The 230,686-nt window shown below is 34.1% G+C and carries 192 protein-coding genes, 17 pseudogenes and 3 riboswitches (2 of these 212 cut by a window edge); of the genes and pseudogenes, 87 read left to right on the top strand and 122 right to left on the bottom strand.

The genetic code is table 11. The features are described 5' to 3' along the window. The 4 genes in view from P5P89_RS12615 to P5P89_RS12600 are tightly spaced (at most 22 nt apart) and all read right to left on the bottom strand, a layout consistent with a single transcriptional unit that may run on beyond the window. On the bottom strand, positions 1–94 hold the 5' end (the start) of the coding sequence (locus P5P89_RS12615) for an SRPBCC family protein (protein ID WP_278008641.1). The gene continues 311 nt to the left of window position 1, outside the view; 94 of the gene's 405 nt are visible here — the first part of the coding sequence; the start codon lies at positions 92–94; its stop codon lies off the left edge, out of view. 16 nt (positions 95–110) lie between these two features. Further along, entirely contained in the window at positions 111–512 is a 402-nt protein-coding gene (locus P5P89_RS12610) for a DUF1801 domain-containing protein (RefSeq protein WP_278008640.1), read from the bottom strand. Then, a complete protein-coding gene (locus tag P5P89_RS12605; RefSeq protein ID WP_278008639.1) occupies positions 512–916 on the bottom strand; it encodes an SRPBCC domain-containing protein in 405 nt (134 codons plus the stop codon). Before P5P89_RS12605 ends, P5P89_RS12610 begins: the two co-directional genes overlap by 1 nt. A gap of 22 nt (positions 917–938) precedes the next feature. Continuing rightward, positions 939–1,205 (bottom strand): VOC family protein, encoded by a 267-nt coding sequence (locus P5P89_RS12600; protein WP_278008638.1) that lies wholly within the window; start codon positions 1,203–1,205, stop codon positions 939–941. A gap of 274 nt (positions 1,206–1,479) precedes the next feature. Between P5P89_RS12600 and P5P89_RS12595 the strand changes: the two genes are divergently transcribed. Then, positions 1,480–2,445, top strand: coding sequence for a GlxA family transcriptional regulator (locus P5P89_RS12595; RefSeq protein WP_278008637.1), 966 nt, complete (start codon positions 1,480–1,482; stop codon positions 2,443–2,445). A gap of 241 nt (positions 2,446–2,686) precedes the next feature. On the opposite strand, the gene clpX is transcribed toward P5P89_RS12595, so the two are convergent. From clpX to P5P89_RS12570, 5 genes and pseudogenes are all read right to left on the bottom strand, one after another. Then, positions 2,687–3,919 carry an ATP-dependent Clp protease ATP-binding subunit ClpX gene (gene clpX, locus P5P89_RS12590; protein WP_031454477.1) on the bottom strand — a complete coding sequence of 411 codons (1,233 nt, stop codon included), beginning with the start codon at positions 3,917–3,919 and terminating at the stop codon, positions 2,687–2,689. Positions 3,920–4,096: 177 nt separating this feature from the next. Next, positions 4,097–4,770 (bottom strand): annotated as a pseudogene (gene clpP / locus P5P89_RS12585) (ATP-dependent Clp endopeptidase proteolytic subunit ClpP). Positions 4,771–5,132: 362 nt separating this feature from the next. Next, a complete protein-coding gene (locus P5P89_RS12580; protein WP_278008636.1) occupies positions 5,133–6,458 on the bottom strand; it encodes a trigger factor in 1,326 nt (441 codons plus the stop codon). A 111-nt stretch (positions 6,459–6,569) separates the two neighbouring features. Beyond that, entirely contained in the window at positions 6,570–6,917 is a 348-nt protein-coding gene (locus P5P89_RS12575; RefSeq protein ID WP_278008635.1) for a phage holin family protein, read from the bottom strand. A 46-nt stretch (positions 6,918–6,963) separates the two neighbouring features. Beyond that, positions 6,964–7,728, bottom strand: a complete 765-nt coding sequence (locus tag P5P89_RS12570) for an alpha/beta fold hydrolase (RefSeq protein ID WP_278008634.1) — start codon at positions 7,726–7,728, stop codon at positions 6,964–6,966. 187 nt (positions 7,729–7,915) lie between these two features. On the opposite strand from P5P89_RS12570, the gene P5P89_RS12565 reads away from it, so the two are divergent. After that, complete coding sequence (locus P5P89_RS12565) at positions 7,916–9,253, top strand: hypothetical protein (protein ID WP_278008633.1); 1,338 nt, start codon at positions 7,916–7,918, stop codon at positions 9,251–9,253. A 48-nt stretch (positions 9,254–9,301) separates the two neighbouring features. Here P5P89_RS12565 and P5P89_RS12560 read toward each other — a convergent pair whose 3' ends face one another. The 4 genes and pseudogenes from P5P89_RS12560 to P5P89_RS12550 form a co-directional block, all read right to left on the bottom strand. Further along, on the bottom strand, positions 9,302–10,153 hold the full coding sequence (locus tag P5P89_RS12560; RefSeq protein ID WP_278008632.1) for a DUF4249 domain-containing protein: 852 nt from the start codon (positions 10,151–10,153) through the stop codon (positions 9,302–9,304). A 141-nt stretch (positions 10,154–10,294) separates the two neighbouring features. Next, positions 10,295–12,076, bottom strand: coding sequence for a TonB-dependent receptor plug domain-containing protein (locus P5P89_RS12555; protein ID WP_278008631.1), 1,782 nt, complete (start codon positions 12,074–12,076; stop codon positions 10,295–10,297). Between the two features lie 90 nt (positions 12,077–12,166). Continuing rightward, a pseudogene (locus P5P89_RS21800) lies at positions 12,167–12,313 on the bottom strand (hypothetical protein); the annotation flags it as partial. 197 nt (positions 12,314–12,510) lie between these two features. Beyond that, positions 12,511–13,224: a pyridoxine 5'-phosphate synthase gene (locus P5P89_RS12550; protein WP_278008630.1), complete on the bottom strand. Its 714-nt coding sequence runs from the start codon at positions 13,222–13,224 to the stop codon at positions 12,511–12,513. Positions 13,225–13,339: 115 nt separating this feature from the next. On the opposite strand from P5P89_RS12550, the gene P5P89_RS12545 reads away from it, so the two are divergent. From P5P89_RS12545 to murI, 8 genes and pseudogenes are all read left to right on the top strand, one after another. Next, positions 13,340–13,999, top strand: coding sequence for a CBS domain-containing protein (locus P5P89_RS12545; protein WP_278008629.1), 660 nt, complete (start codon positions 13,340–13,342; stop codon positions 13,997–13,999). Positions 14,000–14,085: 86 nt separating this feature from the next. Further along, on the top strand, positions 14,086–14,973 hold the full coding sequence (locus P5P89_RS12540; protein WP_278008628.1) for an NAD kinase: 888 nt from the start codon (positions 14,086–14,088) through the stop codon (positions 14,971–14,973). A gap of 172 nt (positions 14,974–15,145) precedes the next feature. Further along, positions 15,146–15,830 (top strand): annotated as a pseudogene (gene porG / locus P5P89_RS12530) (type IX secretion system protein PorG). 1 nt (position 15,831) lies between these two features. Beyond that, positions 15,832–16,572, top strand: a complete 741-nt coding sequence (locus P5P89_RS12525; RefSeq protein ID WP_278008626.1) for an isoprenyl transferase — start codon at positions 15,832–15,834, stop codon at positions 16,570–16,572. Continuing rightward, positions 16,505–19,222 (top strand): BamA/OMP85 family outer membrane protein, encoded by a 2,718-nt coding sequence (locus P5P89_RS12520; RefSeq protein WP_278008625.1) that lies wholly within the window; start codon positions 16,505–16,507, stop codon positions 19,220–19,222. The genes P5P89_RS12525 and P5P89_RS12520 overlap by 68 nt, the downstream gene beginning before the upstream one ends. Before the next feature lie 39 nt (positions 19,223–19,261). Beyond that, positions 19,262–20,254, top strand: coding sequence for an OmpH/Skp family outer membrane protein (locus P5P89_RS12515; RefSeq protein WP_278008624.1), 993 nt, complete (start codon positions 19,262–19,264; stop codon positions 20,252–20,254). A gap of 13 nt (positions 20,255–20,267) precedes the next feature. Then, positions 20,268–20,770 (top strand): annotated as a pseudogene (locus P5P89_RS12510) (OmpH/Skp family outer membrane protein). A 255-nt stretch (positions 20,771–21,025) separates the two neighbouring features. Further along, the gene (gene murI, locus P5P89_RS12505; RefSeq protein ID WP_278008623.1) at positions 21,026–21,802 is read left to right on the top strand and encodes a glutamate racemase; all 777 of its coding nucleotides are present in this window, start codon (positions 21,026–21,028) and stop codon (positions 21,800–21,802) included. Between the two features lie 4 nt (positions 21,803–21,806). On the opposite strand, the gene bamG is transcribed toward murI, so the two are convergent. Both bamG and P5P89_RS12495 read right to left on the bottom strand, forming a co-directional pair. Beyond that, positions 21,807–23,042: a BamG family beta-barrel-assembly machinery protein gene (bamG, locus tag P5P89_RS12500; protein WP_278008622.1), complete on the bottom strand. Its 1,236-nt coding sequence runs from the start codon at positions 23,040–23,042 to the stop codon at positions 21,807–21,809. Beyond that, complete coding sequence (locus tag P5P89_RS12495; protein WP_278008621.1) at positions 23,043–24,362, bottom strand: DUF4270 family protein; 1,320 nt, start codon at positions 24,360–24,362, stop codon at positions 23,043–23,045. Between the two features lie 283 nt (positions 24,363–24,645). Between P5P89_RS12495 and P5P89_RS12490 the strand changes: the two genes are divergently transcribed. The 5 genes from P5P89_RS12490 to P5P89_RS12470 all read left to right on the top strand — a co-directional run bounded on the left by P5P89_RS12490 (position 24,646) and on the right by P5P89_RS12470 (position 28,723). Further along, positions 24,646–25,437 (top strand): DUF6268 family outer membrane beta-barrel protein, encoded by a 792-nt coding sequence (locus P5P89_RS12490; protein WP_278008620.1) that lies wholly within the window; start codon positions 24,646–24,648, stop codon positions 25,435–25,437. A gap of 391 nt (positions 25,438–25,828) precedes the next feature. Beyond that, positions 25,829–26,458, top strand: a complete 630-nt coding sequence (locus P5P89_RS12485) for a Kelch repeat-containing protein (protein ID WP_278008619.1) — start codon at positions 25,829–25,831, stop codon at positions 26,456–26,458. A gap of 78 nt (positions 26,459–26,536) precedes the next feature. Next, positions 26,537–26,782, top strand: a complete 246-nt coding sequence (locus P5P89_RS12480) for a DUF4907 domain-containing protein (RefSeq protein ID WP_278008618.1) — start codon at positions 26,537–26,539, stop codon at positions 26,780–26,782. Next, positions 26,783–27,895 (top strand): sensor histidine kinase, encoded by a 1,113-nt coding sequence (locus P5P89_RS12475; protein WP_278008616.1) that lies wholly within the window; start codon positions 26,783–26,785, stop codon positions 27,893–27,895. Between the two features lie 114 nt (positions 27,896–28,009). Then, on the top strand, positions 28,010–28,723 hold the full coding sequence (locus P5P89_RS12470; protein WP_278008615.1) for a LytR/AlgR family response regulator transcription factor: 714 nt from the start codon (positions 28,010–28,012) through the stop codon (positions 28,721–28,723). An 89-nt stretch (positions 28,724–28,812) separates the two neighbouring features. On the opposite strand, the gene P5P89_RS12465 is transcribed toward P5P89_RS12470, so the two are convergent. Next, a complete protein-coding gene (locus P5P89_RS12465; RefSeq protein WP_278008614.1) occupies positions 28,813–29,325 on the bottom strand; it encodes a gamma carbonic anhydrase family protein in 513 nt (170 codons plus the stop codon). Positions 29,326–29,336: 11 nt separating this feature from the next. Further along, positions 29,337–30,326 carry a PorP/SprF family type IX secretion system membrane protein gene (locus P5P89_RS12460; RefSeq protein ID WP_278008613.1) on the bottom strand — a complete coding sequence of 330 codons (990 nt, stop codon included), beginning with the start codon at positions 30,324–30,326 and terminating at the stop codon, positions 29,337–29,339. Positions 30,327–30,460: 134 nt separating this feature from the next. Here P5P89_RS12460 and P5P89_RS12455 point away from each other — a divergent pair, with 134 nt between their 5' ends. From P5P89_RS12455 to P5P89_RS12445, 3 genes are all read left to right on the top strand, one after another. Beyond that, complete coding sequence (locus P5P89_RS12455) at positions 30,461–31,360, top strand: NifU family protein (RefSeq protein ID WP_269234692.1); 900 nt, start codon at positions 30,461–30,463, stop codon at positions 31,358–31,360. Positions 31,361–31,513: 153 nt separating this feature from the next. Next, entirely contained in the window at positions 31,514–31,867 is a 354-nt protein-coding gene (locus P5P89_RS12450; protein ID WP_278008612.1) for a YtxH domain-containing protein, read from the top strand. Positions 31,868–31,971: 104 nt separating this feature from the next. Further along, on the top strand, positions 31,972–32,784 hold the full coding sequence (locus P5P89_RS12445; RefSeq protein WP_278008611.1) for a mechanosensitive ion channel family protein: 813 nt from the start codon (positions 31,972–31,974) through the stop codon (positions 32,782–32,784). A 5-nt stretch (positions 32,785–32,789) separates the two neighbouring features. Here P5P89_RS12445 and tsaB read toward each other — a convergent pair whose 3' ends face one another. The 7 genes and pseudogenes from tsaB to P5P89_RS12410 form a co-directional block, all read right to left on the bottom strand. Continuing rightward, a complete protein-coding gene (gene tsaB / locus P5P89_RS12440) occupies positions 32,790–33,461 on the bottom strand; it encodes a tRNA (adenosine(37)-N6)-threonylcarbamoyltransferase complex dimerization subunit type 1 TsaB (RefSeq protein WP_278008610.1) in 672 nt (223 codons plus the stop codon). Positions 33,462–33,491: 30 nt separating this feature from the next. Further along, entirely contained in the window at positions 33,492–34,781 is a 1,290-nt protein-coding gene (locus P5P89_RS12435; RefSeq protein ID WP_278008609.1) for an efflux RND transporter periplasmic adaptor subunit, read from the bottom strand. A 5-nt stretch (positions 34,782–34,786) separates the two neighbouring features. Then, on the bottom strand, positions 34,787–36,238 hold the full coding sequence (locus P5P89_RS12430; protein WP_278008608.1) for a TolC family protein: 1,452 nt from the start codon (positions 36,236–36,238) through the stop codon (positions 34,787–34,789). Between the two features lie 79 nt (positions 36,239–36,317). Then, on the bottom strand, positions 36,318–37,439 hold the full coding sequence (locus P5P89_RS12425) for an efflux RND transporter periplasmic adaptor subunit (RefSeq protein WP_278008607.1): 1,122 nt from the start codon (positions 37,437–37,439) through the stop codon (positions 36,318–36,320). A gap of 39 nt (positions 37,440–37,478) precedes the next feature. Next, positions 37,479–38,745, bottom strand: a pseudogene (locus tag P5P89_RS12420) (ABC transporter permease). A gap of 7 nt (positions 38,746–38,752) precedes the next feature. Next, a complete protein-coding gene (locus tag P5P89_RS12415) occupies positions 38,753–39,997 on the bottom strand; it encodes an ABC transporter permease (RefSeq protein WP_223679648.1) in 1,245 nt (414 codons plus the stop codon). Continuing rightward, a complete protein-coding gene (locus P5P89_RS12410) occupies positions 39,990–40,691 on the bottom strand; it encodes an ABC transporter ATP-binding protein (RefSeq protein WP_243236237.1) in 702 nt (233 codons plus the stop codon). Before P5P89_RS12410 ends, P5P89_RS12415 begins: the two co-directional genes overlap by 8 nt. A gap of 174 nt (positions 40,692–40,865) precedes the next feature. Here P5P89_RS12410 and P5P89_RS21795 point away from each other — a divergent pair, with 174 nt between their 5' ends. Together P5P89_RS21795 and P5P89_RS12405 are read left to right on the top strand one after the other, a co-directional pair. Further along, positions 40,866–41,228 (top strand): DUF4403 family protein, encoded by a 363-nt coding sequence (locus tag P5P89_RS21795; RefSeq protein WP_422851750.1) that lies wholly within the window; start codon positions 40,866–40,868, stop codon positions 41,226–41,228. Beyond that, positions 41,149–42,272: pseudogene (locus tag P5P89_RS12405) on the top strand (DUF4403 family protein). Before P5P89_RS21795 ends, P5P89_RS12405 begins: the two are co-directional and overlap by 80 nt. Positions 42,273–42,286: 14 nt before the next feature. Here P5P89_RS12405 and P5P89_RS12400 read toward each other — a convergent pair. The 27 genes from P5P89_RS12400 to P5P89_RS12270 all read right to left on the bottom strand — a co-directional run bounded on the left by P5P89_RS12400 (position 42,287) and on the right by P5P89_RS12270 (position 77,338). Then, entirely contained in the window at positions 42,287–42,553 is a 267-nt protein-coding gene (locus P5P89_RS12400) for a hypothetical protein (RefSeq protein WP_278008606.1), read from the bottom strand. Next, on the bottom strand, positions 42,543–43,085 hold the full coding sequence (locus tag P5P89_RS12395) for a DUF420 domain-containing protein (protein ID WP_278008605.1): 543 nt from the start codon (positions 43,083–43,085) through the stop codon (positions 42,543–42,545). The genes P5P89_RS12400 and P5P89_RS12395 overlap by 11 nt, the downstream gene beginning before the upstream one ends. Before the next feature lies 1 nt (position 43,086). Beyond that, positions 43,087–43,776 (bottom strand): SCO family protein, encoded by a 690-nt coding sequence (locus P5P89_RS12390; protein ID WP_278008604.1) that lies wholly within the window; start codon positions 43,774–43,776, stop codon positions 43,087–43,089. A gap of 11 nt (positions 43,777–43,787) precedes the next feature. Further along, positions 43,788–44,429 carry a hypothetical protein gene (locus P5P89_RS12385; protein WP_278008603.1) on the bottom strand — a complete coding sequence of 214 codons (642 nt, stop codon included), beginning with the start codon at positions 44,427–44,429 and terminating at the stop codon, positions 43,788–43,790. Between the two features lie 78 nt (positions 44,430–44,507). Continuing rightward, complete coding sequence (locus tag P5P89_RS12380; protein WP_223679634.1) at positions 44,508–44,858, bottom strand: cytochrome C oxidase subunit IV family protein; 351 nt, start codon at positions 44,856–44,858, stop codon at positions 44,508–44,510. Positions 44,859–44,876: 18 nt separating this feature from the next. Then, positions 44,877–45,863, bottom strand: a complete 987-nt coding sequence (locus tag P5P89_RS12375) for a cytochrome c oxidase subunit 3 (protein ID WP_278008602.1) — start codon at positions 45,861–45,863, stop codon at positions 44,877–44,879. Between the two features lie 42 nt (positions 45,864–45,905). After that, entirely contained in the window at positions 45,906–46,493 is a 588-nt protein-coding gene (locus tag P5P89_RS12370; protein WP_269234676.1) for a cytochrome c oxidase subunit 3, read from the bottom strand. A 2-nt stretch (positions 46,494–46,495) separates the two neighbouring features. Then, a complete protein-coding gene (cyoE, locus tag P5P89_RS12365) occupies positions 46,496–47,398 on the bottom strand; it encodes a heme o synthase (protein ID WP_278008601.1) in 903 nt (300 codons plus the stop codon). Between the two features lie 154 nt (positions 47,399–47,552). Continuing rightward, positions 47,553–49,694: a gliding motility protein RemB gene (locus P5P89_RS12360; RefSeq protein WP_278008600.1), complete on the bottom strand. Its 2,142-nt coding sequence runs from the start codon at positions 49,692–49,694 to the stop codon at positions 47,553–47,555. Next, positions 49,694–50,437, bottom strand: a complete 744-nt coding sequence (deoC, locus tag P5P89_RS12355) for a deoxyribose-phosphate aldolase (protein ID WP_278008599.1) — start codon at positions 50,435–50,437, stop codon at positions 49,694–49,696. Before deoC ends, P5P89_RS12360 begins: the two co-directional genes overlap by 1 nt. A gap of 75 nt (positions 50,438–50,512) precedes the next feature. Then, entirely contained in the window at positions 50,513–50,896 is a 384-nt protein-coding gene (locus tag P5P89_RS12350) for a VanZ family protein (protein ID WP_278008598.1), read from the bottom strand. Continuing rightward, positions 50,889–51,269, bottom strand: coding sequence for a glycine cleavage system protein GcvH (gene gcvH / locus P5P89_RS12345; protein ID WP_223679618.1), 381 nt, complete (start codon positions 51,267–51,269; stop codon positions 50,889–50,891). Before gcvH ends, P5P89_RS12350 begins: the two co-directional genes overlap by 8 nt. An 84-nt stretch (positions 51,270–51,353) precedes the next feature. Next, complete coding sequence (sov, locus tag P5P89_RS12340) at positions 51,354–58,610, bottom strand: T9SS outer membrane translocon Sov/SprA (RefSeq protein WP_278008597.1); 7,257 nt, start codon at positions 58,608–58,610, stop codon at positions 51,354–51,356. Positions 58,611–58,635: 25 nt separating this feature from the next. Next, positions 58,636–59,217 carry a Holliday junction branch migration protein RuvA gene (gene ruvA, locus P5P89_RS12335; RefSeq protein WP_278008596.1) on the bottom strand — a complete coding sequence of 194 codons (582 nt, stop codon included), beginning with the start codon at positions 59,215–59,217 and terminating at the stop codon, positions 58,636–58,638. Between the two features lie 62 nt (positions 59,218–59,279). Then, on the bottom strand, positions 59,280–61,571 hold the full coding sequence (locus P5P89_RS12330) for an NADP-dependent malic enzyme (RefSeq protein WP_278008595.1): 2,292 nt from the start codon (positions 61,569–61,571) through the stop codon (positions 59,280–59,282). Between the two features lie 152 nt (positions 61,572–61,723). Continuing rightward, a complete protein-coding gene (locus P5P89_RS12325; protein WP_223679610.1) occupies positions 61,724–62,149 on the bottom strand; it encodes a CBS domain-containing protein in 426 nt (141 codons plus the stop codon). Between the two features lie 256 nt (positions 62,150–62,405). Further along, positions 62,406–63,332 carry a tRNA epoxyqueuosine(34) reductase QueG gene (queG, locus tag P5P89_RS12320; RefSeq protein ID WP_278008594.1) on the bottom strand — a complete coding sequence of 309 codons (927 nt, stop codon included), beginning with the start codon at positions 63,330–63,332 and terminating at the stop codon, positions 62,406–62,408. Continuing rightward, the gene (locus P5P89_RS12315; RefSeq protein WP_278008593.1) at positions 63,329–64,675 is read right to left on the bottom strand and encodes a cytochrome P450; all 1,347 of its coding nucleotides are present in this window, start codon (positions 64,673–64,675) and stop codon (positions 63,329–63,331) included. Before P5P89_RS12315 ends, queG begins: the two co-directional genes overlap by 4 nt. Positions 64,676–64,686: 11 nt before the next feature. Continuing rightward, on the bottom strand, positions 64,687–65,709 hold the full coding sequence (gene ruvB / locus P5P89_RS12310; RefSeq protein ID WP_223679602.1) for a Holliday junction branch migration DNA helicase RuvB: 1,023 nt from the start codon (positions 65,707–65,709) through the stop codon (positions 64,687–64,689). Between the two features lie 108 nt (positions 65,710–65,817). Beyond that, positions 65,818–67,620, bottom strand: coding sequence for a cytochrome c oxidase subunit I (locus tag P5P89_RS12305; RefSeq protein ID WP_223679593.1), 1,803 nt, complete (start codon positions 67,618–67,620; stop codon positions 65,818–65,820). Between the two features lie 30 nt (positions 67,621–67,650). Beyond that, positions 67,651–68,841 (bottom strand): cytochrome c oxidase subunit II, encoded by a 1,191-nt coding sequence (locus P5P89_RS12300; RefSeq protein ID WP_278008592.1) that lies wholly within the window; start codon positions 68,839–68,841, stop codon positions 67,651–67,653. Between the two features lie 19 nt (positions 68,842–68,860). Next, positions 68,861–70,384 (bottom strand): cation-translocating P-type ATPase, encoded by a 1,524-nt coding sequence (locus tag P5P89_RS12295; RefSeq protein WP_278008591.1) that lies wholly within the window; start codon positions 70,382–70,384, stop codon positions 68,861–68,863. Between the two features lie 27 nt (positions 70,385–70,411). After that, positions 70,412–70,957 carry a c-type cytochrome gene (locus P5P89_RS12290; protein ID WP_278008590.1) on the bottom strand — a complete coding sequence of 182 codons (546 nt, stop codon included), beginning with the start codon at positions 70,955–70,957 and terminating at the stop codon, positions 70,412–70,414. 8 nt (positions 70,958–70,965) lie between these two features. Continuing rightward, on the bottom strand, positions 70,966–71,490 hold the full coding sequence (locus tag P5P89_RS12285) for a DUF3341 domain-containing protein (RefSeq protein ID WP_278008589.1): 525 nt from the start codon (positions 71,488–71,490) through the stop codon (positions 70,966–70,968). After that, positions 71,483–72,886, bottom strand: a complete 1,404-nt coding sequence (nrfD, locus tag P5P89_RS12280) for an NrfD/PsrC family molybdoenzyme membrane anchor subunit (protein WP_025572652.1) — start codon at positions 72,884–72,886, stop codon at positions 71,483–71,485. Before nrfD ends, P5P89_RS12285 begins: the two co-directional genes overlap by 8 nt. Positions 72,887–72,920: 34 nt before the next feature. Next, entirely contained in the window at positions 72,921–75,971 is a 3,051-nt protein-coding gene (locus tag P5P89_RS12275) for a TAT-variant-translocated molybdopterin oxidoreductase (RefSeq protein ID WP_278008588.1), read from the bottom strand. A gap of 32 nt (positions 75,972–76,003) precedes the next feature. After that, positions 76,004–77,338, bottom strand: a complete 1,335-nt coding sequence (locus P5P89_RS12270; protein ID WP_278008587.1) for a c-type cytochrome — start codon at positions 77,336–77,338, stop codon at positions 76,004–76,006. 219 nt (positions 77,339–77,557) lie between these two features. On the opposite strand from P5P89_RS12270, the gene P5P89_RS12265 reads away from it, so the two are divergent. After that, the gene (locus P5P89_RS12265; protein WP_278008586.1) at positions 77,558–77,947 is read left to right on the top strand and encodes an SPOR domain-containing protein; all 390 of its coding nucleotides are present in this window, start codon (positions 77,558–77,560) and stop codon (positions 77,945–77,947) included. 213 nt (positions 77,948–78,160) lie between these two features. On the opposite strand, the gene infB is transcribed toward P5P89_RS12265, so the two are convergent. The 4 genes from infB to P5P89_RS12245 all read right to left on the bottom strand — a co-directional run bounded on the left by infB (position 78,161) and on the right by P5P89_RS12245 (position 84,209). After that, positions 78,161–81,013 (bottom strand): translation initiation factor IF-2, encoded by a 2,853-nt coding sequence (gene infB / locus P5P89_RS12260; protein WP_278008585.1) that lies wholly within the window; start codon positions 81,011–81,013, stop codon positions 78,161–78,163. A 50-nt stretch (positions 81,014–81,063) separates the two neighbouring features. Then, positions 81,064–82,317, bottom strand: coding sequence for a transcription termination factor NusA (gene nusA, locus P5P89_RS12255; protein WP_269234661.1), 1,254 nt, complete (start codon positions 82,315–82,317; stop codon positions 81,064–81,066). A 14-nt stretch (positions 82,318–82,331) separates the two neighbouring features. Further along, complete coding sequence (gene rimP / locus P5P89_RS12250; RefSeq protein ID WP_278008584.1) at positions 82,332–82,796, bottom strand: ribosome assembly cofactor RimP; 465 nt, start codon at positions 82,794–82,796, stop codon at positions 82,332–82,334. A 384-nt stretch (positions 82,797–83,180) separates the two neighbouring features. Then, positions 83,181–84,209, bottom strand: a complete 1,029-nt coding sequence (locus P5P89_RS12245; protein WP_278008583.1) for a LacI family DNA-binding transcriptional regulator — start codon at positions 84,207–84,209, stop codon at positions 83,181–83,183. A 321-nt stretch (positions 84,210–84,530) separates the two neighbouring features. On the opposite strand from P5P89_RS12245, the gene rplM reads away from it, so the two are divergent. The 4 genes from rplM (at position 84,531) to tsf (ending at position 87,421) form a co-directional block, all read left to right on the top strand. Next, positions 84,531–84,986 (top strand): 50S ribosomal protein L13, encoded by a 456-nt coding sequence (rplM, locus tag P5P89_RS12240; RefSeq protein WP_095927953.1) that lies wholly within the window; start codon positions 84,531–84,533, stop codon positions 84,984–84,986. Continuing rightward, a complete protein-coding gene (gene rpsI, locus P5P89_RS12235; protein WP_025572268.1) occupies positions 84,986–85,372 on the top strand; it encodes a 30S ribosomal protein S9 in 387 nt (128 codons plus the stop codon). The genes rplM and rpsI overlap by 1 nt, the downstream gene beginning before the upstream one ends. 176 nt (positions 85,373–85,548) lie before the next feature. Then, a complete protein-coding gene (gene rpsB / locus P5P89_RS12230; protein WP_278008582.1) occupies positions 85,549–86,316 on the top strand; it encodes a 30S ribosomal protein S2 in 768 nt (255 codons plus the stop codon). A 142-nt stretch (positions 86,317–86,458) separates the two neighbouring features. Further along, positions 86,459–87,421 (top strand): translation elongation factor Ts, encoded by a 963-nt coding sequence (gene tsf / locus P5P89_RS12225; protein WP_278008581.1) that lies wholly within the window; start codon positions 86,459–86,461, stop codon positions 87,419–87,421. 98 nt (positions 87,422–87,519) lie between these two features. On the opposite strand, the gene P5P89_RS12220 is transcribed toward tsf, so the two are convergent. Next, on the bottom strand, positions 87,520–89,613 hold the full coding sequence (locus tag P5P89_RS12220; RefSeq protein WP_278008580.1) for a M3 family metallopeptidase: 2,094 nt from the start codon (positions 89,611–89,613) through the stop codon (positions 87,520–87,522). A gap of 205 nt (positions 89,614–89,818) precedes the next feature. On the opposite strand from P5P89_RS12220, the gene P5P89_RS12215 reads away from it, so the two are divergent. The 14 genes from P5P89_RS12215 to P5P89_RS12150 all read left to right on the top strand — a co-directional run bounded on the left by P5P89_RS12215 (position 89,819) and on the right by P5P89_RS12150 (position 99,591). Next, positions 89,819–90,481, top strand: coding sequence for a queuosine precursor transporter (locus tag P5P89_RS12215; protein WP_278008579.1), 663 nt, complete (start codon positions 89,819–89,821; stop codon positions 90,479–90,481). A gap of 104 nt (positions 90,482–90,585) precedes the next feature. Continuing rightward, on the top strand, positions 90,586–91,173 hold the full coding sequence (locus tag P5P89_RS12210; RefSeq protein WP_278008578.1) for a hypothetical protein: 588 nt from the start codon (positions 90,586–90,588) through the stop codon (positions 91,171–91,173). A gap of 152 nt (positions 91,174–91,325) precedes the next feature. After that, entirely contained in the window at positions 91,326–91,742 is a 417-nt protein-coding gene (locus tag P5P89_RS12205) for a lipocalin-like domain-containing protein (RefSeq protein WP_278008577.1), read from the top strand. Between the two features lie 70 nt (positions 91,743–91,812). Then, complete coding sequence (locus P5P89_RS12200) at positions 91,813–92,373, top strand: DNA-3-methyladenine glycosylase I (RefSeq protein WP_278008576.1); 561 nt, start codon at positions 91,813–91,815, stop codon at positions 92,371–92,373. A 100-nt stretch (positions 92,374–92,473) separates the two neighbouring features. Then, positions 92,474–92,570, top strand: a riboswitch (TPP riboswitch). Between the two features lie 65 nt (positions 92,571–92,635). Then, complete coding sequence (gene thiS, locus P5P89_RS12195; RefSeq protein ID WP_278008575.1) at positions 92,636–92,842, top strand: sulfur carrier protein ThiS; 207 nt, start codon at positions 92,636–92,638, stop codon at positions 92,840–92,842. 116 nt (positions 92,843–92,958) lie between these two features. After that, on the top strand, positions 92,959–94,782 hold the full coding sequence (thiC, locus tag P5P89_RS12190; RefSeq protein WP_278008573.1) for a phosphomethylpyrimidine synthase ThiC: 1,824 nt from the start codon (positions 92,959–92,961) through the stop codon (positions 94,780–94,782). A gap of 89 nt (positions 94,783–94,871) precedes the next feature. Further along, a complete protein-coding gene (locus P5P89_RS12185; protein WP_278008572.1) occupies positions 94,872–95,117 on the top strand; it encodes a hypothetical protein in 246 nt (81 codons plus the stop codon). Then, entirely contained in the window at positions 95,114–95,464 is a 351-nt protein-coding gene (locus P5P89_RS12180) for a thiamine phosphate synthase (RefSeq protein WP_278008571.1), read from the top strand. The genes P5P89_RS12185 and P5P89_RS12180 overlap by 4 nt, the downstream gene beginning before the upstream one ends. Continuing rightward, positions 95,431–95,697 carry a bifunctional hydroxymethylpyrimidine kinase/phosphomethylpyrimidine kinase gene (locus P5P89_RS12175; protein ID WP_278008570.1) on the top strand — a complete coding sequence of 89 codons (267 nt, stop codon included), beginning with the start codon at positions 95,431–95,433 and terminating at the stop codon, positions 95,695–95,697. Before P5P89_RS12180 ends, P5P89_RS12175 begins: the two co-directional genes overlap by 34 nt. Positions 95,698–95,702: 5 nt before the next feature. Beyond that, on the top strand, positions 95,703–96,182 hold the full coding sequence (locus P5P89_RS12170; protein ID WP_278008569.1) for a bifunctional hydroxymethylpyrimidine kinase/phosphomethylpyrimidine kinase: 480 nt from the start codon (positions 95,703–95,705) through the stop codon (positions 96,180–96,182). Then, positions 96,175–96,813 carry a thiamine phosphate synthase gene (locus P5P89_RS12165; protein ID WP_278008568.1) on the top strand — a complete coding sequence of 213 codons (639 nt, stop codon included), beginning with the start codon at positions 96,175–96,177 and terminating at the stop codon, positions 96,811–96,813. Before P5P89_RS12170 ends, P5P89_RS12165 begins: the two co-directional genes overlap by 8 nt. Beyond that, a complete protein-coding gene (locus P5P89_RS12160) occupies positions 96,794–97,570 on the top strand; it encodes a thiazole synthase (RefSeq protein ID WP_278012014.1) in 777 nt (258 codons plus the stop codon). Before P5P89_RS12165 ends, P5P89_RS12160 begins: the two co-directional genes overlap by 20 nt. Positions 97,571–97,663: 93 nt before the next feature. Continuing rightward, a complete protein-coding gene (gene thiH / locus P5P89_RS12155; protein ID WP_278008567.1) occupies positions 97,664–98,785 on the top strand; it encodes a 2-iminoacetate synthase ThiH in 1,122 nt (373 codons plus the stop codon). Positions 98,786–98,880: 95 nt separating this feature from the next. Continuing rightward, the gene (locus P5P89_RS12150; protein ID WP_278008566.1) at positions 98,881–99,591 is read left to right on the top strand and encodes a HesA/MoeB/ThiF family protein; all 711 of its coding nucleotides are present in this window, start codon (positions 98,881–98,883) and stop codon (positions 99,589–99,591) included. Here the strand turns inward: P5P89_RS12150 and P5P89_RS12145 are convergent. The 4 genes and pseudogenes from P5P89_RS12145 to P5P89_RS12130 all read right to left on the bottom strand — a co-directional run bounded on the left by P5P89_RS12145 (position 99,588) and on the right by P5P89_RS12130 (position 102,458). After that, complete coding sequence (locus P5P89_RS12145) at positions 99,588–100,382, bottom strand: MOSC domain-containing protein (RefSeq protein WP_278012013.1); 795 nt, start codon at positions 100,380–100,382, stop codon at positions 99,588–99,590. The two genes, P5P89_RS12150 and P5P89_RS12145, sit on opposite strands and share 4 nt — an antisense overlap. A 9-nt stretch (positions 100,383–100,391) precedes the next feature. Next, positions 100,392–101,021 (bottom strand): annotated as a pseudogene (gene aat / locus P5P89_RS12140) (leucyl/phenylalanyl-tRNA--protein transferase); the annotation flags it as partial. Positions 101,022–101,177: 156 nt separating this feature from the next. Continuing rightward, entirely contained in the window at positions 101,178–101,549 is a 372-nt protein-coding gene (locus P5P89_RS12135) for a DUF3127 domain-containing protein (RefSeq protein ID WP_278008565.1), read from the bottom strand. A 33-nt stretch (positions 101,550–101,582) separates the two neighbouring features. Continuing rightward, positions 101,583–102,458: a flavin reductase family protein gene (locus P5P89_RS12130; RefSeq protein ID WP_278008564.1), complete on the bottom strand. Its 876-nt coding sequence runs from the start codon at positions 102,456–102,458 to the stop codon at positions 101,583–101,585. A 157-nt stretch (positions 102,459–102,615) separates the two neighbouring features. On the opposite strand from P5P89_RS12130, the gene P5P89_RS12125 reads away from it, so the two are divergent. Next, positions 102,616–103,767, top strand: coding sequence for a sensor histidine kinase (locus P5P89_RS12125; protein ID WP_278008563.1), 1,152 nt, complete (start codon positions 102,616–102,618; stop codon positions 103,765–103,767). Between the two features lie 44 nt (positions 103,768–103,811). On the opposite strand, the gene P5P89_RS12120 is transcribed toward P5P89_RS12125, so the two are convergent. Further along, positions 103,812–104,201 carry an HIT family protein gene (locus P5P89_RS12120; RefSeq protein WP_278008562.1) on the bottom strand — a complete coding sequence of 130 codons (390 nt, stop codon included), beginning with the start codon at positions 104,199–104,201 and terminating at the stop codon, positions 103,812–103,814. A gap of 48 nt (positions 104,202–104,249) precedes the next feature. Further along, complete coding sequence (gene greA / locus P5P89_RS12115; protein WP_025572576.1) at positions 104,250–104,726, bottom strand: transcription elongation factor GreA; 477 nt, start codon at positions 104,724–104,726, stop codon at positions 104,250–104,252. Positions 104,727–104,883: 157 nt separating this feature from the next. Here greA and P5P89_RS12110 point away from each other — a divergent pair, with 157 nt between their 5' ends. Then, complete coding sequence (locus P5P89_RS12110) at positions 104,884–105,297, top strand: Rieske (2Fe-2S) protein (RefSeq protein WP_278008560.1); 414 nt, start codon at positions 104,884–104,886, stop codon at positions 105,295–105,297. Between the two features lie 71 nt (positions 105,298–105,368). Here P5P89_RS12110 and P5P89_RS12105 read toward each other — a convergent pair whose 3' ends face one another. From P5P89_RS12105 to P5P89_RS12085, 5 genes and pseudogenes are all read right to left on the bottom strand, one after another. Then, positions 105,369–107,573, bottom strand: coding sequence for a TonB-dependent receptor (locus tag P5P89_RS12105; protein ID WP_278008559.1), 2,205 nt, complete (start codon positions 107,571–107,573; stop codon positions 105,369–105,371). A gap of 292 nt (positions 107,574–107,865) precedes the next feature. Continuing rightward, a complete protein-coding gene (gene arfB / locus P5P89_RS12100) occupies positions 107,866–108,270 on the bottom strand; it encodes an alternative ribosome rescue aminoacyl-tRNA hydrolase ArfB (RefSeq protein WP_278008558.1) in 405 nt (134 codons plus the stop codon). Next, positions 108,270–110,387, bottom strand: a complete 2,118-nt coding sequence (locus P5P89_RS12095; protein ID WP_278008557.1) for a DUF4301 family protein — start codon at positions 110,385–110,387, stop codon at positions 108,270–108,272. Before P5P89_RS12095 ends, arfB begins: the two co-directional genes overlap by 1 nt. After that, positions 110,348–110,970: pseudogene (gene pnuC / locus P5P89_RS12090) on the bottom strand (nicotinamide riboside transporter PnuC). Before pnuC ends, P5P89_RS12095 begins: the two are co-directional and overlap by 40 nt. Continuing rightward, positions 110,963–111,718: a phosphoglycerol geranylgeranyltransferase gene (locus P5P89_RS12085; protein WP_278012012.1), complete on the bottom strand. Its 756-nt coding sequence runs from the start codon at positions 111,716–111,718 to the stop codon at positions 110,963–110,965. Before P5P89_RS12085 ends, pnuC begins: the two are co-directional and overlap by 8 nt. Positions 111,719–111,811: 93 nt before the next feature. Here P5P89_RS12085 and P5P89_RS12080 point away from each other — a divergent pair, with 93 nt between their 5' ends. The 3 genes from P5P89_RS12080 (at position 111,812) to P5P89_RS12070 (ending at position 113,157) form a co-directional block, all read left to right on the top strand. Next, entirely contained in the window at positions 111,812–112,408 is a 597-nt protein-coding gene (locus P5P89_RS12080) for a Crp/Fnr family transcriptional regulator (protein ID WP_278008555.1), read from the top strand. A gap of 81 nt (positions 112,409–112,489) precedes the next feature. Then, a complete protein-coding gene (locus P5P89_RS12075; protein WP_278008554.1) occupies positions 112,490–112,777 on the top strand; it encodes a hypothetical protein in 288 nt (95 codons plus the stop codon). After that, on the top strand, positions 112,774–113,157 hold the full coding sequence (locus tag P5P89_RS12070) for a group III truncated hemoglobin (RefSeq protein WP_278008553.1): 384 nt from the start codon (positions 112,774–112,776) through the stop codon (positions 113,155–113,157). Before P5P89_RS12075 ends, P5P89_RS12070 begins: the two co-directional genes overlap by 4 nt. A 23-nt stretch (positions 113,158–113,180) precedes the next feature. Here the strand turns inward: P5P89_RS12070 and P5P89_RS12065 are convergent, their stop codons facing one another. Beyond that, the gene (locus P5P89_RS12065; RefSeq protein ID WP_278008552.1) at positions 113,181–113,831 is read right to left on the bottom strand and encodes a 4'-phosphopantetheinyl transferase family protein; all 651 of its coding nucleotides are present in this window, start codon (positions 113,829–113,831) and stop codon (positions 113,181–113,183) included. 294 nt (positions 113,832–114,125) lie between these two features. Between P5P89_RS12065 and ahcY the strand changes: the two are divergent. The 7 genes and pseudogenes from ahcY to P5P89_RS12030 all read left to right on the top strand — a co-directional run bounded on the left by ahcY (position 114,126) and on the right by P5P89_RS12030 (position 119,889). Beyond that, positions 114,126–115,443 (top strand): annotated as a pseudogene (gene ahcY / locus P5P89_RS12060) (adenosylhomocysteinase). A 266-nt stretch (positions 115,444–115,709) separates the two neighbouring features. Then, on the top strand, positions 115,710–115,994 hold the full coding sequence (locus tag P5P89_RS12055) for a hypothetical protein (RefSeq protein ID WP_278008551.1): 285 nt from the start codon (positions 115,710–115,712) through the stop codon (positions 115,992–115,994). Positions 115,995–116,004: 10 nt separating this feature from the next. Next, the gene (locus P5P89_RS12050) at positions 116,005–117,084 is read left to right on the top strand and encodes a hypothetical protein (protein ID WP_278008550.1); all 1,080 of its coding nucleotides are present in this window, start codon (positions 116,005–116,007) and stop codon (positions 117,082–117,084) included. 202 nt (positions 117,085–117,286) lie between these two features. Next, positions 117,287–118,129: a bifunctional helix-turn-helix domain-containing protein/methylated-DNA--[protein]-cysteine S-methyltransferase gene (locus tag P5P89_RS12045; protein ID WP_278008549.1), complete on the top strand. Its 843-nt coding sequence runs from the start codon at positions 117,287–117,289 to the stop codon at positions 118,127–118,129. Between the two features lie 74 nt (positions 118,130–118,203). Continuing rightward, a complete protein-coding gene (locus P5P89_RS12040; protein ID WP_278008548.1) occupies positions 118,204–118,917 on the top strand; it encodes a 2OG-Fe(II) oxygenase in 714 nt (237 codons plus the stop codon). Positions 118,918–119,049: 132 nt separating this feature from the next. Next, positions 119,050–119,294, top strand: a pseudogene (locus tag P5P89_RS12035) (Ada metal-binding domain-containing protein). Beyond that, entirely contained in the window at positions 119,281–119,889 is a 609-nt protein-coding gene (locus tag P5P89_RS12030) for an alpha-ketoglutarate-dependent dioxygenase AlkB family protein (RefSeq protein ID WP_278008547.1), read from the top strand. Before P5P89_RS12035 ends, P5P89_RS12030 begins: the two are co-directional and overlap by 14 nt. Before the next feature lie 4 nt (positions 119,890–119,893). Here P5P89_RS12030 and P5P89_RS12025 read toward each other — a convergent pair whose 3' ends face one another. The 3 genes from P5P89_RS12025 to gldJ all read right to left on the bottom strand — a co-directional run bounded on the left by P5P89_RS12025 (position 119,894) and on the right by gldJ (position 123,357). Further along, positions 119,894–120,214 (bottom strand): MmcQ/YjbR family DNA-binding protein, encoded by a 321-nt coding sequence (locus P5P89_RS12025; RefSeq protein WP_278008546.1) that lies wholly within the window; start codon positions 120,212–120,214, stop codon positions 119,894–119,896. Positions 120,215–120,270: 56 nt separating this feature from the next. After that, a complete protein-coding gene (locus P5P89_RS12020) occupies positions 120,271–121,557 on the bottom strand; it encodes a UDP-N-acetylmuramoyl-tripeptide--D-alanyl-D-alanine ligase (RefSeq protein WP_278008544.1) in 1,287 nt (428 codons plus the stop codon). A gap of 111 nt (positions 121,558–121,668) precedes the next feature. Then, positions 121,669–123,357, bottom strand: a complete 1,689-nt coding sequence (gene gldJ / locus P5P89_RS12015) for a gliding motility lipoprotein GldJ (protein WP_278008543.1) — start codon at positions 123,355–123,357, stop codon at positions 121,669–121,671. Positions 123,358–123,570: 213 nt separating this feature from the next. Between gldJ and porU the strand changes: the two are divergent. The 9 genes and pseudogenes from porU to P5P89_RS11970 all read left to right on the top strand — a co-directional run bounded on the left by porU (position 123,571) and on the right by P5P89_RS11970 (position 136,099). Then, positions 123,571–127,406 (top strand): annotated as a pseudogene (gene porU, locus P5P89_RS12010) (type IX secretion system sortase PorU). Between the two features lie 49 nt (positions 127,407–127,455). After that, complete coding sequence (porV, locus tag P5P89_RS12005; protein ID WP_278008542.1) at positions 127,456–128,658, top strand: type IX secretion system outer membrane channel protein PorV; 1,203 nt, start codon at positions 127,456–127,458, stop codon at positions 128,656–128,658. A 73-nt stretch (positions 128,659–128,731) separates the two neighbouring features. Then, positions 128,732–129,214 (top strand): cytidine deaminase, encoded by a 483-nt coding sequence (cdd, locus tag P5P89_RS12000; protein WP_278008541.1) that lies wholly within the window; start codon positions 128,732–128,734, stop codon positions 129,212–129,214. 159 nt (positions 129,215–129,373) lie between these two features. Beyond that, positions 129,374–130,372: a pyruvate dehydrogenase (acetyl-transferring) E1 component subunit alpha gene (pdhA, locus tag P5P89_RS11995; RefSeq protein ID WP_025572856.1), complete on the top strand. Its 999-nt coding sequence runs from the start codon at positions 129,374–129,376 to the stop codon at positions 130,370–130,372. 9 nt (positions 130,373–130,381) lie between these two features. After that, positions 130,382–132,022, top strand: a complete 1,641-nt coding sequence (locus P5P89_RS11990) for a pyruvate dehydrogenase complex dihydrolipoamide acetyltransferase (RefSeq protein WP_278008540.1) — start codon at positions 130,382–130,384, stop codon at positions 132,020–132,022. 91 nt (positions 132,023–132,113) lie between these two features. Next, entirely contained in the window at positions 132,114–132,644 is a 531-nt protein-coding gene (locus tag P5P89_RS11985) for a gluzincin family metallopeptidase (protein ID WP_278008539.1), read from the top strand. Next, positions 132,541–133,962: a hydrolase/aminopeptidase gene (locus tag P5P89_RS11980; protein ID WP_278012011.1), complete on the top strand. Its 1,422-nt coding sequence runs from the start codon at positions 132,541–132,543 to the stop codon at positions 133,960–133,962. Before P5P89_RS11985 ends, P5P89_RS11980 begins: the two co-directional genes overlap by 104 nt. Before the next feature lie 635 nt (positions 133,963–134,597). Then, complete coding sequence (locus P5P89_RS11975; protein WP_278008538.1) at positions 134,598–135,128, top strand: carboxymuconolactone decarboxylase family protein; 531 nt, start codon at positions 134,598–134,600, stop codon at positions 135,126–135,128. A gap of 89 nt (positions 135,129–135,217) precedes the next feature. Then, positions 135,218–136,099 carry a helix-turn-helix domain-containing protein gene (locus P5P89_RS11970; RefSeq protein WP_278008537.1) on the top strand — a complete coding sequence of 294 codons (882 nt, stop codon included), beginning with the start codon at positions 135,218–135,220 and terminating at the stop codon, positions 136,097–136,099. 84 nt (positions 136,100–136,183) lie between these two features. Here the strand turns inward: P5P89_RS11970 and P5P89_RS11965 are convergent, their stop codons facing one another. The 4 genes and pseudogenes from P5P89_RS11965 to P5P89_RS11950 all read right to left on the bottom strand — a co-directional run bounded on the left by P5P89_RS11965 (position 136,184) and on the right by P5P89_RS11950 (position 140,015). Beyond that, positions 136,184–136,714: a fibrobacter succinogenes major paralogous domain-containing protein gene (locus P5P89_RS11965; RefSeq protein ID WP_278008536.1), complete on the bottom strand. Its 531-nt coding sequence runs from the start codon at positions 136,712–136,714 to the stop codon at positions 136,184–136,186. A 123-nt stretch (positions 136,715–136,837) separates the two neighbouring features. After that, positions 136,838–137,491, bottom strand: coding sequence for a hypothetical protein (locus tag P5P89_RS11960; protein WP_278008535.1), 654 nt, complete (start codon positions 137,489–137,491; stop codon positions 136,838–136,840). Between the two features lie 2 nt (positions 137,492–137,493). Beyond that, positions 137,494–138,606: a hypothetical protein gene (locus P5P89_RS11955; protein ID WP_278008534.1), complete on the bottom strand. Its 1,113-nt coding sequence runs from the start codon at positions 138,604–138,606 to the stop codon at positions 137,494–137,496. 162 nt (positions 138,607–138,768) lie between these two features. Then, positions 138,769–140,015, bottom strand: a pseudogene (locus P5P89_RS11950) (glycosyltransferase). A 112-nt stretch (positions 140,016–140,127) separates the two neighbouring features. Here P5P89_RS11950 and P5P89_RS11945 point away from each other — a divergent pair. Together P5P89_RS11945 and P5P89_RS11940 are read left to right on the top strand one after the other, a co-directional pair. After that, entirely contained in the window at positions 140,128–140,709 is a 582-nt protein-coding gene (locus P5P89_RS11945; protein WP_278008533.1) for a MiaE family protein, read from the top strand. 46 nt (positions 140,710–140,755) lie between these two features. Further along, entirely contained in the window at positions 140,756–143,515 is a 2,760-nt protein-coding gene (locus P5P89_RS11940) for an AsmA family protein (RefSeq protein WP_278008532.1), read from the top strand. A 301-nt stretch (positions 143,516–143,816) separates the two neighbouring features. Here the strand turns inward: P5P89_RS11940 and rpmA are convergent, their stop codons facing one another. Then, positions 143,817–144,077, bottom strand: coding sequence for a 50S ribosomal protein L27 (rpmA, locus tag P5P89_RS11935; protein ID WP_025539465.1), 261 nt, complete (start codon positions 144,075–144,077; stop codon positions 143,817–143,819). Between the two features lie 24 nt (positions 144,078–144,101). Further along, positions 144,102–144,545 (bottom strand): 50S ribosomal protein L21, encoded by a 444-nt coding sequence (gene rplU / locus P5P89_RS11930; protein WP_025539466.1) that lies wholly within the window; start codon positions 144,543–144,545, stop codon positions 144,102–144,104. Between the two features lie 277 nt (positions 144,546–144,822). On the opposite strand from rplU, the gene P5P89_RS11925 reads away from it, so the two are divergent. Both P5P89_RS11925 and P5P89_RS11920 read left to right on the top strand, forming a co-directional pair. After that, the gene (locus tag P5P89_RS11925; protein WP_278008531.1) at positions 144,823–146,145 is read left to right on the top strand and encodes a M16 family metallopeptidase; all 1,323 of its coding nucleotides are present in this window, start codon (positions 144,823–144,825) and stop codon (positions 146,143–146,145) included. A gap of 10 nt (positions 146,146–146,155) precedes the next feature. Continuing rightward, on the top strand, positions 146,156–148,204 hold the full coding sequence (locus P5P89_RS11920; RefSeq protein WP_278008530.1) for an insulinase family protein: 2,049 nt from the start codon (positions 146,156–146,158) through the stop codon (positions 148,202–148,204). A 243-nt stretch (positions 148,205–148,447) separates the two neighbouring features. On the opposite strand, the gene P5P89_RS11915 is transcribed toward P5P89_RS11920, so the two are convergent. After that, complete coding sequence (locus P5P89_RS11915) at positions 148,448–149,314, bottom strand: DMT family transporter (protein WP_278008529.1); 867 nt, start codon at positions 149,312–149,314, stop codon at positions 148,448–148,450. 100 nt (positions 149,315–149,414) lie between these two features. On the opposite strand from P5P89_RS11915, the gene P5P89_RS11910 reads away from it, so the two are divergent. Continuing rightward, the gene (locus P5P89_RS11910; protein ID WP_278008528.1) at positions 149,415–149,795 is read left to right on the top strand and encodes a heavy-metal-associated domain-containing protein; all 381 of its coding nucleotides are present in this window, start codon (positions 149,415–149,417) and stop codon (positions 149,793–149,795) included. A 179-nt stretch (positions 149,796–149,974) separates the two neighbouring features. Beyond that, positions 149,975–150,436: a VOC family protein gene (locus P5P89_RS11905; protein ID WP_278008527.1), complete on the top strand. Its 462-nt coding sequence runs from the start codon at positions 149,975–149,977 to the stop codon at positions 150,434–150,436. 63 nt (positions 150,437–150,499) lie between these two features. Here P5P89_RS11905 and gldD read toward each other — a convergent pair whose 3' ends face one another. From gldD to mutY, 4 genes are read right to left on the bottom strand one after another with little or no spacing between them, the layout of a single operon-like run. Then, complete coding sequence (gene gldD, locus P5P89_RS11900) at positions 150,500–151,060, bottom strand: gliding motility lipoprotein GldD (RefSeq protein ID WP_278008526.1); 561 nt, start codon at positions 151,058–151,060, stop codon at positions 150,500–150,502. A 1-nt stretch (position 151,061) separates the two neighbouring features. Continuing rightward, positions 151,062–152,354: a gliding motility-associated protein GldE gene (locus tag P5P89_RS11895; protein ID WP_278008525.1), complete on the bottom strand. Its 1,293-nt coding sequence runs from the start codon at positions 152,352–152,354 to the stop codon at positions 151,062–151,064. Between the two features lie 23 nt (positions 152,355–152,377). Further along, the gene (locus tag P5P89_RS11890; protein WP_278008524.1) at positions 152,378–152,815 is read right to left on the bottom strand and encodes a single-stranded DNA-binding protein; all 438 of its coding nucleotides are present in this window, start codon (positions 152,813–152,815) and stop codon (positions 152,378–152,380) included. A gap of 34 nt (positions 152,816–152,849) precedes the next feature. Further along, complete coding sequence (gene mutY, locus P5P89_RS11885) at positions 152,850–153,896, bottom strand: A/G-specific adenine glycosylase (protein ID WP_278008523.1); 1,047 nt, start codon at positions 153,894–153,896, stop codon at positions 152,850–152,852. A 141-nt stretch (positions 153,897–154,037) separates the two neighbouring features. Between mutY and P5P89_RS11880 the strand changes: the two genes are divergently transcribed. Then, a complete protein-coding gene (locus P5P89_RS11880) occupies positions 154,038–154,328 on the top strand; it encodes an HU family DNA-binding protein (RefSeq protein ID WP_007805026.1) in 291 nt (96 codons plus the stop codon). Between the two features lie 412 nt (positions 154,329–154,740). Then, complete coding sequence (locus tag P5P89_RS11875; RefSeq protein ID WP_269234594.1) at positions 154,741–156,285, top strand: ribonuclease E/G; 1,545 nt, start codon at positions 154,741–154,743, stop codon at positions 156,283–156,285. Between the two features lie 164 nt (positions 156,286–156,449). Here P5P89_RS11875 and pbpC read toward each other — a convergent pair whose 3' ends face one another. From pbpC to P5P89_RS11855, 4 genes are all read right to left on the bottom strand, one after another. Further along, positions 156,450–158,825, bottom strand: coding sequence for a penicillin-binding protein 1C (gene pbpC / locus P5P89_RS11870; protein ID WP_278008522.1), 2,376 nt, complete (start codon positions 158,823–158,825; stop codon positions 156,450–156,452). Positions 158,826–158,945: 120 nt separating this feature from the next. After that, positions 158,946–164,627, bottom strand: a complete 5,682-nt coding sequence (locus tag P5P89_RS11865; RefSeq protein ID WP_278008521.1) for an alpha-2-macroglobulin family protein — start codon at positions 164,625–164,627, stop codon at positions 158,946–158,948. A 162-nt stretch (positions 164,628–164,789) separates the two neighbouring features. After that, positions 164,790–165,422, bottom strand: coding sequence for a hypothetical protein (locus P5P89_RS11860; RefSeq protein ID WP_278008520.1), 633 nt, complete (start codon positions 165,420–165,422; stop codon positions 164,790–164,792). An 11-nt stretch (positions 165,423–165,433) separates the two neighbouring features. Next, the gene (locus tag P5P89_RS11855) at positions 165,434–165,877 is read right to left on the bottom strand and encodes a nucleoside deaminase (RefSeq protein ID WP_278008519.1); all 444 of its coding nucleotides are present in this window, start codon (positions 165,875–165,877) and stop codon (positions 165,434–165,436) included. A 61-nt stretch (positions 165,878–165,938) separates the two neighbouring features. Here P5P89_RS11855 and P5P89_RS11850 point away from each other — a divergent pair, with 61 nt between their 5' ends. The 4 genes from P5P89_RS11850 to P5P89_RS11835 all read left to right on the top strand — a co-directional run bounded on the left by P5P89_RS11850 (position 165,939) and on the right by P5P89_RS11835 (position 170,489). Next, a complete protein-coding gene (locus tag P5P89_RS11850; RefSeq protein WP_278008518.1) occupies positions 165,939–166,790 on the top strand; it encodes a hypothetical protein in 852 nt (283 codons plus the stop codon). Between the two features lie 78 nt (positions 166,791–166,868). After that, positions 166,869–167,609 carry a hypothetical protein gene (locus P5P89_RS11845; protein WP_278008517.1) on the top strand — a complete coding sequence of 247 codons (741 nt, stop codon included), beginning with the start codon at positions 166,869–166,871 and terminating at the stop codon, positions 167,607–167,609. Between the two features lie 54 nt (positions 167,610–167,663). After that, the gene (locus P5P89_RS11840) at positions 167,664–169,445 is read left to right on the top strand and encodes a 1-deoxy-D-xylulose-5-phosphate synthase (protein WP_278008516.1); all 1,782 of its coding nucleotides are present in this window, start codon (positions 167,664–167,666) and stop codon (positions 169,443–169,445) included. A gap of 45 nt (positions 169,446–169,490) precedes the next feature. Next, positions 169,491–170,489, top strand: a complete 999-nt coding sequence (locus tag P5P89_RS11835) for a DUF3078 domain-containing protein (RefSeq protein WP_278008515.1) — start codon at positions 169,491–169,493, stop codon at positions 170,487–170,489. Here P5P89_RS11835 and P5P89_RS11830 read toward each other — a convergent pair. Then, a complete protein-coding gene (locus P5P89_RS11830) occupies positions 170,486–171,841 on the bottom strand; it encodes a deoxyguanosinetriphosphate triphosphohydrolase (protein ID WP_278008513.1) in 1,356 nt (451 codons plus the stop codon). The genes P5P89_RS11835 and P5P89_RS11830 overlap by 4 nt on opposite strands. Positions 171,842–171,923: 82 nt before the next feature. Further along, positions 171,924–172,384: pseudogene (locus tag P5P89_RS11825) on the bottom strand (Lrp/AsnC family transcriptional regulator). A gap of 156 nt (positions 172,385–172,540) precedes the next feature. On the opposite strand from P5P89_RS11825, the gene metE reads away from it, so the two are divergent. The 11 genes and pseudogenes from metE (at position 172,541) to P5P89_RS11770 (ending at position 187,653) form a co-directional block, all read left to right on the top strand. Next, the gene (gene metE, locus P5P89_RS11820; protein ID WP_278008512.1) at positions 172,541–174,865 is read left to right on the top strand and encodes a 5-methyltetrahydropteroyltriglutamate--homocysteine S-methyltransferase; all 2,325 of its coding nucleotides are present in this window, start codon (positions 172,541–172,543) and stop codon (positions 174,863–174,865) included. A 338-nt stretch (positions 174,866–175,203) separates the two neighbouring features. Continuing rightward, complete coding sequence (gene gldA / locus P5P89_RS11815) at positions 175,204–176,100, top strand: gliding motility-associated ABC transporter ATP-binding subunit GldA (RefSeq protein ID WP_278008511.1); 897 nt, start codon at positions 175,204–175,206, stop codon at positions 176,098–176,100. Between the two features lie 360 nt (positions 176,101–176,460). Beyond that, the gene (locus P5P89_RS11810; protein WP_340696476.1) at positions 176,461–178,248 is read left to right on the top strand and encodes an O-antigen ligase family protein; all 1,788 of its coding nucleotides are present in this window, start codon (positions 176,461–176,463) and stop codon (positions 178,246–178,248) included. 24 nt (positions 178,249–178,272) lie between these two features. Further along, positions 178,273–179,838 (top strand): hypothetical protein, encoded by a 1,566-nt coding sequence (locus P5P89_RS11805; RefSeq protein ID WP_278008510.1) that lies wholly within the window; start codon positions 178,273–178,275, stop codon positions 179,836–179,838. A 75-nt stretch (positions 179,839–179,913) separates the two neighbouring features. Next, the gene (locus tag P5P89_RS11800) at positions 179,914–180,606 is read left to right on the top strand and encodes a hypothetical protein (RefSeq protein WP_278008509.1); all 693 of its coding nucleotides are present in this window, start codon (positions 179,914–179,916) and stop codon (positions 180,604–180,606) included. A gap of 17 nt (positions 180,607–180,623) precedes the next feature. Then, positions 180,624–181,187, top strand: a complete 564-nt coding sequence (locus P5P89_RS11795; RefSeq protein WP_278008508.1) for a hypothetical protein — start codon at positions 180,624–180,626, stop codon at positions 181,185–181,187. 68 nt (positions 181,188–181,255) lie between these two features. Continuing rightward, complete coding sequence (locus P5P89_RS11790; protein WP_278008507.1) at positions 181,256–182,794, top strand: T9SS type A sorting domain-containing protein; 1,539 nt, start codon at positions 181,256–181,258, stop codon at positions 182,792–182,794. Between the two features lie 5 nt (positions 182,795–182,799). Next, positions 182,800–184,068 carry a hypothetical protein gene (locus P5P89_RS11785; protein ID WP_278008506.1) on the top strand — a complete coding sequence of 423 codons (1,269 nt, stop codon included), beginning with the start codon at positions 182,800–182,802 and terminating at the stop codon, positions 184,066–184,068. Next, positions 184,055–184,474: a hypothetical protein gene (locus P5P89_RS11780; RefSeq protein ID WP_278008505.1), complete on the top strand. Its 420-nt coding sequence runs from the start codon at positions 184,055–184,057 to the stop codon at positions 184,472–184,474. Before P5P89_RS11785 ends, P5P89_RS11780 begins: the two co-directional genes overlap by 14 nt. A gap of 351 nt (positions 184,475–184,825) precedes the next feature. Next, positions 184,826–184,951, top strand: a pseudogene (locus P5P89_RS11775) (gliding motility-associated ABC transporter ATP-binding subunit GldA); the annotation flags it as partial. A gap of 258 nt (positions 184,952–185,209) precedes the next feature. Continuing rightward, positions 185,210–187,653: pseudogene (locus tag P5P89_RS11770) on the top strand (TonB-dependent siderophore receptor). Positions 187,654–187,773: 120 nt separating this feature from the next. On the opposite strand, the gene P5P89_RS11760 reads toward P5P89_RS11770, so the two are convergent. From P5P89_RS11760 to P5P89_RS11680, 17 genes and pseudogenes are all read right to left on the bottom strand, one after another. Continuing rightward, a complete protein-coding gene (locus P5P89_RS11760; RefSeq protein ID WP_278008503.1) occupies positions 187,774–188,628 on the bottom strand; it encodes an alpha/beta hydrolase in 855 nt (284 codons plus the stop codon). A 20-nt stretch (positions 188,629–188,648) separates the two neighbouring features. Further along, a pseudogene (locus tag P5P89_RS11755) lies at positions 188,649–190,058 on the bottom strand (pyridoxal phosphate-dependent decarboxylase family protein). 38 nt (positions 190,059–190,096) lie between these two features. Beyond that, positions 190,097–190,750 (bottom strand): class I SAM-dependent methyltransferase, encoded by a 654-nt coding sequence (locus P5P89_RS11750; protein WP_278008502.1) that lies wholly within the window; start codon positions 190,748–190,750, stop codon positions 190,097–190,099. A gap of 184 nt (positions 190,751–190,934) precedes the next feature. Continuing rightward, positions 190,935–191,891 (bottom strand): methylenetetrahydrofolate reductase [NAD(P)H], encoded by a 957-nt coding sequence (gene metF, locus P5P89_RS11745; RefSeq protein ID WP_278008501.1) that lies wholly within the window; start codon positions 191,889–191,891, stop codon positions 190,935–190,937. A gap of 90 nt (positions 191,892–191,981) precedes the next feature. Further along, entirely contained in the window at positions 191,982–194,657 is a 2,676-nt protein-coding gene (gene metH, locus P5P89_RS11740) for a methionine synthase (protein ID WP_278008500.1), read from the bottom strand. 278 nt (positions 194,658–194,935) lie between these two features. After that, the gene (locus P5P89_RS11735; RefSeq protein ID WP_278008499.1) at positions 194,936–195,340 is read right to left on the bottom strand and encodes a hypothetical protein; all 405 of its coding nucleotides are present in this window, start codon (positions 195,338–195,340) and stop codon (positions 194,936–194,938) included. A gap of 21 nt (positions 195,341–195,361) precedes the next feature. Next, positions 195,362–196,366, bottom strand: coding sequence for a homocysteine S-methyltransferase family protein (locus tag P5P89_RS11730; RefSeq protein ID WP_278008498.1), 1,005 nt, complete (start codon positions 196,364–196,366; stop codon positions 195,362–195,364). Between the two features lie 267 nt (positions 196,367–196,633). After that, positions 196,634–196,747: riboswitch (SAM riboswitch) on the bottom strand. 213 nt (positions 196,748–196,960) lie between these two features. Continuing rightward, positions 196,961–197,089: a hypothetical protein gene (locus P5P89_RS11725; RefSeq protein ID WP_262494090.1), complete on the bottom strand. Its 129-nt coding sequence runs from the start codon at positions 197,087–197,089 to the stop codon at positions 196,961–196,963. A gap of 230 nt (positions 197,090–197,319) precedes the next feature. Beyond that, on the bottom strand, positions 197,320–198,372 hold the full coding sequence (locus P5P89_RS11720; RefSeq protein WP_278008497.1) for an NAD(P)/FAD-dependent oxidoreductase: 1,053 nt from the start codon (positions 198,370–198,372) through the stop codon (positions 197,320–197,322). A 97-nt stretch (positions 198,373–198,469) separates the two neighbouring features. Further along, complete coding sequence (locus tag P5P89_RS11715) at positions 198,470–199,051, bottom strand: precorrin-2 dehydrogenase/sirohydrochlorin ferrochelatase family protein (protein WP_278008496.1); 582 nt, start codon at positions 199,049–199,051, stop codon at positions 198,470–198,472. Between the two features lie 45 nt (positions 199,052–199,096). Continuing rightward, positions 199,097–199,870, bottom strand: a complete 774-nt coding sequence (gene cobA, locus P5P89_RS11710) for a uroporphyrinogen-III C-methyltransferase (RefSeq protein WP_278008495.1) — start codon at positions 199,868–199,870, stop codon at positions 199,097–199,099. Continuing rightward, the gene (locus P5P89_RS11705) at positions 199,863–201,953 is read right to left on the bottom strand and encodes a nitrite/sulfite reductase (RefSeq protein ID WP_278008494.1); all 2,091 of its coding nucleotides are present in this window, start codon (positions 201,951–201,953) and stop codon (positions 199,863–199,865) included. Before P5P89_RS11705 ends, cobA begins: the two co-directional genes overlap by 8 nt. Positions 201,954–202,035: 82 nt before the next feature. Next, on the bottom strand, positions 202,036–203,280 hold the full coding sequence (locus tag P5P89_RS11700; protein ID WP_278008493.1) for a sulfate adenylyltransferase subunit 1: 1,245 nt from the start codon (positions 203,278–203,280) through the stop codon (positions 202,036–202,038). 105 nt (positions 203,281–203,385) lie between these two features. Further along, a complete protein-coding gene (gene cysD, locus P5P89_RS11695) occupies positions 203,386–204,285 on the bottom strand; it encodes a sulfate adenylyltransferase subunit CysD (protein ID WP_078227138.1) in 900 nt (299 codons plus the stop codon). Positions 204,286–204,394: 109 nt separating this feature from the next. Further along, complete coding sequence (locus P5P89_RS11690) at positions 204,395–205,105, bottom strand: phosphoadenylyl-sulfate reductase (RefSeq protein ID WP_278008492.1); 711 nt, start codon at positions 205,103–205,105, stop codon at positions 204,395–204,397. A gap of 26 nt (positions 205,106–205,131) precedes the next feature. Further along, positions 205,132–205,824: a sulfite exporter TauE/SafE family protein gene (locus P5P89_RS11685; RefSeq protein ID WP_278008491.1), complete on the bottom strand. Its 693-nt coding sequence runs from the start codon at positions 205,822–205,824 to the stop codon at positions 205,132–205,134. Beyond that, on the bottom strand, positions 205,818–206,033 hold the full coding sequence (locus P5P89_RS11680; protein WP_278008490.1) for a hypothetical protein: 216 nt from the start codon (positions 206,031–206,033) through the stop codon (positions 205,818–205,820). Before P5P89_RS11680 ends, P5P89_RS11685 begins: the two co-directional genes overlap by 7 nt. Before the next feature lie 309 nt (positions 206,034–206,342). Between P5P89_RS11680 and P5P89_RS11675 the strand changes: the two genes are divergently transcribed. Then, positions 206,343–207,125 carry a sulfite exporter TauE/SafE family protein gene (locus tag P5P89_RS11675; protein WP_278008489.1) on the top strand — a complete coding sequence of 261 codons (783 nt, stop codon included), beginning with the start codon at positions 206,343–206,345 and terminating at the stop codon, positions 207,123–207,125. Positions 207,126–207,199: 74 nt separating this feature from the next. Here P5P89_RS11675 and P5P89_RS11670 read toward each other — a convergent pair whose 3' ends face one another. The 8 genes from P5P89_RS11670 to P5P89_RS11635 form a co-directional block, all read right to left on the bottom strand. Then, positions 207,200–207,610, bottom strand: a complete 411-nt coding sequence (locus P5P89_RS11670; RefSeq protein ID WP_110305759.1) for an RrF2 family transcriptional regulator — start codon at positions 207,608–207,610, stop codon at positions 207,200–207,202. 141 nt (positions 207,611–207,751) lie between these two features. Next, positions 207,752–208,252 (bottom strand): RDD family protein, encoded by a 501-nt coding sequence (locus P5P89_RS11665; protein ID WP_223679339.1) that lies wholly within the window; start codon positions 208,250–208,252, stop codon positions 207,752–207,754. Between the two features lie 160 nt (positions 208,253–208,412). After that, positions 208,413–209,585: a trans-sulfuration enzyme family protein gene (locus P5P89_RS11660; protein WP_278008488.1), complete on the bottom strand. Its 1,173-nt coding sequence runs from the start codon at positions 209,583–209,585 to the stop codon at positions 208,413–208,415. Between the two features lie 157 nt (positions 209,586–209,742). Further along, positions 209,743–210,174 carry an OsmC family protein gene (locus P5P89_RS11655; protein ID WP_278008487.1) on the bottom strand — a complete coding sequence of 144 codons (432 nt, stop codon included), beginning with the start codon at positions 210,172–210,174 and terminating at the stop codon, positions 209,743–209,745. Positions 210,175–210,299: 125 nt separating this feature from the next. Next, positions 210,300–212,711: a bifunctional aspartate kinase/homoserine dehydrogenase I gene (gene thrA, locus P5P89_RS11650; protein WP_278008486.1), complete on the bottom strand. Its 2,412-nt coding sequence runs from the start codon at positions 212,709–212,711 to the stop codon at positions 210,300–210,302. Then, on the bottom strand, positions 212,686–213,696 hold the full coding sequence (locus P5P89_RS11645) for an alpha/beta fold hydrolase (RefSeq protein WP_278008485.1): 1,011 nt from the start codon (positions 213,694–213,696) through the stop codon (positions 212,686–212,688). Before P5P89_RS11645 ends, thrA begins: the two co-directional genes overlap by 26 nt. A gap of 74 nt (positions 213,697–213,770) precedes the next feature. Next, positions 213,771–213,878: riboswitch (SAM riboswitch) on the bottom strand. A gap of 187 nt (positions 213,879–214,065) precedes the next feature. After that, positions 214,066–214,266 carry a hypothetical protein gene (locus P5P89_RS11640; RefSeq protein WP_278008484.1) on the bottom strand — a complete coding sequence of 67 codons (201 nt, stop codon included), beginning with the start codon at positions 214,264–214,266 and terminating at the stop codon, positions 214,066–214,068. Between the two features lie 690 nt (positions 214,267–214,956). Next, positions 214,957–216,261, bottom strand: coding sequence for an O-acetylhomoserine aminocarboxypropyltransferase/cysteine synthase family protein (locus P5P89_RS11635; RefSeq protein ID WP_278008483.1), 1,305 nt, complete (start codon positions 216,259–216,261; stop codon positions 214,957–214,959). Between the two features lie 919 nt (positions 216,262–217,180). On the opposite strand from P5P89_RS11635, the gene metK reads away from it, so the two are divergent. Further along, entirely contained in the window at positions 217,181–218,431 is a 1,251-nt protein-coding gene (gene metK, locus P5P89_RS11630; RefSeq protein WP_278008482.1) for a methionine adenosyltransferase, read from the top strand. A gap of 110 nt (positions 218,432–218,541) precedes the next feature. Here the strand turns inward: metK and P5P89_RS11625 are convergent, their stop codons facing one another. The 3 genes from P5P89_RS11625 to P5P89_RS11615 all read right to left on the bottom strand — a co-directional run bounded on the left by P5P89_RS11625 (position 218,542) and on the right by P5P89_RS11615 (position 223,842). Then, a complete protein-coding gene (locus tag P5P89_RS11625) occupies positions 218,542–220,014 on the bottom strand; it encodes a M28 family metallopeptidase (RefSeq protein ID WP_278008481.1) in 1,473 nt (490 codons plus the stop codon). 203 nt (positions 220,015–220,217) lie between these two features. Further along, the gene (locus P5P89_RS11620) at positions 220,218–222,905 is read right to left on the bottom strand and encodes a carboxypeptidase-like regulatory domain-containing protein (protein ID WP_278008480.1); all 2,688 of its coding nucleotides are present in this window, start codon (positions 222,903–222,905) and stop codon (positions 220,218–220,220) included. Between the two features lie 46 nt (positions 222,906–222,951). After that, complete coding sequence (locus P5P89_RS11615) at positions 222,952–223,842, bottom strand: GLPGLI family protein (RefSeq protein ID WP_278008479.1); 891 nt, start codon at positions 223,840–223,842, stop codon at positions 222,952–222,954. Positions 223,843–224,063: 221 nt separating this feature from the next. On the opposite strand from P5P89_RS11615, the gene P5P89_RS11610 reads away from it, so the two are divergent. After that, positions 224,064–224,879: a hypothetical protein gene (locus P5P89_RS11610; protein WP_278008478.1), complete on the top strand. Its 816-nt coding sequence runs from the start codon at positions 224,064–224,066 to the stop codon at positions 224,877–224,879. Continuing rightward, positions 224,879–225,492, top strand: a pseudogene (locus P5P89_RS11605) (deoxynucleoside kinase). The gene P5P89_RS11610 and the pseudogene P5P89_RS11605 overlap by 1 nt, the downstream one beginning before the upstream one ends. 62 nt (positions 225,493–225,554) lie before the next feature. Here the strand turns inward: P5P89_RS11605 and P5P89_RS11600 are convergent. The 6 genes from P5P89_RS11600 to P5P89_RS11575 form a co-directional block, all read right to left on the bottom strand. Next, a complete protein-coding gene (locus P5P89_RS11600) occupies positions 225,555–226,208 on the bottom strand; it encodes a phage baseplate assembly protein V (protein WP_278008477.1) in 654 nt (217 codons plus the stop codon). Positions 226,209–226,229: 21 nt separating this feature from the next. Continuing rightward, complete coding sequence (locus P5P89_RS11595; RefSeq protein WP_278008476.1) at positions 226,230–227,261, bottom strand: DUF2931 family protein; 1,032 nt, start codon at positions 227,259–227,261, stop codon at positions 226,230–226,232. A gap of 122 nt (positions 227,262–227,383) precedes the next feature. Continuing rightward, entirely contained in the window at positions 227,384–228,415 is a 1,032-nt protein-coding gene (locus P5P89_RS11590; RefSeq protein ID WP_278008475.1) for a DUF2931 family protein, read from the bottom strand. 341 nt (positions 228,416–228,756) lie between these two features. Continuing rightward, the gene (locus P5P89_RS11585) at positions 228,757–229,044 is read right to left on the bottom strand and encodes a hypothetical protein (RefSeq protein WP_278008474.1); all 288 of its coding nucleotides are present in this window, start codon (positions 229,042–229,044) and stop codon (positions 228,757–228,759) included. Between the two features lie 68 nt (positions 229,045–229,112). Further along, on the bottom strand, positions 229,113–229,847 hold the full coding sequence (locus P5P89_RS11580) for a DUF2931 family protein (protein ID WP_278008472.1): 735 nt from the start codon (positions 229,845–229,847) through the stop codon (positions 229,113–229,115). Between the two features lie 4 nt (positions 229,848–229,851). Continuing rightward, positions 229,852–230,686, bottom strand: the 3' portion of a protein-coding gene (locus tag P5P89_RS11575; protein WP_278008471.1) for a T6SS phospholipase effector Tle1-like catalytic domain-containing protein. 563 nt of this gene lie beyond the right edge of the window; only the last 835 of its 1,398 coding nucleotides appear in the window; the start codon falls outside the window, past its right edge; the stop codon is at positions 229,852–229,854.

The following is a 230,686-nucleotide window of genomic DNA, read 5'->3' as shown; positions in this document are numbered from 1 at the left end:
ATGCGAAACTCCATTTGGTAATGTGTTCAGGTGCATTCCATAATTCCCAAACTTTACTTATTGATGCATTTACTGTAGTTTTGATAGTAATCATATTATTTTTTTGTTTATTATTTCTCTGCATTTAACCATTCGTTTATAATGGTTTGTAGTTCTATTTTTCCTGTTTCAATTTCTTGCAAACCATTAAATGTTATGATAGCTCTGTCATTTTCTTTCCAGACCAGCATTTTACTTTTATTGGAAATTATTTTTTCTTTTGGCTGCTCTTTCTTTTTTGCTCCTCTGTGAAAAATCAGCTGGACTTTAGCAGTTACGGGCAAAATTTTCATTGCAATTCTGTCTTTTTTTTCAAAACAATAATTAGGAGCGTTCCACTTAATATTTTCAGTAAGATTTTGATTGGATGACAAAATATAAACCCGCAATGCATCGATTTCCTTTATGAGCGGATGGTTTAGTTTGTCCAGAAAATCGGTTACTTCTCTGTTTTTAATTGTTTCTCCTTTCATTAGTTTGCTTCAGTATATTTTTTAAAATTATCAATCACCCGCTGACAAAATTCCTTTTGCTCATTTTCAGGATTTTCGGGATTGGGTTCAAATATTTCTGTGATCTTAATCTTATCATCCTGAATTTCAAAACGAACACTTCCTGTCCTGTTATCTACTAGCTTATATTCTATAACTGAAAATTCATCCAATTTAGTGTAAATTCCTTCATAATCAAAGCAGATACTTTCATCTTTCCTACCCATTGTATATTTAAATTCACCACCTACTTTCACATCATTTTCTACATATGGCGTATGCCAGTCATCCGTGGGGTTATTCCATTTCCGAATATTTTTTGGTGTCGTCCAGAATTTCCAAACTTTATCGATTGGAGCATTAACAATAGTTTCTACAGTTATCATATTTAATTATTTAATTCACAAATTAATTTCCTGTTGGAATCTGACTTTCATCCATAAAGAAAACCTCCCAATGATGACCGTCAGGATCCAGAAACATTTTCTGATACATCCAGCCGTAATCTTTTGTATCCATGTATTCTCCACCTCCGGCCTTAACCACATCTTCAATTATTTCATCAACCTTTTCACGTGTTTCAACAGATATTGCAATAATCACTTCGCTGGTCGTATTGGCATCACAAATTTGTTTATTGGTAAATGTTTTATAAAACTCTTCAACTAAAAGCATAACATTTATGTTTTCGCCAATTATTAAACAAGTGCCTTTTTCATTAGTAAATTGTGGATTAAATGAAAAACCAAGCTTTGTAAAAATTCAATGGAACGATTTAAATCTTTTACAGTAAGATTCAGAAAAATTTTTGTGTTCATCTTTATAAGATTTCAAATTAGATCTAAACAAATTTAAACTATCAAAATCAGTTTTTTGCTACAATAAAAGTCAACTTTAGGGTCATTTAAGACAAAATGTATATCTTCGTAATATCGATAAAGCTAAAATTATGAGCAGGAAAGTAGGTTTAATTTTGGGGTATGACTACAAATTACTAAGCGTAGCGGCAATTTTAGAAGTTTTTGAAACAGCGAATAAATTACATAACGAAATTGAAAAACCTTTTGAGATTATGGTGTTTCAATCGGCTGAGCAAATCAATGAGAAAAAATTATTTGGTTATGAAGTGAATTCAATTGAGGATTCTGATAAAAATTTAGAACTCATTCTGATCCCTGCTTTTACTACCGATAACATGAGTGAAATGATTGCCAAAAATCGAAAATTTATTCCGTGGCTGCAAAAACACCATCAGACAGGTGCTGAACTGGCAAGCTTTTGCACTGGGGCATTTTTGTTTGCTGCTTCCGGATTGCTCAACGAAAAACTGGCCACTACCCATGTAGATGCCTGCAGTGCATTTACCAAAGCTTTTCCACTTGTGAAACTAAAACCCGAGGAAACCCTGACTGCAGACGGAAGTCTGTACACCAGCGGAGGTTCTACCTCAACCTTTCATTTATTGATTCTTTTAGTGCAGAAATATTGCGGAAACGAAATTGCAGTTCAGATTGCCAAGATTTTCTCGATCGATTTAAATCGTTACAAACAAAGTTATTTCAGTACTTTCAGACCGAATCATTTGCACAATGATGCTTTGGTTGCCATGCTCCAGCAAAAAATAGAAAGTCAGTATCACAGCATAGAAAAACTCGAAGAAATTACCAAAGATATTCCCACCAGCACGCGTAACATGACACGTCGTTTTAAACAGGTTACCGGAATTCCGCCCATCGAATACCTGCAAAATATAAGAGTGGAGAGCTCAAAGAAATATCTGGAACAAACCCAGCTTTCAATTTCAGAAATTATCGAAAAAACAGGTTACAACGACCCAAAAGCATTTCGAAAAGTATTTTATAAAATGGTCGGCATGAAACCTATCGAATATAGGGAGAAATTCAGAGTTCGTTAATTCTTGGGGAGCAGTAATTTTTTGTTTCATAATTACGTCTGGTCCTGCTCTGCACTATATCTGCTGTTGCGAACCCCGCAACAACAGGATACCGTTACGATCAGGGCTAAAACAGACATTTTGTTTTATAATATGAAGATGTTTACGTCTTATCAATTGGAATTATAAAAAGTTATGTAAAATGTATAAAAAAACCTGCTCAACTAAATGAACAGGTTTTAGAAAAAATATTATTTTAAATTTAAGAAGCAATTTCCATGCGCTTCAATAAATTTTTACTCAATGTATGCTCTGCGTAATCTTTATCAATTGAAAGTACTTTATCATCAGAACTTGGCAATTCGTACATAGCATCCGTTAAGATAGCTTCGCACAAGGAACGCAATCCACGGGCTCCTAATTTGTATTCTAAAGCTTTGTCCACAATAAAATCCAAGGCTTCATCAGTAATACTAAATTCTACTTCATCCATTAAAAACAGCTTTTGATATTGTTTTACCAATGCGTTTTTAGGCTGCGTTAAAATGGCACGCAATGTTTCTCTGTCTAAAGGATCCATGTGCGTTAGAACCGGTAAACGACCAATAATTTCCGGAATCAAACCAAAATCTTTAATATCTTTAGGAATAATATATTGCAACAAATTGTCTTTGTCGATATTGTCAGCATTCTTAGAAGTTGAATATCCAACTGCCTGACGGTTTAAACGTTTTGAAATGATACGTTCAACGCCATCAAAAGCTCCTCCTGCAATGAAAAGAATGTTTTGTGTATTTACCTCAACAAATTTCTGATCCGGATGTTTACGTCCTCCTTTTGGTGGCACGTTTACAACTGTTCCTTCTAATAATTTCAATAAAGCCTGTTGAACTCCTTCGCCTGAAACGTCACGTGTTATGGATGGATTATCACTCTTACGGGCGATTTTATCAATTTCATCAATAAAAACGATTCCTCTTTCAGCTTTGGTTACATCGTAATCAGCAGCCTGAAGGAGACGAGTCAAAATACTTTCAACGTCTTCACCAACATAACCGGCTTCTGTAAGTACAGTTGCATCAACAATAGCCAAAGGAACGTCTAACATCTTTGCAATCGTTTTTGCTACCAACGTTTTTCCGGTTCCGGTCTGACCCACCATAATGATGTTGCTTTTTTCAATCTCTACTTCATCGTCTAACTGCTGTTGCATTAAACGCTTGTAGTGATTGTAAACCGCCACCGACATTACTTTTTTAGTCTGATCCTGTCCAATAACATATTGATCAAGGAAAGCTCTGATTTCTTTTGGTTTCTTTAAAATTAAATCCCCAACCAGTTTGGCACTTCCGCTGGATTTTAATTCTTCTAAAACAATTCCGTGCGCCTGCTCAATACATTTATCACAAATGTGCGCATTGATTCCGGCGATTAATAAATTAGTTTCTGGCTTTTTTCTTCCACAAAACGAACATTCTAATACTACTTTTGCCATTCTTTATTTAAGTTACTAAGCTGCAAAGATACTAAGTTTATGAGATTTTAATATTTAAACGTCAAAAACTTAGCAACCTATTAACCTTTATTCTTCGTTTAAAGTTTAAAGTTTCAGGTTTCAAGTTAACAGCTGTAACTTTAAACCTGAAACCTAAAACTAAAATTAACTTTAAAACTATCCTCTTCTCAATACTTCATCGATCATTCCGTACTCTTTTGCTTCGTCAGCTTTCATCCAGTAATCGCGCTCACTGTCTTTATGAACTCTTTCAAAAGATTGTCCTGAATGCTGCGAAATGATGTTGTATAATTCTTCTTTTAATTTCAGCATTTCACGTAAGTTAATTTCCATATCTGTAGCAACTCCCTGAGCTCCTCCGGATGGCTGGTGAATCATAACTCTTGAATGTGGAAGAGCCGAACGTTTTCCTGCTGCTCCTGCGCATAATAAAACGGCTCCCATAGAAGCTGCCATTCCTGTACAAATTGTTGCCACGTCTGGTTTGATATACTGCATGGTGTCATAAATTCCTAAACCTGCGTAAACACTTCCTCCAGGGAATTCAGATAAATCTGAATATCTTTTGAAGCATCGGCACTTTCTAAAAATAATAATTGTGCCTGAACGATATTGGCTATCTGATCATCGATACCTGTTCCTAAAAAGATAATTCTGTCCATCATTAATCTTGAGAAAACATCCAATTGAGAAACATTCAGCTGACGTTCTTCAATAATATATGGAGTCATATTGGTTGGGTTCATTGCCGCTACGATTTTGTCATAGTACATGGCGTTTACTCCCTGGTGCTTTGTAGCAAATTTTTTGAATTCTTTACCGTAGTTCATATTTTAAGTGTTCTAAGTTTATGTTATATCTATATATTATTCCTTCCATCAAAGGTTGTACCTTTATTACTTATGTGTCAATTTGTCTTATTTAGCCCAGATAGCAGTGAAAAGCTTTTTGAAATGGCAACTATTTTTTGTTGGTAAAAAAAAGCGACCGGCGGAAGCTCTTTTTTTGCCTTACAAAAAAGGCAGCAATGAAAAAACTTGTAACGAATAGCTGGATTAGCTTCTGAAAAGTAATAAAAAATAAATTGAAACCCACATCAAAAAAATATTTTCTTTAACTGAAATAAAAAAACAGAAGAGCGTCAGGGAAAAATATCCGTGACGCTCCTTTTTATATGCTTAATTTTCAGAAATTATTCGCCGTAAGACGCAGCAATAAATTCATCATAAGTTACTTCTTTTGTTGTTGGATTTGCTTTTTCTTTGAACAAATCTAACAATTTAGCCGCTACAACCTGCTCAGAAAGTCTTTTTACTTCTTCCTGATTAGACAAAACTCTTGCCACAATTCCTTCTACTTCTTCATCAGTTGGATTTGTTTGACCAAATTGAGCCATTTGCTGTCTGATTGCGTTTGATGTAAAAGCTTTCAAATCTTCAAATGTAATTTGGATATTGCTTTGAGCCATGGCTTTTCCTTCGATCAATTGAAAACGTAAACCTTTTTCAGATCTTGCGTATTCAATTTCTGCTTCTTCTGCAGAAAGTTTTTTCTCTCCAACAGTCTGCAACCATTTTTTAAGGAATTCAGCTGGTAAATCGAATTTTGTATTTTCGATTAAGAAATCCTGAACATCCAATAATAATTTTTGGTCAGCCTGCTGTGCGAATTGTGCTTCAGCATCTTCTTTTATTTTTGCTTTTAAATCTTCCAATGAAGCTACTTTTCCTTCTCCAAAAAGTTTGTCAAACAATTCCTGATTTAATTCAGCAGGCTCAGAAACATTGATTGCTTCGATTGTAAAAGCTACATCAACTGCTAAATCATGTACATTATCGTGAGGCACTTTTAAGTAATCCATTAATTGGTGATCGTCTTCGAATAAACCTTTAGTGTTTACAGTAACTACATCACCCACTTCTTTACCGATAAACAAATCAGCTGTTTTCTTGTCTTTGAAAACTGACAATGAAAAAGTTGTTTTGTTTTCAATTCCGTTTTCAGCATTTGCGAAAGTCCCTGTAATATCAGCATCTGCAGTCACTTTTTCAACTGGATTTGCTTTTCCGAATTGTTTTTGGATACGCTCTACCTGTCCGTCGATTAATTTATCATCAGCAGTAACTACATATTTTACGATATCATTTTTAGCTTCAAGATCAATTTCGAAGTTTGGTACTAAACCAATTTCGTATTCAAAAGTCAGTTCTTCAGCATCCCAGTCAAAGTTTTCGTTTACTTTAGCAATAGGAGTTCCTAAAAGATTTAATCTTTCAGACTGAATATAACGCTCTAAAGCCAAATCAACTACTTTTTTGATTTCTTCCTGCTTAATAGCTTTTCCGTATTGTTTTTCAACAAGATCTTTAGGAACTTGTCCTTTTCTAAAACCTTTTACTTGTGCTAAAGGCATTTTTTCGTTAATTCTTTTTGCTACCTGACCTTTATAATCCATGTGAACAACATTCATTACAATTGTTTCATTCACAGCGTCTTTTGCTACTCTTTTGATATCCATCTTCTTCTTTGATTTACATAATAAAATTGGGTTGCAAAATTATAAAATTTTTGCAACCCAGCCAAGTTTTTAATCTATTGTATTTGAAGTGCTTTAGAACAACTTCGCGTTTTATTTTTTATCGTCTCCTACTATCTTATAGGTGATCGATTGCAGTATAGACAAAATCACACTAAAAATTAATGCCGTCAAAAACGAATCGACCGCAAAACCACCAACGATTTTCGTACACAACAAAATAATAATCGCATTGATAACAAGTAAAAACAAGCCCAGCGTAATAACTGTCACCGGCAAGGTCAGTACTACCAAAATAGGCTTGATAAACAGGTTTAACAATCCTAAAACTACTGCAACAATTACGGCTGTACCAAAGCTGGCAACATGCACACCAGACAAAAGATTCGACAGTAACAAAACCAAAGCTGCAGTTACAAGGAGTCTAAGTAATAATTTCATAGTCTTCTGATTTAAATTTCAGTTAAAAGTACAGTATATTTTTCAATTACGATTTCAAAAAAGCAGTTGTGAGATCAAAAAACATTTTTGGATTTTCAGCATGAAGCCAGTGTCCTGCATTTGGAATAGTTTCTAATTGCAAATCCGGAAAATGCTGTTTTATTGCATCGACATCCGAATCCAAAATATAATTTGAATTTCCGCCACGGATAAACAAAGTTGGTTTATCGAAAACCAAACCTTCTGCCAAAGGTTTCCCAATTGCATCGAGATTGTTATTAAAAACTTCCAGATTAAACCTGAAAGCCAATTGCCCTGGGGTTGCCCAATATAAATTTTTCAAAAGAAACTGACGGGTTCCAAAATCAGGCACATATTTGGCTACAATTTCTTCAACATCCGCACGGCTTGGTTTCACTGAAAAATCGACTGCATTCAAACCAGCCAAAATACCCTGATGATGCTGTTTATAGAATTTCGGGCCTATATCTGCTACAATTAATTTATCTACAATTTCGGGATGTGTTGCTGCGAAGAGCATTGCTACTTTTCCGCCCATGGAATGCCCAAGCAAATCGATTTTGTCTAAATTATTTGCCTGACAGTATTCAAAGACATCCTGAACCATGGCTTCATAACTCCATTCATCCGAATGAAAACTACGGCCGTGATTTCGCAAATCTAAAATATGAACCTGAAATCCGGCTTCTACATATTGTCCGGCAAGGGTTTTCCAGTTATCAGACATTCCAAGAAAACCATGCATAATAACGAATGGTTTACCTTCGCCTTCTATTTTTGAGTATAACATTTTATGATTTATTACTTTTTACAAAGATAAAAAAACTTATTTATCAATATAACTGGCATATTTTTTTCGAAAAAATTGATAAAAAAAAGTTTACAATTTTATGGTTTTTCATGTACGCCCAATAAATCAAAATTGTATATTCGCGCTTTAAAATTCTGAATTTATCCGTTTAATTAAAAACCAACTCATGATTAAAAAATTATTTTTATTATCAGTAATTGTTTCTCAACTTATGATTTCATGTTCCAGTGATGACAACAATGAAACTTCATCAGAGCAAACCCTAGAAGAACAAATTGCTAACATCGTAAAACAACCGTATTCAAGCCTAACACCAGAGCAACAAAAATTAAAACTTGAAGCTGAAGCTAACGAAATGCTTGTTCAGTTAGACAAAACAAAAAAATTAAGTGCAATAGATGCGATTGAAAATTTAAGCAGATTACTAGATATCAGCTCTGTTGATATTTTTAATGGAAAAAACAATAATGAAGTTGAAGACATTTTAAATGTTTCAGGTGTATATGGTATCTACACATGGAATAATACTCAAAAAACATGGGTAAAAACAGCTTCTACTACTGAATTAAAATTTGTTTTCCCAGCCAAAGAATCACAAACAACCAATAATGCGTCATTCTCAACTAAGAGTGTTTCTTCAGATATAAAAGTAAAAATCATAGACAGCTATGATTGGGAATCTGATGTAGAAACTAACGATTATATCTTTTTACCTAATTCTGCAGATGCTGTTCTTACAATTGATGGCACACAGGCAGCTTCTTTCACACAATCTGCAAAATATTCTAACGGAAAAGAAGTACCAAATGAATTTGCATATAAAATGACATTAAGTGAAGGTTACACTTGGGAAATGAGTGGTGTTAAAGGAACTAATAACACTTCAAAAGCTAACCTTACATATAATGGAAAAAATTTACTTTCTTTCAACGCAGGAAGTAATGCAAGTATTGATGATTTATTAAATGATGATCAATTAACTCAATATAGGGGGAAAGCTAATGGATTGGTTCAAATCTTAGATAATTTTGTTATTGTTGCTGATATGGATTTGGCTACTGCCGCATCAGATGAAGCAGCTTTGGAAGCAAGCAATATTTATCCGACAGAACCAAATTATGAAAGTGCAAACGCAAACTTTAAAGCTTATTTTACAGCTGTAAATACATATAATAAAAAAGAAAGCGAAGGAAAGACTGCAAATTTCAATAAAAATATGAAATTAATATTAGTATCTAAAAAAGATGGTACTAAGATAGCGGATATCATTCAACGTTCTGAAGTAGAATCTTATCAAACAAAATTACCTGTATGGAATACTGAATACAAATATTGGGAATGGTGGAATGAAAAAGGAGAAGATTTTACTGAACAATATTATAATGAAGTATCTTATTTAAAATTCAGTGATAAAACAGAAGTTGAAATGAGCGTATATTTCTCATCTGGATTTGAAAATTTTGAAGCAAAATTTGAAGATTTTATAAAATCCTTTGAAAAATAAAACTCTTTAATAATTTAATAAAGCCGATTTGAACTATTCAAATCGGCTTTATTTTTTAGGAGGAGTTTTTACGATCAATGTACTTTGTCCATAACCTGCCCAAATACCAATACCTCCTTTTATATTGGATTTTAAACTTGTATTAGAAGGATAAATTGGATTTTTACTGTTTACAATTTCATTTTGCCAACTATTCCAGAAATCTAAAGCCTCTTTAGTCTGAGTTCTTAACTTCACATAGATCAAATCTCCATCTGCAAAATAAGGCTCAAATTCTGTTTTTGGAAACAAAAGCACACCCCTATTTATTTGTACAGAAACAAACGATGTCTCAAAATTTTTATCATCTAGATTCCCATAAAAGCCAGGAACAAAAATAGGCTCTTCGCCCTCAATTCTAGTAGCAATCTGATAATAATTTTTTTCATCAGCCGGATCATCAAATTTGGCAAAAATATAACCCGTGGTATCTGTAACATTCTTTTTTATATAATCAGCACTTTTAAGCGGGACAGATTTTGGGATTTTTGTAAACGCTTGAACTACCTTATCTAAATATTCAATTCTAAGCGAATATTCTTTTCCGGCTTCACCCTTTATTGTACTCCCATAATAAACAAATGGCGGAACTCTGTTCTTGTCATTTTTAACCCGTAAGACCTCTGAATTGTAACCGTCTGATATTGTAACCCTTGCAGATCTAATCACATGACTTAAAACACTTACAGAGTCAATTGTACCTGTAACCGGAATACTTGTTGACAATAAAACATTTGCAAAATTCCCCTCTTCAATCCAGCCTTCAACTACAATTTTAGATTCAATATTTACTCCTTTATTGAAGTCATCTTTAGAACAACTCATTATTATTACAATAAAAAATACAATATATTTTTTCATTCTTAGAATTTAAATCTCCAGCTTATTGAAGGTAATATGCGATACAAAACTTTTTTATCCTGCTTTACAACAACACTATTTTTATCTTCCCCAATTTGCACATCCAACACAACATATATTGGATTTTCTAAATTAAAGGTATTATAAATCGAAAAATTCAGAGCACTCTCTTTTTTTATTTGTCCGGTTAAAAAAATAATTTACAGAAAGATCTGTGCGGATATAATTTGGCATTTGTGCATTATTATATTTCGAATATTCTTTAACCGGGTTATTATTTATAAAATACCAGGATGTAGGCATTGTAAAACGATTTCCAGAACTGAATACCTGAGTTACACCTAAATCCCATTTCGGGTTCAAGTCATACATTCCAACTATTGAAATATTATGACGTCTGTCATATTTCGCGAAATAAGTGTTCCCTTTGTTAAGTTCATCAAAATTTCTGTCAGACCAGCTTAAAGTATAACTTAACCAGCCATGAAATTTTCCATTGTTTTTCTTGAGCATCATTTCCAGTCCGTATGCTTTCCCTTTTCCCACCAGCAAATCACTCTTTAAATTTGTTATTTCATTAAACTGAGTTACTCCATAAGGATATTCTAATAAATTTTTCATATAACGAAAAAAGCCACCAAAAGAAGAAATTAAATTCTTTGAAATATTTTGATTAGATCCAATTGAGAACTCATCTGATAACTGTGGTTTTATTCCATCGTGGCTTGCAATCCAAAAATCTGTCGGGAGTCCCACACTTGAAGTTGTTATCAAACTCAAATACTGATATTGCCTGTTATATGACACATAAAGAGAATACTTATTATTAGCAAAATAATTGAATAAAACACGTGGCTGAAAATGAAAATACGAATCTGAGCCTGAAGAATAATAGTTAATTCTCAAACCTAATTCTGCTTTTAGATAATTTGTAAAACTGGGCTTTATTGTCGTAAAAAAAATAGCCTCATTAGCATTAATTATTTTATTTTCAGAATTATTATTTGCATCTGCCAAATTTTCAACAATAACTTTTTGCGGCTGGAGATTATGATAAACATATTGAAATCCGGACTCAAAAGGAATTTTTTTAATGAAATAGGAAACAGAATTATTAAATCCAAAATCCTTTACATAAGAAGAAATATTAAATTGAATTGTTGCCTGTTCCATACTTAAATCATTGGAATATTGACTAAAATAAATTGAATTTGACATACTTGCCTTTGAAGAAAAGACTGTAGTGAGATTTGGAGAAACTGTAAAATTACTCCACTTTAAACTGGTTCGCAAATCTAAATTTTCATCTTTTATTTTTAGCTCATCACCACTAATAAATCCATCGACAGAGAATAAACTTTTATTAGAAATTTTAGATACGAAAGTTATATTAGCATCTGAAAATCCATATTTCATATTTTCTACGTCATTATTATCTGAACCTGAATTTAAAACTGGCGCAACGATTTCATCAATGTAAGTTTTCCGTCCTGAAATATAAAACCCTGTATTTTGACTAATTGGAACTGAAACATTTAATTGAGACGCTAAAATCCCAACATTTCCCTGAACACCGAAATCCGATGGTATTTTTTTATTGGAGTTCAAAAGTGTTGTCGAACTTAACCTGCCACCATATTTTGCGTTAGAACTCGATTTGTCAAATTCAATATCATTAATATGGTTTGCGTTATAAAAAGGAAATATTCCCAATAAATGAGACATTCCATAAACCGGAGCTCCATTATACAAAATAGCGTTATGCCCGGGATCACTACCTCTCACATACAAATAGCCATTTGCATCACCAGAATTTTGCACACCTGGCGTCAGCTGCAAAATTTTCATAATGTCGGCAGTCCCTGATAATGTAGGCAGAGAAGCCAAATCTTTTAAATTGATTGATAGCTTACCACCTGCCAAGTTTTTTATTCCGTTTTTTTTATCATTGGAAACAACTACTTCTTTTAACCGGGAGATATCATTTTCTAATGTAACGGATAATACAGTATCTTTTAGAACATTAAAATGGATTGTTTTTAATGTAAAATCCGGATGATAAACGTCTATAATTATATTTCCATAAGGAATATTCTCCGAAAAATTACCTGTTGAATCAGTAACTGTCTCATAAAACTGATTAGTAGTTTTAAAGGAAATATTTACACCTGTTAAGTTTTGTTTTTCAGAAGATTTTACATTTCCTGTTACTCTCGCATGAGACTGTGCCAGAATTTTGGAAAAACATAATAAAAAAAGAAGATAAAAGATTTCAACACCTGGCTTTTAATAAGAAAAGTGCGAAAGTAAACAATTATAACCCAAATGCATTAGGTTATAATTGTTTAATCTTAATTTTACTTCAATTTATTTAAATACATATTCACCACGTTATCCAAACCAAGATAAAGCGCTTCTGAAATTAAGGCGTGACCAATAGAAACCTCTAATAATCCCGGGATATTTTGCTTGAAAAACTGAATATTCTCCAGACTTAAATCATGTCCGGCATTAATTCCCAAACCTAATTCATTTGCTAATTCGGCCGCTTTGACGTAAGGATCAATTCCGTTTTTATTTCCTAAATCGTATTGGTGAGCAAAAGCCTCCGTGTATAATTCAATTCTGTCAGTTCCTGTTTTTTTTGCTCCTTCGATCATTTCTAAAACCGGATCAACAAAAATAGAAGTCCTGATTCCGTTACGTTGAAATTCCTGAATAACTTCCGTTAAATAAGCCTGATTATTTATAGTATCCCAGCCGGCAGAAGAGGTAATAGCACCAACTGCATCGGGAACCAGAGTTACCTGGTCTGGTTTGCATTCTAAAACCAAATCAATAAAATTATGCTGAGGATTACCTTCAATATTATATTCGGTAGTAACAATCGCTTTTAAATCGCGGGCATCCTGATAACGGATATGGCGTTCATCCGGACGCGGGTGAATTGTAATCCCCTGACCCCCAAATTTTTCAATATCGGCGGCTACTTTTAATAAATCAGGAACATTTCCTCCACGGGCATTACGTAAAGTTGCTATTTTATTGATATTTACACTTAATTTCGTCATAAAAATAGATTATTAATTCTGTAGCATTATATTTGTAAGAGCAAAAATACAAAGTAAAATCTAGCATTTTTTGCTATTTTTTGATTATTTTGCATCAAATATCTTCAAACTACTTATGACAGAAATCACCAACTATATCACCAACGATTTTAGAGCAATCGACAGTCAGGAAACGATAGCATCTGTTCAGGACTTTTTTGCTGATTTAAGTTTTTCTCATTTTCCTGTTGTGGAAAACGAGATTTTCATTGGAAGCATTGCTTCTGATGATATTGAAACATTTGATACGAATAAGAAAATAATTGATTACAAATACACATTAGAACGTTTTTTTGCCAGAAAATCAATGATTTGGCTCGACGTTCTAGAAATTTTTGCCAAAAACCATACGAACGTAATTCCAGTTCTTGACGAAAACAATTCTTATATTGGATATTATGAAATGGAAGATATAATGAAATTTTTTCAGGAAACTCCATTTTTAAAAGAACAGGGCGGTATTATTATTGTTCAAAAAGGACTTTTAGATTATTCTATGGCACAGGTAGCCCAAATCGTAGAGAGCAATAATGGTAAAATTCTGGGCTGTTTTATATCTGAAGCCGATTTAGAAAATGTTCACATTACAGTAAAAATTGGTGTTGGACCAATGAATGAAATTATCCAGACCTTCAGAAGATACAATTACGAAATTATATCAGAGCATCAGGAAGATACTTACATTAACAGCCTAAAAGAACGTTCTGATTATTTAGACAAATACCTTAATATATAATTATAATAGGGCAATTAGAAAATGAGTCAATAAGATGATTTCACATTGACACATTATCAAATTTTCTCATTATCTAACTCAATAAAATGAAAGTAGCCATTTACGGACAGTATTACCAAAACAGTACCGAACCTATTATCAAAGACATTTTTGTGTTTTTTAACAACAATAATGTCGAAATGGTCATTGAAGAAAACTTTCTGAAAATACTTTATGAGAAACAATTAATTAAAAAAGAATATAAAACTTTCTCGGGAAAAACAAAACTTGACAACAGTTTTGAAATGCTCCTTAGTATCGGAGGCGACGGAACTATTTTAAGAGCTGCTAGTTTAGTTCGTAATTCAGGTGTACCCATTTTAGGAATCAATGCCGGAAGATTAGGTTTTCTTGCAACTGTTCCAAAAGATAGTATCGATGGTTTTTTACAGTTTGTAATTGACAGGAACTATACCATCTCAGAAAGAACTTTATTAAGCCTGACTTGCGAGCCGAAAAATGAGGCTATCGAAGACGATTTAAATTTTGCAATGAATGAAGTTACAGTTAGCAGGAAAGATACCACTTCAATGATTACTGTTGAAACTTATTTAAATAATGAATACCTGAACTCATATTGGGCTGACGGACTTATTCTTTCTACTCCAACAGGCTCTACAGGATATTCATTAAGCTGTGGGGGACCAATATTAACTCCTGATGTAAAAAGTTTAGTAGTTACCCCTATTGCACCTCATAATCTGAATGCAAGGCCATTAGTTATACCTGATGATACTGAAATAAAGCTTCGTGTTTCGGGAAGAGAGGACCAATATTTAGTATCACTAGATTCCCGAATTGCGTCTATCAAAAACGAATCGGTTCTAACCATAAAAAAAACAGATTTTAAAATCAAAATGGTAGAAATTCCGGGTGAAACTTTCTTAAAAACACTTAGAAAAAAATTGCTTTGGGGAGAAGATAAAAGGAATTAATTTTTTTTACATATTAAAATATACGATATTAATACTCTTTCTCGTTTTGCACATATCGAATCTTCATTAAATGTCTCAAAATCATACTGTAAATTTAAAAAAAGACACATTTATCTAAAGGAACGTTGATTCGTATTGATAATTATTATATTTGCACGCAATTTTGAATTAAATGAAGAAACTTTTTAATTTATTGTTATGTTTTTTTCCCTTTATCACACTTAATGCTCAAATAAACGAGATTGGTGTTTTTCTTGGCGGAAGTAACTTTATAGGAGATGTTGGGCGCACTACTTATATTGCACCTGAAAAGCCTGCTATTGGTATTTTGTACAAATGGAACAAAAGCCCACGCCATTCGTACCGTTTTTCATACACGCAATCCAGAATTACAGGAAATGACCGAGAATCTGAAGAACCATCAAGATACAAAAGAGGCTTTAGTTTTAAAAAATAATGTAAAAGAACTTTCTGCTGGTTTAGAATTTAACTTCTTTGATTTTAATTTGCATGATGAAGATCTAAAAATAACTCCCTATGTATTTTCCGGTTTAAGTTATTTTCGATATGATGAATTACATATAGTAAACGGAGTGACAAAAAAAGACAAAGGAGGAAATTCATTTGCCATACCTATAATATTAGGAATAAAATCAAATATTAGTCGTGATTTTGTCTTAGCTGCGGAAATAGGTGCACGATATACTTTTACAGATAATATAGATGGAAGCACCCCTAAAGACGATTCATTTGCGAATAATCGTTTTGGGAATTTAAATAATAACGATTGGTATGTTTTTACCGGAGTAACTTTAACATATACATTTGGACAAAAACCTTGCTATTGCGCAGAATAAAATGAATTTATTAGAATCTATAGATAAGAAAAATTTACCTAAACATCTTGCCATTATTATGGACGGGAATGGGCGTTGGGCAAAACAACAAGGCTTTCTTCGCGCTTTTGGACATGAAAATGGCACCAAATCAGTTAAAGAAACCATTAAAACTTGCGCTAAACTTGGCATTGAGTACCTAACGTTGTATGCTTTTTCTACAGAAAACTGGAATCGCCCTAAATTAGAGGTTCAGGCATTAATGAAAATTCTTATAAATTCATTAAGAAAAGAGCTTGTTACTTTACAGGAAAATAACATCAGACTGAATGCAATTGGAAATCTTGACAGACTGCCGAAATCTGCTCAAAAAGAGTTGTTGGATGTTATCGAAAAAACAAAAAACAACACTCATTTAACGCTGACACTGGCCTTAAGTTACGGATCCAGAGAAGAATTGGTGAACGCTGTCAGGCTCATCAGTGATAAAGTTAAAAATAATATAATTTCATTAGACAGTATTGACGATTCAATTATAAATGAGCATCTTTACACGCAAAATTTACCTGACGTAGATTTATTAATACGAACAAGTGGAGAACACAGAATAAGTAATTTCCTGCTCTGGCAAATAGCCTATTCAGAATTATATTTTACTGATGTGCTCTGGCCTGACTTTAAAGAACAAAATTTATATGAGGCTATCATTAGTTATCAAAAAAGAGAACGTAGATTTGGAAAAACCAGTGAACAAATTAAATAATATTTTAGTGTTGCAAAATAGAATACAAATAGTACTTACCCTACTTCTTTTGGGTAGTTTTTCTCAAATCAAAGCACAAGAAAGAATTCCTTTTGACCAGGGGAAAAAATACATTCTTGCAAAAGTTTCTGTTGTTGGTAAAATAAGCTTCAATGAACAAACTGTTGTAACATTTTCAGGCTTACAAAAAGGTCAGGAAATTACTGTCCCGGGTGAAGAAATTAGCGGGGCAATTAAGAAATTAGGAAAGCTTGGTCTTTTTGATGAAATTGCTTTTTATGTAAATAAAGTTGAAAATGACAGCATTTATTTAGACTTAAATATAGTAGAACTTCCTAAATTAAACGAAGTAAAATTTGTTGGCATTAAGAAAAGTAAAGTTGAAGGGTTAATAAAAGACAATAACCTGACGAAAAGTAAGATCGTAAACGAAAATCTAATCACTACAACAAAAAACTACATCGAAAACAAATACAAAAAAGAAGGTTTTTACAACACCAAAGTTACCATTACAACCACTCCAGATACTACTGCAGGAAACCATGTAAACATGCTTGTCCGCGTGGATAAGGGAGACAAAGTAAAAATAAGCAGCATTGACTTTATAGGGAACAAACAACTAACTGACACCCAATTGAGAAGAGCCATGAAAGACACCAAACAAAAAAACGTACTCCGTGTCCTGAAAGCTTCGAAATTTATTCCTGAAAAATACAAAACCGACTTAGAGAAAGTTATTGCCGCCTATAAAGAAAAAGGATATCGTGATGCCCGTATTATATATGACTCAGTCACTTATAATAAGAAAAAAAACATGTTGGCCATCAAAATTAACCTGGAAGAAGGAAACAAATACTACTTTGGAAATATTAAATTTTTAGGGAATACGGTTTATTCAGATCAACAGCTAAATCGTTATTTAGGAATAAAAAAGGGAGAAACTTATAATGGTGTAATGCTTGAAAAACGTATTGCAGACAAAACTAAACCTGACGGCGAAGATATTACAAACCTTTACCAAAATAATGGTTATTTATTTTCTAACATTAATGCCGTAGAAACAAGAACCGTAAATGACACTATTGACTTTGAAATTAGAATAACTGAAGGTCCAATTGCTTATTTTAACAAAATATCAGTAGTAGGAAATGATAAAACCAATGATCATGTTATCTATCGTGAATTAAGAACTAAACCAGGTGAAAAATATAGCAAAGAATTATTGGTGAGAACTATTCGTGAGATTGGACAATTAGGGTTTTTCGATCCTGAAGCGATTGATCCTAAATTTAAAAATGTAGATGCTGCAGCCGGAACAGTAGACATCGAATACAATTTAGTTGAAAAAGGTTCGAGCCAGGTAGAATTACAAGGTGGATATGGCGGCGGAGGCTTCATAGGAACTTTAGGATTATCTTTCAATAATTTTTCGGCAAGGAACATGTTTAAAAAAGAAGCCTACAAACCACTACCTATGGGTGATGGTCAAAAAGTATCCCTGCGTTTACAAGGAAGTACCTATTTCCAAACATATAGCGTGTCATTCTCTGAGCCTTGGTTTGGAGGTAAAAAACCGGTACAATTTAGTTCGTCTATTTCATATAGTAAACAATTTAATTACAGTTATGGACGAAATGTAAATAAAGATCAAAGCTTTAATATTTTTACGGTACAAGTTGGACTTGCTAAAAGATTAACTGTTCCTGATGATTATTTCGTGTTATCTCAGTCTGTAAGTTACCAGCATTATGATTTGAATAATTATTTTACCGGATTATTTACCTTTGGAAACGGTGCGTCCAGAAACTTAGCTTATACGGTTGGATTAACCAGAAGCAACAAAGGTCTTAACCCAATATTCCCAACTTACGGTTCTGAATTTAGTGTTTCTGCAAAAGTAACACCTCCATATTCATTATTTAATGGGGTTGATTATTCAAAACTAGGAGAGAAAGAAGAAAATAAAGCAAAATCAACAACCACTTATATAGGTAGTGATCAAATAGTTGTAAATCCTGGCGATTATATAGATAGTAATCAAAATAAAGTAAGTACTTATCAGGAAGCTGCAGCAGATCCTGCTAAAGTAGATCAGGAAAAATACAACTGGCTTGAATATTATAAAATTAAATTTAGAGCAGACTGGTATAATAAAGTATATGGAAAATTAGTTTTAAGAACATTAACCGAATTTGGTTTCATGGGTGCTTACAATCAGGATAGAGGAATTGTTCCTTTTGAACGTTTTTATTTAGGTGGAGATGGTATGGCGAACTACTCTATGGACGGAAGAGAAACCATTGGATTAAGAGGATATGAGAATAACTCTTTAACTCCTATAAATAGTGCAGGGCAGCAGGTTGGAGCAACCATTTATAACAAATTCTCCATGGAATTGCGTTATCCAATTACCCTTAAACCATCGGCATCTATTTATGCACTTACGTTTTTAGAAGCAGGTGCATCTTATAACGGGTTTAAAAATTATAACCCTTTCGATCTTTATCGTTCTGCTGGTTTTGGTTTACGTGTATTCATGCCTGCATTTGGTTTATTGGGTATTGATTTTGGTTATGGATTTGATCCTCAGCGAGGCGAAACCAAAGCACATGGCCAGGAAATACACTTTATTATTGGACAGCAATTTTAAAAGATATATTTGGTTAAAAATCTGAAATAAAGTTAATGTATGAGAAAACAATTTTTATTTATATTTTTAGCCTTGATTGTAGCAAATACAAGTGAGGCACAGACAAGGTCGACCAGAATTGGCTACATCGACATGGAATATATTTTAGAAAATGTTTCTGATTACAAAGAGGCCAAATCTCAGTTAGATTTAAAAGCTACTAAATGGAAGCAGGAAATCGAAACCAAAAAGTTAGAAATAAATAAATTAAAGGAAAACCTTAAAACTGAAAAGGCTCTCCTTACAAAAGAGCTTATTGAGGAAAGAGAAACAGAAATTAAGTTCCTTGAAAATGAGATGCTGGAATACCAGCAGAAACAATTTGGAGTTGACGGAAATTTGATGCATCAAAAAGCAGCTTTGGCAAAACCGATACAAGATCAGGTTTTTACTGCTGTACAAGACATAGCAGAAGCCAAAAACTATGATTTTATTTTTGATAAATCATCTGATTTAACTATGCTTTTTTCGGCTAAAAGATTTGACATAAGTGATCAGGTTATCCGTATCCTAAACAGAACAGAAAAGAGACAGCAACTCAATAAAAAGCAGTTAAAAGAACAAGAGGCCAAGGAAAATCTTGAAAACGAGATTGACGAAAATCCGGCTATGGCAGACAGGCAAAAAGCACTTGATGCAAGAAAGGCAGCAAGAGAAAAATTAGTTGCCGATAGAAAATTAGAACAGGAAGCTAAACGAAAAGAATACGAAGATAAAAGAAATGCTATAGCCGCTGAAAAAGCAGCCAAAAAAAATGGCACGGTTTCTGAAACTGCAAAACCAGCTGAAGCTACAAAAACTGAGACAAAAGCTCCAACTATAGAAACTCCAGCAACTGAACCTGCAGTTAATAAAGCCGAAGAAAGACAAAAACTTTATGAACAGCGTAAAAAAGAGTTAGAAGAAAAAAAGAAGAAAATTTTAGAAGAAAGAGAAGCGGCTAAAAAAGCTAAGGAAGCCGAAACAGAAAAATCAAATACGACCAATAATTAATTAATATTTTAAAATGATGAAACAAATCAAAACTTTAGTAATTGCTGCAGTGCTTATTTTGACTGCAAACAATACAATGAATGCGCAGGCTAAAACAGCTCATGTTGATGTTAGCGAGATTATGTCGAAGATGCCTGCTATGCTTGATGCCCAAACTCAATTACAAAAATTAAGCGGAACATATGATGCGGAATACAAAAAAATGATTGAGGAATATCAAACAAAAATCAAAAAGTATGACGCTGAATCTACAACGGCAACCGAAGCAGTAAATACTGAGCGCGCTAAAGAAGTTCAGGATATGCAAAAAGAATTGGCGACTACAGAGATAATGCTCAAAAAGAGCTGCAGCAAAAAGAAACTGATTTAGTAAAACCTTTAATGGAAAAAGTAAAAGCTTCTATCCAAAAAATTGGAAAAGCTAAAGGTTTCCAATACGTACTAGACGGTTCAACTCTTTTATTAGCTGATGGTCCAAACATTACTGCCGATGTTAAAAAAGATTTAGGATTCTAAGAAACAAATTTCTTATTACAAAAATGGCTCAATTTAAATTGAGCCATTTTTGTTTTCAATAATTGATTTTTAATACATTGTTTTTACTAATACTTGTATAAAACCAAGATTAATCTACTACCTAATAATATAGAAATATTTTAATCTTTGTTGTACAAAAAGAGATTTTACTTTGGAATAATTTTCTAATTTATGTAGCTTAAATTCCAATAAAAAGTACGAATTTAGATTCTCAAAAAAATATATTTCTGTTTTATGACAAACAACAATCCTATAGGTGTTTTTGATTCCGGAATTGGAGGGACTTCAATATGGAGTGCCATTCACAAATTACTTCCAAATGAAAAAACAATTTATTTAGCAGACAGTAAAAATGCTCCTTATGGTCAAAAAACTAAAGAAGAAATTGTTGCTTTAAGTAAAAAAAATGTCGATTTTTTAATTGAAAACAACTGCAAATTAATTGTAGTTGCCTGTAATACTGCTACTACAAATGCAATCCAGGAACTTCGTGCAGATTACGACATTCCGTTTATAGGAATCGAACCGGCAATAAAACCAGCTGCACATAATTCAAAAACCCAGGTAATAGGCATATTAGCTACTAAAGGCACCCTGAATAGTGAGTTATTTAATAAGACTGCCGAAATGTTTCATGACACAAAAATCATCGAACAGGTAGGTTACGGACTGGTTCAGCTTATTGAAGAAGGCAATCTCAATTCACCGGAAATGACTATGTTATTAGAATCTTATTTACAGCCTATGATTGAGGCTAATATTGATTATCTTGTTTTGGGCTGCAGCCATTATCCGTATTTGATTCCGCAGATTAAAAAAATATTGCCGGAACATATTCAAATTATAGATTCCGGAGAAGCAGTGGCCAGACAAACGAAAAACGTACTGCGTGAAAAAGTAGGTTTTTCAGATGCCGAACAAATCGAACCTATATTTTATATCAACTCAAATCCTGCCGTTCTTAAATCAATTTTAGATCATAAATACAACGTCATCGAAAGAGATTTTTAGTTTGTTATTCAATTTTTCGCTTGACGAACCAGATTCCGTCCAATGATAAATTGAGTGATAGTTTATGGTAGTTTTCCTTTATCAGACCATCTCCAATTTTGCCTTTCTGACCGTAAGAGTAAGAAATATGAAGAGCAGAAAAAGTGTTGTCTACGGGTAAAGAAACTCCAATAGAAATTGCAGCATTATTAACTCTCTTTCCATCAACTTCCAAGTAACCAGTATCAAAATTTACTCCTGCCCCATACTGAACCCCATCCCAATAGCTTCGTAAATTTTTATTTCTTCGATAAGTAAAACCTAAAGCAAAGCGGTCCTGATTTACAAAATCACCAAATAATTCAGATTGATTGGTATCATTCCATAAGCTTTTTTCATAATCAAGGGTCATATTCAGATTATTCTTGAAACGTTTACTAACTCCAAAACCTATTTCCAAAGGCATATAAAAATCATCTGTATCTGATACCGCATCTGATTCTATAACACTTTGGCTTGAACTGCTTATAGTTTCTACAGACTGCACTTTTGATGCCTTAATTTTGGCAGGTGCCTTAAAAGTAGATGCAATAGTAAGAGTCGAATCAATTTTATACTGAACTCCTAAAGTTGCACGTACACCGCTATAATCTGTTTTTTTATTAATCGACGTTATTGAGTTTGAGATAGTATAACTTCTTTCATCAGTAGTATTTCCGAAAAGAACATTTCCTGTAAACCCGGCTGATAATTTTTTACTGATACGATATCCGTATGAAATATCAAAATTATTTAATCCCCCGGATCCATCAGCGTTTAAAATGTAATACTCTGAACTGTTTTCTACAGGCAATTTAAATTCTGAAATTTTGAATGTTGCACTCGAATAAGGTCGCAAACTAACACTAAAAGCAGATTTTTTATTGACTGCAAAAGCAAAAGCAATATGTGAAAACTGAAAATTATTGCGTTTTTCAGTTTTAGAACTGCTTTGAAAAGTTGTATTAATAGCCTTCCCTCCTACTTCAAACATAAAATGATTTAGGGGTAGATAACCTAATGAAGCCGGATTCAGATTATTGATAAAAACATCTGATGGTAATGCAATTCCCGAGGAGCCAATAGCAGGAATAGCCCCATAGTCTGCATCATATAAACTCCCTAAACCGTACAATGAATAAGGAGAACTCGAAATACTTTGCGAAAAAGAAGATGCATACATTAAAATGAAGCAACTTAAAAAGATTATTCTATTTTTCATTTAATAAGAGAGGTAGTAAATTTTCAATTGAATTTTATTATTCTGATTTTTCTGGTCGCCTAAAACAATTCTGTTAACAGCTTTGTTAATATTCGGCAGAGCAAAAACTAATGAAGATTTAGAGTCTGATTGTTTTAGCATTTCTTTCTGAAGAAAATTACCGACTGATAATGAATAACCCACATTTTCATTAAACTCATCACTTTGTTTATTTAGTTTAGCATATAATGAGACACCGGATGCATCATTTAATAGGCCACTAATCCTGTTTAATTTATCTGCCACATATACCTGCAGTGAATCTGACAAGGGAAATCCTTTGGAATATGTGTTATTGACAGGTTTTAAAATCAATTCGGCATCAACAATTGCACCTCTATCAGCAATATACTTCAACTGTTTTATATTTGGAAAATCGACTCTGCATGCAAGTCCTGTTCCAGACTGAATATATCCCTGATTATTGGTTAACAAACTTGACAATCTACTATTTGAGGCGGGTAAATCCTGAATCAGAGTTCCTGTCTTATCTAAAGAGATAGCATTAAACTGTTTGGCAGCATCTACTATAGTAAAATCTTTTACATAAGAGTCTATGTCGTCACCAAGATATTTTGAATAATACAATCGTACTTTACTTGTCAGATTAAAACCAATTATACTTGAAGAATTAGTGGTTTGAGGAATAATTACAAGTCCTTTCAGATATTCGGCAAAACTATCGAAGTCCGTAATTTCTCTTTTCTTAAGTTTTAAAAAAAGTGCTTCTCCAAATGCAGCATCCATTTTTACATTTATAGAATCTTTTTCTATTGGCCTGGGTTTATACGAAATTGTTCCTAAACTTTCTGAGCTGTAATTCAAAGCGGAATTATTATAAAATGAATCATCATCAGTATTAGGCTTGACCTTTTGAATGAGTCTATGGATATTGAAAGTCTGTACCCTGGTTGTATCTCCATAATAGTAATTATCATATTTTAAAATCATCGAAATAGAATCAAAAACATAATTTGCTGATTCTGTATCACTGGTACTAATTAAAGAATAGGAATCTGATGCCAGTTGAAAATAACTATTTGATTTTACTTTACCAAATAGAGGGTCGTCATAATTCCCTATCAAAATTCTACTCTTATTAGAAGTAATCAGGGAATCGAAATTGATGGTAGACATTTCAACTGTAACCGTATCAATTAAAATCACTTTGTTGTTTACCGACAGATAATCAGAGCCAACAACAAATTCGCCAGCATCTGTATCTGTACCACATGAAACCACAGCAAATCCAAAAAACAACATCAATATAAACTTATACATAATCCGAATTTTTGAACAAATATAAAAGGCACATTTCTGGTCAACACCATAACATATACAAGCCTTCATTTTTATACTATAGAAAGCCCAAAAACATCTACAACATACACTGGCAGAGAAATAACTCTTTAAGCCCAAAAAAATGCCATTTGGTCTACCAAAATGCCCTATACATATATATTCTTTTTTTTAAAACAGACTCCCTCCTACTTTTGAACCAATTAAACAAATAATGAAAAGAAAGGTTTTAGTCTGGGTGTTGTTTTGGATTAGCTTCCTTAATATGAAAGCACAAGAAAAGCTTGCTGTTGATTTTAATTTAAAGACAGAACCAACACAAGAAATAAATTTTAATGAAACAAATGCCAGTATAGCTGTTTATAAAAAAATAAATGATAAAAATGAGATTACAAATAAATTAGAGTACACAAATCTGAAAATAAAATACGACACAAGAACTTATTATGATTTTGAGAATCTGAATCAGTTTAATCAGATTCAAAACAAATTCGGGATATCACATAAAGTTTCTGAGGCTACAAGATTAAATTTTTCAGTTAGGCCAACAATCAATTTTCAACAAAATTTAAACATTTCAGATGTAACCCTTTTAGGGAGTTTCCAATTGAAACAGCAGTTGAATTCAAAAACAGGATTAAATATCGGAGCCGAAAGATCAACAATTTTCGGTACTCCTAAATTTATACCAACACTGTCAATTTCAGGCAAAATAAACGATCAAACTAATATTTTAATAGGTTTTCCGGATACAGCAATATCTTACTCCAACAATGAGCGAAACAAATTTAGTATCAGCAATAGTTTTAATGGGAATTTTTACAATTTGGATAAGTCTCCGGAAACATACAGTAATGCAGCCAAAATAAGCACTTCTCAAATCACAACAGCCTTTGATTATGAACGGAATATGGATAAAAATTGGTTTGTAAACTTTAAAGCAGGTTACAATTTTAACAAACAATATCATTTACTGGACGAAAACAATCATAAACTATATGATTTTAATAGTGGCAACGGTTACATTTTAAGCATTGGGATCAAATACAAACAATAAATAAATTTCAAACTATGAATAATTTTAAAAAAGGGATATTATTCGCTACTCTGCTATCAGGCTTTTTTTTACAGGCTGCAGTAACGATGATGATGATGATGAATTAATAGGTAACTGGATTAAAAAATCTGCATTTGACGGACCTGCCAGATCTAGTGCTGCCAATTTTGTTATTGGAGATTATGCTTATGTTGCGACAGGTTACACAGGAGACGAATATTTAAAAGATTTATGGGCTTACAACTCAAATGGTGATTATTGGGAGCAAAAAGCTGATTTTGCCGGAACAGGAAGAAGTTCCGCATCTGCTTTTGAACTTAATAATAAAGGCTATATTGGTCTTGGATATGATGGAACTAATAAGCTGAAAGACTTTTACCAGTACGATCCTGTGAGCAATAGCTGGGAGGCAAAAGCTGATTTTGGAGGAACAGCACGTTATGGAGCTGTTGGTTTTCAGGTAGGCGGAAAAGCGTATTTCGGAACTGGTTATGACGGAAATTATCTAAAAGATTTCTATCAGTATAACGACACTGACAATACATGGAAACTTGTTAGTGGATTTAGTGGAAATAAAAGACGAAATGCTACTGTATTCGTTATAAATGATTTAGCTTATCTAGGAACTGGTGTAAATAACGGAACCTATCAGGAAGATTTCTATGAATTTAATCCTGCAACTGAAGTTTGGACAAAGCTGCGAGACATTGATCAGGACGACGATGATGATTACAGCTGGAACGATGACTATGCAATAACCCGTTCAAACGCATCGAGTTTCAGCCTGAATGGATTAGGTTATATCGTAGGCGGTGAGGGCATCAAAACGGTATGGGAATATAACCCAACAACTGATCTTTGGATAGAGAGAACAGCTCTTGAAGGAGCAGCCAGAACTGATGCCGTAGGTTTTGCCATTAACAACAGAGGCTTTTTAATGTTAGGACGAATTGGTTCAACCTACTTCGATGATGCCTGGGAGTTCAAACCTTTAGAAGAACAAAATGACGATGATAATTAATTCCCCAAATTTAAAATTCTTCCGGAGATTATTCTGGAAGAATTTGCTTTTTATTCTATTTTTCCTACAGTTGACAGCTTGTACACAAAAAAAGCACTACATGCTGAATCTATAAAAACCGCTTCGGGCTGGGGATATACAATTTCGCATAAAGATAAAGTTATAATCAAGCAAACCATAATTCCGGTTATTAGTGACGCAAAAAGTTTTAACTCAGAAGATGACGCCTTAAAAGTTGCCGGATTAGTTATAAAAAAACTCTATCAAAACAGATCGCCATCGGTAACCAAAAATGATTTAATTTTATTAAAAATAAAAATGTAAATGAATATCGGTACCCTTAAAAATAGAAATTCAAATAAAGTTTTATTCCATATTACTATATGGACGTTCTTTATACTGACATCATTGATTCAGTTTTACGAAAGTCCTTTTAGAATTAATAATGATTTCTATGTACAATGGGGAACCGGAATTATTTTATTTTATCTCAACTATTTTTATCTGGTACCCGTATTGCTTCTCGAAAAAAAATATTGGCTGTATTTTATTTTTGTCCTGGCACTGATTTTACTTTTTATGATTATCCGAATTAATTATTTTTTTCCTGAATTCAATCATTTACGTATGCAAAACATGATGCCACCTAAAATGATGCCAGAGGAAGTAAAGATGTTTTTGAAAGAAGGCAGAATGAAAGTCCGTCAGCATAAACAGCCACTTTTTTTTAAAATTGGGCCGTCATTTTTCTATCTTTTAATTACGACCATTAGTGCGATAATTAGGACCTTAACAGAATTTTATCAAAACCAGCAAAACAAATTAATTGCCGAAACACACAGGACTAATACTGAATTGAATTATTTACGAAAACAGACTAATCCACATTTTTTATTTAATTCCCTCAACAGCATCTATTCTTTGGCTCATAAAAAATCTGATTTGGTTCCTGATGCCATCGTAACATTATCAGAATTAATGCGGTATATGCTGTATGAAACAGACAACAAAACGGTGGCTTTAGAAAAAGAGATCAATTATATTCAGAATTATATTGAATTACAAAAATTGAGACTCAACAATATTGAAGACATAGTTATAAATATTCACGGAGATCCTAAAAATAAATTCATCGAGCCTTTATTATTAATTTCATTTATTGAAAATGCCTTTAAATACGGTACTGATTATAAAGGAGTTGCTCATGTAAAAATCAAGGTTATCATTATTGAAAATGATCTCGATTTTTGGACAGAAAATACAATTGAAAATTATGAAAAAGACCCTGAAAATTCAGGTATTGGTTTAGCAAACATTCAAAGCAGGCTGGATTTGCTATATCCTAATGCACATGAGTTGACAATAAAACAAGACAGCCAATATTATCGCGTACATCTGAATTTGAAATTAGATAAAATACAAACTGACATTCAATAAATCAACAATAAACGAAATTAGCTTACTCAATATTTAACTAAATTTTAAAATGTAAGTCGTTTGTTTAAAGCTACTTTTGACCCGATTAATTTATTAAAATTTAAATCTAAAAAGATGAAATGTGTAATTATAGATGATGAACCTTTAGCAGTAGATTTACTAAAAGATTTTGTTAGCAAAGTAGATTCATTAGAATTAATAAGCACTTTTAATAATGCTATTGATGCAGTGTCTTTTATTAATCAAAACAATGTAGATTTAATTTTCCTTGATATCCAGATGCCTCATTTTTCAGGTATTGAATTCTTAAATACTATCGAAAAAAAGCCTTTAATTATTTTCACAACAGCTTATTCTGATTATGCTGTTGAAGGTTTTAATCTTGGTGCAGTAGATTATTTAGTAAAACCAATTCCGTTTCACCGATTCCTGAAGGCTGTAGTCAGAGCACAGCAAATTTTAAATCCTCCAACCGTTCAGGCTATTTCTGAAAACACTACAATTCCTGAATTAGAACAGGATTTTATGTTTGTAAGGGCTGAATATGAAAATGTTAAAATGAATTTCGCTGATATTTTATTTATCGAAGGTTTAAAAGATTACGTGAAAATTTATACAACAGACAATAAATTCACACTCACTCTGATTAGCCTGATAAAATTAGAAAATTTGCTTTTCAGCAAAGGATTTTCGAGAATACACAGGTCTTATATTATCAACATCAAACATGTAAAATCAATACAAAAAAATAAGGTTTTGATTAGTGATAAACGAATTCCTATTAGCGAAAGCTACAAAAATGCCTTTTTCGAAAGAATCAATTTATAGCTTATTTAAATTCCAAAATAAAAAATTTCAAATTCCAATTCTGTTCGAACTAGATTGGAATTTAAATATTCCTTTTTATATATTCTGAATTATTCTTTAAACCAGCCCGAATACATCACATAGTTATTTGAGATACGCTCAATTTCACCTGCAAAATCTGACTGATCAATATCTTTCACTTTTTTGGCAGGGACACCAGCATAAATACTTCCTGAGGTTACAACTGTATTTTGTGTTAAAACCGCTCCGGCTGCAATAATCGAATTACTTTCTACAACGCAATTGTCCATTACAATCGCTCCCATTCCAATCAAAACATTGTCCTGAATAGTACAACCATGTACAATAGCATTGTGCCCAATTGAAACATTATTGCCAATAATTGTGGCATGCTTTTGATACGTACAATGTATAATCGCCCCGTCCTGAATATTTACTTTATTTCCAATTTTAATAAAATTTACGTCTCCCCTAATTACAGCATTAAACCAAACACTGCATAAATCACCAAAAGTTACATCGCCAACAATAGTAGCATTTTCAGCAACATAACAATCATCAGGAATTACAGGAGATTTTCCGTTTACAGCTTTTATCAACATGATATTTAAATTTAATTAACCGCTGGACATTTACAATCGTAGCGTTCTCTTTTACAAAATAAATTAATTCCAAGAGTAATCTGATGATATCCTCCTGTATCAAATTTCACATCACCCGTTACGTTTGAATAGGTATAAGCAAACATGAATTTTTTATAATTAAGACCAACAATAGGAGTTATATACTGTAATTTTTGGTCACCTGATCCGCTTCCTCCGCTGTATCTCGCTCCGTCAAAACTTCTTCTGTAAGACAGTGCAGCCCATATACTTCCAAAGTCCATATTTTTATACGCTTTTAAATTCAGGTCGATAGATTTTTCTTTTGTCTGATCAAAATACTGAAATAAAATTGAAGGTTCCCATGTAATATTTTCACTTTTTCCAAAAACATATCCCGCACTTAAAAGAAATTTTCTCAAATTATCACTTTCATAATCCGTATATAATTGCCTTCTGGTTTCTATAAGTCCCTGGACAGTTAAATGGGCATAAAAATCCAAAAAATTATAAGATGCCCCTACATCAACATTGAAATAAGAATCGTTTTGTATTGATCCAAAAACAATTGGATCAAAAGTTCCTCCAAATGAAGTTTCATCCAGCTGACTCTGAATCATGCCTCCGCTAATACCAAAAGAAAGCTGATTCAAATCCAGTTCACTTCTTGAAAACATAATATGATGTGCATAAGTAAGCTTTACTCCTTTTTGTGAATGATATCCATTTTTATCGTTAAAAACAATAATCCCTGCGCCGGATCTTTCTCCAATTCTTCCATTAAAACTTAACGTTTGTAAAGAGGGCGCATCATCCTGACCAAACCACTGCTTTCTGGCAGTAAGCCTTATTTTTGCACAATTTGCAGCACCAGCCATAGAAGGATGAATCAAGTAATAATTATCTGACAAATAATCAGAATATACCGGAATTCCTTCTTGTGAATAAGAATAGAATGAAGTAATCATAAAACCAAACAAGATTCTGATTTTCAATTTCATGCAAATAAACTTATTAGCCGTGTTTTAAATTTAACAAGATTGATTACAAAAAGAATCTTAATTGTTTTATTAAAAAACCAAATATAGCTATTAGTAGAAGATAACTTTATTAAATTTACAAAAAATATAAAGACATGGCAAAAATCACTATAAAAGAAACTCAAAATCCTACCATTATAAAGTTTGAATTTGATGATTTCATTACACAAAATCAAAATTTTGAGTTTAAAAACATTGATGAAGCACAATCATCACCATTAGCCCAGCAGTTATTTTATCTTCCATTCGTAAAGACTGTTTACATTTCTGGAAATTTTATCGCTGTAGAAAGATTCAGTATCGTAGAATGGGAAGATGTCCAGGATGCAGTAGCCGAGCAAATTGAAGCTTTTGTAAATAAAGGCGGAACTATTGTGAATATAGACGAAAACAAACCTAAAAAACAGCCAATTACAGTTTACGGGGAAACAACTCCTAATCCGGCTGCATTAAAATTTGTGGTAAGCAGAATGCTAACCCGAAATGCTGTTGAATACAAAAACATTGACCAGACAGCTTCTTCTCCGTTGGCTCAGGAATTATTCAAATTTCCTTATGTAAAAGAAGTTTTTATTGATGAAAATTACATTTCGGTAACGAAATACGAAATCAATAACTGGGAAGAAATTACACTTGAACTTAGAACTTTCATCAAACAATTTATTGAAAACGGAGGAACCGTTTTAGATGAAAGTTTAATTGAAACTGCTACTAAAAATGATGTAACCAAAGATGAAGCTTTTGACAAATTAGATGTTACTTCCCAACAAATCATTAACATTCTGGAGGAATATGTAAAACCAGCGGTTGCAGCAGATGGAGGAAACATTGCTTTTGATTCTTATAATGAAGACAACAAAGTTGTAAAAGTTATTTTACAGGGAGCATGCAGCGGCTGTCCGTCTTCTACATTTACTTTAAAAAGCGGTATAGAAAACATGCTGAAAAGTATGCTAAATGATGAGCAGATCACTGTTGAAGCGCTAAACGCATAAAAAACAAATCAATTCAATTACCCATAAAAACGCCTAATAAAGGCGTTTTTTTTATTCCTAATCCACCACTTCATTGAAGATTTTACTAAAATATAACACAATACTAAATTCAAAATACTTAATATTGTATTGTAACTTAATAAGCTTTGTAACATGGGATTATCATCGTTTTTTAAAAATTTATTTGGCAAAAATCAGGAAAGGTCAACTCAAATAGAAAACCCAGATCAACATACTGGCGAAAAAGCATACATTGAAAAAACAGAAAACTTAGTTGAAGAAACTTTAAATAAACTCAAAGAAGTTTCTGAACCAATACTGGAAGATGCTGCTGAGTTTACTAATCATGCCAAAGACATACTAAGTGAATATGCAGAAAAAACCGCTGACTCTATAAATGACATTGTTGATGCTGTAAAAGAAAGTATAGAAAGTGATGATAAGCAGCCAATTGTTTATGATACTGTTGTAGATATTAGCGAAAAGCCAATAACAGAAACTGACTAATAACAGTTATATCTTGTAATGATTAAGACTTTTTTTTCATAGCAAATTTTTATATTTGCACAATTAATATACCTTCTCATTTAGAAGGTTTTTTTATCTAAAATATGGATGTAAACCCAAACCAGCTTTCCAGTTACGCAACGAAATTTATTGATATTTTAATTGATTATTCACCGAAGTTGATCTCGGCATTTCTAATTTTATTTGTAGGCTTATATGCTATAAGACTGATAAACAGAATTATTAGAAAAATAATGGTCAAAAGACATTTAGACCCTACATTAACTAAGTTTCTTGCTGATATTTTGCTTTGGGTCTTAAGAATATTGTTATTTGTAACCTTTATTTCAAAACTCGGAATTGAAACTTCATCATTTGTAGCCATTTTAGGAGCCATGGGACTTGCGGTTGGCTTATCACTACAGGGTTCACTTTCAAATTTTGCGGGCGGAATGCTAATTATTGTTTTTAAGCCTTTTAAAGTAGGAGACACAATTGAGGCACAAGGAGTGATTGCAACCGTAGTCGAAATTCAAATTTTTGTTACAAAATTAGTTACGGGTAATAACCAAACAGTTTTTGTACCTAATGGAGCTTTATCTAATGGAAATATAATCAATTATTCAATGCAGGGTGAGCGAAAAGCTGATTTGACCTTTTCTGTTTCATATGATTCAGATATCAAAAAAGCTAAAGACATATTACTAGATGTTTTAATTAGAAATCCTAAGGTCCTCAAAACTCCTGCACCTGAAGTATTTGTAAAAAATTTATCGGCAAGTTCTATTGATTTTGCTGTTCGTCCCTGGGCAAAAAATGAAAATTACGGAGCCGTTTTTTCTGAAACTTTAGAGAATTGCAAAATAGCATTAGATGAAGCAGGTATTGCTATTCAGCCATATACAGTACAGAAATAAAAACATTATTGCTTTTTTGGTGCAGCAACCATAAAATCTTTTAAATAATAAGGTTCAAAGTAAGCGACATCTACAGTGTCGCTTTTTTGATATTTATCGTAACTAATTTTACTCATTGCGGCAGCTGAAGGATATTTGATATCTTCTAAAAACACAAAATTCTCTTTAGTTAATACTGTCTTGCATTTTTCTGTACAGTCACCAACAAAATACAGCTTTTCTGTAAAATCTTTAAATGAATTTTCGTCAATAACTTCTGCCAGAATTGCTCTTTCAGTTTTTAATTCAGCACTAAAAATTGCACTGTAAACTTCCATTCTCCGCGCGTCCAGCATTGCAATTATTTTGCCCTCAGAAATTTTAGCCTGAGATGCCAAGGTTTGTAAAGTATCTACTGCAATCAACGGAATATTTAAAGCAAAACACAATCCCTTTGCTGCTGAAACCCCAATCCTAAGTCCGGTATAAGAACCTGGTCCCTGGCTTACAGCAACTGCGACTAAATCGTGAACAGAAATCCCTGATTCAGCTATTATTTCTTCAATAAAAACATGTAGCTTTTCGGCATGTGAATAACCTTCTTCTGCAATTTCTTTGCAAATAATTGTTTCGCCATCTTTAGCAATTGCTACCGAACAATTTTTGGTAGCGGTTTCGATATTAAGAATAAAAGACAAAATTTTTTATTTAAAGTTAATTGTATCGATTTATTTCTTCGAGGTTTCAGTCTTTTTAAGCTTCACTTTATCCCCGGAATTTAATTCTTTGGAAACAGTCGTGTAAGGTCCGGTAATTACCACATCGCCTGGTTTCAATCCTGAAATCACCTCGATATTAGTATCATCCTGAATTCCGGTTTTGATAATTCTGATTTTTGCTTTATCACCCACTTTTACAAAAACACATTCAAATTTTTTATCGCTTTTTGGCGCTGTTTTTTTCTCATTCGGATCCTCAACTTTAAAATCTTTCACAGCAGTTGTATCCGATTTTACCACAACAGAGCTGATAGGTACTGCCAAAACATTTGTTTTTGTTGTAGTGATAATATCAACAGTTGCAGTCATACCTGGTCTAAATGGAGAATATGAAGATGGTTTTCCTTCAAGCAAATCCTGATAAGATTCTTTTAAAATTCTAACCTTAACCTTAAAATTAGTTACCTGATCTGATGTTAAAGTCGTACTTGCCGAATTAGAAATACTGGTTACAACACCTTTAAATTTCTTTTTTAGATAAGCATCTACTTCAACATTCGCTTCGTCTCCAATTTTTATTTTTACAATATCATTCTCATTAACATCAACTTCAACCTCCATATTATTAAGGTTGGCCACTCTTAAAAGTTCAGTTCCTGCCATTTGCTGTGTTCCTAAAACTCGTTCACCCAATTCTACATTTAGTACAGAAATGGTTCCGTCTGCAGGAGAATATATTGTAGTACGTCCTAAATTATCTTTTGCTTCATTTACCGATGCAGAAGCACTCTGAACATTATAGTAAGAACTTTGTCTTGTAGCTTTTGCAACTTCAAAAGAAGCTATAGCTTTATCCCAGTCAGACTTTGAAATAACACCTTTGTCATACAAAGTTTTATTACGTTCATAATTCGCTTTTGCTTCTTTAAAACTAGCTTCCGACTGCGTTAATCCCGCCTTGGTACCTGATAAATTTGAAACTGAACGATTGTAACTTGAAGTGTATAAATCCGGATTTATTTTCACTAATAAATCTCCCTTTTTAACAACCTGCCCCTCTTTTACATTTAATAAAATAATTTCGCCCGAAACTTCCGGAGAAATCTTGACTTCTATTTCTGGTTGAATTTTACCTGTAGCCGAAACAGTTTCAACAATTGTGGAAGCTATAACTTTTGATATCTCTACTTCTTTTCCTTCGTCCTTATTTCCTATCACTCCCGATTTAGAAAGTCCTATTAAAGCCGCAATTATAATTATTGCACCGCCAATTAAGAAATAAATTGTTTTTTTTGACATGATAATTAGTTTTTGATAATTGGGACAATTGGAATTCCGAAGTAGAATTCAAGTATCTTTATTTTAAACATGTAATCGTATTTTGCTCTAATTACATCTGATTGTGCGTTCGTTAACAAAGTTTGTGCCTGGGTAAAATCGAAAGAGTTCATCAAGCCAACATCATACTTTTCTTTAGCATAATTATAAGACTGTTGTCTTGCTTCTAAGGTTATTGTTGATGATTCATAAGCATTTAACGCTCCTTTTGCATCCGTAAAAGCAGTATAAACATTACGCTGCAAATCTAAACTTTTTTGCTCAAGATCAATTTTAGATTTTTCCAGGCTTACTTTATTACGTTCTACATTATTTCTTGTAGAGAATCCGTTGAAAATCGGAATAGATAACTGAACTCCAAAAGACTGTCCTTTATTATTATCAAACTGATCCAGAATAGGCGCCGCATTTCCCAAAACAGGTGAGTAATTATTCTGTAACACAGACTGATTAGTTCCTTCAACAAAGCCTATTTGATTGGTTGGATTTGCCGTATTTAAAGTAGATCCTGTAATAATATCTGAATAGCTTGCTCTGGTATTAAAGTTATAAAAAGCACTCAAAGTTGGCTGATAAGCTCCTTTCGCAATAGATACATTTTTTTGCGCAATTTCCAGATTAGTTTCTGCAAGCTTTAATTCTGTTCTTGTTTCCTTTGCCTTATTATAAATATCAGTTGGATTTTGCGCCATGATGTTATTTTCATCCTGTACATTTGTATTATCGGTAACATCAAAATCTGCAAATTCTTTAAGTTGTAATAACTGAGCCAAACTTAATTTAGAAATCAACAAACTATTCTCAGCTACAATAATAGCTTGTTGATCTGTTGCCACAGTAGCTTTTAAATCGAATAAATCTCCGCGAGGAATTGTACCCGCATTTACCATTTCTTCTGAACGCTTAAATCGTTTTTCATCAATAGCGAGCTGTTCCTTTTTTACTTTTAAATTTTCCTTATTGAAAAGAATTTCCAAAAATGCATTGGCGACATTTAATGAAATATCTTCTTGCATCTTTAATAATTGATATTTTGAAGCAACTATAGACAGTTTAGCTCTTCTATAAGTATTCTGATTTTGTAAACCTTTGTAAATATCGACACCAACACTCGCCCCAATTGATGAATATTGTGTAGTTTGATTTTCAAGCAATCCTGTTGTAATATTTTGATTTAATCCAATATTCCATGAATGTGAAGCATTTGCATTTACAGCAGGCAGATAATTTCCTAAAGCTCCTCTTTTATCTATGACAGAATTCTTAACATCTAATTCAGATAGTTTGATTGTGATATTATTATCCAGTGCATAACGTACACATTCTTCCAGTGTCCATTGTTTTGTTTGAGCCTGTGTAGATAATGCTAATCCAAACAGGAGAGCAAAAACAAAACTATTATATTTATTTATTTTCATATATTTTGAAATGAAAGCACAGCAGATACCATGCAAATTTAACGTTTTATAAGTCCAAAAATCGCTTTAAATAATCAAATTATTTTTTTTCGCCTTCACCCTCATTGATGAGTCCCTGATTCCAGATTTTAATTTTATCAGATGCCTTAACACCGCTTTTAACCTGAACATAAATCCCGTCACTTACCCCCAGAACTACATCTTTTCTTTGGAACTTTTGAGGTGCTGTTTCGATTTCAACATAAGGTTTTTGAGTTTTTTTGTCAAACTGAACCAATGATTCTTTAATAGCCAAAACTTTGTCTGCTTTCTCTAAAATAATAGAAGCATTTGCACTTAAGCCGGCTCTGATAAAAGTAGCATCATTGTTTTCTAAAGAAGCTTTGATCTCAAACTGGATAGCTCCGTTTTCAACTACTCCCTTAGGAGCTATATAGGTTAAAACAGCCGTGAATTTTTTGTTTTCAATTGCTCCAATTGTAATTTCAATAGGCATTCTTTCTTTTATTTTACCTACTTCAGATTCATCAATTTTTCCAACAAAAATCATTCTCCCAACATCTGCCACGCTTGCTATTGTAGTTCCTTCATTAAAATTATTACTTTCAATAACCTGATTTCCAACTTTTACAGGCACATCTAAAACCATCCCGTTTACAGTAGAACGAATCAGTGTATTTGCATAGCTTCCTAATGAAGATGTTGTTCCTGTTTTTACGATATCCAGACTTTGTTTTGCTGACAGATAATTTTGTTTTGCCTGTTTATAAGCTAGCTGGGCTGCATCAAAATCATTTGCAGAAATTACATCTTTATCAAATAATGTTTTTTGTCTCTGATAGATTTTCTCCTGATTGTCTAATGCAATTTTAGCGGTCTGAACCTGATTTTGAGTACTGCTTACATTAGAAACATTAGCAACAACCCTGATTTTTGCAATCATATCCCCTGCTTTGATTTTTTCACCCGCCTTAATGTAAACAGACTCAATAATACCTGAAATATTAGGTTTAATCAGAACCTCTTCATCTGGCTGGATATTTCCTGTTGCAATCGTATTTTTTACAATCGTTTTAATTTCAGCTTTTTCAGTTTTAAAAACAACTGGAGACTCCTGATTTTTAGCATACAGATAATAAAGTGCGCCAAAGAAAACTATAGCAATAAAAATTAAAATGGTTACGGTTACTCCTTTTTTCATTTTGTTTGTTGTTAATTCGATTATATTTTGATTGATAATTTATTCTGTTCGTAAAGCATCCACCGGTTTTACATTGATTGCCGTCTGTGCAGGTATAAATCCGGCCAGTAATCCTGAACCAATAAGGATTAATAAAGCTACAAATACAACCCGCAAATCTACACTTGGATTTGCAAACATGGTATTGCTGTTTGGAGGCATTGAATCTAAAAACATATTCAAAAGTGCAATAAGCCCTGTTGCAACAGCAATTCCTAGCATACCTGAAATGATGGTTAAAAATATTGATTCTGACAAAATTTGTCCTCTTATAGCTGCTGGAGTCGCTCCTAACGCCCTTCGAATTCCAATTTCTTTAGTTCTTTCTTTTACCACAATAAGCATAATATTAGATATACCAATTACGCCTGAAATCAAAACCAAAGTGCCTACAAAATAGGCAATGATTTTTAAAATAGTAAAAAGACTTTGCACCTTGTTAAACTGTTCGTACAAATCGAAGTTTCCTACGGCACGATCATCTTTAGGATTTATAGAATGAAGTGCTTTTATTTTGTCCAAAATCTTTGGCTTTAAATCTGTAATGGAGGTTTCATCTTTTGCAGTAAGTGCCATCCAGCCTACTTTATCCCCATAATTAAAAGACTGCTGAAAAGTAGTAAAAGGGATGAAAATATTTTTTTGTTCCTGCTCTGCATTTCCTCCCTGTTGTTTCGATTTATAAACCCCAACGACCATAAAATTTATTCCGTTAATTTTCACATAAGTGCCAACAGCTTCTTCTTCTTTTCCATAAAGCTCCGCAATAACACCTTTTCCAATCACTGCTATTTTTTCTTCTTTCAAGAATATCCTGCTGATTGATAAAACGTCCTTTTATGATATCCATCGGCTGTTGCTTAATCAGTTCGGGATAATCCCCATAAATGGTAAATGCTGAAGTTTTTGTTCCCCTAACCACATTATTTGTTCCGTTAAAATCACCTAATTGATTTCGTGGGGACACATACAATAAATCCGGAAAAGCCTCTCTTAAAGAAGCAACATCACTGTTTCTAAAATCATAACGTCGCACCTTGGGCAAGCCTTTATAAGCTTTTGATGTTGTCTGACTCCACATAAACATGGTGTTTGTAGCTATTCCGTCAAACCCTTTTTTTACACCGTTTTCGAGTCCGTTTCCTGCAGCAAGTAATATTACTAAAATAAATATGCCCCAAAATACCCCAAATGCAGTTAGAACCGTTCTGAAAACGTTGGCGGTTAAAGCCTGTAAAATCTCATCCCAATTATCTTTACTAAACATATTTATTTTATTCGTCTCTAAGTGCTACAATAGGTTTTATTTTAGCGGCTCTGTATGCTGGAAAAAAACCAGCCATTGCTCCTGCAAATACAAGTAAAACAAGTGTTGTTAAAGCAACACCAAAATCTACTTCGGGATTTCTGAAATATTCACTCTGAACCATTGGCCCAACAAATTCTAATAATAAAAGACTCGCCAATAAACCTGTAAAACCTGCAATAGTGGTTATAAAAATAGACTCATGAAGAATCATGGAAATAATAGAAAACGGAGAAGCTCCCAACGCTTTTCTAATTCCAATTTCTTTTGTTCTTTCTTTTACAACAATAAGCATAATGTTACTTACTCCAACTACTCCGGCGATGATGGTACAAATACCCACCCACCAAAAAAATAGTCTTATAAAAAGATTTAAATCATAAAATTGTTTAGCTTCTTCAACAGAGTTATAAGCTCTGATGCCACTATCATCATCAGGTGCAACCACATTTTTGCTTTTTAAAAGTGCCTTTACCTCTTCTGTAAATTTTTTTGATTGTGCTAAAGCTTCATCATAATTCATTTTTTTATTTAAAACAAACTGCATACCGTTTATTTTATCTCCTGCACCAAAAGCCCGCTGATTGGTAGACATGGGCATATAAACCCTTGATTCTTCACGTTCTCCTGAAGGATCTGTAAAAACCCCTATTACTTTAAAATTAATATTATTGACTAAAATCTCTTTCCCTATCGGATCTTCTTCTTTAAACAGGTCCTGCTTTACCTTCAAACCTATAGCTACTACTTTCTCATTATTTATCATATCGCTATTATTAATGAAACGTCCATTAATAATAGTCGCATTTTCAAGAGACAAATAATCCGGACTAATTCCTCTAAATTGGTAGTTTCCCGACTCTTTTCCATAACTTACAATTCCTCCCCAGGTACTGCGAACAGAAGATTTTTTATCAATCTCATCGCCAAACTTTTTAACCGGAAGATCATAATCACTATTTCTTAACTGAATTTGCCTTCCTGGATTAAGCCCCTTATATTGTTTGGTTGTTGTTTCGGACCAAACTTCAATTATCCCTTTGGCATCATTCTCGAACTGCTTTTCAATTCCGTTCTGAAGCCCCTTTCCCGCACCCAGTAAAATCACCAAAATAAAAATTCCCGAAGCAACAGAAACTCCTGTCAAAAAAGTTCTTAACTTGTTTTTGGAGATTGCTTCAAATATTTCCTGCCAACGCTCAATATTAAACATACGCTGAAGCTCTAACTTGTTCTACTTTTTTGTCATCAATGATTAATCCATCTTTCAGGACTACATTTCTTTTGCACATTGCAGCAATATCAGGTTCGTGGGTAACAATCAAAATGGTTTTTCCTTCATCATTAATCCCCTGAATAAGTTCCATAACCTCATAAGAAGTTTTTGTATCTAAAGCACCAGTAGGCTCATCTGCCAGTAAAACTTTTGGGTTTGACGCCAGAGCCCTTGCAATTGCAACACGTTGTTTTTGTCCTCCTGAAAGTTCATTTGGCAAATGATGTGAATGCGACCCCAGACCAACTTTCTCCAGATATTTCATCGCAATATCATAACGTTCTTTTCTCTTAACACCCTGATAATATAAGGGCATGGCAACATTATCCAGTGCAGTTTTATAATTTATTAAATTGAAAGACTGAAAAACAAATCCTAAAAATTTGTTTCGATATCTGGAAGCAATTGTTTCATTAAGTTTTTTTATAGGAGTTTTATCCAGGATATAGCTGCCAGAATCTGCTTCATCCAGAATCCCTAAAATATTCAGAAGGGTCGATTTTCCGGAACCCGAAGATCCCATTATGGCAACCAGCTCGCCTTCTTCTATATTAAAATTTATTCCTTTTAGTACGTGCAATTCTGAACTTCCCATTTTATAGGACTTATGTAAATCTTTGATTTCAATCATAATACCGCTGAATTTTAAGACAATAATAACATTTTAATTACGTATTTTATGGTAAGAAAAAGTTAATAAATTTCGTATGACTTTTAGAATAAGACTACATTATCGACTAATTGTTACACTTTTTTCAAAGAATATAATTGTTTTCTTAATTTTGCTTTACTAAAAAACCTTCAAATGAAATTTCTTTTTTCTTCAGTTCTTTTCATAATCTTAACATTATTCATCAGCTGTTCGACTTCTCAAAAGCTAGCCACATTAAAACCTGAACCAGATGATGCAAGTCCGTTGATTTATGACAGTAATCCGTCTTTTATTAATTTGCCAATCACGGTAAAATTAAAAGACATAGAAAATCAAACCAATGCTCTTTTAAACGGATTAATTTACGAAGATAATGATATTAAGGATGATGATATCGAAATAAAAATCTGGAAACAGGCACCAATCAAAATTCAAAATGATCCTGCAAATGCAGATAAAAAAGATAAAAACTATTTTACCATTAAAAGCAAATATCAAATACCGAATTGGCACTAAAAAAATGGGCGTTGAACTTTATGACACACGTGAATTCAATTTAAACGGCATCATTACTTTATCAAGCGAGGTCACTTTGACAAACTGGAAACTCAATACAAAAACAGAGTTCAAATCTCTTGACTGGAATGAAAGCCCTACCATGACCGTTTTTGGAAAAAACATACCCATCACTTATTTAGCAAATCCGGCAATCTCAATATTCAAATCTAAAATTGAAAAGAGCATAGATGATGCAATTGAAAAATCAATGGATTTTAAACCAAATGTTTTATCTGCTTTAGAAAAAATCTGTACTCCCTTTCAAATGAATGAAACTTATGAGAGCTGGCTCAGAATTGCGCCGGTAGAAATATACTCTAGCAATGCAAAACTTAAAAATGATTCATTTTTACTGGATATGGGAATAAAATGTAATATGGAAACTGTTATTGGCAAACAACCTGAATCTAAGTTTAATGCTTCAAAAATTGTTTTGAAACCAGTTGCTAAAATTCCAAATCAAATTACGACCAATATTGCTGCTATATCAAGTTATGTCGATGCCTCAAAAATCATGACTAAAAATTTTGCAGGACAGGAATTCGGTTCGGAAAGCAAAAAGGTAACCGTGAAAAATGTTGAAATTTGGCATAAAGATGCAAAAATGGTAATCGCACTCGATGTTTTAGGATCTGTCAACGGAACCATATATTTAAACGGATTTCCTCAATATAATCCTCAGAACAAAGAAATTTATTTTGATAAACTGGACTATGTTTTAGACACCAAAAGTAAATTGATGCGAACTGCAAACTGGCTTGCTCAGGGTTATATCCTAAAAAAATGGAAGAAAACTGCCGATATTCTATACAGCCTAATTTAGAAGAAGGTAAAAAAACCATGGCCACTTATCTTAAAAATTATTCCCCAATGCCTGGTGTTTTTATTAATGGAAAAATGGAAGACATTCAGTTTGATAAAATTCAATTAACGAATCAGGCTATTATTGCTTTTATTAAAATAAACGGAACAGTAAACGTTTCTGTTAATGGATTAAAATGAAAAAAGACCGAATTTTATTCGGTCTTTTTGCTTTTTGATTGGTACATCTTATAAATTAAAACTCCAATTATAACTACAAGCAAATACGGAATGACCATTAAATAAACAATTCCATCATTTACTGCTTCCGCTTTTTTTATGTTAGACTCTCCTGAAAGCGCAGCACGGCACATGGCACACTGAGCGTTTGAAGAAACTCCAATAAAGAAAAACAAAACTCCAAAAAAGAAAGTTTGTAATTTGGAATTTAAGATTTGAATATTTTTGCTTTTAGTGCGCATAATAAGGAGAAATCATTAAATAAACTATTACACCTGTAACGGCAACATATAACCAAAGCGGAAACGTAATTTTAGCAATTTTTCTATGCTTGTCAAATCGTTTTGCTAAAGCTCTAACATAAGTGATCAAAACCAAAGGAATAATAGCAATCGACAATAATATGTGAGTGATCAAAATAAAGAAATAGATTAACTTAACAATTCCTTCTCCTCCAAACTTTGTTGAATCAGCCGTCATGTGATAGGCCACATACATTACTAAAAATGCTACAGATAATCCAATCGCAGTTGTCATTAAACGTTCATGGGTTTTCTGATTCCCTTTTTTAATTGCAATAACAGCCAAAACCAAAACAACAGCCGTAATACCATTTATAGTTGCATATATTGGAGGCAAAAACGAAAGCGGTTCTACATTATATCCAAAATCTTTAAGTTTTACACCAAATAAAATGGCTACTACAACCGGAATTACAATTGAAACAGCAATGATAAATTTATTGTATTTTTTTTCTAATGAATGATCTTCCATTTTATTCTTCTAATAATATTTTAATATCCTGTTGAATGTCTCTTACTCCTTTTTTATCTAATCCATCATAATATAAAATTGGATTCCCAAAGTCATCTTTTCTGCAACGGATGTTTCCTTCTTTATCAATTAAGGCAAATAATCCTGAATGCTCAAATCCTCCGTTCACTTTTGCATTTTCACCTGCATAAAGATTAAATCCTTTGTTTGACAAATCCATGATGGCTTTTTTATCTCCTGTTAGAAAATTCCATGTCGAAGATTTCACACCTAGCAATTTTCTATGATCTTTTAATACCTGAGGCGTGTCATGAGCTGGATCAATCGTAATAGAAACAATTCCAAAATTAGGATTTCCAAAAAAAGTTTTTTCAATCTCTAACATACTCATATTCATCTTTGGACAAATAGATGGACAGGTTGTAAAGAAAAATTCTAAAACATAAACTTTTCCTTTGTAAGTTTCATTTGAAACCTTAACATTATCCTGATTAATTAGCTCAAATTTTGGAGCCTTTCCTATCGTGAGTAATTTTGCGTCTCCACTAGAACTTTTTTCACCTACGTTGTCTAACCGATTTCCTTTAACAACATCACCATTTTTGATTCTGTCAACAATTTTAGGTACAGCGTAAATTCCGAAGATTAAAATGATAAACGAAATTCCGATATATGATTTATTTTTAAACATTATAATTGAAATTAGAGTTGTTTAGTAGCATTATGATTCTTTTTGAGAGCTGCGCGGTATTCATAAAGAATAATTTTAAAGTCGTCCAGCATCTCGTTGCTCAGTTCAGAAGGATGAAAGGCATTATAGCCTTCTTTATACTCTTTATCATCTTTTCTCCCCCTTAAATTTCTTTCTTTATCAACGATAAAAACATTAGGAGTACCCAGATTTTCGTCCAGCTTCGCTTTTAAATGCAACTGATCATAAAACTTCTGAATATCTTCGTTTGATGCAAAAACAAAGTTCCAATTTTTCACATCTGTAAAAGGAGATAAAGCATCTATAATTTTCTGAGCTTGCTTTTCAGTTCCAAGCGGGCATAAAACTACAAACTGAAGATCTTCAAATCCGTTGTAACGTTTGTAAATTTTTTCGTTTAAGTTAAAATAATTACCACGATTGCTTAAAATATCGGAACCTGCAAAACCTAAAATGGTTATCTTTTTATCAAGTGAAACTTTTTTGCCGTTTAAGGATTCCCAATTTCCAAAATCATTAATTTTTGGCGTTATTACAGGAAGTGTTGTAAAACTATTTACGCCGGAAGCAAAAAACAAATAGGCAACAATTGGCAGAACAAAAAGCACAAAGAGAACTATATTTTTTTTCATTGGAAGTGCAGAAATTATTGAGGTACAAAAATAAAAAAAGCTCCGTTAAACGGAGCCTCTTTTCGAATTAATATCATGTTAAAAATTCCATTTAATAGTAGAATCTTTAAAAACCCCATAAATATAATGTCCTTCAGTTAAGAGAATGAACAATAAATACAGAACAAGGAAAATAACAGGCGATACAACAGACCATCTAAGACTGCTTTTTTCACCTTCCATGTGCATAAATGCCCATACAATATAATAAGCTTTGAATATTGTTAAGATATAAAATATCCAGTTTAATAAATTCAAACCAATAAAATGATTAAACTCTAATGATGCTGGTTTATAAATACCAAGAATAACCTCTACTGTAGTTACTACTGATAGTAATGCAAAAACAAACCAGATTCTTTTTGTATTTGATACGTGCTCGTGTGACATAATGATTAAATTCTAAAATTAAACTAAGTAGAAAACTGTAAATACAAATACCCAAACTAAATCTACAAAATGCCAGTATAAACCAACTTTCTCTACCATTTCATAGCTTCTTCTCTTTTCGTAAGTACCCAATAACACATTAAAGAATATAATGATATTAATGATAACCCCAGAAAATACGTGGAATCCGTGGAATCCTGTGATAAAGAAGAAGAAATCAGCAAATAATTTGCTTCCGTATTCGTTTCTTGTCAGGTTTGCACCTTCTACAACATATTTTGCAGTACTTAAACGAGACTCAGATTCTGCTCTTGTCAAAATTGTTTTTTTCTTTTTATCCGTAAGCTGTTCAGTTCTTATTAACAACTCTGGATGTGCTTTAAAACCTGCCTGCACTTCAGCAACTGTAAAGGTCGGCTGCGTTTCAGCATCCTCCATAAACCAGGTCGAATGGCTTCTTGTTAAAGCTTCTCTTTGTTCTGGCAACTTTACAGCAAATTTTTCAAGAGCAACTCTTTCACCATTTGCATCAACAAACTGCAATAAACTTCCACCTGCTGTTTCAATTGCACCATACTCACCTTTAATGAAGTTTTTCCATTCCCATGCCTGAGAACCTACGAAAATAAAACCTCCAATAATAGTAAGGAACATATAAATTGCAACCTTTGTCTTTTTCAACTGATGACCTGCGTCAACTGCCAAAACCATAGTTACAGATGAGAAAATCAAAATAAAAGTCATTAAGGCCACATAATACATTGGAGCCGGGACACCATGTAAAAAAGGAAAGTGAGTAAACACTTCATCAGCCAAAGGCCAGGTTTCTATAAATTTAAATCTTGAAAAACCATAAGCCGCAAGGAATCCAGAGAATGTTAAGGCATCTGATACGATAAAAAACCACATCATCATTTTACCATAACTTGCTCCTAATGGCTGGATATGCTCTCCGCCTCCCCAAGTTTTTTCGTCGTTATTTGCAGTAGTAACTGTCGCTTCCATAAAAGATATTCGTTAAAAAGTTCCCAAATTTACGTTTTTTTCTTATTTAAAGAAATATAAAAATAAAAATAAATAAACCCACAATAAGTCCAGAAAGTGCCAATACATTGCACCTAGTTCTATACCAAGAGTTTGAGTTGAATTGTATTTTTGTTTAAAATGATTATAAATTACAATTAAAAGAGAAATTAATCCCCCTGCAAGGTGCAATAAATGCGTAACAGTGACCACATAAAGAAAAGTAGTCGTTATAGAGCTTCCTTTACCTGTAAAGTAATATCCGCTTTTTACAATCTGGCCAAAACCCTCAAACTGCAAAACCACAAATGCAATACCTAATAATAATGTAGCAAAAAGAAACCCAGTAGTAGCACTTCTGTTATCTTTTTGAATGGCTTTTTTTGCCAAATGAAAAGCAATACTACAACCAATAATTACAGCTGTACTATAATAAAACGCAGATGGCAGTTCAAAATTCTTCAACCAGTCTGCCCTTGATTTGCTTACTACAAATGCACTGGTAAGTCCGGCAAACATCATAGTCATGCTTACCATTGCGAATAACAAAATCAGTTTTGCCGATTTTGATTTCCTTACTTGTTCTTCACTTATTTTCATTGTCATTTCCATAACTATCTTAAAAATTTATCTACTATAAACACTATCTGCAGTAACGAAATATACGAAACACTCACCAGCATTAAGGTTCTGGCTGCTTTTGCAGTTCGCAACTGATACAAACGCACAGCATAAAACAACATCCAGATTCCTAATAAAAAAACAACGATTGCAGCAATTGGCGTAAGAAATAATTGCCCTGTATATCCTAACATTGGTAATAGCGATGCAATTATCAGCCAAATTGTATATAAAATAACCTGCAAAGCGGTTCCTTTATCTTTTTTTCCTGTTGGAAGCATAAAAATACCCGCCTTTTCATAATCTTCATACAAAAACCATCCAATAGCCCAAAAATGAGGGAACTGCCAGAAAAACTGAATCAAAAACAAAGTACCTGCCTCTATTCCAAATTCACCTGTTGCCGCAACCCATCCTAACATAAACGGAATTGCCCCCGGAAAAGCCCCAACAAAAACAGATAATGAGGTTACCGTTTTTAAAGGTGTATAAACACTCGTATATAAAAATATTGAGACTGCTGCAAACATTGCAGACTTTGCATTGATCGTATATAACAAAACAATTCCTGTAATCGTTAGTAAACTTGCCACCAGCAAAGCCACTTTTGGAGACATACGCCCTGAAGGAACCGGGCGGTTTTTGGTACGATCCATTAAAGAATCAATATCTTTTTCAATTACCTGATTAAAAGCATTAGAAGCACCAACCATACAGTAGCCTCCAACCATTAAAACAGCTAAAACACTCCATTGAAAAGGATTTTCATTATTTACGCCTAATAAATATCCTGCAATTGAAGAAAACAAAACACTGATAGCTAAACCAGCTTTCGTAATCTCTTTGAAATCCAGAAATATCGATTTAAGCGAAATTGTATTTTTAGTAGCGTTCAACCTGTAATTATTTGTCTATTTTTTTGAGTGGTGCAAATGTACAAATTAGATTATAGAATTCTGAACTATAAAATTAGAATTTTCAAATAAAAACCTTTGCAAAATAAGGACTTGCCAATCTTTAACACAATTATATCGAAAAGTCTTATTAATATTAATAATCAAAATACCAGTTAAAAAGATCAGAACGCAGTCCTATTGTAAACCAGGTCGTACTTTGTTTAAAAGTAGTTGCTGTATTCTGCATTGGGTCGAAATTTCTATAGATAAAACTTCCAAAAAGTTTCAGATTTGTCATTGGATTTATCAGATATCCTCCCTGAATATCGGCAATGAAAATATTGGTTTTATTGCCCTGACCTATCTTTACGCCATTGTCATAAGGTCGTTTTTCTTCATAACTTTTATAAATATTACCTCCGTAGTTAAAAGAATCTTCTGCGGTATCAAAATCAAAACCTCTTTTTCCCACAGTAAATTTCGCATCAGCAAAAAGACGTCCTTTATGATAACGACCAATCGCAACGAGTTCCTCAAAATTACCACCCCATTGATGACCAATACTTTGGTTATTATGTGCATAATTAGTAATTATAGCGCTATGAGAATATACGTAAGGGCGAACATGATTATATTCTAATTGAAGAAGCAGATCTTTAATTTTAAAGGCGTTAAAATATTTAGCACCTAACTGATATCCAATTTTATTCTTCCAGCTGTTATCCGCTGCTTTTATATCTCCAAATGAAAACTCATCAATCAATAACTGCCCATACAAATTGACATTATTATTCCATTTGTATTTAGATGTAATTCCCAAAAGTGCATTACCGCTTTTAGAAGATGATGCAAACTCAACAGAACGATAAAATATAATCGGATTCACAAAATTTACATCAAAGCCTCTGTTATTGGTATCTGTCCACACTACCGATTCAAAGAAACCTAAATTCAGTTTATTCGAAACATTCCAGCTCAGATAATGATTCGCCATGTATTTTGATGCATAGGTTTTATCAACAGTTGCATCCTGACGAACATCCTTAAGCCACATATACGTATTAGTATATTTTATTTTCCAGAATGTGGTATTAATTTTAAAATAGGGATAAGGACTCGCTCCATCGCTTTCCAATAATGAACGATATCCGTCTCCGATAAAATTTCTTCCGTAGCCTAAATGAAAATCGAAAAATTTACTTGGCGAATACGAAATATTTGCTTCCGCTAATGGAAAATCATACGAATCGGTTTTAAATTGTTTTGCAATTCCCATACCTGGAATAATTGCAGGATTTCCTCCTGAAGGCTTTAAAGAATTGGCATAATCATTAAAATATCCTGCAAATCTTCCCTGACTTTCAAAAATTGTGGTGGTGAAGTTGATTTGTTTCCCTAAACCTCCTCTGAAATTGATCGCACGTGTGTTTACATAAGTATAGGACGCATCCAGATCTGAAGCTTTACCCATTTGCAGATCAACAATTGGATTTAAAGACAGCCAGTAATCTTCTCCCTGAATCTGAACCATATTTTCATTCCACCATTTTCTTCCTAACCAGCTAGAAGTCTTTTTTTGAAGCGACTCATTTACTGCTTTTAAATTATAATATTTTGAAACTTCTGCATAAGTGTAAGGTTTGGATGCTGTATGGTTGTTACTCCCCACCTGATTCATAGCTGCATCAAACTGTGCATAATAACTGTTTGAAAAAGGAATATTTAAATGACTTTCGAATTCAGGATTATTGTATTTTTTATACACAATACTATCCAGTTCAGTCATTGGCTTTTCTATTGGTTTTAAAATTTCTGCTGCAGCAAGATTCTCGGCAGCAATCTGCTCTGAGCTTTTTAGCGGCACATCAATTGAAATGGTATATTTAGAATAAGTTGCGTTACCATCGTAAGTTGAAGGTTTTATATTTGGAAATTTATCAAAAACACGTTTGGCTTCTTTCGCAAGGTCGTCATTTGTCGCACTGACATATATTACTTTAAAAACTCCATTTACATCTACTTCAAACAGCACCTTAACTTCGCCTTTATAATTTGACTGTTTCAAATTTTCCGGAACTTCAAAATTGTTATATACAAAATCATGAACTTCTTTATAAAAGCAGTTTTCCAGATTTTTGGACTCTAAATTTTCACAATTTGAAAAAACAGGAAAGCGTTCAGCAGAAAAGCCAGGTTTAACATAAGATTTGCTTGTTTCCTGAGAAAAAACAGACATGCATAATAATGTCAGACAAAACGTTAAAAAACTTTTATTCAAAATATTTTTGATTTTCATTAATATTTATTTGGGGTATTTTCTCCGTTTGCAATTGCTTTTGCAGATGAAGTGCCGATTCGTTTAACTCCTAATTCAATCATTTCCATTGCCTTTTTGTAAGTCTTAACACCTCCCGAAGCTTTTATCGACAATGGCGATGCATTTTCTAACATCATAATAATTTCCGGGATAGTTGCGCCATTTGGAGAACCGTCCTGGGTTTTATAAAATCCGGTTGATGATTTCACAAAAACTGATGCATAATCTTCTTCATTAAAATTCGAAATAACAACGTTTTTTATAAGGGATGAAAACTGAATGATTTCTTTTTCGTTTAAGGCCGCTGTTTCAATAATCCATTTTACAGTTTTATTGTTGGCCAGTCCTATTTGTGTTGCTATTAAAATCTCTTGTTTTATCAGGTCTGTATCACCGTTTTTGAAGGCTTCATAATTACAAACAAAATCAAGATCATCTGCACCATTTGCTATTGCCTGATTCGCTTCTTTGATCTTTGTTTCCAAATCTGATTTGCCTTCCGGAAAATCAATAACAGTACCTACACTCAAATTTGAATTAGCCTCTAAAATCATTTCTTTGGCCAAAGCTACATATTCCGGCCGAATCATAATGACTTTAAACCCCTCATTAATGGCTTCAGTGATTGCATGTTGAACCACAATATCGTTTTCTATTTCTGAAATACCGGCCTGTGAAGCAGTCTTCAAGTAAGTGGAGTCTAAATATTGCCTGATATTCATATCAATAAGATTCTGAGATAGCGCAAAAATACATTTAAAATTTATAAAATAAAAAACCCACCGAAGTGGGAATTATTATATTTTGTCAATTTGCTTTTTAAAAGCTATTGCCGTAAAAACTGCAGCTGTAGATCCAATGGCATTACCTAAAATATCAGCAACATCTGCTGCCCTGGTTTTGGTAAAAATACCTTGTAATATTTCGATAGTTATTCCAAAAAAAACTGAAAATATAAAGGATATTAAGTAAGCTTTAAAATCATCCGTGGCCTTACCCTTTAATTCTTTTTTGAAAAACAAAATCCATGAGATTGTAAAGCCAAAATGAAAACAGAAATGTACTATTTTATCAATGCTTGGAAAATTGACTGACGGAATATTACTTGAGTCTGTCAGACAAAGATAGGTAATTACCCCTGTGCAAATTATTGCCCATAATAAAAGCAGTTGTTTAGGCACCTATAAGTTGTTTATATGCCTCATCTGATAATAATGAATCTATTTCTGAAGCGTTAGCAATTTTCACTTTAATCATCCATCCGGCTCCATAAGGATCAGAATTTACTGCTTCAGGAGTACTCTCCAAATCTTCATTAAAAGCAATAATTTCTCCCGATAAAGGCAAGAATAAATCTGATACCGTTTTTACAGCTTCTACAGTTCCAAAAACTTCATCTTTTTCAAGTGTCTGATCTAGAGTTTCTACTTCAACATACACGATATCTCCTAACTCTTTTTGAGCAAAATGAGTAATTCCTACTGTTGCAACATCTCCATCGATGCTAACCCATTCGTGATCTTTTGTGTACTTTAAATTTGCCGGTATGCTCATAATATTATGTTTGAAATTGATATTTTAATTTTAAAGCAACAAATGTAACAATCTTCTAATTAAAATTAGTTTATAATAACAAAATTAATTCCCAAAATTATATCGAAGTGTAAATCCCGAGCGAATGTTAGTTAGTGGAAATGATGTAGAAATAACTGCTTTCGAAAACGAATGATCGTAATAAAAAATAGCTGTAAGGTTCTTGCTGAAAGCATAATCTGCAGTAAGTTTTAATGACCAGATATTTTGTCCTGCTGCCAATTGATTATTATCATAATCTAAATAACGAACAAGAGTCTGGTTGTTTCTGTATGAAAAATCTGCCTTGATATTAATATCGCTTTTTATAATTCCTGTTGGATTGTCGGCCAGAGTTGATGAAAAAATTACATCCTTAAAACGGTACCCTAAACCTACCACATATTCAAGACCTTTAACTTCGGTCAATAAATTATTATCAAAACTCATAGATAAAGCCCTGTCCTTCTTTACTTCTGTAAGCACCCTCAATGATCCTTTCAACTCGAAATCAACACGAATTAACGGACTAAACTGTTCTACCAAGTTTACATTTGACATAATCGTTTTATTGAAGAAATTGCCATTTACATCCGTACCGTCTGGATTTTCATTATAATCGAAATTGGATCTAAACTGATTAATTGTATAAGAAGCCCTGTAATTATGCTGTAAAGAAAAACGTTTGAATCTGTCTTTGAAATATTTATATCGCATCAGTCCATTATATTTTATACTCCAGTTCGGAATAGGGAAATTTCTAAAAATCCCTGTCGAGGAACTCGATGCATCACTTCCTGAATAAGCAGCTAAAAATGCCGGAAGCAAAACTGCCTGATTACTTTTTCCATAACCTACAGGATAACCATCATTTGACTGAATCATCTTCCTATCAGGGTTATTTGGATTTGCAAGATTATCTATAGGGACATTTGTATCTTCAATTGGCAGATTTCCAGCGTCATATCGAGGAATTATGCTTCCGTACCGATCTTCAGCCAAACGATTTGCTATTATAAGACGGTTATTTCTAAAATCATCAAAAGCAGCCGATACGTTTTCATTACTTGTAGAAAATGCTGTTTTGATTAATACGGTAGAAATAGAAAACATTCCGTAGGTGTAAGGAGAAAGCGGTGTATATTCTCCATTGACAACACTATACTGCTCTGAAGAATTTTCAGAATAAGACCTGTCCATGGTTAAGTCTATTTTAAAATCCGGAAACAAATCAACATTTGCTGTTGCCTTCAAAAGCTTATTATTAACCTGAGTATAATTTTGATTGAAATTATCATAAGTGGTCAGCCAGCCATTTTTAGCCGATTCATATCGTATATCATCCTGACTACCAAAAATAAATCCTAACGTTGGTTTAGAGGTTCCTAAAAACCCTATCCCGGGAGTATAACCCGGTAAGACTGTTCCGCTGTTTTCTGTATAATTTATCTGAATATTTTTAACACTGGTCAAAACCCCAATTAAACCATCATAAAACGGACTTCTGGTTGTTTGTGCTCTATTAGTATTCACTACTTTTTCTCCTGGTTTTGGTGGTCCGGTAGGTTTTGTTTTTGCTGCTTTTTTAGATCCGGGTGTCAAACCTAAATACTTATACAAAGTAGTCATATTAAAAGTAGTACTTAAAGTATTTGAATTCGCATTCTGAATCGTATTACCTAAATCATATGTTGTAAAAGACCCATCTGGATTTTCTTCTTCGTATTGTGATAACGCAGTTGAAGAACGCTGCCAGTTGTAATCTGCAGTATAAGAATAATTGGCTTTTATAAAACTAAGGACAGGTACTTTGTTAATTGGAATATCATAATTTAAAACCAGCTGCTGTGTATGCTGATTTGGTGTTCCAAGATCAAAATAATCATCCCAAATGCTAAAATCTTCTTTCGGAGTGTTATCATCATTCAGAAAGTTTTTAACAATGTTATTTGAGGATGCTGTATAATTTAACTTTAAAGATTTAGTCAGATTAAAACCGAATCCATATTGATAATTATGCGCAAAATTTCTTCTGTAAAGGGCATCAAGACCAATTCCCTGAACATCTTCAACCTGTCTGAATTGCTGGCGATTACTTTGTCTGATAATATTACTGTTGAAAGAAATATTAGATGGTAAATAATTAAAATTGAAATCGCTTAGCAGTTTCCAATATTCACTTTTTTTCATGAATTTGGTCTGCTTGAAAGGAGTTATTTCTTTTGGCTGAAATGTATAAGCATAATTTACAGACGAATTTGATGATTCATCTTCATAATCCTCAATTTCATAATCATGACGCTCTACCTGGTTGTAAGATTGAGAGAAAGTAAAATTCTCAACATCATAAACATGTGACTTTTGTTCAGGTGCCCTGTCCTTTCTAACACCAATAAAATTGATACTTTTGCGTTTGGTATAATCTATAGCCCTGTTTTTAATATTATCTTTTTGAGCCTGATCTGTGGTCTCATCGAGCAATTGTTTCAACTTAATATCCTGATTGAAGGGATCGTATTCAGGCGTAATCACTTCTTCTCCAATTGCATAATTAAATGGAAGGTTTATACCCCATTTTGGAGGAAGTAATTTTCCTAAATTCAAATTCGTAACAATATTATATTGCTGGATATCTTCACGGTCTCTTTCATTTGCCCCTTCTTCAATAGATCCAAAACCAATTGTACTTTTACGGCCGGTTGCTGAAACTGTAGCAAAATCAGCCATGTTGGTATCGATGTTTAATATGGCAGCCATACCCCCTTTGTTTTCCATATCAGACAAACGAAGCTCATTGAACCAGACTTCCCCTTTTATTCTTTTATCAACGGTATTACCATTTTTGATACCCACCATTAAATTTCGGACCAACCCGAAATTAGGATTACCCTTAATACCCAATACCAGTTTACTATCACCATCACCTTCTGAAATATCAGGATCATTATCAGGGTAGTAAATCCCATTAATATCTCTTTTTGAAGAGTTAATATCAATGCTCATCCCTTTAATCTTCATCCTGGTGAGTAAATCAAGTGCCAGGTTCATTTCATTTGCTTGAGGCCAAACCAAGTCAGGATTTATACTACAGCCACCTCCAGTGACAGTTACTTTTAACGGAATTTCTACCTGATAGAAGTTCTCTGTAAAATCATTTCCAAATCGAATAAAGGCTACCATTTCATTGTCTGCAACACTTGCTTCACCCTCCAGAGATTCAGCATGAAGAAACATTTTCAGTTTTTTATACTGACGCATATCAATACTGACATTTTTAAAAGCAGCTCTTGAATCCTGTGCTTCTAATCCGTTACCCGAAACACGTAATGCCAATGATTGTTCATTTTGATTGATAACCGTATTATTATTGTACAATTGTTCTCTTTGAACATTTGGCGGCATAACATAATTTACGGGGCATTTCGTACTGTTTTCCTGAATATTTACTGCCTGTACATCAAAATCAGTTCCGTCATTAGTTGGATCGGCATCAGCTTTATCCATAGATCCGTCATATCTCCTCCACTCTCCTCTGACTAAATCTAATGCTCCAAAACGTACTGTAACCTGATCATTAAAGCCCGTCATAAACATTCTCATAAACCGTATAGACCTGAAATCAGAGATATTTCCAATAGTATTTTGAGGTTGTGCAACCGGTATTTTAAACTGGATCCATCTTGCTGTCGTACTGCCTCCATTAGGTAATTCAACATTATTTACCACTTTAATATCAGTAATATAATTTTGCCCAATAGCCATATCAGGCTTGATATCAATACTATATTCATAATACGCATTGATTGTATTCATTGTATTGTCGCGATTAATATCTTCGACATCAGGCAAAGTTGTTGATCCTCGGTTTACATCATTTATATCAACAGGAGAGTTTCCTTCAACACCATTATACTTTTTATATCGGTCCTGAACACCTCCGGTTGTGTTTAAGAAATAGGTGTAATCGTCAGCTGCGGGATCTGATTCTGCAGCATAATTGGTATAAATAGTACCTTCTCTTCCATTAGGAAGACCATCTAAACCTACGTCCTGATTTGTTCTGTTTCCGGTATTATTATCAAAAGCATAAATTAAGGATTGCGAAGCCGGAACATCTCCCCAAATTGGCTTTACCACTAACTGATCCGGTCCAAGTCCGTTTTCATATTGTTTTCTTCCGTCTTTTAAAATATCTTCTGATACTTCTCCTAAATTAAAATATATTTTTCCGACATTAGAAGGTTGTACTGATGCATTTCCTACATAAGGATCAAGTATCCAAAATTGAATATACTCCACATTGCTTTGTTCAAAATTGGTTGAATTTAAAGAACGCATAATCCCTCCAAAATTACCATTTACGGGATCTGAACCGAAAGTTGGATTGTTATTATAAGGTCCTCTTTCTGAAGGATAATAACTCAAATCAAGCGTATTGATTACCTGTAATTGACCTTGCGCAATATCTGTGTTTGGATATAATTCTTTGCTGTAAATTCTCCTTGTAGTATTTAAAGACAAATCGTCATTTGATATTCCGGATGGTTTTTGTGTATAAAAAATAGGATCTATAGAATACCATGCTAGTTTAGCTCTTTTATATCCATAACTAAGAGTATTGGAGTCTGCACCAAAAGTAGTATCTGTATCAGAATTAATAAATGGTGTAGAAGCAAGGCTCCAGGCGTAAGCAGATCGCATATCCACAGTAGATTGGGAACCCTCAAAATCATCTACATATATAGTAGCTTCTCCCTCAAAATCACTTGCTTTTGGGGCATCCGGTTTTAAAAAAGCAACTTCTCCTCTTATCGAAAGGGTTGAAGGCACATCTGTATCAATGTTTGGCAGCTTATTTACTAATCTGGTGAAAAATGGAATTTCTGTAGAATAATTTCCATTAAATCCGAAAATTGTATTATTTACAGATTCCTGCCCATAACTCGATTTTTGAGTAAATGGCCTTTCTGTCATCTTCAAATAGGTTCCTCCAATAAGAAATTTATCTGAAATTTTATGCTCAACATTAAATCCCATAAACCTTCTTGTCTGTTGACCAAAAACAGAATTATTCTCTAAGGAAACTTCTATTGGTGTATTTGAAGCCTGCAAAGATGCATCCAGAATCTGCACTCTTCCCAGCTGATAATCGACGCTATAATCAATCCCTTCAACCAAAACTCTTCCACCGGCAGTAACTACAACAGAACCTTGCGGAACATTAAAGGCTCCTATCGGAATCCCATCACTTCCGGATGATTTATATTTTCCTCTTAATAAAAACTTATTTTTTTCACTGTCCTGTAAAGCCCCAGATTGTGTAGTCCGATACATATTCCTAAACACATATTTTCTCTGGTTCGGGTTATAAGTAGAAGGATCATTATAATTTTCTCCAGCTGCACCTGTGTTTAATTTATCAAATAATAACTTTCCAAATGGCTCTTTAGTAGTAAATATAATTCGTCCGTTTTGCGCATCAAAAGTAATGCCTTGCAGATAATCAAAGAAACCATCTCCCCCTGCCTGTGGATCATTATTGTAATTTAATCTATCCAGATTGAAAACTTTCAATAATGGTGTGTCTTTTACTTCATTACCTGCGGTTGGATTAGAAGGAAAAGGATTTGCAGTATCAACCGGTGAAATATAATTGATTGGTGACGGATCTGTATAAAGGATATTAAATCTAAAATCGTCTTGTTTTATCTGATAAGCCCCCGGTATTTGATAGATGTTTTTCATCATCAGATTCCAGACAGGATTATTAACATTCGTTAAACTGCTTTTCAGCATTTTCAAAATCAAACTTTGTGTGATAACGGCCTGATTGTTATTTTGAGAACTTCCTGTCACTACAGTACCATCAACTCCATCGCTACCAAACTCCCCTACCTGATATACAACTCCTCCAACTGTATATTCATAGGCTACTGCTAAAATTTCATCATTCGCCAAACGCTGCTGCAATGAAATATAACCTAACTGAGGATTAAAAGTATATTCGTTTGGGGTTAATTTTCTGGCATTTTCAAGGACTGAATAATCCCTTCCTTCACTTCTGTTAGGGTCAGCATTATTAAAACCATTTTTTGCAGTAACAATTTCCCTAATGTTTGAATTTAAATATGATCCTGGCTGACCAATTGCAGCCGGATCGTATTTATTGTTTTCATTATCTGTAGGTGAATCAACAGGCTTATTAGTATTAAAAAAACCCGTTGAAGGATTTATAACAACGATTTCAGAATCAGATAATCCTGTAAGCTGTGCTTCTCCCAAATCCTGAAGCGCAATAATATTTCGCAAATTATTACTTGTTGTGCTTACACGATTTTGTTTGTTTGTTACCCAAACTTCCAATCTGGTAATTTGCACACGACTGTCAATAAAAGGGTAATTTCTAAGTGAAGCATCGTATTTATTTCTAAAATATTGTGATAAGAAGAAGTGCCTGTCATTGTCGTAATCCAGTGCGTATAAATCAAAGTTCTGAATTGTTCCGCCACCTTCAGCAACTATACTTTTTGTTTGCGATTTCTGCTCAGAGAAAACTCCTGTAACAGTTGTTTTCCCAAATTGAAGCTGTGTCTTAACACCAAACAAACTCTGTGCCCCACGAATTAAAGTACTGTTTAAAGGCATACTCACGTTACCTACTTCTACTTTCTGAATAATATCATCCTCTGTTGGAGTATAAGCAAGTTTGAAAAGATTTTGAAAAGCAAATGTAGATTGGGTATCATAATTGGCATTTACTTCTAATCTGGTACCTACCTTACCCATTAAGCTCATACTTATTCTTTGATCAAAATCAAAAGTAAGACTTGATCTGTTTCTTGGCGAAAATGAAGGATTATCCTGTTTGCTATATCGTAATCCCAAGTCCATCTCAACTGAACCTGTGGGTTTTACATCAATTGTATTACTTCCAAAAATAGACTCAAAAAGGCTTGAATTAATATAATATCTTGGTAATAAATCTTTTTTTGCGTTTTCACTACCTGCTTTTTTCCCGTCAACAGCGATCATTTTTTGCCTAAAATAATTTCTTCTGGATTCCTTAAGCAGTAAATCTTCGTATTGTTTTGGGGTTAAAACCAGTGGATAATCAATAGAAAAACCATCAACAGAACTCGTATAAATATAACGGTCTGTCACAGGATCGTATTTGTACCCGGAAAGTACGCTTGGGGGATTTTCTAATTCTAGTTTTCCAACAGAAAATCCTGTTTTAGTAGTATCCTGAATTGTTGGATTTACCTGTGCATGCAAAGCATTGCCACAAAATAAAACCAGTAAAAAAAGTAAAATTTTACGCATACAATTCAAGTGTCTTAATAGTAATTTATAAAGCTTTTAAAGCTTTTTTGATAATGGTTTCTACAGTAGCGTCCGGATCTTCTTTTACAATTTTCTCAACAACTTTTTCAGATGTCTTTCTAACAAAACCTAAAACTTCTAAAGCAGATAACGCTTCATCTCGGTTTGTATTGTTTTGAACAACAGAAACTTCATCCAAATCATATAATTTTAAGACTTTTTCTTTCAAATCCAATATGACTCTTTGAGCAGTTTTATTACCAATGCCCTTAATAGACTGAATAACACCAACATCTCCTGAAGCAATTGCATTGATAATTTGCTTTGGATCTATAGATGAAAGCATCGTCCTGGCAATATTAGCTCCAATTCCGGAAACAGATATAAGCATTCTAAATATTTCTCTTTCAGACTTTTCTACAAAACCATATAAAGTATGCGCATCTTCTTTGATTAGAAGATGCGTATATAATTTTATAAAATCAGTATTTGGAAGTAATGAAAAAGTATGCAGCGAGATATTAACCTGATATCCAACCCCTGCACAATCAATAATTACCTCTGTTGGATTTTTCTCCACCAATTTACCCTGCAAATGTGCTATCATAATATTATTTGTGGGTCAAATATACTAAATTTAAGACAACATTAACAACCGTATAAACCCTCTTATTTCCCTAGTTTGATTTTCTTCAATTCTTTTCCCTGAGCATCAATAACTGCAATTGCCGCCATATTTACCATCTCTTCAACACTTGCACCTAGTTGAAAAATATGAACCGGTTTTCCCATTCCCATCATGATTGGTCCGATAGAATTTACCTTATATAGCTCTTTTAGCATTTTATATGTAATGTTTGCTGATTCCAGATTAGGAAAAACCAAGGTATTGACTTTTTTTCCTGCTAATTTAGAGAAAGGAAATTTCTCCTCAAGCATTTCCGGATTCAAAGCAAAATCGGCCTGAATTTCGCCATCAACAATCATATCTGGATGATTTTTATGCAAATATGCAACAGCTTCCCTTACTTTTGAAGCATTTTCATGAGTCGATGATCCAAAATTTGAATAAGAGACCATTGCAATAACAGGCTCAATACCAAACATTTTAGCCGTTTTAGCAGTCATAATCGCAATATTAACCAAATCCTCTGCAGATGGATTAATGTTTATTGCTGTATCTGCCAAAAACATTGGGCCACGTGCTGTAAGCATCATATTTGTAGTAGCAACAAGAGATGCGCCTTGTGCTTTTTCAATTAACTGCATCATTGGTTTTACAACACTTGGATAACTTCTTGAATACCCTGTAACCAAACCGTCTGCTTCGCCTTCGTTAACCAACATTGCTGCAAAATAATTTCTTTCGCGCATAAATCTCTGAGCATCCAGCAAAGAAACCCCTCTCCTTTCTCTTGTCTCCCAATATGAATTTGCAAATCTGTTGCGCCTTGCTTCTTCTTCATTTATCTTAGGATCGATTATTTCAACATCGGCATCAAAACCTAATTCCTTTTTAAGTTCTAAAATGATTTCTTTATTCCCTAATAGAATTGGAAAACCAATCCCTTCTTCGTAAACAATCTGAGCGGCTTTTAACACATTCAAATGCTCTGCCTCAGCAAAAACCACTCGTTTCGGATCCATTTTTGCACGGTTTGTAATCAAACGAACCATCTTATTATCATTGCCCAAACGTTCCAAAAGCTTTTCTTCATAAGCTGCCCAGTCTGTAATCGGATTTTTGGCAACGCCTGATTCTATAGCTGCTTTCGCAACAGCAGGCGCAACTACTGCAATCAATCTTGGATCAAATGGTTTTGGAATAATATATTCGCGGCCAAAACCTAATTTTGTTGCACCATAAGCTACATTAACCTGTTCCGGTACAGATTGTTTAGCTAATGAAGCCAGTGCTTTTACAGCTGCCATTTTCATAGCTTCATTAATTTTTGTTGCCCTAACATCCAAAGCCCCTCTAAAAATATAAGGGAAACCTAAAACATTATTTACCTGATTAGGAAAATCTGAACGGCCTGTAGCCATAATTACATCCTTGCGGGTTTCGACAGCTAAATTATAATCAATTTCAGGATTTGGATTTGCCATCGCAAAAACAATTGGACTTTCGGCCATTGAAAGCAGCATTTCAGGTGACAGAATATTTCCTGAAGATAGCCCTATGAAAACATCAGCGCCTTTTACAGCATCCGCAAGATCAATTTTATCACCATCTACAGCATATTTCAACTGCAACTCTGAAAGCGAAGGATTATCTTTTGTTAAAAGTCCTTTACTGTTGAACATTAAAACATTCTCAACTTTTACACCCAGCAAAACATATAAATCCGTGCAGGCTATAGCAGCAGATCCGGCTCCTGAAACTACAACTTTTATATCTTCAGCTTTTTTTCCTGCCAGTTCAAGTGCATTAATTAAGGCAGCCGAAGAAATAATAGCAGTTCCATGCTGATCGTCGTGCATTACCGGAATATCTAACTCCTCGATCAGTCTTCTTTCTATTTCGAAAGATTCAGGGGCTTTTATATCTTCTAGATTAATTCCTCCAAAAGTTGGGGCAATATTCTTTACAGTCTGAATAAATTCTTCAACATCTTTTGTTCCGATTTCAATATCGAAAACATCAATATCAGAGAAAATTTTAAAAAGCAAACCTTTTCCTTCCATTACCGGTTTTCCTGCTTCAGGACCTATATCTCCCAAACCTAAAACAGCTGTCCCGTTTGAAATTACAGCTACTAAATTTCCTTTTGCTGTGTATTTATAAACATCTTCAGGATTTGCTGCGATTTCTAAACATGGTTCTGCAACTCCCGGCGAATAAGCCAGAGACAAGTCTCTTTGAGTTGCATATTTTTTAGTTGGAACTACCTGAATTTTCCCTGGAGTTGGTTCTGCATGATATAATAATGCTTCTCTTCTTTTTGTCTCTTTATTCATTCGTTTTCACTTTAATTATATTCTCACAAAGATATAAGACTTGAAATAAAACTGTTTGTTTTTGAGCATACTTTTACTAAAAATTTAAATTTTGTATAAAAAAATAGCCCGATACATTTCGGACTATTTATAAATTTTTATTATTTAAACTCTTATTGAGAAATATAAGAGTTAAGATGATTTATCGTATCCTTCTGCAATTCGATAATAGCTTTTACAACATCACTAATCGAAATAATACCTACAACAATTTCGTTTTCTAAAACCGGAAGGTGTCGTATTCTTTTCGTACTCATAAGTTCCATACAATTTTCTAAATTATCCGAAAGTTTTACTGTAAAAACAGTGCTTTCCATGATTTCATCAACTAAAGTTTCTTTTGATGATTTATCCTTTAAAACAATTTTTCTTGCATAATCCCTTTCAGACAATATTCCTTTTAACTCAGAATCATCGATAATCAGAATAGCGCCTATATTTTTTTCGCCCATTACCTTCAATGCTTCATAAACAGTTGTTGTTGAACGTACGGAATAAACATTTTTCCCTTTTGCGTTTAATATTTGATTTACAGTCATATCTGAAAAATTTTAAGGATTATAAAGTTAAAAAAATTAAACATAAAAAGATAAGCCACTACATTTTTTAACACCTAACAAATTCATTTTTAAATCATTATAAGACATTTAACTATTTAGAAATATTCTCCGAAAGAAAAGAATCGCTCAGAACCTTTTTTTTGTGAAAAATGCAACGTTTCAATATTAAGTCAAAGCAAAAGGTCTTTCCTTAACTCAGAAAGACCTTACTGTAAAGTTTTTATTTTTTTCAATACTACTCCAAAAACTTAATATTTCTCTTCAGACCATCAAATTTAGTTCTCTTAATAGGGGAATTTTTAAAAACTGAGCGAAAAGTTTCCTCTGTTATTTCAATCCAGTCTTTTTTGGAAAAAGAAAGCAACTCAGGATTTGCATTAAACAATGGTTCCGAGTGCGGTTTAGAAAAACGATTCCAGGGACAAACATCCTGACAGGTATCACAGCCAAACATCCAATCATCGAATTTGCCTTTCATTTCGTATGGAATATTTTCTTTAAGTTCAATGGTATAATAAGAGATGCATTTGCTTCCGTCTACTACATAAGGAGCGACTATTGCCTGTGTTGGGCAGGCATCAATACAGGCTGTACATGAACCGCAATGATCCGTTACTGCATGATCGTATTCTAGATCTAAGTCCAGAATAAGTTCAGCAATAAAATAAAACGAACCTACTTTCTGAGTTAATAAATTGCTGTTTTTACCAATCCATCCTAAACCGCTTTTTGCTGCCCAGGCCTTATCTAAAACAGGAGCCGAATCTACAAAAGCACGTCCCGAAACATCACCTATATTTTCCTGGATTGAATGAAGAAATTCTTTGAGTTTTTCTTTAATTACAAAATGATAGTCCTGACCATAAGCATATTTTGAGATTTTGAAACTTTCATTATTCTGAACCTCTGCAGGATAATAATTTAGTAAAAGCGAAACTACACTTTTGGCATCATCAACCAATAATGTTGGATCTAAACGTTTATCAAAATGATTTTCCATATAGGCCATTTGCCCATTATAATTATTTTTTAACCATTTTTCCAAACGTGGAGCTTCATGTTCAAGAAATCCTGCTTTGGATATCCCACATGAAATGAAACCAAGCCGTTTTGCTTCAGATTTAATAAATTTCGAATATGTCTCTTTAGCATTAATGGTCATCTTTTAGAGAATGTTACTTCAGCTCCAACTGGTTTTAAAGTGATTAACGGATTAAACCGTATTTCATTTTTAGTTGATTTAATCAAGTATCTTTTTACAATATAAGAAAGTGTCAGACACATTTCATAAATAGCAAATCCTGCCCCAATACACATTCTTGGCCCGGCTCCAAAAGGATAAAAATATTGCAGCGATTTCTTTTTTTGTTCACCAATAAAACGTTCAGGAATAAACTCATTAGGATTTTCCCAATATTTAGGATTACGATGCAGTTCATAAAAAGAAATACCAATCAGGGTTCCTTTTTTAATATTAAAATATCCCAGAGTATCATCATCGACATTTTCCCTGTCTGTAATCCAGGCAGGCGGATACAATCGCATTGACTCATTTAAAACTGCATTTGTATAGGTCATTCTTTGCAGCTGCTCCACTACATTATCAGTCTCCGATTCAATTTTGAAGATTTCGTCGAATATCTTCTCCTGTACATCAGGATTATTTCCTAAAAGATGTAAGGTAAAAGTTAAAGCATTAGCGGTTGTTTCGTGCCCGGCAATAAAAAGAATTTTTATCTCATCTATTAATTGTTCTACAGACATTCCTTCACCACTATCCTCATAACGTGTTTCAAGAAGCATATTCAGCAAATCATTAACTTCTTTTTTTGAAGCAATCCTTTCCTCTACAATTTCCCTAATAATTTTATTATTTTCATAAGCCAACTCAAGATGTTTATTTAACTGACCACTAATTGAAAACCACCACGCTTTATGTGGAAGTCTAATTTCTTTGATTAAGAAATTCTGAACTTCTTCGATAATAAATTTTATACGATTTAATTTTTCATCAGAGGTAGAAAGCTGAAATAATGATTTAGCCACAACATTAAAGGCCAGTTCGCTCATAACAGGAAAAAGATCAATAGGTTTTTCTGCCACTAGATCATTTAGTTCTGAAGCAATTATCTTTTCCATGTTTTCAACCAACTTATTCATTTTTTGTTTATGAAAAGCTGGCTGAATAAGTCTTCTTTGTTTTAACCAAAATTCACCATCAACTGTTAAAAGTCCTTTACCTAAATATTTCGAAAGATACACGGACTGAAACTTTGATTTATGATAGTTCTTTTGATTTTTCTGTAGAATATATTCGGCAACATCATTGTCCCTAGACAAAATGATATATTGGGTTTTTCCAATTCTAATAGAAAATGAATCTCCCAAAACATCAAAGTACCTATTATGAAACGGAATAGGATTTTTACGTATCCCTTCAGCATCCAGAAAAAATCTTAAAATTGAAAGCTTATTTGGATAATTATATATTTTACTTAGGGACATTGGATAATAAATTAAAATAATCCTCCTTGAATATTCGTGTTTATTTTTCCTAAGTGTTTATAGGCTTTATCTGTAACTTCACGACCACGGGGAGTACGCATAATGAAACCTTCCTGAATCAAAAATGGCTCGTAAACTTCTTCAATCGTCTCACTGCTTTCAGAGACTGCTGTTGCCAGAGTAGAAAGACCAACAGGGCCTCCTTTAAATTTATTGATAATCGTTAATAAAATTTTATTATCCATTTCATCAAGCCCATGCGCATCAACATTTAGTGCTTTAAGAGCATATCTTGATATCTCTAAGTCAATAATACCATTCCCTTTTATCTGCGCAAAATCACGTACACGGCGCAATAATGCATTTGCAATACGAGGTGTACCACGGCTGCGGCCTGCAATTTCTATTGCTGCTTCAAGATCGATAGGCATTTTCAAAATAGAAGCACTTCTTTCTACAATTGTAGTTAAAAGTTCGGTCGTATAATATTGCAGACGGGACGATATTCCAAAACGGGCACGCATAGGTGCAGTCAATAATCCTGAACGCGTAGTAGCCCCAATTAAGGTAAAAGGATTTAAATTAATTTGAACTGTTCTGGCATTAGGCCCGGATTCAATCATGATATCAATCTTAAAGTCCTCCATAGCAGAATATAAATATTCTTCAACAATAGGACTTAAACGATGAATTTCATCAATGAATAATACATCTCTTTCATCTAGATTTGTCAACAAACCTGCTAAATCACCCGGCTTATCCAAAACAGGACCAGAAGTAATTTTGATTCCAACTTCAAGTTCGTTTGCTAAAATATTAGCTAAAGTAGTTTTTCCTAGTCCGGGAGGTCCATGAAAAAGTGCATGATCAAGTGCTTCTCCGCGCTGGTTAGCAGCTGCGACAAAAACCTTTAAATTTTCTAAAACCTGGTCTTGTCCGGCAAAATCATCAAATGACAGCGGACGCAATCTTTTTTCAAGATCTAACTCTTCTGGGTTGTATCCTTTTGTGGTAGGATCTAGATTCTCATTCATTTTACAAAGATAGACAAAGTAATCAGTTTGTAAAACAGTAAAAGTTCAGAGATAAAATTTTCACAAAAACAAAAAGACCATCATTTCTGATGGTCTTTTGAAATATTTTTAGTGGTGTAAAACTTCTTCACCTTCTTTCATTGGTACATTTTGAGGAACAAAATCTACATCATGATTTGGGTTACTGTAATCATACGGCCAACGATATACATGAGGAATTTCACCTGGCCAGTTACCGTGAATATGTTCAACCGGAGTTGTCCACTCTAATGTTGTAGATTTCCATGGATTCTGAACCGCTTTCTTACCGTAGAAAATACTACTAAAGAAATTGTATAAGAATACTAATTGGAACGCACCTCCTACAAGAGCAAATGTTGTAATCAAAACATTCACATTTTGTAAATCATCAAATAATGGGAAGTTTGTGTTTGTATAATAACGTCTTGGAAGACCAGCCAATCCAATAAAGTGCATTGGGAAGAAAACTCCATAAGCACAAACTGCAGTTACCCAGAAGTGGATATAACCTAAGTTTTTGTTTAACATTCTTCCATACATTTTAGGGAACCAGTGGTAAATACCAGCAAACATACCGTAAAGTGCAGAGATACCCATTACTAAGTGAAAATGAGCAATTACAAAATAAGTATCATGAACGTTAATATCTAAAGTACTATCCCCTAAAATGATTCCGGTTAAACCTCCTGTGATGAAAGTAGAAACCATTCCAATAGAGAATAACATTGCAGGATTGAATTGTAAATTACCTTTCCATAAAGTTGTTATCCAGTTAAATGCTTTTACAGCAGATGGAATTGCAATCAATAATGTTGTAAATGTAAATACAGATCCTAAGAAAGGATTCATACCTGAAAGGAACATATGGTGACCCCAAACAATAGTTGACAAGAATGCGATTGCAAGCACAGACATAATCATCGCTCTGTATCCAAAGATTGGTTTACGTGAATTCGTAGCCATAATTTCAGATACAAGACCCATTGCTGGTAAGATTACAATATAAACCTCAGGGTGACCTAAGAACCAGAATAAGTGTTCAAACAATACTGGAGAACCTCCTTGATAATGTAAAACTTCACCAGCGATATAGATATCAGATAAAAAGAATGAAGTACCAAAACTTCTATCAAAAATCAATAATAAAGCCGCAGATAATAAAACAGGGAATGAGATAACACCAATAATAGCTGTTACGAAAAATGTCCAGATAGTAAGAGGAAGTCTGGTCATAGACATTCCTTTTGTTCTTAAGTTAATTACAGTTACAATATAATTTAAAGATCCCATCAATGAAGATGCAATAAATATCGCCATTGAAACTAACCATAAGGTCATACCCGTACCTGATCCCGGAATTGCTTGTGGCAAAGCACTTAATGGCGGATAAATTGTCCAACCTGCAGAAGCTGGTCCAGCTTCAACAAATAAAGAACACAACATTACTACAGCAGATAAGAAAAATAGCCAGTATGAAATCATATTCATAAATCCTGAAGCCATATCTCTTGCACCAATTTGAAGTGGAATAAGTAAATTACTGAAAGTTCCACTCAAACCCGCCGTCAATACGAAGAATACCATAATGGTACCATGAATTGTGACTAAGGCCAAATAAATATCATTAGCCATTACACCATCAGGTGCGAATTTATCTCCTAATAAAACATTAAATATTTTAAAAGACTCTTCAGGCCAAGCTAATTGCATTCTGAAAAGTAAAGACATTACAATACCAATGATGCCCATAATAATACCTGTAATCAAGTATTGTTTAGCAATCATTTTGTGATCAATACTAAAAATATATTTAGTAATGAATGTGTCTTTATGATGATGTTCGTGCTCGTGATCGTGTCCGTGATCGTGACCGTGCGCTTCTGCTGACATATAATTGTACTTTAAATTTTCTTAATAATATTATTTAACCGCAACTTTTGCTACAGCTGCTTTAACAGTATCAATAACTGCCTTTACAGTATCTTTTACCTTTGTAGTCGTATCTGTAGTAGGTTCAGCTCCTTCAGCTGGTTTTTCAGCCGCGGCTGCAGCTTTAATATCCTGAGCTAAAGTTGTTTTTTCACTTAACCATTTTTTATAATCTTCAGGAGAATCCACAACAACTTTCATTTGCATATTGTAGTGGGAAGCTCCACAAATTTTATTACATAACAATAAGTAATCAAATGTATATGGGTCTAAAGCTGTACCTCCTTTTGCAATTAATTCAGCACTTTTTTCATTTCTAAGTTTATTGATATGAGCTACTTTCTCAATCATAAAAGGCAGCTCTCTATATTCAGCAGTAGTATAAGTTGGAATAAAAGCAAATTCAGTAACCATACCCGGAACACAGTTCATTTGGGCTCTAAAGTGAGGAAAATAAGCAGAGTGTAAAACATCCTGAGAACGCATTTTAAAATGAACTTTTTTCCCTTTTGGAATATGTAATTCAGTTACTACAATATCATCCTGAGCATTAGGATCAGACATATCAACACCCAAAGTATTGATACCTTCAATTAAACGAACATTTGCCTTACCTAAAACATTATCCTGCCCTGCATATCTGGCAGTCCATTTAAATTGCTGAGCATATAATTCAATTTCTACTACATCTTCGTCTTTGTCAACAAACATGATGTTATTCCATGCATACAATCCGTAAAGTATTAAGATTGCTAAAACAACAGAAGGAATTATACTCCAAATTGCTTCCAATTTATTACTATCAGCAAAAAACAAAGCTTTTTTATCTTTATTGCCTTTATATTTAAAAGAAAACCAATATAATAAACCCTGAGTAATAACCTGAACAGTAAAAATTAATACCCAAGTAATATTCATTAAATTATCTACCAAAAGACCATGCTCAGAAGCAGGTGTATGAAGTGCCAAATTACCCCATTTTACTAGACCGTAAATTGTGAAGATATAAATGAAAGCCAAAAAGCCAAACATGATATATCCCTGAACATTGTTATCATTATCAGACGCTACCTGAGAATCGTCCGAAGAAGCCCCAACCTGAGTAAGATCGAAAATCTTGGTCAATTGCCATAATGCAACTGCTAATAAAACTAAAACTATAATTACCAACAAACTTGTCATCTGTTTACTTCTTTAAATATTAATAATGAAAATGTTTACTTTCTTCTATGAAAGGATTTCTTTTTGCTAACAGAGGAGATTTACTCAAAGCAGTAAACACTACGAAAATAAATAAACCTAAGAAGAAAAGAATAGATGCAATTTCAGAAACTCCAATAAACCATCTGTCACCAACGGTTCCAGGCATAATCATATTAAAGAAGTCAACATAATGTCCTAACAAGATGACAATTCCAGCCATTACAATAACCCAGTTAAGACGTTTGAAATCTGTATTGATTAATATCAATAATGGGAAAACAAAATTCATAACTACAGCACCAAAGAAAGGCAGGTTATATAATTGAATTCTTGTTACGAAATAAGTTACCTCTTCAGGAATATTTGCGTACCAAATCAACATAAATTGAGAGAACCATAAATACGTCCAGAATACACTAATACCAAACATAAATTTAGCTAAATCATGAATATGGCTTGTATTTACATACTCTAAATATCCTTTAGATTTTAAATAGACTGTAACTAATGCAATAGTAGTAATACCGCTTACAAAGAAAGAAGCAAATACATACCATCCAAATAATGTACTAAACCAATGAGGATCAAAAGACATTATCCAGTCCCAAGACATAATAGACTCAGAAACTATAAAGAATACTAAGAAACCAGCAGATAACTTAAAATTCTTTTTGTAATATAAATCATCATTAGCTTCATCCTGAGCAAGACAGTTTTTTCTAGAATAAATACGATATAAGTTCCAGCCTAACAAAAAGATAAATGCTCTGATGATCCAAAAAGGAAAATTTAAATAACCAGATTTTCCAGCAATAATAGCGTCATAATTTGGGCTTTTAGGATCAGTAACACCTTCACCTAACCAAACAAATATATGATTAAAGTGAAATCCACATAAAACCAAAATAATAAAGAAAATAACAGAACCAGCCGGTAAATAAGCTGTGATACCCTGCATAACTCTAAATAAAACAGGAGACCAACCAGCCTGAGCTACTTGTTGAATAGCATAAAATGCTAAAACTCCCATAGTAAGCAATAAGAAGAAAATACAAGCAACATACAAAGCTGACCAAGGTTTGTTTTGTAATTGGTGTAAAACATGTTCAGCATGCGCTTTATGATCTTGTTCATGAGAAACTTCTTCGTGCTTTTCTGCTTTTACTTCATGATTAGCAACCGCAGTTTCGTGAACTACTTCAGTTTTTGCTTCGTGAACTGTATCTGCATTTGCAACAATAGAATCTTTATTTACAGCAACCTGTGCATGTGTTTCTTCAGCCTCTACATGGTGAGCAACTTCTTGTGTTTTTTCTTCATGAGTAGCTTCAGTTTTTTCTTCATGATGTGCTTGAGCGGCTTCATGATGTCCACCACCGTGCTCTGCTGCTTCTTTTTTAAGAAGAGTTTCTACCTCTTCAATATTTTTAGGAGCGTTTAAAAAACCATATCCAATCCCTAATATACCAACGGCCATTAGAATGATAGAAAAAGTTTTTAATTTACTTGAAAATGTGTACATATCTATTACGATCAGTTTGTTCAACAATTATAATTGGCTTTTTAGTTTTAGAACATAGTCAGCAACTAACCAACGTTCATGGGCACTTAATTGATTTGCATGTGAACCCATTGCATTTAAACCATAAGTTTCTACGTGAAAAATACTACCCTCAGTAATTTCCCTGTCTTTATAGCTAGGTACCCCAAGAAATTTTTCCCTTTCAACCAATTTACCTTTTCCATTTCCAGTTGCACCATGGCAGCTGATACAATAAATCTCGAAAAGCTGTTTTCCTTTTTCAGAGCTTTTTTCTTCCTCAGTCAAAGGTGATCTTAAATTGGCTTTAGCCAATTCATACCCCGCCGTTGAATTTTCGTACTCATAAGGTTCAAAACCTCTGTTAATAGTTCCTTCTACAGGAAGCTGTCCTTCTTTTCCACCCTTAAATACTTTTGACTCTCCATAAGTTTCATATGCTACAGACTCATACATATTTGGGAAATACTGATAGTTTGGTGCCGAATTATTGTGGCAAGATGAAACTAAAATAGTTATACCAACTAAAAGTGTTATTTTATATATCCTTTTCATAGCTACAATTAATTCTTTTCAATTACTTTAACTTCAACAGCTCCTGTACCTTCAAAGAAAGAAACTAATTCAGCTTCATTATCGTTTACAGCCACTTCCATTAAGAAATGGTCATCTGTTGTTCTTACATCAGGATTCTCTGCTTGTTTAAATGGCCATAATCTACTTCTCATGTAAAAAGTAATAACCATTAAGTGAGCTGCAAAAAATACAGTCATTTCAAACATAATTGGCACAAAAGATGGCATATTTTGTATGAAACTAAAACTTGGTTTACCACCTATATCTTGTGGCCAGTCATGAATCATGATATAACTCATCATTGTTGTAGCAACAGAAATTCCAACACATCCATAAAGGAACGCACAAATTGCTAATCTTGTTGGTGCTAACCCCATAGCTTTATCCAATCCATGAACTGGAAATGGAGTAAAAACCTCTTCAATATGATGGTGCGCAGCTCTTGTTTTCTTTACTGCTTCCATCAAAATATCATCGTCATTATAAATGGCGTATATTACTTTATTACTCATGATGTGAATCTTTACTATTTGCTCTTTCTCTAATGTAATTATCTCCTGTTCCTTTCAAAATTGTTTTTACCTCTGCCTGAGCAATTACAGGGAATGTTCTTGAGTATAATAAAAACAATACAAAGAAGAAACCAATTGTTCCAATGAAAATTCCAATATCAACAAATGTTGGTGAGAACATTGTCCAGGAAGATGGAAGGTAATCTCTATGTAAAGAAGTAACAATAATTACAAATCTTTCAAACCACATTCCGATGTTTACAACAATCGAAATAACAAATGAAAACATAATACTTGTTCTTAGTTTTTTGAACCACATAAACTGAGGAGAAAAAACATTACAAGTCATCATTGCCCAATATGCCCACCAGTAAGGTCCGGTTGCTCTGTTTAAGAATGCATATTGCTCATATTCTACACCTGAATACCAAGCTACAAATAACTCAGTGATATAAGCTACACCTACAATAGAACCAGTGATCATGATAATAATGTTCATTAATTCAATATGCTGCAATGTAATGTACGCTTCAAGATTAGAAACTTTTCTCATAACAATCAACAATGTATTTACCATTGCAAATCCAGAGAAAACTGCTCCAGCAACGAAGTACGGAGGGAAAATTGTTGTATGCCATCCCGGAATTACAGAAGTAGCAAAGTCCATAGATACAATCGTGTGTACAGAAAGCACAAGAGGAGTAGCTAAACCAGCTAATACTAAAGATACTTCTTCAAAACGCTGCCAGTCTTTTGCTCTACCGCTCCATCCAAAACTTAAGATAGAATAAACTCTTTTGTTAAATGGAGTAATAGCTCTATCACGAAGCATTGCAAAGTCAGGCAACAAGCCAGTCCACCAGAAAACTAATGATACTGAAAGATACGTTGAAATTGCAAATACATCCCAAAGTAATGGTGAGTTAAAGTTAACCCATAGTGATCCAAATTGATTTGGAATAGGTAATACCCAGTATGCTAACCAAGGACGTCCCATGTGAATAATTGGGAATAGACCCGCTTGTACTACAGAGAAAATAGTCATAGCTTCAGCAGAACGGTTGATGGCCATTCTCCAACGTTGACGGAAAAGTAATAATACCGCAGAAATTAATGTTCCAGCGTGACCAATACCAACCCACCAAACGAAGTTAGTAATATCCCAAGCCCAGCCAACTGTTTTATTTAATCCCCATGTTCCGATACCGGTAGATACGGTGTAAATTATACAACCTAACCCCCAAAGGAAGGCTATTAATGCGATTGAAAATACAATCCACCATTGCTTGTTTGCAGGCCCCTCAACAGGTGCAGCTACATCTACAGTTACATCGTGATAAGATTTATCACCAATAACTAAAGGTTTTCTAATGGGTGCTTCGTAGTGAGACGACATAATCCTTTATATTGTTTCTTAATTAATAATTTTACTAAGTATTTCTAACTTTAACATGGTAAACCACATTAGGCTTTGTACCTACATGCTCTAATAAGTGGTATGATCTTTCGTCAGCAGCTAATTTAGCAACTTTACTTTCTTTATCATTTACATCACCAAATATCATCGCTCCTGAAGAACAAGCACTAGAACAAGCTGTTTGGAATTCACCATCTCTAACTGGACGGCCTTCGTTTTTAGCTTTTAATTTAGTAGCTTGTGTCATTTGGATACACATAGAACATTTCTCCATAACACCACGAGAACGTACGTTAACGTCAGGATTTAATACCATACGGCCTAAATCATCGTTCATATGATAATCGAACTCGCTGTTTTTGTTGTATAAGAACCAGTTAAAACGACGTACTTTATATGGACAGTTGTTAGCACAGTAACGAGTACCAACACATCTGTTGTAAGCCATATGGTTTTGACCTTCACGACCGTGAGAAGTTGCAGCAACTGGACAAACTGTTTCACAAGGTGCGTGGTTACAGTGTTGACACATTACAGGCTGGAATGCAACTTGAGGATTATCTCCTGCTTTTTCCATTTCATTAAATGTAGATAATGAACTAGATAAACCAGCAATTCCTTCTTTTCTTTCGTTATCACCTTCAAAAGTGCTTTCAGAAGAATAATATCTATCGATACGTAACCAGTGCATATCACGGCTTCTTCTTACCTCTGCTTTACCTACAACTGGAACGTTGTTTTCTGCGTGACAAGCGATAACACAAGCTCCACATCCAGTACAAGCATTTAAGTCAATTGAAAGGTTGAAGTGGTGCCCTGTTGTACGATCGAATGATTCCCAAAGATCTACAGTAGTAGCCTCAACTTCTTGGTGATCTAAAGATACCATTGGTTTTTCATTCCAATGTTCAGCATCTTTAGTATTAAATATTTCTAAAGTAGTTTCTTTAATAATATCTCCTCTACCCATTAAAGTTTTCTGACCTTGAACACAAGCGAACTCATGAACACCACCAGCTTTAGCAATAGATACTGATTGAACATTATTGAAACCTTTATATAAAGCGTAAGCATTTAAACCTACTTGCATTTCTTCTTTTAGAGCTGCTTTACGTCCGTATCCAAGAGCTAGACCTAAAGTACCAACTGCTTGACCTGGTTGAACGATAACTGGAACATTTTCCAATTTAACGCCATCAACAGTAATAGTAGCATAACTACCATTTAAACCTCCGTTTGCAACAATTTCGTTTGATAAGCCAAGTTTTTTAGCATCTGCATTAGATACTGTAACATAGTTATCCCAAGAAACTCTCGTAATTGGATCTGGGAACTCTTGTAACCATGGGTTATTAGCGTGTTGTCCATCTCCTAATCCTGTTTTAGTGTATAATACTAATTCAAAATCACCAGCAGATTTAGATCTTGCAACAGCATTTGCAGCAGTAGCAGCATCAATAGCACCTCCAGTCAAAGCTGAAGCTCCAAGAACAGCTACACCATCATGCAATACTTTATTCCAAGAAGCTCCTGCAGTGTAAGCTCCAGAATTTGTTTTTAAGTAGTCATAAAAAGTACCAGCTGTACCATTAACTGACAATAAAACATCTTGAAATTGTTTTGTATTAAAGATTGGGCGAATTGTTGGCTGCGTTAAGCTATATGTTCCGCTTGTTAGCTCAAGATCACCCCAAGATTCTAAGTAGTGAGGAGCTGGTGCAGCAATTGAAACAATTGATGCAGTTTCATCTTCTTTTAATGAAAAAGCAACAGACGTTTTAACTTTTTTCAATCCAGATACAAAAGAAGCTGAATCAGCTAAAGTGTAAACAGGATTAACTCCACTCATAATTAAAGTATGAACACTTCCAGCATTCAAATCTTTAATCAACTGTGCAACTGCAACATTAGAACCTTTTCTAATTTGTCTAGCTCCAGCAGTATTAAAAGCTTCACTAGCCAATACTTGATTGATAGCTAAAACTAATAATTGAGCATTTTTATCTTCAATTCCAGATACTAAAACTCCTTTTGACCCAGCAGCTTTAAGCTGTTGTGCAGCTTTTACTACTTCAGTTTTAAAGTTTTCTTCTAAAGCCACAGGAATAGAAGCACCTACAACAATATTATAAATTTGAACTAAAGCTTGCTTTTGAGCAGCTACAGTCATTGGAACACGCTTATCAGCAGCAGCTCCAGATAATGTCATGTTTGATTCAAACTGAAAGTGACGAGACATTTTTCCGTTTTGAGGAATACGTCCTTGTGCATATCCAGCATCATATCCTCCACCTTGCCAGTCTCCTAAAAAATCAGCACCAACAGAAACGATTAAAGAAGCTTTTGAAAAATCATAATCAACTAAAGCTCTTTGACCATAAACAGATTCAAAAGCATCTAAAGCCTCAGATGAAGAAACTGCATCATACACAACGTGCTTAGCGGTTGGATTTTTTGCAATAAACTCAGCAATTAATTTTTCTGTAGATGGACTAGCTAAAGTATTCGTTAATAATACTACTTGACCACCTTTTGCTTTTGCATCTGCCAAACTTGATTTAATTTTTAAATCAACAGCTGACCAGGTAGAATCTTTACCATCTACTTTAGGCTCCTTTAAACGCGTACTATCATATAATCCTAAAATAGAAGCATGAATTCTTGCGTTAGCTGCAAATTTAGCACCAGCAATTGTATTGTTTTCAATTTTAATTGGACGACCCTCACGAGTTTTAACCAAAAGATTAGCAAAATCAAAACCATCAAAAACGGTAGTCGCATAATAATCTGCAACACCAGGAATGATTTGTTCCGGTTGTAATACATAAGGGATAGACTTGTGAACAGGACCTTCGCAGGCAGCTAATGTAACAGCTGCAGTACTAAACCCTACGTACTTTAAAAAGTCACGACGTGAAGTTCCAGATGTAGATAAAGCATCAGCGTTACCCAAAAACTCATCAGTAGGAATCTCTTCAACAAACTCGTTATTTCTAAGCGCCTCAACAATAGAGCTATTTTCTAGCTCCTCAACACTTTTCCAGTATTTTTTGTTTGATGACATTGTATATATATATTAAAATCTTAATAAATCGATTAATAGTGGCATTTACCACACTCTAAACCTCCCATTTGCGCTGCAGTTAATTTCTCTACACCGTATTTTTTAGAAAGCTCAGCATGAATTTTGTCATAATAAGCATTACCCTCCATCTTAACATCTGTTTTTCTATGGCAATCAACACACCATCCCATTGTTAATTTAGAATATTGCTTCATGATTTCAAATTCCTGTACTGGTCCGTGACAAGTTTGACATTCAATACCTGCAACAGAAACGTGTTGAGAGTGATTGAAGTAAACAAAGTCAGGCAAGTTATGGATACGAACCCATTTAACAGGCTGTTTTTTTCCGGTATAAGCCTGTTTAGTTTTATCCCAACCAACAGCATCATATAATTTTTGAATCTGAGCATCGTAGAATGCTTTGCTGTACTCAGCAGTAGCCGTTGTTTCAGCAACCTCAGAAATATTTTTATGGCAGTTCATACAAACATTTAACGAAGGAATACCAGCATTTTTACTTACACGAGCAGCAGAGTGACAATATTTACAATTAATCTCGTTATCGCCAGCGTGAATTTTATGAGAGTAATGAATTGGCTGAATTGGCTCATAATTCTGATCTACACCTACCTGCATTAAGTAACCATAAACAAAATAACCACTAGCCAAAAGCAAGAAAATTGCAGTTACTAAAACCAGGAATTGGTTTCTAGCGAAAGCTTTCCAGATTGGAAGCCTTGCTTCTTTAGGAGCAACCTCAATACCATTTTTATTTGCAACTTTAGTTAAAACCTTGTTCACCATAAACAACATCACAACTAAAATAGCCATCACAAGAGCAAGAGCTCCTAAAATAATGTTATTTGAAATCCCATTATCAGCCTGAACATTTCCAGTTGGCAATTGTCCATTAGGTCCCGGAGCAGGTTCCGCTTTAGGCTCAGAAGTATATGCGATAATATTATCAATATCTCCTTCAGACAATTGAGGAAAAGAAGTCATTACCGACTTATTATTCTCTTCAAAAAGTTTAACTGCAACAGGATCACCTGACTTAATCATGTCAGAACTGTTATGCACCCACTTGTAAATCCAAGCCATATCATGCTTAGCAGCAACCCCACGTAAAGCAGGACCAGTTGATTTAGCATCTAATTTGTGACATGCAGCGCAATTTGCATTAAAAAGTTCTTTCCCTTTTACCGGATCACCTCCAGATGCCGCAGCCGGAGCAGCAGCAGCTTCAGTCGCCGCAGGAGCTGCAGCAGGATCTTGAGCAAATGAAGTTAGGGAGAAAATCAGCGATAGCGACAAGCTAAGCATCAATTTTCTTGAGATCGAATTATGGTTACCCACCTTTTTCATATAGTATAAAATTATCTACTAATTTTTTGGTATGATTTTTTCTGTAATTAATCAGTTAAATCTAATACCGCTTTTTTAAAACCTGCACAAAAATACAATTTAAGTACTATTCTCAAAACCTTAAAATAGTCTTAAATATCAATTTATATCAATTCTAAATAATACAAACATTCCACATATAAACTTTAAACATTATTTTTGCACAAAAACCATCACATTATGAGAATTTTAACTCCATCAAAAAAGATTTTATTAGTATTTCCCATGCTTACTTTAACACTCAATATTAATGCTCAGGACCAAAACATTACTTTGAATCAAGATCCTAAATTTGAGCAATTACTAAATGATAAGCGTAAAATTAACACGTCAATTAGTACCAATGACACTTACAAAATTCAAATTTTCAGTGGTAAAAGTGACGAAGCAAAAAAGACTTTGTCTAATTTCAAAAGGGAATTTAACAACATTGACGGAACTATTATTTTTAATACTCCAAACTATAAAGTAGTGGTTGGAAATTTTAAAACAAGAATTGAAGCAGAACGAAATTTGGAAGAAATTAGAAAGAAATACAAAAGCGTATTCCTTATTAAACCAAGCAAATAAATTTTAGGCAAACTCAATATAAAAATACTTGTTTATTTGTTTTTAGCTTTAAAAATCAAATTCTACAACATTAAAAAAGACTCTTGTTTTGATGAATTTTAAGTAGTTTTACGCATTAAATATTAAAAATAGCCAAGTGTTAACATATTAAATTTTACAGTCATTTTAAAAGCAAAAAGTCCCGATTAAATCGGGACTTTTTGCTTTTAAATATTATTTCAATTTCTTTTTAATTGCAACCTCGTGATATGCTTCAATAACATCTCTTTCTTCGATATCATTAAAGCCTTTAATCTGAATACCGCAATCATATCCTTTTGTCACTTCTTTAACATCATCTTTAAAACGCTTCAATGCTACAAGTTCTCCTGTATGCACCACAACACCTTCTCTGATAACCCTAATCTTAGACGATCTTAAAATTTTGCCGTCAGTTACCATACAACCAGCAATAGAACCTACTTTAGAAATTTTGAAAATCTCACGAATTTCTGCTGTACCAAGAATCTCTTCTTTCATCTCAGGAGCTAACATTCCTTCCATAGCATCTTTCAAGTCATCGATAGCGGCATATATAATAGAATAATAACGGATATCTATTTCTTCTTTATCTGCAAGCTGTCTTGCATTTCCAGCAGGTCGAACATTAAATCCGATAATAATAGCATCCGAAGCAGAAGCTAAGTTAACATCAGTTTCCGTAATTGCCCCAACCCCTTTGTGTATAATATTAATCTGGACTTCTTCTGTGGAAAGTTTAGAGAATGAATCAGATAATGCCTCAACAGATCCATCAACGTCACCTTTAAGGATAACATTTAATTCTTTAAACTGACCAAGAGCAATACGACGTCCAATTTCATCAAGCGTAATATGCCTTTGTGTACGCACTGATTGCTCTCTCATTAACTGAGAACGTTTAGATGCAATTTGTTTTGCTTCTTTTTCGTCTTCAAACACATTGAATTTATCTCCAGCCGTAGCAGCTCCATCAAGACCTAAAACAGATACCGGAGTCGAAGGCCCAGCTTCTTTTACATTATGTCCACGCTCATCATGCATGGCTTTAATTTTACCATGATGTTTACCTGCCAACATGTAATCTCCAATTTTAAGAGTTCCCTGCTGCACTAATATTGTAGAAACATATCCTTTTCCTTTATCCAGAAAAGCCTCCACAACAGTTCCTTGAGCAGCCTTATTTGGATTAGCTTTTAAATCAAGGATTTCAGCTTCTAACAATACTTTTTCAAGCAATTCCTTTACTCCTGTTCCTACTTTAGCAGAAATATCATGTGATTGAATTTTTCCACCCCAGTCTTCAACAAGTAAATTCATACCAGCCAAACGTTCTTTGATTTTCTCAACATTTGCGTTTGGTTTATCAATTTTGTTGATAGCGAATATAATTGGAACTCCCGCAGCTTGTGCGTGAGAGATTGCTTCTTTTGTTTGCGGCATGATATCATCATCGGCAGCCACCACAATAATTGCGATATCCGTAACCTGAGCTCCACGTGCACGCATCGCAGTAAACGCCTCGTGACCAGGAGTATCTAAAAATGCAATTTTCTGACCATTATCAAGAGTTACTCCGTAAGCCCCAATGTGCTGCGTAATACCTCCGGACTCCCCAGCGATAACATTTTCTTTACGGATATAATCCAGTAAAGATGTTTTACCGTGGTCAACGTGCCCCATTACAGTAACGATCGGCGCTCTAACCACTAAATCTTCTTCCTTATCTTCAACTACCTCGATCGCTTCTTCGATATCAACTGTGATAAACTCAACTTCATAACCAAACTCGTCAGCTACGATAGTTAAAGTTTCTGCATCTAGACGTTGGTTCATGGTAACCATGATACCAAGCGACATACAAGTTCCGATAACTTTAGTAATTGGCACATCCATCATGATTGCAATTTCACCTACAGTAACAAATTCAGTCACTTTAATAGTCTTACTTCCTTCGTCAAGCGCTCTTTGCTCCTCATCAGATTTCTGACGATGCGTATCTCTTTTATCTCTTCTGTATTTAGCCGCTTTTGATTTTCCGCCTTTACCTTGTAGCTTTTCAAGAGTTTCTCTAATCTGGTTTTTTACTTCCTCCTCAGTAGGCTCAACTTTAGCAACTATAGCCGGACGATTCCCTTTCACGAAACCAGGTCTCGCACTTCTATTAGCATTAAAACCTCCTCCTGTGTTTGGTGTAATTTTATTAGGATTTGGTGTTCCCGGAACATTACCTGTAACTGTTTTTTGCAACCCAGGAGCACCTGGCTTAGGAGCAATTCTTTTACGCTTGTTTTTATTAGCATTATTGTTTGCACCCGGAGTACCTGGTTTATTTGGTGTTATCTTTGGATCCTCTTTCTTTTTCTTAGGTTTATTAAATTGAGATAAATCAATTGTCTGACCTGTAAGAGTCGTTCCCGATAATTTTTGATATTGTGTAGTGATCGTTTCTTCTGCAGTTTCGGGATCAGTTGAAACAACTGGCTCTTTTGCTGTTTTAGAAGTTTCAGCTTTTATTTCTTTTTTCTCAGTAATAATAGGATCTGCTTTGTCTGGAGTTGCCAAAGCATCAGTCTTACCATCTTCTTTTTGAATTGGTTTTTCAACTTCCTTCTGAGCAACAACTTTTGACTCCTCAGCCTTAGCCGGTTCTTCTGAAGGAGTAGCAACAACTGTCTTTTTAGGATTTAAATCAATCTTACCCACTTGAACAGGTCCCGTTACAACAGCCTTTGCTTTTATAATCTCCTGTTGTTTTTGACGTTCTTCGTCTTGCCTGCGTTTGTCTTCGATTTCCTTTTCGCGCTCAACACGCAATGCTTCTTTTTCCTTTCTTTTCTCTTCCCCTACTTCTTTGGAAGCTTCCTTATTCCCCTTATCGCCCGCAAATTGTCTTTGAAGGATATTAAATTCACTGTCAGAAATTTTAGCGTTCGGATTTGCATCAATAGCAATCCCCTTATCCTTTAGATAATCAACAGCTCTTTCTAACGAAATATTTAATTCCCTTAAAACCTTGTTTATTCTTATTACTCTCTCTTCAGACATATAACCTTTTTATTATTACCTTTTTCGTTGTGTTATTAGAGTAGATACAACTAGTTATCAAACTCTTCTTTTAGTATTTTCATAACATCCAGAATTGTTTCCTCTTCTAAGTCGGTTCTTCTTACTAAATCTTCTACTTCCTGACTCAGGATACTTTTTGCTGTATCCAGACCTATTTTAGCAAACTCTTCAATTACCCAGTCTTCAATTTCATCTGAAAACTCTGACAATTCAACATCATCATCATCTGCAATTGCACCCGCTACATCACCTTCCCGAATTACATCTAATTCATAACCTGTTAACTGGCCTGCTAATTTAATATTATGACCTCCTCTACCAATTGCTTTAGAAACCTCTTCTAATTTCAAGAAAACTTCAGCTCTTTTATTTTCCTCATCAATTTTAACTGATGAAACCTTGGCAGGACTTAAGGCTCTTGTAATGAACAATTGGATATTATTTGTATAATTGATTACGTCGATATTTTCATTTCCCAATTCACGAACAATTCCATGAATACGAGACCCTTTCATACCAACACAAGCTCCAACAGGATCGATTCGGTCATCATATGAATCCACAGCTACTTTTGCTTTTTCACCAGGAATACGGACTACATTTTTAACTGTAATTAAACCATCGAATACTTCAGGAATTTCCTGTTCAAATAATTTTTCTAAAAACTTCTCAGAAGTTCTTGACATGATGATTTGAGGTTTATTTCCTTTTAATTCAACGCTTTCAATAATTCCCCTAACATTATCTCCTTTTCGGAAAAAGTCAGATGGAATTTGTTTTTCTTTTGGAAGCACAATTTCATTTCCTTCATCATCTACCAAAATTACAACTCTCGGTCTTACGTGATGTACTTCAGCAGTATAAATATCACCTATAATATCTTTAAATTGTTTATAAAGATTAGTATTATCGTGTTCGTGTATTTTAGAAATCAAGTTCTGGCGAAGCGCTAAGATAGCCCTCCTTCCTAAATCAATCAATTTTACCTCTTCAGAAACCTCTTCACCAATTTCAAAATCCGCTTCAATTTTTCTTGCTTCAGTAAGCGTAATTTCTTCATTTTCAAAGTCAAGATCCTCATCAGCAACAATTACTCTTCTTCTCCATATCTCCATATCTCCTTTATCAGGATTTATAATAATGTCGAAGTTATCATCTGAACCGTATTTTTTCTTCAATGCATTTCTAAACACGTCCTCTAAAATTGCCATAAGCGTTACACGATCAATAAGTTTATTATCTTTAAACTCTGAGAATGAATCGATTAATGCTAAATTTTCCATGCGAATTCTTTAAATTAAAATGTTACTGTAACAATTGCCTCTTTAATTTCTGTATAAGGTATTTGTTGCGTTTTTTGAACTGTTTCCTTTCCTTTTCCTATTTTCTTCGGTTCTCTTGCTTCCCAAGACAAAATTATAAAAACATCATTAGCTTCTACTAATTCTGCTTCAATTTTTTCACTATTTGTAGTAACAATCAATGTTCTACCAATATTTTTCTTGTATTGTCTTGTAAATTTCAGTGGCGAACCAACTCCAACAGATGCTACTTCAAGAGAGAAATCCTGTTCCTCACGATCCAGATTATTCTCAATTGCACGACTAATATCAATACAGTCCTGAAGCGCCACTCCATTATCCCCATCTAAACCCACGCTAATTTTAAAAGAATCAGAAATACTCAAATCAATCAAAAAGATTGAAGGTCTTTCCAAAAGAGCCTCAGTAATTAATGCGTTTACTTTTTCTTTAAATGTCATAATTTTATAAAAAGAGGGGACACTTAGTCCCCTCATTATTTAGATTTTAATAAATAACGGTGCAAATATAGTGTTTTTTTTATAAATCAAATAATTAGATTGCTCTAATAATATTACTTACCTCCAATTTAACACAAAAATTATTCAACTCAATTGCAATGACATTAATTTATAGAGAAAGAAATTATTAATTTATCAAACCACATTAAACTGATATTTTGGAATGCGCACTCATGACAGAACAGCTTTTACCCACTCTTCAATTACAGCATTAACTAAGAATTAACAAACCATACCCAAAATCTTTTATAAAACTTAAGAAGCAGATAAAATAAAAAAGAAAAAAAGAAAATCCACTTTATGACTAAAATGGATTTTCTTTTTTTATTTAGACTTTTTGGTTGATTCTCTTTCTTTTAGTTTCGTTTTAATAACAATCGTTTCATAATCAGAAGTTTCACCTTCTTCTTCCTCCAGCCTTGAAATTAATCGTTTAGCAGCAACCTCACCTATTTCAATTCCGTGCTGACTTACAGTGGTTAAACTTGGAGACAAACGTCTTGATGCTAAAATTCCATCAGCAAAGCCTATAATCGAAATTTCTTCAGGTACCTTAAATCCTTTTTTCAGACTTACCCTTAAAGCTGCAACTGAATCATTTTCATCTAAAGCAAAAATCCCATCAATTTTATGATCAAAAATCGCTTCGATTTTACTTTTCATATCTTCTTCTGAATTGGTACGAAGAATTATCTTTTCGTTTACAGGAATATTATTATCCTTTAATGCTTTCAAATATCCATCAGCCCTTAGCTTTCCAACACTCAAATTATCTACCGAAGAAATCAGGGCGATATTTTTACATCCTAAATTTATTAAATGCTGGGTTGAATTTAAAGCCGAGTCAAAGTCATCAACTACAACTTTATCACATTCAACTCCATCAGCAATCCTGTCAAACATTACAATAGGAGTTCCATCATTTATAATTTCTGTAAAATGAGCATAATCTTCTAATTTTTGAGCCTCCTGCGAAACCGAAAGAATAAAACCATCTATAGTTCCGTTACTCAGCATTTCGAGTGTATGAATTTCTTTTTCTAAAGACTCATTCGAGATACAAGTAATTACATTGTATCCTTTTTTATCGGCTACTTTCTCAATTCCACTAAAAACTTTTGCAAAAAAAGAATTTAATATATTAGGTATAATTACACCAATTGTTTTGGTTTTTCTATTCTTTAAATTAAGACCTATAACATTTGGCTTATAATTTTTGAGTTTTGCATACTCCTTTATCTTCACCTTGGTTTGTTCACTAATTTCAGGACTATCATTTAATGCCTTAGATACAGTAGAAACAGACACACCAAGTTCTTTCGCAATTTGTTTTAGAGTTGCTTTAGCTTTCATCCAATTGAATTTTTATGTAATTGATACAAATATAACAGAATTACCTAAAATAAAACAAAAAAACACATGCCAGTATTTAAACTGGCGGATTCATTTCAAAACAAAACCATATCAGACTATAATTTTATAAAATCCTGTATAAAATATCTTTAGTATTCCTTTCATAATAATGTAAACTAAATTTTCAGGGATTTAATTCCCTAACTGACAGCCTGATTTTCAGTATTTAAAATATTCTTTTAAGGTATTTGGTTTTAAAATAATTAATTGTACTTTTGCATCCCCTTTATTGGGGATGGAATGTTTAATTAAAATAATATTATGGACGCATTAAGCTACAAAACAGTTTCAGCAAGTAAAGCCACTGTAACTAAAGAGTGGATTGTTGTTGACGCTGAAGGTCATAACTTAGGACGTCTTGCTTCTAAGGTTGCTATGATCTTAAGAGGTAAGTACAAGCCAAGTTACACACCTCACGTTGACTGTGGAGATAACGTAATTGTTATCAACTCAGAAAAAATTAACCTTACAGGTACAAAATTGAATGACAAAATTTACATGCGTCATACAGGTTACCCAGGAGGACAAAGAACTTTAACTGCTAAAGTATTGCAAGCTAAAAACCCTGCATTATTAGTAGAAAAAGCTGTAAAAGGTATGTTACCTAAAAACAAATTAGGAGCTGAACTTTTTAGAAATCTAAATGTTGTTGTAGGATCAGAGCACACTCATGGAGCTCAAAAACCTAGAACTGTTAACCTAAATGATCTTAAGTAATGGGAGTTATTCACAAAATCGGTAGAAGAAAAACCGCTGTTGCACGTGTTTACGTTTCTGAAGGAACTGGAAACATCACTGTAAACAAAAAAGAATTCGCAACTTACTTTCCAACTGCAACTTTACAATACAAAGTTTTACAACCGCTTTCTATGACAGAAAACGCTAGTAACTTTGACGTAAAAGTAAACGTTTACGGAGGTGGTACAACTGGTCAAGCAGAAGCTGTAAGAATGGCATTAGCTCGCGTAATGTGTGAAGTTAACGCTGAAAACAGAGGAATTCTTAAACCAGAAGGTTTATTAACAAGAGACCCTAGAATGGTTGAACGTAAGAAATTCGGTCAGAAGAAAGCTCGTAAGAGATTCCAGTTCTCTAAACGTTAATATTACCTGTCTTGTTCAGATGGAACAAGACATTATCAATTATTTATTGAAATTAAAAAACACAGTTATTGTTGCTCTCCTACCGAGGTAGGATATAGTTTAGCATCTAAATGTATGAAGCCAGGGAAACCGCCATTCACACATTGCTAATCAACAGAACGTAAACTAGTACAAAAATGGCAAACAAAATAGAAGTAAAAGAATTACTAGAAGCAGGTGTTCACTTCGGACACATGACTAGAAAATGGGATCCAAACATGGCTCCTTACATTTATATGGAGCGTAATGGTATTCACATTATCAATCTATATAAAACTGCAGCTAAAATTGAAGAGGCTAATGAAGCTTTGAAAAAAATCGCTGCATCAGGTAGAAAAATCTTATTCGTAGCTACCAAAAAACAAGCAAAAGACATCGTTGCTGATAAAGCAAAAGCTGCAAACATGCCTTACATCACTGAAAGATGGCCAGGTGGAATGCTGACTAACTTCGTAACTATCAGAAAGGCAGTTAAAAAAATGTCTTCTATCGATAAAATGAAGAAAGATGGTACTTTCAACACTTTATCTAAAAAAGAGCGTTTACAAGTTGATCGTCTACGTGCTAAATTAGAGAAAAACTTAGGTTCAATTGCTGATATGTCTAGACTACCTGCAGCATTGTTCGTAGTAGATATCAAAGCTGAACACATCGCAATAAAAGAAGCTCAAAAATTAAACATTCCAGTTTTCGCAATGGTTGATACGAATTCTGACCCAAGAGAGGTTGATTACGTGATTCCTGCAAATGATGACGCTTCTAAATCAATTGACAAAATTTTATCTTTAGTAACTACTGCAGTAATCGAAGGTCTTTCTGACAGAGGTGCTGAGAAAGAAGTTGAAGCTGCTGAAGATGCTCCTGCTGTTGAAGCTGAAGCTCCTGCAACTGAAACTGAAGAATAAATCAAATTTTAAATTCCAAATTTTAGATTCCAAATTCCAAAATACAAAATTAAAAACGTTATGTTGATAATTTAATAAAATTGGAGTTTGGGATTTAAAAGATGGAATTTTTTACTTTTAACATTAAAAAATTCAAAATATTATGTCAACAATTACTGCTGCAGACGTAAATAAATTAAGACAATCTACAGGTGCCGGAATGATGGACTGTAAAAAAGCTTTAGTTGAAGCTGAAGGAGATTTCGACAAAGCGATACAAATCCTTAGAGAAAAAGGACAAAAAGTTGCTGCTAACCGTTCTGACCGTGAGTCTTCTGAAGGTGCTGCTGTTTCTTTTATCAATGCTGACAACACTAAAGGAGCTATCATCACTTTAAACTGTGAAACTGACTTCGTAGGTAAAAATGAGGCTTTCGTTACTTTAGCTAAAGATTTAGTTGAAAGAGCTATCAACTTCTCTTCTAAAGAAGAATTTTTAGCTTCTGATTTCAACGGAATTACTGTTGCTGAAAAATTAATCGAGCAAACAGGTGTTATCGGTGAGAAAATCGAAATCGGTGGTTTTGAAATTTTAGAAGGTGCTTTCGTTGGATCTTATGTTCACGTAAACAAAATTGCTGCTTTAACAGCTATTTCTGCTCCAATTGCTAATGCTGAAACTTTAACAAAAGATGTTTCTATGCAAGTTGCTTCTATGGGAGCTGACACATTATCTTACAAAGATTTTGATCCTGCTTTCGTTGAATCTGAACTTGCTGCTCGTATTGCTGTAATCGAAAAAGATAATGAAGAAGCTGCTCGTTTAGGAAAAACTTTAAAAAATGTTCCTAAATACATCTCTTTCTCTCAATTAACTCCTGAAGTTATCAAACAAGCAGAAGAAGATGCTAAAGCTGAATTAAAAGCTGAAGGAAAACCAGAGCAAATCTGGGACAAAATTCTTCCAGGAAAAGTTCAACGTTTTATCTCTGACAACACTACTTTAGATCAGGAGAAAGCTTTATTAGATCAAAACTTCATCAAAGATGACAGTAAAAAAGTTGGTGATTACGTAAAAGGATTCAATGTTGAAATTACAGGTTTCAAAAGAGTTACTTTAGGTTAATATATTATTTTTTCAATACAAAAAGCCCGAATATTTAGTTATTCGGGCTTTTGTCATTTATGAAATATAACGCATCGATTACACGTCTATCTGGTCATTTATTTTTTAGTTCCAGCAACCGGAAAATTTCTGGCACGCATTAAAGCGTCAGACTTTGGAGCTCTTCCTCTAAAATTTTCATACGCCTTCTCCTGATCAATTGTATTTCCAACACTGAAAACAGTATCATATAGACGTTTTGCCACTGCTTTATCATAAGGGCCTTTTCCTTCTGTAAAAGCTTCCCAGGCATCTGCATTGATCACGTCAGCCCATAAATAACTGTAATATCCTGCTGAATAACCATCGCCTGAAAAGATATGTCCAAACTGAGGAATTCGGTGACGCATTACAATTTCTGAAGGCATGTGAAGCGCATCTAAAGTTTCCTTCTCAAATTTCTTTGGATCAATTTTTTCTGTAGCCAAATGTAGTTTCATATCAACCAATGAACTTGAAATAGTTTCCACTGTTGAAAATCCTTCTCCAAAATTTCCTGCTCTTTCAATTCTGTCCACCAAAGATTTAGGCAATGGTTCTCCTGTTTTATAATGCAGTGCAAATTTATTTAGTACTTCTGGAGTTGCTAACCAATGCTCTAACAATTGAGATGGAAATTCAACATAATCACGAGCTACTGAAGTTCCTGCTAAACTTGGATAGGTAACATTTGAACATAATCCATGAAGCGCATGTCCAAACTCATGAAATAAAGTCGAAGCATCATCCCATGAGATTAAGATAGCTTCATTTGGAGCACCTTTTACGAAGTTACAGTTATTAGACACAATTGTCAGAACCTCTCCATCTAATCTCTGCTGGTTACGATAAGCATTCATCCAGGCTCCTGAACGTTTACCTGCACGTGCATAGGGATCAAAATACCATAAACCAACTGCTTTCCCCGTTAATTTATTACTTACTTCCCAAACACGGACATCAGGATGATAAACCGGCACATTGGTAACTTGCTTAAAATTCAAATTAAATAATTCACCGGCCACCCAAAACATTCCTTCTCTCAATTTTTCTAATTGTAAGTATGGTTTGACTTCGTTTTGATCTAAATCATACTTAGCTTTTCTAACTTTTTCAGCATAATAACGATAATCCCATGGCTGGATTTTAAACTTACACCCTTCTTCATCTACGATTTTTTGCATTTCTGCTACATCTTCGTACACTTTTTCAACTGCAGGTTCCCAAACAGAAAGCATTAACTCTAAAGTTTTTTGCGGATCTTTTGCCATTTTGTTTGACAAACTCCAATGTGCAAAAGTTGGATAACCAAGTAATTTCGCTTTTTTAGTTCGTAATTCTAAAATAGAAACTAAAGTAGCATTATTATCATTTGCATTTCCATTATCTCCTCGTTTTACAAAAATATCAAATGCTTTTTCCCTTAAATCCCTGCGCGTCGAAAAAGTCAAAAACGGCTCAATGGAAGAACGTGTATTAGCAATACATCCCATAACATTCAGCTTTCTTTCTTTAGCCTCAGCAATAGCAGCTTTTTTTACCTCCTCGGGCAGACCATTAAAGTCATTTTCTGTTTTTAATTCTACATATTGATTCTGCTCTTCGGCCAATAAATTTTGACTAAAAAGAGTAAAAAGAGACGCTAATTCTTTATTTACAGCGGCTACTTTCTCTTTATCCGCTTCATTTAATTTTGCTCCCTGACGAACAAAATTTGTATAATACAACCAAATCAAACGCTGCTGTTCGCTGGTTAATTTTTTACTTTCCTTAGAATTATATAAGGTTTCAATTCTTGTAAAAAGTTTTTTATTCTGATTGATTTTATCACTAAATTCAGAAAATTTAGGCGACATTTCTCTGTCAATAACATTAAATTCAGGACTACTTAAGTTTGACCTGTAAATTCCATAAACGGCAGAAATTCGATCTATAGTTTTACCAGAACGTTCCAAAGCTGCAATTGTATTATCAAACGTTGGCGCTTTTGGATTATTCGCAATCGCATCAATTTCATTTAGCTTTTCCTGAATTGCAAACTGAATTGCAGGTTTAAAATCTGAAACCTTATATGTATCAAAAGCAGGAACACCTCCATAGGGACCTTCCCACTCCTTCAGCAATGGATTCTCAGTATTAGTTTGTGCGTTTGACGCAAAAAAGGTTGTACTCATGAGAAAAATTGTGATTATTTTTTTCATTACATTAAAGAATTTGTTTTTCATCATTAAAACGATTATTGTTTCAAAAATAACTAAAACAAACTATATGCATAAAAATTTAACTTTTAGAAACTTAAAAACAAACATTCCAATTTTAACAAACCATTTTTAATTATAAAGAAATAGCTTAAATTTGAAAGATTATTTACAAATTTATATGTTTAAAACAAAAAAAGAAATTGTATTTGTAATTCTGGCAGGGATATTTATAACTAATGCCGTTGTAGCAGAGCTTATTGGAGGAAAATTAATTCAGATAGGGCCATTTGTAATGAGCATCGGGATTTTACCCTGGCCAGTTGTATTTCTTACAACAGATTTAATCAATGAATATTTTGGAGAAAAAGGAGTTAAAAAATTATCATTTATTACGGCTTGCTTAATCGCATATGCATTTTTGATATTGTTTATGGCAATAGCAATTCCGTCAGCAAAAGGAATTAGTCCGGTTAATGATGAACAATTTCAGGCAGTTTTTGGACAAAGTATGTGGATTATCGTTGGAAGTATTATCGCTTTTATGGTATCTCAGCTTATTGATGTTAGCGTCTTTTGGTTCTTTAAAAATCGTACCGGCGACAAAAAAATATGGCTCAGGACAACAGGCTCAACCATAATTTCACAATTATTTGATTCGTTTATTGTTCTAGGAATCGCATTTTATCTGCCTGGGAAAATTGATTTTGATACTTTTCTGTCTTCTGCATTAGTTGGCTATACTTTTAAGCTTTCAATTGCAATAGTTTTAACACCTTTAATTTATTTGGGTCATTATTTGATCAAAAAATATTTAAATGAGCACACATCTTTAGTCGATTAGGATTATCTTCACAACATGAAAAATGCAGGGATAATCATATTAATCTCACTATCTTACTTTTTTTAAGCTGTGGCAATGACACAAACAAACAGCCTAAAAAGGAAGTGATTGTTTCTGTAAATAATTTAAATCCTGCTCCTGAAAAAAAGACCAAAACAGTTTCTTTACAAAAGCCGGAGATAAAATATTTAAGTAAGAACTACAATTCGAACAAAAAAAACCTTCTTTCATACAGTAAAGATTCTGAAGACAAATCCGTAATACCAAACTTCTACACTGATATAGAGAACATCGAAGTCAACAGAAAGGAACCAAACAAGAGTTTAATGACGTTTGATAATTTAAAAAAAATATTGTCGAATAGCGAAATCGGAGAGACTTTTACCCAAAAAGAACTGATTGATAATTTCGAGATTCCAAAAGAAGCTGTCAAAACAGTTAAAAGCATTACAAAAACAGCTGATGACGAAATAGCTGTGAAATGGAAATCGACATGGCTTCTGGAAAAAGTTTCAGATGCAAAATTCGAAGACGGTATTATGAAAATTATTTTCAAAGCCAATAAGTTATATACTTCCGGCACAGCAATCGGAATAAAATATGAAAAAAGAATCTACAATAATCTGGTGATAGTGGGCAGTTCAGCTTATATTCCGGGTGTAAAAGGATATAGCTGGCAAATTGGCAAATAAAAGACTTAACAATCAGTGTTTTATAAAATTTAACAAAATAAAACACAATAAAAACCTGTTAACTCTTGCTTTTCTTTTAAAAACATCTAATTTTGCCATCTCAATTTAACAAATAAAATCAAACAAAAATGAAAAAAATTACAATTCTTTTTTTGTCAGTATTGACATTAGGTTTATCAGTAGCATCTTGTAGTAGTGATGACGACAATGATGGAGGTTCTGCTTCTATTGAAGGAAAGTGGGAACTTAGTCAAGTAGGAGGAATTATCGGTGGTAAAGAAATGTTAGAAGACGCAGAGAATGGGGCTTGTTCTAACGACACATATGAATTCACAAACGATGGTAAATTCAAAGAAACAACTTATGATTCTGAAGACGGAAAGTGTGAAGCTGAAACAGACAATGGAACATGGACAAAAAATGGAAATACACTAACAATTAAATATACAGGAGAAACTCAAGGAGATTCTTATGAAACTGAAATATCAGGTAATAAAATTAAATTGAAACAAACTTACTCAGAAGGAGGAATGACTTTTACATCTGTTTATGTATACGTAAAGAAATAATTTAAAAAACTTTTTTTTTAACCTCAAACTAATAAGTTTGAGGTTTTTTTATACCTTTAAAATAAAAATTTTGGAACTAATTCGCTGCAGCTGGTGTACTTCCAGCGATTTATACAAAAAATACCATGACGAAGAATGGGGTGTTCCGGTTTATGACGACCCTACTCTATTCGAATTTCTGATTCTGGAAACTTTTCAGGCCGGATTAAGCTGGATTACGATTTTAAATAAAAGAGAAAATTTCAGAAATGCCTTTGATCATTTTGACTATAAAAAAGTAGCTGATTATTCTGATAATAAAATCGAAGAACTGATGCAAAATACAGGAATCATCCGCAACAAACTAAAAATTAAAGCTGCTGTTTCAAACGCTCAGGCTTTTATGAAAACTCAGGATGAATTTGGAAGTTTCTCTGATTATATCTGGAAATTCACCGATAGAAAACCAATCATAAACCATCCCAAAACTTCAAAAGATGTTCCGGCTACTACTCCACTCTCTGATGAAATTAGTAAAGATTTAAAAAAAAGAGGATTTAAATTTGTAGGCTCAACAGTAGTTTACGCACACATGCAGGCCACCGGAATGGTCAATGATCATGCGGAAGATTGCTGGACAAGAACAAAATAAACGGTCTCATTTTTTAGTCTCAGTTTTAGGTTTTACAAAAACTTGAAGCCTGAAACCTGAAACTTTTTTCAATAACCAAACAAAAATTATCTATATTTGCTTCACACTTTAGGGGTGTCTGCATCGCGCAGGCTGAGATTTTACCCTCTGAACCTGATCTAGTTCATACTAGCGTAGGGAAAAGTAAGATGACTTCTTCACGCATTTTTGTGCGTAATTGTAGCCATTCCTAACGTGTCACTATACACTAAATTCAAAAGGAATGGAACTAAAAATCAACCAACAAATCAAACAATTCAATGCCGAATCGCTAAGCATTCAGTCATTGCTCGATCTCGAAATTCCAAATAAACAAAACGGAATCGCCGTTGCCATTAACAATACCGTTGTTCCAAAATCTAAGTGGAGCCAACATTTTGTATCCGAAACTGACGAAATTCTAATTATTTCTGCCACTCAGGGAGGATAAATTTTAAATCCAAAAATTTTGAAATTCCAAATTCTAATTTGGGACTAAAAAAGACGCACAGCAGTGCGTCTCTACCATTCACATCTTACATTTTTACAATATACAACTTACAGACTATGACAAACGAAGAACAAATATCCAGAACCCCGTTTCCAAATTCCAAAAAAGTATATATAGACGGCGAAATCCATCCCATTAAAGTGGCCATGCGCGAAATTCAGTTAAGCGATACCAAACTTTCGAATGGCGGAATCGAAAAAAATCCACCTGTAACCGTTTATGACACATCAGGAGCTTACACTGATCCAAATATTGAAATCAACATTAGAAAAGGGCTGCCTCGTTTAAGAGAACAATGGATTTTAAACCGAAATGATGTTGAAATCCTCAGCGAAATCACCTCAGATTACGGACAAACCCGATTGAAGGACGAAAGCTTAAATCATCTCCGTTTTGAATATTTACATCAGCCAAAGAGAGCCAAAAAAGGAGCTAACGTAACGCAATTGTATTACGCCAAACAAGGAATCATTACGCCTGAAATGGAATATATTGCGATTCGCGAAAATCAACGTATTGAACTTTTAAATCAGCAAACCCAGGCAATGAGCTGTCAACATGCGGGACATAGTTTTGGTGCCAATACACCAAAAAGTAAAATTACACCCGAATTTGTCCGCTCTGAAGTCGCCTGCGGAAGGGCCATTATTCCAAATAACATCAATCACCCGGAAAGTGAACCGATGATTGTGGGACGTAACTTTTTGGTAAAAATCAATGCCAATATCGGAAACAGTGCTGTAACTTCAAGTATCGAAGAAGAAGTTGAAAAAGCAGTCTGGGCTTGCCGATGGGGAGCTGACACCATTATGGATTTGTCAACCGGAAAAAACATTCATGAAACAAGGGAATGGATTATCCGTAATTCGCCGGTTCCAATTGGCACAGTTCCGATTTATCAGGCTCTAGAAAAAGTAAAAGGAATTGCAGAAGATTTAACCTGGGAAATTTTCCGTGATACTTTGATTGAACAGGCAGAACAAGGTGTTTCATACTTTACGATTCACGCCGGGGTTTTACTTCGTTACATTCATTTAACAGCCAATCGTGTTACCGGAATTGTTTCCCGTGGCGGTTCCATCATGGCAAAATGGTGCTTATTTCATCATAAAGAAAACTTCCTTTACACCCATTTTGAAGAAATCTGCGAAATCATGAAACAATATGACGTCGCTTTTTCTCTTGGCGACGGATTGCGTCCGGGTTCCATTGCAGACGCGAATGATGCTGCACAGTTTGCCGAACTGGAAACATTAGGAGAACTGACCAAAATTGCATGGAAACATGATGTTCAGGTTTTTATCGAAGGGCCTGGTCACGTTCCGATGCACATGATCAAAGAGAATATGGATAAACAATTAGAACATTGTCATGAAGCTCCATTTTATACTTTAGGGCCATTAACTACTGATATTGCGCCAGGTTATGACCATATTACCTCAGCAATTGGCGCTGCCATGATTGGCTGGTACGGCTGTGCGATGTTGTGTTATGTCACACCAAAAGAACATCTTGGTTTACCGAATAAAAAAGACGTAAAAGACGGTGTGATTACGTATAAAATCTCAGCTCACGCTGCTGACCTGGCAAAAGGTCATCCGGGAGCACAGTATCGTGACAATGCGTTGAGTAAAGCACGTTTCGAATTTCGTTGGGAAGATCAGTTCAATCTGGCTTTAGATCCTGATACAGCAAGAGAATTTCATGATGAAACGCTTCCGGCTGATGGTGCAAAAGTCGCTCACTTCTGTTCGATGTGCGGACCGAAATTCTGCTCTATGAAAATATCTCAGGAAATCCGTGATGTCGCTGCTGCGGAAAAAGGAATGCAGGAGAAATCAGAAGAGTTTATCGAACAGGGGAAAGAGATTTATATTTAATAAGAACCAAGATTATTGTATTAGTATTAAGATTTATACACAGAATTGCTGTCTTAATACTTAGTACTAAATTCTTAATACTTTCAAAAATGATCGTAATTACAAATCCTTCTGCAATTGCAAATGAAATCAGCATCATTGATTCCTTATTTGAAGAAGGATTGTCTTTGCTTCATATTCGGAAACCGGATTTTTCAGAAGTAGAAACAGCAAAATTTATTCATCAGATAAAACACAAATACCGAAAAAATCTGGTTCTGCACCATCATCATCAAATAACAGCTGATTTTGGAATTAACAGAATTCATTTTTCAGAAACAGAAAGAAAAAAATGATCAATTTTACTGAGGTATCTGATTTCGTCTTTTCAACTTCAACGCATTCGATCGAAGATTTCAATGCTTTGAAAAACATTTTTGAATATGCTTTTTTGAGTCCGGTATTTCCCAGTATTTCTAAAGAAAATTACAGTTCAGAGAGGAATCTTTTTGAAGAAATAAAAAAGAGAAAAAATTTTAGTCCTAAAACAGTTGCTTTAGGCGGAATTTATTCGGGTAATATTGAGCAGACACTTCAAAACGGCTTTGACAATATCGCTCTTTTAGGCACAATCTGGAGTAGTGAAAATGCAATTAAAAATTTTAAACTATGTCAAAAAATCGTCCTTTCGCTCTCAGCATAGCGGGTTTAGATCCTTCAGGGGGTGCCGGAATTTTAGCAGATACTAAAACTTTTGAACAGCATCAGGTTCAGGGATTAGCTATAAGTACAGCAAATACAATTCAAACCGATTGTAAATTCTACGAAATAGAATGGACATCGCTTGATTTTGTATTGCGTTCCATTAAAAAGTTATTCAAAAACTATTCTATAAAATCAGTTAAAATTAGTATTGTTCCTTCTTTTTTTACCTAAATGAAGTGGTCTCTTTAATTAAAAAATTAAGTCCAAACACCCTTATTATTTGGGATACTGTATTGAAATCATCTACAGAATTTGAGTTTTTAGCCATCGAAAACCAATCAGATTTACAACAAATATTATCAAAAATTGATTTGATAACACCTAACTATGAAGAAATAATGCAGCTTTATCCCAATTTTATTGCTGAAAAACTTTGGGTCAAAAATGAACTTCCAACAGCTATTTTATTGAAAGGAGGTCATAATCATACTGCTTTGGGCACTGATTATTTATTTATGAAAAGTAATCTGACAGAACTCTCCCCTACAAAAATTAATTTTCGCCCAAAACATGGATCAGGCTGTGTATTGTCTTCAGCAATTACTGCAAATTTAGCTTTGGGTTATGACCTAAAAACTGCTTGTTTAGAGGCTAAAATATATATCGAAAAGTATTTAAACTCCACATCAACTTTAATTGGCTATCATTATGTATAACAAACTACAGTATATATCACAAGGTGAAACTGCCGAAAAGCAATTGTACAATATCCATCAGGCATTAGACGCTGGTTGTAAATGGATACAAATGCGATTTAAAAACCAAACTTTTGAAAACAGAATAATTCTTGCTGAAACAGTAAAAAATATATGCGAAGAATATCAGGCAGATTTCATTGTAAATGATGATGTTTTACTTGCTCAGAAAACAGCTGCTGATGGCGTCCATTTAGGTTTAACCGATATGAGCATTTCAGGGGCAAGAGCTATTTTGGGAGAGAAAAAAATTATTGGTGCAACCGCAAATACTTTTGAAGACATTCTTCTTCAGACGAAAAATGGCTGTGATTATATTGGTTTGGGCCCTTTTCAATTTACAGAAACCAAAGAAAAATTAAGTCCAATTTTAGGTATTGAAGGTTATGCTTCAATTCTGAATAAAATGAAAATTGAAAACATTCTGACACCTGTTTACGCTATAGGCGGAATCACTTTAGAAAATATAGAATCCCTGATAAAAACAGGTATTTATGGTATTGCGGTATCCGGAATTATTACAAAAAGCCTTGAAAAAGAAAAATTGGTTCAACAACTTAACGACAAATTATATGCAGACGTCATTATTTAATATTGGAGATAAAACTTTCAACTCCCGCTTATTTCTGGGAACAGGAAAATTTGGTTCTAACCTGCAAATGGAAGAAGCTATTTTAGCTTCAGAAAGCGAATTGGTTACAGTGGCCTTAAAACGCATTGATCTCGAAACAGAGACAGATGCTATTCTATCACATTTACAACACCCAAATATAAACTTATTACCTAATACATCAGGCGCCAGAAATGCAAAGGAAGCTGTTTTTGCTTCGCAATTGGCACGTGAAGCACTCGAAACTAATTGGGTTAAACTTGAAATTCATCCTGATCCAAAATATCTTATGCCTGATCCGGTCGAGACTTTAAAAGCTACTGAAGAATTGGCAAAACTTGGTTTTTTTGTTCTGCCGTATATTCATGCTGACCCAGTTTTATGCAAACATCTGGAAAATGCAGGAACTACAGCAGTTATGCCTTTGGGTTCACCAATTGGAAGTAACAAAGGCCTAAAAACAATTGATTTTCTAGAAATTATTATTGAACAAAGCACTGTTCCTGTGATTATTGATGCCGGAATTGGTGCTCCTTCCGACGCCGCAAAAGCCATGGAAATTGGTGCTGATGCCGTTTTAGTTAATACTGCAATTGCTATTGCTGGAAATCCTAAGTTAATGGCTGAAGCTTTTAAGAAAGCCGTAATTGCCGGAAGAAAAGCGTTTGAAGCCAAAGTAGCTAATCAGCAAAATTATGCTGTAGCTTCGAGTCCTTTGACTTCTTTTTTATATGAATAATTATTTTACCGCAAAGTTCGATAAGAAATGCGCCAAGAACGCAAAACTCTGCGAACCTTGCGTAAAACTTTGCGCGCTTTGCGGTTAAACATTATGAAAACATTCAAATCCATTTTTGAACAATACGATTGGGATTCCATTCAAACCAAAATATATCAGACCACCTCAAAAGATGTTGAGTATTCTTTGGCTAAAACAAAAAGAAGCCTCGATGATTTTTTGGCTTTGATTTCCCCAGCAGCTCAAAATTATCTGGAGGAAATGGCACAAAAATGCCATGAAATTACCAAAACCCGTTTCGGCAAAACTATCCAAATGTATGCACCACTTTATTTGAGCAACGAATGCCAAAATATTTGTACGTATTGTGGATTCAGTCTGGATAATAAAATCAAACGAAAAACACTTTCTGATTCAGAAATAAAACAAGAAATTGAAGCACTAAAAAAAACTGGTTTCGATCATGTTTTATTGGTTACAGGCGAGGCTAATTACACCGTAAATATTAATTATTTTCTGAATACAATTAACTTGATTCGAGAACAATTTTCGATTATTTCTGTGGAAGTTCAGCCGCTTTCAACCGGAGAATATCAACGTTTGCACGAAGCAGGTGTGTATTCGGTTTTGGTTTATCAGGAAACATACCATCAGGAAGTATATAAAAAATACCATACTAAAGGCAAAAAATCAAACTTTGATTTCAGGCTGGAAACTCCTGACCGGATTGGAACTGCCGGAATTCACAAAATTGGTTTGGGCGTTTTATTGGGTTTGGAAGACTGGCGGACAGACAGCTTCTTTAATGCCCTTCATTTGGATTATCTACAGAAGAAATACTGGCAAACGAAATACTCCGTTTCTTTTCCGCGATTACGCCCGGCAGAAGGCATTATTGAGCCCAATTTTATTATGGACGATAAAGACCTTACACAATTAATCTGTGCTTATCGCTTGTGGAATGAAGATCTTGAAATCTCTATTTCTACAAGAGAAAGCGAAAAATTCAGAAATAACATTATTCCAATTGGCATTACCAGTATGAGTGCAGGTTCTAAAACCAATCCGGGTGGCTATGTCGTTGATCCGCAATCTCTGGAACAATTCGAAATCAGCGATGAACGCTCTGCAGAAGAAATCAGACAAATTATAAAAAACTCAGGTTACGAACCCGTTTTGAAAGACTGGGACAGAAGCTTTAGTCTTAAAGCTTAAAAGCATAAAGTTCTAAATACCAAAAACTTGTATAAATAGTTTCTTCACTTTCAGCTTTTGACTTTCGACTTTAAAAACCTTAAGACTTACAGATAATGAGCATTATAAAAGAATTTTTACGTTACAGCAGACAAACCATTTTACCTGAAATTGGCGACGAAGGCCAGGAAAAACTTAAAAAGGCAAGGGTTCTGGTTATTGGAGCCGGAGGTTTAGGGTGCCCTGTTTTGCAATATATTGCCACCGCTGGCGTAGGTTTTATTGGAATAATGGATTTTGATATCATCGAAATTCACAATCTTCACAGGCAAATTTTATATACTGAAAGCCAAATTGGTCAGCAAAAAGCCATTGTGGCCCAAAATATTGTTTCAAAATTAAATCCTCTAATTCAGGTCGAAGCTATTCCAGAGAAATTAACCGTTGAAAATGCAGTGGAAGTTATTCAGCAATATGATGTTATAGTAGACGGTTCAGATAATTTTGCCACCCGTTATCTTGTAAACGATACCTGTGTTGATTTAAACAAACCTCTGGTATATGGCAGTATTTTAAAATTCGAAGGTCAGGTAGCTATTTTTAATCATAAAGGAAGTAAAAATCTTCGTGATTTATTTCCTGAAATACCTGACCCAAAGTATGTCCCGAATTGTAATGTAAATGGAGTCCTGGGAAGTTTACCCGGAATTATAGGTACAATGATGGCGCATGAAACACTAAAATTAATTTTGGAATTGCCAACATTAAAAAATGAATTATTACTTTTCAATACTTTGAAATATAATTTTACGAAATTGAATTTCTAAAAAACAACTTCATCACCTACCTGAATTATTCCCGGATTCAAACCTACAATATTGGTTCCGAATAAAACAGAGTTGTTGAAATTCCTGTACTTACTCAATGTTTTTAGAGGTTCTTTTTTCACAATCCCATTTTGCGGATCATTGTTAACCATAATACATCTTCCGCACGATTTTACATTTTTAAAATGAACTTCACCAACTTTAAAATGCTCAAAATCATCCTCCTCATGAGCATTCCGAGTGCTTATAACAATATTCGGGCGAAATCTTTTTACAGTAATTTTTTCCTTTAGCTTTTCATTCAAAAAATCAAGACTTTTTGTGCCAATTAGTAAGTATGGGTATCCATCTGCGAGACTAACATTATACGTTTCTTTTGACCTGGAACTTTCGTGCTTGCGATCACCGGCTTTGATTATTTTCACTAATTTACATTCAAATCCTAAACAATCGCTAAACCATTTTGAAGTCAGCTTATTTACTTCGAAAACAAAACTTTTATCATCCCACACTTTGGTATAAATCGAATCATTTAAGTGCTCACTGATTAAAAATTCATGTTTTTGATCCTGAAAAGTAACCGAAATTTTGGCTTCTGAAATCTCAGGATAAAATTGGCTCATTTCTGGATATTCCCGCTGTGTGATGTGTTGGTTATCTGAATCGAGCAACATCCATCGGCGGTCGTTTTCAAAACCCATTTCTTCAGCAAAAGCCTGTTGGCAGCTAATTCCGGCAAGGCTTTTTATCGGATAAATATAAATTTCTTTTACAATGTAAGCAGTGCTCATTTTATTCACTTTTAAAATAGACATAAAATCGTCACGGTCAATTTCTCGACAGCCTAAACTTTCTAAATGTGGATTATAAACCTGACAATCTAATAGTTTGTAATTTTCTTCTTTTAAATAATTTACCAAAGCTATAAAAGCAACTTTGGAAGCATTTGAAACTTTAGAAAACATACTTTCGCCACAAAAAACATGTCCTAAATCAATTCCGTATAGGCCGCCAACCAAAACATCATCCTGCCAAACCTCAACCGACTTGGCAAATCCTTTCTCGTTTAATTTGCAGTATGCTTCAATCATTTCATTAGAAATCCATGTCCCGTTTTGCCCATCACGCTTAATCTGCTGGCAATTAGAAATTACGGCTTTGAAATTTTTGTTATAAGTGACCTGAAACATTTTCTTGTTCAGGATTTTTCGCATGCTTTTGGATATTACTAATTCATCAAAAAACAATACCATTCTTGGATTTGGAGCCCACCAAAGAATCGGATCCCCCTCATTAAACCATGGGAAAATTCCGCTTTTATAAGCCAATTGCAAACGTTCTGAACTCAAATCTCCTCCTATTGCCAAAACGCCTTCTTCATCAGCTTCTGTGACCGGCGGAAAAAATAAATCTTTGAATAAATAATACATCTATAAGAAATTCCAAATTCCAACTAAACACAATCTTCTCGTTTGTATCTTTTGGAATTCTCCGTTATAAAATTACTTTCAAAAAACAAAATTCCAAATCCCAATACGTTATGAATTTTGGAATTTGGAATTTTTAAATTTTGGATTTTAAACTTTTTAGAATGGCAAATCGTCCGGTTCGTCTTCGTTTAAATTGGTTGCAGGAGCAAAAGTTTCTGCAGCAGGCATAGGTGGTGTTTGCACCGAACCTTCAGGAGCTAATCTTTCAATTCTCCATCCCTGAATACTATTGAAATATCTGGTTTCTCCTTGTGGATTAACCCATTCTCTCCCTCTTAAATTTATAGAAACTTTTACAGCCTCACCTTGTTTGTAACTGCTTAATAAATCACATTTATCTTGTGTAAATTCGATTAAAATATGCTGTGGGTACTGCTCATCAGTAGTAACAACTAATTCTCTTTTTTTGAATGAGGCACTAACCTGCTGCTCCGGATTAACCACTTTTACTTTTCCTGTAACTTCCATCTTCTGTCTATATTATTAATTATTGTATCTTTTCTATTTCTTTGCCAAAAGCACTTTCCAGGCTGATAAAACATCACCCTTGTCGAGGTATTTTTTGGCCTCTAAATGAATTTTTTCCTGATCATCAGAGCTCAAAACCCCTTTTACCGAAAAATTTTCTTTCACAAATATACTAACTTCTTCTGTTGTGGGCAAGGCTTCGATGTTGCCTAATTTTCCAAAATCATTCCCGTTAAAAACAGGGCTTTCTTTAATAAAATTTGGAATTGCATCTACTCCAACCCCTAATGTTGTCAATGGTTTTTCTACTTCAAAAAGTCCCTGATTCGATCTCGAATACCAGTTATTTCCTAATCTTGAAACCAAATCAATTTTATACTGATCAATTGCCCCGTTTTCATCTAAAACGGATTCGTGGATATGAATTTTTACCACTTCACAAAGAATCAGGTTTCCCGCTCCGCCTTCTGTTCCCAAAGGAATAATCTGAGTCACTTTACATTCAAATTGTACGGGAGATTCTTTAACACGATAAGGTTTTACTATATCCGAAGGAATCTGTGTCAACCCGGCTTTTATAAATTCGTTCACACCGTCGGCATATTCTGTACTTGCCAAAGAAGTCTGCTGAACCAAATCATAATTGACCACATTAATCACAACTTCACGTGTTGCTTCGGCATTCATCAAAGTGTGTTTAATAGTATTGTCACGAACGCGCCTTGAAGGTGAAAAAACTAAAATTGGAGGATTTGCACTAAACACATTAAAGAAACTAAAAGGCGACAAATTGGGAATGCCTTTGGCACTAATTGTACTCGCCAAAGCAATTGGTCTTGGTCCTACAGCGCTTTGCAGATAGCTTTGTAATTTTACCGTTGCTATTTCTTTTGGGTTAATGCTAATCATATTTTCTCTTTTAACCGATCTTTTTCAGTAAGTACAAAAGTATAGAAATGGTTTAAGCCAAGGAAATAGTTTCCCACTTAAAAACAAAAATCTTTAAAGACTCACAAAATATAAAATGTGTTTATTTCGTTATATTTATACTCAAAAAAATCACTCTATGCATTTTTCTGAAAGCAGAAATACAACCCGTTGGACCATCATTTTTATTTCCTTTTCAATCATTTCACTGATACTCTGGAATACTTATACTTTTTTTCAAATATTCAAAAATGAAGAACGGTTAAAAATGAATATTCTGGCCAATGCACAAAAAACAATCATCAATGCTGACGAATATACCGATCTTGATTTACCTCTGGAAATAACAAATAGTAATTCTTCTGTTCCGGTAATTTTAGTGATGTACGATAAAGTTATTAATTCTAAAAATGTCCCTGAGGAAATTCTTAACGACAAAGCAAAATTTAAAGAACTTTTGAAAAAATTAAAAAATGAAAATGAACCTATTGTTTTTGAATATGCGCCCGGGAAACACCAGCAGCTATATTACGGAAATTCGGCATTACTGAACAAACTTAAATATTACCCCATTGCTCTTTTATTGATTATTTTTCTATTTGCAGCCTTAATTTATAATTTCTACAAAAGCACTAAAATAGCTACACAAAATAAACTTTGGGCTGGTATGGCTAAGGAAACTGCCCATCAAATTGGAACCCCTCTTTCTTCTTTAATAGGCTGGGTAGAAATATTAAAAACGGAAGAAATCGATCAGACCATTACATCTGAAATTGAAAAAGATGTAGAACGTCTGCAGACAATCACCGATCGATTCTCTAAAATTGGTTCAGTTCCTGTTCTGGAAAATCATGATGTAGTTGCAGAGACCTTAAGTACTTTTGAGTATTTACAATTGCGTTTTTCGAAACAGGTAACCTTTTCTTATCAAATTCCGGACAAGTCTATTTTTGCACTGATCAATCCAACGCTTCATAGCTGGACTATTGAAAATCTGGTTAAAAATGCTATTGACGCCATGAAAGGAAAAGGCACTTTAGACCTCCAAATTGAACAGGACAATCATCATGTAAAAATAAACATAAAAGATTCCGGGACCGGAATTTCGAAAAACCAATTTAAAACTATTTTTGAACCTGGTTTTACTACTAAAAAACGCGGCTGGGGACTTGGACTTTCTTTAACCAAAAGAATTGTTGAAGAGTATCACAGCGGAAAAATCAAAGTTTTGCACTCTGAAATTGGTAAAGGAACTACATTTCAAATTTCACTAAATAAAAAAGTGCAGTAAACTAATTTACTGCACTTCTCTAATTTTTTCTATTACCTGCTGTATTAGAGATTCGCCTGGATACTTTTCGCTAAAGTCTCAAACTCATCTTTAGTAAGCGATACTTTGTTGATAAAGCGCATTTCATCCATTTCGTTTAACGGGATCAGATGTACGTGAGCGTGAGGAACTTCTAATCCAACAACTGCCAAACCGACTCTTTTGCAGGGAACGGTTTTTTCTAAAGCAATTGCAATCTTCTTAGAAAATTTCAGCAGACCTAAATACATCTCATCTTCAATATCAAAAATTTTATCTATTTCCTGCTTCGGAATACAAAGTGTGTGTCCTTTAGCATTTGGATTTACATCTAAAAAAGCTAAAAAATTATCGTCTTCTGCAATTTTGTATGCCGGAATTTCTCCGTTTACTATTTTGGTAAATATTGATGCCATTGTTTATTTTTTTATTGATAGTGAAATTACTTCGTTCCTCACAATGACTTAGTCTCTTGAAATTTCAAGGATTTCAAATTTCAAAACACCGTTTGGCACTGTTATTTCTGCTACTTCGCCAACTGATTTTCCCAAAAGTCCTTTTCCAATAGGAGAAGTTACCGAAATTTTTCCGGTTTTTAAATCTGCTTCACTTTCAGCAACAAGTGTATATTTCATTTCCATTCCGTTGCTTTGGTTTTTAATTTTCACACTCGAAAGAACCAAAACTTTAGAAACATCCAATTGAGATTCATCAATTAATCTTGCATTTGCGTAAACTTCTTCAAGTTTGGCAATTCTCATTTCTAATAAACCCTGCGCTTCTTTTGCAGCATCATATTCGGCGTTTTCAGACAAATCACCTTTATCTCTTGCTTCTGCTATATCCTGAGATGCCTTTGGACGCATTACACTTTTTAAATGCTCCAGTTCATCTTTTAATTTTTTTAACCCGTCTGCGGTGTAATAAGATACTTTACTCATAACTTCATCGTTTATATAAATACAAAAAATCCCATCGCGACGGGATTTTCTTATTACAAATATAGCATTATTTTTTATAGTACATAATTATATGTTAATCATATAGAATTCAAAAGCAAATAAATTATTTTTGTTTCACTAATCCCCTTTTAAAACAATGAAAAAGATCTGGCTTTTAATACTGTTTATTTCTCTGCTTTTTTCGTGTAGTGACAATGATATAAATAATAAAAATCCTTATATTCCTAATTATAGTGTTAATTTCACTATAGATATGAGTTTTGCGCTCTATTCTAATCTTAAATATATGAGTAACGGAATTATAATATCTAATCAAGGCGCAAAGGGGGTCATTATTTTTAATACCGGAAGTGGCTATAATGCATTTGATGCAGCCTGTCCTAATCAGGCATTAACTTCATGTACCGCTATGACTATTAACGGTATTAATGCCGTTTGTTCTTGCGATGAGGCAGAATATAGCTTATTTACAGGTTTGGGAAAAAAAGAATATCCGCTAAAACAATATCGGGTTGAAGTAAGTGGAACTGTGATTCACGTTTACAACTAATACCAAAAACATTTATAAAAACAAAACCTAAAAATTTAAAACTTTCAGGTTTTGTTTTTTTTGATTTTGTCTTAGAATTTCAATGTCAGCCCGGCTAAGAAATTAGTTCCTGCCTGAGGATAATAACCCACACCTTCAACAGTCTTAATAGCTGGTGGGTTAGAATAATCATCGTCAAAAGTGTAGAAAAATCCATTACTTTCGTACTTTAAATTAAAAATATTATTGACTAAAGCCGAAATCATTATAGATTTGAAAACTTTATTCGTTTTGAATTCAAACGATGCATTAAAATCATTTACAAAATAACTGTCCAGTTTAGAAAGATCTGAATCAATATTTCCCATATATTGTTGGCCTACATATTTTGAAAGTAAAGACAGCTGCAAATTTTTAACCGGCATAAATGTCAAACGATTCGCTGCTATAATGTCAGGAGAAAAGGCAATATTGGTTTCACCCAGATTTTCTAAAATGCCATCCCTTTTAAAATAAAAATCTTTGTTTTTGTTTTGGCTCAAAGTAATATTAGGCTGTAAAAACCATTTATCTGAAAGTTTAACCGTTGCATCTATCTCAACACCTGCCCTATAACTATCTCCACTATTAGCACGGATTGGCGAACCAACATCATTCAATTCGCCCGTCAAGACCAACTGGTCCTTATAACCCATAAAATATAAATTGGTATTTAACTGAAAGTTCTCTGAATTAAATCTCCATCCTAACTCAAAATCATTTAATTTTTCAGGTTTTACATTTCCCCCTTCATAATCAGTTCTGTTGGGCTCACGATTGGCTCTGGCATAGGAGAAATACAGCGTATTTTTTTGATTGATTTCAAAATTTAAACCCGCTTTTGGGTTAAGGAAACTAAAATTATCATCTACCAGACCTGTTTCCCAGCTATTGGCTTTATATTGAACTGTTCTGTATTGAAAGTCACCGTATAAACTCAACTTTTCAAATAATTGATAATTGGCTTTCAAAAAAATATTCCCGTCAACTTTTGTCGAAAAATCATCGTAATAGTGATCTCCCAACTCTGATTGTGATGCATATCTTGCCCAGATTACTTTTCCGAAATGGCTCCCTTCATATTTATTCCAGCCCTCTCCTAAAATAACATCCAGTTTTTCATCTTTATATTTTAATGAAAATGTTGCCCCGTAAAAATCATTATCTAGCCATTTTTGACGTATTAAATCTGTAGTTGTTACGGTTCCGACTGGTATTAAACCATAATCGCCCATAGTGGCATCTTCCTTATAATTTTCGTAATAGCCTTTTCCTTTGGTGTAATGAAACGCTAAATTGGTACTCCACTTATCGGTAAACGATTCGCTCCAATGCAGTTGATAATGATCCTGATTATAATTATCTGTTTCATTATCATAAAAACGATCATTACCAGCTTCATCTTTGTATGCTCCTGCAGAATTATATCTTCGGTTTTTATGTAAAGTTTCAGCGTCCACACCATTCCAGGACTGGTATGTTTTTTCTGTTCCGCCAAAAACCAAGGCTTTAATCAAAGTTGTTTTTCCCACATACGTTCCCTGTAAAAAATAGGACTTCAAATCAGAACTGGCTCTGTCAACATACCCATCAGATTTAATTGTAGATAGACGCCCTGCCAATTCAAAATGATCATTTAACAAACCTGTACTGAATTTTACGGTATGTTTATGCGAATTGAAACTACCAAAGGAATTTGAGATTTCTCCATTTGCTTTTGTTGCATAATTATCAGTCAGCATATTTAAACTCGCGCCGAATGCTCCCGAACCATTCGTTGATGTTCCAACACCGCGCTGCAATTGCAAACTTTCTACTGAAGAAGCAAAATCCGGCATATTTACCCAGAATGTTCCCTGGCTTTCAGCATCATTATACGGAATTCCGTTTATGGTTATGTTTACTCTTGTAGCATCACTTCCACGCACACGGATTCCAGTATATCCCATTCCGTTTCCGGCATCAGAAGTAGTTACAACTGATGGCAGATAATTCATTAATATTGGAATATCCTGACCTAAATTCCTGGTCTTGATGTCTTTTTTGTCCAGATTACTAAAACTTACGGGCGTTTTTGTTGTAACACGTACAGCAGAAACCAATACATTATCTAACTGATTTACTTTGGTTGAATCCTGTTGCTGTGAAAAAGAGAATAGAGTAAAGAAAATAGAAGAAAAAGTAAAAAAAATAGACTTTTGGTTCATTTTAGAACCTTTGCAACTTAGCACCTTAGTGCATGAAAAAAGAGTTTTCATCCGTAAAGAATTACGAATAAAAGGGGGAATTATTCTTTTGTTAAATTAATAAATTTGTTTCCCGACAAAATATAGCTTTGCTAAATAATCGTCGTTTTTTCCCTTAGCAACATTACTCGCTCAGGTTCTTTGGGTATGATCTCAGCTCGTTATTTAGAGCACCCCTTTGAGACAGTGCAAAGGTAATGTTAAAATAATTAAAATTCCAAAAAAGAAATTCCTTTTAAAATTACAAATTACAAAACAATCGCAATAAAGTTGATTTGGAATTTGGAGTTTTAAAAATTGAAAATTATTCTAAATTGGGTTTCTTACGGGATTGCTTCAATTCAGAAATATTCTTCTTTTCTTTAATTCTTTTCTTTATTACCGATTTCGGAACTTTTGTAGCTTTTCTAACTTTCGGTACAAATAATCCTTTTTTAATAATTTCCAGAAACCGCTTTATAACAATATCCTTATTTTTAAGCTGGCTTCTGTCTTCATCACAATTTAAAATCAGAATATTTTCAGAAGTTAATCTTGTCGGTATATTTTCTTTTAAGAGTGTTTTTTCTTCATCGGATAAAGCCTGAGAAGCATTTAAATCGAAAGCAAGCACCACTTTTGAAGATACTTTATTTACGTTTTGCCCTCCTGCACCACTGCTTCTTACTGCTCTAAAACTTAACTCTGATATAATTTTTTCAATATCCATTATTTGTGAGGCTGATGTGCTGGTTTTAACAAATCATTTACGGTTTTTACCGGATTAAATGTTATTAATGGCACTGCAACAAAAATGGTTAGCCAGTTTGACATTCCACCATTCCATAATCCCGGTAATTCATAATTTTTAACAATTTTACCTTCAGCGCTTTTCTCAACAATGAATCCAGTATTATGATCTACAAATTCTTCCAGATTAAAGGATTCTCCTTTATAGTTTTTGGTTCCACAAACCAAATCAACCGGATTAAAATGTGTCGAACTTTCTAAAATTGACTTTTGTTTTTTACTGGTTAGATCGACTTGTGAGCTTTCTACAATCTGCAGTGAAATTTCCCCTTTTTCGTTTCGAATCCAGAAAGGCCCCCCTCCTGCCTCACCTTCATTTTTAACCATTCCACAAACGCGGATTGGTCTGTCGAGCAATTCTTTTATTTTATTGATTTTGTTTTCAAAAGTAAATTTATTGAAATCGCGCGCCATTTCTATATTAAGCTTTTGCATTAAAAACTTTACTATTTCCTCTACATCCTCTTCTTTAATTTCACCCTTTTCTATAGCATTCAAATAACCGAAAACTTTTTGCTGTGCTTCTATTAAAATTCCCGCTAATCCCTTTTTGTACAAAGTAGTCTTCTTAATATTATTTTGAATTACATTATCAATATTCTTTATAAAAATAATGTCGGCATCAATATTATTCAAATTTTGAATCAATGCTCCGTGTCCTCCGGGCCTGAAAATAAAAGATCCTTTCTGGCTCCTGAAAACATTATCTTTAACATCGACTGCGATAGAATCTGTTTGCTTATTTTGATAGGAGAAACTAATATTGATTTGTGTCCCCGTTTCTGATTCGACTTTTTCTTTGACTTCTTCAATTGCTTTTTCAAACAATTGCTGATGTACTTCTGAAACTGTGAAATGCAAATTCGAAGTTTTATTTGTCTCAGCATAGTGCACACATTCGTTCAGATGTTCTTCTATCGGAGTTGCAATATGAGTTTTATATTTATGAAAAGGCAAAACTGCTTTTGGTTTATTAGCAAAATCAAAGTATTCCGGAGATAGCAATACTTTTATAAAGTAATAATTTTTATAATCCCTTTCTAAACTATCAAAGTCAGGATATATTTCTTTCAGTTTTTTATATACCGCTTTAAAAAAAGGGAATTTATCCATCCCTACAATAAAAATCGACAAATCATTATCTTTATTTCTATTAATATAAGAATTGATTGTCTCTTTTTCAATATCATAATTATTTAAAAAAGCGATCAAAAACTTAAACATTCTGGTTGCCGCACCAGACGCCGGAATAAATTTACATATTTTAAAACATCCTTTGTTCGCATCAAAAAAGGCAGCTTTTTCTTCGAAATCATGAGTTGTTAAACTTAAAATTCCGTTATTGACAGTTGCCGGACTTATTAAGTTACATTTAGAAATTCCTTTTTTAAAGATTTTAAGCTGTTTCAGTATATTCTCAAAAGGAATTCCGTGATTGTAGATTTCTACAAAGTCTGCTGACGTAAAGCCTTTTCTTTTAGCAATAGTGAGGTTATCAACAATAGCAGTAGCTTTTTCCAAACGGCTTTCCTTATCGCCTGAAATTGTAATAAATGGCTTATTATTATCTATTAAAGCTTGTTTAAAAACAGAGAAAACAGTTTCTCTTTTATTTGGATTATCGCGGATATCATCTTTTTCCCATGGGACATCAATATCAGTCAGGAAAAACAAATCATATTCATGGGCTAAAGCTGCTTCATTTAAATTTGGGTTACAAAAACCATAATATACTTCAGAAAAAACTTTGGTCACCATTAAATTAGTATCGCAAAACAAGTATTGTTTAGCGTTGTCCAGTTTTTCATTTTCTAATGTAACTTGCCCATAAGCAATCGGCATCATGTCTTCCTCAGTACATAACTGCTTATCTTCTTCCCATTTTTGCTGCAGATAATCCCGTGCAAACTCCGGAACCCACTCGGTTTCGTAATATTCTGCAAGCTGTTTTGCCAATGTTGTCTTACCTGTACTTTCAGGTCCGAATAAGGCAATTTTTATAATGTTTGTTTTTTGCTGTCTAAGATCTTTCTCCATTCTATATAAGCTGAAATTGCCAAAATTGTAAAAATTAAATACTGAAGTGACAACATTCCTAAACCGCGATAAGCATAAAGCGGTACAACAATAATATCACCTATAATCCAAAGTGTCCAGTTTTCGATTTTTTTCTTGCCATGTACCACATTCCTGCAAAAAATATCCCTGATGAAATCATGTCAATATAATTATCCGGATTGATAGTATAATCAAAATATTTATAAATCCCGAAAACTACGAAAAACGTAACAATAAACAATAAAATTCCTGTTATTTTTTCATTGGAATTTGTTCTTGTAATAGGTAAATTATCATCAATAGTTCCCCCTTTCGCCCAAACATACCAACCGTAGATACTCATAACCGAAAAATAACCATTAATAATCATATCTCCTACATAACCAGCAACATACAAAAGATATACTGATATTACAGTTGCGACCAAACCTGTTGGATACACCCAGATATTTTCTTTTTTTGCAAACCAGACGCTTAGTATCCCACAAACAAATACTAAAAACTCTAAAGCGATATGCCAAAGAGGAGTATTTTTATAGCTGTCTAAAAAAAAATCAATCATTGTGTCGTTCTTTGATTTGTTTTTGCTCAAAAAAATGAGTGTCATTTTCAAAAGCAGTCCCAATTACTACTAAATCGGCTCCGGCCTTATAAGCATTTTGAATTCCCTTTAAATCTGTAATTCCTCCTCCGACAATCATGGGGATTTCAATATTCTGAGCAATCAGCTCAATCATTTTCAGAGGTACTGGATTTTTAGCACCACTTCCGGCTTCTAAATACATTAATTTGTTTCCCAGCATCTCTCCCGCCTGAGCAGTAGCAAGAACCAAATCAAAATTTTCACGATTAAGAGGCTTTGTTTTACTGATACGCGCAACAGCAGTTTCATTTCCGCTTTCGATTAGAATATAACCTGTCGAAATCACTTCCAGATTCGTTTTTTTTAGAATCGGTGCTGCCTGAACCTGATATTCTATCAAATAATCCGGATTTCGTCCAGATAATAATGAAAGAAACAAAATAGCATCTGCCTGAGGTGAAATCTGTGAAGGATCACCCGGAAATATAACAACGGGTAAGTTTGTTTTTTGTTTTAGCTGCGCAATTAATTCTTCTAAAATAGTTGCCTGAACAATACTTCCACCTACAAAAATATGGGTTGCAGGAGATTGATTGATCTTTAAAATTAGTTTATCTACATTTTCCAAAAAAATTTTATCAGGATCCAAAAGTATGGCAAGCAGTTTCTGACCTCTACTTTTAGCGTCTAAAATTTCCTGGTGTATATTTAATGTTTTTTGCTGCATAACGGCTGTAAAAGTAAAAGTTTTCAAGTATAAGAACTACTTTGAATGCATTATATTTGTATAACTGATCTCAACAACCAAAGAACAAACACTATGATTTCCCTTGAATTATTAGAAAAATATGGTGCTGTAAAGAAATCTTTCGATAAAAATGAGATTATTTTTGAAGAAGGGATTTTTCCTTCAAACTACTTTCAGATTCTTTCAGGAGAAGTAAAAATGAGCAATTATAATGACGACGGACGAGAGTTTATTCAGGGAATATTTTATAAGGAACAATCTTTTGGCGAACCACCATTATTTCTGAATCAAAAATATCCTGCTAATGCTATTGCAGTTGAAAACAGTGAAATTATTCTTCTTCCAAAAGCAAACTTCATGAAACTGCTGGAAGAAAACCCAAAAATCAGCATTCAAATAATTCAAAACCTGGCACAGCGTCTTTATTATAAATCCGTTGTGGCTGCTGAAATCTCGACACAGGAACCGGAACACAGGGTTCTGAAATTAATCGATCACGGAATTGCCTACTTTAATTTTCAAAAAGACAAAAACGGTCATCTTATTAATTTTACAAGACAACAAATTGGGGATTTGACCGGTTTGCGAGTAGAAACCGTAATCAGAGCCATAAAAGCCCTGGAGAAAAAAGGCGAACTAAAGATTATAAACCGAAAAGTATACAGATAAAATAGTTCCTGTTTTATGATTTAAATCATAAAACACAGCGGTATAGTGGGCGTATCTTTGTCCTATAAAAATCTGAATATCATGACACTATATCAAACAACATTCGACATTTTCAATAAAAATTACATGGGATCAGCTGCAATGGCTGTAATTGGTCAAAGCTGTTTAGGAGGCGCTGCAGCCATGTATGTTTTGGCTAACGGAACTTCAGTTCTACAAATGATTCAACTGGCAATTATTGTTTTAGCCTGTATCTTTGTCAACACTTCAATTTTGGCACAAATGAAACACAAAGTGGTTTTTAATCTTTTAATTCTGAGTTCAATTTTAAGTGTAGTATTTATTCTTTTAAACACTATTTTTCTGTGAAAAAGCAAATAGAAAATAGAGCTGATGTATCTTTTTTAGTCCATCAATTTTATACTAAAATAAGAGCCGATCACGAAATCGGCTTTTATTTTAATACTATTATAAAAGACTGGGATGCGCATCTGGAAAAACTGACTGATTTTTGGGAGATGAATTTATTTGGCGTAAAAAAATACAACGGGAATCCGCTGACGGTTCACAATGAAGTTGATGCACATTTTGATGGTAAAATTACTTCAAATGAATTCGGAATCTGGCTGAATCACTGGTTTCAGACCATTGATGACTACTTTGAAGGCGAAAATGCAGATACGCTGAAAAGACGTGCTAGGAAAATGAGTACTTTTTTATTTATGAGTATGTTTGAAAACCGGAAATAAGGTAACGAAATTTAAATTTATATTTACTTTTCAAAAGCATAAACCAAAGTAAATTTACCTTCAAAATTATCGGATTGAATTTCCTTGTAATGCACATCAAAATCTTTTATTAACTCATCAAAATGAAGACTTGCGCTGGTTTGGGGTTCGTCTAAAGAAAAATCCTCTACTAAAATATGATCTTTAAAACTGATCCCTTTTTCGTTTCTGATTTTAAAAATAGCTTCTTTTGCTCCCCAGATTACCGTTAGTTTCTTCACATATTGTTCTGTAAGACCAGGATTTAAATAATCACATTCGTAATCCGTAAATTTATCGGCAATTCTCTGAATTTTTTCACGCTGCAATTCCATATCGATTCCAACCGTCTGATCACTGATTATTATGGCTGCAAAATGGTATGAATGTGTGATTGATATATAATTATGACAATCAAAATAAGGTTTCCCGAATTCGTCATAATGCAGGTCTTTATCTGTGAAACCCATTTCCTGAATCAGCATACGAACACTCAAAAAAGCACGCTGATGCATTTCAGATTTCATTCCGTCCAGTCTTTTTTGCGTTTTTTCTTTTAAGGTTACCCTGCTGTACAATTCATCAAAAGATTCGGTGATTTCCCAAATTAAAATTCGGGTGTTTTCATTGCATTGTATGGTCTTAAATAAAGGCATTTCTTTTTTAATTATAAATTATGAATGGTGAATTATTAATTATTCACTTTGTCTGAAAACTGAATTTGTAATTTAACATTGTTGGTTTCTAGCCCTGATGGGAGCGGCATCCTTTTATGGTGGGGTTCAACATAAAAGATAGAGCGGACAGCAGGATTAGCTTCTAAAAGCCATTATTTCTAACATTCTAAAGATTAATAAATTAAACATTTCATAAATCTGATAGAAAGTAGCAAAATTCAAAAGCTATTATGTAAATTTGCAAAAAATTATACATATACAAATATAATATAAATGAGTACTACAACTACGCCGTATGTGGCTTTCAAAGTAAAAGACATTTCTCTGGCTGCCTGGGGAAGAAAAAGAAATTGAACTAGCTGAAGCTGAAATGCCAGGTTTAATGGCGCTTCGTGCTGAATATAAAGATGAGCAGCCTCTTAAAGGAGCTCGTATCGCTGGATGTTTACACATGACGATTCAAACGGCAGTATTAATCGAAACTTTAATCGCTCTTGGTGCAGAAGTTACCTGGTCTTCTTGTAACATTTTCTCTACTCAGGATCAGGCTGCTGCAGCAATTGCTGCTGCAGGAATTTCTGTTTATGCCTGGAAAGGTTTAAATGAAGAAGAATTTGACTGGTGTATTGAGCAGACTTTATTCTTTGGTGAAGACAGAAAACCATTGAACATGATCTTAGATGACGGTGGAGATTTAACTAACATGGTTATCGATCGTTACCCGGAATTAGTTCCTGGAATCAAAGGTCTTTCTGAAGAAACTACAACTGGTGTTCACAGACTTTACGAAAGAGTAAAAGCCGGAACTTTACCAATGCCTGCAATCAACATTAACGATTCTGTTACTAAATCTAAATTTGATAACAAATACGGATGTAAAGAATCTGCTGTAGATGCTATTCGTCGTGCAACTGACTTAATGTTGGCTGGAAAAAGAGTAATTGTTTGCGGATACGGTGACGTAGGAAAAGGAACTGCAGCTTCTTTTAGAGGTGCTGGATCTATTGTAACTGTTACTGAAATCGATCCAATTTGTGCTTTGCAAGCTGCAATGGACGGTTACGAAGTTAAAAAATTAGATACTGTAATTGCTAATGCTGACATCATCATTACAACTACAGGAAATAAAGATATCGTTGTTGGAAGTCATTTTGAAAAAATGAAAGACAAAACTGTCGTTTGTAACATCGGACACTTTGATAACGAAATTGACATGGCATGGTTAAACAAAAATCACGGTGCTTCTAAAATCGAAATTAAACCTCAGGTTGACAAATATACTATCGCTGGAAAAGATATCATCATCTTAGCAGAAGGTCGTTTAGTAAACCTTGGTTGTGCTACAGGTCACCCAAGCTTTGTAATGAGTAACTCATTTACAAACCAGACTTTAGCTCAAATCGAATTATGGAATAACAGTGCAGCTTACAAAAATGAAGTTTACATGTTACCAAAACATTTAGATGAAAAAGTGGCTGCTTTACACTTAGCTAAATTAGGTGTTGAATTGGAAACTTTACGTGAAGATCAGGCTGCTTATATTGGTGTTGACGTTAAAGGTCCGTTTAAACCGGAATATTACAGATATTAGTATTACGTTTTAGTACTAAAAATTAAAGATAGAACCCTTACAGAAATGTGAGGGTTTTTTATTAGGGCGTGCCACCATTTAAAAAAAGCCCCAAATATACTTTGCGCTCATTAGGCCTTTTCTTAAATACTGTCGGGCTATCCGCGCTACTTCAGTAGCCTGCTCCTATCCCTCACGCTCACTTATGCCATAAATAACTTAATTTAACAAGACATTTACATGTTTTTTATTTTATAAATTTAAATTTGAAATATAAACTCATAAAAATGATCGAAGAAATTATATGTGACATTCACGGTTCAAGAGAAATGGCTTTTTCCTGTATTCATATTGCAATGGCAATAGACCACAAAGAAAAAGTCGGTTTTTACTATTCAGAAGCCGAGGGAGATCTTCCACAAATTGCCTGGTGTACTTCATGCGAACAATACCTTCTCAATAATGGCGAGGAATGGACAGATGCATTTCAAACCCTGGCCGACTTTAAAATGCTTTGTTCCGATTGTTTTGATGAAGCAAAAAGCAATGAATTAAAGATTCATCTCAGATAAAAATATTTTCATGAAAAAGACTATTATCCTTCTAACATTCATTATTCTAAATTCGTCTTCATATTCCCAAAATAGTAATGTCTGGACTTCATTTCCAAATAAAGACACAACCCTTATTGGTTTTAAAGACAAAAACGGATTAATCAAAATAGAACCAAAATTTACAGGTTTTACAACTGCCCGTAAATTTGAAAACATAATTGCCGTTACCGAGGAATTTAACAACGGCTGGAAAAGTTATTATTTAACCAAAACCGGGAAAATAGTTGGTCGCGACAGCTTATATGTATTTGACAATAGTCCAGATTGCGAAAATGAAGGTTATATTCGTTTTAGAGACCCCAAAACCGACAAAATGGGGATATTCGATGGCGAAGGGAAAATTGTAATTCCTGCTGATTATAGCAATCTAACCAAAGCCAGGAATGGAATGATCATTGCTTTAAAAGATGCTGTTAAAGAACAAGACGGTGAACATTTCTTCTGGAAAGGCGGAAAAGAATTTTTAATCGATATCAACAACAAAGTCCTTATTGAAAATTTCTCATTCAATGACGATTTGAATTTTTATTCTTTAAAAAAATCAAAAGAACCCACTAAGAACGAAACCAGAGACAATTTTCTTGGAGTTGACGGGCAATATTATTCATTTATTAATTATGACAAAGAATTTAAATATTGGCTGAAGAACACTTTACTTTCTGATTTATCGAAAACCAATTTAGAAAAACATTCTTTTGATAAAATTACGTATTGGAAAGAACCTGATGGCTGGATCAGCGAATCGAAAACTAAGTTTATCAATCAGAATTTTACTTATTTAAAATTAAAATTAGAAGAACTTAAAAATCCAAAAACCAATTATTTTGTATCTACTGACGGATTAAATCAATTTATTTTTGAATCGAGTGAATATGAAATTTATTTTAATAATTGCAACGAATCAAAAGACTGGATGTATCCTACTATGGATGTTATAATCAATCCAAAAAATAAAGCCGATTTCAAACAAGATCATTTTGAATTTTTAAGAACCGGAAATGGTTATAAATTGATAAGCATATCAACCGCAAAAAATGATTTGAAATAACAATCGGTTTAAAGCGTAATTTGATTAACTTTCTGGCTCAGGAGGTTAATTAAGTTTTATAAATCTTTGTAAAGATCTCGACTTTGCAAGCAGAAAAGACCTTCGAACTTTGTATAAATCTTAACGTTTAAAAAATAAAGCAAGTTTCGGATTTTGTAGCTTCTAAGACCAATCGATATTTGTATTATAAAATTGAATGAAGATGAACACACAGGAAACCATCAATTACAATCGTATCGCAGAAGCTATAGAATACATCAAGGCCAATTTTAAAGATCAGCCCAATCTAGATGAAGTCGCGGAAAAAGTACATTTAAGCCCTTTTCACTTTCAACGGCTTTTCAGCGAATGGGCAGGAACGAGTCCGAAGAAGTTTTTGCAGTATACAAGCATCGAACACGCCAAAAAATTACTGAAAGAAAATCAGGCAACTATTTCTGAAACTGCTTACGAGACTGGACTTTCAGGCACCAGCCGGCTTCATGATTTATTTGTAAATATTGAAGGAATGACACCAGCGGAATATAAAAACGGAGGTAAAAATCTGGAAATCAATCACAGTTTTTCCGAAAGTCCGTTTGGAAATATTATTGTCGCCTCAACTTCTAAAGGGATATGTTTTATGGCTTTCGCCGAAGATGAAACAACTGGATTTATCGTTTTAAGGGATAAATTCCCGAATGCTAAATTTTCAAAAAAACTTGATTTAGCACAACAAAATGCCTTATTTATTTTCCAAAACGACTGGAGTAAATTATCCGAAATCAAACTGCATTTAAAAGGAACTGATTTTCAATTGAAAGTTTGGGAAGCTTTGCTTAAAATTCCAATGGGACAACTTTCTACGTATGGATCTATTGCACATCAAATTCAAAAACCAAATGCATCTCGCGCCGTTGGAACAGCTATTGGGAGTAATCCAGTTGCGTTTTTAATTCCGTGTCACCGCGTTATTCAATGTTCTGGAACTTTTGGCGATTACATGTGGGGAAATACCCGAAAAACAGCCATAATTGGTTGGGAAGGAGCACAGGTGAATCTTTAAAAATTCAAAAAAAATAAAACTCCAAATTCCAATGACTGATCATCATTGTGAATTTACATATCTAAAACTTACTCATGCAAAATATACAATCAAAAATTGCTTCTCAAAATTGGGAAAGCATTACCGAATCTATGCACCAAAATGGTTTTGCCATTATTCCAAATGTGCTTAACCATAAACAATGTGAACACTTAAAATTCGATTATGACAATCCAAATTTATATCGGAAAACAGTTGTAATGGAACGTCCTCGATTTGGTCTGGGCGAATATAAATATTTCAATTATCCATTGCCTGATTTAATTCAGAATCTTCGTTCTTCGACTTATCCAAAACTGGCTCCAATTGCCAATACATGGATGAAATCTTTGAATATAGATACTGTTTTTCCAAAAACTCACGCAGAGTTACTAAAACAATGTCATGATAATAACCAACTGAAAGCAACTGTTTTAATTTTAAAATATGGCAAAAGCGGATTCAATACTTTGCATCAGGATTTATATGGAGATGTTTATTTTCCAATTCAAATTGTACTTCTTTTAAATGAGCCTGATGAAGATTTTACTGGAGGAGAATTTGTTTTAATGCAACAAACGCCAAGAGCACAATCGAAAGCCATTGTTTTAAAACCAAAAAAAGGAGATGTTTTAGTTTTCACAACCAATTTCAGACCTGTAAAAGGCACAAAAGGCTATTATCGTGTCAATATGAAACATGGTGTAAGCGAAGTTCATTCTGGCGAACGCCATACGTTGGGAATTATTTTTCATGATGCTCTTTCATAATTTTATCTCTCGCAAAGCCGCGAAGTCTCCAAAAAAAGCAATAACCTAACTTTGCGTTTTAAGTGTTCTTTTCTTTGTTTTCGAATAAAGAAAAAGACTTAGCGACTTTGCGAGAAATTATTTTTAATTAATATGCTTCAACACAATAAAGTTTCAGATTCTGATCTTCGAAATAAATTTAAAAAAGGCGAAATTTGTTTCGGTGGAAACCAAAAATTAAAAATCTACGGAATGCTAAAATGTTCTTCGTGAAAAGAATGAAAAGTGAAAATCGTGTTTTCTTTTTATCTGAAAATGAAGCCAGAGAAAATGGTTTCAGACCTTGCGGACATTGTATGAAATTGGAATATCAAAAATGGAAAAATGGACTTATTTAATCCTGAAATAAACGAAACCACTAATCTGCTTCCAAAAGAGGGAACGGTGAATTATTATGGAAAATGCTTCTCCAGACAAGAAGCCGATTTCTACCGTGATATTTTATTGAATACAATCGAATGGAAAAATGACGAAGCCATCATCTTTGGAAAATTAATTTTAACCAAACGAAAAGTAGCTTGGTACGGCGATCAGGAATTTGAATATACATATTCGAATACAACCAAAAAAGCATTGCCTTGGACGCCAGAACTTTCAGAATTAAAGAAAATCATTGAAGAAAAAACAGGTGAAACTTTTAATTCTTGTCTGCTGAATTTATATCATTCAGGCGAAGAAGGAATGGCGTGGCACAGCGACGCTGAAAAAGATTTGAAGAAAAATGGTGCAATTGGATCAGTAAGTTTTGGTGCCGAACGCAAATTTGCTTTCAAACATAAAGAGACAAAAGAAACGGTTTCAATGATTTTGGAACACGGAAGTTTATTGGTTATGAAAGATGAAACTCAAACGCATTGGTTACATCGTCTTCCTCCAACAAAAACAACTCAAAAACCTAGAGTAAATTTGACTTTCAGGACTATTGTGAGATAGATTGTTATTTTTTTTTTGAAGCGACATTTTCATACGAACGTATTAAAGCATCTTCAAACATTTCAGGTCTTACCTTTGAAAGTTCTACAATTGTCCATCCTTGTTTTCCCCATTTATTCGGAACTGGATAAAAAATCATTTCACTTGATGCACAAAAAACGGATTGATCAATTTCATTTAATTTTAAAACAGCCGTATTGTTCTTTCCATCAAAAGTTGCAAATATTTTTTTGTTTATACGAAAAGATGTTTTTTCAAAATGAGGCTCTTCTGCAACATTATGAAGAGACAAAGCTAATTTTCTAAATGTTTCAATTAAGACCATAATTCCACTTTAAATCCAAATTAAAGGTCTTAATCGAATCATTAAAAGACCAAATATTATAGAAATTCCAAAGTTCTTTCTAATGCCATACCACGTGATCCCTTAATCAGGATAATACTTGATTCTTTGGGTTTATTAATTTTTAAATATTCAGAAAAATTATCAAAGGTTTCGAAAAAATAAAGATTTTCTTTAGAAATACGATTTTCATAAAACGATTTTCCAATCAAATAACAAATAGATTTCTGCTCCTTTGCTAAAGAATCAACAATAATTTTATGCTCTTGCATACTTTCGGTTCCAAGCTCAAACATATCACCCAAAATCATCACCTTATCAGGATTATCTAATTGTAAAAAATTAGTTATTGCTACAGCCATACTGCTTGGGTTAGCATTATAGGCATCCAGAATAATTTCAAATGATTCCTTTTTTAATAACTGAGATCTATTATTGGTTGGAGTATAGTTTTCAATTGCTGATTTAATATCATTTTTTTCAACTTTGAAATGTTTTCCAATAGCAACGGCAGCATTAATATTGTTAGCATTATAAAGACCGATCAAATTAGATTTTACAAAAAAATCATCATAATGAATCAAAACAAACGGATTTGCTTCTATTGAGATAATATTAATATCAGCATGACTATTATTTAATCCAAATGTAAAAGATTTAATTTTTTTAGATTTTTCAATCTGAATAGCATCATCTAAATTAACAAAAGCCAATTTATCGTTTTCAAGCAAGTATTTATACATCTCGCTTTTTCCTTCAATTACACCTTCGACACCTCCAAAACCTTCTAAATGCGCTTTACCAAAATTTGTAATATAGCCATAATCAGGCTGGGCTATTGAACATAAAAACTCAATTTCTTTTTTATGATTAGCACCCATTTCTACAATTCCAATTTCGGTTTCTCTGTCAAAAGACAATAATGTTAACGGAACACCAATATGGTTATTTAAGTTCCCAACAGTTGCCTTAGTTCTATATTTCTGTGCCAAAACAACATTTATTAATTCTTTTGTTGTTGTTTTACCATTGCTACCGGTTAATGCAACAATCGGAATTTTTAAATATTGTCTATGAAATTTTGCCAACTCCTGTAATGTTTCTAAACTATTTTTTACCAGAATTGTTCTTTCGTCAATTAAATAAGACGGATTATCAATTATTACAAATAAAGCCCCTCGTTCAAAAGCTTCCTGAGCAAAAGTATTAGCATCAAAATTTTCTCCCTTGATAGCAAAAAACATCGAGTCTTTTTCAATTTTGCGTGTATCAATTGAAAGAGATTTACATTTTAAAAATAAGTCATGAATTTCTTTAATATTCATTTTGTATGCATTTATTTATATTATAAAAATAGAAAAAAACAATAAAAAAATCCAAATCCCTTACTGAAGTCAGTTTTGGAATTTGGATTTTTTTATTGGAATTTTTAAAATTTAATTCCTTGGTGATTTTCTTCTTTCAGTTTTAGCACCTACTCTAGACATCGCACATCTAAAACCGATGTAGTCAGTAGCCATATCCTGAGGAAAATATCTTCTTTGTGCAGGATCTAACCAGTAAGCTCTGTCTCTCCATGACCCACCTTTATAAACTCTTGCATTATCGTTTATTAAAGTTGTTCTTTTACTTGAGTTATCATATTTTCTCACCATGTTACCTAAACTATCTGTCGTAACATTATGTACTGGAGAATTATACATTGTTTCTTTTTTAGCATCATCAGCTGACTCAGAGTCTCCAAAATCATAGTATCTTGAAGATTGTTTATCTCCATCTCTATAATTTATGTTATCACTTTTACTAAAATTCTGTCTCAAATACGTTTCATTTTCATCAACAGGAACCTGAGCTATTTCTCCAGGTAAATTTGTAGCAACTACTTTACCATTACTTAAAGTGGTATATTTGATATTATCTTTTGTAATAATTTCTAATTTACCGTCTTTACCAATTTTATTTTTAGCATATTGATTTCCTCTGTAATAGTTAAAATCATTTGCTTCGTTATCGATTATTGGTCTGTATACGTCAGCAACCCATTCTGCTACGTTACCTGCCATATCGTATAATCCAAAATCATTAGCAGGATAGCTTTTTATTTTATTTGTAATATCGGCACCATCATCAGACCATCCAGCAATTCCTCCATAATCACCATTACCTTGCTTAAAGTTAGCCAATTGATCACCTCTGTTTTTACGTTTCGCAGAACGAGTATAATCTCCAGACCAAGGATATTTCTTTTGTCCTTTGTAAATATTATATTCTCTCTGTCCAACATCAGCTGCAGCTGCATATTCCCATTCAGCTTCTGTTGGAAGTCTATATTCTGGCAAAATGATACCTGATGAACGCTGTGCATAAACATTTTTCTGCTCTTCTACAGTACCATCTTTACCTTTTTTAGGTCTTCTGCCATTTGGGCTTTTCTTTAGAACAATCTCTTCATTACCTCCATAAGAAGTAGATGGGGATGCAAGATATGCTTCCGTATTGAACAAACTTTCAGCACTAACATCTTGTGTTTTAGCACCTCTTTTAATATATCTTTCTTTTTCTAAAACAGCTTCGTTAACACGGTCTGTTCTCCATTTGCTAAATTCAACTGCCTGAATCCAATTAACACCAACTACAGGATAGTCAGCATAGGCTGGGTGTCTTAAATAGTTATTTGTCATCGTTTCGTTGTAACCTAAACGATTTCTCCAAACTAAAGTATCAGGAGATGCACCGGCGTAGATGTTTTTGTAACTTTCTTCTGTAGGTGGGAAAACTTTTTTAAGCCATTCAAGGTATTCTAAATACATACCATTCGTAACTTCCGTTTCATCCATGTAAAACGACTGAACGTGTTGTTGAGTCGGAGTGTTATTCCAATCGTGCATAACATCATCCTGTACTTTACCCATAGTAAATGTACCTCCTTCAACGAAAACTAATCCAGGACCTGCCTGTTGTTTTTTTCCTGCATTTCTAGCAGCTGTTCCGTTCTGACTATCAACATCCCAACCTGTTGCTCTTGAACCGCGGCTAGAACTTGATTTTTTGCTACAACTAGCCGTGCCCAACATCAATACTATTGACATCATTACTTGCAAGGCTACAATTTTGTTTACTTTCATACTCATTCTTAGGTGATAAATTTAGGTGCTGCAATATAATAATTAACATTTAATTAGCAACATCTGTTCTAATAATTTTATTTAGCTGTTTTTTACCAGAAAATAACCTATAGTTTCGAAACGCAAAAATATACTTTTTATTATTACTATTACATTAAATACTATATTTTTACTTATTAAAATATTTTTAAATTAATTTCGTTTTCTTTCACTATGAAACAAGCCTTTCTTTTACATCTTTTTCTTATACCTTTTTTGCTTTTTTCCCAGAAAAACGGGAGCCTCACGATAGATTGGCAAAATAAAAAAGAAATGAGTTTTGGTGAATTAAAAATAAATACACCTTACTTTTCAGGTGATAATTTTAGATTTGACATTACAAAAAAAACCATAACATTATTGTTTAGTCCAAAATATTCGGATTATTCAAGCGGCAATGAAGTTCAGATTACGAATGTTATTTATGAAACTGTTTCTGCTGATGATTTAGGCGATTTATCATTAGCAAACATACCCAAACAACCTAATGAAATACTTCAAATAGCTATTTCAAGAGATCAAAAACAAGGTTTTATCTCTTTGTCTCCAATTGTATCGGAAGGAAGCAGCTTTAAAAGAATCAGATCATTTTCTTATTCAATAAACAGCAATTCATCAAAAAACAATAGTTCTGCTTCGACTTTGAAATCAAATGTTATTTCAAATTCGGTTTTATCCTCCGGAGACTGGTACCGCTTTTATGTAGAAAAATCAGGTGTGTATAAAATCTCAAGGTCTTTTTTACAAAGCCTGGGTTTTGATGTAAGCAAAAGTGATCCGCGAAAAATAAAAATCTACGGAAACGGAGGAAGAATGCTTCCATTATCTAACAACAGTTACTATCCTGAAGATTTAACGGAAAATGCGATTCAGGTCATTGGTGAAAATGACGGGATTTTCAATAATGAAGACTATATTCTTTTTTACGCTGAGGGAATCAACAATTGGAGTTCAGAAAGCAAAACCAATATTAACTTATACGCCACCAAGTCATATTATTATATTACTGCACAGGGAGGCGACGGAAAAAGAATTCTTAATATGATGCAGCCTTCCGGAAACAGCACTTTAGAATTAACCACATTCGACGACCATCAGTTTCATGAAGTAGACTTAATTAATATTGCACACACGGGACGTCAATGGTTTGGAGAATCTTTTGAAATCAAAAACGAACAGGAGTTTGAGTTTAATTTTCCAAATTTTGAGTCCGGTTCGCCAATAAAAATAGAAATTGCAGCTGCAGCTGCAGCATTCACCAGCACTTCGTTTACTGTTTCTGGCAACGGACAAAATATTGGAAACCTATTTTTTAGCCAAATTAACAACAGTTCTGATGCAAAATTTTACACAGGAAACCTGCCTGCTAATACTACTTTTACAGGATCTGAAAACGTAAAAATAAAACTTATTTACGACAACAACGGAGTACCAGGCTCTAAAGGATACCTTGATTATATTAACTTAACAGCAAAAAGAAAATTAACAGGATACAGCAAACAATTCCAATTTCAATATGACCAGGCTGGCTCAACAACCGGCATTGTTAATTATAATATTTCGAACGCTTCAGGCATTTCACAAATTTGGGACATTACAGACCTATATAATGTATCAAAAATTGAAAACATCAATTTAAACAATTTAAGTTTCAAAGCTTCTCTAGGTGAAATTCGAAAATATATTGCAGTTGACCCATCAGATTATTACAGTCCTTTAAAAGAGACCCAGTCTAAAATTGCAAATCAAAACTTAAAGGGAACACTTTTTAAAAATGCTCAAAATAATTTTCAGGATATTGATTATTTGATTATTACCCCAAAGCTTTTACTTTCTCAAGCTGAAAAACTGGCGAACTTTCATAGGAATTATTCCAATTTAAATGTAAAAGTTGTCACCCTTGAAAACATCTATGAGGAGTTTTCTTCAGGAAAACAAGATATAGCAGCAATCAGGAATTGCATTAGGTATGTATACCAAAACGCCTCTTCATCTAATAAAAAAGTAAAATACGTAAACCTGTTTGGTGACGCTTCATTTGATTATAAAAATCGTATTTCCAACAATACCAATATTGTACCAATATATCATTCTTTAAATAGTAACACAATTGGAGAATCTTGTTTTGCGTCTGATGATTTTTACGGATTAATGGATGATAATGAAGGAAATATAACTTCTTTTTACGGAGGAATAGATATTGCAACCGGCAGAATGTTAGTTTCAGACAATGCACAGGCAGAAGAAATGGTTAATAAAGTTATAGAATACCACAATATTAAATCTTACGGAAACTGGCGAAACAATGTTGTTTTAATTAGTGACGATTCCGACAAAGCTTCTGATGCTACACTGCAATCACGTCAAAACACTTTAGCTGATAAAATTGCCACTGAAAAACCATTCTTAAATGTTGAAAAAATTCTTATGGATTCTTATACTCAAGAGGCATCAGCAGGAGGCTCAAGATATCCAAAAGCAAAAACAGATCTTTTTGATGCTTTTGAAAAAGGCGCTTTAGTCTTTAATTACTTAGGTCACGGAGGAGAAGATGGCTTATCCAGTGAGAGAGTTTGGGAAAAATCAGATGGACAAAACTTAAATAATCAATATAAATACCCATTATTTATAACCATAACCTGTGAGTTTTCGCGTTTTGATGACCCAACCCATCCTACAGCCGGCGAATATACTTTCTGGAACCCCAAGGGAGGAGCTATAGCAATGCTAACTACTATACGTTCAATCGGACAATATAATGCTGAAAATTTTAATGATGTTCTAACTAAAAACCTGCTGTCTTTCGGATCTAATCAATATACAACTATTGCAGAAGCGCTTCGGGTTTCAAAAAATGAGAACCCGAGTTCATCCAGCAATGTTATCTTTTATTTAGGCGATCCCGCAATAATGCTTGCAATTCCTAAACCCCGAATTAACTTAACAAAAGTAAATGATATCCCTGTTTCGGGAACAATTGAAGACTTTAAATCTTTAGCTAAAATTAAAATATCAGGAGAAATTACAGATGAAAACAACAACCTCTTGAGCAATTATAACGGACAGCTTTCAACTGCTATTTTCGATAAACTAATTACCAATACCACACTAAATAATGACGGTTATAGTCCCTCAATACAATTTAAAACATTAGGCGAAACTATTTTTAGAGGAAATGCTTCTGTGACTAATGGCCAGTTTGAATTTAGCTTTGTAGTTCCAAGAGATATTCGAATACCTGTTAATAACGGCAGAATCAGTTTTTATTCAAAAAAAATGAAGTTTTAGAAAACCAATCCGGCTATAACGACCTCATAAAAATTGGAGGAATTAACGAAAATGCCCCTCAGGACAATATTAGCCCAAAAGTGAAGTTATATATGAACGATGAAACTTTTGTATCAGGAGGAATCACAAATGACTCCCCTTTTCTTTTAGCGTTTCTTGAGGACGAAAATGGAATTAATACAGCAAGCGGAATCGGCCACGATATAGTAGCAATTTTAGATGGAGATGTTAGCAATCCTTATATTTTAAATGACTACTATCAAACAAAATTAGATGATTACGCTAATGGAAATTTGCGCTTCCCATTGCGTAATTTAAGCGCAGGAATACACACTATAAGTTTCACTGCATGGGATGTTTACAACAATCCGGTAACAAGTGAAATACAATTTATAGTCGTTGGCGATGAATCGCTTACACTGACTCACGTTCTTAATTATCCTAACCCTTTTTCTACCTACACACAGTTTTGGTTTTCCCACAACAAGCCTTATGAACCTTTAGATGTTCAGGTACAAGTGATGACAATAACAGGAAAGGTAGTCTGGACAAAAAATCAGATCATTACCACTGAAGGTTTTTTATCAAGAGAAATTACATGGGACGGCAAAGATGATTTTGGAGACAGAATAGGCAAAGGAGTTTACATTTACAAACTTACTGTCAAATCTAGTTTAACAAACAAAAAAGCTGAAAAGTATGAAAAACTTGTTATTCTATAATATATATTTGCAAAACCAACAACATAAACTAACACCTTATTTAAAATAAATGAAAAAAATATCCTCTTTATTATTATTTTATTTTATTACCATATCACTTGCCAAAGCACAAGAAAGACCAATTACAACCGGAGTTCCTTTTTTACAAGTTGCAGCTGATGCAAGAGCAGCCGGACTTGGCGATCAGGGAGTTGCTACATCTGCAGATGTATTTTCCCAACAATGGAATCCTGCAAAATATGCATTTTCTATTGATAAACAAGGTTTCTCTGTAAGCTATACTCCTTATTTAACTGATTTGGTAAATGACATTTCATTAAGCCAGGTAACTTATTACAACAAAATCAATGAACGAAGTGCTTTTGCCGGAAGCGTGCGTTATTTTAGTATAGGTGATATTGAGTTAAGACAGAATCAAACAGATCAGCCAAATACGGTTAAACCATCAGAATACGCCATTGATGGATCATACTCCTTAAAATTAAGCGAAATGTTCTCTATGGCTGTTGGAGCAAGATTTATTAGCTCCAATTTAGGAATCACAACCGAAGGACAAAGTTTATCTGCGGCTAGATCATTTGCATTTGACGTTGCCGGATTTTATCAGTCTGAAGAAGTTGCCTACAGAGATTTCAACGGAAGATGGAGAGCCGGTTTTAATTTTCAGAATCTGGGACCAAAAATTAATTATGATTTAAGTGATTCTGATAATGGCTCAAACTTTCTTCCTGCCAATTTAAGATTAGGAGGAGGCTTTGATTTTATATTAGATGATTATAATAAAGTAGCAGTAGGCCTTGAATTTACGAAATTACTTGTTCCAACACCGCAAATCCCTGTTCCTACTGCCACAGATTTAAATGGTGATGGCGATACAACTGACCCGGGAGAAACCAGCAATGGCATTCAGGAAGCCAACAACGAATACAATTCTATCGGCTGGGTACCTGGAATTTTTAAATCATTTGGTGATGCACCGGGTGGCTTTAGTGAAGAGCTAAAAGAAATTACTTACAGCCTTTCGGGAGAATACACTTATCAGGATTCTTTTTCGATGCGCGCAGGATACTTCCATCAAAGCCCAGAGAAAGGTTCAGTAAAATTTTTCTCATTAGGAGCAGGCTTTAAATACAATATTGTTAAAGTAGATGTTTCCTACTTATTCTCAGCATCAAAAGTTAAAAATCCGTTAGAAAACACACTTCGTTTCTCATTAACTTTTAATTTTGGAGAAAAATACGAAGAGTATTAATAAGAATAGAAATAAAAAGAATATCAAATCCAAATTCTACAAAGGAATTTGGATTTTTTTCCCTTAAAAACAAATGAAAGAAATAAATATAACAACCTCATTTTTGGTTTTCGACACCTTAGAAGAATTACCAAATGACATTCAGGATTTAATGATTCAGGCTGTTGAAATCCGAAAGAAAGCCTATGCTCCATACTCTAAGTTCAGAGTTGGTGTAGCGTTATTATTAGATAACGGCAAAATTATTTTAGGATCAAATCAGGAAAATGCTGCCTATCCATCCGGATTATGTGCAGAACGAGTAGCTATTTTTCATGCAGGAAGTATTTATCCCGAAGCTAAAATTTTAAAAATGGCAATTACAGCGGCATCAGATCTGAATCAGACCCATGCTCCTATTCCGCCCTGTGGTTCGTGCCGTCAATCGATTGCAGAATATGAAATTAAACAAGACACCCCTATAGAAATCTATTTTATGGGAGAAATTGGTGTAATTTATCAATCCGCATCCCTCAAAAACCTGCTTCCTTTCATGTTTGATAAAAAGTTCTTGTAAAAAAGCCAAAAAACAGCTTTTAAATTTTAGTTCTTAAATGTAATGTCTTATTTTTGCATCCCGACCCTTCGGGCGCAAATTTGTGGGAGGAAACTATTTTTGCGTTATAGGTGATATTGATAACACAAAAAAACAACTTTAGCAAAAGAAAGAATTCAGATGAAAGAAGTTACAAAAGAGGTTTACTTAAAGTGGTATGAAGACATGCTGCTTTGGAGAAAGTTTGAAGACAAACTTGCAGCATTATACATCCAACAAAAAGTCAGAGGATTTCTTCACCTCTACAATGGTCAGGAAGCAGTATTAGCCGGAGCTTTACATGCTATGGATTTGACTAAAGACAAAATGATTACTGCATACAGAAATCACGTTCAGCCAATTGGTATGGGAGTTGACCCAAGACGTGTTATGGCCGAGCTTTTAGGAAAAGCAACAGGAACATCTAAAGGTATGGGAGGTTCTATGCACATTTTCTCAAAAGAGCATCGTTTTTACGGAGGTCACGGAATCGTTGGTGGACAAATTCCGGTAGGAGCTGGTTTAGCTTTCGCAGATAAATATTTTGAAACTGGTGGTGTAACTATGACCTATTTTGGTGACGGAGCTGCAAGACAAGGTTCTTTACACGAAGCTTTCAACATGGCGATGTTATGGAAATTACCAGTTGTATTTATCGTTGAAAACAATGGTTACGCAATGGGAACTTCTGTAGAAAGAACTGCAAACCACACTGACATCTGGAAATTAGGTTTAGGCTATGAAATGCCTTGCGGACCTGTTGATGGAATGAATCCTGTAAAAGTTGCCGAAGCAATGCACGAAGCTATCGAAAGAGCGCGTCGTGGAGACGGACCAACTTTCCTTGAAATGAAAACATACCGTTACAGAGGGCATTCGATGTCTGATGCTCAATTATACCGTTCTAAAGAAGAAGTTGAAGAGTACAGAAAAATTGACCCAATTACTCAGGTTCTTGATGTAATTATGGATCAAAAATATGCTACACAAGAAGAAATCGATGTAATTGACCAAAGAGTTAAAGACTTGGTTGAAGAGTGTCAGAAATTCGCTGAAGAATCTCCATACCCAGACTTACAACAATTATACGATGTAGTATACGCACAAGAAGACTATCCATTTACACCTCATAAACTATAACATTATATTATGGCTATAAAAGTAACAATGCCTCGCTTGAGCGATACTATGACGGAAGGAACGGTAGCGACTTGGTTAAAAAAAGTAGGCGATAAAATTAGCGAAGGAGATATCCTTGCTGAAATTGAAACAGACAAAGCAACTATGGAGTTCGAATCTTTTAACGAAGGAACTCTTTTACATATTGGAATTCAGGCTGGAGAAACTGCTCCCGTTGATTCATTATTAGCCATCATTGGTAACGAAGGGGAAGATATTTCTGCTCTTTTAGCTGGTGGTGACGCTCCTGCTGCTGAAGCTCCAAAAGCAGATGCTCCTGCTGCTGAAGCAAAAACAGAAACTGCTGATCCTGCTAAAGCTGCAGCTGAATTACCAAAAGGGGTTGTAGTGGTAACTATGCCTCGTTTGAGCGATACTATGACTGAAGGAACAGTTGCAACATGGTTGAAAAAAGTAGGTGATGCTGTTGCTGAAGGCGATATTTTAGCAGAAATTGAAACAGACAAAGCGACAATGGAGTTTGAGTCTTTCAATGCTGGTACTTTATTATACATCGGAATTCAGGAAGGTAATACTGCGCCTGTTGACAGCTTATTAGCTATCATCGGACCAGCAGGAACTGATATTTCCGGAATTGCTGAAAATTATACTGCCGGAGGTGGTGCAGCTACAAGTGCTCCTGCTGCTGAAGAAACAAAAGCTGCTCCTGCTGCTGAAAAAGCACCTGAAGCTGTAGCTGACAATTCAAACGGAAGAGTTTTGGCTTCACCATTGGCTAAGAAAATTGCTTCTGACAAAGGAATCCAATTATCTCAGGTTAAAGGTTCCGGAGAAAACGGACGTATCGTAAAAAGCGATATCGAAAACTTCACTCCATCTGCTCAAGCACAAACTGCTGCTTCTGCACCAGCTGCTAAACAAGAAGCGTCTGCTCCTGCTGCTCCAAAAGTATTTGTTCCTGCCGGAGAAGTTTACACAGAAGAGATCAAAAATTCTCAAATGCGTAAAATCATTGCAAAACGTTTGGCAGAATCTTTATTTACAGCACCTCACTACAACTTAGTGATCGAAGTAAGTATGGACGAAGCAATGCAGGCAAGAGCTGCTATCAACAGCGTTCCAGATACAAAAGTATCTTTCAACGATATGGTAATCAAAGCTTGTGCTTTAGCATTGAAAAAACACCCAAAAATCAACTCTACTTGGAAAGAAGATGCAATTATCATCAACCACCACGTAAATATTGGTGTTGCCGTAGCTGTTGAAGACGGATTAGTTGTTCCTGTATTGAAATTTACTGATGCTATGAGTTTATCTCAAATCGGCGGAAGCGTAAGAGACCTTGCAGGAAGAGCTAAAAACAAAAAATTAGGACCTCAGGAAATGGAAGGAAGTACTTTTACAGTATCTAACCTTGGTATGTTTGGTATTACTGAATTCAATTCAATTATCAACCAGCCAAACTCTGCAATCCTTTCTGTAGGTGCAATTGTTGAGAAACCAGTAGTTAAAAACGGCCAAATTGTAGTTGGAAACACCATGATGCTATCATTGGCTTGTGACCACAGAACTATTGACGGTGCAACTGGAGCTCAGTTCTTACAAACATTAAAACAATACATCGAAAGCCCAGTTACTATGCTGGCGTAATTCTTTGTTAATTTTATATTTAAATCCCGTTTTGTTATTAAAACGGGATTTTTTATTTAATTTTCATCTTCAAAATTCAATTCTTCACCATATGAAAAAGCTAATCCTTTTGACTCTATTCCTGACAGCCATTGCCTGCCAGAAAAAAGAGCAAACAGAAAAACCAGTAGTTGTTACCGATGAACACAGCTATTCTAAACCAGAGCTCGCTGTTGTTAAACATCTTGATCTTGATATTAAAGTTGATTTTGACACACAGGCTATTTCAGGGAAAGCGTCCTGGCTAATTGACAACATCAGCAAAGGAAACGAAATTATTTTTGATGAAAACACTTTAAATATTTCTAAAGTCACATTAGGTGATGAAGAAAAACAAACGAAATTCGAATTAGGAGAAGATACCGAATTTCACGGAAAGCCACTTCATATTACAATTGAACCTAATACAACCAAAGTAAATATTTATTACAGCACAACTAAAGACGCTGTTGCATTACAATGGCTTACACCGGAACAAACTGCAGATAAAAAAGAAACCTTTTTTATTCTCTCAGGGAGAAAGCATTTGGTCCCGTACCTGGATTCCGTGCCAGGATACACCGGGCGTTCGTTTTACCTATAATGCAAAAGTTACGGTACCTAAAGATTTATTAGCCGTAATGAGTGCCGTAAATCCGCAGAAGAAAAATGATACCGGAATTTATACTTTTAAACAAGATAAAGCAATTCCGTCTTATTTAATGGCGATTGCGGTTGGGGATATTGAATTTCAAGCAATCGATAACAGAACAGGGGTTTACGCAGAGCCATCAATGCTTAAAAAATCGGCTTGGGAATTTGCTGAACTCGGAAAAATGGTTGTCGCTGCCGAAAAACTTTACGGACCTTATCGTTGGGGCCGCTACGATGTTTTAGTTTTACCGCCAAGTTTTCCTTATGGCGGAATGGAAAATCCAAACCTGACTTTCTTAACCCCGGGCGTTATTGCTGGAGATCGTTCGCTGACAAGTTTATTAGCACACGAATTGGGCCATAGCTGGAGTGGTAACTTAGTTACGAATGCAACCTGGGATGATATTTGGCTAAATGAAGGTTTTACCACTTATGTAGAACACCGAATTGGAGAAGCAATTTTCGGGAAGAAAGAATTTGAAATGCAAAATGTTATCACCAATAAAGAATTAACAGATAATGTAGCAGAATATGGCGATACAAGTCCCGATACAAGGCTAAAAGTAAGTTTAAAGGGTAGAAATCCAGACGACGGAATCAGTATGATTCCTTATGTAAAAGGATATGCTTTTTTAAGAGTTATCGAAAGTGCTGTTGGAAGAGAAAAATTTGATCCGTTTATTAAAAATTATTTTGATTCTCATGCTTTTCAATCTATTACAACAGAAGATTTTGTAAAATACATCAATGAGAATCTTATCAAAGGCGATAAAGCTTTAGCTGATAAAATTAAATTAGAAGACTGGATTTACAAACCGGGAATTCCATCAAACATACTTCCTGTAAGTTCTCCTGATTTTGATGCAATTGACGCGATTCAAAAAAGCTGGAGAGAAACTGGCGTTGCAGGATTAAATAAAAAAATTACGACAACTGCAGAAAAACAGCATTTCATAGATAATCTTCCAGCGGATATTACAGTTGTAGAAATGGAAGCTATTGATAAAGAATTCAACTTTACAAAAGGCGGGAATTTCATTATCAAACGTCAATGGTTTGTTCAGGCATTAATTCACAAATACAAGCCGGCTTATCCTGCAATTGAGCAATTTTTAATCGGAATAAGCAGAACCGGATCTGTAATGATGCTTTATAAAGAAATGGCTAAGACTCCTGAAGGTAAAGTTTGGGCTAAAAAAGTATTTGATAAAGCAAAATCTGGTTATCACGCAACGACTATTCAGGCTGTTGAAGGGGTTTTGAAATAAAATTTTCAAAAATATTGTTTTAAAATAGGTTGTTCCTTTCGGGAACAACCTATTTTTTTTCGTTTTGTTTGTTATTCCGACGGAGCAGAGATCGCACTAGAAATTCCGCAAAACAATCAACACAATCTTGTCATTTCGAGGAACGAGAAATCTCTGCAAGAAGCTCTACAAAGATTGTCAATTCTGATTGCGGAGTTACTTACGAAGATTTCTCGTTCCTCGAAATGACAAACTGGATAGGAAAATTCAATCTTTGTAGAGCTACTTGCTGAGATCCTTCCTTCGTCAGGATGACAAACTAGACGAAAAAAACTTAACCGAAAATGACAAAATAAACTAAAACACTCTTATAAAAACGAATGCCCTAGCCCAGATTGAAGTGGAAAGCCCGGAGCTCAAAAGCCTGATTTTCTTGCCGGAAAACAGCGACCAACGGAAGCTCGTTTTATGGCTTAGAAAAATCAGGCTTTTGAGTGAGGACTTGAAGCAGAAAGCTGGATTAGCTCCTGAAAAATAAACAGAGGGAAAATTATCCATCACATAGCGCCAATTCTCCATTTTCTAAAATCTGTAATCGTCGCACCTTTGTAATGTCAAAAGACAACAACAAATAATAACAATAAAAATTAAATAAAATGACACGATTAACAGCATTAAACCCGGAAGAAGTAACAGGAAAAACTAAAGATTTGTTCAACGCTGTACAAGCAAAATTAGGAGTTGTTCCGAACATGATGAGAACAATGGGAAACTCTCCTGCAGTTCTGGAAGGATATTTGAACTTAAGCGGCGCTTTAAGCCACGGAAAATTAAGCGCGAAAATAGGAGAATTAATCGCCTTGGCAGTTTCAGAAAGCAACTCTTGTGATTACTGTTTAGCAGCTCACACTTTTATTGGAGAAAAATTAATTAAAGCAGATCCGGAAGTTTTAAAAGCAGCAAGAACAGGAAACTCTGCTGATGCTAAAACAGAAGCTATTTTACAATTAGCTAAAACATTAATCAGCAAAAATGGTTTAGTAAATGATGAAGATGTAAACAAAGCTAAAAATGCAGGAGTTGCAGATGCTGAAATCGCTGAAACTATTGCTCACGTCGCTTTGAATGTGCTGACAAATTATTTCAACAATGTCGCAAATACTGAAATTGACTTTCCAGCAATTTAATTTCAGAATAACATAATAACAAAAATCAATTTATAAAGATAGTTGTGAATTATTTTCATGGCTATCTTTATATTTTTAAACCGCACTTTATGAGTTCTCAAAATGTTTACACTTTAATAAATCCGAAAACCGGAAATTTAGCATTCAAAATTCTTCCATTTGAAGATAACATTCATTTTGATCATTTACAGCGCAATAATTATTACTCTTTAATTTGGGTGACTAAAGGAAAAGGGAAAGTCAAAGCCGATTTTGCAGAACATCATTTTGAAGAAAACTCACTCCTCGCCTTTTCTCCTTATCAGCCTTTTATGCTTTGTGTAAGCGAGCCAATTGAAGGAATCGCGATTCATTTTCATCCTGATTTTTATTGCATCCATATGCATCAAAAAGAAGTTTCATGCAATGGTGTTTTGTTCAACAATATTTATCAGCCGCCTTATGTAAAAGTTACGGAGCAAGCTGAATTAACTTTTAATATGGTTATCGACCAAATGAAAGCCGAGATTCAAAATGCTGAATTGGCGCAATACGAACTACTGATTTCTTATTTGAAAATCTTTTTAATTACTGCTTCAAGATTAAAAACCGAACAATTAGAAGAAGAAATGAATGCTGTTCCTAATGCCAAAGAACCTATGATTCTCCAAAATCTGAAAGATGCGATTGAACTCAATTTTAAAACCAAACATTCAGCAGGAAATTATGCTGATTTACTGAATATTTCTCCCAAAGCCCTGGCAAAACTATCCAAGAATTATTTCAATAAAACGTTAACCAATTTAATTTCGGAAAGAATTATTATCGAAGCCAAAAGAGAGTTATACCTGACCAGTAAAACCGTCAAAGAAATTGCATACGAACTGGGCTATGATGACGAGCATTACTTCAGCCGTTTCTTTAAAACCAATGCCGATGTTTCACCTCAAATGTATCGCGAGACAGTTGGTTTTGGAAAAATGGACGCTTAATTTTTATTTTTATCCTCTATCCATTTTTGCCATATATTTTGTGCTTTTTAGTGTTCTGATGCTGAAAGCGAACGCCCTATACAACTATTCCTTTTTAATACATTTAACAGAAAAACCATATCGCTTAAAAACACTGTCTCTTCTTACATCTGCAAAAGCCTGGAACATTCTGGAGCTCCAATGATAGAATTCGAAACTTCCAGTTTTAATCCAATAATATCCGTTCGATTTCAGCATATAAAAAGAACCTTCTTCGTCTCTGTATCCTCCCGGTAAAGCAGTAAAACCAGTTGCATTGTTACCAACCGTATTAGACGGTAACCAATGTGCATTCCCTTTTTCTTTCAAAAAAACCCCTATTGAATTGGAATTAATAAAAGACTCCAGTTCCTTTAAATCTTCTTCGGTTGGAATTCTCCAGCCTTCTGGTGCAATTCTTCGGATATCATGCAAACAGTTGTAATTGTATAAAAAACCATAATCTTTCACAAGATCAATATCATTATTGTAAAAAGAATAACCTGCTTGTTTTGCCTTTTTCCAATCTTTATTAGTTGTGATTTTTTTAATCGAATCTCCATTATTAAACCGGGTGACTTTAAGGTTTTCTACCATCCAGGTTTGCTTTCCGATTTTGGTTGTATGGTATATGTTCCCATCTATATCTTCGACTGTTTCTGCATTTTTACAGGAAAATGCAAAACATAAAAAAGAAGAATAGCTATTCCGTAAATATCTTTAATTTGTGTCATTTCCCATTATTCTAAACATTTTAAACATCTTTATTTCTTTATTGGTTTCATAAAATATAAAACAATCCTGTTCCAAATTTTTTAAAAGAAACCCGTTTTTCTTTATTACAAGCGATTCCGGTACTTTTTTTACAATATCTGTTCTTCCCGCAGGTTTTACGGACACACAAAAATGCACTCCTTCAGAATTTACATTTTGCATTGAAAAGGGAGAAATCCAATATGAATAATCCTTGTGTGAAGATAAAATAATTGCTAATTTTAATTGATTACCATCCTTTATCAAGACAGCATAATCAAGTATTTGATCATTATTAATATCAGTATAACATTCATTTGGAATCATATTGCGATCATAAAAATCCCAAAACAGATTAGAATAATCTTCTTTTTTTATCATTTCAAGCTTTGGAAATTTTTGCAGAAAATCTTTTTTTACCTTTTGAGGAATTATAAAAAGATTATTTTGTTGCGGAATAGGTCTTTCAAAGCCCCTAATAGGTCCTTTAGAAGAGTCTTTACATCCGTAAAAAGATAATAGAAAAATAAAAAAGACAAATCGGTTTATTGATCCACTCATAGAAAGAAATTTATAAAGCGATGTGAAAAAATCACATCGCTTTGTTTTTTTAAAGTACAATATTACCACGTTCCGTTCACAGCCGTATAAGTCTGGCCATTTACTTTAGTACTGCAATTAGTTGCATTTTGATGCTGAACATTAGGATGCCCGTTACTTACTGTACCTCCTAGCACTTTTGTGTTACTGGTATTTTGTAATAAGATACCCTGAATGGCTGTATTAGCAATATCTACCGTATTTACTGTACAGCCGTTGCTGCCCGTAACGCTAAAAAATCCGCGTCCGCTGCCTCGGGAATATACCTTAGAACAAACTACATTTGGACCGTTATTATTGGCACAACGAAAAGTCGCATAACCTGTAACTGAACCCGTTGTACTGTTATTCGTTCCAGTAACCGTACCCACTGTACCATTTTTGGATTGATTGAGTAATACTCCGCAAGCCGCATTATTACTGGAAGTTACGTTTCCAATAGAAAACCCGTCAACACCATAAGTTTCAATAGAATTATCTCCACCAGTAATATTAATAGTACCGCTAATAGTCAGATTGCTTGTTGCAGCTGTACTGTTATCGACCCTGATTCCTAATCCTAAATCAGCCTGAGGCACACCTATATTCATGGTGATATTGCTAATATTCATAACTGTACATCCTTTGAACCAAATTCCGTAGCGCGGTTTTCCCGAAACCTTGAGGTTTTTTACTTCAATATTCGTTTTTCTGTCTGCCCAAACCGGAATAACCAAAGCATCGCCGCTATTCGCATTGAAAGTATTGTTTGCAAAATCTAAACCGGTATAACTGGCCATATTTACATATTTCAGAGATCCGCCAGTTGAACCGGAAGCTCCTGAAACCCGAATAGTTACCCACTCTTTTGTATCTCTCCCAGAAGTAAGATTGTTAATCGCAGCCTGTATAGCAGCCACATAATCAGAACCTGTGTATTTGGTTACACCGTTTACTTTAGCAACATAAGCACCTGTTGATCCTGTTACTTCACCTGAAAGATTTCCGCCTTTTGCTGTCGAAGGTTTAATAATTTCATTTTGTACTTCAACTTCTTCGTTTGTTTCTAGACTTTCGCTTTCACAGCCTAAAAACAAATTTAGACCAACGAATAACATTGAGACAATAAAAAGTCTCTTAAAAATTTGTTTTTCCATAATTTTTTTGGTTTGATAGTTAATAAGCAAGTAAATTATTACTATTTATCTCATAAACTATCCTGTACAATCCTTCTTTATAAAAAAGACAAATAAGTAATAACGAACTAATTAAACCTTAATTAAAACCTACAAACCAACCGATTCGAAACAGTAAAAAAATTAAAGATTCTTATTCTTTGCTTCTATCCATTTTGCCATATATTTTGTGCTTTTTAGAGTATGATGCTGCAGCAGGCTTCCCATAAAATTATGAAGACGATGAGTTTCGGAGTCATTCAATAATGAATTAACCCTATTTATTAATTCTTCCGAATATTTATCTTTTGAATAACATTCGTTTATAATTGCAATTGCTTTTTTTGAGATTGTTTCCAAAGATTTTCATCCTGATAAAGCGAAATTGCTTTTTTAGCAAACTCATCTGGAGTATCTTCAATGAAACCATTCCACGGTAAATTTTCATGCATAGCTTCAGAACCAATTGTTGAAGTTACGCTCGGTGTTCCGCATTGCATCGCTTCTAATAGTTTACCTTTTAAACCTGCTCCAAAACGTATTGGTGCTAGGACAACTCTTGATTTTTTTATAATTTCATTTGCATCTACTGCTCTTCCCATTATAAAAAAACCGTTTTTAGGCTGATGCAATTGCAGTACTTTTTGAGAAGGATAAGCTCCGTAAATTTCCAGAACAGCTTCTGGCAAATCTTTTTTAATTAAAGGCCAAATGGCTTCTTTTAAATATTGAACCGTATTCCAATTGGGTTCATGCAGAAAATTTCCGATGAAAACAAAATGCTGCCGATCTTCAAAAGAAGGCAATTTCAACAAATGTTTCTCTGTTATTTCTTCAACTAAAAAAGGTAAATATTGCAATAAACCTGAATCGATTTTAAAAACATCTTTTAAAACCTTCATTTCAAATTCAGAAATTATATAATTTAAGTCACATCTTAAAATACTGGCAATTTCTCGTTTAGCTACTTCCTCAGAAAGTAAATCCGTCAACTCAAAAGTTCGGTTTTCCTTAAAAGCTTTTTGCCTTGCCATTCTTAAGCAATGTAAATCTTCTGTATCTAATAACCGAAGGGCTTTTGGGCAATTTTCTGCAACACGCCATCCAAATTGTTCTTCAATCATGAAACGATCAAATAAAACAACATCGGGATCAAGTTCTATTATGAAATTATCAAAACTCGAATTATTCAGCTCAATTGATTTTCTTTCAACATCAAATTCAGACAAATCAACCATAAAATCACTGTCCTGTGCAGCGCTTGCAAAAGTAATTTCGAATCCATTTTCACGAAAAATTGAAATTAGCTGCATCATTCTTCCGCCAGCAGCAGATGAATTGGGTTCGGGCCATACAAAGCCAATGATTAAAAGTTTTTTTGTTGGATTCATTTTAATTCTTTGAACTACAAAATAATGCATTTTTAAGCGTATTTACATGATGTTTCGTGATTTAAGCTGATAAAAAAGAACTAATTTTGCAAAATATAAATCTGCAGTAATTATGTTAGGATTAAAATTAGCCACAGATCCTCGTTGGGTAAATATCGTTGAATCCAATATAGAAGAAATTTTAACGGATCATGCCTGGTGTGAGCAAAAAGCAGCTTCAAACGCTATAAGCTTAGTTACGTATAACTCTGAATTAGAGGAATTGGTAACAGAAATGCTTATTATTGCCAGAGAAGAACTGGAACACCTGCAAATGGTTCACAATTTAATAAAGAAAAGAGGCCTGACTTTGGGACGTGAAAGAAAGGATCATTATGTAAATGAGCTTTTTAAATTCATGAAAAAAGATGGAAGCCGTAAAGATGCTCTTTGCGATCGCTTATTATTTTCAGCAATGATAGAAGCCAGAAGCTGCGAACGTTTTAAAGTTCTTTCTGAAAATATAAAAGACCAGGAATTAGCCAAATTTTATCGCGACCTGATGATTTCGGAGGCAGGGCATTACACCACCTTTTTAGGATTCGCCAGAAAATATGCTGACAATGTAGATGTAGACAAACGATGGGCAGCATGGATCGAGTATGAAGGTTCCATTATTACCAATTACGGAAAAAACGAAACTGTTCACGGATAATCCACACTTTTAATTATTATTTTCAAACCACTTCTCAATAGTATTTATGTCAAAAAACAAAACTAAATCTATCTTATTAAAAATTGCCAAATATTCCGGAATAACGTTTGTGGTTGTTTTGGTATTACTTTTTTTGACACCTATTGTTTTTGCCGATAAAATCAAGGAACAAATTAAAAAGACTGCGAATGAAAAACTGAGCGCAGAACTGAATTATTCTGATGTTTCACTTTCTTTTTTTCATCATTTTCCTTCGTTAACTTTGACTTTAAATGATTTACATCTAAATGGATCAGCGCCTTATAAAAATGAAAAATTCATAACAGCCAAAGAAGTTTCTTTTGGAATCAATGTTGCGAGTCTTATATTTAGCAAGACCGTAAAAATCGATCAGATTTATTTATCGGATTCCTTTATTAATGTAAAAGTGAATCCAAAAGGAGAGGCAAATTACAACATTTATAAATCTTCTTCACAACAGCAAAAATCAAAAGACAGTTCAGATACTGCTTTAAAGCTGGAGAGAATTGAAATTTTGAACAGCAAAATCATTTACGACGACCAGTCAACCAAAGTGCATTTTGACGCTTTAGGATTTAACTATCTAGGAAAAGGAGATTTAAACAAGGATGTTTTCGATTTATATTCAAAAGCCAAAATTGAAAAACTAAATATTGTTTATGAAGATGAACCGTATTTAATGAACAAAAAGATAGATGCTGATTTGATTACGAAAGTAAATGTAAACTCTTTGTCTTTTTATTTCCAGCAAAATAACTTAAAAATCAATCAGCTTTTGGTTGATTTCAAAGGAAAATTCGACTTTTTGAAAGATGGCTACAATATGGACTTTGTTATTAAATCTGACAATAGCGATTTGTATGATATTTTCACTGCATTTCCACCAAAATATATTACCTGGCTTTCTAAAACCGAATTAAAAGGAAAAACCAATTTGCTTTTTACCCTGAAAGGAAATTATATTGCTTCCCAAAACATTGCCCCGGATTTAAATTTAGATGTAAAAATCGATAACGGATTTGTAAATTATGACAAAAGTGCTTTTCCGGTTTCAGATTTAAATTTGGACATTAAAACGAAAATCCCTTCTTTAAACCCGGATCTTTTAATTGTTGATGCTAAAAATTTGTCTTTAAACATCAATAAAGATTATCTAAAATCAAAATTTTATATAAAAGGAGCGAACACACCTGATATAAATGGTGATTTTAAAACCAAAATTGATCTTGACAAATTAAGCCACGCTTTAGGAATTCCAGGAATCACCTTAAAAGGCACATTGACCGGAGACATTAAAACCAATGGAAAATTTGATCAAAAAAACAGACTCTTTCCAACTACAAAAGGTTTTATTGATTTAAATAATGGATATGTTAAAACCAAATATTACCCAAATCCAATTACAAATATTGTTGTAAAAACTACAATTGACAATCAAAAAGGCACTTTTGATGATTTAAAAGTGAAACTAAAACCTGCTCAGTTTACTTTTGAAGGAAAACCTGTTTTTGTATCAGCAGACCTGAACAATTTTGATGATTTACATTATGATATAAGAGCTAAAGGAGAGCTTGATGTTAATAAAATATACAAAGTCTTTTCTACAAAAGGTCTTGATTTGGATGGATTTATAAAAGCTGATCTGGCTTTAAAAGGAAAACAAAGTGATGCAACAAAAGGAAATTACAGCAAACTTAGCAATAAGGGAACACTTGAATTACGAAACATCGGAATTGCATCAGAATATCTTCCTAAAAAATTCATCATTAAAGAAGGTATTTTTAAAATCAATCAGGACAAAATGTCCTTCAATAACTTTTTGGCTGCTTACGGACAATCTGATTTTAAAATGAATGGCTACCTGCAAAATGTTTTTAATTATGCCATCACTAAAACCGGAATTCTAAAAGGTTCTTTTACAGTTTCTGCGCGATATATTAACGTAGATGAATTCATGTCAACTACAGAAACGAACAAATCTGCATCAAAAAATCCTGTTCCTCAAACTGAAACAAAACCTGTTACAACGCACCAGACAGGAGTTATCATAATTCCGGCGAATCTAAATCTGCAGTTAATGACAAATGCACAAAAAGTATATTTTGACAAGCTTAACCTTCAAAATGCAAGAGGAAACTTAAGCATGAAAAATGGCAAACTCAACATGCGAAATACAGGATTTAATTTAATTGGCTGCAATGTCAGCATGAATGGCAGTTATGAATCTGTCACTCCTCAAAAAGCAAATTTTGATTATGCCATTACTGCGTCAGACTTTGATATTAAAAGGGCGTATAATGAAATTGAAGTGTTTAGAAAAATGGCCAGTGCTGCTGAAAAAGCGCAGGGAATTGTTTCTTTGGATTATAAATTAAAAGGTCGCTTAAACGGAAGTATGGAACCTGTTTATTCGTCCTTAGCAGGCGGCGGAACACTTTCTGTAAAAGATGTAAAAATAAGAGGATTGAAAATGTTTAATGCAGTAAGCAAAAAAACAAGCTCTGAAGCCATAAAAAATCCTGATGTTTCCAGAGTTGATATTAAAAGTACAATCAAAAACAACATCATGACTGTTGAACGCTTTAAATTTAAATTTGCCGGATTCAGACCAAGAATTGAAGGGACAACAAGTCTGGACGGGAAACTGAATTTAAAAATGCGTTTAGGACTGCCTCCATTAGGAATATTTGGGATCCCGCTAACTGTTACCGGAACACAGAATAACCCAAAAGTAAAAGTTGGCCGACATACTGAAGACCTGGAAGAAACACAGGATACTGAGTAAATTTCAATTGGAATGAAAATGGCAAAATTCAATTGAAAAAGGATAAAATTTCAAATCTTAATCTACACGAATCTGGTCATTAAAAACAAAGAATCTTTACAAGAAACTCCAAATACTATTAAACCCGACAGCTCTTAAAAACTTGTCGGGTTTAATTTTTACAACTAAGCAAACATTTTTTTACTTATCTTAAAGACACTTACCAAAACCATTCTTCGACTTGATAATACGTTTATAAAAATTGCTACAAACAAAAAACCCGATCTTTTCAGACCGGGTTTCTATAATAATTTATCTATGATTATGCTTCGAATGGAAGGATAGATACATAAGATTTGTTATCTCTTTTCTTTTGGAACTTAACAACTCCATCAACTTTAGCATGTAAAGTGTGATCTTTACTGATGTAAACGTTTTCACCTGGATTATGTTTTGAACCTCTTTGTCTAACGATGATGTTCCCAGCAATAGCAGCCTGACCACCAAAAATCTTAACGCCTAGACGTTTTGATTCTGATTCTCTACCATTCTTCGAACTACCGACACCTTTCTTGTGAGCCATGACGTATGAGTTTAAATATTGTTATTATTCTTCTTTAGCTTCTTTTTTTGCTTTTGGAGCTGCTGCTTTTTTTGCTTTTGGAGCTGCTTCAGCTTCAGTAGCCGGAGCTTCTTCAGCTACAACTGCTTTTTTAGCTGCTGCTTTTTTAGTTCCACCTGCTGCAGTAATACCTTCAATTACAATTTGAGTAAGATATTGTCTGTGACCATTTCTCTTTTTGTATCCTTTTCTTCTTTTCTTTTTGAAAACGATAACTTTATCACCTTTTAAGTGTTGTAACACTTTAGCTTCTACTGAAGCACCTTCTATAGCTGGGGCGCCTAAAGTTACGCTTCCGTTGTCATCTAATAAAAGAACTTTGTCAAAAGAAACTTTTGAACCTTCTTCATTAGCCAAACGGTGAACATAAACCTTTAAGTCTTTGCTTACTTTAAATTGTTGCCCTGCTATCTCTACGATTGCATACATACCAAATTGATTTATTGATTTTTAAGGTTGCAAATATACAATTAATAATTTACTGTGCAATCTCTTATTTCAAAAATATTTTTCATTCTTTAAAGTCTGCTTTTCAAGGCTTTCCGGCACCTTTCTGAAATGATTCAGAAGTAAAAGATTGTTAAAATACAACCAAAATAAACACCTTTTATTAAATGGTCACTAAAAAAACTTATTTTTGATGTAACATAAACCAACTCTTGAATACCTACACTTATTAATTAGGTAAAATAAATTATTAATCTTTATGAAAAAATCAATAATGATGTTAAGTGCTGCAATAATGCTTGGCGGAGTAGCTCATGCCCAAAAAGTAGCTTTCGAAGAATACAATTTAGACAATGGCATGCATGTTATTTTGCACAACGATCCCTCTGCCCCTGTGGTTGTTACTTCTGTAATGTATCATGTAGGTTCAAAAGACGAACGACCTGACCGAACGGGTTTTGCACATTTCTTTGAACATCTATTATTTGAAGGAACCCAAAATATAAAACGCGGTGAATGGATGAAAATCGTTACCGCAAATGGAGGCGTAAACAATGCAAACACCTCTGATGACAGAACCTATTATTATGAAGTTTTTCCATCAAACAGTTTAGAATTAGGATTATGGATGGAATCAGAACGTTTGATGCACCCAATTATTAATAAAATTGGCGTTGACACTCAAAATGAAGTTGTAAAAGAAGAAAAAAGAATGCGTTACGACAATCAGCCGTACGGAAATATTTTGCCTGAGGTTAAAAAACACATGTTCAAAAATCATCCATACCGATGGACGACTATTGGTTCTATGAAGGATCTTGATGCTGCAACTCTGGAAGAATTTCAGGCTTTCAACAAAAAATTCTACACCCCAAATAATGCGGTTTTGGTTGTTGCCGGAGATTTCGATAAAACCAAAACCAAAGAATGGATTCAGAAGTATTTCGGACCAATCCCTAAAGGGGAAGTTTTGAAAAAACAAACTTATACGGAAGAACCAATTACACAAACCATAAAAGCATCTTATGAAGATCCAAATATTCAGATTCCAATGGTGGTTGCTTCATACAGAACCCCATCAATGAAAACAAGGGATGCAAGGGTTTTAGATTTAATTTCTTCCTATTTAAGTGACGGAAAAAGCTCTAAACTATACAAAAAAATAGTGGATGACAAAAAAATGGCACTTCAAATTGGCGCTGTTGGTTTTAGTCAGGAAGATTACGGAATGTATATTTTGTATGGCTTACCGATGGGAACTTACACTACAGCTGACATCTTAAAAGAAATGGACGAAGAAATCGTAAAAATCCAAACCGATTTGATTTCTGAGAAAGACTATCAAAAATTACAAAATAAATTCGATAATAATTTTGTCAATGCCAATGCAAGCGTTGAAGGAATTGCAGAAAATTTAGCTTCATATTATTTGCTATACGGAGACGTAAATCTTATTAATACCGAAATCGACATCTACCACTCTATTACCAGAGAAGAAATCAGGGAAATCGCTAAAAAGTATTTAAACCCTAATCAGCGTTTAATTTTAGATTATGTTCCTTCAAAAAAAGTTCAAAACTAAGCCCCGAATCATGAAAAAAATACATACAGTTTTAATCCTTTTATTCCTTACCGGAATTATGCAAGCACAAGATCGTCCACAACCCAAACCAGGAAACGCACCAGTAGTTAACATCAAAAAACCACAGACTTTTGTTTTGGCAAATGGTATGAAAGTTTTGGTAGTTGAAAATCATAAATTGCCACGCGTGAGCTTTAATCTTACACTGGATAACGCCCCTTTTACTGAAGGAAATAAAAAAGGCGTTGACGAATTAACCAGCAGTTTGATTGGAAACGGAACCAAAAAAACAACTAAAGAAGCTTTTAATGAAGAAATTGACTTTTACGGAGCCAATATCAATTTTTCATCACACGGAGCCTCTGCAAGTGCGCTTTCCAAATACTCAGGACGCGTTTTAGAACTTTTAGCAGAAGGAGCATTACAGCCTAATTTTACTCAGGATGAATTTGATAAAGAAAAAGCAAAAATGCTGGAAGGTCTTAAAGCCGATGAAAAAAGTGTTCCTGCAATAGCCAACCGTATTGTAGATGTTTTAACTTTTGGAAAAAACCACCCTTCGGGAGAATTCGTTTCAGAAGAAACACTGAAAAATGTCACTCTTGATGACGTTAAAGCTAATTACAATACCTATTTCGTTCCTGAAAACGCCTATTTAGTTATAGTTGGCGACATTAAATTTAAAGAAACAAAAACTGCCGTAGAAAAACTTTTTAGCGGATGGAAAAAACAAACTGCACCAAAAAACACGTATACAAATCCGGAAAACATATCTAAGCTTGAAATTGATTTCGTAGATGTTCCAAATGCAGTACAGTCTGAAATTTCATTGGTAAATACAGTAAATTTAAAAATGAGCGATCCTGATTTTTTCCCTGCTGTGATTGCAAATCAAATTTTAGGTGGTGATTTCAATAGTTACCTGAATATGAATTTACGCGAACAGCACGCCTGGACATATGGTGCAAGTTCGAATATTGGAAGCGGGAAATATGTAACCAAATTCAAAGCTTCTTCTGCTGTTCGAAATGCCGTTACCGATAGTGCTGTTGTACAATTTATCAAAGAAATTAAAAGAATCCGAACTGAGAAAGTTTCTGAAGATGTATTAAAAAATGTAAAAGCAGGTTACATCGGAAGGTTTGTAATGCAGGTTGAAAAACCTCAGACTGTTGCACGTTATGCTCTAAATATTGAAACAGAAAAACTTCCGGCTGATTTCTACGAAAAATACATTCAGACCATTAACAACGTTACAATTGATGATATTAATCGGGTATCGAATAAATATTTCCAAATTGACAATATGAGAATTGTAATTGTGGGTAAAGGTTCTGAAGTACTTCCTGGTCTGGAAAAACTGCAGATTCCGATTTCTTATTATGACAAATACGGAAACCCTGTTGAAAAGCCAGTTACCAAAAAAGAAGCTCCGGCAGGAATTACTGCAAAAAGCATTTTTGACAATTATATTAAAGCAATCGGAGGAGAAAAAGCCGTTTCTGCAGTAAAAACATTATTCATGAACGGAACTACAACAATTCCGCAGGCGCCAGCTCCATTGACTTTTGTTTCAAAATTAGATTCGAAAGGAAAAATGATGGTTTCTCTTTCTATGGGAAGTATGGCTTTGATGAAACAGGTTGTAAACGAAAAAGGCGCTTATGTAGAACAGCAAGGACAGCGCAAAAATTTAGAAGGCGCAGATTTAGCCGAAATGAAAGCGAATGCAGCCCCTTTTGAAGAATTGCAGTTAAGCAAAAGAACAGATTTAACCGTAAGCGGAATTGAACAAATAAGCGGCAATGATGCTTATTCTATAAAAGACGGCAAAACGATATACTTTTACGATGTAAAATCAGGGTTGAAAGTAGCCGAAACTAAAGTAAAAGAACAAAGCGGACAATCGACTACACAAACAACTTATTTTAATGATTATAAAGAGGTAAAAGGCGTAAAAGTTCCTTTTAATTTAATACAAAATGCAGGTTTTGAATTGGATATTAAAATGTCTGATATCAAAATCAATGAAGGGGTTACTGAAAAAGATTTTCTTTAAGTATCTGAGTTACTAAGATGCTGAGATTCTAAGATTTTTAAAGCGGAAAGGCTGTCGTAATTGGCAGCCTTTCTGTTTTTAGTTTGTGTCATTTCGACCTTTTGGAAGAAATCACACTCGGGATTCGACAAAGATTGGCGATTTTGATTGTGGAGTTTCTAGTGTGATTTGCTTCGCCTGTTCGCTATCGCTTGGGTCTCCTTCGTCGAAATGACAAACTGATATTGAAACCTTTCCATTTTTTTACTTTTTTGCCGATAAATAAACGCCAATCAAAATAACAAATGCTCCAAAAAACTGAACTGGAGTCAGCATTTCATTATCCAGCAATCCCCAGAAAAATGCCACTATCGGAATCAAATAGGTTACCGAAGTTGCAAATACCGGCGAGGACATTTGTATTAATTTAAAGAACAAAACATTTGCTATTCCGGTTCCCAAAATCCCTAAAATCATTACAAACAGAACAGAATATTGCGTTGTTTCAATATGGATTTTTTGTGCAAAATCTGTAGTACTTAAAATTATCAAAGCAGGTATAAATAAAACCGCAAAATTTCCTGTGGTAATACTCAGCGAATTCAAATCAGATAGATATTTCTTGATCAGATTAACGTTAATCGCATAACACAGCGTAGCAATTACAACTAAAATCAAATAATAATAATTTTGCCCTGCATGACCTGAAGCACCGTTCAAAACCAATAACAAACATCCAACTAATCCAATAAAAACGCCTAAAACCTGACGTTTCTGAAACTGAATTCCAAAAAATATAATTCCTAAAACCAAGGTATTTAAAGGTGTCAGGGAATTCAAAATAGCCACAATCGAGCTATCCACCTGAGTTTCTGCGATTGCAAAAAAGAAAGCCGGAATAAATGTCCCAAAAAATGAAGTCAGGGCAACAAATTTCCATTGGCGCGGGGAAATTTTCTTTAAACTTGAAAATCCGACTACAAGCAGAAACAACCCGGCAAAAATGATTCGGAGCGAACCCACCTGAATAGCCGTTAACCCGACCAGCCCCCTTTTTATTAGAATAAACGAACTTCCCCAAATTAGCGAAAGCAGTAATAAATAAAACCACTTTAATTGTTTTGCATCCATAAATCATATTTTAATGCAAATTTGTAATAATTTTTAGGAACTGACCTTTGCTTTTTTATTAATTTTGCAACAAACATATTGACAACTAAAATTATATATAATGAAATTTACAAAAATAATAGCATCGTTAGCCATCGCAGGCTTGGTATTGGTAAGCTGTAAAAAAGAAGAAGACAAAAGTTTAGCAGTTGCAAAAGGCGAAAAAACTGAAGCTCCAAAAGAACATAAACCGATCGCTGCAGAAAATGTACAGACTGCCAGTTTTACAATCGACGGGATGACCTGTGCGGTTGGATGCGCTAAAACTATCGAAGAAGAATTAGCAAATCTTGACGGGGTAGAAAAAGCTTCTGTTGATTTTGATAAAAAAACTGCAACTGTAACTTTCGATAAAACCATTCAAAATCCTGAATCTTTGACAAAGGTTGTTCAGGAAACGGGAGATGGAAAAACATATAAAGTTTCGAATATGAAATCATAACTAAGGCGCGACTATCTAATTCTGATAAAAAATAATTTTTAGACAGTAATAAACTCAGGTTTACTACTGTCTTTTTTTCTGATTATTTTAAAAATTATATTTCCTCTTATAATTTGCCTATAATCTTCGAAATTGCAGTAAAAAAACAAAATCGATTTGCCATAACATATACATAAAAAATGAACCTTAAATTTAGTCATATCGATATTTTAGTTAATGACCTTGAATCAGCCTGTAATTATTACACAAAAATACTTGGTGCTGAAATTTCAAAAAAGTTCACCTGGGAAAGAGATGAACTTCATGTCAAATACGCTGTTGTAAAAATTGGCCAGGAACATTTTATGCTTGTAGAACCTTTTTCAGGAAATTTAAAAAATCTGTTAGACTCCAAAGGCGAAGGAACGATATATCGCCACTGCTACTCTACTCCTGATATTGAAGCTGCGTTTGATGAATTGATATCCTCCGGAGTTCAGCCAGAGGACGAAAACGGAAATCCTTTATCACGGGAAAGCCTTAATTCTCCCAGCGGAGTTAGAATTATCTGGCTTCCGAAACGTTTTGGAGAATTCTCAATTGAAATACTTGAAGAGGCAGGACTTCAGCAATTCATAAAAGAAGCTTTTTCAGAATCCTAAATTATATCAGATATTTTAAACAAACAAAAGGCGATTTCAATCGGAACGCCTTTTTTTATTTTTTTACTTCCACTTCAAAGTCTCCATAAGCCGCTGCATATCATTTTTGATATAACTTGCTGCAGGCATAACAGAGTCGAAATTGGGTTTGCTGTAAAAATAAACCGATCCAGTGATGAAATGCTTTGTACTGTCCGTTGCATAAAACTGTGAGTTCGTTGCCGCATTTCCGTTAACCTGATAGAACATGCCGTAAACTTTTTTCTGAGGATTTAAATAAGGTTGTTCTAATATATCATCTGCTTTGATAACATGTTCGTAGGTAAGTTTCTGAGCATCTCTAAGCAATTTATCGATATTGTTATTTACTGGTTTATAGGTCAGGTAAATAGTCGCTTTCATTTTTGGATATGTAATCGCAAATCCACATTCTTTTTCACCCTTAATTACAGCGTCCTCATTCATTTGAAACGAAAAAGGACATGTGTTTTCAAAGTTTACATATTTAGCCATCGGATAATCCAGACGCAAAAAAGCAGCCGGCTTTGGCAAAACATCATCTTTACAGCTTATAACAGTGAGGCTCAGTAAAATTACTGCTATCCAAATTGTTTTTTTCAACATCTTATTCTATTGTTACTTTTATTTGTTTTATACGTTTATTATCAACAGTCTCTATAGTAAATACACAGTTTTCAAACGCTATTTTTTGATTCTTTTTAGGGAAATTGCCCAGAATTTCAAGAATAAATCCTGCTAGTGTTTCTGCCTCTCCTTTTCGTGATTCAAAAAGGTCTTCATCAACATCAATAATTCTGTAAAAATCCTTTAGATTAATCTTTCCTTCAAAAAGAAAATTATTTTCGTCAATTTGGGAGAAATTTAAATGCTCATCATCAAATTCATCACTTATATCTCCAACTATTTCCTCAATTACATCCTCTAAAGAAACTAAACCTGAGGTTCCTCCGTATTCATCAACCACAATCGCCAAATGACTTTTCAGGCTCTGGAAATCTTTAAGCAGATTATCTAATTTTTTATTCTCAGGAACAAAAAAGGCTTCTCTGATTAAGTTGGTCCAGTCAAATTCGGTTTTATCAATATGAGGCAGTAAATCCTTAACAAACAAAACTCCCTCAATCTGATCAATATTGTCACGATAAACCGGAATTCTTGAAAAACCAGTTTCAATTATTTTAGGATAAATTTCCGCAAACGTTTCTGATATTTCCAGTGCAAAAATATCAATTCTGGGACTCATTACCTGTTTGGTATCTGTGTTTCCAAAAGAAACAATTCCTTCCAGTATTTTCTGTTCTTCACTTGATGTCCCTTCCGAATCGGTCAGTTCTAGTGCCTGCGAAAGCTGATCTACTGAGAAATTTGTTTTTTGTTTTCCTAATTTATTGTGCAAATATAGCGTAACGGCACGCATTGGCAAACTTACAGGAGAAAGTAATTTATCTAAAAATGCAATTGGATAAGCGACACGTTTCGCAAATTTTATATTATTACGGCTCGCATAAACCTTTGGCAAAATCTCTCCAAACAACAAAATCAGGAAAGTAACCAAAATAACCTCCAAAAGAAATTTTAATGAATCAGAAACGACATCCTTAAAAATATTTCTGCCAATAAAAGAGAAAAGGATAACAACCCCGATATTGAAAAAATTATTAGCAACTAATAATGTAGCTAAGAGTTTTTTGGGTCTATCCAAAAGATTGGAAATTATTTTTCCTTTCGGGTTATTTTCCTGCAGTACATCTTCGATTTCTTTTTGAGACAAGGAAAAAAAGGCAACTTCAGCACCAGAAACAATGGCTGATAAAAAAAGTAAAATAAATATTCCGACAAAACCAACAATCAGATTGGTGTCAGTGAATATAAAAAATAAACTGGGCTCCGGGTCCAAATTAAAAAAGATTAGTTAAACAATCAAAAAGGCAAATCGTTGACCGGCAAGCCTTCATTAGGATTTTCAAAGTTAGTGTTTTTTAGCGATTCAGAAGCCTGATGATGTTTGTGCTCTGTTTCTTTTTTGGTTGTCAAAAAGGTAAATTCGGTTACCTGAATTTCATTGGTATATTTTGTAGTTCCGTCTTCAGCCTGCCATTGCCTTGATTTTATACGGCCTTCAACATATATCTTGTCTCCTTTGGACAAATATTTTTCACAGATTTCAGCAGCTTTATTGCGTACAACTAAGTTATGCCACTCTGTCGAGGTAATTTTTTCATTGGTAGTTTTATTGATATACACTTCGTTTGTTGCCAGCTGAAAGCGTCCGATGCAATTACCTCCGTCAAAATAATGCATTTTAACATCGTCGCCTAAATAGCCTATCAACATTACCTTGTTTAATGTTCCGTTCATGGTATAGCATTTGTGTGAATCAAAGATACTTTTTTTAACGACAAATTTCTTCCTTTTCAATAAAATTATAAATCACAATCGGAAAAGGAAACTCTTTTAATTCATTACAATTCAAACCATTAGGCAAAATATCACTGATTTTTACTTTCCAGAACTGTATATGTAAATGCTGGTGTGAAAGCTTATGAATCACTGTCGCATGTGAACATTCTTCTACCCCGGTAATTGTATAAGAAGATAAAATCTCTTCTTTAATTATCCTTGAAACAAAATCAAAATCGACAATTTCATTCGTTTCCAGTAAAGGAAACTCATATAAATTATGCCAGATACCTTTTGTAGTTCTTTTTTGGATTAAAGTTTTTCCCTCAATATCTTCTAATACCAGATAATTAAAGAAACGGTTTGTGATTTTTAGTTTTTTAGATTTTACAGGCAGAGTGTCAACCTTTTTCTTTTGCAGAGCCAGACAACTGTCATTAAAAACACATACAGAACAATCTGGACTTTTAGGCACACATTGCAAAGCACCAAATTCCATTATTGCCTGATTAAAAATTGCTGGATTTTCTTTTGGCATTAATTCTTTTGCAAGCTCAGTAAATTCTTTTTTGGTTGCCGGCAAAGCTATATCGGATTCTATATCAAAATAGCGCGAAAGAACCCTAAATACATTACCATCAACAACCGGTACAGGTTCATTATAAGAAAAGGAGGCAATTGCGGCAGCTGTATATTCACCTACTCCTTTTAACTTTAATAAATCATTATAAGTAGCCGGAAAGACTCCTTTTAGATCATTGGCTATGTATTGAGCAGTTTTATGCAGATTTCTGGCGCGTGAATAATACCCTAATCCCTGCCAGAGTTTTAGAACTTTTTCTTCATCAGCATTAGCCAAATCAAAAACAGTAGGAAATTCCTTTGTAAATGAAAAAAAATATGGCATTCCCTGCGCCACTCTTGTCTGCTGGAGCATAATTTCTGAGAGCCAAATATGATACGGATTTACCGTATTACGCCAAGGCAAATCGCGTTTGTTTTGTAAATACCAATTTATCAGTGTGTTATGAAAATTCATTTTAAAATACTTAGAAAACAAAAGTAAATCTTTATGTAATTAAAATTTAACGAATTAGCTTGATTAATTATTTTTTTAATTCCTATATTTGCATCCTCAAAAAAATAGTACATCATTTATAAAATAAAAACAGGAAAGAAAATGACGAAAGCAGATATCGTAGCGAAGATTTCAGAGAAACTAGGTCTTGAAAAAGGAGACGTTCAGGCAACAGTTGAAACTTTTATGGAAGAAGTTAAGACTTCATTAGAAACTGGTGACAATGTTTACCTAAGAGGTTTCGGAAGTTTCATCGTAAAGACCAGAGCTGAGAAAACAGGAAGAAACATCTCTAAAAATACCACAATCAAAATTCCTGCACACAATATTCCTGCTTTTAAACCTGCAAAAGTTTTTGTAGAGGGAGTAAAAACAAACAACGAAGCAAAATAACACTATTAATTAATCATAAAATCGATACGATATGCCAAGTGGTAAAAAAAGAAAGAGACATAAGGTAGCTACTCACAAAAGAAAAAAAAGAGCGAGAGCTAACCGTCACAAAAAGAAAAAGTAGTTTTAAACTACTTTTTTCTTTTTAAACGTTCATTGAAATTTGGGAAATTTCAAAAATTCCAAAAAATAAAATCCAAAATCCAAAAATTAAGAAATCACTATAGATTTCAATTGGAATTTGAAATTTAAAATTTGGAGATTAAAATTTTCCCTCCGGGTTAATACCTGTTAAAAATATTGTTTAATCCATCCTTGTAGAAGTTGATGGTTTTTGGTTTTGGTTTTTGGTTTTTTACCATCAACTATCAACAAATAACTAACAACCAATTCACGGATAAAAATTTACAGAGTGAATAAAGAATTGATCATTAGATCTAGTTCTGAAGCCGTAGATTTTGCCTTATTAAAAGATGGAAAACTAATTGAATTACACAAGGAACAAGAGACAAGCAACTTTCAGGTTGGTGATATTTTTATTGCCAAAATACGAAAACCAGTTGCCGGACTTAATGCTGCTTTTGTAAATGTTGGCTTCGAAAAAGATGCCTTTTTACATTATCACGATTTAGGTCCAAACTTAGCTTCCCAGCTGAAATTCATAAAACTTGTAAGCGCAGGTAAATTAAAAGATTTCTCCCTAAAGACCTTTCAGTTTGAAAAAGAGATTGACAAAGATGGCATCATTACTGATATTTTAAGTGCCAATCAATCTGTCTTAGTACAAGTTGTAAAAGAACCTATATCGACCAAAGGCCCAAGAATAAGCGCTGAGCTTTCACTGGCAGGAAGATTTATAGTTCTCGTTCCGTTTTCTGACCGTGTTTCTATTTCACAAAAAATAGAAGACAAAAAAGAAAAGGACCGCTTAAAAAAACTTGTTCTATCGATCAAACCTAAAGGATTTGGTGTTATTGTTCGTACAGTAGCCGAAGGCAAAAATACAGCCGAATTAGAAAAAGATTTGCAGAACCTGCTTGGCAGATGGACTGCAATGTGTAAAAAATTACCAACTGCTCACCATCCATCCAAAGTATTAGGAGAACTTAACAGAGCTTCTTCAATATTGAGGGATGTTTTCAATGATACCTTTAGCGGTATCCAGATAGATGATGAAGAGTTGTACCATCAAACGAAGGATTATCTGCAAGAAATTGCACCTTCAAAACAATCAATTGTGAAGTTTTATCAATCAAACGACACTCCGATTTTTGAGAAATACAATATAGAGAGACAAATCAAAACTTCATTTGGAAGAACGGTTTCGATGAGCAAAGGCGCTTATCTTATAATAGAACACACTGAAGCTCTTCACGTTATAGACGTAAACAGCGGAAACCGTTCTAATAAAGCGACCAATCAGGAAGATACCGCCATGGAAGTGAATATGATTGCTGCTGCTGAAATTGCCAGACAACTTCGTTTGCGTGATATGGGTGGAATAATCGTAGTTGATTTTATCGATATGTCTAATCCTGAAAACAGGAAAGTTTTGTTCGACTTCTTGCGAGAAGAAATGAGCGACGATAAAGCAAAACATAAAATATTACCGCCAAGTAAATTTGGTTTAGTCCAGATTACAAGACAGCGCGTAAGACCAGAAGTTAATATTAAAACCAGAGAAGAAGATCCTAACAATGAAAATGGCGAAATTGAAGCGCCAATTTTAATCATTGATAAAATCGCACTGGATTTAGACCGACTTTTAAAAACCCACAAAAATGTTGTACTTAATGTACACCCGTTTGTGGCTGCTTACCTCAGTAAAGGTTTTCCATCCTTACGTTCAAAATGGTTTTTTGAACATAAGAAATGGGTGAAAATCATACCTCGTGACGCTTACACGTACTTAGAATATCATTTCTACGATAAAAAAGGAAATGTTATTTCAGAATAAAACAAAAACCGCCTTTCGTGAGATTGGCGGTTTTTTTATGCTTTTTTTAGTCACGAATTACACATGTGCACGAATTCTTTTGTATAATTTCGTAGCTAAATATTTTTATTCGAAAGAATTTCACATTTGGAATTTGGGATTTAAAAAAATTGGAATTTCTTTTTTTATTCCCTAACAATTTCAATTCTGAGTCTGATTTCATTCCCTGAAGCATCAACAACGGTAACATAATGTATTCCCGAAGTTGGTGTAATAGGTAATTCATGAAATGTTTTGGTTGTGGCTTTGTAAACATTATCGACATACCAAAACAACTCTTTATCTCTTTCAGAATAAGCGACTTTTAAAATTACGGGCTGTACATTACTGTTAAAATCCTTCGTTAAATAAATCTTACTGTTTGCTTTGGGATAAATAAAGTCCATTGTTGTGGTTTGCGTTCCTTCGCAGCCTTCTTTAAATGGAGGCAAAGGCAAATATTCAATATGCTGGCTTTTATAATACCACGCCATAACAGGAGGCAGTACAAACCAGTTTTTAGTGACAATATTATCAATACTTTCACAGCTGCTGTTTACCTGAAACTGTTCTGTTTTATCTAAATGAACGGTTTTATGATACGGACAAACTTTGGTCGATTTCCCTTTTTTAGGAACCCATTGTTTGATTTTCGGACAATTATCTTTTGCCAGATAACCGCTTAATCGGCATACTTCAACTTCTGCTAAATCATTGTAGGGTGTATCAAACCATCTTTGTCTTGGCAGTAAATTAAAAACATCAAACAAAATTGGCGCTGAGCTTGTAACGCCAGTCAAAGTTGGTCTACCTTCGCCTGTTGCATTTCCAACCCAAACTCCAACTACATATCTTGAATTGGTTCCAATCGCCCATGCATCCCTGTTTCCGAAACTGGTTCCTGTTTTCCAGGCAATTTTAAGCGAACTGTCATAAAACTTCCAGGCTTCGTCTCCTTCCGGTCTGTTGACTTCTTCCATTGCGTTATACGTAAGCCAAATTGATCCTGCTCCCAAAATATTCTTTTGATTCGTTTGTGAACCAAAGTCGGATTTAAAATCATTTTTATAATTGAGCTCAGTAAACTCGTTAGTTCTGTATTGCCCTTTGTTTTTATTGAAATAATTAACCGTTGATGAAAGATTGGCATACGTTCGGCATAAATCCCATAAATTACTTTCTGCGCCTCCTAAAATCAGTGACAATCCGTAATGATCTGGCGTTTTATTGATATTCTTTAATTTGAACTTTTGCAGTTCTTCATAAAATTTATTTACACCAAAATCCTGAAGCATTAAAACTGCCGGAATATTCAATGACCGCGACAATGCCCGATGTGCCGGAACAGCTCCGTCAAATGTCAAATTAAAATTCTGTGGTGTATACCCAGAAATCTGCGTTGGAATATCGGCAATTAAAGTATTCGGCAGTAATTCACCATCATCCAGCATAGCGCCATATAAAAGTGGTTTCAGGATACTTCCTGTACTTCTTGGTGCATCGATAATATCGACATCTTTTTGATGATCTGCATCTGCCGGAGAGTTTCCAACATAACTCATCACATTTCTGTTCTGAACATCAATTACCAAAATAGCAAGATTGTGAACTTCATTCTGCCTGTATTGATTGTAATAATATCGCGCTATTTGATTGACCCTGTTTTGTAAAGCGTGATCAATTGTGGTTTTGACTCTTGTTCCTTCTTCATTTTTAGCCACTCTTTGAAGTAAATGTGGCGCAATTTGAGGCAAATCATATGGTTTTTGAGGCAATGGCTCTTCAATCGAAAGTTCGTATGTCTGCCTGTCGATTATACCTTCCTGATGCAATTTTAATAAAAGCCGGTTCCGTTTATTTAAAAGTTTAATTTGATTTTTTCCCGGATAAATCAGACTTGGTGCATTTGGCAAAACGGCTAAAACAGCATTTTCTGCCCATGAAAGCTGATTAGACTGAACACCAAAATAACGCCATGAAGCCATTTCCAGTCCGACAACATTTCCTCCAAATGGTGCGTGTGCTACGTACATTTCAAGAATTTTATTTTTAGAATACCCTAATTCTAATCGGGTAGCCAGAATAATTTCTATTATTTTTTCGAAATAGGTTCTATTTTTTCCTTTCCGGGATAATCGTATTACTTGTTGTGTCAAGGTACTTCCCCCTCTGACTACTTTTCCGGCTTTTCTGTTTTGTTTAAAAGCATTAATCATCGCACCTGGATTGAAACCGGGATGTTTATAGAAATATTCGTCTTCAAAATAAACAATACATTTCTTGAATTTGTCCGGAACGCTATCCTGTGCAGGAAAACGCCATTGCCCGTCATCAGCTATTTTCGCGCCAAGCAGTTCTCCTTCTTTGCTTTCTATAACGGTGGAATAGGGTTCTTTGAATAATGTTCGGGGAAGGGAAAAATAGTAAATCAGCAAGAGCAGAAATACAATTGCTGATTTGATTTTGTTTTTTTTGATCCAGTTTATAATGCTTTTTGAGAACGCTATTAATTTATTTTTCAACGTAGTAATTATTTAACCGCAAAGGCGCAAAGTTATTCGTAAAGTTCGTAAAGTTTTTTTGCTCGCAGATTTAGCAGATTTTATTTTTATCTGCCTGATCTGCAAAATCTGCGAGAAACTTTATTTTACCACCTCAACCCAGAATCCTTTTGTTCTTGCTAAGAATGTATTATCGTACATCGCTTCACATTGCAATCCAGGCAAGTAATAATTTCCTAAATACGATGCGTTCAGCAGAATACGGAAAACTTTGGTTTCCCTTGCTTTCATTCCGAAATAGAAATTCGTTCTATCATCACGGATATCAATATAATCAGCAATGTTGTTTACAGCATCTCCATAATCAGTGAAACGGGTATTTACAATCTCGAATCCTGAAGGCAGAATTTGTGATAATGCTACATTTTGAACGCTTTCTCCCCTTTGGTTTTTAATCGTAACCTCAGCAACAAATTCAGTTCCCTGATTAATTTTCGAAACATTGATCACGCTTCCTTTTCTGTTTTTGAAAACAATAGAAGCCGTAACATCGCTTTGAACTGCATTTTCCTGACCGATTGGCAGAATTCCAGTATTCAATACCCGAACATAAATTGTATTTGCTTTATTGTTTTTCAGCGTAATACTATTTGCACCCGAAGCAACAGACAAACTACGATCTGCAACTGATTTACCTGTATTTATTATTTCGCCTTTTCCGTTTTTACTAAACTGGATATTGATTCCTTTAGGACCGTTGCTCACCGCAAATTTCGACATTGCATACAAGCAATAAGCCGTTGTTTGTGTACTCATCCATTGATTAGCCGACATTTCTTTGGCTAGTTTTACTGCTGTTGTAAAAGCTTTTTGCTTTTGCCCCAGAAGAAGCATCGTTTCTAAAGCCATTGCTCGGTTTCTTTCGCTTGAACCATAATAGTAGTAGCTGTAACCATCTGAACTTCCGTCGATACTTGTCCGTAAAAACAAACTTTGTCCAGCCGATTTTTGTCCAGCCAAAACATAAGCCGCTGCTAAACGAAGCATACTTTCATTCGAAATTCCTTTTGTCTCTCTCAATCTGTTCATTGCTGATAAATCGGCATTTCCTGCTAAAGCCAAAGTGTACAAACGATAGGCCTGAGCTAAATCATTTCCATATTTCGGTTCAAAACGCCATTGTTTTGCTTCACGTTGCTGGTAGGAAATCCATTTTGATTTGAAATTAATTGGCAATACATATCCTTTTTTCTCCGCTTCAATTAAGAAATGTCCGGCGTAAGAAGTTCCCCAGTCATCTGCAATTGCATTGCCCTGCCAGTAAGGCATCCCGCCATTTGACAATTGGAAATTACCCAATCTTGCAATTCCGGCAGCAATATTTTTCTGAATCAGATCTTTGCGTTTCGCATCAATATCAGCTACATCTGCTAAATACAATTGCGGGAAAACAGAGGAAGTTGTCTGCTCTACACAACCGTGTGGATATTGAATCAAGAATTGCAATCTTCCGTTCAGATTCATCGATGGCATTGACGAAACTTCCAATCTTGCTTTATTACTTCCGGCAATTCCAAATGTTTTCCATGAAATTGTTTTAGTACTGTTTGGCGTTAAAACAACATCAGTAAAAGTACTCGTAACCGGATTTGGATTGGTCATATCGATTTCGACATCATAAACGGATTTCTCGCTTCCTGAAGTCGCAATTATTTGAACTTTTGCAATTCCGGTTGCAGATCCTACAACCAAATTAAAATAAGCCATTTTTTCATCCGGCTGTTTAAAGTTCAGCCTCTGAACTACACTTCCTACTACTTTCAACCCGTTACTTGTTTTAACCTGAACGGAAACATTTTTAATTTTGTTTTCAGTTGCAAAAACGGTTACAGGGAGTGTTACTTTTTCTGATGGCGAAATTTTTCTTGGCAACGATGCCAAAACCATCAGCGGACTTTTAACCGGAGTTGCTTTTTCTACGCTTCCGTAAGCGCTTGTATTTGCATCTCCCGCCACAACCATTGTTCGGACTGAACCAATATATTTTGGCAATTTTAATTGATGGGATTTCGTTTCTCCTTTTCCTAATTTAAATGGTCCGTAGTACAATACAACTGGTTTAAAACGGTTTGCTTTCTTCGCTTTTCCGCCACCTAAATCCTGATCTCCACCAATACTGAAAATTTGGTTTATTTTTCCGCCGTAAGCTCCAATTACATCATCATAAATATCCCAGGTTTTTACGCCCAAAGCTTCACGAACATAGAAACTATCCCAGGCATTTGGCGTTTTAAAACGGGTTAAATCTAAAAGTCCTTCATCGACAACGGCAATGGTGTAGGTCATTTCTTTACCTGTTTTTTCGCCTACTTTTACCGTAAATGGCTGTTCTGGTTTTAAAACGTCCGGCATATTAATCGTTGGTGCCAAAATCGTGTTTTTATCTACCACTTCGATCGGAACAATTCCGTACATACGAATAGGCGAATCGTTTTTCGTCGAAGCGTGAGGCTGTAACAACGTAATATTGAAATATACGTTTGGTGCCATTTCTCCAGTAATTGGAACTTCAACTTTAGTTTCTCCTTTTTTAGTTTCTGCCCAGATAGTCTGCACTACTCTTGATCCGTTTTCGATTGAAATTAAAGCACGTCCGCCTTCACTTGAAGGGAAAGAAATCTGCGCTTTTTCTCCAACAGCATAATTCTTTTTATCTGTAGAAAAAACCAGCATATTGGCTGTAGAAGCATCTCTGTTTCGCGTTTTCCCGGACCAGATTGGCCAGTCTATATTTACGGTTAACGAAGTAGCATGACCATCTTGCTGATCTTCCACACGAATCAAATAACGTCCCCATTCTTCATCTGTTAAAGCAAACTGGAAGCTTCCTTTTCCGCTGGAATCGGTATTTATTATAGTGGATTTATAGGATGTTGTAGCATTCGACGAATTGTAATTCGATAAATTATCACTTGAAGAATCCCACCACCATCTCCATTCAACTTTATAGATTCTCACTTCCAGATTCCGAACCGATTTTGGCCTTCCGTTTTCATCAACCGTTACGACTTCAAAACGATTATTGGTTCTGGTTTCCAGCATTCCGTATTTATTAGGTTCCGGCGATTTGATTCCGACATACGTTTTATAAGGCGAATAAGTTGTTGACATTACATCAGTACTAAAATCACCTCCTTCTTCATACACTTTTGTAATGAAGGATGCACGAAGCATTCCAGGCGCCTGACCTTGTAATCTTGGCTGGATATTAACCGAAGCTTTTCCACTTTCATTTAATTTCCCTGAGAAAACATTGATTTCTTCTGTACTAAACTGACGTGCTAAATCATCAAAAGTATATTTTTCATATCCTTTGAAAGTTGTTGCTTGCTGAGAGAATTTTGCCTGCATTTCTACATTCAAATTCTTCGCAATGGCTCCGTGCAGCCAGGTTACTTCCAGATTATCTGTATTTGGATAGGATGAAGAAAGTGTTTTTCTGCTAAACGTATTTTTGATTTTTAAACGATTTGGCTTGATCGTTTCAATCTTAATGCTCTTATAGAATTTTGCTCCCCCAACGCTTACCATTGCTTCCCAGTTTCCTGTTGGTGCATCTTGGTTTGTCGGAACTATAAAAGCGTAATGATTTAATTCATTCGTTTTTTGAACCGTCTGATAAACCGTTTTTCCGTTCGGATCGTTTAATCTGAATTTAATTGGATGCGACTTTGGCAATTTATTTGCTGCATCATTAAAAATAAATGATAGATACAAATTATCACCCGGGCGCCAAACGCCTCTTTCTCCATAAATAAAACCTTTCAGACCTTTTTGCAGAGTTTCACCGGCAACATCAAAATTACTGACAGACAACGAAAGTCCGTCATCCAGCTTCACATAAGTCGATTGATCTCCTAAAGTAACTATAGCAAAATAAGCGAATTTATCGAGTTGAAAAGATGCAATTCCATCACTATCTGTACTTCCACTAGTAATTTTCTGCTGTTGAAAATTATATAAATCCACTTTCGCATTCGAAACCGGTTCTGTTGTTACAATATTATTTACTGCAAATAAATACGATTTATTTTCGCCTCTCTTTGCAATTACGCCTAAATCTGTCGCAAGAATATTGGTTGCAATTTTAGCATTATAATAATATGAACCAGAACATGGATCCTGACTTTCTCTCCAGTCATAATCATCATAGTAATAATCGTCGTACGAATTTCCGCTATAATTTACATCATTTTCATCAACCTCTTCTTCCTCTTCCTGATTTGAATCTTCGTCTGAAGTTTCACATTTGTATAACGAATATTTTCTTTTGTATTCAAACTCCACTCGGTATATCGCCCCCGGTTCCGGTTTTATAATTTTAGACAAGTCTAAAGCGTACGTATTCCATTTGGTTAAATTTACAAGCGTACTTTCTTTTAAGTTGAGTGTTGTTTTGGCAATTGGCTGTGCCACCTTCTTGAGATTCTGAGCTCCGTTTAATTCATTATACTGAAGAAACTGCAGAATATTATTTTTGTAAATTTTATAAACCTTTACGTCAACTGCACTAAGATTTACAGCCTCAAAATTCAATTTTAAATTATTTGAACTTGGCAGAATCGTTCCATTTTTAATAAAACGTACATTTGGTTTTATCTGGTCAAAAGAGATTTTTTCTGTGTAATTTGCTTCCAGTTTTTTGCCATACTGGCTTTCAATTCCCTGAAAAACTTCTAATAATAATTCTCCTGTAATAACTTGTTCCGGTTCTTCATCCGGAACATATTCAACAGCTTCTTCTACAACAGCGGCAGCTGAATCAACTGCAACAGACGCTGAATCTACTACAACAGCAGCAGAATCCACAGCAGCAACAACTGGTTCTACTACAGCTACAACTACCGGCTCTTCCTTTTTAGGGGCATTTTGATTCGTAAAATAAACTTTCAGTAAATTTCCCTGAGTAGAAAATTTCAAATTATTAGTATTCTGAATTGAAACTAATCCTGCAAAATCCTGCCCTTTTTCCAAAGGTTCAGAAAAATTGATTACAACCGACTGATTATTACCATCAGGAACCTCAACTTTTACAACTTTAAACTCGTTGATACTCGTAATCGGAAAATCGATTTGTCCTTTCTGATCGATATCAAAATCATCTCCGTCATAAATAATTTCAAGATTTGTGGCTTCAGAATAACGCTGGATACTATCAATTATAAAATGAAACTCTTTGCCCGAAGCCGGATTTCTGTCAAACTTAATTTTAAGATCATTTCCTTTTTGTCTGGCTTCAACTAATTTTTTTGCTGTTTCCAAATCAATATTATCTGCCGTTTTTAAAACACAGTTTAAATATTGATATTCTTTGCTGTATGACTGAATATCTGCTGTATTTATAGTAAAATCCTGTTTAACGGTTTTAACTGTAAAATTAAATTTTGAAAGTTCCTTTTCTTTCTCTTTTGGAATTGCAGTCAGCTTATCTAAGTTTAGAGTTACCTGATATTCTGTTCCCGGTTTTAGTTTTTTCTCCGGGATAAAAGCTAAGGTATTAGTCGAAAGCGCTACCACTCTTCCACTTACATTTGGAGAAATATCAAACAAATCGTCATCCAGTTCCTGATTCGGTTTCCAGTCGTTTTTATCAAAAGCCAAAACCACACGAATATCAGAATCGGAAGAAACAATTCCGCCGGTAAAGCTGACTATATAGTCTTTAAATAGTGAAAAATCGGAATTAAAATCTGCAGCTGATTTTCTTCCGCAGGATTGAAAAATAAAAAACACAGAGAGCACGAGAAATAATCCTTTTTTCACTTGATTTAGAGTTAATGGGTTAGAAAACTATAAAATTAACAGAATTTACTATTAATTGCATAACAGTAAAAAGTAATTTAAATTATGTTAAAAGTAAAATATTTTTAGAAGAAATTTCCTTATGATAATTATTTAACTTTTGTTGAAGTTTTATTATCATTCTTAAAGCTCAGAACCTAATTTTGATAAAACTTTGTCCATTTCAAGAAAGTGTTTTTCGGTATTTGAGGAATAATGCATTTGATTATCGTTTATGATAACAATTACATCATCTGAATGATTTCCATAGAATTTTATTCCTTCAACCCATTGGGTAAACGAAACTCCTTTTACCGTAAAATTCTGAGCAATGAAATCTAATTCGTTTGGTTCGATTTTATAAAATGTATCACAAGTAAATTCTAATGCAAAACCTGCTTGTAAAAATGCCATTGCAGTAAAAAAATCTGATAAAGTTTCTGTTTCAAGATTCCATTCTTTTTCATCATAACTCATGTAAACAGGCGGATTTGATTTTGACAAATCATCTTTATGGATTGCCCAAACACAAGCCTTTTGATTTTCAGAATAAAATATCAAATAATCATCGTTTTTGTAATATTGAAAGCGTTGTGGGACAATCAATAAATCTTGGGTATGATTTAAGTTTTGTATTTTACCTAATTCAGTATAATAATCTACAAAAACATCAGGAAGTTGTCCAAAAATATCTTTTACAACTTGAATTTCAACATTTGTAAAACCATTTGGCTGCATAATATGAAATAATTTTTTTATTACTAAAAAATCTGTCATGCTCTTTAGAATTATTTTCGTCTTTCGATAAAAAAACGCTTCATTAAATCAGCTGCTTCATTAGCCATTATACCAGAAACAACAGTAGTTTTGGGATGCAGTTTTGTTCCCATAGCCATAAAACCTCTCTGTTCATCTCTGGCTCCAAAAACAATTTTTGAAATCTGGCTCCAGTACAACGCACCGGTACACATCTGACAAGGTTCCAGAGTAACATACAGCGTGCAATCCTTTAAATATTTCCCTCCCAGAAAATTTGCTGCTGCGGTTATCGACTGCATTTCGGCATGTGCTGTAACATCGTTTAACAATTCCGTTAAATTATGACTGCTTGCAATCACTTTATCAGCCACAACAATCACAGCTCCAACAGGAATCTCGCCTTTATTAAAAGCCATTTCAGCTTCTTGCAAAGCTTTTTTCATAAAATATTCGTCGGTGAAAGGATTTATCATAACTGCAAAAATAGGACTTTTCCACTTTATTTTTATTACTTTTAAATCCTCAAATTCAAGCATGGAAAGAAATTACAAAATCACCATATCGGAACCTTGCCAGGAAAACTGGGACAAGATGACGCCAAAGGATAATGGCCGTTTCTGTATGAACTGTTCTAAAACGGTGGTTGATTTTACTGCCATGCTTCCGAATGAAATTCAGCGTTTCTTTATTCAAAATCAAAATGCAAGTATTTGCGGCAGATTTAAAAAATCACAATTAGATTCTATTACTATTCAAATTCCGGATCGCATTTTATATTCTCAAACGCATTATCATAAAATATTTTTACTGGCATTGTTTATTGTGATGGGAACAAGCTTGTTTAGCTGTGCCGATAAAGATGGAAACAAAAAGAAAATTGATAAGATTGAAGTTGTTGAGGATAACAAATCACAACAAAACAACAGCGAAAAAATACCATCAGAAAATAGCGAATCCATTGAAGTCTCAGTTTCACAAAAAAACACTCGTGTCAAATTTGTAAAACCAACACCTACAGATTGTGGAGAAACAACATATGGTAACGACAACAAATCTTCATCAAAAACAATTTTGCAAGATTCTATTGTAGAAGCAGATATTTATATCACAGGAGCTGCAATTGAAACAACTCCATATTATCCTGGTGGGATTAATAATTTTTATCAGTTTTTAGTAAACGAACTTAAACTTCCTGAAGAAATCGAAAGTCCAAAGTCCAGAATTATAGTTTCGTTTATAATAGAAAAGGATGGTTCCCTGTCATCATTTGAATTCCCAAAAAAGGCAGAACCAAAAATAGAAGCAGAAATAACACATGTTTTAAAATTGTATCCCAAATGGCAATCGGGAGAACAAAATGGTAAAAAAAACACGAACCAAATATAGTTTACCAATATCATTTCAATAATGAAAAGTAATTGTAAAATAACAATCCCAAAATCCTTTAATGAAAACCGAAATAAGATGACAGTCCAAAATCCAAATCTCATTTTATACATACAGACATACTATTATAAAATATTTTTTATATTTTTTATTCTTTTCATTAGCAAACCTTTGTGTGGCTGTACCGATAAAAACAACAAAAAACAAAATAACGAAATTGAAGTCGTTGATACAGAAACGCATAATATCAACAAATCCAAACCGATTCCTCACTCCTCTCAGCTATCAAAAAAAGATGACTTGGAACTTCCTGAAAAAAATATTGAAATTAATAAAGAAGAAGTTATTCCATCTAAAACAACTTCTCTCAAAAACACCCCTAATCATTCCCTTTCATCACCAGCAAGGGAAAATCTTGTAAAATCTGTAACATCTAAAGAAAATAAAACCCTGCAGTCTGAGAAAACGAAGAATGAGAAAAACAGCTCTGCAAAAACCATGATTAAAGCTACCCCTACTGGAGAAATTCCATCTCAGATCAATGCAGAATTCCCCGGTGGAATCGAACAGTTTCACAATTTTTTCATGAAAGAATATAAAAAACCGGAGGGTGCAAGTTATTGGAAAATTAATCTTAATCTCGCATTTGCAGTAGAAAAAAATGGTACAGTTTCACTTCTTGAATGTTCGCCGGCAGTTGAAGATTCTGTGGAGAAAGAAATAATCAGAGTTCTCAGCTTATGCCCTAAATGGAAACCAGGAGAATTCAACGGAAAAAAAATCAAAATGCAATATTCTGTTCCTCTTTTTTTGAAATAAGACTCATCCAAAAAAATTAAATTTAAAACCGTAAATTTGCTTTTTATCCTTACAATGAAAAGCAATTTACTTTCAGGTATCTACAATCCCGCCGATTTACGCCTCTTAAAAGAAGAGCAGCTTGTACAAGTTGCTCAGGAATTACGTCAATTTATTATTGAGGTGGTTTCGGTAAAAGAAGGACATTTGGGCGCCAGTTTAGGCGTGGTAGAACTTACAATTGCATTGCATTACGTCTTTAACACTCCTGATGATTTATTAGTTTGGGATGTTGGACATCAGGCTTACGGGCATAAAATTTTGACCAAAAGAAGAGAAAATTTTCACACCAACAGACAGCTTGGCGGCGTTTCGGGATTTCCAAAAAGAGACGAAAGTATTTATGATCCTTTTGGCGTTGGGCACTCTTCAACATCAATTTCTGCGGCACTCGGAATGGCGATTGCTTCTAAATTAAAAGGCGATTTTGACAAAGAACACATTGCAGTAATTGGCGATGCTTCAATCGCAAGCGGAATGGCATTTGAAGGTTTAAACCATGCCGGAGTTACAGATGCTAATATTCTGGTCATATTAAACGATAATGCAATCGGAATCGATCCCAGTGTCGGAGCTTTAAAAAAATATCTGACAGCGGTTAAAAACGGAAAAAATCCGAAACAAAATAACATCATCAAATCTTTAAATTTTGATTATTCAGGTCCAATAGACGGGCATGATCTTCCGTTATTAATAAAAGAATTAAATCGTTTAAAAAAGACAAAAGGGCCAAAGTTCCTTCATATTGTTACCACAAAAGGAAAAGGTCTGCAGCAGGCTGAAGAGAATCAGGTGAAATATCATGCGCCGGGAAAATTTGATGCATTAACTGGAGAAATTCATTTAAAATCTGAAGAGAATCTGCCTCCAAAATATCAGGATGTTTTTGGATTGACTATTTTAGATTTAGCCAAAAAAAACGAAAAAATCATTGGAATAACCCCTGCGATGCCATCAGGAAGTTCTTTAAAATTCATGATGGATGAAATTCCTGAACGTGCTTTTGACGTTGGAATTGCCGAACAGCATGCTGTGACACTTGCTGCCGGAATGGCAACACAAGGCATGATTGTATATTGCAATATCTATTCTACTTTTTTACAACGTGCTTATGATCAGGTAATTCATGACGTTGCTTTACAAAATTTACCGGTTATTTTTTGTTTAGACAGAGCCGGTCTGGTTGGCGAAGACGGAGCAACTCATCATGGTGCTTATGATATTGCTTATTTAAGAGCGATCCCTAATATGATTATTTATGCGCCAATTAATGAAATTGCCCTTCAAAATATTTTGTATACTGTCCAGTTGGGATTAGATCATCCAATAGCAATTCGATATCCGCGTGGTCGTGGTGTTTTGCCAAACTGGGGAAAAGAAAATTTCGGACATTACAATACTGTCCCGATTGGAAAAGCAAATTGTTTAAAAGACGGAACAAAAACAGCTGTTTTATCTACCGGTGCGATTGGAAATAATGTAATTGCTGCCTTAAAAGAATTAGAAAATCCTCAAACAATTGCCCATTACGATTTTCCTTTTATAAAACCTTTAGACAATGATTTGTTAGACAAAATATTAGCTTCTTTTGATAATATCATTACTATTGAGGACGGCACAAAAATTGGTGGTTTGGGAAGTGCGGTTTTAGAATATGCAACAGCAAATAATTTTGTGAAGAAAATAGAAATTTTGGGTATTCCGGACATTTTCATCGAACATGGCACAGTAATTGAGCAACAACATTTTTGCAAAATTGACGTTAAAAGTCTTGTAAATCTTTTTAAAAAATTATAAAATAAGTATTTTGCACGGCCGAAAAGAAATTAAAAGTTAAACATAATGAAATTACTCCGCTCTACCCTTTTTTTATTCATTATTTTATTTACAGCTAACAGTTTTTCTCAAATTATCAGAACGACATTAGATCCTGGGCAAATAGCCCCACCTCCTTCTAACTGGACTAAAAAAAACAAACTTGGTTTTGATATTTCAGAAATTGCGTTTGTTAACTGGAGTGCAGGGGGAACAAGTTCTGTTTCAGGACTTTTTAAGGGCGAGTTTACCAGAACCTACAATAAAGACAATCATAAATGGTTTAATGAACTTATTGTAAAATACGGAATGAATAAACAAGATGGTACCGAACTAAGAAAAACGGATGATGCTATCCAGTTTAACTCCACTTATGGTTTTAGAAAAGATACTATCTCTAATTGGTTTTATTCCGCAAAATTCAATTTCAATACTCAGTTTACCAACGGTTACCGATATCCAAACAGGGATGTAGCAATCTCTAAACCTTTTGCTCCCGCTTATATCTTTCTGGGAGCCGGAGCAGAAAATTCAGATAAGAAAAAGAACAGAACCTTTTATTTCTCCCCAATCACGTTAAAAACCACTTTAGTATTAGATCAGGATTTAGCAGATCAGGGAGCTTTTGGTGTTAAAAAAGCGGTTTATGCTACCGACCCTCTTGACCCTAATAACCAAATTTTAATTGAAGAAGGCCAGAAAGTAAAAGCTGAGTTCGGTATCTTATTTACAGGCTACATGAAAAGCGAGATTTACAAAAATGTTTTTTACGAAAACAGACTGACTTTATATACTGATTATTTAAACCGCTTTGGAAATGTTGATATCGATTATGATACTCGTTTAGATCTTGTGGTTAATGCTTATGTAAAAGCAAATATTGGTGTTCATCTCGTTTATGACGATGATATTAAAACTAAAAAAGATGTTGTTGACCCTGTCTCAGGTTCAAAATCACAAATTGATGATGGACCAAGAATGCAATTAAGACAAGTTCTGGGTGTTGGCCTTGTATATGCTTTTTAAAATGGATTAACTTTTTTTCTGCCGTTAATCATTTCATATAATTCTAACGCATTTCCATCCGTTAAAAGGGAAACGTAGTGACAAATATGAAGCAGACGCTCATATAAATTACCTTTTTCCAAATGATGTTTTTCAGGAAGCATCTTCAGGATTAATTTATCGTAATTTGAAGCAGTTCCTTCATATTTGTTATTAAAAGCGGTAATAAATTTATCCAGCAAAGTCTGAATTATTTGATAGCCTACAATTTCTTTCTCAATTACTTCACGGCTTTGGTAGATTTTATCGATACTTAGTTTGATAATATCATTCATCTGTGCCTTATATTTGCTTTTATCTGTTAAGGCAAAAGGGAAATTTCCTGCCAGGATTTCTTCTTCGTTTTCAATAAAAACTTCTACAGCATCATTAATCAAAGCTCCAATCGCCAAAGCACGAAGATAACTGATTCGGTCTTCTTTGGTTTCTAATAAATTGTATTTATCAACACCTATATTATCTTTTACCAGTTTGATGAGGTATTCTAAAGCATAATCTTCAGAAACCAAACCTAAATTTATGCCATCTTCAAAATCAATTATGGTATAACAGATATCGTCTGCCGCTTCAACCAGATAGGCAAGAGGATGTCTTTCAAAGCCAATATCTCCCTCTTCTTTGTTCGAAATCAAGCCCATATCTTCTGCAACTTCCTGAAAGAAAACTTTATCCGCCTGAAAGAAACCGTATTTTTTATCGGCAATATTATTAGTCGGTTTTTTAGGAAGGCTTTCTTTTGGATATTTCATAAAAGCGCCAAGAGTTGCATACGAAATTCTAAGCCCGCCTTCTATTCCAGGGCGGCTTCCGGTTAGGACCGAAAATCCATTGGCATTTCCTTCAAAATCAATCAGGTCCTGCCACTGTTTTGCAGTAAGTTTATCTTTGTATCTTAATCCTTTTCCACTTGAGAAATATTCTCCAATAGCTTTTTCACCAGAATGTCCAAATGGCGGATTCCCGATATCATGGGCCAACGAAGCCGCAGCCACAATGGCTCCGAAATCATTCATATGATAACCGTGAACTTCTTTTAAATAAGGGTACTTCTCTATAATTTTTTTCCCAACCAGGCGTCCTAAGGAACGTCCTACAACTGAAACTTCTAAACTATGCGTCAATCTGGTATGCACAAAATCTGTTTTAGAAAGCGGAATCACCTGTGTTTTATCCTGCAGAGACCGAAATGCAGACGAAAAGATGATTCGGTCATAATCGACCTCAAAACCTAAACGCGTATCATCTTGTTCTATACGTAATCTTTTGCTTGTGTCACCTTGTTTTTTAAGAGATAAAAGTTGTTCCCAGTTCATTATGATTTCAGATTGTGGATTTATGATTTAGATTACTGATCTAAACTTCAAAAATACATTTTATTTTACGATTTTATAATGATTAAAACTCCAGTGCCGTGCTATGTTTGATTTCGCCCATTACAAAAATACTATTCGTATTTCCGATATTTTCTATCGTTGACAATTTATTCATTACAAAATCCTGATAACTAGCCATATCCTGTACCAGAATCTTTAGCATAAAATCATAATCACCGGCAATATTATAACATTCTATAATTTCAGGAAGTGCTACAATATCTTTTACAAAATTACTTCCCACATTTTTTGCGTGTTCTTTTAACCGCACATTGCAAAAAACAATCATCCCCCGATTCATTTTTTTCTGTCCAGAAGCGCAACATATTTTGTAATGTAACCATCACGTTCTAACCTTTTTATACGTTCATAAACTGGTGTCACTGTCAGAAATAATTTACTGGCGAGATCTTTTGTGTTGATATTTGAGTTTTCCTGTAAGTGTTTTAGGATCAACAAATCGGTTTTATCTAAATTTTCCATAGTAATTTTTACGGTTAGAAATCGTTTTTCAATAATTCATCAGTAATATAATCTTTAAAAAGGCATTTTTAAAAATCAATTTACTTAAATAATACTCAAATATAAGTTTTAAAAACCATAAATGTATATTTGTTTAGTAAAAAATACTGAAGCACAATGAAGACAAATAATTTAGGTTACCCAAGAATTGGCAGCAACAGAGAACTAAAAAAAGCCTCTGAATTGTACTGGGCGGGAAAAATTTCAGCTGATGAACTGATTGACACCGGAAAAGAAATCCGTCTTAAAAACTGGAAATTACAATCGGATACAGGAGTTGATCTGATTCCGTCAAATGATTTTTCGTTTTACGATCAGGTCTTGGATTTAACTTTGACAGTTGGGGCCATTCCGGAACGTTACTATGAATTCGCTAAATCAAATTCATCGCTTGACTTGTATTTTGTTATGGCAAGAGGAGCACAAAAAAACGGCCAGGATGTTGTTGCGATGGAAATGACCAAATGGTTTGACACCAACTACCATTACATCGTTCCTGAATTCACAAAAAACCAAAAATTCGAATTGTTTTCAGAAAAAATAGTCCATGAATTTAAAGAAGCGAAAGATATAGGCGTGAAAACAAAACCTGTTTTAATCGGGCCTGTTTCTTATTTATTATTAGGAAAAGAGAAAGAAGAAGGTTTTCACCGAATTGATCTTCTGGATAAACTGCTTCCGGTTTATTTTGAAATCCTGGAGAGATTACAAGCAGAAAATGCTGAATATATTCAATTTGACGAGCCCTTCTTAGCTTTAAATTTAACTGATAAAGAGAGAAGCGCTTTCACAAAAGTGTACAACGAAATCAATAATCGGTTTCCAAAACTTAAAGTTGTTTTAGCGAATTACTTTGACTGTTTTGGAGAAAATATAGAAACCGCTTTGGCTCTTCCGGTTGATACTCTCCATTTAGATTTAGTTCGTTGCCCTTTACAATTAGATGATATTTTAGAATCCGGAAAATTAGCTTCAAACGTAAATCTTTCTTTAGGAGTTGTAGATGGAAGAAATATCTGGAAAAATGATTTTGTAAAATCGTTAGAATTAATCCAAAAAGCAACGGCTGTATTGGGAGAAAACAGGATTTTAGTTGCTCCGTCCTGCTCCTTAATTCACAGTCCTTGCGATTTGGATTTAGAAACAAACAATCAGACATTAACGCCGGAAATCAAACAATGGCTGGCTTTCGCAAAACAAAAAATCAACGAAATTGTATTGTTGAAACAATTTGCTTCAAAAGAAGTTGACGTTAAATTATCAGCTGATTATGAAAGAAATATAGTGGCAAACGAAAACCGCAAAACCTCAAAATTAATTCATAATGACGAAGTAAAAAAGCGTGTTGCCAACATTACGGCTTCTGATGATAAACGCAAAAATAATTTTGCTGTCCGCAGAAAAAGCCAGATTGAAGCTTTAAAACTGCCTTTATTCCCAACCACCACCATTGGATCTTTTCCTCAGACAACTGAAGTGAGAAGCTGGAGAGCCAAATTCAAAAAAGGAGAATTGACCGCCGAACAATACAATGATTTAATCGAAAAAGAAACGGAAGCTACCATTCGTTTTCAGGAAGAAACCGGAATCGACGTTTTAGTTCACGGCGAATTTGAGCGCAACGATATGGTGGAATATTTTGGCGAACAATTAGCCGGATTTACGTTTACCAAAAACGGCTGGGTACAAAGTTACGGAAGCCGCTGTGTAAAACCTCCTGTTATTTACGGAGACGTTTCAAGACCAAACCCAATGACAGTAAAATGGTCGAAATATGCACAATCTTTGACTCCAAAATGGGTAAAAGGAATGTTGACAGGACCTGTAACCATCATGCAATGGTCATTCGTTCGCAACGATCAGCCACGTTCTGAAACCTGTACCCAGATTGCTTTGGCAATTCGTGATGAAGTTGTGGATTTGGAAAAAGCCGGAATCAAAATTATTCAAATTGATGAGCCTGCCATTCGTGAAGGTTTGCCATTGCGAAAAGAAGAATGGGCAACCTATTTAGACTGGGCTGTAAAAGCATTTAGAATTTCTGCTTCCGGTGTAAATGATGATACGCAAATTCACACACACATGTGTTACAGCGAGTTCAATGATATCATTCAAAACATTGCTGATATGGACGCTGACGTTATCACTATTGAATGTTCCCGCTCTCAAATGGAACTATTAGATGCTTTTGCAGATTTTAACTATCCAAACGAAATTGGACCGGGAGTTTACGATATTCACTCGCCGCGTGTTCCTTCAAGCGAAGAAATGGTGAAATTGCTAGAGAAAGCTTCAGCGGTAATTCCCGTAGATCAGTTATGGGTTAATCCGGATTGCGGTCTTAAAACACGCCATTGGGATGAAACAAAAAAAGCTTTAATTGCAATGGTTACAGCCGCTCAGGAAATGAGAGCTGCAATCGAATATCCTGTAAGTTTATAATGCCTTTTAAATAATTTCTTGTTTTATTGTCAACAGGTGAAGTCGGACTCTTGTAGTTATGATTCGTTCCGGCTTCACTTTGTTGGCATTTTTTTTGAAGCAGAGACATCTTCATTAGTATAAAACCTCTCCCGCTATTCACTATATCTTTTTCCGGCTAAAGGAGCCAGAAAAAGGATGTCGTTCCTATCGGGGCTAAATCAAAGGCTTTCGTTTTCATTATTGTTTTCTGTTTTTTAAGGCCAACCTTTTAAATTTTCAATTTAATTAAGTTCAATAAAGAACAAAATTTAGCAACCGATACTATTTCTGTTTATTTTTGCAGTAAATAAAAAGTCATGTCGATAGAAGTAAACAACATATCAAAAAGTTACGGAACTCAAAAAGCATTAGATGCTATTTCATTCTCGATTCAAAAAGGGGAAATAGTTGGATTTCTTGGTCCAAATGGTGCCGGAAAATCTACTTTAATGAAGATTTTGACCACTTATTTACTTGCAGATGATGGCTCAGCTTTAGTAAATGGCCAGGATGTTTTGGCAAATACAAAAGAGGTCCAGCGTTCTATTGGCTATTTACCAGAACATAATCCTCTATATTTAGATTTATATGTTCGTGAATATTTGGCTTTTAATGCCGATGTTTATAAAGTGAATAAATCCAGAATCGAAGAAGTGATTCAACTCACAGGACTATCACCGGAGAGCCATAAAAAAATCAGTCAGTTATCAAAAGGATACCGTCAGCGTGTAGGTCTTGCCAATGCCCTATTACACAATCCTGATGTGTTGATTCTGGACGAACCGACTACAGGATTAGATCCGAATCAATTGATTGAAATTAGAAATGTGATTAAAAATGTTGGTAAAGATAAAACCGTATTTCTGTCAACTCACATCATGCAGGAAGTAGAGGCCATTTGTGACCGCGTGATCATTATTGACAAAGGAAAAATTGTAGCAGATAAAAAACTGGACCATTTAATTTCGGCAGATAAAGAACAGGTAATCGAAGTTGAATTTGATTATAAAATTGAAGAACAGGCAATTGCTGCAATCCCGCATTTAAAATCGTTTAAAAACATACACGATTGTCTTTGGGAATTAACTTTCCTGTCAGATAAAGACATGAGACCCGCTGTTTTTGATTTTGCACACGATAATGGATTAAAAACTTTGCAGCTTAATCAGAAAAATAAAAACCTGGAAGCTGTTTTCAGGGAGATTACCAAATAGGTTTTAAGACTCATCACAAAAGAGGAAGCCGTACAGATACGGTTTCCTCTTTTTTTATAATAACAAATTACAGTAAAAACTTATATTATAAAGAAACAGCAATATTGTCTGCTTCAAATAAACTTTATTTTCATAAATAAAAAAACTCGTGACATCGTACTTCATTAAGTATAAAATTAATAAATGTAAATAACACAAATATCACTAAATTCCGGTATTACCTATCATTTTTTTTAACTCTATTTTTACGCTCTTATCATTTTTAAAGTTAAAAAAATTGAAATTCATTTATTATCTTAATAATACATTAAATATTCTGTTGTTATTTACTGTTATTATTGTAACACTCGTTAATACCGAATGTTTTTACACCTCAACAGCTGTTGCTTATTACGGATTTTGTATCACTGTTTTTCTCTTTACAATTATCTCTTTTTTTCTCCTGTCCAAAAAGATTTTAAATTCAAAACACCTGTTGTTTTGTTCGGAATATGGAGTATGTATGTCTTATGCAATTATATGACAAATAAAGCAACGCTGGTTTTCACCATTTATAGTATTGCTCTCTATTTTCTATTTATTAGCGCAACTCGTATTTTTAGCAAAACTGACTTCAAATCGAGACAATTTTTAATGGGGGTTGCAGGAATTGCCATTATGGAATCTTTACATTGTCTTCTCCAGTTTTTGGGTATATTCAAAAGTGCAAATAAATTTTTCCAGGTTACAGGCAGTTGGAATAATCCCAATGTCACGGCTATCTTTTTAGCGCTTACAATACCAATTTTTCTATACCTATTTCAGACCCGATACAGAAAATTATTCTTAACAGGCTTTTTGTTTCTGCTAATTGCAATGCTACTGCTTAAATGCCGAACAGCCTTTATTGGAACCATTTTATCAATACTTGTCTTCTATAGCTTAGAGTATAAGTTAGCAGATTGGTTAAAAAACAAAAAAAACAGTATTACCGTCAAAGCGGTATTTATCTTAGCAATAATGATCGGTTTTGCTTTAAGTTCAAGTTTATATAATGCAAAAAAAGATTCTGCCGATGGACGGAAATTCATATGGAAAGTATCTACACAAATGGCTGCCGAAAAACCATTAACGGGTTATGGCTACGGTTATTTTGAGAAAGAATACAATTTATATCAGGCAAACTATATTCAAAAAAGAAAAGCAACTACCGAAGAATTAACCAATGCTGGGCCTGTGATTATGCCTCATAATGAAATCCTTCAAAATACAGTTGAAGGCGGGAGCATTGGTCTTCTGTTAATTTCTCTATTTTTTGGTTCTTTACTTTTTAGCTTAAAACAAAGAAACAGAATAAATCAAGATGATATCAATCAGGATAATGATTTACAGACCAACAGTTTTTTCAATTTAGCCTATGCGGGGATAGTAGCCTTTATGACAATGTCAATGGTAAATTCTACTATGCAAATTGTACCTGTAATGTGCATGGGAATAATCTATGCCTCCATTATTTGCAGCACTTTAAAAAATTTAAAGTTTTCTCTATATCTTACTTTCATTGAAAAAAACAGGGCATTTCCTATCCTTACTAAAATTGTAGTGGCATCAGTCAGTTTGTATGCATCTTATCTGATTTTTGGAATGGCTTCGGCTGACATACAAAACAAAAAAGCGAAACTCTCAAAAGAAGCAGGACATTATGAACAAGCCTTACAAATCATATCTCCTTTAGAGATTTGCTTACAAGAAGATCCTAATTATTGGAAAAACTATGGTGCCATTTATTTTGAAAAACAATTATACCAAAAGTCTTTAGACTGTTTTCAAAAAGCAAGAGCATTAAGCTCGTTACCGGATATTTATTTAGGAACTGGGATTTGTTATGAAAGACTAAAACAATATCCGCAGGCGGTTAAGCAATACGAAATACTTAGTGCTTTGTATCCGATAAAGTTCTCGTATCGAATGAGACTTCTAAAAGGGTACCTAAAAAACAATAAAACTTCTAAAGCAGCGGCTCTGGCAGAGGAAATTATTCAGCTTCAACCAAAAATACCATCCGAAAAAGTGAATCAGTATAAAAAAAGGTGTCAGATTTTGTTAAACAATTTCGAGCAGGCAAAATTCAAACAAAATGAAATAAACCAAAAATCGAGAATCAATTAAAGTATAAAAATTAAAATAAATAATATGTATGATAAAAAAACTACCAAAATAAATATATCCCAATATTCTGTTCTTCGAATTTCGGGAATCCTGAAAATCGTATTCTTCCTAATTCCTCTTTTAATTCAGGCACAATATCCTGCTTCTGTTGAAACAAATCTGAAAAATGCCGGAACTAATAGACCCGAACTTGAAAAAGCCTTACAATATGCTTATAAAACCGGTGACGACCAAAAAATAAAAGCGATGCAGTTTTTGATTGCCAATATGGATATTCATTCTTCGTCTGATTATTATTGGGAAGATACTAAAGGAAACAAAATCGATTATAATGAGTTAGATTACCCGGATTTTCTCCAGGCACAAACTGCTTTTGCAGCAATCAAAGAAAAAAATCCCGACATCAAACCCAAACCTGTTATTTACAAAGATATCGAAAACATCAAGAGTGAATTTTTAATTGAAAATTTAGAAAATGCTTTTAAAGCCTGGCGATCTTCTGCTGTAAAAACAACTTCATTCGAGGATTTTTGCGAATACATTTTACCGTACAGAGTAAGCGTAGAACCAATTCAAGACTGGCGCAGTACTTATGCTGGTAAATTTAAATGGATAAAAGATAAAATTACTGCCAGGGGTTTTCAAGCCGCCTTACCTTATGTCAAAGATGATCAGGACATCTGGTTTGTCAACAACTGGAAAGAAAAACGCAGCGAACCTTTGCCAAGACTAGGCAGCCTTCAATTGCTTTTCCGCAAACAGGGACCCTGCTCAGATATTGCCAGCATGAATGTATTTACCATGCGCTCGCAGGGTATCGCAGCAGCAGTCAACATCATTCCGTTTTGGGCAACAGCAACAGAAGGTCATTACACCAATACATTTTTTGATGAAAACAAACAAATGCTTAATTGCGATTACGGGACAAAGGATTTTCGTCAGAATCTGGCAAGGGAACCTGCCAAAGTAATACGTCTGACGTATTCTAAAAATCCGGAAACATTAGCCAGTTTCGAAGATATAAGCAATATACCAAAAGGCTTCTTGCAACAGCAAAATTACATTGATGTAACCAATGATTTCTGGGAGACTACTACCGTAAAATGCCCTTTGTATCCTACAGCAATTCAACCTAAAATTGTGTACGCAACGACTTTTAACGGATTGGCATGGAGACCTTTCTGGTGGGGAAAAACAGATAAAAACGAAACTGTTTTTACAAAACTGTGCAAACAAACAGTCATTATACCGCAATACTATAACAACGGTAAATTAACGCCCGCAGGTGCTCCGGTTGTTATAGGCAATACTACCACAAAGGTACTGCAGCCTGACCTTGCACAAACCAGCGAGGTTGTTATAGCAGAAAAAGAAAAATACCTGAAATTTAAACTCGGCATCACCTACCAGCTTTTGTACTGGGATAACAAATGGAAAATATTGGGAAAACAAACCGTAACAAGCCCTATAACAGAAATGAAGTTTGAAAAAGTCCCTAAAAATGCTTTGTTTCTATTTTTAGCGGGGGACTCCAAAGGTTTAGAACGTCCTTTTATTATAGAAGACAATGGCGAACATTTTTGGTTCTAACAGAGGTAGTACATTACACATATAAAAAAACTGCAAAATCTTAGATCAATTTATACTATTCAAAATAACAAAAAAATGAAAACACTATTCCAAATTTTGCTATTAGTGCCTATTTTAAATATAGCACAGGTAAGCCCTAATGTCAGCAAGCGATATCCGGCACATATTATATATAAAATAGACGAAGTAACCTCAAAAGTAAATTTGAGTGAAGACAAGCAAATTAAAATTGCTAAAAAATTCATCAGAACAGATAGTATCGTAAATGCTGGTTTAGCAGCTGGCATCACTGCAGATCAATTAAAAAATGATTACACTATTGATAAAACGTTTCTAAAAAACATATTATCTATTGAAGAGATGGAACAATATGCTTATGAAATGGATAAAGACAATCGATTTTTGATAGCCTTAAAATTCGCACCCGAATTAAAACTCGAATCAACACAAATCAGTAAAATACGTCAATTAAATGATTCCTTGGAGAATACCCCTAAAAAATCAGCTAAAGTAACTCTCCAGTTTGAAAATCGAAAACTATCTACAATCTTAAATCAAAATCAATATTCGCAAATAATCAATTTTTCGTACAAAGACGAATCTATTGCGGAAACTAAAAGTGACTGGGCAAGTGTTGAAAAACTAAAAATAAATATCCCTGGAAAGGAACAGGAAGAGTACCAACAAATAAAAGACTATCATTTTAATAAAAATGGTTATCTGGATAAAAAAGCAGAACGATTTGAAAAAAGAAACAGGATTTCCTGAGCCTGAAAGCTACACTTATGGAACCGCCTATATTGATTAGAGCTAAAATCCTTTCAGACCAAAAACACGCTAATAATAAATATGCATCGGTAGTTAAATTTGAAAAAGAACTCGACCTTACAAAAAATCAAATTGACACACTCTTAGCTAAGTATATTGCATTTGAAAAAATCATAATTGAAAATAAAGAAAATGACTTAAAGGGAAGCTTAAGCCCTCCCAAACCATTACCCTCAGAATTTGACAATATAACCCAAATTATAACCCCTGATCAATTCAATAAGTGGCTCACTTTGAAAAATAAAAATGAAGCCGTAAAAAAAGCAAATCAAAGCTTGTCTGCATTAGAATCAGAAGGACTGACTAAAAATGCAGACATACAAAAATTAATGCCTGAACTGGCTACTTACCACCTGAAATTATTGATTGCATTGGAAAAAAACAAAAACTGGAACACTTCTGAAACGCGTTTTCTGGTTCGTGATGTTGAGCAAAAAAAACCTGAAATATTAGTGCAGCTGGACGCCATAAAACGAAGCAAAGCTAAAAATGAAAATGCAAAAAATGCCTTAGCATGGTAAAGTTTGCCAAAACTGTGAACCATAAAATTCTCTGGAATGTATGATTATTAACCTCAATATATAACCAAATGATGAAAATTACCCAAAAAGGAGTATACTTGTTGTTGCTCCTGAGTAGTATGCTCGGACAATCTCAGGAATCTCCAGATACTAACAAATCATTAATAATGGCTAGGCTTCAACTTGTAAAAGGAAGCAGAAACTATAATCCTGAAAAAGCAATAGCCAGTTACACTGAATTGGCAGCACAAGGCAATTCAGTGGCCATGAATGCACTGGGACTTATCTACACCAAAGGCACTGGAATATCCGTAAATGAAGAAGAAGGAATAAAATGGCTTGAAAAAGCAGCGAAGGCAGGTTATGCTAAAGCCTGGTACAATCTCGGAATAATATACCAGGAAGGCATAAGTGTCCCAGCAAATCCCATAAAAGCAATACAGTATTTTGAAAAAGCAGCAATATCAGGGTATACTTTTGCTTATACTGCATGGGGGCGAATGCTAATGAGAGGAAACGGAGTTCCTCAGGATTATCCTCTCGCGATGAGCATTTTTAAACAAGGTGCTGAAAAAGGAAATTCACACTGCAGTTATTTACAAGGTTATTTGTATTATAAAGGCTTTGGCTGTACACAAGACTATGGTATTGCCATACAGCATTTTGAAGTTGCCATACAAAAAAACAATCCCTGGGCAATGTACATGTTGGGCCTGTGTTACCGCAATGGTTATGGAGTAAATATCGATTTAGAAAAAGCTAAGTCCCATCTCAGTAAATCAGCAGCAATGGGTGTAAAGCCATCTCAGATGGAACTGGATGATCCGGAGGCCGAAAATCATAGTCCGAATCAGGTAAAAACCATTTCGGCTCCTATTGGAGAAGTCATAACCATTAAGGAGACTGAAGCTCCTGAAACTTTCAAAAAGGTCAAACAGGCTCTTATTGCAACTGATATTTCCGGCAATTACACCGGTTATATATTACGCTATGACTTTAGCGGTCAAAATATCTTAAGCAAAACTTCATTGCAGATAGATTTAAATCAGGATGGCAAAGCATTAAATGGCGAATGGAAAGAAATTGATGGTGATACCGTTACTTTTAAGGCTCAAATCCAAGAGGATGCCATTGTATTTAAGGATTCTAAAATAGACCGTACCGAGCATTTTTACAAAGGCAGTCTTAATCGATATGAATTTAAAGATGCCAGACTACAATTACTGCAAACCGATGAATCGTTGTTTATAGTAGGAAACCTGCAACTTTATAATATCAAAGAGCGTGAAAACGAAAAACCAATGTACCTGATTTTAGAGAAAAAACAAACCAGAACAAGCGAAGTTCAGGAAGTCATTTCTTCTGTAGCCATATACCCTAATCCTGTAGCAACAGACTTTAGCCTTAGTTTCGATTTGGCAAAAACTGCAGACGTAGGAGTGAGCATTTATTACATTACAGGCAGGGAACTCTACAGCCAGCAATGGAACAATCTGGAGCAGGGAACACAAACCAGAACTCTCTCATTAAATGCTCCTGCGGGGTATTACGTACTGAGGCTCACTTACGGTACAGAAGTAAAAACGACTATTTTAATTAAAAAATAAGAGCTATGAGAAAGAAATATTATATTTTAGCATTTACGTTCTTATGCTTATTAATAGGACAAAGTAGTTTTGCGCAGATTACTGGTGGGGATCAGGATCATAATTCTGGGCTAGGTGAAAATGGGTATTACAATGGCTCTGGAGAAACCTGGGAGGATGAAAATGGCAGACTTTGGGCTCAGGATTCAGATGGCAGAATTTATGCAGACATAAATGGAGATGGTATTCTGGATCGTGATGAAGTGATTTATTACGAGGGCTCAGACTCAACAGGAACAGGCTCATCCGGAAGTAATACGAATAACGGTTCAGGTGGATCATTTTCTGGCTGGGGCGGGGGCACATCGGGTGGATCATCGACAGGAGACAATCAAGGTAATAATGATGTAGCTAGTAACGACAATTATTATTATTCGATTGATAGTTCTGGTAATATAATAAGATGGAATTTTGTTCCTACACCTTATATTACAGGTCCTTACCCTGAGGACTGGACTACATCAAAAGTAGATTTGAACTCATATAATCCTTATGATAATACTATAGAAATAAATTCACCTTCAGGTGTAGATCTATTAACATATGAAAATAAACCATACGGAAAGATAGATTCGGATGGTAATGTTACAATATTAGCAAGGGACGGCACATACAAATCGCCTTCAAAATTAAATCCACAAGACGACAAAGACAGGTTTAACCTTTCCAAATTTGCTGTATACTTAGCAAGAAAATTAGATGGGGCAAACAAAGACATTAAAATTACCAGTGCCAAATACACAAAGCTAGCATCAGAAATTCCTGCCTACACGCATTCACCACCCGGAACTCATATTTATTTAAACTCAAACGGTGGTTTTAGCAAAGATCTGGATAATGTAAATAGTTTTAAAAGCACTTTAAAACACGAAATACTACATGTGATTGATAATATAAATAAGGTGGAAGACACCTATGAAACTCATGCAAATGTATATTTAAAACAAATGAAAGATGACTCTTTTAAAGATTCAAATGTTGATTATCAAAGTAGTGTTGTTTATTCATTTTGTAACTATTTGTTAAATATAGATCAGCAAAAGAAAAGAGAAAATCTAAATTATGACCATAATATAGTTATTTCAAAAATTAATGAATTCAATTTAGAACACCAAGGCAAAATCAAAATTATAGCACCTGAATTTGGACAATATAGCCTTGGAAATTTATCTTTGAGTTTTGAAATGAATGGCTATTTACCACAATCTGTAAAATATACCTATGAGAAAGAATAAATTATTATATTTAGTATTTTTAACTCTATTAATTTCGTGTACTAAAAAAAATAAAATAGAGGCGATTTTTATAACACCTAAAGATCATTATTGGCAATGGAGTAATACCCAACAATATAATGTTGGTTGTGGCGAAATTAATTTCAAATTTGAAAAAAACGGATACTCACATAGATATAATTTTAATTTTAAAAAAGGTTATATTCTACACGAGGGGCAATACGATGATATTATAATTGGTCCTAAAAAATGGTATCTAAAAAATGACTCAACTTTAGTGTGGGATAATTTAGAATATAAAATAGAACATATTGATAATACTGTAATTATGTTGTCTTATTTTTTACCTAGTGATAAAAAACAACAATGTTGGACAAGACTACTTAAGGTCGTAGGAGAAAAGTAAATTGTAATAATCCTGTTAGCAATTGCTAACAGGTAGATACTTATTGTATCTTCTGGTTGTGGGGAGTAATCACAGGTAGCTCAGATGGAGAACCTACATAAATTAATAAAAAACGTGGCATTTGCAACGCAGTTAACTAAAAATAGGAGTGTCTTTAAACAAGGGCACTTCTGTCTTTTATACCAGAATATTTTTGACTAAAATATAAATCAAATTGGTATTATTTAAAGGTTGTTGATTTCCTAAGGCTTTCACGGTAAAAGTCGGGAGACTTTTTATAAATTTATCTGCTTTTAGAACATTTGAAAAAAATGCAAAGTCAGGAGACTTTGCGAAGCTGGGAATTAACGTTTTTTAGCCGAAAAAGTCATGCGACCGGCTGTTTTTGATTTTGCACACGATAACGGATTAAAAACATTACAGCTTAATCAGAAAAATAAAAACCTGGAAGCTGTGTTTAGGGAGATTACCAAATAAGTTCCTGTTTTCAGATAAATAAAAAAACTCGTTTTAAATTAAAAACGAGTTTTTTTATTTCATCAATGATTTGAGATAAGCCTTAAATGTTTATTATATAGCCAATCCAAAAACATATTTTATTAAAACCATTATAACTTAAAAGAAATACAGATATGCATCTATGTAAGTAGATTTTTGTTTACAAAAACATGGTTTTTTTATTTTTATTTAGTCTAAATTATTTTATTTTTGCGGTCTAAAATTTAAATAACCGCCATGAAGTTTACTTATTTAGTAGTATTGTTAGCCTTTTTCAATATGGGGCAGGCACAAAATGCAAAAATTACAGGAAAGATAATTTCCGAAAATGATGAAGCTGTTTCGTATGCTTCTATTTCCATTAAAAGCTTAAAAAAAAATACCGTTTCTGATGATAACGGAAATTTCGAAATTTCGAATCTTGTACCCGGATTTTATACTGTTTCTTTTTCTGCAATGGGATTTTCTGCTTTCGAAAAAACAATCGAGCTGCATGAAAATGAAAATGCAGAAGTTTCTATAATTTTACAAAAAAACATCAATACGCTCCAGGCAGTAGAAATTACAGGACGAAAAGAGAAGTCCTATAAAAACACAAAATCTTTTATTGGAGCCAAAACAGAAATTGCCTTAAAAGATTTACCTCAGGCAGTTTCTTATGCCACAAAAGAGTTAATCGCAGATCAGGGTGCTATTCGCGTAGGCGAAGTTGTAAAAAACTTCAGCGGGGTAAGCCAGTTTACTTTTTATGATGATATCTCGATTAGAGGATTTCGTATCAATGGAGGAAGTAATACGCAATTATTAAACGGAATGCGAACTTCTACAGGGTTTTGGAAACAGCCGCTTGCCAATTATTTAGAACGTGTTGAAGTTTTAAAAGGCCCATCTTCGGCTTTATTTGGAAATGCTTCCCCTGGTGGAGTTTTAAATCGTGTTACCAAAAAACCTTTAGATCAGGCGGCCAACAGCGTTAGTTTTTCTACAGGCAGTTTTAATACATTGAGAGCTCTGGCCGATTTTACTGGTCCGCTTACTGAGGACAAATCTCTTTTATACCGCTTGAATCTGGGTTATGAAAACGCCAATTCCTTTAGAGATTTACAATTTGATAAAAATATCGTGCTGGCTCCATCTTTGTCTTTTCTACCGAATGATAAAACAAGCGTCAATTTTGATTTGATTTATACCTCATCAAAAAGCATTCTGGATCGTGGTCAGTCTACCTATGAAGATAATTTATACTCGACAAAGATTTCCAACTCTTTAAATTCTACAAATGATTATTTAAACGAAGAAACTTACATCGTAACAACTTCATTAAATCACCAATTTACGGATCGTTTATCTTTTTCAGCTTCATACATACGCACAGGTTATAACGAAGATCTGCTTGAACACCGTGGTGCTAATAAATATGCTTCTGCTGGTGATGGAAGCACAATTTCAACGGCAATTGAAATGCAGGTTTTTCAACGTAAGCGTAAACGTTATATCGATAACCTTTCTGCTTTTTTAAAGTATCAGGCTAAAACCGGAATTTTCGATCACAACCTTATTGCCGGTTACGATTATGCACAGGAAAATGTTCCTCCGGGTGGTTCTCAATTACAGGCATCCGGATACCGAAATGCTGCCAACACAGGATTTATCGCAGCATATGATCCTAATAAAAAGAGTGCTTATTTATTAGATTCTAAAGGAAATCCAGTACCAAACGTAGCGCATTTTGACTTGACAAATCCATCAGGATCTCAGCAATTAAAAGATATGAGCAAATATTTTTATACCGTTCGCGCCTATGATCCTACCTATTACTCTTTGTATGGGGTATATTTTCAGGATCACGTAAAATTTGGGGATTTTCAGGCATTAATTGGAATTCGTTATGATGAGTATACAGATAAAGAGAATTATAAAAAAGATACGGAGAAAAAAGTAAAGCAGCATTCTTTTTTACCGCGTTTTGGTTTAACCTATACGCTTAATCCAAACATTAATCTTTATGGGACTTATGTAAAAGGATATAATCCCCAATTGGCTTCCTCATTATCAAATCCAAATGCAGGAGGTCCTTTTGACCCGTTAGAAAGTAATATGGTTGAATTTGGAGGAAAATCTTCGTGGTTCAGGGAAAGACTTTTTGTAACTGTAGCCTTATTTAAAATTCAGCAGAAAAACACATTATATCCGGCGAATGATACCACAAATCCGGATTTAATGCGGGCTATTGGAGAAGAAGAATCTAAAGGTATTGAGATTGATGTAAACGGAAGTATAACAAGAAACTGGAGTATTTCAGCGGCCTATTCTTACAATGAAGCTTATATAACAGAAAGTCCGGTAACTACAGAAGTTGGAAGGCAAAAGCCTAACACCCCCTTCAACAGGGCAATATCTGGACGCGTTACAATTTTACAGATGGTGCACTTAAAGATTTTGGAATCGCAATGGGATCTAACTTTGTAACAACCCGAAATTTAAGTCAGACCATAACACAAACAATTCCAGGCTATACCTTATTTAATGCTGCTTTGTATTATAGTATCAATAAGTTTAAAATTCAGTTGAATGCCAATAATATAACTAATAAAACCTATTGGGTTGGCGGGTATGACTATATTCGATTGTTTCCCGGAGCACCATCAAATTGGCTCTTGACACTTGGGTATTCATTTTAAATTTTAATATCCCAACCAAAACGTATTTACAAAATTAGCCCGGAGTTAATCAGGGCTAATTGTTTTTATTGTATAACTGATGATGATTGGACTGTAACTTCCAAATCAAATTCAAAATCCTTATTTCAAAAAATAATTATTATCCTCAAACCAGTCTGCTAGTCGCTGTGACCAGGTTTTCAGCGAATTTGTTTTAGCTCTTTTCCCCATATTAAAAGCGTGTCCGCCTTTAGAGTACAAATGCATTTCTACCGGAACATTTGCTTTTCGGTATCCATTAAGTAATTCAACTATTGGCCCTGAACAGCAGGAATCGTCATTTGCCGCCACTAAAAAAGCGGGCGGCGCATCAGCCTTAATTTCTTTCGGAATAAACAACGGCCCGGGATACACTAATATTTGGAAATTGGGTTGTGCATCCAACTTATCAATTGCATCTGAAGCGTTTTTTACACTATTCTTAGAATTATAAGCAATCAGGGCAACCACTTCCCCGCCAGCAGAAAATCCCATCGCACCAATTCGGTTGACATCAATTTTATATTCAGCTGCCTTGCTTCTTATGAGTCTCATCGCTCTTTCGGCGTCCTGCTTAATGTGAGTTTCTAATTTGTATGGAGAATCTTTTGTTCTGGCTAAACGGTATTTCAGGACAAAAGCTGTAATTCCTATACTGTTTAAAAATGCAGCAGCATCTTTTCCTTCCGAATTAAAAACCAGGTTTTCATGCCCGCCTCCGGGACATATTAACACTGCCAATCCATTTGGCTTCTCAGGAAAATAGGCAGTTATGGATGGATTATGGATGTTTCTAACCCACCAGTCCTGAGCCTGTTCCGGCTCATTTTTAAGATTTTCAAAACCTGGAGCCCCCTTTTCCCAAAGTGAAATTTTAAGTCCCTCCTGCTGTGAAAAAACCAGATTGCAGATAATCAAAACATATAAATTAAGGAAATATTTAATTTTTGATTTCATTCCAATTTATTTAAAGTGATTTATAAATATAAAGCATTTAATGTTTCTTTCATTTCCTTTATAACAATTCGAATATCTTTTTCAGTTGTTCTCCAGTTTACAAATGATGCCCTGATTCCTTTTCTGTTTTGATAAACAGTTGGTGTCATAAAAACTTTTCCGCTATCATTGAGATTTGTCAAAAACTGAGTTACTTTTTCCTGATTATGATCTCCTTTTAACGTAAAACAAACGTTATTGAGACGAATTGGAGCCAAAAGTTCAAAATATCCTTCCTCAATAAGAGCATTTCCAAAATGCAGAGCCAATGCAATGTTATTTTCAACTATATCCCTGAAACCTTCTTTACCGTATGCCAATAATGAAAACCAGACCGGTAAAGCTCTTAAACGTCTTGAGTTTTCAGGTACTACATTAAAGTAATTAAAATTTTCTAATGGATTTCCTAAGTAGGGTGCATTTGAATTCTGAAAAGTTTCAATTTGCAAGGCTGTGTGCTGCTCTTTTATCAAATAAAATGCGCTTTCATAGGGCACATTCAGCCATTTATGGCAATCAATCGTAATACTGTCTGCGCCTTCCCAGCCTTTTACAAAATATTTGTATTTGTCTGAAACAGCTGCAAAACCTCCAAAAGCAGCATCAATATGCCATCAGAAATCATATTTTTCTTTTAGTTTTGAAATAGCTTCAAAATCATCATAATCAGCCGTATTAACTGTTCCGGCACTTGAAATGAGAATAAAGGGTTTTCCGTTTAAATTTTTAATATTTTGTTCTAAATCAGCGATATCAATTGCTTCCCGATTTCCTTCAATGGTTTGAATTGGGGTGTAATTCTGGCTTCCAATTCCTAACATTGATAATGCTTTTATGGAAGAAGAATGAGGTGTAGCGGAAAAAATATTTATGGTTTCTGAAATTCCGTTTTTAGCAAAATCCTTCCCGAATTGTTTTCCAAACCATTGTCTTGCAACCCCTAAGCAAGTAAAATTTGACATCGTTGCACCGGTTACAAATCCTCCTAAAAATGATTTTGGCAACCCTAATAATTGCAAAAGCAGATTAATCGTTTCAAATTCTATTAATGCCGATACACCTCCCTGTGCTTTTACAGCTTGTGTGTTTTGATCGTAAATTGAAGTCAGCCAGTCACCAACAATTGATGCAGGTGTCGAACCGCCGGTTACAAAACCCCAATATCTTGGTCCGGAAGAAGCAACCATTAATGGCGCTAATCTTTCATTAAATTCTTCTAAAGCAGCAAGCGAGCCCAACCCTAATTCGTTTAATTCTCTGCTGTGATCAATTGATTTTTTGTTAGAAGTTGGAATACTATCCAGATTGTCGAGAAAATCAATTGCCTGTTTCCTAGTTTGATCGAGTATGGCATAAAAATTATCTAAGTCGCTTTGAAGAACTATATTCATTACGGTTGCTGTTTAAAGATTATTCTCTAAAATGCGTATTATTTTTCGAGAACAAAAGTTGTATAATCTCTTTTTATTTCCTCGCCTGTTCTGGTTTTTACACTTTCTGTGAGTGTTTCCTTGTGTACGATTTTGAAATGTGTTTTACTGACAAGATTTTCGACTTTCTCACTGGTATAAAGTTCAAATTCGAATTGTGTAAAAGGCAGCTTCTTCATGAAAGTTTCTTCTGCAAAAGTGATACAAAGAGTTCCTTTAGTTTTTAGAATCCTGTAAATTTCTAAAAGAAACTTTTCTGGATCCTGCCAGAAATAAATAGTATTTACAGTGAATATTTTATCGAAATATTCCTTTTCAAACGGAATAACATTGCCATCGTACAGCGAAAAAAAAACTTGTTTTCGAGATACAAAATTTCGGTTCTTTTTTCGGGCTTCATGAAACATTAATTCGGACATCTCCAGTCCGTAATATTTAAGGCTGTCTGCTTTTTCGAATATAAAATCTAAATAGCCTGCATTTCCATGTCCCAGTTCCAAAATTATATTTCCATTTGAAATATTTAAATTTTGAATAGAATGGCGGATCATATTGCTATTCACTTCATGCATCATGTTTGCCGTCTCAATTCCTTTTTCTCCTGTTGGATGTTTTAATTGGGATGCTATTGCCTGTAGTTCTTCTTTTTCCATAATTTTTTAATTATTACAAATTGAAATTAAAATGTCAAATGCCCTAGCCCAGATGGGAGGGAAAATCCTTTTGTGCCGGGGTTCGGCACAAAAGATTGGAAGGAACAGCTGGAAATAGCTCCTGAAAATTTTTATTCTTTACCAGGAAAAGTAACTGTATTTACTTAATCTCTAATGATTGAAATTAAAAAACCTGACTGGCAATCTGACGGATATTTTCAGATTTACCCATTGAATAATAATGTAAAAACGGAACTCCGGCTTCTTTTAATTCTTTTGACTGCTGAATTGCCCACTCGACTCCAACTTGTTTGATTTCAGCGTTGTTTTTGCATTTATCTACTTCGTGAATCAAATCTTCCGGTAAATCGATTCGGAAAATTTGTGGCAGAATCTGCATGTGTTTTTGAACTGCAATTGGCTTAATTCCTGGAATAATTGGCACTGTAATACCCATCTCCCTTGCTTTATCTACGAAAGCAAAATATTTAGCATTGTCGAAAAACATTTGCGTTACCACATAATCGGCCCCCGCATCTACTTTTTCTTTTAATCTTCGCAAATCAGACTGCAAAGAAGGCGACTCTAAATGTTTCTCCGGATAACCGGCAACGCCAATACAAAAATCGGCTCTGTTGTCGATGTCCATCACTTCATGAAGATATTTACCGCAGTTTAAATCATTTATTTGTCTAACCAGATCAACAGCATAATGATTACCGCCATCTTTAGGAACGAAAGACTGTTCGTGTTTCATAGCATCTCCGCGAAGTGCCATTACATTATTGATTCCCAAATAGTGACAATCTACTAACATATACTCCGTTTCTTCCTGTGTAAATCCACCGCAAAGTAAGTGTGGCACAGTATCAACATTGTATTTATGTTTTATAGAAGCGCAAATTCCAAGCGTTCCCGGACGCATACGTGTTAGTTTTTTATCTAAAAGTCCGTTACCTTTATCGATATAAATGTACTCTTCGCGGGAAGTCGTTACATCAATAAATGGCGGATTAAACTCCATCAACGGATCAATATTATCGTATAATTCCTGAATACTTTTCCCCTTTTGAGGCGGAATAATTTCAAATGAGAATAATGTTTTTCCTTTGGCGTTTTCTATATGTTCTGTTACTTTCATTTTTTATTTTTTGTTTCAAGTTTTAGGTTTCAAGTTTCAAGTTGCTGTAGAGAACTTGAAACCTGAAACCTGAAACCAAAATAACTTTTGTTAATCTGCTATATTAGGATTCAGCCATTTCATTGCGTAATCCAACGGTACATTTCGGCGTTTGGCGTAATCTGTTACCTGATCTTCTTTTATTTTTCCGAGTCCGAAATATTTACTTTTTGGATTTCCGAAATAATATCCTGAAACCGAAGAAGCTGGCCACATCGCCATACTTTCTGTCAACTTCACTTTTATCTGTTTTTCAACATCTAAAAGTTTCCAAATCGTTGGTTTCTCCAAGTGATCCGGACAAGCTGGATAACCCGGAGCAGGACGGATTCCTTTGTAACTTTCTTTAATCAATTCTTCGTTGGTTAAAGCTTCTTCTGAATCATAGCCCCAGAAATCTTTACGCACTCTCTCGTGAAGATATTCGGCGAAAGCCTCAGCAAAACGATCGGCAAGCGCTTTTACCATAATTGAATTATAATCATCAAGGTTTTTCTCGTATTCGTCAGCCCATTCGTCAACTCCAAAACCAGTTGTAACGCAAAATGCCCCCATATAATCATCTATTCCACTTTCTTTTGGCAAAATAAAATCAGCCAGAGCAATATTTGGTGCTCCTTTTGTTTTTTGAGATTGTACTCTCAAAGTCAAAAACTTCTCTAATATTTTTCCGTTTTCATCGCGCAATTCGATATCATCATCGTCAACCTGATTGCAAGGAAAAATTCCGTAAATACCTTTAGCTTTCAGTTTTTTCTCTTCTAAAATGACTTTCAGCATTGCCTGAGCATCTGCAAAGACAGAAGTTGCCTGTTCTCCCACAACTTCATCCGTTAGAATTGCAGGATATTTTCCGTGCAACTCCCAAGTTTGAAAGAATGGCGTCCAGTCGATGTATGGAACCAAAACGTCTAATTCAACTTCAACAATTTGTGCGCCTATTTTTTTAGGTTTGGTCGGAGTATATTCGCTCCAATCCAATTGTAATTTATTTTTACGGGCTTCTTCAATCGTCAGGAAGTTTTTATCTCGGGAACGATTTAAGAATGTTTCTCTAAAAGCATCATATTCTGCACGGATATCTGCTGCATATATTTTTCGGTTATGATCCAACAGGTTTCCTGCAACAGTAACGGCTCTCGACGCATCGTTTACGTGAATAACCGTTTCTCTGTATTGCGGTGCAATTTTCACGGCTGTATGCGCACGCGATGTCGTTGCCCCGCCAATCATAATCGGAATTTTAATGTTTTGTTTATCTAATTCTTTGGCCAGATACACCATTTCGTCAAGCGAAGGCGTAATTAGTCCACTTAGTCCGATAATGTCTACCTCGTGTTCGATTGCCGCTGCAATGATTTTTTCGGGAGGAACCATTACGCCCAAATCTACAATCTCATAATTGTTACAAGCCAAAACAACCGAAACGATGTTTTTTCCAATATCGTGAACGTCGCCTTTTACAGTCGCCATCAGGATTTTTCCGTTTCCTTGTTTGTCGCCGGCTTGTTTACTGGCTTCGATAAAAGGCAATAAATAAGCAACCGCTTTTTTCATTACACGAGCCGATTTAACTACCTGAGGCAAGAACATTTTCCCACTTCCGAATAAATCTCCAACGACATTCATTCCGGCCATTAAGTTAATCTCGATAACTTCAATTGGTTTTGTTGCTGCCAAACGCGCTTCCTCAACATCTTCTTCAATAAAAGCATCGATTCCTTTTACCAACGAATGCGTAATACGATCCTGAACAGATCCTAAGCGCCATTCCTGAATGGCTTTTTCATCACTTTTTACTTCGCCTTTTACATTTTCTGCAAAGTCCAGAAGTCTTTCAGTAGCATCGTCACGTCTATCTAAAATTACGTCTTCAACGTGTTCTAATAAATCTTTCGGAATATCATCGTAAATCGTAAGCATCTCTGGATTCACGATTCCCATCGTCATTCCTTCTTTAATTGCGTGATACAAAAACACCGAGTGCATCGCTTCACGAACAACATCATTCCCTCTAAAAGAGAACGAAACGTTACTCACTCCACCACTAATATGTGCGTGCGGAAGATTCTCGCGAACCCATTTTGTTCCCCTAAAGAAATCCAATGCGTTCAATCTATGCTCTTCCATTCCCGTTGCAACTGGGAAAATATTTAAATCGAAAATAATATCCTGAGGAGGGAATCCTACTTTGTTCACCAAAATATCATAAGAACGCTGGCAGATTTCCACTCGACGATCGTAATTATCGGCCTGACCCACTTCGTCAAAAGCCATAACAATAGCAGCTGCTCCGTAACGTTTGATTAATTTAGCGTGGTGAATAAAAGCTTCTTCTCCTTCTTTTAACGAAATCGAGTTTACAACGCTTTTTCCCTGAACCACTTTCAGACCAGCTTCGATAATTTCCCATTTCGAACTGTCGATCATAATTGGCACTCTCGAAATATCTGGTTCTGCAGCAATTAAATTCAAAAATTTAGTCATTGCAGTAACCCCGTCAAGCATTCCTTCATCCATATTAATATCGATGATCTGTGCTCCTCCTTCTACCTGCTGCCTTGCAATATCAAGCGCCTCGTCATATTTCTCTTCCTTGATTAAGCGAAGGAATTTTCTTGAACCTGTTACATTTGTACGCTCTCCGATGTTTACAAAAACACTTTCCGGCGTAATAATCAACGGTTCTAATCCTGCTAATACAAGGTCTCTTCTTTTTTCTGCCATTTTTTTTTTAAGTTACTAAGATCCTGAGATTCTAAGGTTCTGAGTTTTTTTATTCTTTATTTTTCCTGCAAGGTTTTCAAAACCTTGTAGGTATTTATGCTTATTATTTTGGGCGTGTCCCAAGGGCCGGGCTATCCGTTACAAGTCCTCGACCAATTCCGTTTCACTGCATTGGTCTGCGGGCTTTTCACTTCTATCCCTCACGCAAACTCGGTTTCATAAGAATATTTACGTTTTTCCGAATTTTCAATTTTCTTATTAACGAAATAAACTCTCAATCAATATAATGTATCTAAACCTACTAAATTCGAAATTGCTCTAAAAGTTGCTATTTCAAAACTAAAGTAACTTGAATCAACTACATGATAAGATCCTCCAACGATTCTAAATTTTAATGAATGATCTTGATCTTTAGAAATAGTTTTTAATGTTGTAACAATTACGTCTAAATATTCAATCGGAATTTCATCATCTGAAACTTCCCAACTAAATGTTTTTAAATCATAAGAATCCTTATTCACTTCGATAATAATTTTTACCTCACCATATTTACATGATCCCGAAGTTTGTTTTTTTATTTTCCCTTCACAATAATATGATTTATCAGAAAACTCAAAATTGTTAAAAGCTTTCGTTAATTCTTCATAATTCGAAAGCCCAACTTTATATAAAATGAATTTCATATTTTTCCATTTCATTATTCTTTATTCAAAAACAGGCGCCACTCTTGGCTTATAATCTTTCGCAACCTCAGCCATTAATCGAATATGATCTGGAGTTGTTCCGCAACATCCACCGATTATATTAATCAAATTATCCTCTAAATATTCTTTAATGAATGCTTGTGTTTGTTCTGGCGTTTCATCATATTGTCCGAATGCGTTTGGCAATCCTGCATTTGGATGTGCCGAAACATTAAAACTTGTATTATGCGCTAATGTTTTTAAATATGGTTTCAACAAATCGGCTCCAAGAGCGCAATTAAATCCTACACTCAATAACGGAATATGTGAAACTGAAATCAAAAACGCTTCAACTGTCTGCCCTGAAAGCGTTCTTCCCGAGGCATCTGTAATCGTTCCTGAAACCATAATTGGCACATCGATATTGCGTTCGTCTTTTACTTCTTCAATTGCAAAAAGTGCAGCTTTTGCATTTAACGTATCGAAAATTGTTTCGACTAAAAGGATATCGCAGCCACCATCTAACAATGCTTCTACCTGCTGTTTGTAAGCGATTCTCAAATCGTCAAACGTTACGGCTCTGTAGCCTGGATCGTTTACGTCTGGCGACATACTTGCCGTTCTGTTTGTCGGTCCGATTGAACCTGCTACAAAACGTGGTTTTTCCGGATTTTTTGCTGTGAATTCATCCGCAACTTCTCTCGCCAGTTTAGCCGATTCATAGTTGAGTTCGTAAACCAGATCTTCCATGAAATAATCGGCCATACCAATTGTAGTTCCCGAGAACGTATTGGTTTCTACAATATCTGCCCCTGCTTCGTAATACGCTGCGTGAACGTCGCGAATGGCCTGTGGCTGAGTCAGGGATAATAAATCGTTGTTTCCTTTTAACGGATGCGGAAAATCTTTGAAACGCTCGCCACGAAAGTCTTCTTCTGAGAAGTTGTAGCGCTGTAACATGGTTCCCATTGCTCCGTCAAGGATTAAGATATTTTTTTTGATTGCTTCCTGAATTGTAATCGACATATTTTTTTTATCTTTTAGCTGCTAAGATTCTAAGACTTAAGATGCTAAGTTTTTAATTCATTATTAATTCCAAAAGTTCAGTATTGCCGGCTCATTAGCCCCGATGGGTGCGATATCCTTTTATTCTGGGGTTCAGAATAAAAGATATAGCATACAGCGGGAACTTTGACTGCAAAAATGCGCCAATGATTCGCTCGAAATACTGAATGTGTTTCAGAATATTGTAAGTTGTCAGGAAAAGTTTTTGAGAAATACGTAGTGTATTTTGCGTTATCTATCTTGAATACATTTTGTTGTATTAAGTAGAATTTAGCACCTTCTTTATGGCAAAGGGTTGCTAAGGTTTCATTGGGTCTTTCCCTCCGCCTTTCGTGATAACTTTCAATAAAATTAGGAACGGCGCAAAGGTACAAAATAGCCTTTCTACTTGCAAGTTTTTTTTAAGATTCTAAAATGCTAAAGTTCTGAGATTCTAAGCTTAAATTTTCCGGAATAAAAAAAGCTCGAACTACTACAGTTTGAGCTTTTTTTATTCCAAATTCCTCTCTAATAAGCCTAAAGACCGGCTTATTAATAAATCAAAATGTGATTTGTTTAAAAACTTCTGTCCCATTTTAGAAATGTATCCATGACTTCCTGATGATCTGTTAATTCATTATCTGTCATTTTCATTTCACTGCCGACTTTGGAATTTTCTTCTAGTAGTTGTTCGTCATTGTTCATAATAGATAATTTGTTTAATACTTTCTTAAAGTTAGTATTTTATATTGGTAATTCAAAATGCTAAAATCAAAATTTCTCTTTTTGAAAAAAATTAATACTGCAAATTTACCCCACTTCTTACATACTAAGTTTAAATTAACATCAATAAAAAAGCCCAAACTAAAAAAGTTTGAGCTTTTGATATTAAAACCTTAGCCTCACAGTTCCCATTAGAACTTCAGCATCATTGATTAAACTATTGCTTTTACAACTGCTTTTGGCGCTTCTTTACGGGTTCCGTCGAAACCGTCTACTCCAGATACTGTTGTATATTTCAATACATATTTTTTACCCGGATTGATGATTTGGTATGCTGCCTGACACATTAAAGTCGCTTCATGGAACCCACAAAGGATTAATTTTAATTTTCCAGGGTATGTATTAACGTCTCCAATAGCGAAGATTCCAGGAATGTTGGTCTGGTAATCTAATGCATTGTTTACCTTGATTGCATTTTTTTCGATTTCTAATCCCCAGTCAGCAATTGGACCTAATTTTGGAGTCAATCCAAAAAGTGGAATGAAATAATCGGTTTCGATTTTACGGTGTGCTCCGTTTTCCTCAATATCCAAAGATTCTACGTGCTCAGCACCGTTAATTCCGATTACCTCAGCTGGTGTGATCAATTTGATTTTTCCTGCTGATTTTAATTCCTGTACTTTTTCTACAGAATCTAAAGCTCCTCTAAATTCGTTTCTACGGTGAATCAAAGTTACTTCTGATGCTACGTTGGCTAAGAAGATACTCCAGTCTAAAGCTGAATCTCCGCCTCCTGCAATAACCACTCTTTTATCTCTGAATTTTTCAGGATTTTTGATGAAGTATTTAACTCCTTTATCTTCATAAAACTCGATATCTTCAATAAGAGGTTTTCTTGGTTCAAAACTTCCCAAACCTCCTGCAATTGCAATAACCGGTGCGTGGAATTTTTTTCCTTTACTTGACGTTACAATAAAACTTCCGTCTTCTTGTTTTTCGATAGTTTCTGCACGCTCACCTAAAGTGAAACCTGGTTCAAACTGCTTAATCTGCTCCATTAAACCATCTACTAAATCACCAGCCAAAACTTCCGGAAAACCAGGAATATCATAAATAGGCTTTTTTGGATACAACTCTGAAAGCTGTCCTCCAGGCTGAGGCAAAGCATCTAAAATATGGCATTTCAATTTTAATAATCCTGCCTCGAAAACGGCAAATAAACCTGTTGGTCCTGCTCCAATTATAAGTATATCTGTTTTAATCATTATGGTGTTGTTTATAATCATTCTTAATAATACAAAGGAACGAATAATTTATTCTAATTTCAATGATTTTTATCATTCATTTCTTTGTGAAACTTTTTTACTCTTTATTTTTCAAAGAAGCTGTTATTTCATTCATCTTCTTTACTTTATCTTCAAAGTCGCCTTTCAGTGTTTTTCTGTATTCATTGAGGTTTTCAACCATGTAATTGATGTCCTCCGGAATCACTTCTTCAAAAAACTCCCTGAGCCTTTTGGCTGTTGTTGGTGATTTTCCGTTAGTCGAAATGGCAATTTTTACATTTCCTTTAGTTACGATTCCGCCCAGATAATAATCACACAAATTTGGCGTATCTGCAATATTACAGATCAGATAACGCTTTCTGGCTAAATCGTACACGCGTTTATTTACTTCTAGATCATCCGTACATGCAATAACCATGTGGCGCTTCTTGAGCATTTTCTTTTTGAACTTCGCTTCCGTCAATTTAACTGAAGGATGATTTTCGGCTAAAACTTTTATTTCCAGATGAAAGTCGGGTGCAACTACTTCAACGTTGGCATTCGGACTTGATTTCAGTAAAAAAGAAAGCTTTTCTAAGCCAACATTTCCTCCACCCACAATCAGCACATTCAGATTGTGAAGCTTTAAAAATATTGGATATAATTCGTTTTGTTCCATTTTTAATTTATTTTGATCCAGCCAAATTAGATGATTTCTATTCTATTAAATAATTTCTTTTGAAAGAAACTCTTCATAAAACGCTTTTAATTTATTGCTTTCGCGCACAACTTCTCCTAAAACGATAATTGCCGGAGAACATAATTCTTTTTCCTTTACAATTTCTAAAATTGAATCAACTGTTCCAACACCTGTTTTCTCCTCCTTTGTTGTTCCGCTTTGAATGATGGCAACTGGCAGATTCCCTTTGTTCTCTTTTTGAAACAAATCGATAATCTGAGGCAGTTTATGCATTCCCATCACGATTACAACTGTTGCAGAAGACTGTGCTGCCAAAGCAACATCAGCTGATAATTTCCTGTCGGAAGTTGTTCCTGTAATTGCCCAAAAGCTTTCTGAAACACCTCTTTTTGTAATGGATATTCCCTGACTTGCCGGAACAGCTAATACAGATGAAATTCCAGGAACTATAACCGTCTCAATTCGGAAACTTTCTGCGTATTCTATTTCCTCGCTTCCTCTTCCAAAAATAAACGAATCCCCACCTTTTAACCGAACTACATTTCCATACGTCAGCGCATTATCCACAATCAACTGATTAATCTGATCTTGCGTGTAAGCATGGTTTCCTATTTTTTTTCCAACAAAAATTCTAATGGCATTTTTAGGAGCATGACTTAAAATTTCATCATTTGCTAAAGCGTCGTACAAAACCACATTCGCTTCAGCCAGTGCCTTAACACCTTTCAGTGTAAGCAATTCCGGATCGCCGGGACCTGCACCGACTAAAGTTACTTTTGGTTTTATAGTATTATGCATTGGCTAATTCCTGTGCTCTGTATTTTTCTATAATTGCAAAAAATGCAATTCCTTCTTCAATATATTGTTTTGCGAATGCTTCAGTTGGTTCATTTTTATTGATTTGATAAACCAGTTCTTTGAATGCTGTTGGCAATACAATTTTAGTGCTTTCAACAAAAACAGTATCAAATAAATCAACGATTCCAGCGTGATTGTTTGTTTTTTCATTTTCAGAAAGCAACAATGCTTTTGCGCCATTTACAAATGCAGAATAGCCATGGTAAATTGCATCTGCCCATTTTCCTTCGTCAAAAGATTCCTGTGCAAATGTTAATTTGTCTTTAGCTTCTAATAATAAAGTAGCCACCAAATCAATTACAACTCCGGCACATTCTCCAACTCCAACCGCTTTTACATAATTGTCTGCATTACCCCAATCAATAAAATCAGCTTCAGTTAAATTGGTTACGTCTGCAAAAGGTTTTAAAATTTCATAGAAATATTTCTCTCCTTTAGCATCATAATAATTAAGGAATTTATCTCCTTTTCCATTGGCATCAAAATCATTTAAAATAGTTCTTAATGCATCTGGTCCTCTACGGCTTGGAATTTTGATTACTTTATCAGCGAAACGTCCTTCTCCGTTTCCTAAACGTCCTCCACCTAATAAAACCTGTAAAGCCGGAGCTACTAATTTTCCTGAGTTGATAGACATTCCCTGAAATCCGATTGCAGACATATTATGCTGTCCACAGGCATTCATACAACCACTGATTTTGATTTCAATTTCGCTGTTGTTGCTATATTGTGGATATTCTGCTTTGATTACTTTTTCTAATTCTTCCGCAATTCCGGTACTGCTTGCAATCCCCAAATTACAAGTGTCGGTACCAGGACACGCAGTGATATCACCGATAGTATTGTAACCTAAAGCTACCATATCTAATTTGGCTAACTCCTGGTAAAAGAAAGGTAAATTTTCTTCTTTTATATGACGGATTACAATGTTTTGACGCAATGAAAAACGCAATTCATTTGCTCCGTAATTCTTAATTAAATCAGCTAATAATCTCGCTTTATCAGTATAAAAATCACCTAATAAAACTTTAATTCCGATTGCGTAATAACCTGCTTGCTTCTGAGCAATTACATTGGATGCTTTCCATGCTTCATAGGCTGCTGCATCATCAATTGTTACTTGTGGCACCTCTAAAAGAGGCTCCTGAATTGATCCTTCAAAAGCAGTGGTGTCAATTTCGTATGTTTCAAAAGCGATTGCTTTTTTCTCTTTTTCAACCAAATCAAGGAACACATCTTTTCCAATTTCTTTGATTAAGAATTTCATACGGGCTTTCATTCTTTTTGCACGTTCACCGTATCTGTCAAAAATACGGATGATTCCTTCTGCTGTCGGGATGATTTGGTTAACCGGAATAAACTCTGAAAGCAATTCTGCATGCGCTGGCTGAGATCCTAAACCTCCTCCAAAAACTACTTTGAATCCTTTTTTTCCGTCTTTGATTTTAGGAATAAATCCTAAATCGTGTAAGTAGCTCAATGCAGTATCTTCATCAGAAGATGAGAACGAAATTTTGAATTTACGCCCCATTTCCTGACAGATTGGATTTCTTAATAAGTATTGAAACATTCCGTGTGCATAAGGAGTCACATCAAACGGCTCGTTGACATCTACACCTGCTAACTCACTTCCTGTAATATTTCTAACCGTGTTTCCACAAGCTTCACGTAATGTAATATCGTCTTTTGCCAATTCTGACCAAAGTTCAGGTGTTCTGTCCAGACTTACGTAGTGAATCTGAATATCCTGACGTGTTGTAATATGCAAACGTCCTGTAGAATATTTGTCTGATACTTCGGTAATTCTTCTCAATTGCTCGCTGGTCACTTTACCATAAGGCAATTTGATACGAATCATCTGAACGCCTTCCTGACGCTGTCCGTATATTCCTCGCGCTAAACGAAGACTGCGAAAACGCTCATCATCAATTTTTCCTCCACGGAATAAATGAATCTTTTTTTCTAAATCGATAATCTCTTTCTGAACTACCGGATTTTCTATTTCTGTTCTAAAACTTTCCATTTCTCTTTAGTTGTTGGTTGTTCGTTTTTGGTTGTTGGTTATTGTTGAAACTATCAACTAAAAACCATCAACTATCAACTGTTTATTGAATAAACCCTACTCCTGCTGTTGTATTGGTTACGGCATCAATTAAAATAAAAGCTCCGTTTGATTTATTTTCATTATAAGAATCAAAATACAAAGGCTTGCTTAGTTTGATATTTACTTCTCCTATTTCATTAATTGCTAATTGTGAAGCGGGAGTTGTTCCTGAATAATCAGTCGCAATAGTATTTTTAACACTCTCAATTTTGGCTAAAACCCTGTTTGTATTGTGCTGTACAAAATATTTAGTTCCCGGAACCAATTTTTTACTGTCCATCCAGCAAATGGTGGTTTCAATATCTTTTTCAATTTTTGGAAGTTCAGATGATTTTACGATCATATCACCTCTCGTTACATTGATATCATTTTCTAATTCAATTGTAATTGAAGAACCTGCAACAGCCTCATCAAATTGTTTATCGAAAAAGTGAATGTTTGTCACTTTTGATTCTGTTAAAGAAGGCAAAACCGTAACGGCATCCCCAACTTTAATTGAGTTTCCGTATAATTTTCCGGCATACCCTCTAAAATCATGGTATTCTTCTGTTTTAGGACGAATAACCGTCTGAACCGGAAAACGTGCTTTTCCGCTTTCAAAAACATCTGAAGAATGTAATCCTTCTAAATGCTCTAGAATAGTTTGCCCCTGATACCAAGGCATTCCGTCTAATTTATCCACCACGTTATCTCCTGTCAAAGCACTTAACGGAATATAACTTACGTTTTGTTCTTTGAAAGTACTTTTTGCGTTCAATGCCTGAAAATCGGCTTTGATTTTATTGAAAACTTCTTCTGAATAATCAACTAAATCCATTTTGTTAATTGCTACAATTACCTCTTTTACTCTCAATAAATTGTTGATAAAAAAGTGACGATACGTTTGCTCAATTACCCCTTTTCTCGCATCGATCAAAATAATAGAAACCTGAGAAGTTGAAGCTCCTGTAACCATGTTTCTCGTATATTCTACGTGTCCCGGAGTATCGGCAATGATGTAACTTTTCTTTGCAGTCGAAAAGTAAATATGTGCTACGTCAATCGTAATCCCCTGCTCTCTTTCTGCTACTAATCCGTCAGTTGCCAAAGAAAAATCCAGGTAATCGTATCCTTTTTGTTTACTGCTTTTTTCGATTGCTTCGATTTTATCTGTAGTCAATGATTTTGTATCGTACAATAATCTTCCGATCAAAGTACTTTTTCCATCATCTACACTTCCTGCTGTTGCTATTTTTAAAACGTCCATTCTAATATTTTTGTTTCAGGTTTCGAGTTTCAGGTTTCTTCTGAAAACTTAAATCTGTATGTTTTTGATTCTTTTAATTTATAATTGACAATTATTAATTTACAATTAAAAATATCCTTGTTGTTTTCTTTTCTCCATTGCTGCTTCAGAGCGTTTGTCATCGATTCTGGCTCCTCTTTCAGAAATGGTAGATTCTCTGATTTCACCTACTACTTCTGCAATAGTTGCTGCATAAGATTCAACAGCTGCTGTACAACTCATATCTCCAACGGTTCTAAAACGAACGATTCTTTCTTCGATTTGCTCGTCTTCTTCCTGATAAACAAAAGGAGAATGTGACCAGATTAAACCGTCTCTTAAAAACACTTTTCTTTTATGTGAAAAATAGATTGATGGAATTTCGATGTGTTCTTTTTCAATATAACTCCAAACATCTAATTCCGTCCAGTTTGAAATTGGAAAAACACGAACGTTTTGTCCATTTTCGATTTTACCATTCAAAATATCAAATAACTCAGGTCTTTGATTTTTTTCGTCCCATTGTCCAAAATCATCACGAACAGAGAAAATACGTTCTTTTGCTCTTGCTTTTTCTTCATCACGACGCGCTCCACCAATACAAGCATCAAACTTAAATTCTTCGATTGCATCTAAAAGCGTAGTTGTTTGTAAGCTGTTTCTACTGGAATATTTACCTGTTTCTTCCACTACTTTTCCTTCATCGATAGCATCCTGAACATTACGAACGATTAATTCTAAGCCTAATTCTTCAACCAATTTATCTCTGAAAGCAATGGTTTCAGGGAAATTGTGTCCTGTATCAACGTGCAATAGAGGAAACGGAATTTTAGCAGGGAAAAATGCTTTTTGCGCCAAACGTACTAATGTAATAGAATCTTTTCCGCCTGAGAAAAGTAAAACCGGTTTGTCAAACTGAGAAACAACTTCTCTAAAGATGTATATCGCTTCACTTTCTAAAGCATTTGTTTTTAATACTGAACTCATTTTTGATATTTTATTTGATATTTTATACTGTTTCAAGTTTTAGGTTTCAAGTTTCTTAACCAGATCTAATACTTTCCACTTTTATTTTATTCTCTCTCTTCTTGCTTCTCTACTCTTTCTTAATACCGTGCAAACCACATTCTTTGTGACTTGATTCCCAATACCATCTTCCAGCCCTGATATCTTCTCCCGGAAAAATAGCTCTCGTACAAGGTGCGCAACCGATACTTACAAAGCCTTTTTTATGTAATGCGTTTTGAGGGACATTGTTTTTCTGTAAATAATCTTCAACTTCCTGCAAAGTCCATCTTAATAACGGGTTGAATTTGATAATGTCAAAGCCTCCGTCATATTCAAAAAGTTGCAAATCGTTTCTGTTTTCTGATTGCTCTGCTCTTAAACCCGTAATCCAGACTGCATTTCCTGCCAAAGCTTTTCGCAACGGAACCACTTTTCGGATAAAACAGCATTCTTTTCTGTTTTCAACCGAATCGTAAAAGCTATTCGGGCCTTTTGTCTGAAGCAAATTTTCAACCGCTGTCGCTTCCGGAAAATAAACCTCAATATGTTTTTTATATTTTTTTAATGTCTTATGGAAAACATCATAAGTTTCCTGAAACAATCTTCCTGTGTCTAAAGTAAACACCGTAATATCTGTGTTACTTTTTGCAATGAAATCCGTAATTACCTGATCTTCCTGACCAAAAGATGTAGAGAAAATTACTTTTCCCGGATATTCTGCAGCCAGAAAAGTAAAAGTCTCTTCAATTGAAAAATCTTTCGTTTTATCTAACAGTGATTGTATAATTGTCGCACTCATAATTCTCTTTCCTTCCTAAAAAAAATTTACAATAATTTAGATAATGTTTTTAAACTCAACAAAATAATTAATACTCCTACTGCAATCATCATTGGTTTTCTTTTGATTTTGTTAACCAAATAAGCAGCTAATGGAGCAGCTAGAACTCCTCCTAAAATCAATCCTATAATGATTTGCCATCCTGCAATTCCTCCGAAAAGCATAAATGTAATTCCGCTTGCAAATGAAACCGCAAATTCTGCTGCATTTACAGAACCAATTGTATAACGTGGGTTTCTGCCTCTTCCTAATAAAGTTGAAGTAACAATTGGTCCCCATCCGCCACCTCCTACAGAATCCATAAAACCTCCAAAAGTAGCCAGAATTCCTAATTTTTTTGTTTTCTTTTTAACGATACTTTTTCTTGAGGCTTTTCTAATGATTATCAATGCCAGAACAATCATATAAACAGCAATAAACGGCTTTATAAAATCACCATCAATAACATCGGACAACAAATATGCTCCTGTTACGGAACCTAAAACACCCGGTATCAATAAGTTTTTTACCAGTTTTTTATTGATATTTCCAAATTTATGATGCGATATTGCAGATGCTCCTGTCGTAAACATTTCTGCTACGTGAACTCCTGTGCTACTAATTACAGGCGGAACACCGTAAGCCAATAAAAATGAAGTTGAAGTCGCGCCATAACCCATTCCTAAAGTACCGTCTACCAATTGCGCAAAAACACCAATTGCAAAAAAACTAAAAACTCCTGATTAAATCCTCCAATAAATCCTTCCCATGAAAACTCGGCATGATGATTATAAATCAGCGTACTTAGCAAACCTATTAATAAAACAACAGGTATCCCTATCCATAACTTTTCTTTTATCGATGCAAAAAACTTAACATCAACAGTATTAATTTTTAATTCTTTCTCCATAATTACAGGGTTTCCTTGCTAAAATCCATTACCCTATCGGGTTAGTAGATTGAAAAGCAAAATTACTACTTATTTCTAAATATCAAAACAATTCTTTAACTTTTTACACTTCTAAACTTCTTAAAATCAAATTTTAAGGATATTTTAATAGGTTAATAAATAAATTCAATAAATCTAAAATCATATATCATTGTTTTTAAGACACATATACTCAAAATTATTTAAAGTTTCAAAGATACACTTTTAAAGCCTACCATTTCCATAGGATAATTATAAAATTGTTTCTATTTTTGCGCCAAACTTTTATTTATGGATTTTCAAATAGGTTTAGTTATTGCAGGTTTAGTTGTTGGCTTTGTAGTAGGCCTAACAGGAGTTGGAGGTGGCTCTTTAATGACACCAATTTTATTATATTTTGGTATCCCCCCGACAAAAGCTGTAGGTACGGATTTACTTTATGCTGCTTTTACCAAAATGGGGGGGGTATTTGTGCACAATAAAAAAAGTAATATAAACTGGTCCATTACAGGCTGGCTAACCTTAGGAAGTGTTCCGGCAGCCTTACTGACTTTATGGATTCTAAATAATATTAAAACAGATGTTGAAACTGTAAATCAGGTTATTAAAAAAAGTTTAGGCTGGGCGTTACTTTTTACATCGGTAGCTATTATATTTAAACAAAGGATATTAAAGTTTTCTCAAAAACATGCCGGTGATAAATTTCACAGCGAAAGCACCACTCAAAATATGCTGACCATCGCAATTGGTGTTTTATTAGGCGCCACAGTAACTCTTACTTCTATTGGAGCCGGCGCATTAGGTACAGTTACATTATTCTTTCTGTATCCTTTATTACCAACACCACGTTTAGTGGGAACTGAAATTGCACATGCTGTTCCGTTAACATTAGTTGCGGGCGTTGGACATGCCTCAATGGGAAACCTGGATTTGATATTATTGGGACAATTGTTATTGGGATCTCTTCCGGGTATTTTTATCGGAAGTATGCTAAGCGGAAAAGTTCCGGATCAATTTCTTAGAAACGCAATTGCAGTCATGCTTTTTTTAGCGGGATATAAATTGATTTTTTAGATTAAAACATACATAAAAATGACCATTTCTGAAATTTTTAGAAATGGTCATTTTTTATTATTAATCTGGTAAAATTAAAATGCAATATCTGCCAAAGAATTGCTTTCTAGTATTTTGAGTGTATTGTCACGAACTTCAGTCATCAGACGTCTTGCAGCACAAGTAGTCTCATCATCGCAATCATCGCACTTTTCATAAAAATTATGGCTTGCACAAGGCAACAGTGCTATTGGACCTTCAAGAATACGATAGACTTTTGCCATACTGATATCTTTTGGTTCTTTAATCAGATAATAGCCTCCGCCTTTTCCTTTTTTGGCACCCAAAAAACCGGAGTTTCTCAACAGTAATAAAATACTTTCCAGGAATTTAATTGAAATATGTTCGTTTTTGGCTATCTCAGCAATTTGAACCGGCTCATTATTTTCGCGTCTGGCCAAATATGTCAAAGCTTTAATTCCGTATTTTGTTTTCTTTGAAAGCATTTTTAAGATTTAGATTGTAAACTGCTTTTAATTTTTTATTATTCGCTTAGCTAAATAAGCAGCCCACTTTTTTATGCATCAAAAATAAGCTTTTTAAATGGAAAAAAACATAAGGTAAAATGTTAAATACTACAATACCTATCAAATTACTTCTTTACTTCCAATTAAATTAAATTCATGAAATAACTTTACTTCATTTTCTAAATCTTTTTTGTTTACAACATAGGTATTAGAAATAGAGTCATGCCAGCCTCTGCTTCCTAAAAAGGAAAAGCCGTCAAAAGGAATTAACCGGCATAATGTTCTTTTAAGAATAATTCCGAACGAAGGTTTTTCTCCATTTTCATCTACAACAACAGTTCCTGTAATTAATTTACCCAAAGATCTTCCAAAAAGACCTTCAGTAAGTGAATAATAAAAAATAGAAATTACCACAAAAATCAATTGCCCTTCCCAATCACTCAAATTCCCCATCCACAATAAGAATTCATTTAAATCCAAAAGACTTGCCAGGACAGCAAAAATAAAAGACAAAGCAAAGATTAAAGCAATGATGACAACAATATCTAAAATATAGTTTAGAAAACGGCTTCCGCTAGAAGCTAATAATTTGTCATCAAGAATATAAGTAGAGTTACTCATGAGTTAGGTATTTGTTATTTGTTAGTATAAACTTCGTATAAAAAACAAAAATATACTTTTTGTAATAACAAACACTAAAATCAAATGACGATTTAATAGTAAAAATTACCATTAAAATCGTCATTTCTATAATTGAAATAATTACCTAAGGAATTCAAAATCAGGAAAGGGCTTGCTCTAAATCAGCAATAACGTCTTTTACTGTTTCCAAACCTACAGAAACGCGCACTAAACCTTCCGTAATTCCAACAGCTAGTTTCTCTTCCAAAGATAATTTGCTGTGTGTAGTTGATGCCGGATGCGTAACAATTGTTTTTACATCACCGATATTTGCTGAAAGTGAGCACAATTGAATTTTATCCAAAAATTTACGTCCTGCTTCGATTCCGCCTTTAATTTCAAATGCAATAATGTTACCTCCTAAAAGCATTTGCTTTTTGGCAATTTCATATTTTGGGTGTGATTTCAAGAAAGGATATTTCACACTGTTTACATTTGGGTGACTTTCTAAAAATTCGGCAACTTTTAAGGCATTTTCGCAATGTCTGTCAACACGAACAGCCAAAGTCTCTAAACTTTTTGACAATACCCATGCATTAAACGGAGACATTGCCGGACCTGTATTTCTTGAAAACAAATATATTTTACGAATTAACTCTGCATCACCAACCGCAACACCTCCTAAAACACGTCCTTGCCCATCCATTAATTTTGTAGCAGAATGAACTACGATGTGCGCTCCGTATTTAATTGGCTGTTGAATATATGGCGTAGCAAAACAGTTGTCAATTATTAAAATCAGATTATGTTTTTTGGCTATTTGTCCTAATAATTCCAAATCAATTACATCAACACCTGGATTTGTAGGCGTTTCAGCGTATAAAATTTTAGTATTTGATTTGATAAAACCTTCTATGGTTTCCGGTTTATTGATATCAAAATAAGTGGTTTCTATATTCCATTTTGGAAAATAAGTCATAAACAACGCGTGAGTTGAGCCAAAAACACTTCCTGCAGAAACAATATGATCTCCTGAATCCAACAAAGCCGCAAAAGTCGAATAAATCGCTGCCATACCCGTTGCAAAAGCGTATCCTGCCTCTGCACCTTCCATAGCACAAACCTTATCTACAAACTCTGTTGTGTTTGGATTACTGAAACGTGAGTAGATATTACGTACTTTTTCTTCAGTGAAAGACGCTCTCATATCCTCGGCATCTTCAAAGACAAAACTTGAAGATAAATACAAAGGAGTTGAGTGCTCCTGAAATTGTGATTTCTCTAGATGTGTTCTGATGGCCTGAGTTTCAAAACCAAATTCTTGTTCGTTCATTTTATTTGTTTTTCTTGTTTCAAGTTTTAAGTTTCAAGTTTTTTGCAATCGGCAATAACCAGCACTTAAAACTCAAACTGTTTAGAGTTGATATTCAATGTTTATTTTGAATTATCTCATTCTCTAATTTTCTAATTATTTTATTTTTCTAATTATTTTATTTTTCTAATTCTACACCGTTCAAAATTACCTTGTAGTGTATCGTGGCAGTTGGTTCTACTGTTTTAGAAACTGAGCAATATTTTTCGAAAGATAGTTGTGCCGCTTTTGCAGCTTTATCTTCTTTGATATTTCCTTCCAAAGAAAAAACTACATAAATATCTTTAAATGGCTTTGCTTCTCCTACCTGTACGCGCTCGCCTTCAACCTCAGCTTTAAAAGAAGTGATTTCCTGACGTTGTTTCTTAAGTATTGAGATCATATCAATTCCGCTGCAGCCTGCTACACCCATCAAAACCAATTCCATTGGGCTTGGCCCCATATCATTACCCCCAAATTCAGGTCTCGCATCTACATTTACTAGATGTCCACGTTCATTTTTTAATTGAAAATGGAAGTTTTCGTTTACTCTGTCTAATGTTATTTTCATTGTGTTGTTGTTTTTTGTTTTTTATTCTTGTCATTGCGAGGAACGAAGCAATCCACTAACAATTACACAAAGCTTGATTTTGCAAATGTGATTGCTTCGTTCCTCGCAATGACAATCTAATCGAATTACCCTTTATCCGACAATCTCAAAATATCTCCAAAAACGCCTCTTGCGGTAACCGCTGATCCCGCTCCGGCTCCCTGAATTACAATTGGTCGGTCTCCGTAAGATTCTGTGTAAATTTCGAAGAAAGAATCAGAGCCTTTTAATCCGCCAAGAGCTGTATCTGATGGCACTGAAACCAATTTCACTTCCAGATTTCCTTTGTCATTCTGCAAATCTCCGGACAATTCACCAATATATCTTAAAACGTGATTTGGTTTTTGGTCGGCTTTTATTTTGTCGTAAATCGGATCAAATTCTTTTAATTTGGTTAAGAAATCGGCAACATTTCCTTCACGTAAATGTTCCGGAATTAAATTCTTAATAGAGATTTCTTCAAATTCATTCTGTAAATCTAATTCTCTTGCCAAAATCAATAATTTTCTTCCCACATCGTTTCCGCATAAATCTTCACGAGGATCTGGTTCTGTATATCCGTTATCAATAGCTTCCTGCAGGATTTCACTAAACGGAGCCTCTTTTGCAGAGAAATTATTAAATAAATAGCTCAATGTACCAGAGAAAACACCTTTTATCTTAGTGATGTTCTCACCAGAAAGATGAAGTAATTTTATCGTATCAATTAAGGGTAAACCTGCACCAACATTAGTTTCGTATAAATAATTCTTTTGGTTTTCAGCCAGAACTTTTCTTAGTTCCTTATAAAAACCATAACTCAGTGTATTAGCCACTTTGTTCGAAGAAATTAAATCGAAACTGCTTTCAGCAAGCTTGATATAATTTTCTACAAATGCTGCACTTGCCGTATTATCTATCGCAATTAAATTTTCTAAATGGTATTTATCTGCGTAATCGATAATATCCTGAATCGTATAATCAAGTCCTTTTTTCTCAATTTCATTTTTCCAGTCAGAAGCTACACCGTTTTTATTTAAAATCAATTTTTTAGAATTCGCAATTGCAAAAACATTCAGCTTGATATCCTTGCGCTTTTCGATAGCATCCGCTGATTCTAAAATTTGGTTGATCAGCGTTCCGCCAACCAATCCATGTCCAAAAATCGCAATATTGATTTTCTTGGAAACTCCGAAAATCTCTCCGTGAATTACGTTTAAAGCTTTATTCAGCTCCGATTTTTTAACAACCAAACTCACGTTTTTACCCGTAACGGTGTTGTTAAATAATATTGGAACAATTTTATTTTTGATTAATGCTGTATAAGGCTTATGGAATGTGCTCAAATCCTGACCAATAATCGAAATAACCGAAACATTATCTGTTACCGTAATCTGATTTACATCTTTCGAATAAAAATCATTTTCGAATTCTTTCTCCAATTCCACCATTGCCGTAGTTGCTTTATCTGTAGCAACCACAAGTCCAATTCCTCTTTCTGAAGAACCCTGCGAAATAATACTTACACTGATATTGTGATCTCCCATTACTTTGAAAATTCGGGCATCAACTCCTGCTTTTCCAAGCAATCCGCGTCCTTCAAGATTCAAAAGGGAAACGTTTTCAAGAACCGAAAGTGTTTTGATCCCTTCTTTAGTCGAATCAGAAGTGATTAAAGTGCCGCGATTTTCATGATTGAATGTATTTAGGATTCTAAGCGGAATATTTTTTTCCAACAAAGGAATAATTGTTTTCGCATGTAGAATTGTAGCCCCGAAATTGGCTAATTCATTCGCTTCATTGAATGATAAAAATTCGATTTTTTTAGCATCTTCAACTAAATCCGGATTTGCGGTATAAATTCCGTCAACATGCGTGAAATTTTGTAATTCTTCTGCATTCAAATAATTGGCAATTAAAGAAGCAGTATAATTACTGCCGTTTCTTCCTAAAGTTGTGGTATCGTTGTTGTTATTAGAACCAATAAATCCAGTTATGACATTAACAGTTGCATTGTGTTCTTTAAAATAATTAACCACATTTTTTTTGGAAAGCTGTTCCAAAGGCTGCGCATCACCAAATTTAGAATCTGTTTTAAGCAAATCCCTTGAATCGGTAAAATTCGCCGGAATACCTTTTTCAATCAAAATAGCCGTTAATAATTTAGCCGAAAGCAATTCACCTTTAGACAAAATCTGATCTTTGATTTTATTGCTGTAATCGCCAATGAGACTTACCCCTTCGTATAATTTGTCCAGAATAGTAAATTCTTCCGATAAATCAACCTGTGGATAATCTGAGACCTGATAGGCTTTGAAATTTTCTAATAATCGTTTGTAATCACCGTTTTTAGCAGCGATTTTTAAAATATATTCTAATTCATCTGTAGCATTTCCTCTTGCAGAAACTACTACGGCAATTTTTTCGCCCTGATTTACTTTCTCGGCAATGATTGAGACAACTTTGTTAAGTCCTTCTCCGTTTGATAATGATTTACCACCAAATTTTAATATTTTCATTGTATCTTTTTATTATTTCTGCTAAAAAAATAGCAGCAAGTAAATTATCTAATTGTTTGTACTCGATTAAAAAAGCGTCATGGCCGTGAACCGAATTTATTTGGCTGTAAAAAACATTTTCCTTGAACTTTTTTAATTCATTATAGGTTTCCAGATTTTCTTTTGGTGTAAAAAACAAATCTGAATCGATTGCAATAATGTGAATAGCTGCTGGTGTTTTAGAGAGCAGCGTTTCAAAATCATCACTATTTCTCGTAATATCTATGGTTTTCAGCAACTGGTTCATCAATTTATAAGAGGAAAGCTGATAACGTTGCTGCAACTTTTTACCATGATGTGCCAGCCAGCTTTCTATATTAAAAATCAAAAGATCCTGATTAATCGTGCGCTGAAATTTTTCTTTGAATGATTCTGGAGAACGATAACACAACATCGCATGAATTCGGGCATCTTCAATTGGTTTTGACGAATTGTTCAGGATTTGTTCCTGTAAAAAACAGTTGGCAATCATCCAGTCGGTGGATTTCCAGTCCGTTGCAATCGGAATTAAATTTTTGGTGATGTTCGGAGCCAATGCCAGCATTTCCCAGGCAATTCCGCCACCAACTGAACCTCCGATAATAGCGTACAACTCTTTGATTTGCAAAGTTTCAATTCCCTTCAAAAAGATTCGTGCGACATCCCTTGCAACGAAATCCTGATAATTTTCGATACTAAAAGAATCACTTCCGTTGCCCGGAATATTAAATGCCAGAACGGAGTATTTATTGGTATCAATTGTTTTTCCTTCACCAACTAAATCATTCCACCAGCCATTTTCTCCGGTAACCTGAGCATTTCCAGTTAAGGCATGATTAACCAAAACAACAGGTGCAGTATGTAAAGGCAGTCCAAAAAGCGCAAAACTTAAGGGCAATAAATTATATAAGACACCACTTTCGGTAGTGAAATTTTGTAATATGATAGGGTTTGGTATACTTTCCAATTTCAAATCTTTTATTTTTTGATTTGTATATGGAAATATTAGAAAGAAAGTCTGGAACGACTGGAAAACTCTTTTTGTTATCTTTCCACGTTGGGCGTGGTAGAATGCAGCACCTTCTTCGCTTTACCGAAGGGTTGCTAAGGATTCATCGGGTCTAATCCCTCGTCCTTTCTTTATAACATTTCAATACGTTTCTGAACTTAACGGTGCAAATTAACTACTAATTTCTTAAACAAACAAATTTATCTCAAGAGATTCTTTTGCTTATTCAATATATCACAAATAAAAACTATTGTACGCAAAAAATTACCGAACAAAAATGCCCAGTAAAATTAAGCAGGTACTTACCTATTTGAAATGCTTTTTGACTTAGATAAAAAGCGTTTCATTTTCTTTTGAATACATTAAAAACAATAAAGAGTCTGGATTTTTCTTTTCTGTTTTAGTATTGTTTTCAGTAACTCCAAATCTTGGATGTATCAATTCATTTTTTGGCGGCGGGTTATTTTTTTTAGTCCTTATTTTTTTCAATGCAGAAATCTTTTTTGCCAAGTAGTTCAAAGTGCTCATGATATTAGTGTTTAGTTTGTTTGTTTATATTGAATTATTTTTTCTCTTTTATTAAGTCCTTTAAAACAAAAGACCCTTTTGGTTTCAGATGCCAAAAGGGTCAAGTTATTTTAACTTACAATACTTTTGGAATCAACAGACGCATACGCGAATAGATGCGACATTGAACATCTTGTTCATCTGAAGGGACTTATTCATCTGTGATTTATTTGTTATTTTAAAAAATTCTAGCATTTTGTCGTATAATTAAAAAAGCCTCTCAAAATATTTTGGGAGGCTTTGCTATATTTGATATTGTTCTTACAATTTTTAAGCAATAGACACCCCAAAGGTTTCTTTCGAAATGGCGCAAAACATTTTATAGGAATTAAACATATCTTCAGTAGTTTTTGGGTTTAACAAATATGCGAAAGTTTTTTTTATTTACCAAATAATTACGCACAAATTCAATAAAAAAACAATTTTTTAACGTTATAAACATCTTACAAAAATTACATCGTTTGAAATCCACGTTAAAACTTACAAATAACTTTATTCGCTCATTAGCTTTCTCCATAAATCAGTCTTTCAAAGAACATTGTTACAGAATACCCTTCTAAATTATGCTTAAAAATGTAATTCAAAAAAAAAAAAATCACCTTTGGTAAATGAATACCAGAGGTAATTTTTCAAACAAAAAACAAAAAAACTTTAATTTTTATTAAAGACTGTATTCGATTTGGCAACACTTGCAAAAACGGTTTTCAAATCTGCAATTAAATCTTCTATATCTTCAATACCTACTGAAAGGCGGATCAGATCTTTTGAGACTCCTGTTTCCAGCTGTTCTTCATCTGTTAATTGCTGATGAGTAGTACTAGCCGGATGAATAATAAGCGATTTCGTGTCACCAATATTGGCCAAAAGTGAGAATAACTTTGTTTCATCAACAACTTGTTTGGCTGCTTCATAACCTCCCTGCAAACCAAAAGTAATAATCCCGCTTTGACCTTCCGGTAAATATTCCTGAGCTAAATCATAATATTTACTCGATTTTAATCCGGGATAATTTACCCAGACCACCTGATCTTGTTTTTCTAACCATTCCGCTAAAGCCAACGCATTTTCGCTGTGTTTTTTAATTCGGATTGGCAAAGTTTCCAGTCCCTGAAGAATTTGAAAAGCATTGAACGGACTCAAAGCCGATCCGAAGTCGCGTAATCCTTCAATTCTTGCTTTTGCGATAAAGGCAGCATTTCCCAGCGCTTCGTGATAAACAAGTCCGTGATATCCGAGTGAAGGTTCTGTAAATTCAGGAAATTTTCCGTTAGACCAGTCAAAAGTTCCGGCGTCAATAATAACACCACCCAATGAAGTTCCGTTACCAGAAAGATATTTAGTCAATGAATGAATGACAATGTCTGCACCATGTTCAATTGGATTTAACAAATAGGGAGTGGCAACTGTATTATCTACAATAAAAGGGACTTTGAAGTTTTTGGCTTCTGCAGAAATTGCTTTTAGGTCCAATACATCTAATTTTGGATTCCCAAGTGATTCTACAAAAAAGGCTCTGGTATTTTCTTTTGCTGCTTTGGTAAAGTTTTCTGCTTTTGAAGGATCTACAAAAGTGGTTGTAATTCCTAAGCGAGGTAAAGTGACTTTCAAAAGATTATACGTACCTCCGTATAAACTATTTGAAGCTACAATATGATCTCCGGATTTTAGAAGAGTCAATAAAGTTGTAGAAATTGCAGCTGCTCCTGAAGCTGTTACGACTGCTCCGATTCCCCCTTCAAGCGAAGACAGTCTTTGCTCTAACACGTCATTAGTCGGATTATTTAATCTTGTATAAATAAATCCCGCCTCTACCAAACCAAATAAATTGGCAGCATGGTCCGAATTATTAAAAACATACGATGATGACTGGTAAATTGGTACTGCTCTTGTTCCAGCGTTTTTAGTAACGTCATGTCCTGCGTGTAGTGCGTTTGTTGCGAATTTTTGTGTGCTCATGATTTCTTAGTTTTTTAAGTATTAATACTATTCTATTTTTATTATTCTTTTATTATAATTGATTTTCGATACTGAATTTTTAAATAAAGAGATTTTCATTTTCAGCAGAATACATATGCGCAAGCAGTGAATGTGTCCCGTCTGAATATAATTTACCTTTTTGTAAACTGAAGTTTGATTTTTGATTTTGAACTATTCCAAGAATATTTTTGGGTTTAATTGATCTTAAGATTCTATATATAATTTTCATGATTTTTAATTTTAAATTAAAGCAATAAAAAAAGCCCTTTCAGATGGCGGCCGAAAGGGCTATAGTAGGAACTATAACAAAGATTTATCTTTACTTTCAGCAGCAGTGCAGGATACACATAGGCATCATACAACATATCATCATTTTATTTGCTACTGAATTACTCATTTTTATTTTATATTTTATTTTCTAGTTAAACTCAAAAAAAAACCTCTACAAATTGCAGAGGTCTTATTGTTATTTTTAGTTTTTTAATTCTAAACAATAGTGTACCCCGCGGAAGTTTCCGACATCATGCAACACATATTTTTAGCAATTAAATTCATTTTTCTTATTATTTCTCTTGCAAATTTGAGAACTTTTTTTCAAACCGCCAAACAAAAAGTAAATTAATTTCAATTAACCTATCAATTTACTATACTAATGTTAAATTTATCTCTAAAAAAATAAAAAAAGTTGAACTTTAATTTGCAAATCAAAATCGTTTTGTACTTTTGCACGCGAATACAGAGGAAAAATTTGAACTGATTGCAACCTCTTCATAATGAAATGGTTCGTTATGAATACTGAAAGACAGATTTCGGTAGTAAAAAATGCTAAAGCAGAAACTCTTCTTTAGACATTTTCAGCAATTATTTTACTCGCTTAATTTTAATTTAATACATTATTATGGCTTATTTATTTACGTCAGAATCTGTTAGTGAAGGGCATCCGGACAAAGTTGCAGATCAAATTTCGGATGCATTAATTGATAACTTCTTAGCATTTGATGCTGACTCAAAAGTTGCATGTGAAACTTTAGTTACAACTGGTCAGGTAATTTTGGCCGGAGAAGTAAAATCGAATACGTATCTTGATGTACAGCAAATCGCGCGTGAAGTAATCCGTAAAATTGGATACACTAAAAGTGAATATATGTTTGAGGCGAATTCATGTGGAATTCTTTCAGCAATTCACGAACAATCAGCAGATATCAACCAAGGTGTTGACAGAGCTAAACCAGAAGAGCAAGGTGCAGGAGATCAGGGAATGATGTTTGGTTACGCTACAAACGAAACCGAAAACTACATGCCATTGGCACTAGATTTATCTCATAAATTATTACAGGAATTAGCTATTTTAAGACGTGAAAATAAGGAAATCACTTATTTACGTCCTGATGCTAAATCTCAGGTAACTTTAGAATATAGTGATGATAACAAACCAACCCGTATTGATGCGATTGTTATCTCAACACAGCATGATGATTTTGATGAAGAAGCTGCCATGTTAGCAAAAATCAAAAAAGATATTATTGAAATTCTTATTCCAAGAATTATTGCTAAAAACCCAGAGCACGCTCATTTATTCAACGATAAAATCAACTACCATATTAACCCAACAGGAAAATTCGTTATTGGAGGGCCTCACGGAGATACTGGTTTAACAGGAAGAAAAATTATCGTTGATACCTACGGTGGAAAAGGTGCTCACGGTGGGGGTGCTTTCTCTGGAAAAGATCCAAGTAAAGTAGATAGAAGTGCTGCTTATGCAACACGTCATATCGCTAAAAACTTAGTTGCTGCGGGTGTTGCTGACGAAATTTTAGTTCAGGTTTCTTACGCCATTGGAGTTGCTGAACCAATGGGGATTTTCATTGAAACTTACGGAACTTCTAAAGTAAATTTAACTAATGGTGAAATTGCTAAGAAAGTACAAGAGTTATTTGACATGCGTCCTTACTTTATCGAACAAAGATTAAAATTAAGAAACCCAATTTACAGCGAAACTGCTGCATATGGACACATGGGACGTAAACCAGAAACGGTTACTAAAACTTTCTCTGCTCCAGGAGGAAATGAAAAGACAGTTACTGTTGAATTGTTTACATGGGAAAAACTTGATTTTGTAGACAAAGTAAAAACTGCTTTTGGATTATAATTTAGATTATTAGACTTACTTAGATTGCTAGACAACTTAGGATAATTCGACATAAAAAAGCCCGATTTCTACTTTTGAAATCGGGCTTTTCGTTTTATTGAAGTGAGAGTTTATCTCTCTAATTTTACATTCGGAAGCGTTTTCGGACGGCCTTGATCGTTAGATAAAACCCATCCTGTGCGATATATCCATTCGGTCATTTTATGCAATTTTACGAAATCAATATTTTCTGATTCATCCATCGGTGTGTGATATTGGCTATGTAAAACACTTGTAAAAAAAACAGCTGGAATCCCTTTGCGCGCATAAGGCAAATGATCGGAACGGAAATAAAAATACTCCGGGTGTTCCGGTCTGTCCCAAAGTTTGTCAAGTTCAAATTTTGGGCCTTCATCATTCGCTTTTTTTGCAATTGCTACCAAATCGGATGAATTTTCATGAGGTGAACTTGAGCCCAATAACGCTGCCTGATTTACATTATTTCTTCCAATCATATCACCATTTAAAACAGCAATAATATCTTTTTCAGGAACAGTTGGATGAGATGCGTACCAGCTCGAACCTAACAAACCTCTTTCTTCAGAACCATGAAAAACAAACAAAGCTGTTCTTTTCCCCGGTTGTTTTTTATACGCTCTTGCAATGGCCAGCATCGCCACACAGGTACTTGCATTATCATCGGCGCCATTGTAAATGGAATCCTGACCGTACTTTTGACGTACACCATCATGATCCTGATGACCGCTAAAAAGCACATACTCCTTTTTAAGCTTCGCATCTGTTCCTTCAATTTTTCCAACCACATTTACAGATGGATATTTATACGTTTCAGAAACCACTTCTGTAGATAATAAATCTTTAGTCGTTTTTAAATATTCTAACTGATCATTATGAACCCAAAACGCAGGCATTCTTGGAGGCACCGGTATTTTATCCCTGAAACCTTCAATTCCGTAAACACCTCTTGTCATCTGCGGTTCGACTTGTGACCAGCTTTGTTCTCCTAATTCATCAGCTACAAGTATTAGTGCTGCTGCCCCTTTTGAAAGTAATAAATCGTAATATTTTTGCTTCACCAAACCTGGGTAACGTCTGTCAAAAAGAGAAATTTCATCTGAAATTCCTTCTTTGGAAGCTAAAATAACAACAGCTTTTCCTTTTATATCTGTTTTTTCAATTTCTTGTTTTGTTGCCGCTCCTAAATACACTAATGGTGCATCAACTTTTATATTTGTAGTTTCTGCTACTAAAACCTCACTCCATAATTTATAAGATTTCTGACCAATTTTAAACTTTGTATTTGCTGTAACCTGATGCCTGTATAAATCGAAAAACTGAAAATACGTTCCGTCATCACCCGCGGGAGCCATTCCGGCTTCTTTGGCTTTATTGGCAAGCCACATCGATACTTTAAGTTCATCTAAAGTTCCTGCTTCACGACCATTGAAATGATCGCCCGCCATTTGGTACATATCATTTCTGAGATCTTTGTCTGTAATAGCTGAAATCAAAGGCTTTTTAACTGCTTGTGAAAACATCACACTGCAGGAACCAATTAAAAATAAAATTAATTTATATTTCATATCCATTCATTTAGAATTCCAAAATTAGTCATTTAAAAATTAAACTCATTTCGGTTAAAATCAATATTTTAGAAACCATTAATTCTAACGATTCTAAATTTTCTTGCGAAACGGTTTCTAGCCCTGATGGGAATGGCATCCTTTTTCTCGCTTCTTTAGCGGGGAAAAGATATAATGGACAGCAGGATTAGCTTCTAATACAACTATAAATTATATTTCATAGAAAAAATGATGTATCTCGGCTGGACTGTGTATTGAGAAACTCTTGTTGAGAACTGCGAAAAGTTGTCATCATTGAGATATTTGGTGTTTAACAAGTTGGTAGCTGCAATTTTATATTCCCATTTGCTGTTTTTCTTCTGATAAATTAAACTGGCGCTTAAAAAATCATATTCGTTATTGACTGATTTGTTTCCGTTGTAGTAATGATAGAATTCATACTCAGAAACGAAAGAAAAACTATCCAGAAAATAATAGTCTAATTTTGCAAACGGTTTATCTGTATAAAAAGTCGAGCCGCTGTATTTGTTGATCAGCATATTATAACCAAACTCAATATTGGGCAGATTTTTATAATTCGTAGAAGCTTTTGCGGTATAACTTTGAGTAAAACTCTCTGTTGTAGCCGGCTCCCCATTTTGTCTGTTATTGAATTTTGACCAATTAAGACTTGCAGTTGCTGAAGCTTTGTAATTTTTTAAAAATGAACGGCCATAATTTCCCATTCCGGAAAGGGTTTCGTCTGCCAAATTAGAATTATATGGCACTGATGACTGGTTTATTCCTTCGAAATCGGCTTCAGTTTTTATAGCATCTACTTTTCTGGTATAGGTTGCATTAGCAAAAATGTTTTCAAAATTGAACATATTGTACTTGAAGTAACGAAGCGAATGTACTTGTGAAGTTGCATTTTCAAGGGAACGAACTCCACGGAACAAACTGCTGTAATCTGACAGAACATAACCTTCAGCCAATTGATTGATATCGGTAAAATCATTGGTCAAAGAAAAATTATAAGTCAGTGTTTCTGATTTTTTGATTTGATAAAGAGCAAAAAAATCCGGTAACACTTTTGTGAAATTCTGCGAATAATCTGTACCTGATTGGGTGTTTGTCATTGTATACGAATGCAGGCTGAGACCGGGTGTCAACGTAAATTTACCCGCCAGAATCTTATAATGAAATCCTAAAAAAGTATCATTAAAATTATAGTTTACATCATTATTATTAGTAGATCCGTTCAGGTCATTTTTATCTCCGTTATCCAGAATCTGAAAAATATGAGAGTTGAAATTTTGGTACGAATATGTATTCCCTAACGTTATATTGATATTGCTTTTGGGTGTTACCATGTAATAGTAATCCAGTTTGGCATCCACTTTATTGGTTTTTACAAAACGATCCTGATTTAAATCATTTCTTTGCTGACCTGCAGTATAACCTAACAAATTAAAAGGCTGTGTACGTAGATTAGCATTATAAAAAGGATTTTCATCCTGATATAAATGCTGCATTTCAAAAGCAAAAATATTTTTGTCGCTTTGTGTGTAATACAAGCTAAGGTTTTGATTTATAGAAGTCGGATTTTGTTTTTTGTTCGTAAAAATATTTTCTGACCCTGTGATGTTATTCACGACCTGCTGACGAAGTAAATCGGTATTTTCTTCCTGCTTGGTCAGCTTGGTTAAAATATCATAATCAAATTGAAATTTATCATTGGGTTTATAAGTCGAGCTTAATTTAAAAAGTCCCAGATTATTCTTTTGATGCGTTTCTTCGTCTCTTTTTTGCTGATCTCCAGAACCTAAATAGGTGGTCTGAGATTTGGTTTCTAAATCTGTTTTTGAAGTCGAAAGAATTCCGAAACCGCTAATATTCCATGCTTTATTAACCGAATAAGCAAAATTTGTGGCACCAAATTTCGTTTCGATTTCTTTAGCACGATTATTTCTTAAAAGTGAAATTCCTACATCATTTGAAGATACATTAAAATTGCTTCCGCCTTTTTTCATCATATTTTTAAACCCGCCTGTGAATTTGAAGTAATCCTGAGCTGTCATTGGCAACTCTCCAATGTTATTAAAATTCGTAATTAAATTTATACTGTATTTTGGACTGTAATAAAACAATTTCGGATTGATAACGTAACGGCTGTCAAGTTCTCCAACACCGGTTCCGGCTGTTACATCGCCAAACCAGAAGTTCTTTTTACCTTCTTTCAGCTTGATATTCATTGCTACATTATCCTGATCGTTTTCAAGACCTTTTAATGCACTTACTTCATTATAGTTTCTAAGAACCTGAATTTTATCAATAGCATCAGCCGGAATATTTTTGACTCCCAATTTGGTATCTCCGTCAAAAAAATCTTTGCCTTCCACCATTAATTTACTGACCTTTTTCCCTTCTACTTCTATTTCTCCATCGGCATTTACCTCAACACCGGGTAATTTTTTAAGAACGTCTTCGAGTTTTCTTTCGGTTCCGGATTTAAAAGAATCGGCATTATACACAATAGTATCGCCTTTTATCGAAACCGGCATTTCACGGACAATTTCGACGCCTTCTAATTCGATTCCGGTTCCATCCAGAACTATGCTTTGAGATATATTTTCAGATTTGGTTGCAACGGCTATTTCTTTAGATTTCATTCCCAAATAACTTACTTTTATAGTGTAAGCGGTATTTGGTTTTAAGGTGAGCTGAAATTTCCCTTTATCATTGGTAATTCCGTACGAATCCATTGCTTTTGTACCATTATTTATAGCCATAATGTTGGCCATTTCCAGCGGATTTTTCTGGTCATCCTGAATAAATCCATCAAAGCGGACACTTTGAGAAAAACTCAAAGAAGTAAATAAAAAAGCTACGAAACAAAGTATTTTGTTCATTATAAGAGATTAGAATTTGTTTTTTTTAATTGGAACTTATTGTTATTTATCTCCCCATCATCGGTGGACCTCCTGCGCGCCCACGATTCATTTCCCTAAACTCTTTCATCTTTTTTACAACTGTTTCGTCATACTCTTTCTGCGAAATTTCTTTTCCTTTGGATGGTGCTTTGATATCTGCTTTTTCTTTGGCATTCAAAACAATTTTTGAACACAAAATAGTAGTTGTGCCATCATTAACTTCTAAAATTAAACCCGGTAATCCCCAATAATTTTCCGGTCCCTGATTAATTGGAATTTCAGGCGTATACCAAGCTGTTACAATTATTTCCTTTGGGATTTCAAAACTGTCCTCAAAGTTGGTTTTGGTATCACCGGATGATTTTTTTGCATCATCTTTTTTATCATCATTATTTTTAGGCCTGAAATTTCTAAAATCAGTTTGACTGGCTTCTTTTACAACAGTTGCTTTGTAACAATTATAACCTCCAATTTGTTTGGTTTCCTGTTCTAATTTCCAATTTAACCTTGGGAGGGAATCTTTTACCAAAAATTCTTTACCCATGAATTCTTTATCGACGGTATAGGTTTTACTTTTAACATCTTTATAAAAAGTGCCGCCCCCGCCCATCATAGAGCTCATCATCATTCTCATTCCACCGCCTTGCTGTCCGGGAGTTTCTAATTTTTCTTCTTCTTTGTAAATAGATGCCGATTTATTGAAGTTTAGTACAAATGTTTTTTCCAACATCTGCTTCATTCTTTCTTCGATGCTTTTTTGCATTTCAGGTGTAATATCACGGTTTCCTGCACGCATTCCATCAAATTTAGGCGTCTGTGTTTTTGACTCATAAACAGCCATTCCCTGAAAATCTTTCTGCGCCTGTACCTGACTGAAAGCAAGTACTAAAAGCAAATAATATGGTAATTTTTTCATTGTTTCTTTTTTAAATTTTAAGTAAATCCGATAAAACTTACATTCAAATGTATTATTAATTTTAAAATACCGAAAGTTAAATATATCAATTGAGCCAGCCTATAGACAAAACAGCTTATTAATTAGACCATTAGAATGTCTGAAAGTTTAAAATCAAATACAATTAAAAAAGCATTTTGATGTAGTTTTTTGTAATTTGGCTCTTTACAAATGCAATTCAAATGAGCAAAATACCATGCAAAATTTTATTTTTACTTTTTTTCTTCTGTTCTTTTTCGGTTGTTTTGGGTCAGAATCTAAAGAAAATTCCATCTCCTCTTTCCAATTTTCCTACTGATGCTGATGAATTTTTAGGTTATGACTCTTTTGGATATTCTTATCAGATAAAAAACAATATTTTCAGAAAAATAAAAGGAAACGAAATTTTTGAATATAAGAATATTTCATTGGGAAAAATCACAAAAGCAGATATTCTGAATCCGCTTAAAATTGTACTGTTTTATGAAGATTTCAACAGTGTAGTTTTACTTGATAACCAGTTAAATAAAATTACAGAAATTAATTTTTCTCAAAATAATATGCCTATCGTAGCCACTGCTGTTGGTATGTCAATACAAAATCAGTTATGGGTTTATAACGCCCTGAACCAGCAAATAGGTCTTTTTGATTATTTAAAAAACGAGTATAAAACGGTTTCAACACCATTAACAGAAAACATAAAATTTTGCCAGACCGATTTCAATACTTTTTACTGGATTGATGAAAAAAATAATTGGTTTTTCTGTGATATTTTTGGCAAGACAACCTCTTTAGGAAAAGTTTCTGAATTTGATAAAATACAAATTTTAAGCCCAAAACAATACATTTTCAGCAAAGCTAATCTGTTGTATTTTAAAGACATTCATAAGGATGGATCTGAAAGTGTTTATGAAATTGAAGTACAGGAAAAATCATTACATAAATTCTATTGCAAAGACCAAATTTTATCTATTTTTACACCTAAAGAAATTACCAATTATAAAATCGTAATACCGTAATGCACATAGCAATAGCAGGAAATATAGGCGCAGGAAAAACAACTTTGACTAAATTACTGGCCAAACATTTTAAGTGGGAGCCCCATTATGAAGATGTTGTTGACAATCCGTATCTGGATGATTTTTACCATCAGATGGAACGCTGGTCATTTAATTTGCAGATTTATTTCTTAAATAGCCGTTTTCGCCAGGTGCAGCAAATTCGGGAAAGCGGAAAAAAATCGTTCAGGACAGAACGATTTATGAAGATGCTCATATTTTTGCCCCTAATCTATATTCGATGGGTTTAATGACTACCCGTGATTTTGAAAATTATACTTCCTTATTTGAATTAATGGAGTTGTTGGTAAAACCACCTGATTTACTAATTTATTTAAGAAGTTCTATTCCGAATTTAGTTGGGCAAATCCACAAACGCGGACGCGATTATGAGAACTCTATTTCAATTGATTATTTAAGCCGACTAAACGAAAGATACGAAGCCTGGGTCCAAACATACACAAAAGGAAAACTATTGATTATTGATGTTGACAATATTAATTTTGTTGATAATCCTGAAGATTTAGGAAACATCATTAACAGGATTGATGCCGAATTGAACGGATTGTTTTAAGAATATTTTTAAACTGATGATATAAATGCCTCTGAGATTTAGGAGGCATTTGTGTTTAATTTCTACTGCTCTTGCCAATAATCAACATCTGGTGTATTTAATGGCTCTTTACCTTTCTCCCATTTAGGGAAGACAAAACCTTTTGGTAATATATATTCCGGTGATAGTTGCTTTTCTAATTTATAATCATATCTCCCAAGTTTAAAGACCATAATTTTTTTTTCTGCATTTTTACCATTTAATGATAATGTACCAAATACAGCATCTTTATGTTCATCTTTTTCAATACATATAAGTAATCTTTTAAAAATTCCTGATTTTAAAAGATTTTCTAAATTTTGGGGCAAAATTATTTTACCACTATACCATTGTCTGTTTTTATAGTTTTTTTCATAAGTGTACCAGCTAATATCTAATTGAACAGGAGATTTATGCTTTTTTTCTACAATATTTTTTGTTCTTATTTCTTTTTCACCCCAAGGAATAAATGAATCAGATTTGTCTAATGAAAACCAAGAGCCATCTTTTGCATTAAATGTCAAATGATAACTATAAGATTCTTCTCTACTGCTAAACCCAATATAATAATTATACTCTTTTTCACTTTCTATGCCGTTGTAATGTGTTCCTAAAACATAAGGATTCTGTGCATTATCGCCTTGAAAACCTACCAAAACCTCTTCACCGATTTCGGGAATAAAATAATTATTATTCACAACCTTTCATTCAAAAAAGCTTTAGTAAGGTGTAGGTTTAGTAAACGATTCCTGCGAAATAATGGCCTCTTTCATGTCTGTTTCAGCAGTTGCTGTTTTTAGTTTTATCGAAATTCCTTTTGTTTCCCGAGGTTTTGTATTTCGGTCTATTTCGATTATAAAATTGATTTTTTCTTCTGCTTTTATAGTCTCAAAAATGGCTTTGGACTTTTTTTCATCAAAGAAAATATCACTTTCCATGCGTCTGTCATTAACATCATGCCAGACAATATTTATTTTTCGGGGAACTGCTCGTTCTTTTATTGGCATTACATTACCATTTAAACTCAAAAAGATTGATTCAAACTCTCCATTTATATAATTAATGCCGATAGTCTCTACTTTGTCTTCTTTTTTAACAATTGGTGTGATAGGATATTTTTGAAAAAGAGTTTCCCAATATCCAAAAGGGATTGTTCCGTTTTTAATCTGGTCTTTTATTTCTTGAGGCAATCTGCTAACTAAATCTGCTACATCTTTATCCATTTCACTATTATCTTCCATTTGTTCACGAGCAACTTTCCAATCTACATTATTATCAACGTGTGCCTTATAGCGCCCTATAATAGTCATGTTTGACGGACTCCAGACATACAAAACTACCATCCCCCCCGGAAATAGACCTGCATTAATAGTAAAATCGAAATCATTTACAACACCAACTTTTTTCGTTTCAACATCCCAATAGGGACTTTCACTACCATTTATCATTAGGGATTCGATTTTTTCAGAATCCAGTTTAAAAATACCCGAATAACTTTTATTTTCTGTATAAGAAAGCCATGTTATATCCAGTATTTTAGGAACTATTCCGGTAGCTTCTCCGGACGAAGAACCATCATTATCTCCAAGATTATAGCTATTTATGATATCCCCAAAAGGCATATAAACATAACCGCTTTGGGGGTGGTCACTTAATAATAAATGCCCTGAAAATATTTCAGCAGGGTAGTTTTTAGGGGTACAAACAGAAGCATCCCAAAAATATTTTTTTCTTTTATTTTGTTTTGGCAAGAGTTGAATGTTATGCTTGACAACGTAATTAATGTTAGCAACTTTAAAATTTTGCTCATATTATTCTAAGATTATTTTTCTAAAAACAAATTATTATTGACAATATTTCATTCAAAAAAACATCAATAAGGTGTAGGTTTAGTAAACGATTCCTGCGAAATAATGGCCTCTTTCATGTCTGTTTCAGCAGTTGCTGTTTTTAGTTTTATCGAAATTCCTTTTGTTTCCCGAGGTTTTGTATTCCGATCTATTTCGATTATAAAGTTGATTTTTTCTTTTGTTTTGATAGTCTCAAAAATGGCTTTGGACTTTTTTTCATCAAAGAAAATATCACTCTCCATGCGTCTGTCATTAACATCATGCCAGACAATATTTATTTTTCGGGGAACTGCTCGTTCTTTTATTGGCATTACATTACCATTTAAACTCAAAAAGATTGATTCAAACTCTCCATTTATATAATTAATTCCGATAGTCTCTACTTTGTCTTCTTTTTTAACAATTGGTGTGATAGGATATTTTTGAAAAAGAGTTTCCCAATATCCAAAAGGGATTGTACCCTTTTTAATCTGGTCTAATATGTCTTGTGGTAAATCTTTTGTATTAACTCTAATTGTCTCATCAAAGCCCTCTTGTGTTTTCATTATTTCATGTGCAATTCCCCAATCTACAGTTTTATCTTCATGCGCCTGATACCTTCCTACAATAATCATATTTGATTGACTAAATACATATAAAACGACCATTCCTCCAGGGAACAATCCAGCATTAATAACAAAATGATAATCTTTTACAATACCAACTTTTTTCGTTTCAACATCCCAATAGGGTCTGTCACTACCGTTAATCATTAATGCTTCTATTTTTTCTGAATCGAGTTTAAAAATACCTGAATAACTTTTATTTTCTGTATAGGAAAGCCATGTTATGTCCAGTATTTTAGGGGCTATTCCTGTAGCTTCTCCAGACGAAGAACCATCATTGTCTCCTAAGTCCTCACTATTTATTACTCTGTTAAAAGGCATATAAACATAACCACTTTTGGGTTGATCACTTAATAATAAATGCCCTGAAAATATTTCAGCAGGGTAGTTTTTAGGTGTACAAACAGAAGCATCCCAAAAATATTTTTTTCTTTCATTTTGTTTTGGCAAGAGTTGAGCATTATATTTAAAAACGTTGTTAGTATAAATAATTTAAAAGTTTTTTTCATATTACTATCCTGAAATTATTTTTCGTTTTCTAATGATGTTACTTAAGTGATCCATCTGGGTTTCTATATCTACTGAACGAAAGATACAAAGCCTGGATTCAGACTTACGCCAAAGGAAAAAATTACTGATTATTGATGTTGCCAATTAATTTTGTTGATAATCCTGAAGGTTTAGGAAACATTATTAACCGAATTGAATGGATTGATTTAAAAATATTTATAAGAATGAAACAAAATGCCTCTGAAATTTCGGAGGCATTTCAATCTTTAACTCAAAAAACATCAATAAGGCGTAGGTTTAGTAAATGATTCCTGTGAAACAATAGCATCTTTCATGTCTATTTCAGCAGTTGCTGTTTTTAGTTTTATCGAAATTCCTTTTGTTTCCCGAGGTTTTGTATTTCGATCTATTTCAATTATAAACTTGATTTTTTCTTCTGCTTTGATAGTCTCAAAAATGGCTTTGGACTTTTTTTCATCAAAGAAAATATCACTTTCCATGCGTCTGTCATTAATATCATGCCAGACAATATTTATTTTTCGGGGAACTGCTCGTTCTTTTATTGGCATTACATTACCGTTTAAACTCAAAAAAATCGATTCGAACTCTCCATTAATGTAATTAATTCCGATAGTCTCTACTTTATCTTCTTTTTTAACAATTGGCGTAATAGGATATTTTTTAAAAGAGTTTCCCAATACCCAAAGGGAATTGTTCCGTTTTTAATCTGGTCTAATATTTCTTGTGGTAGATCTTCATTCATATAATTGACATATTTAGTAATACCTTCTTTATCTTTCATTGAAGGATGTGCAACTTCCCAATCTACATTTTTATCTTCATGCGCCTGATACCTTCCTACAATAGTCATATTCGATTGACTAAATACATACAAAACTACCATCCCACCGGGAAATAATCCTGCATTGACAACAAAATGATAGTCTCTTACAACACCAACTTTTTTGATTTCAACATCCCAATAGGGTCTTTCACTCCCATTTATCATTAATGCTTCTATTTTTTCAGAATCCAGTTTAAAAATACCCGAGTAACTTTTATTTTCTGTATAAGAAAGCCATGTTATATCCAGTATTTTAGGGGCTATTCCTGTCGCTTCTCCAGACGAAGAGCCATCATTATCTCCTAAATCCTCGCTATTTATTATTCTATTAAAAGGCATATAAACGTAACCGCTTTTCGGTTGGTCACTTAATAATAAATGTCCTGAAAAAATCTCGGCAGGGTAGTTTTTAGGTGTACAGACAGCAGCTGTCCAATTATATTTTTTTTCTTCCATTTTATCTTGACATGAGATAAGCGTTATATTTAGCAACGCTGTTACTATAAATAATTTAAAAGTTTTTTTCATAAGACTATCCTGAAATTTTTTTTCGTTTTCTAATTACATTACCAAGATTATCCTTCTGTGGTTCCATACCAACCCCGTCCATACTGGCAGAACAATGCAAATATTTGTTACGTAAATCAGGAAGCAAATAATAATCAGTGACTATTGTATTAAAATCATTAATTTCTTGTTGGTTTTTCCATTCTTTTTTTCGTTTCAATTCTATTTGTTTTTTTGTGTGAAATTTCATTTTAGGTTTTCCTTCGAAAGCATACGCGTCTATTCGCTCCTTAACTTTATTTAATTCTTTTGGAATCTTATAATCTTCATTGAGAATCTTATATTTCCATGGGATTTTATATTTGCGTTTTCCAAATTCTGCCATAAGATGCAGAATTACAAAACTGTATTTATTACTCAGAGTCCTTGTACCTTTTAAATAATAAGGAACTAATGAAGGTAATTCTTTTAACTGATTAGGATTAAACCAGCCCTGCTCCAGTACAAGTTTTTTTTCGTCTTCAATTTTAGTGGTATGCTCGGTAAGTATTACAATTTCTTCTCCATTTTTATATCCTCCGCCAATATCGGAGTGACATCCCGGAAGTGTAAGCTCAATGCTGTTAGCTCCCGCACTGTCAATATTGGTAAGCGGGAAATTCTCGCGGTATTCGTCTTCTGCGGTAAGGTGTACTGTAAACCCAACAGCAGGAATTTGCAGTGGTACTTTGTCAGCATCAATATCATCTAAAACATTACTGCCGTAAGAAGACACTGTATCGTATAGTCCTAAAAGTCGTATTTTTATTCGATAAGGTTTTACTTTATAGCTCAGTTCCTTAAAGGCTTTACCTAAATAC

The sequence above is a fragment of the Flavobacterium gyeonganense genome, from assembly GCF_029625295.1.
In the GTDB taxonomy this organism is placed as follows: Bacteria; Bacteroidota; Bacteroidia; order Flavobacteriales; family Flavobacteriaceae; genus Flavobacterium; species Flavobacterium gyeonganense.
This window is presented reverse-complemented; position numbering and strand designations above follow the sequence as displayed.

What these genes read in the sequence shown, in the direction of transcription:
- P5P89_RS11610 (WP_278008478.1), top strand. Translation starts at nt 224,064, where the DNA reads ATGAGCAAAATACCATGCAAAATTTTATTTTTACTTTTTTTCTTCTGT.
- P5P89_RS21795 (WP_422851750.1), top strand. Translation starts at nt 40,866, where the DNA reads ATGAAATTTCTTTTTTCTTCAGTTCTTTTCATAATCTTAACATTATTC.
- P5P89_RS12560 (WP_278008632.1), bottom strand. Translation starts at nt 10,153, where the DNA reads ATGAAAAAATATATTGTATTTTTTATTGTAATAATAATGAGTTGTTCT.
- bamG (WP_278008622.1), bottom strand. Translation starts at nt 23,042, where the DNA reads ATGAAAAATAGAATAATCTTTTTAAGTTGCTTCATTTTAATGTATGCA.
- P5P89_RS12180 (WP_278008571.1), top strand. Translation starts at nt 95,114, where the DNA reads ATGATCAATTTTACTGAGGTATCTGATTTCGTCTTTTCAACTTCAACG.
- P5P89_RS12275 (WP_278008588.1), bottom strand. Translation starts at nt 75,971, where the DNA reads ATGTCATCAAACAAAAAATACTGGAAAAGTGTTGAGGAGCTAGAAAAT.
- arfB (WP_278008558.1), bottom strand. Translation starts at nt 108,270, where the DNA reads ATGGATATTGAAAAAATTATATCAGAGTTAAGTTTTAGAGCAGTAAGA.
- P5P89_RS12125 (WP_278008563.1), top strand. Translation starts at nt 102,616, where the DNA reads ATGCATTTTTCTGAAAGCAGAAATACAACCCGTTGGACCATCATTTTT.
- P5P89_RS12465 (WP_278008614.1), bottom strand. Translation starts at nt 29,325, where the DNA reads ATGTTGATAAAAGCTGTAAACGGAAAATCTCCTGTAATTCCTGATGAT.
- P5P89_RS12020 (WP_278008544.1), bottom strand. Translation starts at nt 121,557, where the DNA reads ATGAATATTAAAGAAATTCATGACTTATTTTTAAAATGTAAATCTCTT.
- P5P89_RS12330 (WP_278008595.1), bottom strand. Translation starts at nt 61,571, where the DNA reads ATGAATAAAGAGACAAAAAGAAGAGAAGCATTATTATATCATGCAGAA.
- P5P89_RS11925 (WP_278008531.1), top strand. Translation starts at nt 144,823, where the DNA reads ATGAAAAAATCAATAATGATGTTAAGTGCTGCAATAATGCTTGGCGGA.
- rplM (WP_095927953.1), top strand. Translation starts at nt 84,531, where the DNA reads ATGGACGCATTAAGCTACAAAACAGTTTCAGCAAGTAAAGCCACTGTA.
- P5P89_RS12135 (WP_278008565.1), bottom strand. Translation starts at nt 101,549, where the DNA reads ATGGAAGTTACAGGAAAAGTAAAAGTGGTTAATCCGGAGCAGCAGGTT.
- P5P89_RS11880 (WP_007805026.1), top strand. Translation starts at nt 154,038, where the DNA reads ATGACGAAAGCAGATATCGTAGCGAAGATTTCAGAGAAACTAGGTCTT.
- P5P89_RS11655 (WP_278008487.1), bottom strand. Translation starts at nt 210,174, where the DNA reads ATGAAAATAACATTAGACAGAGTAAACGAAAACTTCCATTTTCAATTA.
- P5P89_RS11665 (WP_223679339.1), bottom strand. Translation starts at nt 208,252, where the DNA reads ATGAGTAACTCTACTTATATTCTTGATGACAAATTATTAGCTTCTAGC.
- thiC (WP_278008573.1), top strand. Translation starts at nt 92,959, where the DNA reads ATGACAAACGAAGAACAAATATCCAGAACCCCGTTTCCAAATTCCAAA.
- P5P89_RS12445 (WP_278008611.1), top strand. Translation starts at nt 31,972, where the DNA reads ATGGATGTAAACCCAAACCAGCTTTCCAGTTACGCAACGAAATTTATT.
- deoC (WP_278008599.1), bottom strand. Translation starts at nt 50,437, where the DNA reads ATGAATATCAGGCAATATTTAGACTCCACTTACTTGAAGACTGCTTCA.
- P5P89_RS11705 (WP_278008494.1), bottom strand. Translation starts at nt 201,953, where the DNA reads ATGGAAAGTTTTAGAACAGAAATAGAAAATCCGGTAGTTCAGAAAGAG.
- P5P89_RS12150 (WP_278008566.1), top strand. Translation starts at nt 98,881, where the DNA reads ATGAGCATTATAAAAGAATTTTTACGTTACAGCAGACAAACCATTTTA.
- P5P89_RS12315 (WP_278008593.1), bottom strand. Translation starts at nt 64,675, where the DNA reads ATGTCCCTAAGTAAAATATATAATTATCCAAATAAGCTTTCAATTTTA.
- P5P89_RS12595 (WP_278008637.1), top strand. Translation starts at nt 1,480, where the DNA reads ATGAGCAGGAAAGTAGGTTTAATTTTGGGGTATGACTACAAATTACTA.
- metF (WP_278008501.1), bottom strand. Translation starts at nt 191,891, where the DNA reads ATGAAAGTAACAGAACATATAGAAAACGCCAAAGGAAAAACATTATTC.
- P5P89_RS12370 (WP_269234676.1), bottom strand. Translation starts at nt 46,493, where the DNA reads ATGGAAATGACAATGAAAATAAGTGAAGAACAAGTAAGGAAATCAAAA.
- P5P89_RS12550 (WP_278008630.1), bottom strand. Translation starts at nt 13,224, where the DNA reads ATGACGAAATTAAGTGTAAATATCAATAAAATAGCAACTTTACGTAAT.
- P5P89_RS11760 (WP_278008503.1), bottom strand. Translation starts at nt 188,628, where the DNA reads ATGAAATCAAAAATTAAATATTTCCTTAATTTATATGTTTTGATTATC.
- P5P89_RS12325 (WP_223679610.1), bottom strand. Translation starts at nt 62,149, where the DNA reads ATGACTGTAAATCAAATATTAAACGCAAAAGGGAAAAATGTTTATTCC.
- P5P89_RS11585 (WP_278008474.1), bottom strand. Translation starts at nt 229,044, where the DNA reads ATGCCAATAAAAGAACGAGCAGTTCCCCGAAAAATAAATATTGTCTGG.
- P5P89_RS11855 (WP_278008519.1), bottom strand. Translation starts at nt 165,877, where the DNA reads ATGATAAATCCTTTCACCGACGAATATTTTATGAAAAAAGCTTTGCAA.
- P5P89_RS11860 (WP_278008520.1), bottom strand. Translation starts at nt 165,422, where the DNA reads ATGACAGATTTTTTAGTAATAAAAAAATTATTTCATATTATGCAGCCA.
- thiS (WP_278008575.1), top strand. Translation starts at nt 92,636, where the DNA reads ATGGAACTAAAAATCAACCAACAAATCAAACAATTCAATGCCGAATCG.
- P5P89_RS12475 (WP_278008616.1), top strand. Translation starts at nt 26,783, where the DNA reads ATGAATATCGGTACCCTTAAAAATAGAAATTCAAATAAAGTTTTATTC.
- P5P89_RS12215 (WP_278008579.1), top strand. Translation starts at nt 89,819, where the DNA reads ATGTTTAAAACAAAAAAAGAAATTGTATTTGTAATTCTGGCAGGGATA.
- P5P89_RS12470 (WP_278008615.1), top strand. Translation starts at nt 28,010, where the DNA reads ATGAAATGTGTAATTATAGATGATGAACCTTTAGCAGTAGATTTACTA.
- P5P89_RS12045 (WP_278008549.1), top strand. Translation starts at nt 117,287, where the DNA reads ATGAACACACAGGAAACCATCAATTACAATCGTATCGCAGAAGCTATA.
- P5P89_RS12570 (WP_278008634.1), bottom strand. Translation starts at nt 7,728, where the DNA reads ATGTTATACTCAAAAATAGAAGGCGAAGGTAAACCATTCGTTATTATG.
- thrA (WP_278008486.1), bottom strand. Translation starts at nt 212,711, where the DNA reads ATGAAAATATTAAAATTTGGTGGTAAATCATTATCAAACGGAGAAGGA.
- metE (WP_278008512.1), top strand. Translation starts at nt 172,541, where the DNA reads ATGAAGACAAATAATTTAGGTTACCCAAGAATTGGCAGCAACAGAGAA.
- P5P89_RS11780 (WP_278008505.1), top strand. Translation starts at nt 184,055, where the DNA reads ATGAGAAAGAATAAATTATTATATTTAGTATTTTTAACTCTATTAATT.
- P5P89_RS11985 (WP_278008539.1), top strand. Translation starts at nt 132,114, where the DNA reads ATGAAAAAGCTAATCCTTTTGACTCTATTCCTGACAGCCATTGCCTGC.
- P5P89_RS11920 (WP_278008530.1), top strand. Translation starts at nt 146,156, where the DNA reads ATGAAAAAAATACATACAGTTTTAATCCTTTTATTCCTTACCGGAATT.
- P5P89_RS11835 (WP_278008515.1), top strand. Translation starts at nt 169,491, where the DNA reads ATGAAATTACTCCGCTCTACCCTTTTTTTATTCATTATTTTATTTACA.
- P5P89_RS11615 (WP_278008479.1), bottom strand. Translation starts at nt 223,842, where the DNA reads ATGAAAAAATTACCATATTATTTGCTTTTAGTACTTGCTTTCAGTCAG.
- P5P89_RS12390 (WP_278008604.1), bottom strand. Translation starts at nt 43,776, where the DNA reads ATGTTTAAAAATAAATCATATATCGGAATTTCGTTTATCATTTTAATC.
- P5P89_RS12415 (WP_223679648.1), bottom strand. Translation starts at nt 39,997, where the DNA reads ATGTTTAATATTGAGCGTTGGCAGGAAATATTTGAAGCAATCTCCAAA.
- P5P89_RS12495 (WP_278008621.1), bottom strand. Translation starts at nt 24,362, where the DNA reads ATGTATAAGTTTATATTGATGTTGTTTTTTGGATTTGCTGTGGTTTCA.
- P5P89_RS11810 (WP_340696476.1), top strand. Translation starts at nt 176,461, where the DNA reads ATGTTTTTACACCTCAACAGCTGTTGCTTATTACGGATTTTGTATCAC.
- P5P89_RS11850 (WP_278008518.1), top strand. Translation starts at nt 165,939, where the DNA reads ATGGAAAGAAATTACAAAATCACCATATCGGAACCTTGCCAGGAAAAC.
- P5P89_RS12360 (WP_278008600.1), bottom strand. Translation starts at nt 49,694, where the DNA reads ATGAAAATCAAAAATATTTTGAATAAAAGTTTTTTAACGTTTTGTCTG.
- P5P89_RS12400 (WP_278008606.1), bottom strand. Translation starts at nt 42,553, where the DNA reads ATGCGCACTAAAAGCAAAAATATTCAAATCTTAAATTCCAAATTACAA.
- P5P89_RS11680 (WP_278008490.1), bottom strand. Translation starts at nt 206,033, where the DNA reads ATGGAGAAAGAATTAAAAATTAATACTGTTGATGTTAAGTTTTTTGCA.
- P5P89_RS11785 (WP_278008506.1), top strand. Translation starts at nt 182,800, where the DNA reads ATGAGAAAGAAATATTATATTTTAGCATTTACGTTCTTATGCTTATTA.
- P5P89_RS11975 (WP_278008538.1), top strand. Translation starts at nt 134,598, where the DNA reads ATGACACGATTAACAGCATTAAACCCGGAAGAAGTAACAGGAAAAACT.
- P5P89_RS11735 (WP_278008499.1), bottom strand. Translation starts at nt 195,340, where the DNA reads ATGAAATTCATTTTATATAAAGTTGGGCTTTCGAATTATGAAGAATTA.
- P5P89_RS11840 (WP_278008516.1), top strand. Translation starts at nt 167,664, where the DNA reads ATGAAAAGCAATTTACTTTCAGGTATCTACAATCCCGCCGATTTACGC.
- P5P89_RS11700 (WP_278008493.1), bottom strand. Translation starts at nt 203,280, where the DNA reads ATGGACGTTTTAAAAATAGCAACAGCAGGAAGTGTAGATGATGGAAAA.
- mutY (WP_278008523.1), bottom strand. Translation starts at nt 153,896, where the DNA reads ATGAATTTTCATAACACACTGATAAATTGGTATTTACAAAACAAACGC.
- P5P89_RS11910 (WP_278008528.1), top strand. Translation starts at nt 149,415, where the DNA reads ATGAAATTTACAAAAATAATAGCATCGTTAGCCATCGCAGGCTTGGTA.
- P5P89_RS12565 (WP_278008633.1), top strand. Translation starts at nt 7,916, where the DNA reads ATGATTAAAAAATTATTTTTATTATCAGTAATTGTTTCTCAACTTATG.
- P5P89_RS12450 (WP_278008612.1), top strand. Translation starts at nt 31,514, where the DNA reads ATGGGATTATCATCGTTTTTTAAAAATTTATTTGGCAAAAATCAGGAA.
- rpmA (WP_025539465.1), bottom strand. Translation starts at nt 144,077, where the DNA reads ATGGCTCACAAGAAAGGTGTCGGTAGTTCGAAGAATGGTAGAGAATCA.
- P5P89_RS11635 (WP_278008483.1), bottom strand. Translation starts at nt 216,261, where the DNA reads ATGAGCACACAAAAATTCGCAACAAACGCACTACACGCAGGACATGAC.
- P5P89_RS12185 (WP_278008572.1), top strand. Translation starts at nt 94,872, where the DNA reads ATGATCGTAATTACAAATCCTTCTGCAATTGCAAATGAAATCAGCATC.
- P5P89_RS12605 (WP_278008639.1), bottom strand. Translation starts at nt 916, where the DNA reads ATGATAACTGTAGAAACTATTGTTAATGCTCCAATCGATAAAGTTTGG.
- P5P89_RS12175 (WP_278008570.1), top strand. Translation starts at nt 95,431, where the DNA reads ATGTCAAAAAATCGTCCTTTCGCTCTCAGCATAGCGGGTTTAGATCCT.
- P5P89_RS12220 (WP_278008580.1), bottom strand. Translation starts at nt 89,613, where the DNA reads ATGAGTACAACCTTTTTTGCGTCAAACGCACAAACTAATACTGAGAAT.
- P5P89_RS12460 (WP_278008613.1), bottom strand. Translation starts at nt 30,326, where the DNA reads ATGAAATTGAAAATCAGAATCTTGTTTGGTTTTATGATTACTTCATTC.
- P5P89_RS12080 (WP_278008555.1), top strand. Translation starts at nt 111,812, where the DNA reads ATGATTTCCCTTGAATTATTAGAAAAATATGGTGCTGTAAAGAAATCT.
- P5P89_RS12055 (WP_278008551.1), top strand. Translation starts at nt 115,710, where the DNA reads ATGATCGAAGAAATTATATGTGACATTCACGGTTCAAGAGAAATGGCT.
- thiH (WP_278008567.1), top strand. Translation starts at nt 97,664, where the DNA reads ATGAAAACATTCAAATCCATTTTTGAACAATACGATTGGGATTCCATT.
- rpsB (WP_278008582.1), top strand. Translation starts at nt 85,549, where the DNA reads ATGGCAAACAAAATAGAAGTAAAAGAATTACTAGAAGCAGGTGTTCAC.
- murI (WP_278008623.1), top strand. Translation starts at nt 21,026, where the DNA reads ATGACAAACAACAATCCTATAGGTGTTTTTGATTCCGGAATTGGAGGG.
- P5P89_RS12305 (WP_223679593.1), bottom strand. Translation starts at nt 67,620, where the DNA reads ATGTCAGCAGAAGCGCACGGTCACGATCACGGACACGATCACGAGCAC.
- gldA (WP_278008511.1), top strand. Translation starts at nt 175,204, where the DNA reads ATGTCGATAGAAGTAAACAACATATCAAAAAGTTACGGAACTCAAAAA.
- P5P89_RS12490 (WP_278008620.1), top strand. Translation starts at nt 24,646, where the DNA reads ATGAAAGCACAAGAAAAGCTTGCTGTTGATTTTAATTTAAAGACAGAA.
- nusA (WP_269234661.1), bottom strand. Translation starts at nt 82,317, where the DNA reads ATGGAAAATTTAGCATTAATCGATTCATTCTCAGAGTTTAAAGATAAT.
- P5P89_RS12430 (WP_278008608.1), bottom strand. Translation starts at nt 36,238, where the DNA reads ATGAAAATAAATAAATATAATAGTTTTGTTTTTGCTCTCCTGTTTGGA.
- P5P89_RS11640 (WP_278008484.1), bottom strand. Translation starts at nt 214,266, where the DNA reads ATGAGCACTTTGAACTACTTGGCAAAAAAGATTTCTGCATTGAAAAAA.
- gldJ (WP_278008543.1), bottom strand. Translation starts at nt 123,357, where the DNA reads ATGAAAGTAAACAAAATTGTAGCCTTGCAAGTAATGATGTCAATAGTA.
- P5P89_RS11625 (WP_278008481.1), bottom strand. Translation starts at nt 220,014, where the DNA reads ATGAAATATAAATTAATTTTATTTTTAATTGGTTCCTGCAGTGTGATG.
- P5P89_RS12245 (WP_278008583.1), bottom strand. Translation starts at nt 84,209, where the DNA reads ATGAAAGCTAAAGCAACTCTAAAACAAATTGCGAAAGAACTTGGTGTG.
- metK (WP_278008482.1), top strand. Translation starts at nt 217,181, where the DNA reads ATGGCTTATTTATTTACGTCAGAATCTGTTAGTGAAGGGCATCCGGAC.
- porV (WP_278008542.1), top strand. Translation starts at nt 127,456, where the DNA reads ATGAAAAAAATATCCTCTTTATTATTATTTTATTTTATTACCATATCA.
- P5P89_RS12290 (WP_278008590.1), bottom strand. Translation starts at nt 70,957, where the DNA reads ATGAAAAGGATATATAAAATAACACTTTTAGTTGGTATAACTATTTTA.
- P5P89_RS12160 (WP_278012014.1), top strand. Translation starts at nt 96,794, where the DNA reads ATGCAGACGTCATTATTTAATATTGGAGATAAAACTTTCAACTCCCGC.
- P5P89_RS12025 (WP_278008546.1), bottom strand. Translation starts at nt 120,214, where the DNA reads ATGGTCTTAATTGAAACATTTAGAAAATTAGCTTTGTCTCTTCATAAT.
- queG (WP_278008594.1), bottom strand. Translation starts at nt 63,332, where the DNA reads ATGACCATTAATGCTAAAGAGACATATTCGAAATTTATTAAATCTGAA.
- P5P89_RS12030 (WP_278008547.1), top strand. Translation starts at nt 119,281, where the DNA reads ATGGACTTATTTAATCCTGAAATAAACGAAACCACTAATCTGCTTCCA.
- P5P89_RS12295 (WP_278008591.1), bottom strand. Translation starts at nt 70,384, where the DNA reads ATGTACACATTTTCAAGTAAATTAAAAACTTTTTCTATCATTCTAATG.
- P5P89_RS11890 (WP_278008524.1), bottom strand. Translation starts at nt 152,815, where the DNA reads ATGAACGGAACATTAAACAAGGTAATGTTGATAGGCTATTTAGGCGAC.
- P5P89_RS12545 (WP_278008629.1), top strand. Translation starts at nt 13,340, where the DNA reads ATGACAGAAATCACCAACTATATCACCAACGATTTTAGAGCAATCGAC.
- P5P89_RS11970 (WP_278008537.1), top strand. Translation starts at nt 135,218, where the DNA reads ATGAGTTCTCAAAATGTTTACACTTTAATAAATCCGAAAACCGGAAAT.
- P5P89_RS12375 (WP_278008602.1), bottom strand. Translation starts at nt 45,863, where the DNA reads ATGGAAGCGACAGTTACTACTGCAAATAACGACGAAAAAACTTGGGGA.
- P5P89_RS11965 (WP_278008536.1), bottom strand. Translation starts at nt 136,714, where the DNA reads ATGGTAGAAAACCTTAAAGTCACCCGGTTTAATAATGGAGATTCGATT.
- P5P89_RS12040 (WP_278008548.1), top strand. Translation starts at nt 118,204, where the DNA reads ATGCAAAATATACAATCAAAAATTGCTTCTCAAAATTGGGAAAGCATT.
- P5P89_RS12525 (WP_278008626.1), top strand. Translation starts at nt 15,832, where the DNA reads ATGAATTTATTAGAATCTATAGATAAGAAAAATTTACCTAAACATCTT.
- P5P89_RS11670 (WP_110305759.1), bottom strand. Translation starts at nt 207,610, where the DNA reads ATGCTTTCAAAGAAAACAAAATACGGAATTAAAGCTTTGACATATTTG.
- infB (WP_278008585.1), bottom strand. Translation starts at nt 81,013, where the DNA reads ATGTCTGAAGAGAGAGTAATAAGAATAAACAAGGTTTTAAGGGAATTA.
- P5P89_RS11675 (WP_278008489.1), top strand. Translation starts at nt 206,343, where the DNA reads ATGGATTTTCAAATAGGTTTAGTTATTGCAGGTTTAGTTGTTGGCTTT.
- P5P89_RS12300 (WP_278008592.1), bottom strand. Translation starts at nt 68,841, where the DNA reads ATGACAAGTTTGTTGGTAATTATAGTTTTAGTTTTATTAGCAGTTGCA.
- gldD (WP_278008526.1), bottom strand. Translation starts at nt 151,060, where the DNA reads ATGTTGAAAAAAACAATTTGGATAGCAGTAATTTTACTGAGCCTCACT.
- P5P89_RS11800 (WP_278008509.1), top strand. Translation starts at nt 179,914, where the DNA reads ATGAAAACACTATTCCAAATTTTGCTATTAGTGCCTATTTTAAATATA.
- P5P89_RS11905 (WP_278008527.1), top strand. Translation starts at nt 149,975, where the DNA reads ATGAACCTTAAATTTAGTCATATCGATATTTTAGTTAATGACCTTGAA.
- P5P89_RS12575 (WP_278008635.1), bottom strand. Translation starts at nt 6,917, where the DNA reads ATGAAATTATTACTTAGACTCCTTGTAACTGCAGCTTTGGTTTTGTTA.
- P5P89_RS12610 (WP_278008640.1), bottom strand. Translation starts at nt 512, where the DNA reads ATGAAAGGAGAAACAATTAAAAACAGAGAAGTAACCGATTTTCTGGAC.
- P5P89_RS11720 (WP_278008497.1), bottom strand. Translation starts at nt 198,372, where the DNA reads ATGATTAAAACAGATATACTTATAATTGGAGCAGGACCAACAGGTTTA.
- cysD (WP_078227138.1), bottom strand. Translation starts at nt 204,285, where the DNA reads ATGAGTTCAGTATTAAAAACAAATGCTTTAGAAAGTGAAGCGATATAC.
- P5P89_RS11915 (WP_278008529.1), bottom strand. Translation starts at nt 149,314, where the DNA reads ATGGATGCAAAACAATTAAAGTGGTTTTATTTATTACTGCTTTCGCTA.
- P5P89_RS12105 (WP_278008559.1), bottom strand. Translation starts at nt 107,573, where the DNA reads ATGAAAACTCTTTTTTCATGCACTAAGGTGCTAAGTTGCAAAGGTTCT.
- P5P89_RS12075 (WP_278008554.1), top strand. Translation starts at nt 112,490, where the DNA reads ATGACACTATATCAAACAACATTCGACATTTTCAATAAAAATTACATG.
- P5P89_RS11845 (WP_278008517.1), top strand. Translation starts at nt 166,869, where the DNA reads ATGACAGTCCAAAATCCAAATCTCATTTTATACATACAGACATACTAT.
- ruvA (WP_278008596.1), bottom strand. Translation starts at nt 59,217, where the DNA reads ATGATAGCACATTTGCAGGGTAAATTGGTGGAGAAAAATCCAACAGAG.
- P5P89_RS12165 (WP_278008568.1), top strand. Translation starts at nt 96,175, where the DNA reads ATGTATAACAAACTACAGTATATATCACAAGGTGAAACTGCCGAAAAG.
- P5P89_RS12285 (WP_278008589.1), bottom strand. Translation starts at nt 71,490, where the DNA reads ATGAGTAATAAAGTAATATACGCCATTTATAATGACGATGATATTTTG.
- rpsI (WP_025572268.1), top strand. Translation starts at nt 84,986, where the DNA reads ATGGGAGTTATTCACAAAATCGGTAGAAGAAAAACCGCTGTTGCACGT.
- P5P89_RS12120 (WP_278008562.1), bottom strand. Translation starts at nt 104,201, where the DNA reads ATGGCATCAATATTTACCAAAATAGTAAACGGAGAAATTCCGGCATAC.
- P5P89_RS12410 (WP_243236237.1), bottom strand. Translation starts at nt 40,691, where the DNA reads ATGATTGAAATCAAAGATTTACATAAGTCCTATAAAATGGGAAGTTCA.
- sov (WP_278008597.1), bottom strand. Translation starts at nt 58,610, where the DNA reads ATGCGTAAAATTTTACTTTTTTTACTGGTTTTATTTTGTGGCAATGCT.
- P5P89_RS11790 (WP_278008507.1), top strand. Translation starts at nt 181,256, where the DNA reads ATGATGAAAATTACCCAAAAAGGAGTATACTTGTTGTTGCTCCTGAGT.
- rplU (WP_025539466.1), bottom strand. Translation starts at nt 144,545, where the DNA reads ATGTATGCAATCGTAGAGATAGCAGGGCAACAATTTAAAGTAAGCAAA.
- P5P89_RS12385 (WP_278008603.1), bottom strand. Translation starts at nt 44,429, where the DNA reads ATGAAAAAAAATATAGTTCTCTTTGTGCTTTTTGTTCTGCCAATTGTT.
- P5P89_RS12265 (WP_278008586.1), top strand. Translation starts at nt 77,558, where the DNA reads ATGAGAATTTTAACTCCATCAAAAAAGATTTTATTAGTATTTCCCATG.
- P5P89_RS12515 (WP_278008624.1), top strand. Translation starts at nt 19,262, where the DNA reads ATGAGAAAACAATTTTTATTTATATTTTTAGCCTTGATTGTAGCAAAT.
- P5P89_RS11805 (WP_278008510.1), top strand. Translation starts at nt 178,273, where the DNA reads ATGTATGATAAAAAAACTACCAAAATAAATATATCCCAATATTCTGTT.
- P5P89_RS12110 (WP_278008560.1), top strand. Translation starts at nt 104,884, where the DNA reads ATGAAAAAGATCTGGCTTTTAATACTGTTTATTTCTCTGCTTTTTTCG.
- P5P89_RS11990 (WP_278008540.1), top strand. Translation starts at nt 130,382, where the DNA reads ATGGCTATAAAAGTAACAATGCCTCGCTTGAGCGATACTATGACGGAA.
- cobA (WP_278008495.1), bottom strand. Translation starts at nt 199,870, where the DNA reads ATGCATAATACTATAAAACCAAAAGTAACTTTAGTCGGTGCAGGTCCC.
- P5P89_RS12425 (WP_278008607.1), bottom strand. Translation starts at nt 37,439, where the DNA reads ATGAAAAAAGGAGTAACCGTAACCATTTTAATTTTTATTGCTATAGTT.
- gcvH (WP_223679618.1), bottom strand. Translation starts at nt 51,269, where the DNA reads ATGAGCATACCGGCAAATTTAAAGTACACAAAAGATCACGAATGGGTT.
- P5P89_RS12145 (WP_278012013.1), bottom strand. Translation starts at nt 100,382, where the DNA reads ATGAGCACTGCTTACATTGTAAAAGAAATTTATATTTATCCGATAAAA.
- P5P89_RS12520 (WP_278008625.1), top strand. Translation starts at nt 16,505, where the DNA reads ATGAGGCTATCATTAGTTATCAAAAAAGAGAACGTAGATTTGGAAAAA.
- P5P89_RS12435 (WP_278008609.1), bottom strand. Translation starts at nt 34,781, where the DNA reads ATGTCAAAAAAAACAATTTATTTCTTAATTGGCGGTGCAATAATTATA.
- P5P89_RS12130 (WP_278008564.1), bottom strand. Translation starts at nt 102,458, where the DNA reads ATGATTAGCATTAACCCAAAAGAAATAGCAACGGTAAAATTACAAAGC.
- P5P89_RS11750 (WP_278008502.1), bottom strand. Translation starts at nt 190,750, where the DNA reads ATGGAAAAAGAAGAACTACAGGCAATAGCATCCCAATTAAAACATCCA.
- P5P89_RS12050 (WP_278008550.1), top strand. Translation starts at nt 116,005, where the DNA reads ATGAAAAAGACTATTATCCTTCTAACATTCATTATTCTAAATTCGTCT.
- tsf (WP_278008581.1), top strand. Translation starts at nt 86,459, where the DNA reads ATGTCAACAATTACTGCTGCAGACGTAAATAAATTAAGACAATCTACA.
- P5P89_RS11715 (WP_278008496.1), bottom strand. Translation starts at nt 199,051, where the DNA reads ATGGAACAAAACGAATTATATCCAATATTTTTAAAGCTTCACAATCTG.
- P5P89_RS12095 (WP_278008557.1), bottom strand. Translation starts at nt 110,387, where the DNA reads ATGGAGAAAGATCTTAGACAGCAAAAAACAAACATTATAAAAATTGCC.
- P5P89_RS12085 (WP_278012012.1), bottom strand. Translation starts at nt 111,718, where the DNA reads ATGCAGCAAAAAACATTAAATATACACCAGGAAATTTTAGACGCTAAA.
- P5P89_RS11940 (WP_278008532.1), top strand. Translation starts at nt 140,756, where the DNA reads ATGTCAAAAAACAAAACTAAATCTATCTTATTAAAAATTGCCAAATAT.
- metH (WP_278008500.1), bottom strand. Translation starts at nt 194,657, where the DNA reads ATGGCAGAAAAAAGAAGAGACCTTGTATTAGCAGGATTAGAACCGTTG.
- P5P89_RS12455 (WP_269234692.1), top strand. Translation starts at nt 30,461, where the DNA reads ATGGCAAAAATCACTATAAAAGAAACTCAAAATCCTACCATTATAAAG.
- ruvB (WP_223679602.1), bottom strand. Translation starts at nt 65,709, where the DNA reads ATGAATGAGAATCTAGATCCTACCACAAAAGGATACAACCCAGAAGAG.
- P5P89_RS12395 (WP_278008605.1), bottom strand. Translation starts at nt 43,085, where the DNA reads ATGGAAGATCATTCATTAGAAAAAAAATACAATAAATTTATCATTGCT.
- P5P89_RS11955 (WP_278008534.1), bottom strand. Translation starts at nt 138,606, where the DNA reads ATGGAAAAACAAATTTTTAAGAGACTTTTTATTGTCTCAATGTTATTC.
- cdd (WP_278008541.1), top strand. Translation starts at nt 128,732, where the DNA reads ATGAAAGAAATAAATATAACAACCTCATTTTTGGTTTTCGACACCTTA.
- P5P89_RS11580 (WP_278008472.1), bottom strand. Translation starts at nt 229,847, where the DNA reads ATGAAAAAAACTTTTAAATTATTTATAGTAACAGCGTTGCTAAATATA.
- P5P89_RS11660 (WP_278008488.1), bottom strand. Translation starts at nt 209,585, where the DNA reads ATGAACGAACAAGAATTTGGTTTTGAAACTCAGGCCATCAGAACACAT.
- P5P89_RS12540 (WP_278008628.1), top strand. Translation starts at nt 14,086, where the DNA reads ATGAAAGTAGCCATTTACGGACAGTATTACCAAAACAGTACCGAACCT.
- P5P89_RS11795 (WP_278008508.1), top strand. Translation starts at nt 180,624, where the DNA reads ATGGAACCGCCTATATTGATTAGAGCTAAAATCCTTTCAGACCAAAAA.
- P5P89_RS12600 (WP_278008638.1), bottom strand. Translation starts at nt 1,205, where the DNA reads ATGCTTTTAGTTGAAGAGTTTTATAAAACATTTACCAATAAACAAATT.
- P5P89_RS12580 (WP_278008636.1), bottom strand. Translation starts at nt 6,458, where the DNA reads ATGGATATCAAAAGAGTAGCAAAAGACGCTGTGAATGAAACAATTGTA.
- P5P89_RS11620 (WP_278008480.1), bottom strand. Translation starts at nt 222,905, where the DNA reads ATGAACAAAATACTTTGTTTCGTAGCTTTTTTATTTACTTCTTTGAGT.
- greA (WP_025572576.1), bottom strand. Translation starts at nt 104,726, where the DNA reads ATGAGTAAAGTATCTTATTACACCGCAGACGGGTTAAAAAAATTAAAA.
- rimP (WP_278008584.1), bottom strand. Translation starts at nt 82,796, where the DNA reads ATGACATTTAAAGAAAAAGTAAACGCATTAATTACTGAGGCTCTTTTG.
- P5P89_RS12380 (WP_223679634.1), bottom strand. Translation starts at nt 44,858, where the DNA reads ATGTCACACGAGCACGTATCAAATACAAAAAGAATCTGGTTTGTTTTT.
- pdhA (WP_025572856.1), top strand. Translation starts at nt 129,374, where the DNA reads ATGAAAGAAGTTACAAAAGAGGTTTACTTAAAGTGGTATGAAGACATG.
- P5P89_RS12270 (WP_278008587.1), bottom strand. Translation starts at nt 77,338, where the DNA reads ATGAAAAAGGTGGGTAACCATAATTCGATCTCAAGAAAATTGATGCTT.
- clpX (WP_031454477.1), bottom strand. Translation starts at nt 3,919, where the DNA reads ATGGCAAAAGTAGTATTAGAATGTTCGTTTTGTGGAAGAAAAAAGCCA.
- P5P89_RS11730 (WP_278008498.1), bottom strand. Translation starts at nt 196,366, where the DNA reads ATGTCGATTACAATTCAGGAAGCAATCAAAAAAAATATCTTAATCCTT.
- P5P89_RS11725 (WP_262494090.1), bottom strand. Translation starts at nt 197,089, where the DNA reads ATGAACAATGACGAACAACTACTAGAAGAAAATTCCAAAGTCGGCAGT.
- P5P89_RS11830 (WP_278008513.1), bottom strand. Translation starts at nt 171,841, where the DNA reads ATGAACTGGGAACAACTTTTATCTCTTAAAAAACAAGGTGACACAAGC.
- P5P89_RS11690 (WP_278008492.1), bottom strand. Translation starts at nt 205,105, where the DNA reads ATGAGTGCGACAATTATACAATCACTGTTAGATAAAACGAAAGATTTT.
- P5P89_RS12065 (WP_278008552.1), bottom strand. Translation starts at nt 113,831, where the DNA reads ATGCCTTTATTTAAGACCATACAATGCAATGAAAACACCCGAATTTTA.
- nrfD (WP_025572652.1), bottom strand. Translation starts at nt 72,886, where the DNA reads ATGTCGTCTCACTACGAAGCACCCATTAGAAAACCTTTAGTTATTGGT.
- P5P89_RS11945 (WP_278008533.1), top strand. Translation starts at nt 140,128, where the DNA reads ATGTTAGGATTAAAATTAGCCACAGATCCTCGTTGGGTAAATATCGTT.